Here is a 186,980-nt window from a genome sequence, read left to right on the forward strand (position 1 = left end):
TCCGCCGATCCACCATACGCGGATCGAGCAACGCCACATAATCGCGAATAATCCCATCCGCTTCCAACCGCTGCACCCGCCGATGGCAGGCCGATGCAGACAGGTTGATCTTCTCCGCCAGCTCTGCATTCGACATACGTCCGCTTTTCTGTAACGCGTTCAGGATTCGTCGATCTATTTCGTCCAATTTCATTTTGCTTGCGAAACCTTCGATTGAAATTCTCTTTCTTCGAAGGATATTCGAAAAATTGCCAGTCTGTAACAAGAAATTGAAATCCATTGCCGCAAACATTGCCTATTAATTGGGCATGTTGAAAACCAGCTAAGGATACAAATCATGCTGATCGGGTGCCCCAAAGAAATCAAAAATCAGGAATATCGCGTGGGCATGACCCCGTCCGCCGCGATGGAGGCCATCTCACGCGGTCACAGTGTGATTATTGAAACCAACGCAGGTGTGGGCGCTGGCTTCCCCGATGCAGATTACGCCTCAGTAGGCGCAGAAATCGTTGGCACAGCGGCTGAAATCTTCAAACGCGCTGATATGGTTGTAAAAGTCAAAGAACCCCAAGCAGTTGAACGCAAACAACTGCGCGAAGGTCAAATCCTGTTCACATATCTGCACCTCGCACCCGATCCTGAACAAACCAAAGACCTGCTCGACAGCGGTGTCACTGCCATCGCCTATGAAACCGTAACAGATCGCAATGGCGGCCTACCCTTGCTGGCCCCAATGTCCGAAGTGGCTGGCCGTCTTGCCCCACAAGTGGGCAGCTGGACCCTGCAAAAAGCCAACGGCGGTCGCGGCGTTTTGATGGGCGGCGTTCCAGGTGTTGGCCCTGCCAAAGTTGTCGTTCTAGGGGGCGGCGTTGTTGGCACACACGCAGCGCGTATCGCGGCTGGCATGGGGGCTGACGTTACAATCACTGACCTGTCCACACCACGTTTGCGGTACCTTGATGATGTATTCGGCGGCCAATTCAAAAACGCCTACGCTTCCAAAAACAATACGGCAGAACTCATCGCAGAGGCCGACATGGTCATCGGCGCGGTTCTGATCCCGGGGGCCGAAGCACCAAAACTCGTCAGCCGCGCTCAACTTGCCACCATGAAACCAGGGGCGGCTCTTGTGGATGTGGCCATCGACCAAGGCGGCTGTTTTGAAACATCCAAAGCAACCACTCATGACGATCCAATCTACGAAGTGGACGGCATCATGCATTACTGCGTGGCCAACATGCCGGGCGCTGTTGCCCGCACATCCACCATCGCCCTTGGCAACGCGACAATGCCTTTCATGATGGCGTTGGCAGACAAAGGCTGGAAACAGGCCTGCGAAGACGACGAACATCTTTTGAACGGTCTGAACACGCATGCTGGCAAACTGACCTATTACGCAGTTGGCAAAGCACTCGGCATTGATGTGGTCTCCCCCTCACTCGCGCTGAAAATGTAACCGCATTTCACAAACACGTGGTTGGCGGAATTTATCATTCCGCCAACCCTCGCATCAGCGTACCCATAGGCAACGAAACCAATTTAGGAGCCGCCCGCATGTTGATGCCACGCCAGAAAACCCCCGATCTAACCCTTCCTACACTCGATCACGGCCAATTCGATCTATCCTCTGATGGGTCTGAACGGGGCACAGTCATCTGCTTTTACCGCGGCCTGCATTGCCCCCTATGCGCAAAATACCTGACCGAGCTGGAAAAACGCGTTGGCGAATTTGCAGAACGCGGCGTGAAAACCATCGCAATCAGCTCAGATGGCAAAGACCGCACTCGCCAAATGGCCGAAAGCATCAATGCAGAAAACCTCCGCTTTGGGTATGATCTGAGTTTGGAAAAAGCCCGCGAATGGGGGCTCTATATTTCCACATCACGGGGCAAAACATCCATCGGCATCGAAGAGCCCGCGCTGTTTTCCGAACCGGGCCTGTTCATGGTGACGCCAGAACAAACGCTCTATTACGGCTCCACCCAAACCATGCCGTTCGTGCGTCCACATTTTTCCGAACTGGTCGGCGCACTCGACTTTGCCATTGCCAACAACTACCCCGCACGTGGTGAATACGATGGTGCGGTTTAAACGCAAAAGGCCCGCTCATTTCAGCGGGCCTTTCTAAACGTCGATGAAACGACTTACTTCTTCACAGCTTCAAGGATACCTTGCAGCAATTCGTTGTCTGTTGGGCCAGCTGGTGCTGCCTCTTCCACAACTTCGTCTTTCTTGGATGCTTCTTTGATAGCGTTCACACGCTTCACCAACATGAACACCACAAACGCGATGATCAAAAAGTTGATCACGGCCATGATGAACGAACCATACGCAAACGCCGCAACGCCTGCTTCACGTGCATCCGCAAGCGATGTGCCGTCTGCAACTTCGCCCGACAATACGATGTAGCTGTTGGTGAAATCTGTGCCGCCCATAAACAAACCAATGATCGGGTTGATCAGGTCATCGACCAAGGATTTTACAATCGCGGTGAACGCCGCGCCGATGATGATACCAACGGCCATGTCCATGACGTTGCCTTTGGCGATAAAGTCTCTGAATTCTTGAAGCATGGTGTCCCCCTAAATGCTTTTCTTGCGTTTCTTTACACGTGTTAAGTAATTGGGCGAAGCATCTTTAAAAACAACCCCTAACGAGACCCACAATCCCATTATTAAGCAATTTTCGGGGAAATTTCGGCTTTTGGGGCCTACCTAACGCATATTTTCACCCATAAGCTGCGCCACAACATCCGCAATCGCCAAGGATGATGTCAGCCCAGGGCTTTCAAATCCAAACAATTGCAACAACCCGTCTATCCCGTGGTCCTTTGGGCCAGAAAACATGAAATCAGATTGTGTTTTTCCGTCCAACATGATGCGGGGCCGAATACCACAACTGTCTGGCTGGAACATTCCTTGGGGCATATCAGGCCACCATCGGCGCACACTGTTTTCAAACGCATCCGCCTTTTCCGCATCAATAGAGTATTCCAATTCGGAATCCCCTAAATATTCCAGATCAGGGCCAAACCGAAACCCACCGCCCAAATCCCGCGTGTAATGCACGCCCAAGGATTCATCATCTGGAACGGGGTAAATTAAATGCTGAAACGGCGCACGCCCCGCCATGCCAAACCAACTGCCTTTGGCAAAATACGGCCTTGGCACATGTCTTGGGTTCAAACCGTCCACACCCTTGGCAACATCCCACGCCCCCAATCCCGCCGCGTTAATCAGGTTTTTGCAGGTCAGTGTCGTGCGCTGCGCATCGCCAACCTGCAATTCAAACCCACCTGTAACAGGCCGCGCAGCCTGTAATGGGGATGCCAATGCCAACATTGCACCCGCCGCTTCCGCCTCTCCTAGCAGGGACAAAATGAAAGCAGGCGCATCAACTATCCCCGTACTTGGCGACAGAATTGCCCCTTTGCACTTCAGGTTCGGCTCCAACGCCATCGCATCCGCCGCGCTCAGCATCACCAAATCCGTCACACCATTTGCAGCGGCTTTTTCCACCAGCAACGGTAAGCGCGCAACATGAGCGTCTTCCACCGCAACAATCAGCTTTTGTGTGATCTCAAACGGCACGTGCCGACCCTTGCAGTACTCATACAGCATGGTCTTACCCGCCACACACAGCTTTGCCCGCCACGATCCCGCTGGGTAATAGATGCCCGCATGAACAACCTGCGAATTACGCGAAGACGTGTGCTGCGCGATCTTCTCCTCTGCCTCAAGGATCAACACGTCATGGCCCGACCGCGCCAGTTTTCGCGCAATGGCAATGCCGATCACCCCCGCGCCCACCACAACGGTTTGAACATCAGCCATGGGCGACCATGCCATCTGCAACCTTTTCTGCGATCATGATCGTTGGCGCATTTGTGTTGCCACCAATCAAACGCGGCATGACAGACGCATCCACCACACGCAGCCCCTCAACCCCGTGAACACGGCATTTCGTATCCACAACGGCCCCGTCATCCGTGCCCATCTTGCAGGTTCCAACAGGGTGATAAATCGTGTCAGATCGCGCCCGTATATCCGCCTCTAACCCTGCATCACTGCCACCGTAATCATACAACCGCTTGCCCCGCCAAGGATCAAGCGGCGCACTTTCCATGATCTGCTCCACAATCCGCGCACCAGCCATCAGAACACGCAGATCATCAGGATCAGACAGATATTGCGGATCAATCATCGGCGCCGATTTCGGGTTTGCATCCGTCAATCCAACCCGCCCCATGCTCTTGGGCCGCAGCACACAAACATGGCAACTATACCCATCTTTGAAATGAATTTTGCGCAAATGATCATCCACAATGGCAGGCACGAAATGCAATTGGATATCAGGTCGATCCAATTCGGGCGACGTGCGTAAAAATCCAGCGCCTTCGGCAAACGGTGTCGCAAACAACCCCGTACCATCCTTTCGCCACTGCATTCCTGCCTTGATCAACCGCCCAAGCCCCGCAGGATTCAACCCCACCACATCGCTGCGCTTGGAATGATAACTCACGATGTAATCTAAATGGTCTTGCAGATTCTGCCCAACCCCATCGAGCGCATGCACCACCTCAATCCCATGCTGACGCAATTCATCCGCAGGTCCAATCCCTGACAACAATAGCAAATGCGGCGAGCCAAAGGCCCCACCACATAAAATCACCTCGCGCTGTGCTTTGGCCACGTGAAGGCCGCCTTTTGCGTATTCCACACCAACCGCACGACCATCCTCCATCACCACACGTCGCGCAGCGGCCTTAGTTACAACTGTCAGATTGGGCCGATCCATAACAGGAAAGACATAAGCCGCCGCTGCCGAACACCGCTCTCCCTTTTGCGCTCCATCATAGAACTGCGTCACCTGATAGGGGCCAACACCTTCTTGACGGGCACCATTGAAATCCTCGTTGCGCCGAATTTGCAGCCCCTCAGCCGCATCATAAAACGCCGATGTAATCTCTCGCGGTTCGGATTGATCGCCCACCTGCAACGGCCCATCCCCACCATGCAAATCCGATGCGCCCCACGCATTGCGTTCAGCCTTTTTGAAGTACGGCAGCACATCTTTCCAAGCCCAGCCATCGCACCCTAATTCGGCCCATTCGTCATAGTCTTTCTGATGTCCCCGAACATAAAGCATCGCGTTGATTGCGCTCGACCCACCCAATGCTTTGCCGCGCGGCTGAAACCCGCGCCGATTGTTCAGCTCTTTCTGCGGCACAGTTTTAAGTGCCCAATTGTTGATCGGCGGCCGCCCCGAAATCATTGCCGCCACCATTGCAGGCGCGCGAATGACAAAATCTTTGCCCCCGCCGCCAGCCTCTAACAAACAGACGCGCACAGACGGATCCGCGCTCAACCGATTGGCCATGACGGACCCCGCTGATCCCCCCCCAACAATTACATAATCAAAGTCCATCGCATCCTCCCGTTTGCAAACAGCCTAACCCCCCGCCGCCAAAAGAAAAGGCCCACGCAAATGCGCAGGCCCAAACTCTTCGGCAAGTGGCAGACTTAGCTGCGCAATGTGCCCCCTGTGGCTTTGTTAACCTTATCAACAATCTTGGCGCTCACCGCCTCGATATCCTTGTCGGTCAACGTCGCATCCTTGGGCTGCAATCGCACCGTGATCGCCACAGATTTCTTACCTTCACCCATTTGCGCTTCGGCTTTTTCCCCTGTGAATTGGTCAAACACAGACGCATCCGCAATCAGCGCCTTATCCGCACCTTTGGCCGCATTGATCAACGCCAATGCTTCAACCTCGTTGTCCACAACAAAGGCAAAGTCACGATCCACCGCCTGCAATTCTGAAATCTGCAACGCAGGGCGCGTGGATGTGGATTTCTTCGGGAACGGCGGCTTTGCAATATGCACCGCAAAGGCAACCGCGGGCCCTTTAACGCCCATGGCTTTCAAAACTTTGGGATGAATTTCCCCAAACCCAGCCAGCACATTTTTCGGCCCCAAAGACAACTTCCCAGAACGGCCCGGATGCCACCAATTGTTCGCACCGCGCAACACCATCAGCTTTTCTGGCGCACCAATGGCCGACAAAACGGCCTCTGCATCCGCCTTTGCGTCATAGGTATCAACAGCACGCCGCGCCCCATGCGGATCACGCGGACCTGTATGCCCAACCAGCAAACCCGTGGCCAAAACTTCTTGCTCTTCTGGCTCACCACCGTGGAACACAGGGCCAACCTCGAACAACGCCATATCCGCAAAGCCACGCGCCTGATTGCGCGCCGCTGCGGCCAACAACCCTGGCAGCAAAGATGGCCGCATATGGCTCATGTCCGTGGAAATCGGATTGCCCAGCATCACCGCATCAGACCCACCGCCAAACAATTCAGCAGAGGCCTTATCAATAAAGGAATAGGTCACACATTCATTATACCCAAGGGCCGCAACCGTGCGCCGCGCCATCGCTTCGCGCTTTTGCATCGGGGTCAGGATCGGCTTGGCCACACCCACTTCAGGGCGGCTCATCGGCACGCCAACCAGCTTGGTCAGCGATGCAATCCGCGCCACTTCTTCCACCAAATCGGCAGAGCCGAGCACATCAGGACGCCATGTCGGCGGCGTCGCTTGATCGCCGTCTACCACAAACCCCAACGCTTCCAGCGTGGCCACTTGCGTTGCCGCAGGAATGTCCATGCCAACCAACGACTGAACCCGATCCGTGTCCAACTTATACTGGCGCGACACATCTGGCACGTCGCCTGCCACCACCACTTCGGATGCTTCGCCACCGCAATACTCTTGGATCATCGCCACGGCATGGTCCAACCCGTCTGGCGTGAACGCAGGGTCCACACCCCGCTCAAACCGATACCGCGCATCTGAATTGATCTTCAGCATCCGTCCGGTTTGCGCCACGCGGATCGGCGTCCAATAGGCACTTTCCACAAACACATTCACCGTGTCCTCGGTACAGCCTGTTTCCAAACCACCCATGACACCCGCAATGCTTTCGACCGCATTGTCATCCGAAATCGCCAGCATCCCTTCGGACAGCGTGTATTCCTTGTCATCCAGCGCCACGAGCGTTTCGCCACCCTTGGCCCGATGCACCCGCAGGTTGCCGTTCACCTTATCCGCATCAAACACGTGCAACGGGCGGTTTTGATCGTAAGTGAAATAGTTCGTCACATCGACCAGCATCGAAATCGGCCGCAAGCCAATCGCTTTCAGCGCCGCCTGCATCCACGCAGGGGACGGCCCGTTTTTCACACCCTTGATCAGCCGCCCATAAAACACAGGGCAATCATCCAGCGCATCCGCATCAATGCGCACCCCAATGTCAGACGCAAATTTGGCATCAATCGTGGGTGTCGGACACGGCAACAACGTGCCCAGCCCCCGCGCCGCCAAATCCCGCGCAATGCCCCGCACGCCAAGCGCATCAGGGCGGTTCGGCGTAATCGCAATCTCGATCATCGGATCAATCTTTTCAGGCGCATTCGCCGCCAGCCAATCCACAAACTTCGATCCAACCGCTGGCTCACCCGACAATTCGATAATTCCGTCATGCTCGTCAGACAGCTCCAGCTCCCGCTCAGACGCCATCATGCCGAAACTCTCAACACCGCGAATCTTGCCAACACCAATGGTCGTATCAATGCCTGGCACATACATGCCCGGCTTACACAGCACCACATGAATGCCCGCCCGCGCATTGGGCGCCCCGCAAATGATCTGCTGCATGCCATCGTCGGTTTCCACCTGACACACCCGCAACTTATCCGCATCAGGATGCTTCTCGGCCTCTTTCACATACGCAACCGTAAAATCCCCGAGCGTGTCCATCGGGTTCACCACATCCTCAACCTCAAGCCCGAGGTCGGTCAGCGCGTAACAAATCTCCTCAACCGAGGCGTCTGTTTCCAAATGGCGTTTCAGCCAAGACAGTGTGAATTTCATGGGATCATTTCCGTATTTCAGCGTCCCGCACGGAATATCCCAAAGAGCAATGGAATAAAAGCCCAACGTAGGGTGGGGTTCCACCCCACCTTTACTCCAATTTCTATGTTCCTACCGACCACACCCGCTACAAAATCCTACGGTTGTTGAACGCGCGGGTTATCACCATAGGCGAATTGACCGAACAGTTTCCCCTGACCCGCGCAGCAGTAAAGAAACACCTTAGAATTTTAAAAGAAGGCGGGCTGGTAAGCGTCGAGGCAAAAGGCCACGAACGCATCAACAGCCGAGAACGAAACGCATTTTCAATTGTGACAGAGTGGCTGGAGGGTTTTGAAACGTCTGCCGAGGATCGGTTGGCTGCGTTGAGGCGTTCGGTGGCTAGGGAGTGGGGTTAAAGATGTCCAAAATGGGTCTCTTCGGTCCTTTGAAGATTTTATGGGATATTGACTTCCCTTATAAGCGCCTTATAAGAGAAGTCATCCTAGAAATTAACTTAAGTGAAATGAATGCAACAAACCCAAATCAGCATATCCCTCGAAACTCACAAGCTAATTGAATCAAGTAGACAGAATTTTTCGGAAACCCATGATGAAATAATTCAAAGGGCTCTTATCGCTCGTCAGCCAAATCAAAGCGGGCAACCATTGACAACTACTCCAAAGGCGATTCCAGCCTTTCCAAAACAAAAAAAGACATCGAGGTTTATGGGAACATTTGAATGGGAATTGCTGGGCGAACAATACAAAGAAAGGTCATTAACTAATGCTTATCAGGCAATTATTTCCCAACTAGATTCGCGTCAAAGCGATTTTCTAGACTGCCTCGCAACGAAAGAAACGCGTGCGAGGCGATTGGTCGCAAAAAATAAAACCGATCTATACAAGAAATCAAAGCATCTCGCACAAGACCATGCTGTTGAAATTGCAAAAAATTATTGGTTGGATACAAATCTATCCAGAGCGCAAGTAACAAAAAATCTGCAATTGGCTTGTGTCTGCGCCAAGATTGAGTTCGGATCAGACCTCAAAGTTAGATTCACCCACTAATCCCCGCATGCATGTTCGGCATATCCAACGCACTGAACCCATAGTGCCGCAACCAGCGCAGATCACTGTCAAAGAACGCGCGCAAATCAGGAATCCCGTATTTCAGCATCGCAATCCGATCAATCCCCATGCCAAAGGCAAACCCTTGATATTTATCTGAATCCACCCCAGCGGCGGCCAGCACCTTCGGATGCACCATGCCGCTCCCTAGAATTTCCATCCAATCGTCGCCTTCGCCAATCTTCAACTGGCCCTTGTCCCACGAACAGCGGATATCCACCTCGGCGGACGGCTCCGTGAACGGGAAATGGCTGGCGCGGAACCGCAGCTCGATATCATCCACATTGAAAAACGCCCGACAAAACTCTTCCAGCGTCCACTTCAGGTTCGCCATTGAAACACCCTTGTCGATGCACAGCCCCTCATACTGGTGAAACATCGGCGTATGCGTCTGGTCGTAATCCGCGCGGTACACACGACCGGGCGAGATAATCCGACACGGCGCGCCGTGCTTTTCCATATACCGAATTTGCACAGGGCTTGTGTGGGTGCGCAACACATGGGGCGGACGATTGTCGCCTTCATCACGGTGCATATAAAACGTGTCATGCTCTTGGCGCGCGGGATGCTCTGGCGCGATATTCAGCGCATCAAAGTTATACCAATCACTTTCAATCTGCGGCCCCTCAGCCACCGAATACCCAAGGTCCGCAAACACCGCGATCACCTCTTCCGTCACTTGGCTGACAGGATGGATCGTCCCCTGCCGACGCGGACGCCCCGCCAAAGACACATCAATCCACTCCGCCTGCAAACGTTCATTCAACGCCGCATCGCCCAGCGCCTCTTTCTTCGCCGCAATCGCCGAATTGATCTCATTCTTCAACGCATTCAGTGCCGGCCCTGCCACCTGCTTTTCCTCAGGCGTCATCTTGCCAAGTTCGCGCATCTTTAAGGACACTTCGCCCTTTTTGCCCACGGCTGCCAAACGCACATCTTCCAGCGCAGATTCATCTGCCGCCGCCATCACACCTTCAAGATACTTCGCCTTCAGCGCGTCCAAACCGTCCATGGTCACATTCCTTTAATTCGTTGCTGCAGGGATACCAGCCAAGCCAGTTTTTGCAACCCAATCGCCTTTTTCTTGGTTAAAATATCCAAACACGCCGCGCAGCAGCTTATTGTACAGTTGCGCCAGCAACTCCGCCAAACACCAACGCAAAAGAAAAGCCCCACACCTTTCGGTGCAGGGCTTCAATTCTTAAAACCGTTTGCTGGCTTACGCCAACGCACCTTTGGCTGTGTCAACAATCGCGTTGAACGCCTCTGGCTCGTGAACGGCCAGATCAGCCAGAACCTTACGGTCCACTTCGATACCAGCCAAGTTCAGGCCGTTGATGAATTTGCTGTATGTCAGCGCTTCATCATGGGCACGAACGCCAGCATTGATCCGCTGAATCCACAAGGCGCGGAAGTTGCGCTTGCGGTTCTTGCGGTCGCGGGTTGCGTATTGGTTTGCTTTATCGACAGCTTGTGTTGCTGTGCGGAAATTCGTGGACCGTGCGCCATAATAACCTTTGGCGGCCTTAACAACTTTACGGTGACGAGCGTGGGACGTTGCGCCCCCTTTTACACGTGACATTTCTCAGATCTCCTTAGCGGTTGTACGGCATGTATGATTTCACGATGTTTTCATCGGCTTTACACAACGTGGTTGTCCCACGCGCGTTGCGGATGAATTTCCGTGAACGTTTGATCATACCGTGGCGTTTGCCCGCTTGGGCCGCCAACACGCGGCCAGAGGCCGTCACTTTAAAGCGCTTTTTCGCGCTTGATTTGGTCTTCATCTTGGGCATTTCCGTCTCCAGATTTAGAAGTTGGTCGGACACGCGACTCGGCAGCCCTTCGGCCGGACGCGCAGTAGAAGCTGGCTTTTAGGCCCGACCCCAATCATTTGCAAGAAGAAAACACAGGCGTTTGCGCTTAAATCCACTCCGCGATTAAACGGAACACCGCTTGGGGCAAATGTTGTGGTGTCAGCGATCCATCAGACAACATCCATGCCCATCCCAACAGACCCGCACCAACCAACAAACCAATCAGCCCATACAGCGGTGATCTCCGCTCAACCATAGCATTGGTCACACCCACCAAACCAATGATGAAGATCAATGTACCGCCGACAAGTTGATAATCAAAAGGCATAAGTCCCCCAGCCTTAGTCGTTTCGTCAGTCGTCTTCACTTCCAAATATCAGCTTTTCCTGCACCGGCGCAACGCGCAAGATATTTGTGGAGCCTGGCTGGTTAAACGGAACACCCGCCGTGACAACAACTTTATCATCATCTTGGGCAAATCCATAATTCCGCGCCGCACGGGCAGCACTGACCACCGCCATCTTAAATCGGCCAACTTCGGATGTCAGAACACTATGCAATCCCCACACCAATGTCATGCGTCGCGCGGTTTTCGCCAAGGGCGTCAATCCAATAATCGGCACCTGCGGGCGCTCGCGGGCCGCCAACATAGCCGTTGTCCCTGAATGGGTGAAACAACAAATCGCCTTAATGTCTGTTGTCTCCGCCACTTCGCGGGCCGCGACTGTAATCGCTTCGGCCACGGAATTGCGCGATGCAGATCGGGACGCTTCGATAATCTGGCGGAATGTGGGATCGACCTCAACTTCCTCGGCCACGTTGTTCATGGTCTGAACCGCCTCAATCGGATAGTCCCCAGCCGCAGATTCCGCAGACAACATCACCGCATCCGCACCTTCATAAATGGCCGCCGCCACATCAGACACTTCGGCCCGCGTTGGCACTGGGGCGGTGATCATGCTCTCCATCATCTGGGTCGCCACGATCACGGGTTTGCCCACGTGCCGACACCGCCGCACCAGCCGCTTTTGGATTGGCGGCACTTGGCTAACGGGCAATTCAACACCCAAATCGCCCCGCGCCACCATGATCCCATCGCTCACCTCAAGGATATCATCAAAGGACTTCACCGCCGCAGGCTTTTCAATTTTTGAAATCAGCGTCGCACGCCCTTTGGCCAAGTCACGGGCTTCCAAAACATCCTCTGGGCGCTGCACAAAAGACAACGCCAACCAATCCACGCCCAATTCACAAACGAATTCCAAATCCGCGCGATCTTTTTCGGACAACGCAGCCAAAGGCAGAACCACATCGGGCACATTCACGCCCTTGCGGTTGGAAATCATGCCCCCAACGATCACTTCGCAGGTCGCATAATCCTCCCCACATTCGGTCACTTTCAGGCGGATTTTGCCGTCATTCACCAACAGGGTGGACCCAACCTCTAGCGCGTCAAAAATCTCTTTGTGGGGCAGACACACTCGGGTCGCATCCCCTTCGGCTTCATCCAGATCAAACCGAAAAGATGCCCCTTCAACCAGCTCTTCGCCGTCTTCGTTGGCAAATACACCACACCGCAATTTCGGCCCCTGAAGATCGGCCAAAATGCCAATGGGTCGCCCCGTATCGCGCTCAATATCGCGGATCGTCTGATGCTTTTCGCGAATTTCATCGTGGCTGCCGTGGCTCATGTTCAGGCGGAACACATCCGCCCCTGCCTCGAACAAACCTCGGATCACATCATATGTCTCCGACGCAGGGCCGAGTGTCGCCACAACTTTCACACTTCTCATTCGCCGCATTTTATTTCCTTTATCGCTAACGTTCGCTTTTATATCAGGCCGAAATTTCTTGTCTGCCCCAAATTCCAAATCAACCCACTGGCTCTTTTTCTCACGGCGCAGTATCTCCTACCAAACCGAATTTAAGGCCCGCCTATGACCTACGTCCCCTTTGTAACAACTGGCCAACACCGATCCGCAAATGTGATCGTAATGTGTGACCACGCCGCGAACACTGTACCCCCGTCCGTTGCCAATGGCGATCTGGGCCTGCCCGCTGCGGATATGAACCGCCACATCGCCTATGACATCGGCGCAGCAGGTGTCTCGCGTCATTTGGGCGAATTGCTGGACGCGCCCGTGGTCTGTTCCAACTTTTCGCGGCTCGTGATCGACCCCAACCGCGGCGAAGATGACCCAACACTTTTGATGCGTCTTTACGATGGGTCTTTGATCCCCGCGAACCGCCACGCAGACGAGGCTGAATTGAACCGCAGGCTCAACCTATGCTATCATCCCTACCATGCAGAGCTGGCGCGACTGATCGGTGAACGCGACAAACCCGCGATCATATCCGTCCACAGTTTCACACCCCAATTGAACGGCCGCCCCCCGCGTCCTTGGCACATCGGCATCCTGTCAAACGATGATCGCCGTCTGTCCGATCCCCTGCTTGAATCCTTGCAAAGCCACAGCGATATCGTCACGGGGGACAATGTGCCCTACACAGGCTATCTCGAAGGGGACACAATGGACAAACACGCTTTGCCGCAAAATCTGCTTCACACATTGATCGAGGTCCGCAACGACTTGATCGCCGAAGAAAGCGGACAAATCAAATGGGCCGAACGCCTTGCCCCGCTGATTAAAACCGCCATATCTAAAGCAACCGCATAAAGGAGCCCGACATGGACGCCCAAACACAAATCGAACTCGAAGCCGCCGCCTTTCGCCGTTTGCAAAAACACCTGATGGAAGACCGCACAGATGTACAAAACATCGACATGATGAACCAGCACGGGTTCTGCCGAAACTGCTTGGCCCGCTGGTATCAAGAAGCCGCAAATGAACGCGGCATCGACATGGACAAAATGCAAGGCCGCGAAGCGTTCTACGGCATGCCGTTCAGCGAATGGAAGGCAAAGTATCAGACCGAGGCGACCCCAGATCAAAAGGCCGCGTTTGATCAGAGTCATGGGTAATCGGCTCTAACTCCGCACGTTCGGGCAAATCACTCGGTTGGTTCAATCGAGTGATCAACCCCACACGCGCGAATGCGCACAACACCCACCACCCTGGGTCCATCTGCCCATCATGACCCAACCGCGCCGAACCTGGGAACGCGTGGTGATTGTTATGCCAACATTCCCCAAACGTCAGCAACCCAAACCCACGAACATTATACCCCTGCACCGATGCGCCGCGAATATGCCAATCGCGGCGGGATTTATCAGGCCCGTCATTGTGTGCGAAATACCCGATCAGCCAGTGTCCGAAAACCGAAACGGCAACGCGACCACAAATCCCCCATGCAACCCAGCCAATGCCACCAAAGGCAAACAGCACCATCGCCAACGGCACTTGTTGCGCCATCCACGTGGATTGCAAAACCTGATAAAACCGATCCTGCGCGATACGGTCTGGCACGCGATACGCGGGCGGTGCATCCAAATCCAACTTGCAATGCAACTGCCACCAGAAATCGCGCAAAATCCCGCTTTGATGAGACAGGAACGCATGACATGCCGATTGCCGTTGCGCCCAATCACGCATGTCGTGCATCACCATCATCCCAAACGGTCCCTGCAACCCGACCAGCGTACCGAGATACACAAACACCCGCTCCAACCACAACGGACAGTCAAACGCTTCGTGGATCAACTTGCGGTGCATTCCAATTGAATGACCCAGACACAGCGTCACCGCGCAACTGACGATAAACACACAAACAGCCGACCACGAAAACCAGATCGCACCCCCTACGACCCAGCCCAACAGCATCCCCGTCCACCAGATAGATTTCATCGCCGACCAGCGCACAACGCCGTTCACAGGGTCCGCATCCGCAGCAAAATCAATTCGCGTGTGCAGGCCCGTATCGCTCATTTTCGCGCAATCACAGTGTCGATCAGATAGGCCGCACTTTTGTCAAAAGCATAGGACTGCATTGGCCCAAAATACCACGCAGGGTCCAGCTTGCGATGGTAATGGATCGTCAACGCCACTTCGGTCTGCCCATCATCCAATTCGCGAAACCGCACCTCGGTTCCATCAATTTGCACATAACTCGCCAGATAGCTGGTGTTTTTCACCACTTTCGTGCGCACGAAATCCGCGCCTACATCGGAAATCTCCAATGCAAACGTGCCTTTGTGAATATTCGTGTAAAACCACCGCTTGTAGACAAAATCCAACGTATGAACATCGCCTGCCGTCAGGCTGCCCGCATCCACCGAAACAGGCAGTGGAAAGATCGACAAAAACCAATTCCGATCCTTCTGAAACACGATGGGGTTGGCCATATTCGCCTTTAATTGCGCAATCGTCCCATCCACCACCGCCACATGCGTCACCTCCGCCTTACGCGGCAGGCTCGTGCTTGGGAACATGCCCTCCAGGGACAACACCGCAACCACCAATGGCACGGCAAGCACCTGTAATTTCGTCGGGTCGCGATGCCCAGTAAACGCATAATGGATCAGCACGCTCAGATAATAAATCGGCATAAACATTAGCACGCAGATGAACCCTTCGAACAGGATAAACGACGTGGCCAACATCACCACCGTCGCGTCGCGCAAATGATTGAACAACTGCCTTGGCCGCGTTGTTTCTGGCTCGTGCGGGATGAACTGATGGATCAACACCGAGACAGCAAACGGAACCGCCAAATACAAAAGCGCCGATGTAGCGAACCGCCCATCTAAAATCACACGGATCACAACCGCCGCAATCGCAACAATGAAAAGAATACGAATAGTCTGCGATCGATTGTATGGAAATAACTTCATTTAAACCCAATCTCTCCCTCAACTGGGACCCGATCCACAGTGTATCCAGCTTCCCGTAACAAGGTCACCAATCCAGCGTCTCCTGGCAAATGAAAGGACCCAACGGCGATCAATGCATTGCCCTTTTCCAACAACTCCAACGTTTTAGGCAGGAAAAGCCTGTTTCGTTCATCCACCAAATACCCGTTCACCAATTGCTCCAACTTCGCGCCTTCTTCTTGGCCGTAGAAATCCAAGATAAAATCTCGGTCCCATCCCATTAATCCAGCGATGTGGCCTTTCTTATACAACCCCAATCCACTGCCATCTGGCGTTTCGTAACTCACTGGGTCCAGATACGCACCATAAACCTTTATCATGGCCACAACTTCGGCCCGCCGATTGTACGAATTCAGGTCATTCATCAAAAACCCTTCTTCTTCCAATCCTGTATGAGCCGCGCCAGCCTTTATGCCCATTCGCAAAATTTCATAATCCTGCGCTAAAATCAGACCACCCCAAAAATCATCGCAAGGATCGCCCAACAACAAGGTTGCCAAGGCCCCTAGCGATAAAAATCCAATGGAATCTTTGTAGCCAATGCCGTCCAGTCGGGCCCGCACCCAACTGTCCACATCGTCACGCATAAACTCGGGCGGGCGCGGAAAATCTAATTGCGCCCAAAAACCTTCGCTGTTTGTAGCCTTTTCAAATGCAGCGCGGGATTTAAACGTAGGATCAAACTCCAAAGCAACAGTGTCAGCGGTTTCAATTAACGAAACCAGCTTTGCCGGCAGATCAAGAACTTCGGGATGCGTGGTGTGCATCGTCCCCCATAAATGAGAGGTCTTACCAGACTGCGATGTCACCCGCCAAAGCCGCCCAATCCCATTTTCAAACTCTGCTGCTCGTTCTGACAAATACGTCGGCGTAAGAGTAGAGTTGGTTATTTCGATGCTGGGAACTTCACAGGCTTCGCGCGTTATCCAATCTTGGGCTGAGGCAAAATTTGGGGCGATAATGGCGATCAAAGGGAATAAAAAATATTTCATACCCGAACCATACCAACCAAACGCACCACCACAATGAAAAAAGCCGAACCATGTGGCTCGGCTTTTCTGTTTAGACTTTTACAAAGATCAGATCGCGCGCTTGCGGCTCTCTTCGATGTAAATCTCGCGCAGGCGCATGGATACGGCACCAGGTGTCCCGTTCCCAATGGTTTCGCCTTCAATCTTGACCACCGGCATAACAAACGTAGACGCTGAAGAGATAAACGCCTCATCCGCATCTTTCGCCTCATCTGGGGTAAAGTTGCGCTCTTCGATTTCCATCTGGGATTCCTTAGCATATTTCAGCAAAGACGCCCGTGTGATCCCGTGCAAAATGTCGTTGGACAGACCGCGCGTGATGATTTTGTTGCCCTTCACGATATAGGCGTTGTTGGATGACCCTTCGGTTACAAACCCATCTTCCACCAACCACGCATCATCGGCCCCTGCGGCCTTGGCCATCATTTTGCACATGGACGGGTACAGCAATTGCACCGTTTTAATATCGCGACGCCCCCAACGGATATCATCTGCGAAAATCACAGACATGCCGTTCTTGGACGCATCGGTATCCAACAGTGGCTTGGACTGTGTGAACAAACACAAGGTCGGTTTTGCATCCTTTGGATAAACAAAATCACGATCCGCCGCACCGCGTGTGATTTGCAGATAAACACCGCCTTGCTCCACGTCGTTCAAACGCACCAACTCGCGGTGGATGTCCAGCAGGTCGTCAAACCCTTCTGGCTTATCCATGTCCAATTCATTCAAGGACCGCTCCAACCGTTTCAGGTGGCCATCAAATTCCAACAACTTCCCGTCCAGAACAGACGTCACCTCGTACACGCCATCCGCCATCAGGAACCCACGGTCAAAAATCGAAACCTTGGCTTCGTTTTCGGGCAGGTATTCACCGTTCAAATAAACTGTTCTCATCTTTTCTCTCCTTCATGGGGCGCATCGCGACCCTTTGTGATCTTCTAACAAAAATGGATCGCCGCACCAGTGCGAAGCGATCGGGCGCACGCCTCGCGCAACACCAAAAGGGAATGCGTGGCAATCGGCTGCGCCGTCCACAACGCCGCAATCTGCGTGCGGTCGGGCGCATCAATCAGCGCGTGCAATTGTTCGTCGTCGTGGCGCAAATCTGCGGGGATTTCCAAATGCCGCGCCAACTGAGCCAACTCCGCCTCTAACCGCATCACAGACCCAAGCGGCCACAAATGCTCGCTATCGGATGTCACACGTTTTGGAACAATCGGCGTTTCAAACGCCACAGGCACATAATATCCGTCGCAATCCGAATGGATGTTCAAATGCGTGAACGGCGGTAATTTCGGCTTTTCCTTGGCTTTGAAAATCTGACGAAATGCCTTGCCAATCAGCGTGAAATTGCCCCGCCCTGACAGATGTTCAAAAAACTCTGTGGCCAGATCTTCGCTCAAATCTGTTTGCGACCCATCGAGCAGAATACCGCGCGGTATGTCGCGGCCTTTCCAAACATAACCAGACACCTCACGCAGCGCGTGTAAACCGGAATACCCCAGCAGATCAGCAGACCAATCCTCGCCTGTTGTGGGCTCATCCAACGGCTCCAGCCCCTTTTCCGCCAGCGCCTCATCCATCCGCTCAAAATCCACAAAGGCGAATTCAGCACCTTCAGGATCATTGGCGATCAAATCCGCCAAAAAGCCAACTTCAACGCTCAGCCCCATACGCGATCAGCCCCACAAACCAGCGCTCGGCCCATGCACGCCAGCCTCATCAAAAAACAGCGGCTCTGGCCGATCTTCAGCCAATAACAACGGCCCATCCAAATCCGTCACCGCCGCACCCTGCGCCACAATCGTGGCAGGGGCCATGGCGAGCGATGATCCCACCATACAGCCCACCATCACGTCATATCCTTGCGCCAACGCCGCTTCACGCAGACGCAAGGCTTCAGTCAAACCACCCGTCTTATCGAGCTTGATATTCGCCATGTCATACTTGCCCGTCAAATGCGGCAAAGACCCAGAATCATGACAGCTTTCATCGGCACACACGGGCAACACCCGTTCCAATTCCAACAACGCATCATCTTCACCCGCGGGCAAAGGCTGCTCCACCATCTGCACGCCCAAACGCACCAACACAGGGGCAAGGGTCTGATACAACTCAGGCGTCCAGCCCTCGTTCGCATCCACAATAATCCGCGCATCAGGCGCACCACGGCGCACGGCTTCGATCCGCGCAACATCTTCTTCACCACCGCCAAGCTTGGTTTTCAACAATGGGCGAAACGCGTTTTCCGCCGCCTGTTTTTCCATCGCTTCTGGCGTACCAAGCGACAGGGTATAAGCCGTGATTTCTGGTTTCGGGGCTGGCAGACCCAGCAACTCCCAAACCCGTTTGCCCGCCGTTTTGGCTTCCAGATCCCACAACGCGCAATCCACCGCGTTGCGCGCCGCGCCCGCTGGCAACATATCCAGCAACCCGATGCGATCCACCTCACCTGACAGACTCATCACCTGATCCGTGACGCTTTCCATCGTTTCATCATACCGCGCATAAGGGACACATTCGCCCCAACCAACCACGCCATCTTTTTCCACACGAACAGTCAAAACCTTGGCTTCGGTGCGCGATCCACGGGAAATCGTAAACACTTGTGCCAGTTTAAACACATCAGGGGTGACGGTGATTTTCATGAGCTTGGGCCTTTCAAAAACAAACAGCCCCGAATTGCATCGGAGCTGCCATAAATCGTAGGGCGGGCTTCAGCCCGCCACAACCTTAAACAGCGCCTTAAATCGCGTCGAGCGCGTCAACCAAACGGCCCGCACCATGGCGGAACGGATCAACCGCTGGCAGGCCCATTTCGGCCTCAACTTCTGCCAAATATGCAACCGCTTCGTCTTCGGGCATATGCTGCGTGTTCACAGAAATGCCCACGACTTTACAATCTGGGTTGCCCACTTGCGCCAATGGCAATGCTGTATCGCGCAGCTGTGCCAATGTTGGCTGCTGATACTCTGGCAAACCACGCATGTGTTCGCGTGTCGGCTCGTGACACAGAATCAGCGCATCAGGCTGACCACCATGCACCAACGCCATCGTCACACCAGAATATGACACGTGGAACAAGGAACCTTGACCTTCGATTAGGTCCCAGTGATCTGGATCATTGTCAGGTGTCAGGTATTCAACAGACCCTGCCATAAAATCGGCGATAACAGCGTCCAAAGGCACACCATCACCCGTGATCAGGATGCCTGTTTGACCCGTCGCACGGAACGTCGCTTTCATACCACGGTTCAGCATTTCACGTTCCATCGCGATGCCTGTGTACATTTTACCCACAGAACAATCGGTCCCCACAGCCAAGCACCGCTTACCTGTGCGTTTTTTACCGTTCGCAATCGGATAATCTACTGTTGGGATGCGCACGTCATGCAATGTCTTGCCGTTGCGCTCTGCCGCTTCGACCAAAACCGCTTCGTCATTCAGCAGATTGTGCAAACCAGAGGCCACATCCATGCCCGCATCCAGTGCTTCGACCAGAACAGTTTTCCACGCATCAGAAATAACGCCACCACGGTTGGCCACACCAATCACCAGTGTTTTACAACCCGCTTCAACCGCCTCTGCGATTGTCATATCTGGCAGACCCATGTCGGCGTTACAGCCTTCCATGCGGTATTGACCCAAAGACGCCTCAGGTCGCCAGTCTTTAATGCCTTGTGCAACTTTGGCAGCCAGCGCATCGGGCGCATCGCCCAAGAACAAGAGGTATGGTGTATCGATCATAACGGTGCTCCTTCGATTCTGTTGCCCCCTCATAGTAGAATTTGCGTGAAAGAAAATCGGTAATTTTCACGCCGAATGCACCCATTTGCACTTCGGATCGCGCGAAAAGATCAACTTTTTCGAATAATCTTCGAATCTGAATTAGAATATCGCAGAATCGTTCAATGCAGCCCGCAGAAATGCGGTGAAATCTGAAACTTCGCCTATTTTGGCAGCCAAATCTGAAACGCTGCACCTGCGCTGGAATTTTCTACCAATTCCAATTTACCGCCATGCCCGCTCACCAAATCCGCTGATACCGCCAAGCCCAGCCCCGTGCCGCCTTTGCGCACGCTGCCCTCAAAAGGTTTGAAAATATTGTCGAGCGCCTTGGGCGGCAATCCAGGGCCAGTGTCTTTCACAGTGATCGTCCAGCCATTTTCGCTTTCCGCTCCAGACACCCGCACCTCGCCCCCTTTGCCTGCGGCCAACACCTGCCGCGCATTGCGCACCAGATTGCTTACCACACGGTAAATCTGATCTTCGTCCACTTGCATCTCAATGCCAGAAACATCTTCTGCAACAACCTCCACAGACCCGTCTTGCAACGCCAAGGTTTCGGCCTCAACCACGTCATCAAACAGCGCTTGCATCGACACGGGCCGCAACATCGGCGCAGCTTCCTCCGCCTTGCCAAAGGCCAATGTGCTTTCGCACAGGTTCACCGCACGGCTCAAACTGTTCAACAATTTCGGCGCAGACTTCTGCACACGGGGATCATCCGAATGCTCCATCCGATCCGCAAGCAATTGCGTGGTGGTCAGAATGTTGCGCAAATCGTGGCTGATCTTTGAAACCGCTCCGCCCAGCGCCGCCAACCGCTCTTTCTGCCGCAATGATTGGCTCAACTGCGTTTCCATACTGTTAAGCGCAGTTTCCGCCTCATAAATCTCGGTCACGGTGGCCTTGGGCTGAATAATCCGCCGCGCGTCTTCAGGCGCTTCTTCGTAATTCTTGATCTGACGCACCAGCCGTTCAATCGGGCGCACCATAAATGTGCGAACAGAAAAGAACAGCAACGCCGCCGTAAAGGCCGAAATCACCGCCGACAGGATCAGAATGGTCAATCCATAATCCCACAACGCCGCACGCAGCGGCGCTTCGTCCATTGCAACCTCGATCATCAGACCAGCCCCTTTAACGGGCTGGCCTAAAACGCGGATCACACGATCTTCACGCGGGACCATCGTTCGAAAGGCATCTTTAATCAGAACCCATGCACTTGGATCGCGAAGATCAAAACTTTCTTCAATCATCGCGGGCATAGGCGACGCAAGAACCAGTTCACGGATGGAATCACGCCGCAGCACGATGTTCAAAACGCCCGCATTTTCCAACAATTCTGCTTCTAACTCAGGCTCCACCATATCATTTGCAGTGGCCAACAATGACAGCGATGCAATCTGCGACCGTTCTAACCGTTCCTGCAAATAATCCACACGGAACCGCGCAACCGAAGGCACAAAGATCAAGACTTCTGCCAGCATGACGAAAACAATCGTCAGCAGCAAAAAGCGTCCTGAAAGTGACTTAAGAAACATCTGATCCCCTAAACGTGCGCAGCTATTTGCACATATCCTTTACGCATGGACCTTACAACCAGATCAAAACCGTTGAACAAATCGTACAATCCGTTTCACCCAGTCGTTTTCAAACAGGCGCGGCGTAAAATACGCACCCGCCGCCCGTTTGTTCACTTCACCAAGCGTCGGATACGGCGAAACCATCCCCGCAACCGCGCCCATCTTCATCTTATTCGCAATGGCCAGCGCCCAGACCTGGATCAATTCACCCGCCTGCGCCCCTGCAATGGTCGCGCCCACGGGCTTACCTTTAACCACCATCACTTTGACGAATCCTTTGGTTTTCAACTCGGCCCGCGCACGATCATTTTCGGAATAGTCGAACTTCACCACTTCCAGCTTGTCACCATGCGCCTCTCGCGCCTGCGCCTCGGTCAAACCAACTTGCGCCAGCTCTGGGTCCGTATAGGTCGCCCAAGGAATGTGGTCCGTGCGCTGTTTTGACGGCAGCCCAAACAGGGCAGATCGAATAATCACGCCTGCATGATAGCCCGCCACATGGGTGAATTGCAGCCCAGCGGCCACATCCCCAATCGCGTAAATCTTCTTGTTTGTGGTCTTCAGACTGGCATCTACTTTGATTCCACCCCGTACAGGCTCCACACCCGCCGCTTCTAGGTTCAGCTTATCCACGTTCGGCTTGCGCCCCACGGCCATCAATAGATGCGAGCCTTTGTAAACCGCACCGTCCTTTGTTTCGACTTCGATCTTACCCGCAGACCCGCGCACCTCAGATGCCAACGCACCCTCAACAATCTCAACACCCTCTGCGCGGATGTTCTCCAAAACAACCGCCGCCGCTTCTGGATCATCTTTGCCCAGCGCCTTGTCGCCTTCCAGCACCGTCACCTTGCTACCCAATCGTCGATGCGCCTGCGCCATTTCCATGCCAATCGGCCCACCTCCAATCACAATCAAATGCTCTGGCTGTTCGCGCAAATCAAAGATGTCTTCGTTGGTGAAATGGGGAACACTGTCCAATCCAGGGATCGGCGGCACAAACGGCGACGACCCTGTCGAAATCACAAATCGCCGCGCCTCGATCACGGTGTCACCCGCTTGCAGCTCAGTCGGTGAAATAAACGTGCCGTATTCTTCGATCACCGTCACGCCCAAACCTTCAAACCGTTCCACACTGTCATGCGGTTCAATCCCTGCAATCACAGATCGCACATGATCCTTCGCCGCCGCGTAATCCACCTGCGGCACGCTCGGGGTCACACCAAACACCGCACCCGTGGTCATCGCATGGGCATGCTTGCCCGCCGCAATCAGCGCCTTACTCGGCACACAACCATAATTCAGGCAATCCCCACCCATTTTATGTCCTTCAACCAGCACAACTTTCGCGCCCATCTGCACCGCACCCGCAGCCACAGACAATCCGCCTGATCCGCCACCAATGATGCACAGGTCCGTCTTGATCCGATTACCCATTAGATCGCGTCCTTCTTCTTTGTGAATTTCTTAATAATGATCGGCATGATCGCCAGCGCACACAGACCAAGGATTGGTCCCAGAATATGCGGCTCAAAAATAATCCCAAGGTTTGGGCTTTCGCCTCGTGCGAACACTTCGCCCAGACCAGACCCAACCGACGTGTATACAATCGACCCAGGCATGATCCCAAAGAACGTGGTGAACGCGAAATTGCGTAAGGAAACACCCAAAAACGCAGGCGCAAGGTTTGCCAGAAAAAACGGGATCGCAGGCACAAGGCGCATCAGAAACAGGAAACTGATCTCATTCTCACGTAACCCTGCCTCCATCTTCTGCATCAACCCGGGCTTCTCTGCCAGCTTCGCATGCAGCATATCCCCCAGCCCCAGCTTTGCCGCAGAAAAGATCGCAATCGCCCCAAGCGTTGCGCCAATCACACAGAACAAGGCGCCCGGAAAAATTCCAAACAGGAATCCACCCGCCAACGTCATCACCGCAGCACCCGGCAATGAAAACGCCACCACGACCACATAAATCACAATGAACACAATCGCCGCCAAGGCATAATTGCTATCGCGCCACGCAATCAGTGCCTCGCGATTGTCGCGCAACGTGTCAAAGCTCAGCACATCGCGCAGAGCGAAATACCCCACCACAGCAACCAAAAGGATCACAATCAACGGCACCAACCGTTTTATATCGAAGGGTTTCTTTTCCGTGGCTTCTGTCATTTCCATCCCCTTTCGGGACATAATTTCCAAGTTGCCCTCTTCATCGCGCAAACACCCTGCCCAAAGATACCCCGCTCACGCGCCATTGATCGCGCGCCAGCAAATGTTACAGAAATGCAGGCCGAAACGGGCGAATCCTGTAACATCACCCACAAACCTGTTATTAAGTCCCAGAATTATTGCAATTTATTGCATCAATCCGAATTGACAGACCCCCGTCCACCGCCTAGAAGCCAATTCTCGAATACACACGGCCTTCGAATCTCTTTTGGTTTGGGCCACCCGATCAGGAGACCTGACATGAAACGTACTTATCAGCCGAGCAACCTTGTTCGCAAACGCCGCCACGGCTTTCGCTCCCGTATGGCGACAAAAGCTGGCCGCAAGATCCTGAACCGCCGTCGTGCGCAGGGTCGCAAAGACTTGTCTGCATAAGACAACCGACCTCGGTCTAAGATTTTGAAACCGCCGGAGGCGCCCCAAAGCATCATCGCAGATGCTGGAGCAAAGCCTCCGGCGGTTTCCGTTCGTCTAAATGACGGCAATCTGCAGGTCATGCAGGTGCGCGCGCAATACCTCGCCTGCAACAACAAACGCCGCCAAGGCACCAAAGCCTTCCTCCTCCAAGCCCGTAATCGCAACGATGATGACCCAACCATCAACGTCGGCTTCACCTGTTCTAAAAAAGTCGGCAACGCCGTGGCCCGCAACCGCGCCAAACGCCGCTTGCGCGAAATCGCCCGCCTGATTCTCCCCCAACACGGAAAGTCAGGTTGGGACTACGTCCTGATTGGCCGCAAAGACGTAACCGCCACCCGCGACTTCACTCAAATGCAATCCGACCTGACATGGGCACTGAGTAAGGTTCATGGGTGAGACGCTTGCGCATCAAAAAACTTGGCCCGATGTCGCTCCAACAAATCTTGATCAGGTAAAAACCGCGATGGCATGTCCAAAACACCGCGCCCAATCCGCTCTCGCGTGATGGGCCGCATGTGATCCGACACGATCATACGATAAGACTCATCAAACGTGATCAAATGTCGATCAAACGCTTTGTCATGCAACGCATTCAGCAAAATTCCATTGCGCGGGTTCAACCGCTGCGACGCGTCCTCCGCCCAGCCCACAATATGGCTCGCCACCAGCAACTTGGGCTCTTCAACCCCAGTCAAAGCACATTTTGCACCATATGATGCCAGCATCATGTCACGGAAATATCCTTGCCCCTGTCGCACTTTTGTGGTTGTGACCCGATCCACACCCTCGCGTAGATGTATCCCATCAGGCACTGCATCGGGCTGCCGATACACAAACTCCCGCGCGTCCAAAACATACTCTGGCTCGGTCTGAAACTCTGCCCATATTTGTCGATCAAGCGCGCTTGCGTTCGCCATGCCCTTGCGCGGCAACGTTTCATCAATCGCCGCCAGATTGCTCAATTTCAGCGCCACAGCCGAAGGCGTTCGCCCTATTCGTCCCGCCAAATCAATAATCTGAGGATTGCCCTTATGAATGCGCCCAAACGGCGTCACAAGATACAGCGCCAATGCCGCGCGTACTTCCTGTTCTGTCCAATTACGTCGTTCAGCCATTCTTCACTCAACCTGGCCTCAAATAAAACATCAAGGGATATAGCAGACCGATCCCCTTTTTCTTGGCTCAAATATCCAATCCAATTCCCTCCCCGCCCACGTCCATCCGCAGTTCAAACACCCCCTTTTGGGCATTCATCACAATCCCATCCCCATTAAGTGATTTCTTTGGGACCACATTCGCACCGTACTCTCGTATTAAATCGAAAACCCCAAAGGACTCCCATGTGTCGCCTGACCGCCTACCTCGGCCCCGAAATCGCGCTTGAACGCATTATCGTTACACCCAGCCATTCCCTGTTGGAACAATCTCAAGCCGCGACTGAGGCCAAACTCGCCACCAATGGCGATGGCTTTGGCATTGCGTGGTATGGCGACGATCCGATTCCTGGGCTGTACCGCGATGTGCTGCCCGCGTGGTCCGACGGCAATTTGCCTAACCTGTGCCGCATGGTGAAATCCCACCTGTTCCTCGCCCATGTGCGTGCCTCGACCGTTGGCGAAGTCACGCGCGTTAACTGTCATCCCTTCACGTCAGATCATTGGTCCTTTGCACACAACGGCCAAATCGCGGATTTCACGCGCATCCGGCGCACACTCGAATCAACGCTTCCCGATGACCTCTACGCCCAGCGCCGTGGCACCACGGACAGCGAAATGTTGTTTATGCTCTGCCTTGCAAACGGGCTCGACGCCGATCCCGTCACAGCGATCCAGACGACACTAGATCAAATTCGCGCGGTGCAGGGCGACACCAAAGCCCCCAATCGCCTTGCCTGTGTGCTGACCAACGGCACGTCTGTTTACGGCTTTCGCCACGCCTCCGATCACGCCAGCCCAACGCTGTACCTTTCAGGGCCACTCACTTCGGGGGGCACGGCGCTTGCATCTGAACCCCTTGATGGGGACGTAACCAACTGGACAGCCTTGCGAGAAAACGAACTGATCTGTCTCACAGGCCACGGCACAAACCGCCACATCTTGCACTAGGGACCATCCCGCTGGTATCCCAGCGCCATGACCCCGCTTGCCAAACTCCTGTCGTTGCCCGTTAAGGCCTACCGCCTGACCTTCTCGTCTTACGTGGGCCATGGCTGCCGCTTTCAACCCACCTGCAGCGCCTATGCCCTCGAAGCATTGGAAAAACACGGCGGAATCAAAGGCGGATACCTCACGGCCCACCGCATCTGCCGCTGCCATCCTTGGGGCGGCTCGGGCATCGACAACGTGCCAGATTAGGCGTTTCAAGAAAAACGTCAGCGGTTGTTCATCACCAAAAGCCCAAGATCGCGAAGCGTGGCAGGGTATTGGTGATTCAGGTCATTCTTGAAACGTTAAAAACACTTGCCAGACTCACATTTTCCGACTTACAACGCGGCCAAGGCGATGGCGTCGCCCCACGCACCCCTCGTGCGCTTCTCAAACCTGTTCTGTACGCCGGACATGTTGCAGGAGCAGTACCGCGTCTCCTGTCAAAGGAGATCAAAATGGACCAACTCGCATCCTTCCAAAACACCGAATTTTTCACATTCGAAAACGGTGAAAAAGCACCCCTTCCATTCCCCCAAGCTGAATATGACGCGCGCCTTGCTGGCCTGCGCAAAATCATGGCGGAAAAAAACATCGAAGCCGTCGTTCTGACATCCATGCACGGCATCGCTTATTACTCTGGCTTCCTGTATTGTTCCTTCGGTCGCCCCTACGCATGTGTTGTAACACACGACCGCGCCACCACAATTTCCGCTGGCATCGACGGGGGCCAACCTGCCCGCCGCTCCGCCTGTGACAACCTCGTTTACACCGACTGGAAGCGTGACAACTACTGGCGTGCGGTGAAAAACTGTGCGGGCAACGCACGTCGCATCGGGATCGAAGGCGACCACCTGACCCTCGCAGGTCAAAACGCCCTGAACACCTTCATCGAGCCAGAAGTTCTCGAAGACATCGCCCCTGCCTCTATGGCGCAGCGTATGGTGAAATCCCCAGCTGAAATCGCACTCATCAAAGAAGGCGCACGCGTTGCAGACCACGGCGGATTCGCGATCCGCGACGCCATCAAACTTGGCGCATCTGAAATCGAAATCGCCATGGCGGGCCGCGACGCAATGGAACTGGAAATTGCACGTTCCTTCCCAGATTCCGAAATCCGTGATTCATGGGTGTGGTTCCAGTCTGGCCTCAACACAGATGGCGCACACAACCCTGTGACAACACGCAAACTGGAAAAAGGCGACATCCTGTCCCTGAACACATTCCCAATGATCTCCGCCTATTACACTGCTCTTGAACGCACATTGTTCATCGGTGAACCAGACGCACGCTCCTTGGAAATCTGGCAGGCCAACGTGGATGCTCACGAATTGGGCCTCTCGCTCATCAAACCAGGCGTGACATGTGCCAGCATCTGTGCGGAAATCAACGAGTTGTTCGCGTCTCGCGATCTGCTGCAATACCGCTCCTTTGGCTACGGTCACTCGTTCGGTGTTCTGTCTCACTACTACGGTCGTGAAGCAGGTCTGGAATTGCGCGAAGACATCCAAACAGTACTGGAACCAGGCCACGTTGTGTCCATGGAACCAATGCTGACCATCCCAGACAACATGGGCGGCGCTGGCGGTTACCGCGAGCACGACATTCTGGTGATTTCAGAAGACTCCGTCGAAAACATCACCAAATTCCCATACGGACCAGAGCACAACATCATCTCTGCCTAATAATAAACGCGCCCGTCACTGGCGGGCGCGTCTTCCAACTCTTTTCGGTTTAAATATCCGGTTCCCATCGACGGGATTTAACGCTTCTTCTCAAAGAAGATCACAACCTCACCGATATCGATTCCTGCCTTCTTCATATAGGCGCGGTTCAACACGCGGCGCTCGTCCAGCATCCACATCCAATCATCAAAATTGACCGTCAACGTGCCCTCTGGCACTGGCAGATCAATTTTGTATTTCCAGTTAAACCGATCCGCATCTTCAACGCCGGATGCCATGCCATACACACCATCCGCTGTGCCGGTCCAAGTATCCGCACCCGTTTTGGTCAGGGTCCAAACGCGCCGTTCCGTGGTTTTATCCGCATAGACAAAATCTTCGGTCAACGTCAGGCGTTCGCCATCCCAGTCACCACGGATATCCACCTCGAACCGCCGCCGCGCCGTGCCAAACAGGTCTTGGAATTGCCCATACCCAACCACATGCCCATCGAAATACTCTTCAAGGTTCAGCTTGGGTCCCCCAAGGCTCGGGTCCTCAAAAGACGGTTTTCCCGTACAGGCTGCCAACAGCAGGATGAACCCGAACAAGTAAAAGCGCATGGTGGTCCTTAAAATTTGCGGGCCCCGGCCTCCCAAATCCGGAGCCCTGCCACGATGTCCTATATGCAACAAACAGAACGCCTTACGGCAGCATCTGTTCTTCGGACTTACGATAGGATCGCAGCATCCGCTTGATCAAAAGCTGAAGATTTTTCTTTAACTGTGCCATGTTGGAACCTCATTCTTGCAGATGTGGTCTTGGAGTATTGTAAAATGTACGGTTGAAACGCTCAATTGGATCACCGCTTGAGTTTGCATCCCGCATTGGGTATCCCCACGCCATGCTCGACACACCCACAGATATCCATCCGCTTTTTTACGGCGCGCCGTCCACGACCGAATACAAAAAGCTGCGCAAACGCATCATCCGACAAACCCGCGAAGCGGTGGAACAATACGGTATGATTGAACGCGGTGCGAAATGGCTCGTCTGCTTGTCAGGGGGCAAAGACAGTTACACATTGCTCGCCGCGCTGACCGAACTGCAATGGCGCGGTATGCTACCTGTGGAAATCCTCGCCTGCAACTTGGATCAAGGCCAACCGAACTTCCCCGCCACGGTCCTGCCAGAATTCCTCGAAAAAATGGGCGTGCCAAACCGCATCGAATACCAAGACACCTATTCCATCGTAAAAGATAAGGTTCCCGCTGGCCGCACCTATTGCGCCATGTGTTCACGCCTGCGCCGTGGCAACCTCTATCGCATTGCCCGCGAAGAAGGCTGCTCTGCCGTTGTGCTTGGCCACCACCGCGACGACATTCTTGAAACCTTTATGATGAACCTGTTTCACGGCGGGCGGCTTGCCACCATGCCCCCCAAGCTGCTGAACGAAGAAGGTGATCTTTTCGTCTATCGCCCCCTCGCCTTTGTGGCTGAAGCGGATTGCGAAAAATTCAGCACGGCCATGAACTACCCCATTATCCCCTGCGATCTCTGTGGGTCACAAGACGGATTGCAACGCCAACAAGTGAAACAAATCCTCGACGGATGGGAGAAAAACTCCCCGGGTCGGCGTCAGGTCATGTTCCGCTCTTTGATGAATGCGCGGCCCACCCATCTTCTCGACAGTGGGCTGTTCGATTTTGCAGGGCTGGAACGGGACCCCAACAAAATCCCTAATCTGAAACCCTCAAACGCCGACACAGAATGATAAGGTAAATTTACACAAGGCGCGGATGTTGATAATCCAGCCTTATGAAAATCACCTTACGACAGCTGCAATACTTCCAATCCCTGTGCAAACACGGCCATTTTGGTCATGCGGCGGCGGCATCGAATGTGTCCCAACCGGCTCTCTCTGTGCAAATCCAAGAACTCGAAGATTTGCTCGGCAAACCCCTTATCAACCGCGATGTCCGCCCGTTCTGCCCCACACCCTTTGGTCATGAAATCCTGAAATCTGCCAACCGCATCCTCGCCGATGTGCAGGCCCTCGAAGACAGCGCACACCTCAATCGCGGGGTCGAAGGCCCGTTTCACCTCGGCGTCATCCCCACGGTCGCACCCTACCTTTTGCCAACCGCCATTCGCCTGATCCAAGACAGCCTGCCAAAACTCGATCTGCAAATCCGCGAAGCAACAACCGATGTATTGCTCGGCGAAATCACCTCTGGTCAATTGGATGCCGCAATCATTGCCACCGATGTGACCAGCCCCGATTTAACGCAACGCCCCCTGTTCCAAGATCGCTTTTTGCTCGCCGTACAAACCAGCCAATCCGAATCGCTGGGCCTGACAGACGGGCAAATCGTCCTCGAAGACATCGCCCCTCTGAAACTCCTTCTCCTCGCCGAAGGCCACTGCCTGCGCGACCAAACCAAAAGCTTCTGCCAATACGCCACCCAAGAAACCCTCAACCAAATTGGCGCCAGCAGCCTGCACACGTTGGCGGGTCTTGTGGCAGGTGGATACGGCACAACTTTGCTGCCAGAAATCGCCTTTACAGACACCGAAGGGCGCTCCGAACTCACCATTCTGCGCCTTGCCGAACCCTGCCCAGACCGCACCGTTTCCCTTGTGATGAAAACCCAAAATTGCGCCACAATGGACACCGCAAAACTGGAACAGGTGCTTGCGGACGCAGGCACACAAAAAACCACCGAAACCCGCACAAAGCTCATCGCACGTAAATAAGCAGTGCATTCTGCGCCAAATCGCCTTTAACTCTTGACCTTTTGGCCCCATTTCTATTGAACCGCCCCACGGAATTCCCAACGCTTTTTAGGTGTATTATGGACGAGCAGAACAAGAATCTTATCCTCGCAACAGGTCTCAGCATGCTGGTGATCTTGGCGTGGTTCTACTTCTTCCCACCAGAAGAGCCGATCCAGCCAGAAACAAACCCAACGGCGCAATCTGCTGAAGGCGTTCCAACGGCCCCCTCTGCGGATGGCACAATCGCCGCACCCTCTCTTGATGGGTCTGCCGCCGACACACGCGAAGTTGCCCTTGGCAAGACCGAACGCGTTGAAATCAAAACAGACCGCGTCGAAGGTTCGCTTTCCCTGCTCGGCGGTCGCATCGACGATCTGCGCCTGCTCGATTACAACGTAAACCTGAACGACCCGTCCCTCAAGGAAACGCTCCTGTCTCCTGCGGGCGGCCCCAATGCCTATTACGCCACATACGGCTGGGCTCCGACAAACGCGGCGGACTTCGAATTTATGCCCTCCGCCAAAACCCCTTGGACGCTGGAAGCAGGCACAACTCTAACAGTGGACTCGCCCGTTACTCTGCGCTGGGACAATGGCCAAGGCCTGATCTTCCGCCGTGTCATCAGCATTGACAAAGATTACCTCTTTTCCATCACACAATCCGTGGAAAATACCACAAGCGATGATATCCGCCTGCAGCCTTATGGCATCGTGGCCCGCGTAGGCGAGCCTGAAACCATCGGCTTTTACATCTTGCACGAAGGCGTCGTTCGCGCCTCTGACGGTGAAATCCAAGAAATCGATTACGACGACATGCCAGACCAAACAGCGGACGCGTCCGAAGGCGGCAATGTCGACAAGATCAAGGTCGAAAATAACGGCTGGATTGGCTTTACCGATAAATATTGGATGACCGCTCTAATCCCGACACCGGGCACCGGCTTCACCTCTGTTTCTAAATACACAGGCAAAAACGACACCTACCAAACCGACATGCGCTTGCCGACCATGACTATCGCCGCTGGCACAACAGCCGAGGCAAAGTCATCTCTCTTCGCAGGCGCGAAAGAATGGGAAGCCATCAAGCATTATCAAGACGATCTTGGCGTTGAACAATTCGTCGATTCCATTGACTGGGGCTGGTTCTTCTTCCTCACCAAACCAATCTTCCAAGTGCTGCACTGGCTCAACGGCCTAATCGGCAACATGGGCTGGGCCATCATCGGCCTCACACTCATCATCAAGGCAATCCTCTTCCCGTTGGCCTATAAATCCTACGTCTCCATGGCGCGGATGAAAGAATTGCAGCCAGAAATGGAAAAGCTGAAAGAAAAGCACGGCGAAGACCGCCAAGCCATGCAGCAAGGCATGATGAAGCTTTATAAAGAGAAAAAGGTGAACCCAGCCGCGGGCTGTTTGCCGATCCTTCTGCAAATCCCGATCTTCTTCTCGCTTTATAAGGTGATCTTCGTAACCATCGAACTGCGCCACGCGCCGTTCATCTGGTGGCTGACAGACCTTTCTGCACCAGATCCGACCTCCATCCTAAACCTCTTTGGTCTCTTGCCATGGGGCACGCCTGGTCCAGAAAGCTTCTTTGCAATCTTCTCCATTGGTGTGTTCCCCGTTCTCATGGGCATTACCATGTGGATGCAGCAAAAACTGAACCCCGCCCCAACGGATAAAACCCAAGCGCAAATCTTTGCGTGGATGCCGTGGGTGTTCATGTTCATGCTCGGCACATTTGCCTCTGGCCTTGTGGTGTACTGGGTTGCAAACAACACAATCACCTTCATTCAGCAGTACACCATCATGCGCTCGCAAGGGGTCAAGCCAGACATCTTTGGCAACATCAAATCCAGCTTTAAACGCAACAAAGCGAGCTAGCCATGATCACCGTAACAGAGCTTTTTCGCCACCCTGTTAAATCACATGGGCGCGAAGCTTTGTCCGCTGTGACCCTGACCCAAGGCAAAACCATGCCTTGGGATCGCGTTTGGGCCGTGGCCCACGACATGGCAAAATTCGACGATGCAAATCCCGCTTGGGCCCATTGCGTGAACTTTTCACGCGGGGCCAAAGCACCAGAATTGATGGCCATCAACGTCACAGTGAACGAGTCCACAAACGAACTCACCTTCACACACCCATCGCTTGATCCCCTCACGATCAACCCTGATCTGCCGGCCGACAGCGCAAAACTCGTGGCATGGACCAAGCCCATCATGCCCGCAGATCGTGCCCCGTCAGATCGCATCGTCCGCGCGCCTGATCGCGGCATGACCGACACGCCGTTCCCCTCCATCTCGATCAACTCGCACGCCTCGCTCGCAGACCTCTCCGCAACCGCAGGCACACAGCTGTCACCCTTGCGTTGGCGCGGAAACATCTGGGTGGATGGCGCGGCCCCTTGGGATGAATTCAACTGGATCGGCCGCCACGCCCGCATCGGTGGCGCGCTCTTGAAAATCGTCGATCCCATCACCCGCTGCCCTGCCACAACCGCCAACCCTGAAACAGGCAAACGGGATGTGGACACGCTGAAAGTCCTGTCCGAAACCTACGGCCACAAAGATTTCGGCGTCTATGCCGAAGTGGTTGAAACAGGTGAAATCAAAACGGGCGACCGACTGGAGCTGATCTAAATGGACATGCAATTCACCATCGCCGAAACGCCAGATCACGACGCATCCGAAAAAGGCCGCCTCCTTTTTGCAGGCAACACCGATTTCCTCAAAGGGGTCGTTGCCATGTCTGGCCTGCCCGATGCCGACCGCATCGAAGTCTGCTTTGCAGGCCGCTCAAACGTTGGCAAATCATCCCTGATCAACGCGCTCACAGGGCGCAAGGCGCTTGCACGAACCTCCAACACACCCGGCCGCACCCAAGAAATCAACTTCTTCACCATGGGCGAAGACCACTACCTCGTCGATGTACCAGGTTACGGCTTTGCCAACGCGCCCCTGCCTATCGTCGAAAAATGGCAACGCTTGCTGAAATCCTACCTCTCAGGCCGCCCATCACTGCGTCGTGTCTTTTTGTTGATCGACGCCCGTCACGGCCCGAAAAAAGTCGATACAGAGATCATGCAAATGCTGTCAAAATCCGCCGTTACCTTTCAGGTGGTGATGACAAAATGCGACAAACTCAAAAAAGGCGACCTCAGCAAAGTCACCGAACGCACGATCGAAGCCATTCGCAAATTCCCTGCCGCCTACCCTGAAATCGTGCAAACCTCTTCGGCCAAAGGCGACGGCATCGCAACGCTGCGCGCCATTGTTGCAGGCATCGTTTAGCGCACAAATTTCGGTCCCTTTTGGTTTAATTGTCCAAATTCCAACGCCGCAGCAAAAACAAACCCTGCGCAAATCAGCACCCTCTGGGCCAGCGCCTCATTCAGATCCGTTTGCCCTCGTGGTTTTGGCTGACGTCACGCAAACATTGACCTTCGCGTCAGGCAGCGCAATCCTTAGCCCATGTCACAGATCAAAACCCTCCATATTCAGTCAGGCACATATCAATTGCCCGCACAGGTGTTTGAACCAGACGCCCCACCAAAAGTGGCCTACGTCCTGCATTGCGCAACTGGGGTTCCTGCTGCCTATTACACCAAATTTGCGCAGTGGGTGGCGGGCCAAGGCCACGCCATCCTCACCTATGATTACCGCCAAGACAGTGATGTCAAAACCTCTGACATCACCATGGCCGACTGGGGCATCCACGATCAAAATGCGGCGCTCAACACACTGCTCGATCTCTACCCAGATGCAGACATTCGCGTCATCGGTCATTCGCTCGGCGGGCTCACCACCGCATTTCACGACAACGCCCACCGCATATCTTCGTTTTCGGCGGTGTGTTCTGGCCCTGCTTATTGGCGGCGTGCGCCGTTTCCCCACAACATCACGGCTTTCCTGTTTTGGTATGTCATGGGCCCCCTTGGCATCGCCTTCACGGGCGCCGTACCCGCCCGCCTGCTTGGCACATCCGCGCCAATCCCAAAACACGCATTCCGCCAATGGCGCAAATGGTGCTGCAATTGGCATCTGCACAAATCTGAATGGGGCACATCTATGCCCGCACCCAATCTTCAATCCGTCACCGCCTGCCTCAATCTGATCGGCGTGTCCGATGATGATCTTGTGCCACCTGTCTGTGTTGCCGATCTGGCGAAATTCTACCCCCACGCCAACGCCACATTCGAAACCGTCACCCCCACAGACGCAGGAACAGAGTCCATCGGCCACCTCGCAATCTTTCGCCCCAAATGCGCATCGCTCTGGCCAAAACTGCTCTAACGCGTAAACTCTTTCGCAACGAACACAGGAACATCCCATGCGCCTTGCAGGAAAAACCGCCCTTATTTTTGGCGGCGGCCAAGCCCCCAGCGATGACCCAAACGCCCCGATGGGCAATGGTCGCGCTGTAGCGCTCACTTACGCGCGCGAAGGGGCCAAAGTCATGGTGGCCGACCGCGACATCGCCGCGGCGCAATCCGTGGCCGATGAAATCACCGCCGCAGGGGGGATCGCCTTGGCCCAAGCCTGTGATGTGCTGATCGAAGACCACATCAAAGACGCGATCACCACAACAACCGCCACTTGGGATGCACTCGATATCCTGCACAACAACGTGGGCCTCTCTATCGAAGCAGGGGATGCGCAGATCACCGATATCGACGCCGATGCCTTTGATCACATCATGCGCCTCAATCTGCGCGCTATGGTGCTTGCAGCCAAACACGCGCTGCCGATCATGCGCAAACAGCGCTCAGGCGTGATCCTCAATATCTCGTCCATCGCGGCCACTGAAACTTACCCTTGGGTTGGGTATAAGGCGTCAAAGGCCGCCATCCTCGCGCTCACCGAACAACAGGCCATCCAGAATGCCGAATACGGCATCCGCGCCGTCGCCATCCAACCGGGCATGATCGACACGGTCATGGCCGTCGATGCACGGGCCAAAGCATGGAACCAACCGCGCGAACAGGTGGCCGCCACCCGCGCTGCCAAGGTCCCAATGGGCCGCCAAGGCACCGCCCAAGACGTGGCCAACGCCGCCCTGTTCCTCGCATCAGACGAGGCCAGTTTTGTCTCTGGCATCTCCTTGCGCGTGGACGGCGCATCAGGCTGCCGCGTAGGCTAAACCGCCATCGGTCAACTCACTCCACAATAATGCGCACCGCCTGTGATTGGCCCATCGCATCAATCACAGAAATGGACAAAAACCCGGGTCCGGGTATGTCCACCTCCGCTTGGCGATCATAACTGCCAACAACCACAGGCTCCCCATTGGCCAGCCATGTAAACGGCGGCACACCTTGGGTCACTTTTGCCACGATCCCATCGTCCGCCAAAACCAACCGCGCCCCATCAGGGGGAAACGTAATCTCAGGCAGGTTTTGCGCCCCTAAGGCACCTGGTCTGCGAAACACCTTCAGGCGCACAGGCAGGGCATCATTGGTCACCGTCAACGCCTCATCAGGGGGACGCATCAACGGATCAGGCTTTGGCTTGATCGCGGCAAACACATCAAACAGCAAAGGCGCGGCCAACTCTGCACCCAACTCACCGGGCATCGCGGCCCCATCGGCACGGCCCAACCAAACACCCACCGTATGCCCGCCATCATACCCAATCGCCCAAGCATCGCGGTGTCCATAAGACGTGCCTGTTTTATATGCCACAGTGTCCGCAACCGCCCCTTTGGGCGGCGCTACACCTGACAAAATATCACTGACATACCACGCGGACACACGGCTCACGACAGGCGGACGCACCGCAATGCTGAGCTCTTCCTGCGCGTGAAACACCAGCGGAACCGCCTGACCCCCTTGGGCAAGGCTCGCATATATGCCCATCAAATCGGTCAACCGCAAACCAATCCCACCCAGCCCAATGGCCAAACCCGCAGGGCGATCATTGGGCAATTGGGGCACGGCCCCCGCCCGTTTCATCCGCGCCATCAGAACACTCGGCTCAATCGCATCGAGCATCGAAACCGCAGGAATATTCAACGACATTTGCAAGGCTTCGCGCACCCGCACCTGCCCACGAAAACTGTTGTCAAAATTCTGCGGCGCATAAGGGCCAAATCGGATCGGGCTGTCTGTGATAAACGTTTCTGGATGCGCCAAACCCGCATCAAATGCCAACCCATAAATCAACGGCTTTAACGTGGACCCTGGGGACCGGATCGCGCGGGTCATATCCACAAACCCCTGCCGCCCTGTATCCAGATAATCGGGCGATCCAACGCTTACCAGAACCGCGCCCGTTTGATGATCCACCACCATCACTGCGCCCGACATTGCCTTGTGCCGCCCCTTCACATGCCGCGCCAACAACGCCTCTGCTTTGGCTTGCATCGCGTGATCCAACGTCAAACGATGGCGCAGTTGTGTCGGGGTCGCCGCCGCCACCCGTTCTGTCAAATGCGGTGCAAGGAAATCAAACGCATGGCGCGTGTTGGGCACGGTCTCCATCCGCGCCGCGTCCGCTGCCTCTTGATCCAAAACCCGCGCTTTGACACTGCGATCCAACACGCGGTTACGGGCCAGTCTGGCGCGATCAGCGGCACGATCTGGGCGCCGCGTTTCAGGAGATTGGGGCAGCGCCACCAACAACGCCGCCTCTGCATCTGTCAGCCGCGCAGGCTCTTTTTGAAAATAGCTCAAGCTCGCGGCACGCACCCCTTCAATATTGCCGCCAAACGGAGCCAACCGCAGATACAGCTCCAGAATTTCATCCTTGGTGCGCACCCGCTCCAGCGCCCAAGCCACCCGCATTTGCCGTATCTTGCCGCGCCATGATCCCGTACCGCTGTTTTCCAGCAATCGCGCCACCTGCATGGTCAGGGTTGACCCCCCTGACACAACGCCGCCATTCCACACCGCCTGCCCAACGGCCCGCACCGCAGCAAACAAATCCACGCCACTGTGGCGATAAAACCGTTTGTCCTCAAACGCGATCAGCTGTTCCAGATACCCGCGCGACACCTCGTCCACCGTGATCGGCAACCGCCAGCGCCCATCTGCCACCGTGAACCCGCGCAACAATGTGCCATCCCGCGCTTCGACCACCACCGAAACATCTGGGGTCAAGGGCGGCAATTGGGTGCGGCCAACCCACGTGGTCCAAACCAAGAAACCAACGACAAGGACAAGCAGAAAGCTCCCCCATCGCAGGATCATTCGGCGCGCTGTGTCTGGGCTCATTTAACGGTCACACGCCCCACATCTGTTCGCGCGCGGAAATCAGGGCGGTACATGTCTTCGACCACCGCCGCAGGATGATGAAACGATCCTGGTGACACCGCCCGCAGCACATAGGCCATCTGAAACGGCTTGCGCCCAGACCAATCCACCGCCGCCAAAAAACGATCCGTGCGGAATTCGCTGTTTTGCACATTGGCGTTCAACTCCAACCAATCAAGCGCCCGAATATCCCCACCTGAAATCAGGTTCGGATTGTCGATCTCCAACCCCGCAGGCAGTGGATCATTCACCATCAATCGCGCTTGGCTTTCACGCAACGGGGTCACCTTCAGAACCGCAACAATACGATCATTCTGCGCCAAATTGTCGAGCGTGACAGGCGCACCATCCATATCGAAATAGGTCCGTTCGATCTTATACCCATTGCCCCCCGCAGGTTCAGGGTCCGTTGGCACGCCAAACACCGACACCACGGCCGTTGTGTCCCGCGCTCCTTCATTTTCCAGCGCAACACCCGCCAGCAATTCATCCTCGCTGATCGTGCGCACCATTGGCGCGGTCATGGTTTCGCCATTGAACGAAATATCCTGCGCCACCCCTTCGCTTACCAACGCATTCACCGCCATCAGCGACCACATATTTTCCTGCGTGGATCGGCGGGCAACGGGTGTACGGCTGACGGTTTCGGCCAGTGATGCAACATCAATCGCCTCACTCCCAGCATTGACCGCCAGCGACAAAACAGCCGCTTGATCGCGCAAATCAGACCCGTAATCTCTGCGCCATCCCACGCGGCGCTCTCCTTCGATGACGCGCGCACCAGCCAACCGGAACATACGATCCGCGCGGCTTTGATCTCCGTAGAGCGCAAGCGCCGCACCCAATTGCGCCTGCGCCAGTCCGGTCCGAAATGCCCCCGACCGCGTATCAGAATAATATCGCAAATCCCCGATGGCCGCATAACCCTCGCGAGCCAAAACCATCAAAGCATAGGCGATATCTTCCCCGCCATCTTCAAAATCAGCCGCGTAATTCACGCGATTGCGCAGGTTGTTCAGCGCCTTTTTGAATGCCTGATCGGGGACTTCGTACCCTTGCGCCCGCGCACGACTCAGGAAATCGGTGACGTAACTGTCCAGCCACAAATCCCCGTTGGATGGATACCACAGCCCAAACGCACCATTGCTCGATTGGTTGCCCAGAACACGCACAATCGCCTGATCAATGCGCTCGGCCACACGTTTCTTATCCGCCAATCCCAACGCATCGGACAACTGGTCAAAATACAACAGCGGCATCGCCTTGCTGGTCACTTGTTCGGTGCAGCCATAGGGATACCGATCCAGCGCCGTCAGCAATCCAGGCGCATCAAAACGCGCCAGCGGCCCCACCGCAAGGGTGGCGCGGATCGTGCCATCTTGCAGCCCAGCCATCATATTGACATCCATGTTCAGCGCCTGCCCCGCCGCCAAAGACACGCGCGTTTGCCGCGCAATTTCTGGATCATTCCACTGCACAGGTAAGGTGATATTTTTGCTCAGCACTTTGCCATCTGGGGTTTTCACAAACACCTCAAACCGCTGTGCTCCCACCAAATCCGCCGTGACAGGAATATCCAAAACCGCACGCCCACCGGTGCGCAAGGTAACAACCTGATTGCTCGGCGTTTCTGTGCGCAGCCCAAGCGTATTGCCAAGCGTAACATCAAATTCACCCGTCGGCCCAAACGCATGGGTCAGTTCCAATCGAATGCGGCTTTCATCCCCAGGTGTCATGAATCGCGGCGCATTGGCAACGATCACAACAGGATCGCGCACCAGAACATCTTGCTCCGCATGACCCACCCCTTTGTCAGACCACACAACCGCCATCAAACGCACCGTGCCATTGAAATCTGGCATCGCGAAATCATGGCGCACCATGCCATCAGACCCAACCGTCAGAACGCCCGAAAACTGCGCCAAAACCTCTTCGCTTGGCGGGGGGCCTTGCAGCCCTGCATTGGCCTGACTGTCCCCACCAGACCGCAATCGCCCCGCATCACCCGACCCATCAATCAAACGTCCGTAAACATCGCGCAGTTCCACGCCCAATTTACGTTGCCCGAAATAATATCCATCGGGGGAAGGCGTTTTAAATCCTGTCAGGTTCAACACCCCTACATCCACCGCCGCGATGGTCACATATCCTGTATCCCCTGCGGACAATCCATCCACTTTCAGGGCAACAGGCATTACATCACGCGGCGATGCTTCGTCCGCATTTGCAAATTGGGCAGTCAGCAACTTTGCTCCAGGGTCCACTTTCGCAAACGCCAGACCCAGCGCACGGGACGGATCAACACCGCCATCCATACCGCGCAAAACGGAAGCGGTGACATAGGCCCCAGCCCCCCAATCCTGCGTCACATCCAACGGGATTTCATTTTCCCCTTTGCGCACCGTAATGGACCGCGTTTCGATCAAACGATCCGACAAAACAGAAACTTGTGCCACACCATCAAACCGCGAAACAACGCGCATGGTGGCCGTGTCACCCACCGCATAGGCATCGCGATCCATCGCAACGTCTAACAAATCAGGCGTATCATCCGCACCCCCGCTGGCATACCAGCCCGCGGTGAACCGAACCGATGATTGCGCAAAATCGGCACCTTTATGAACCAGCTTCAGCTCATATTCGCCCCACTCAACCATGGCTGCAATCTTTGCAATCTCTGCCGATCCGATTGTGATGTCGCCGCTGGCAACCCGTTTGCGCCGCGTCGTGGGTTCATAATTCCACTGCCCATACTGGCGATACCACTGATACCGCGTGTGCAGGCGGTTCAGCACCCAGCTGACATTCTCCATGTCCATCCGCGCACCCGCACCATTCACGGCAATCACTTGAAACGCCGCTTCGGACCCCTCACCAACGCTGCCCTCAAACATCGGCTTAATCCCGATCAACGGCTTGCCAGGCAGTACAGGGGCAGACACACGGCGTTCCACAGGGCGGCCCGATCCATCGCGCAACCGCACCACCGCGGTCATATCCAATGGTTTGCTCACCTCGTCCACGCGGGGCAATTGCAGGTTCAAAACCGCGGATCCATCCGCTGAGGTTTCTGCCGCGCTGATGCTTTGATATCGCGTGCGAAACACATCATCCGCCGCGCCAAACTGATACCCGTCATACCCTTGCAACGCCCGTGCCGCCGACAGCTTTACTTCACCCTCAACCTGTAATCCCGCGCCAATCGCACCAAACAAATACCGCGCATCAATGCGCAACTCTGGCGTATCAGACAACGCAAAAGGCCCCTCCCCCAGCGCCAAATCAAAATCGATCTTTTCGGGCACAAAATCCTCGACCAACACACGCCGTTCTAACAACGGGTCCGCATCTCGATCCGCATAAACCCGCAGCTTCCACGTCCCTCGCGCTGCCGTGGCAGGAATATCAAACGACGTCACCGCGCCACCTGCACCAACTGCATTGGCCAACACCCGCTTGAACCGCACATTGTCGGGACGGATCAGATCAAGCGTGAGCGGCACGCCATCAATGGCCTGCGCCGTTCCGTTTCGTGCCAAAACAGTGGTGTGAATCCGTTCCCCTGGCCGATAAGCACCCCGATCTGTGGCCATAAACACATCAATGGCTTTGGCAGGTTCGCGCCCCTCAACCCCGCGATCCGACAGATCATATTCTGCCGCCGCTTGATCGATGAACGCATAATCCCCGCCCTTTTCAACCGTCACCAACGCAGGAGATGCCCCGCCCGTGCCCAGCGCCAAACCCGCAGGGAACATCGCATATCCCGCTGCATCGGTCTGGGTTTCTGCCAACACAACATTTGATTTGCTGACCAACCGCACCGTCGCCTTTTCCAAAGCATCAGCGGATTTCAACGATTTCGCAAACACATGCAGACCGTCATTGCCCTTCATCGTGGAAATTCCGATGTCAGACACAATAAACCACTGTGTCGCAACCGTATCGCTTTCTCGCTTGGCACTGGGGATCTTTGCGGTCAGGGCATAAACCCCCGCATCAAACTCCGTCAGCGCATCAGCAATAGGCAAAGCCGTGGTCACCTCGCGGTTCAGTTCACGCTGAACATCCGCCGTTCCCGACCAAACCTCTTGTCCCAGATCACGCGCCAGAAAGGGCACATCCCAACGCGATATCGGTTTAGCAAACATCCCATCTTGCACCGTGCGCAACAGGTTGCGATCCCCAACACGATAGATTTTCACATCCACCGTATCGGCATTCACAGTGATCAACGGAATGGTCGCGCCATCGCGCTGCGGCATCAAATAACTGCGCCCCGCAAACCGTGCCACGGGGTCACGATCCTGCACGTAAATGCGCAGATCAACCGTCTTGGCCAATTGTTCTCCTGCCGCAGATGGCAACCCTTTGCGAAATGCAATGCGGTGGGTTTCCCCATGCCCCATCCCCTCAACACACAATTGCCGCCCCTCGGCTTCGGCGGTCAGACCCGTGATTTCCGATTGGATAAAATCGGAATATTCCACCGTCCCTTTGACCAAATCTTCGGAAAACTCTGCACAAACACGTGGGCTAGATGCGTTGTGATCCACCGTGTGATCCACCACCCGAAACCCATACAGGCTGATCGCACGATCAAGCGCGTCTTCGGTATCAATGCGCGGCGAAATGCTTTGGGCCAATCGCAAAACAGGGATCATCAACCGCCCTTGGCGCACCCGTTCAAACCCGGCAGCCAACTCTTGCAAAGCAGCCACTTGCGTGGCCTCTGACTCTGCACGCAAAAACCCGTTGATGGCCGCAGCATTGCCAACTTCACGCACGAAACGGCGGGATTTTGGCGTGTTGGGCGTGGCGACATTGGCCAAACGCGCCACTTCGATCCACGCCTCTGCGCGATCCTCATCGTTAATCGCGGCAAGCATCAGCTCCATCGCTCGAATATGATCTCCTCTGGCAGATTCCTTTCGCGCTTCCTCAACCAGTCCATCATGGGTCCAACGATTAGTCGGATACCACGCGCCATTGCGATCCGCGATACGCCGCGCTTCGCCCAAAAACCCGTTTGGAATAACCGCAAGCTGTTTGGCCCGCACCCGCGCGCGCTCCAATTCCGCTGGCGTGGCGTCTGTCACTTCAACAGAAACGGCCCCTTCAAAAACAGATTGGTCCCCCACCGCAGACTTTGGAAAACACGCGAATGATTTACGGTTGTATGTAAACGCCTTACAAGCCGTATCCGCCAAACAAATGGCAACGCAGTCTTTGAATTCCACATCAAACACATTGCGCAGATCAGACCCAAAGAAATCCGTATTATTCGTCAGTTCAATGCGGCGCTCTGGAATTGGATTTTGCTGGGCTTGGGCCAAAACCTGCCCTGCGAAACCGACAAGCATCAAACTTGCCGCCGCTGCCATTTTAACTGTTTTTGAAAATACCATAACCAATCTCCGTCTATGCGAATGTAACTCCACAATGACAGAGCCCCCGCATCGGCGCAATTCTCTGTTTGAAATACCGCGCCAGCGGCGGAAACACCCCCATCCATCAGGGCACCGCCCCGCTTTTCATCGGATCAAAGATCAGGCAGAGGCCACCACCCCTAAATTTCGGGTTAGGGTCAGTCGGTTTTGTTTGTTCTTATGTTCGAACTCCACACAATCCGTCAGCGTTCGGATCAGATTCCAGCCAAATCCCCCCTCTGGCAATTCTTCCAGATCCATGTCCTCGACATTCATGTCTTGCAGGGGGGGCGGACCTTCAAACGCGCGGCCACTGTCCGTGATGGTGACACGAATTTGGCTTGGTCGCAGGCGCAACAGAATGTTGATCTCCCCATCCGCCGCATATAGATACGCATGTTCCACAACATTGTTCAGCGCCTCTGCCAGCACCAACTCCAATTCTTCAATCACATTTCGGTCCACATGGTGATGCGCCAGCCATGCGCACATATCCATCAAAACGGTCACAACCTCTTCTTGAACGCTCCTGATCGCGATTTGAAATCGCAACTCCTTTGGGCGTTTCTTTAGGATGCGACGCGGTTTCATATCGCTGTTTTCATCCCTTGCGCCAAGGCATCCTCAACAGATGGATAAATCCCAAACACGCTGTCCATTCGCGTCAGCTTAAACACCTTCCCCACCGCAGGGCGCAGCGCGGCCAATTCCAGTGTCTTGTCGCGACCCATGTGTTTCATCACCGTCACAACCGCGCCCAATCCCGAACTGTCCATGAAATCAATATCCGTCATGTCCAGCACAATATGCCCAGCTCCGGCCTCGGAAATCTCGCGCAATCCTTCCTTGAACCGCACTGCACGCGCCGCATCCAGACGGGTCGCGCATAATTTGGCCACGGTTATGTCGCCAACGACATTGGTTTCGATATCCATAAGCTGTCCTTTCAAACCATCGCCCCACGCGCTGTTTAACGCGCAGGCCTTTGAGTCAAAATGACATAAAACCCCTTTCCGAAACCTTACCAAATAGAAAAGAACGGCAACAATTTGATACAATTCTTACGATTGCCAAAGGCCCATCCCCTTCCTAAATTCACCGCAACAGACACAAAGGAGCCACGCCATGACCATCGCTATCGTAGGCGCAGCACGCACCCCAATGGGCGGCCTTGGCGGCGCATTATCAGACACGCCCGCCCCCGAACTCGGTGGTGTCGCGATCAAGGCCGCGATGGACGGCGCAACCGTGAAACCATCCGATATCGACGAACTCCTCATGGGCTGCGTTCTGCCCGCTGGCCTTGGTCAAGCGCCCGCACGCCAAGCGGGATTCGCCGCAGGGCTCGGCATCGACGTCCCCGCCACGACAGTGAACAAAATGTGCGGCTCTGGCATGAAAACCGTGATGATGGCCCACGATCAACTGGCGCTTGGCAACGCTGACATCATGGTCGCTGGCGGCATGGAAAGCATGTCGCTGTCCCCTTACATCCTGCCCAAAATGCGGTCGGGCGCGCGCCTCGGTCATGGCGAAGTCAAAGACCACATGTTCCTCGACGGGTTAGAAGACGCCTATGACAAAGGCCGACTCATGGGCACCTTCGCCGAAGACTGCGCCGAAAAATACCAATTCACCCGCCAATCCCAAGACGACTACGCGCTCCAATCGCTCTCCCGCGCGCTCGATGCAGGTGGCTCTGGCGTCCTGTCCAACGAAATCGCACCCGTCACCCTCAAAACCCGCAAAGGAGAGGTGACAATCGACGCCGACGAACAACCGAAAAACGCACGGCCCGAGAAAATTCCAAACCTCAAACCTGCCTTCCGCGATGGCGGCACCGTCACCGCCGCCAACTCCTCCTCAATCTCTGACGGCGCAGCCGCCCTTGTCCTGGCTACACCCGATGCGGCGGCGGACAAAAACCTCACAGTTCGCGCCAACATCCTCGGCCATGCCAGCCACGCGCAGGAACCAGGCCTGTTCACCACCGCCCCGATCCAAGCGGCGCAAAAACTCATGGATAAGCTCGGCTGGAGCACGGATGACGTGGACCTCTGGGAAGTGAACGAAGCCTTCGCCGTCGTCCCCATGGCCTTCGCCCGCGACCTCAATATCGACCCTGAAAAACTCAACATCCGCGGCGGCGCCTGCGCCCTTGGCCATCCCATCGGCGCAAGCGGTACGCGCATCCTCGTGACCCTGCTCAACGCCCTTGAAACCACCAACCAAAAACGCGGCATCGCGGCTATCTGTATCGGCGGCGGCGAAGCAACCGCCGTGGCGATCGAACGGCCTTAACCGCCCGTCCCTTTGCGGATTTCAAGGACCCCACGCCGACCCGATTGGCGCGGCAAAATCTCGGCGGGTGCCGTGTCAGAAACCAAGCTGACATCGTGTTCATACGGGGCCCAGCCAGCAGGGTTACTCTGTTCCGATACCACTAATTTCTGCCGCATTTCGGCAATGGAAATACCCGTTGGGTCTTCCCTCATCACTGACAACAAGCGATACGCCAATGGGCCAACAAACCCGCTGCCACCCAACCAATCTGGCGCATCAACCGTGCGTGCGTTCGTCCCGGGTTCAGCCGCATAAAGGGTAACCCCTTCATCCATCAATTTCGCAAACATATTTCGCAGAATACCGCCAAAAATACCCGCGTCATTCACCAAATCGGGTTTCACCGAACCAAAGCAGTTATCGACCAAAAACAGGTAAGGTACCGGCGCATTCCCCCCTTTCAAAAACGCACCGTCGCGATTTCTTTGATCTACAATCGCCTGCCGTTTTGCCGTTTCTTTTTGCACGCGCTTTATGGATGCCCACCAACCCTCATCAGGTCTTTGCATCTCGTGCGACGGAAAAAATTCATCCATATAGTCCATGCTCTCATGCGCCCGAAAATTCACCGCCGCAGACACGATATCCAAATTCCAAACCGTCGAATGGATCAACTTCTGCGTTCCCGATTGCGTCAAATCCGCAGGCGACACATAGACATCCCCTGGCACAAGGAAATTCGCTTGCGCCACAGGATCCCCGCCCCCATGCCCCATCATGTAAATCACAACACGCGGATTGGGGGCCTTATCCGCCCGAATGCGTCGTTTTAAATCAACGATCGCATCAAAAATATCTTGCCGCGTGACCACATATTCAAACTCGGATCCGACCCGATCAGAAGTCAGCAAAATCCCAAACGCCGCCCCCGCACCCATCAAACTTTCCGCCACCAACCGCGCCGATTGTTCTGCTCCATACAGATGCGGCAATCGGCTTTCCACCGAATAGGTTTCAATGCCAACAGACAGAAAATACAACTGCGTTGGCCCCACTGCGGGTGCAGGGCGATTGTTGGCATGGGCCGCAAAGGGCAGCCACAAAACCAAACACAGAACCCAAGTGCGCATCACCATTTTTCAAAACACTCTTCAAAATAACTGTCACTGGATTTCAGCCCGTGCAAGAACCACCGCTTGTCCCATTTCCACGCGTTTAACCTGTTGCGCAGGTTCGAAATCTTTCGGATCAAATATTCCCCCGTTTGGATCGGCGTCCCATCTGCGATGTAACTCACCCGCACGGGGTCTATGCCGAAATCCTCAATCTGCGTCAGCAACTCACCCACACACCTCCGCGCAGGATCAACACGATATTCCCCGACATAGGCGCGGTATTTCAGCACCGACATGCGTTTCTGATGCAGCGGATCATCGCGGGTCAAAGGGCCGTCAATCTGTTGGGCCAAAATGGTTTCCAACCCATAATCCAGCACCACATGGGTCGCGTAAACATTGTCATCAATGCGGTTTTTGCGATCAATGACAAAGGACACAGCCACCGTCAGCATCAACCCCAACAACAACAACGCACCGTCGATCTCCTTGATCGCTTTCAACGTCTTTTTCCACTTTGATACAGGCGCAGTCGCCGCACCTTTTTCGTCCAACGTTTCCGCTTTCCCATCCGCTACAGGAGTCAATTCATCATCATCCTCAGCAGGCCCGACAACCTCGGCCTCAACCTCAGTTGTTTGATCGCCAGACATATTTTACCTCCCCCGCTTTTCCCTCGACAATACTTGTGACCAAACGCAACACGGGCGTGGCGCCTTCATCCAATGAACACTTTGCAAGAAACGCCCGCGAAACCTCCGTTGGTACGTCATCATCCCCCGCACCTTCCACCGTTTTGGCTCGCACTACGATACGCCAATCCGAAACGCTTTTGTCATACCCACCCGTCCACGTCATGCTGGTGGGGTCCACGTTCAATCCACACTTCTGCGCACTGGCCGTTGCATCATTTAATGGCGTGAATTTTTGCGCATCTGCCGTCATTTCAAAGCGAACATCTTGCTGAAAACATGTAATCGGCAAGCGTTCTACGGGGCCCATTTCCCCAATGGATGGCTCAAACGCCCAATACCCAGCTTCACCTGTTCCACCTGTCGTGAACCATTGCTTCTCCACATCAAAACAATGCTCCGCCTGCGCCCCAACTGCCAAAAAACACGCGGTTACACCCGCAATCAAACCAACTTGCATTAAATTCTCCTCGTTGGTCCAAGCCTGCGATAACTTGCCTATTTAGGCAACAGTTTCCTCTTGATCACCTTTCGCACTGGTGAAATATTGGGGGATGTACACAGACCTTCCCACATGGCCCGCTTCCGCATCCAAACTCGTCGCAACCGCTGCGGGGCGCGAACCTGCGGATCTGGTGATTAAAGGCGGCACTTGGGTCAACGTCCACACCCGCGAAACCCTTAAAAACTACGACATCGCCATCCGCGAAGGCCGCTTTGCCTATTGTGGCCCTGACGCGTCCCATTGCATTGGCGAGCACACCGAAATCATCTACGCCGATGGCCGTTACATCCTACCGGGTCTCTGCGATGGGCACATGCACATCGAATCTGGCATGCTCACCGTCTCCCGCTTTGCCCAAGCGGTGATCCCACACGGCACCACATCCATGTTCGTTGACCCGCACGAGGTTGCAAACGTCCTTGGCATGGCTGGCGTCAAACACATGCACGACGAAGCCCTCGCCCAACCCATCAACGTCTTCGTGCAAATGCCCTCCTGCGCCCCCTCCGCACCTGGCTTAGAAACCACAGGCGCAGAACTCGGCCCAGATGACGTGGCCGAGGCCATGACATGGCCCAATATCATCGGCCTTGGCGAAATGATGAACTTTCCAGGGGTCGTAAACGGCGATCCCAAAATGCTCGCCGAAATTGCCGCCACACAAATGGCGAATAAAACCGTTGGCGGCCACTATGCCTCCCCCGATCTTGGCCCCAACTTCCACGCCTATGCCGCAGGTGGCCCCGCCGACGATCACGAAGGCACCTGCGAAGCAGACGCTATCGCTCGTGTGCGCCAAGGCATGCGCTCTATGATGCGTCTCGGCTCCGCTTGGTACGATGTGGAAACGCAAATCACCGCCGTTACCGAAAAGGGCCTCGACCCGCGCAACTTTATCCTCTGCACAGACGACAGCCACTCTGGCACGCTTGTCAACGACGGCCACATGAACCGCGTTGTGCGCCACGCCATTGAATGCGGCTGCGATCCGCTCATTGCGCTACAAATGGCCACCATCAACACCGCCACCCACTTTGGCCTCGAACGGGAACTCGGTTCCATCACACCCGGTCGTCGTGCCGATGTGATCCTGTCCTCCGACCTCAAAACGCTCCCCATCGAACAGGTCATCGCGCGGGGCAAAACCATCGCCCTGAACGGCGAAAACACCGTAGATTCCACCGCCTACAACTGGCCCGCAAACACACGCGGCACGGTCAAACTCGGCAAAACCCTCACCGCCACGGATTTTGCCATCAACGCACCTGACGGCGCAAACACCGCCACCGCCCGTGTCATCGGCGTGGTCGAAAACCAAGCGCCAACCAAAGCTCTCACCGCCGAACTCGCCGTCACCGATGGCATCGTACAGGGTGACGAAACCAAAGACGTCTGCCAAATCGCCCTCGTCGAACGCCACCGCGCCACGGGGGATGTCACCAACGGCTTTGTCTCGGGCTTCAACTACACAGGCGACATGGCCATGGCCTCCACCGTGGCCCACGACAGTCACCACATGATCGTCGTCGGCACATCCCGCGAAAACATGGCCCTCGCCGCCAACCGCCTCGGCGAAGTCGGCGGCGGCATCTGCGTGTTCAAATATGGCAAGGAACGCGCCATGGTTGAACTCCCCATCGCAGGTCTTATGTCCGATCAACCCGCCCCCGATGTGGCCGCAGCCGCCGACCAAATGGTCGCCGCCATGGCCGATTGCGGCTGCACGCTCAACAACGCCTACATGCAACATTCCCTCCTTGCCCTCGTCGTGATCCCCGAACTGCGGATTTCAGACCTTGGCCTCGTGGATGTGACAAAATTCGAAATGACCCCACTTTTTGTGGACCCCTAAGCAAGCGCACGACCGCGCCAATCAAAAAAGAAAAGAGAACGACATGAACGACACTGACCCAATTTTCACAAACCTGATCGAACCACCCCTGCAAGCACCTCAATCCTTTACCAACGCCGCCGAAGCCGTTGACGCGATTGAGGCGCTCTACGCCCAAGCCACAGATTTTCTCTGCCAGCACTTCACCGACTACCACGCGGGCAAACCCCCCGAAGGCCACTACCGCGCCTGTTACCCGCAGCTGTCGATCACGACCTTCACCTACACCCAAGTGGACACACGCCTCGCCTTTGGTCATGTGGGGGAGCCAGGCACCTACACCACCACGCTGACCCGTCCGAAATTGTTTCGCAATTATCTGCTGCAACAGATCGAATTGCTGATCGAAAATCACCAAGTGCCCGTCACAATTTCCATCTCTGACGTGCCAATCCCTCTGCACTTCGCGCTCACCGATGAACTGCGCTTGGCAGAGGGCGAAAACCGTGCCGATGCCCGCCCTTTGCGCGATATCTTTGATGTGCCAGACCTAAAAACCACCAACGACGACATCGCCAATGGCGACGCAGAGCCCGATGCGGATGGCATCCGTCCTCTTGCCCCGTTCACCGCCCAGCGCATCGACTATTCCCTCGCGCGGCTGGCCCATTACACCGCCACCGATCCAGCCCATTTCCAGAACCACATTCTGTTCACCAACTATGGGTTCTACATGGATGAATTCGTCGATTTCGCCATGAACGCGCTCAAGGACCCCACCAGCGGCTACACCTCTTTCGTGGCCTCTGGCAATTGCATCGCAACCCCTGAAAATCCCGTTGTCACCGAAACAACCAAACAACCGCAAATGCCCACCTACCACCTGACCCGTGCAGATGGCGGCGGCATTACGCTTGTGAACATCGGCGTTGGCCCGTCCAACGCCAAAACCGCCACCGATCACATCGCCGTGCTGCGCCCCCACGCATGGCTGATGCTCGGTCACTGTGCAGGCCTGCGCAACTCGCAATCCTTGGGGGATTACGTCCTCGCCCACGCCTATGTGCGCGAAGACTCCGTGCTCGACGCCGACCTTCCTGTCTGGGTTCCCGTTCCCGCCCTCGCTGAAATCCAAATCGCACTGGAAAAGGCCGTGGCCGAGGTCACAAAACTCGAAGGCTTCGCCCTCAAAAAGGTCATGCGTACAGGCACAGTTGCCTCCGTCGATAACCGCAACTGGGAACTGCGCGAACACTCAGGCCCCGTGGCCCGCCTGTCCCAATCCCGCGCCATCGCACTCGATATGGAAAGCGCGACAATCGCCGCCAACGGCTTTCGCTTTCGCGTTCCCTACGGCACGCTGCTCTGTGTCTCTGACAAACCCTTGCACGGCGAATTGAAACTGCCTGGCATGGCGTCGGAATTCTATCGCACTCAAGTGGCCAGCCACCTGCAAATCGGCATCAAAGCCATGGAAACCTTGCGCGAAATGCCACTGGAACGCCTGCATTCCCGCAAATTGCGCAGCTTTGACGAAACCGCTTTCCTCTAAAATCAGGCGAAAATCGGTGCATTTACAACCCTACGTATAATCAGCGTCCCACCGCCTATGGTTTTGAAAATAGCGGCTGCACGGAAATAATTTGAACTTCAACCCCAAAAAACCCTTAATAATATGGTTTTTTCGGACTTTGAAGCGTTCAAATTCGTTGTGTTGCGCCACAATATCTTGTTAAATGCCCTAGGACACCCACCAAGGGGCCCAGAATGGGCACGTCAAAGAATACAACAAGGAGCAGTCACATGACTCAGAAACCAATGACAAAGACACAACTGGTTGCAGCACTCGCAGAAGCAACTGGCGCAGACAAGAAAACAGCAGACGCCAACTTGGCCGCTCTGACTGAAATCGTCACAAAAGAAGTTGCCGCTGGCGGTGCAGTAACACTTCCAGGTCTTGGCAAATTCGCTTGCCGCGCGCGTCCAGCACGCATGGTTCGCAACCCAGCCACAGGCGAGCAAATGCACAAAGACGCAGACCGCGTTGCAAAAGTGACAATCGCGAAAGCCCTGAAAGACGTTATCAACGCCTAATCGGTGCCGACCTCAAAAAATTAAGGCCGTCCCAAGGGGCGGCCTTTTTCGTTGGCACACGCCCCATGTTGGGGCATCCTCACTATAACGGAGGATCCCATGCCAGACGACGTACACCCCCAAATCCAAACGCTGCTTGATACGATGGTCGCCCTCAATCTGCCCGCCATTCAGTCCCTGTCCGTTCAAGACGCCCGCGCCATGTTCGAAGGCTTTGCCAACAGTCGCCGCGAAAGCTATCCGCCCCCACATGTGGCCGAAGTCATCAACACCACCACAGGGGCGGATTTCGGCGATATTCCTGTGCGCGTCTATCGCCCCAATTTGGACGCAACCGCACCTGCCATTGTCTATTTTCACGGTGGCGGTCACGTGATCGGCAGCCTTGACAGCTACGACACCGTGACCCGCTACATGGCAAACGCCACGGGGCACACGGTCATTTCCGTAGATTACCGCATGGCCCCCGAACACATTTTTCCCGCCGCTCCAATGGATTGCTTCACAGCCACGCAATGGGTCGCCCAAAACGCCAAAGCCTTGCAAATCGACGCCACCAAAATTTCTGTTTGCGGGGACAGCGCTGGGGGCAACCTCGCAGCGGTTGTCGCTCTCATGGCCCGCGACGCAAATTTGCCCATTGCGGCCCAAATCCTCATCTATCCCGTGGTGGATTATCGCGGTGGTACGCCCTCTTATGATCGTTACGCCACAGGCTACGGTGGGCTCGAAGCAGAAACCGTCACATGGTTCATGGACCACTACATCCCCGACCCTGCAAAACGCGATGATTGGCGAGCGTCCCCGATCCAAGCCGCCTCTCTTTCGGGGCTGCCGCCAACCCTGATCATCACGGCCGAATGTGATGTGCTGCACGACGAAGGGGCCACCTATGCTGCTGCCCTACGGGATGCAGGAAACACGGTCACTTACCAAGATTACGCAGGCATGATTCACGGCTTTTTCAATTATCTCGGCCTCGCCGATGACACCGAAAAAGCACACCAAGCGGTCGCCGACTTCCTCACGCACCACGTCTAGGGTCTGTTGACGGTCATACCGTCACCCCAGCGCGAGACAGATTGTGCCGCTGAACCTCTGAAACGAGCGCCGCGATGTGATCATCGGAAGCGAATTTCCGAGGAATCAGAGGCAAAATCAGTGGTGTATCAGGATGGCGAAAACCGCAACGACATGCAGGACAAACCACCATCCACCTTGGCCGCTTCGGTGTTGCCGATCTCTTTGACGTTAAACCCAGCCTCTTCAACCCGCTTGCGCGTTTTTGGGAAACCCGCGGGCATCAACACCAGATCGTTGTATCGAATGGAATTGGCACAAGCCCCCTCACCCTCTGCCGTATGAATAACGTCATATCCGTCAAAACACCCAGACGCATCCAACAGCGGCGTGGACAGAATCGTATTGCCATCAAGCAACGAACAATCCGTTTTGAAATGCAACACACCTGGGGGTGTTTGCACCACACGAACGGAATACCCAAACGGTGCGACTATCTCGGCCAACTCATCCACTCCCAGCTGCGTTGTGCGATCAGACAAGCCAACCAAAATCTCGCGCTCACTGACCAGAATATCGCCCCCTTCGATGAACCCTGGCCCCGTGATTTGCGCCACATTGGAATACAGCGACTCCAAGGTTGGTTTCATCGCCGCCGCTTCGCCCAATCGGCTCGGCGCGCCAGGCCGCATGACAATGGCCAGTTCCTGCAAACACAGTGCCGCGTCTTCTACGAACACAGAATCCGGGAATTCATCCAGCGCAGGCAAAACCGTCACCTCCGCCCCGGTAGAACGCAGCGCAGCCACGTAATCCGCATGATGCCCCATGAATGTGTCGTAATCAGGCGCCCCCACATCCACTGCGCGCAAACCATCAACAATGGATTTGCTCGGGCTGCGTGAAATAGCATGGGTAAAATGCGTAGATTTCTGCGACATGGGAACTCCTCTTCTTTAGAAAACTCCTACCGCATCCCTTTCCATTCCACAATTCATCTGTCACCCATGTCACACGCCACGTTCAAGGACAGACCAACATGGATATTCGCGCCATTTTCATGGGCCTCACCTTCGCTCTTATCTGGTCCTCCGCCTTTACCTCGGCCCGCATCATCGTGCTCCAAGCACCACCGCTAACAATCTCGTCCCTGCGCTTTGCGGTGGCAGGGATCATTGCAATCACCATCGCCTATCTGCTTGGCCAACGCATCCGGCTGGACCGAAAAAACTGGCGCGCCGTGATTGTCTTTGGCATCTGCCAAAACGCGCTCTATCTGGGGCTGTTTTTCATGGCCATGACGCGAATCGAAGCGTCCCTCGCCTCCATCATCGCCTCTGCCATGCCGCTTATCGTTGGCCTCGCATCCGCCCTGTTCTTGGGCGAACGGCTCGGCACACTCGGTTGGATCGGCCTCATCGCAGGCTTTGCTGGTGTCGCGCTTATCATGGGCGCGCGTCTGTCGGATGGGATCGACGTTATCGGCATTGTCCTGTGTATTGTGGGGGTCACCGCACTGGCTGTTGCGGCGCTCACTGTCAGGGCCACATCATCCAAAGGCAACGTCTTGATGGTGGTGGGCATACAAATGCTGGTGGGCAGCATCGCTTTGCTGATCCCCGCACTGCTGTTCGAAACCCCCAGCTTCACATGGACAGGCAGCCTGTTCGCCGCCTTTTCCTATACGGTCCTGATGCCTGGAATTGTCGCCACCATCATCTGGTTTTTGCTGGTCGAACGCATCGGCGCCACCCGCGCCTCCACCTTCCACTTCCTCAATCCGTTTTTTGGCGTGGCCATCGCTGCAGTGATCCTTGGCGAACAGCTCACCCGCACTGATATCATCGGCGTGGTGATCGTCATGGCTGGCATCTTTGCGGTGCAGATCTCGCGCCAAAAAGGTTAATTTTTGCGCCGACTTGCCGCCCTACCCACCCGACTGAACGCACCAAACCCTTAACGCCAGAACAGCCAACCCCTTGCTCCACACCCCTTTCGCCCTCCAAATTCATTAACCCACCTAAATCCTTAACACACTTGTGATCGCACACAGGCTGACAGCGCCGCTTTGTTCTGCCAAACCGCCTGCATGATCGAACTGTTTTTTGCATATATCGCAGGCCTGCTAACGCTGATTAACCCCTGCGTCTTGCCAATCTTGCCCATCGTTCTGGCCTCCGCGGCCAGCACCGACAGGCGTGGCCCGTTGTTCCTCGCCGCAGGCATGGGCATTTCCTTCGTTGCGCTTGGTCTCTTCGTCGCCACACTCGGCCACACCATTGGCCTTGATGAAACCCGCCTTGGCACCATCGGCGCGGTCCTGATGATCACATTCGGCTTGATCCTTGTTACCCCCCCGCTCGCTGCACGGTTTGAAACCGCCACCGCGGGGTTCGCGGCGCGCGCCGACACAGGCATGTCAGGCCTGCCCACCTCTGGCCCTGCGCCTCAGCTGTTTGGCGGCGTGCTGCTTGGCGCGGTCTGGTCCCCGTGCATCGGCCCTACCCTTGGCGGCGCCATCGCTTTGGCCTCCCAAGGCGAAAGCCTCCTGCGCGTGACAGGCATCATGTCCGCCTTCGCATTTGGCGTTGCAACGATCATTCTCGCACTAGCCTACGGCACCCGTGAAGCTATCAAAACGCGCCAAGATTCTTTGCGTAAAATAGCCTCAAAATCCAAACCCATCCTCGGCGTTGTCTTCATCGCTGTGGGCATCATGATCCTAACGAAATTCCACCACACACTGGAATATTACGCACTCCAGATCATGCCCGAATGGATGCAAATCCTCTCTGTCACTTACTAAAGGACCCCACCCATGCTTCGCAGAACCTTTCTCACCGTGCTGGCTGCAACAGTTGCACTCCCTGTCTTTGCAGACGAAGTAAAAACCCTCGATTACACCCCTGGCTTGATAAAGGAACGTCTCGCAGCGGGCGAAACGCTCCTCGTGGATTACACGACAGATTGGTGTACCACCTGCGCGGCGCAAAAACGCCAAATCGGTGCGCTTATCGGGGAAAACCCAGCCTACGGCGAAAACATCACCTTCATCCGCGTAGACTTCGACGAATACCGCCGCCACGCCGTGTCAACCGATCGCAAAATCCCGCGTCGCTCCACCCTGATCGTCCTCAAAGGCGAAGACGAACTCGGCCGCATCGTCGCCAACCCCAGCAAAACCGCCATCCAAGAGCTGATGGACACGGCCCTTGCTGCAGCAACTCCAAAAGAGCCAACAACCCCCACAGCCAGCGACACTTGAAACACCAAAGGCTCAGGATGATCCCCACCCTGAGCCTTTTTCTTGGCCTAAATATCCAAATTCCACCGCCTCAGAGAGCGCTAACCTACCCAATACTACCCTGATTTTCACCAACTTGCCCAACCAGTCGGCTTTGCCCAAAGGGCAAAACGAGCTGGCAACGATTATAGCAGGATCGAACCTACCCAATCTTCCCTTGGCTCTCACCAATTTGCCCACGATGCAGCAACACGTGATCCAATATCACACAGGCCATCATCGCTTCACCCACAGGCACAGCGCGAATACCCACACAGGGATCATGCCGCCCTTTGGTGATGATCTCCGCCGCTTGCCCCGATTTCGTAATCGTCTGGCGCGGCTTCAAAATGCTCGACGTGGGCTTCACCGCAAACCGACAAACCAAATCCTGCCCCGTGGAAATCCCCCCCAGCACACCACCCGCATGGTTCGAAGAATAAACAGGCTGCCCATCATTCCCCATGAAAATCTCATCCGCATTGTCTTCGCCCGTCAATGCGGCGGCCCCCATACCCGCGCCAATCTCAACACCCTTCACCGCGTTGATCGACATCATCGCGGTGGCGATATCCGTATCAATCTTGCCATACACAGGCGCCCCCAAACCCGCAGGTGCGCCCTTGGCCACAACCTCAATCACCGCCCCAACCGAATTGCCCGACTTGCGCAAGTCATCCAGATACGCCGCCCAATCCTCTGCCGCCTTAGCGTCAGGCGTCCAAAACGGGTTCTGCGCAATCTGGTCCCAGTCCCAAGCATCGCGATCAATCTGGTGCGGCCCCATCTGAACCATGCACCCAACGATTTCCAAATTCGGAACCAGCGCTTTCAAAACTTCCCGCGCCACACCACCTGCCGCAACCCGCGCAGCCGTTTCCCGCGCCGATGATCGTCCGCCCCCGCGGTAATCGCGAATGCCGTATTTCTGCCAATAGGTGATATCCGCATGGCCTGGACGGAACTTCTCCATGATTTCAGAATAATCTTTGCTGCGTTGATCCGTGTTGCGGATCATCAACTGGATTGGCGTTCCCGTGGTTACACCTTCAAACACGCCTGATAGGATTTCCACCTCATCGGCTTCACGCCGCTGCGTGGTGTATTTATTCTGCCCGGGTTTGCGCAAATCCAACCAATGCTGGATCATCGACGCTTCCAGTGGCACGCCAGGGGGGCACCCATCCACCGTCGCACCGAGCGCAGGCCCATGGCTCTCGCCCCAAGTGGTCACAGTAAATAATCGGCCAAAGCTGTTCACAGACATCAGAATTCTCCTTGCCCGCAGGGTGATAGGTCAAACGCGAGCCTTCGAAAACCCTCTTTTGCCGCCTGCCTACACTTCAATGCGCTTCAGATGCTCTTTTTCGGTCTGCAACGGCAACGCGCCCTCGGCGTAATCCAGTGCCAGTTGCGCAGATTTTCGGGCCGCTTTGGCACAGTCCGCATCCTCAACCCGTGCCAACCCTTGCAAGGCTTTGCGCAATTTGATCGCCACCTCAATCTGCCCTGCTCCATCGCGGGCCATCGCTGCAAACGCCGCTTCAAACAAGGCATCTTCTTCAGGCACATTTAAAAAAACCTGTGCAAACGCCACCGCGTCTGGCTTTTTCGCATTGGCATAGGCCCACAGCAATTCTTCCAATCCTGCAATGGTCTCAATCGCCGTGCCCGCGTCATTCACCCCCGGCGACAGGGCCTTACTGGCAATCTCAGACATCACATGCAGTCCAAAAATCGGGTCTTGCTCGAAACTGCGCCGATCTCCGATGATAAATTTCCGCGCCAGTTGGTCTATCGCCTCGTCTGACACCTCCCCCGACACATAGGCCAGCGGCTGCCCCTTCAGCACATGTTTTCCGGGTCTGCGCATCACGTAAACAGCGCCTGAACTGTCCAAACAATCCTGCAACCCGCCCACATCCAGCAATTGCACATATCCAGACTCGCGCGCTGGAACGGCTTGCACCACACTGGGTATAATTGTGTCAGACGTCATCGGCACCGCCCCAAATGCAGGCCGCCGCGCAAACCGTTGCAATCCGCGATCCGTGATCTTCACAACTTCGCGCAGACTGTCATCAAGGCTGCCAAGCGTGCTCAGATGCTCAATCCACCGCAGGATCGCAACAATCACCAGCACCACCACACCCACTGTGACTCCCATCACCACAATGGCGGCACTGTCGCGGTACACACCCGCCTGAAACAACACAATGGACGCAAGCGCAAAAACAAAAGCCCCGACAAACGTGGCCAAAACCGCCTGTGTTGTGGTGTCTTCCAGCAACAACCGATGCACCCGCGGCGTGGCGGCCGTCGCTGCGGCCCGATGGGCGCTGACCATAACATTTAGGGAAAACGTGGACACCGCCAACATAGATGACGCAAGGATCGTCAACACGGGCATTACTGCGCTCGGTTTAATGATCCCGCCCAGTGTTTCGGTCAAATAGATATCCGCAATGGAACCCAAACCTGCCGCAATCAAAGACGCCAGCGCATAAAACGTGACCCGCAACCACAGCTTTCGATAAAACCGCTGAAAGAGAAGCAGTGGCATTTCCAGAAAATATCTCAATCTACCACTTTCGTATCAGCCGTGGGGCACATCCCAATACGGCTGATACTGTCAAAATTTCCAAGCACTGCCAACCCAAAGCCTCGGCTTTGGGTCTCAGGTCCTGATCCTAACCAAGGATCGTGGACACAAGGATAAGCCCCACACAAGACACGCCAATGCCGGCGGCAATCCCCATCGCTGTCGTATCCAAACGCGCCAAGATGCCCGCAGATGCTGCCGGTGATGACTGCATCATCGGCTCATATTCATCTTCATACTGCGCCAATTCATCTGCCGCCTTCGAACGGGCCAGAACAGACTCGCGGCGTGGCGTAGCATATACCTCTTCATCTTGTGCCGCGTCGTCATATGGGGCCACGGCTGCTTCGTCGGCGTCCGCCATATCCTTGGATTTTTGGAAACGAGATGTGATCTTGGATGCAATCCCTGTGACCGCTGACACTTTGGGTGGTTTTTGCTCATCCCCCTCTGACGCAACGGCGTCATCCGCATCAACCTCCTCGGTCTCTGTTTTTTTCAAACGCCCGCCAATTTGGGCAAAAGCCTGCATCACACCGCCCAACTTGGACGTGCCCACATCTTCCATGCCCACAACCGCATCCCGTGCAACCGAGCTGGGTGGCGTTTCGGGCATTTGACGCGATGCCGCAATCTGATCGGGCTCTAACACCCGCGCCCGTCGTGTCGGTCGCGCTGGTCTTGGCTCTTCTTCCATTCCATCCAGAACCCGCCGCTCTGGGCGCACAGGGCGCGCGGCTGGTTTTGGTGAATCCGCATCCATTTCCGCATCTTCAATGGGTTGATCCAGCACCAACGGCTTCAAAACACGCCGCTGCGCCGCAGGTCGGGCTGTGCGCACAGGCCGTGTTGGCCGTTCAATAGCTGGTGTAATTGTTTCGCTTCCTGCCCCAGCAGGTTCCATCTCTTGCCCTAAATCCACAGCACTCACCTCACTCATACATTACACATTTGTTGGCGAAGGATTATCCAAACAATTAGACCTAAATTTGTCGCCAATTTGATTTAACTGTGCCTCACGCCCTACGCCCGTGCCTCATTTCAATCCTTCTTTTGTCCAAAAATATCCCGGGGTCTGGGGCAGCGCCCCAGCAGCCGCCTTGTCTTTTTGCACCGTCCCAGCTAAGTTTGACCGTACCTCGGGGGGGCCGTCCATGCGGCCTGAGATACGCTTTGCGTGACCCGTCGAACCTGAACCGGATCATACCGGCGGAGGGAAGGTCTGGAAAACATATCCAACACCTGCCACCCGTCTGTAGCAACATAGGATATGTGATCATGAAAAACCTCATCCTCGCTGCGGGCCTGTCTGCAATCGCCACATTGGCTGGCGCACAGGACAAACCCGTTCTCACCGTTTACACCTACGACAGCTTTGTGTCCGATTGGGGCCCTGGCCCTGCCGTTGAAAAAGCATTCGAAGCCACCTGCGCCTGCGATCTGCAACTTGTGGCCGCTGGGGACGGCGCATCTTTGTTGTCTCGCGTCCAACTGGAAGGCGCGCGCACAGAGGCCGACATCATCTTGGGCATCGACACAAACCTGACCGCCCGTGCCAAAGCATCAGGCCTGTTTGCACCGCTCTCTAAAATGCCATCCGCCCTTGATGTACCTGTGGACTGGACAGACGACACATTCGCGCCATTCGATTGGGGCTATTTCGCCTTTGTTTATGACAACACCAAACTGAAAAACGTGCCTGGCAGCTTTCAGGACCTGATCGAAGCCGACGAAAACCTGAAAATCGTGATTCAGGATCCACGCTCCTCAACACCGGGCCTTGGCCTTTTGATGTGGGTAAAAACCGCCTATCCCGAAAAAGCAGATGAAATCTGGGCCGCCCTGTCGCCGCGCATTTTGACCGTGACCAAAGGCTGGTCCGAAGCCTACGGCATGTTCCTTGAGGGCGAAGCAGACATGGTTCTGTCGTACACCACATCACCCGCCTATCACCTGATCGCCGAAGAAGATAACACCAAATCCGCTGCGTCTTTCTCCGAAGGGCATTACATGCAAATCGAAGTGGCTGGAAAACTGAAATCCACAGACCAGCCCGAACTCGCTGATGCCTTTATTGATTTCATGACCTCAGACGGCTTTCAGTCCATCATCCCCACAACAAACTGGATGTATCCTGCGAAATTCCCACAGGACGGGCTGCCAAAAGGGTTCGAAACCCTCATCACACCTGTGGACAGCCTGATCGTGTCTGACACAGACGCCGAAAAAATCCGCGACGAAGCCCTCGCGGAATGGCTCACAGCGCTCAGCCGCTAACCCAAACGCCCCGGCCTCCGCGCCGGGGCCTCACAGCTCCGTAAAGCAGGCACCATGCCAAACCTCAGCGCCACAACCCCTTTCAAACTGATTACAGGCGGCGCGGCGCTGATCCTTTTATTGATTCTGACGATTGGAACGGTAATCGCCGTTGGCACCGCCACCACATTCAATCAGGGCCTGAACCCATCCGATTGGGCCGCGATCCGCTTTACCCTGATCCAAGCACTCACCTCGGCGGCCCTGTCCGTCATCATCGCCGTACCCACGGCACGCGCCTTGGCACGCCGCCAATTTCGCGGTCGCCACATCATGGTGTCCCTGCTCGGCGCCCCTTTTATCCTGCCCGCCATTGTTGCGGTCCTCGGTATCGTATCCATCTGGGGCCGCTCAGGCCTGATTTCTGACGGCCTCACCGCACTTGGGGCGCAGCCTCTGAACATCTATGGCTTCACAGGTGTCGTGCTGGCCCATGTATTTTTCAACCTCCCCCTTGCCACGCGTCTGATCCTTCAGGGCTGGCTCGCCATCCCGTCCGAACATTTCCGCCTCGCCGCACAGCTTGGCTTTTCAACATCCGACGTAAACCGCCAGCTCGAACGCCCCATGCTGCGCAGCACCATCCCTGGCGCGTTCCTTCTGATCTTCCTCCTGTGCATCACCAGCTTTGCCGTGGCTCTCGCCCTTGGGGGCGGCCCCAAAGCCACAACAGTCGAACTCGCCATCTACCAGGCCCTGCGCTTTGACTTTGACCTCTCCAAAGCGGCCATTCTCGCAATGATCCAGTTTTACCTCTGCATCGTCACGGCCCTTGTCACCCTGCGCTTTGCCCGCCCCACCGATTTTGCACTGGGCCTTGATCTACCGCCAAAACGCTGGGACGGAACCGAACGCGGCGCGCGCATCTTTGACACCACACTCCTTTTCGCTGTGGCGTTCTTTCTGTTTGCCCCGCTGATCTCGGTTATCCTGCGCGGCCTGCCACCGCTCCTGTCACTTCCGACCCAAGTTTGGCCAGCCCTGCTCAACTCGGTATCCATCGCAATCCCCGCCGCGCTGATCGCCACACTGCTGGCCACCGCCCTCGCGGCGCTCATCACATCCCTGTCCAAACGCACCGCAACCTTTGTGGAATCCATCGGCTTTCTCGCGCTCGCCGCCTCGCCGTTTGTGATCGGCACAGGCTTGTTTATCCTCATCAACCCCTACTTCGATCCCTTCAAACTCGCCCTGCCCGTCACCGTCGCCGTCAACGCCACTATGTCTCTGCCGTTTGCGCTGCGCATTATCCTGCCCGCCCTCAACCGTGCCGAACAAAACTATGGCCGTCTCGGCGCATCGCTTGGCATGACAGGATTCACTCTCTTTCGCCTTGCCATCTGGCCCCGCATCAAACGCAGCCTCGGCTTTGCCACAGGATTGGCGGCGGCGCTGTCCATGGGCGACCTTGGCGTCATCGCCCTGTTTGCCCCACCCGATTTTGCCACGTTGCCTTTGACCATGTATCGCCTTATGGCCGCCTATCAGATGGACGCAGCCGCAGGCACAGCCTTGGTGCTGGTGGCCACATCCCTTGCACTGTTCTGGGCTTTTGATCGCGGAGGTCGCATTGACCATCACATTCGATAACATCACGCTAACCCAAGGGGATTTCACCCTGACGGCAGACCTGTCCATCGAAGAAGGGCATAAAATCGCGTTGCTCGGCCCATCGGGCGGCGGGAAATCCACGCTGCTGTCCGCCCTTGCAGGGTTCAAACAGCCCGATCAAGGCCGCATCCTCTGGAACGGCACGGACATCACGAACGCCCACCCTGCAAAACGACCCATCACGCTGTTGTTCCAAGATCACAACCTGTTCCCGCACCTGACCGTGGCGCAAAACATCGGGCTCGGTATCCGCCCCAACCTGCGCCTGTCCGATCAAGAACATCAAATCGTCGCCGACGCGCTCACCCGTGTTGGGCTCAAGGGCCAAGGCCCCAAACGCCCCGCGCAACTATCAGGGGGCCAACAACAGCGTGTCGCCATCGCCCGCGCCCTTTTGCGCGACAAACCGATCCTCGCCCTCGACGAACCCTTCGCCGCCCTTGGCCCTGCGTTGAAACACGAAATGCTCGATCTGGTGGCCGAAATCGTAGACACCGCGAACGCGACCCTCATCATGGTCACGCACCAACCCGAAGACGCGGCTTGGATCACCGACCAAACAGTCCTCGTGGCCGAAGGAACGGCCCACCCGCCGCAAGATACAAAAGACTTGCTGGCAAATCCGCCAGAGGTGTTAAAAGCGTATCTGGGAACCTAATGCGCGTCAGCGCCATGCCCGATCCCATCGCGCTGGCAGCTGTTTGCTTGTAAACTGCGAGAAGCGTTCGCATGGCGCTAACGCGCCTACCCCCGCACTTGCCGCAGCGCCTCGCTGACCGCCATCCCCGCGCTCATCGCCACATTCAAACTGCGCGCGGCCCCGAACATCGGCAGCTTCACGCGCCCGTCGCAGAAATCATGTACCTCTTGGGGTACCCCTGCGCTTTCACGGCCCATCAGGATCGTATCCCCCGCCTGAAACTGAAAATCCCACAAAACATCTTCGGCCCGCGTGGTCATCAAAATCACCCGCCCTTGCCGTGGCGCCGCCACAAACGCCTCCCAACTGTCATGGCGCGAAATATCCGCAATATCCGCATAATCCATCGCCGATCGCTTCAACGCTTTGATCGACAACGGAAAGCCACAGGGCTCTATGATATCCAGCGGCACGTCAAAACAGGCCGAAAGACGAATCATCGCCCCCACATTCAGCGCGATATCGGGTTGGTAAGCTGCCAGTCTCATATGTTCTCTCTCTGTGCGCAGTCTGAATGGTGCAAACAACCTTACACCGCCATTCAAAAAGACACACTATGGCCCATTAGTCGCAGTCTGCGGCCAAAAGCCCGCTAGACGGGGCTCACGCGGATGTGTAGAACGCGGCTGACCGCTCGGATTCCGCCCAGCGGACCCAGTTAGAATGCCCACGCCAAAGTTGGGCAAGGCAAGGAGAAAAGCACGTGTCTCATGCTGATGAACCCGCAGGCAACCGCCGCGATTTCTTGTATGTTGCAACCGCAGCAACAGGCGCCATCGTAACAGGCGCCGCGGTATGGCCTTTGGTCAACCAAATGAACCCATCCGCCGACGTTCAGGCGCTCGCGTCTATCGAAGTGGACGTGGACGGCATCGAGCCTGGCTCTCAGATCACGGTAAAATGGCGCGGTAAGCCTGTTTTCATCCGCCGCCGCTCTGCTGCTGAAATCGAAGAAGCCCGCGCGGTTGCGCTGGCTGAATTGCCTGACCAGAACTCTGAAAACGTGAACAAGCCAGACACAGACGCGCTCGACGTCAACCGTTCTGTTGATCACTTCAAAGATGCCGACGGCAACGCACCAGAAAACGCTGTCGAAGGCGAATGGCTGGTGATGATGGGCGTTTGTACGCACCTTGGGTGTGTGCCTTTGGGTGATGCAGGTGATTTCGGCGGCTGGTTCTGCCCATGTCACGGCTCACACTACGACACGGCTGGCCGTATCCGTAAGGGTCCAGCGCCAACCAACCTTCCCGTTCCTCAGGCTGCTTTCATCAGCCCGACAATCATTAAACTCGGTTAAGGAGACTAGATCATGGCTGGAATTCCACACGATCACTACGAGCCGAGCTCGAAACCCGAAAAATGGCTGCATAGCCGCCTGCCCATCGTTGGCTTGCTCTATGACACGCTGATGATCCCAACGCCAAAGAACCTGAACTGGATGTGGATCTGGGGCATCGTTCTGACCTTCTGTCTGGCGCTGCAAATCATCACTGGCATCGTTTTGGTGATGCACTACACACCGCACGTTGACATGGCGTTCGACAGCATCGAACACATCATGCGTGACGTAAACGGCGGCTGGGCCATCCGTTACATGCACATGAACGGCGCGTCCCTGTTCTTTATCGCTGTATATGCCCACATGTTCCGTGGCCTTTACTACGGCTCATACAAAGCACCGCGCGAAATCACATGGATCATCGGTATGTTGATCTATCTCGCGATGATGGCCACTGGCTTCTTGGGCTACGTTTTGCCTTGGGGTCAAATGTCCTTCTGGGGCGCAACGGTTATCACAGGCCTGTTTGGCGCGATCCCGGGCATTGGTGAATCTCTGCAAACATGGCTCCTTGGTGGGCCAGCGGTGGATAACGCCACACTGAACCGCTTCTTCTCGCTGCACTACCTGCTGCCATTTGTGATTGCGGGTCTGGTTATCGTCCACATCTGGGCGTTCCACACCACTGGCAACAACAACCCAACTGGGGTTGAAGTGCGCCGCACATCCAAAGCAGACGCCGAGAAAGACACCGTTCCGTTCTGGCCATACTACGTGATCAAAGACCTGTTTGCCCTCGTGGTAATCCTGATGATCTTTATGGCGGTTGTCGGCTTTATGCCAAACTATCTGGGCCACCCAGACAACTACATCGAAGCAAACGCTTTGGCGACACCTGCACACATTGTGCCTGAATGGTACTACTTGCCATTCTACGCAATCCTGCGTGCGATCACCTTCGACGTGCTGTTCTTGGATGCGAAATTCCTTGGCGTGTTGGCCATGTTCGGCTCCATCGCAGTGATGGCCCTTGCCCCTTGGACAGACACATCGTCCGTACGTTCAGGCAAGTATCGCCCAACGTTCAAATGGTGGTTCTGGCTGCTGGTATTCGACTTCTTCGTTCTGATGTGGGCAGGGTCCCAACCAGCCGAAGGTTTGGTTCCAACGATCTCCTTGATCGGCGCAATCTACTGGTTCGCGTACTTCTTGGTCATCCTGCCACTGCTGGGTGTTCTTGAAAAACCACTGCCAGTTCCAGAAACAATCGAAGCTGATTTCGATGCTCACTATCCACCAAAAGACGCATCCGCGTCTGCGGCAGAATAATTGAGCTGAGGAGAGATAAGATGAAAAAGACACTCCTTTCCCTCGCCGTAGCTTTCGGCCTCAGCATGAGCGGTTCCGCCGCTCTTGCCGCAGGTGGCGAAGCAGCCGAGATTGAAAACATCCCGTTTTCTTTTGATGGCCCATTCGGCAAGTTCGACCAGAACCAGCTGCAACGCGGCCTTCAGGTGTACACCGAAGTTTGCGCAGCCTGTCACGGCCTGCGTCAGGTGGCTTTCCGCAACCTCGCGGATCACGGCGGCCCACACTACTCTGCGGACCAAGTGAAAGCCTACGCTGCAGAAAACTTCGAAGTGTATGACGAAGAACTCGACGAAGATCGCGCCGCGAAACCATCCGACAAATTCCCAGGCAGCAACATCGAAAACGCGCCTGACTTGTCCATGATGGCCAAAGCACGCGCTGGCTTCCACGGTCCTGCGGGTCTTGGTATCAACCAATTGCTCTACGGCATGGGTGGTCCAGAATACATCGTTGCGATTTTGACAGGCTACACTGGCGAAACAAAAACGCAGGCTGGCGTCACGCTTTATGAAAACAAAGCATTCCCAGGCGGCTGGATCGCAATGGCTCCCCCAATCGAAGACGGCATTGTCGAATTCGCGGATGGCCACTCCAACGACACACAGCACGCCTCAGAAGACGTTGCCGCATTCCTTATGTGGACAGCCGAGCCAAAATTGATGGCCCGCAAACAACTGGGCATGGTTTCCGTAATCATGCTGGGCCTCTTGGCCGTTCTGTTGTGGCTGACAAACAAGAAACTCTGGGCCCCGATCAAACGCAAAGACCACTGATCAGGCACACAGCTTAAACACAAAGGGCGGGGATATTTTCCCCGCCCTTTTTCTTTGGGTTTTTCTAAACAAGCAAATATTGGCTGAATTTTCTGACTCCACCGATACAATTTGTTTCGCCTTTGGGTTGTGTTATCCTTTCCTAACGGATCGATTCCGTAAAATTAATTTTTGAATAAATAACTTTTTATTAGGAGATAGACCCATGGCTCATGGCTCAACCCATTTTGACGTCCTCGCTCCCCGCTCAAAACTCTACAAAGGTCCGTTCGGGCGATTGTGTCCCAATCTGCCTGCGTGGAATCACGGGAAAAGCGACGATGACCTCGACGCTTACCTGAAGGACATTGCTGAAAACCTCATGGTCGAACGTCCAGGCCTGACCCCCAAAGAAATCGCCGCCGATAAAGATTTGGTTCGCGAATTGGAAGCGGAGTTCGATTCAAACATCCCCGCTGGCTACACCTACTTTGGTCAATTTGTGGACCATGACATTACCTTTGATCCAGCATCCTCTCTGATGCGGCAAAACGATCCGAATGGTTTAGTAAACTTCCGCACCCCCCGTCTGGACCTCGATAACGTTTACGGCGCAGGTCCTGATGATCAACCCTACCTCTACAACAAAGAGGACAAAGCCCTGATGGCTGTGGACCTCATTGGCGACAACGCACACCATCCCGATCTTCCACGCTATTGCGGAACGGCCCTCATCGGCGACATGCGCAACGACGAAAACAGCATGGTCAGCCAACTGCAACTTGCCTTCCTCTTGGCGCACAATGCACTGGTGGAACGGGCCCGTGAACAGTTCAATGGCATCGAAACCAAAGACGTATTTGAAATGGCCCGCAGAACACTGCGCTGGCTCTATCAGCATATCGTCTGGAACGATTTCATGCCTCGCATCACAATCAACGAAGTACGCGACAGCGCCCTATTTTTGGAGCCCACCAAAGATGGCCGCCAAATCTGGAAACTCGGCCTCAAAGACATTTACAACTGGAAACACCACCCCTTTATGCCAGTGGAGTTTTCCGTTGCGGCCTATCGGTTTGGCCACTCCATGGTGCGCAACTCTTACCAAACCAATGCAGCCGTGCGCGGGTTCGAAGAATTTGCACCCATTTTTCAGATGGGCAAAGCGAAAGATACGGATGATCTGCGCGGGTTCCGCACCATGCAAACCAAAAACATGATCCAGTGGGATTGGTTCTTGGACATGGGCAACGGTCATCCCACCTTTCCACAAATGGCGCGGAAAATTGACACGAAACTCGCAAACGCTTTGGCCGCCTTGCCAGACGAAAACGATCCCCTCAACATCCTTGCCTTCCGCAATCTCAAACGAAGCGTCACCTTTGACCTGCCATCAGGCACGGACGTTGCACGCAAATGGTGCATCAACAACAAGTTCACATTGGACGAAAACGAACCAGACGCGCTGTGGTATTACATCCTGCGCGAAGCACAATCCGTGGGCGGAAACGGGCTGGGTCGCGTCGGCTCATTGATTGTCTGCGCCACCTTTGCAGGTCTGTTGAAAGGCGACCCATGCTCTTGGATCAACATGGACCCATGTTGGAACCCCTCCAAAGAACCACTACTTCGGGACGGAGAAGACAATCAGGACGATCCAAATTGGGCCCTGTCATCTATCATTCGTATCGCTGGAATCGATCCAGCGGGCATTGGCACAATCGAACCGATCAAAATGCCAAGGTGCGATTGATCAAAACAAAAGGGGCGCAAAGAACAGCGCCCCTTTTAACATGCTTTGTGGCACACCCCTACAAATTTGCAGGCACGGTATTCACCATACTCTCACGCTTTGAAAATTCCGCCTGCCATGCCGCCAACGCTGGCCGCCCATCGCGCCAGCCGCGCCCATCGTGGCGGAAATCCAGATACTCCAGCGCAACACCCACAGCAATCTGCGCCGCATCCAAGGGCCCTGCCAAATGGCTCATCCACCGCTCTTCAATCGCATCCAACGCGCGGGCCACTTTTGACCATTGCGCCTCGACCATGTCTGCAAACTGTTTCTCCTCTGGCCGTGTGCGGCTCTCGTAAACCATCAACACCGCCGCATCCATGATCCCATCCGCCGTCGCCTCCAGCGTCAGCACTTCCCAAATCCGCGCTTCTGGGTACAGATCACCCTCCCCCTGCGCCGACAAATACCGCGTGATCACGCGACTGTCGTAAAGCGCTGGCCCATCAGGCCGTTCCAACGCTGGGATTTTCCCCAACGGATTTTGCTCAAGGGGCATATTGTCGGTCAGCAACGGCGTCCCCGCCCGTGTCACCAACTCCAGCTCAATGCCCACCTCTGCCGCACAGACAAGACATTTGCGCACAAACGGGCTCGCAGGATTCCAATGTAATTTCATGATTTTGTCCTTTTGATATGCCCGAGCGGGCACACCCGCGTCAGACCTTACGCCACCGCATCCGCCCCACGGCAGACAGGTCAATTTCAACACCAGGCCCATCGACCCCGAACCGCACAATCCGTTTCCACCGCACGGCACCATTCAGTTGGCTGTTGTCGTCAACCTTGCGCACAGAAATACCCTCGTCAACCGTATCAAGCGTGTCTTCCACGGCTTGGATCACGGGGCTGATATGGATTTTTCGCACAATGGCAACCGCGCTGGTCACGGCACTGGCTGCAACAACAATCGGCACAACAGGTAACGGCATTGAGGTCCTCCTCCCCTAAACATAGGGATAAATGGGCCAAATTTCTAGGGACTCAGCAAGGCGGCTCTTTCATCAATGCCGCCAAGTCACCGATTTCCATCCCAATTCCATCCGCCGCCACACCGGCCGCGCCGCCCAATCGCGCCGCGTCTTCCTTGTTCTGGCCCAGCTTCCACGTGCCATCAATGCCCGTCACATCCATCGCAATGGGCGCAATCATCCGCATCATTTTCGCGGCCACACCGTCGCTCATCTTATCCATGGTCCAAATCGGCTTGGGCAACAACCGCGCCTCCATGGCCGATGACAACCGCTCCAGTACCCCATGCAAATCCTCTTGCGGCAAAGCCCGCAACATCCCACGCAAATGCACCGCCACATAGTTCCACGTAGGCACCTGATCCGCCACACCGTACCAATCAGGCGAGATATAGCTGTCCGCCCCGCTCACCGCGATCACGGCATCGAGCGGTCCCTCCTGCAAAGCGCGTAAAATCGGATTGGATCGCACCAAATGCGCTTCCAAGCTGCGACCATCTTCGGACAGTTGAAACGGAATATGGCTCATCAACGGCCCCGCCTCGGCATTCACCGCCAAAACCCCAAACGCACGCTGCCGCGCAAAATCTATGTTCCGCCGCGCCTCTGCTTTTCGAAATGTGGGATTGGGATGCACAACCGCCTCCTAAAACAACGACAGAAGAAAGGCCAAAACAGCCATACCAATCAGCACCAATCCTGGCCGCCACGGCGTGGCGATCCGGGTGTGTTTTTCCAACTGCTGTGCTGCCAACATGGCAGGAAGTCCGCTTAACAAAACCGCAACAAGCACCACACATTTGGCCCAGAACACATCATTCCAAACTCCAAAATACGTCACCAACGCAATCACCACGGCCTGCGCATAAAACCCCGCACCCACCACAACGTTCAACGCGCGAAACACCCCTTTATGCGCCTCGCTAATCTCGGCATAGGCGGCCTTTAGAATCTCTTCATGGTAATCCACCGGCGCAGGGCCGCGCAGATACTTCCCACCCAACAGCGCCAGCAAAACCGCTGTCAAAAAATTCAAAATCACTGCTGCCAACAACATGGCTTACACCTCCGCTGGAAATACCGTGACGGCATCGCCTTCTTCCCATTTGGGATATTTTGTCATGATCGACGCAAACCGATCGCTGTCAACAAACCGATCCAACCAGTCACGCAAACGCACCCAGCCTTGCGCATTGAACCACGCCCGATCCGTATTCGCAAACTGGCGCACAAACGGCGCAATTCCAATATCCGCAAACCCGATTTTGTCGCCAAACAGATAATCCTGATCGGCCAACATCCCATCCAATTCGCGCAAATACACCGACGCCAATGTGCGTTCTTCTTCAGGGTCTACATCTTCGTATCGCACCGCATATTTGAACCGATCCAAATGTCCTTTGAACTCGGTCTCGCACCGCTCCACCAAATCCCGCGCAGCTTGACCAGCATACAGCAACCCCTCAGGGTCCGAGTGCGCCAGCGCCCAATCCATCACTTCGATGCTTTCTTCAACCACGCCATCTGCCACCAAAACAGGCACAGTTCCTTTTGGTGACGCTTCCAAAAACGCCGCCGCTTTGTCGCGCAACACAATCTCGCGCAGCTCCACCTCTATCCCAGCAGACGCCACCGCCAGGCGTGCCCGCATTGCATAAGGGCATCGCCGAAAAGAATACAAAATGGGCCGCACGCAAACGCCTCCTTGCGTTTCAATGTTCTTCAAATACCTCATCCCACGTCGCTACCAAAAGCCTCTCTTGCCCAATGGTCAACCCCGACTACGTCTATCCCATAAAACGGAGCATAAAATGACGTTTGTCGAAGCAATGGGCGCACAGCCCACTTGGGTTCAAATCTGGCTCAACTGGATGCTGATCAGCGTCTTTATCCTGCCGCTTGCTTTGTTCATTTGGCGCGAAACACGGCTCACGGCCTTGATCATAGTGCTGACCCACACGCTCAATGGGCTCACCGTCATCTACCTGTTCAACATGCTGGGGTATGTGAAACTGCTCGGCTTGCCTCATCTTATCTTTTGGGGGCCGCTCTTGTGGTATCTGCTGCGGTTCATGCGCCGTGAAACGATCTCCCTTTGGGCAACCCGTATTCTCTGGCTGCTGATCGCCACACTCGCCATATCGCTCGCATTCGATTTGACGGATACGATTCGATACCTGCTTGGCAACACCACACCCTTTCCAGGGACCGCACCGGTAACTTAATTTTTGGTTAAAAGTTAACGGCAAAAAGTCTGGGCTAAAGCGGGTACGTTTCTGGGTGGTTTGCTTTTATTTTTTCAGCCAACACGTAAATTGGTTAACGTGCGCCCAGAAATCACCGCTGGCACGATCTGCCCCACGGGTTGATCCGTTTCAAACTGAACCTCGGTAAACCCTTCGGTGCGCCCCATCCGCGGGTTTTCCATCAGGATCGAATGGGCCTTCCCAACTTGCGCTTCAAGGTGCGTTTCCACCTGTTTTGCCCCCACTTCGCGCAACCGTTTTGCCCGCTCTTTGATGACCGACCGATCTAACAACGGCATTCGCGCCGCTGGCGTGCCTTCGCGCGGTGAAAACGGGAAAACATGCAGCCATGTCAATCCGCATTCCTCCACTAATTTCAGCGAGTTAGCGAACATTTCCTCAGTCTCCGTCGGGAACCCCGCAATGATATCCGCACCGTACACAATGTCCGGCCGCGCCTTGCGCATATCCTCACAAAACGCGATGGCATCGTCACGCAAATGGCGGCGTTTCATGCGTTTCAGGATCATGTTGTCGCCGGCTTGCAAAGACAAATGCAAATGCGGCATCAGCCTTTTTTCACTGGCAATGGCATCCACCAAGGCAGGATCCGCTTCTACGGAATCAATCGAAGAAATCCGCAAACGTGGCAGGTCAGGAACCAGCTTCAAAATCCGCTGCACCAAATCCCCAAGCGGCGGCGTCCCAGGCAGGTCATCCCCCCAAGACGTGATGTCCACACCCGTCAGCACGACCTCGTTGTAACCCTTTGCAACCAAACGTTTTATCTGATCCACGACCACGCCTGCCGGCACGCTTCGCGAATTGCCACGTCCGTATGGAATGATGCAAAACGTACAGCGGTGATCGCATCCATTTTGCACCTGAACATAGGCACGGCTGCGCGTTCCAAACCCATCAATCAAATGCCCCGCGGTTTGTTCCACCGACATAATGTCATCAACCAGAACGCCTTCGGTCTGCCCAATAAAATCAGGGCCCTTGCCCAGCTTGTTCCACGTCTCCGCATCCATTTTTTCGGTGTTGCCCATCACCAAATCAACTTCATCCATCGCGGCATAGGTTTCAGGCTCTGTTTGCGCGGCACAGCCCGTCACAATGATCTGCGCATCTGGGTTTTCGCGGCGCAATTTGCGGATGCTTTGGCGCGATTGGCGCACCGCTTCTGCGGTCACGGCACAGGTGTTCACCACTACAGCATTTTCCAGCCCAGAGGCCGCGGTCAGCTCTTTCATGGCTTCGGTTTCATAAGTGTTCAACCGACAGCCAAACGTGGCAAAAACAGGGGGTTTTGTCATTTAACCGTGTCCAGAAACGCGGGCGACAGCACGCCCGAAAACACCAATTGCGTTGTGCCTGTCATCCAAACACCATCGTCGCGCCAATCAATTTCCAGCGGTCCGCCATCCAACTGGATCGTGACTTTTCGCTCGGTCAGCCCTTTACGATGCGCCACAACCGCCGCCGCACAGGCACCCGATCCACAGGCCAGCGTAATCATGCCGCCACGTTCCCAAACCCGCATGCGAATGCTCTCTCGGTCCAGCACTTGGATAAACTCAACGTTCGTGCGCTCTGGAAACAAATCATGATGCTCAAAAATCGGCCCCAGCTTTGGCAAATCAACCGCCATCACGTCATCAACGACGAACACGCAATGCGGGTTCCCCATGCCTGCCGCTCCAGGGGCGCCTTCAATCGGCAGCGCGTTCAGGTCCACATCCCGCGCCAGCGGCACATCACGCCAATCCAGCTGCGGTTGGCCCATATTGACGCTCAACAGATCGCCATCAATGTCCCGTACAGGCAAAATTCCACGTTCCGTACGCAACGTTACCGATTCTTTACCTGTTTCGGATATCAACAAACGGCCGATACAACGGGACGCATTTCCACAGGCGCCCGCCGTGGACCCATCAGAATTCCAAAATGCAACATCCACATCGGCCGCATCACTGGTGGACAAAACCGCCAACTGATCGAATCCCACACCGAAATAGCGGTGTCCAATGGCCTGCGCCATCTCCGCTGTAACGGGGTTTTCTGCTGTACGTGCGTCAATGATAACAAAATCATTACCCAACCCGTGCATCTTCAGAAATGGCAGCCCATTTTCTATAGAATCCATTGCATTCATGGCGCTGATATAGCCCTTTCACCACGATCATTCCAGACACGTCGAAATTTGCCCGATTCTTTGCAAGAATCAGGGTTGACCCAATGCAGCAGCCAGCCTAATACCCCCCTCACAAGTGTGGGCCCTTAGCTCAGTTGGTAGAGCAACTGACTTTTAATCAGTAGGTCGATGGTTCGAACCCATCAGGGCTCACCACTTTTTCCCTTACCAACGTTACACGTATTCACATGAATTCGATCAATCGTGTAACCGTACTATCTTGAGGTTGGCAGCCGCACTCGCATAGTAGGGGCTCACACGCTGTTTTTGCTCGATTAACCCAGTTAGGCGCATTCATGTCAGTATTCTTGCACGGTCTTTCAACGGCATTGCCGCCCCACACGTTGCCACAGGACCAAGTCAAAGAACGCGCCGCGATCATCTTTGGGGAAAAATACCCGCAATTCCCGCGTCTGTTAAAAACATTCGCCACAGCGGAAATTGATAAACGCCATTCTGTCGTCCCCATTGATTGGTTTTCCGAACCCCACGGCTGGAAAGATCGCAACGATATTTTCATGGTTGAAGCCAAAAACCTGTTCATCAAAGCGGCGGGTGCCGCGCTCAACGATGCAGGGTGGCGCGGGGCTGACGTGGACACTGTTGTGACTGTGTCATCAACAGGCATCGCAACCCCCACGCTCGACGCACAAGCCTTTGAGGAAATGGGATTTCGCAATGATATCATGCGCGTCCCCGTTTTTGGCTTGGGGTGCGCTGGGGGCGTTTCGGGCCTGTCCATCGCCCAATCCCTTGCCTCTGCTAAACCCGACTCCAAAGTTTTGTTGGTGATCGTGGAAACCTGTTCGCTCGCCTTTCGGGCTGATCGCTTGCAAAAGGCTGACATCATCGCATCCGTTCTGTTTGGGGATGGTGCTGCCGCCGCGTGTCTTTCAACCCAAAAAACAAAAACACGCGAAATCACTTTGTCGGGTGGACACCAAAAAATCTGGCCAGACACGCTCGGAATCATGGGGTGGGATGTGGATGAAACAGGTCTTGGCGTGGTCTTTGACCGCTCCATCCCCAGCTTCGTCTCGGAACATTTCGCCGAAGCCGTGAACGAAGCGCTAACGGCGACCAATCTAAACGCTGATTCAATCGACCGCTACGTCTGTCACCCCGGGGGAACCAAAGTTGTCGAAGCCATCGAAGACGTGCTGCATCTGGATCGCGGCGTCCTCAACGCCGAACGGGATGTTTTGCGCCGCGCGGGCAACATGTCAGCCCCCACAGTCTTGTTCGTGCTGGACGCGGTTCTAAAACAAGGGGCAACAGGAAAAATGATGGCCTGCGCGCTCGGCCCTGGGTTCACCGCGTCTTTCTTGCCATTTCAAGTCGCTCAAGGAGAAATCTGATGCAAACTGGCGCCATTCTGTTCCTTGCTTTCATCATCGTGCAACGCCTGTCTGAACTGGCCATTTCAAAGGCGAACACAAAGCGTCTGATTGAACGCGGCGCATACGAAGTTGGCGCTAATCACTATCCCGCCATGGTGGCCATGCACTCTGCTTGGATCGCCTGCCTTGTCCTGTTTGGTATTGGCCAAAGCGTATCCCCTTTCTGGCTGATCCTGTTTGTGGTTTTGCAAGCCTTCCGCATCTGGATCCTCGCCAGCCTTGGGTCCCGCTGGACCACGCGCATCATCATACTCGAAGAACCGCTGGTCACACGCGGCCCGTTTAAATTTATTCGCCATCCAAACTACGCTCTTGTGGTCGCCGAAATCATCGTTGCGCCCATGGTGCTTGGTCTGTGGTGGGTTGCAGTGCTGTTTACGATCCTAAACGCGGCCATGCTATATGTTCGCATCGGGGCCGAGGAAAAAGCCCTGTCGCCGTTGCGCGGGTCTTAATCGAGCGTGTCCCAAAAGGCCTGCGCCTTTTTAATCATCGCATCCGCACCTGCATCAAACTTTTTGCCACCAACGGGACGCGCAAACATATACAGTTTGTTTCCGTGAATCCGCCACACCTCTGGGTCCGCTGGAACCAGTTTCTTGAACGAAGCTGCGCGTGTGCAATACCCGCCAAACTGTGGTGCAAAACGTTCGGGATTGGCGGCAAATAGGTCCGCTTCTTCTTGGCTGGCAAATCGCCAAGTCGCGTCATTCCAACTGACTGAATACACCTCAGACCCTTGCGCAGGGCCGTTTTTCAAAAAATAGGCAGTGGTGTCATACCCACGAATGGCGGCCCCTGTTGCGGCATCCTTGGCAATGCGCCCTTTGGCAAATGCAGGCAGTGCCAAAGACACCCCAGCCACAAATACGGATGTGATTAACACGTCACGGCGGGTTGGTTTGAATGCAGGTTTCACCAGGTGCCTCCTTTGAACAACGCCGCAAGGATAAGCACGCCGTTTGAAGACCACCAATCACGTTCTCGTGGCGTTTCGTTACTGGTAATCGCGAGGGCGCAAACCATAACGTGCCAATCGGTCATATAGCGTCTTGCGGGGCAGGCCCAACACCTCTGCCACTTGCGTTGCTTTACCTTTGTGCTTGCGCAGGGTTTCTTCCAATACACCGCGCTCGTAATCGTCAAGTTTTTGCGCCAACGTCTTATTCTCGGTCGTTTGATTTTCTAGAAAATCATTTGCAAACGCCCGCAATTCCAACAGATTTTCCGACCAGTCCCTTTCTTCCAAACTCCTTATTACCTCATCTGGAATGATCGGCATTTCGAGGCTCCTGTTGCGCACAGCGTGCCGCAACACGGATTCAAACATCACACCAATGTCAGAAATCCGCGCGGCAAAACTTGGCACATGCACCGTGACGCATTCAAGATCAGCCAAAGTGGCAACGTTGCGCTGCGCGGATGCAATCAGACGCACGTCATCGCGTTTTTGGACCGCTGCCAACACGCAGGCAATTTGCGCTTCCGATGCTTGGTCCACAGAGCGAACGGATAAATCCACCGCACCAGATTCGAGCCTGAACTGCTGTGGATCAATTTCGGGCGCACGGACAATTTGGAAATGATCGCGCCCTTCGGACAACGTAAAAATTGTATGCGCCGCCACCCGCTTACCAACCCCCAAATCACCCAACAGCATCACGTGACGCCCCGTCTCTGCAACCGCCCGCAAGTCCGCACGCAAGGTTTTGCTCGCCGCCGTTTCGCCCGGAAAATTCACCGATGCAGGATCACTGCGTTGCATCAAACGTTCCATGCGCCGTGTGCGCAAAACCAATTCGCGGTGGGTCAACGCGCGGTTCAAAACCCCCAACAGATGCTCCGCCTCGCAGGGTTTTTCCAAAAAGTCATAGGCCCCTTCTTTCATGGCGCGAATGGCCATTGGCACATCCCCTTCGCCTGTTAGCATCACAACAGGCAAATCAGGATCAACCTTTTGCGCCAGTGCCAAAATATCAAAACCGTCTTTTTCGGGCATACGAATATCGGTCAGTACAACGCCCGCGAAATTGGCCCGAATGGTGCGTCGCGCCTGCACAAAATGCGCAGTCGGGATCACGCTAATCCCTTCCAGATCGAGCGTCTGCGCCAAGGAGGCCCGCAAGGCATCATCATCCTCGATCAACAAAACCTGTCGCGTCATATGGCCTTCCTCAACTCAACACAAAACTCTGCACCGACATCCAAATTTCGGCAGGACAACTGCCCGCCAAAACTGCCGATAATCCCATAAGAAATTGACAACCCCAGCCCCAACCCTTTGGACGCACCCACGTCTTTGGTCGTATAAAACGGTTCAAACACGCGATCAGGGTCGGCCAAACCACTGCCCGTATCAGTGACATAAATCCGCACTGTTTCTGCGCCAACGTCCACACGCAGACCCAACACTTTCTGATCCGCATCGGCCATCGCGTCCATGCCGTTGCTCATCAGATTGACCACAACCTGCTGCAACCGAACAGGGCCGCCCATCACCATCACGGGTCCGCTTAATGGCTCGTGTCGCAACTCAACGTCTTCATCACGAAGCCGCTGTTGCGCCAAACGCACCACATCGGCCAAAACAATGCTCAGGTCTACAGCCTCTGCCACCTCCACCTCGTTCCTTGCGAAACCACGCAGGTTTTTCATGATGCGCGTGATACGAACCACTTGCTCGGAAATTTGGTTCAGGTTTTCGGATGCCTCTGGCAAGCGATTCCGATCAATCAGCTTAACTCCGTTTGCCGCAAAATTCTGGATCGCCGCCAGTGGCTGGTTTACTTCGTGGCTGATCCCAGCGGACATTTGGCCCAGCGCTGTCAACTTGCCAGCTTGGACCAGCTGATCCTGTGTTGCTTGCAATTGCGCGGTGCGCTCCTCGACCCGCGCTTCGAGCCGTGCATTGGCCTGTGCTTCTACTTGCAAGCGGTCGCTCAGACGCCGCCGCCGTTGGTTCAGCGCGATCAAAACCGCCCCTGCCGATGCCATCAACGCCAAGGTCAAATACGCCAGCACCCGTGCATTTTGCGCAGCATCTTGAACGTCGAGATATATCTGTGCGGTCAAATCCACGCGCGGCATGTATTCGCTCAACACAAGAGCATGGGCAGGCAAAACCGAAGGCAAAACCGCCGCCCCGACCACATTGTCTACGCTAACTCCCGCAGGGCGAAACGGCAGTTTTGGGATAGGAACACCGTTGTAAAACCCATCGCGTGGATGGTCCTCCAGATTGGCGTCAGCGGAATTCAAACGCAGCTCCACACGGTTGGTCACAAAAACAATGTTGGCCGTGTCAAAGAAGGCGATAACAGCTTGATCGCCTTCCCATTCAAATTCCAACTGCGCCACATCCACACGGATCACAATCGCGCCAATCGGTGGCGCCACACCATCAATGACACCACGGGACACAAAGAAATCTCGCGCGCCCGTGCGCCCATCAATGCCCCGTTCAAACCCCAAACCACCGCTTAACGCGCGGCGTACGTATTCTGGGTTGCCCCAGTTGTTGCCAAATTCCGTATAGGGGCGTTCAAAATCTGATGCGGCCACCACACGGCCTTGCAGGTTCAGCACAAAAATTGCGTCCGCCCCAACCGTCAGCGCGGTATTGGCAAGGAAATCATTCGCCGCTTGCACCGTGTCTGGATCGCGCAACGCCGCAACAACGGTTGGATGTCGTACCAATAGATTTGGCAATTGCTGAAACGGCGCCAATTGACCCAACAGCCGATCAGACGCCTGTTCCAATTGCACCGTTCCCGTGCGCCGCAACTGATTCAGATTAGCCCGATACGCAAACGAATAGACCGCAATTGCAACCGCAATTGCCAGCAGACAAAACACCAAAATGGGTAAAATCCGTTTCACAGATACCCTATCCAAACCCACGCGAATCTGCGCTGTCCCATACTCCGCACCCTTGCCCAAAGCACAAGGCGAACTGTCCGAAAATTCGCACAAACTGCGTCATGTCTAAATGGCAGGTAAATTTTCCGTTACTTTTCAGCATCCTATAAAACGGTCAAAAAACTCTTTGCACTAATCGGATGCGTATAGTGCTGTCATCGCAGTCGGATCAAATCCGCAAACCTCATGCGGGCAAAGGCTCGTTTATTTTCCTTGGGAGGAAACCATGAAAACTTTCTTGAAAGCCGCCTGCGTTGCCGCAGTCGCATTTGTACCATCTATCGCTGCCGCATCTTGTGAAGACGGCGAAGTGGTTGTGAAATTCGCTCACGTGACCAACACAGACAAGCACCCAAAAGGCATCGCTGCCTCCTTGCTGGAGCAACGCGTGAACGACGAAATGAACGGCAAAATGTGCATGGAGGTTTTCCCGAACTCCACACTTTATGACGACAACAAAGTTCTCGAAGCGATGCTTCAGGGTGATGTTCAACTGGCCGCACCATCGCTGTCCAAGTTTGAAAAATTCACCAAACAATTCCGCATCTTTGACCTTCCGTTCATGTTCAACGACATCAACGCCGTGGACGCATTCCAGAACTCTGACACAGGTCAGGCGATGAAAGACTCCATGCAGAAACGCGGTTTGCAGGGCCTCGCATTCTGGCACAACGGCATGAAGCAAATGTCAGCCAACAAGCCACTGTTGTTGCCAACGGATGCAAACGGTTTGAAATTCCGCGTTCAATCTTCTGACGTTCTGGTTGCCCAAATGGAAGCCATCGGCGGCTCCCCACAAAAAATGAAATTCGCCGAAGTTTACGGCGCGTTGCAAACAGGTGTTGTGGACGGTCAAGAAAACACATGGTCCAACATCTATGGCAAAAAGTTCTTTGAAGTTCAGGACGGCGTGACCGAAACAAACCACGGCATCATCGACTATTTGCTGGTAACTTCTGTTGACTGGCTCGATGGGCTCGAAGCAGACACACGTGACCAATTCATGACCATCGTAAAAGAAGTCACCGAAGCACGTAACGGCGAATCCACTGCCGTTAACGCAGGTGCTAAGCAGGCAATCATTGATGCAGGCGGCACGGTGCGTCAGTTGACAGCAGAACAGCGCGCAGCATGGGTTGAAGCCATGAAGCCTGTTTGGGAAAAATTCGAAGGCGACGTAGGTGCGGACAACATCGCAGCTGCGCAAAAAATCAATGCGATGACAAACTAAGTCATTTCAAATCAATCATGGGCGGGCCAAGGATGGCTCGCCCATTTTTCAAAGGGGCCTTTGCAAATGTCACACCAAACCCAATCACCCACGGATCGGATCGAGGAAACGCTCATCGCGCTTATCCTCGGGGCCATGACAGTGGTGACATTTGCAAATGTCGTCGCGCGGTACGGATTTAACTCTAACATCCTGTGGGCCGTTGAATTTACCGTCTTTCTGTTTGCTTGGATGGTTTTGTTGGGCGCATCCTATGCCGTGAAAATCGGCGCGCATTTGGGCGTTGATGCGATCCTAAACCTCGTGTCGCCAAGCGTGCGCAAGGTCATGGGATTAGTCGCCGTTGCTGTGTGCATCGCGTTTTCACTGCTTTTGCTAAAAGGGTCTTGGGATTACTGGGCCAATTTTGCCAACCTGCCTGGAACCGAAGGCCGTTGGTTCCCCACTGGTTTCGAGGATAAATTCCGCGGCAAGGCCTGGTATGAAACCGATGACATCCCGATGCCCGCCATTCTGAACTGGATGGAAGGTGCGTTTAACGATGGCGACGAATACGAAAAACTACCCCGCCTGATCCCCTATATGATTATGCCAATTTCCATGGCCTTGCTGGTGTTCCGCTTTATCCAAGCCGCATTCAGATTGCTGCGCGGGGACATCACAATGCTGATCGTCAGCCACGAAGCCGAAGACGCCGTTGATGATGCCGCGCAATACGTGAAGGAAAACACATAATGGAAGTCATCCTCCTTTTCGCCATGGTCATCGGTCTGTTGATGATCGGTGTGCCTATCGCTGTGTCCCTTGGCTTTTCCTCGGTCATGTTCCTGTTGTGGTTCTCAGACTCTTCGCTCGCGTCCGTGGCACAAACCTTGTTCAACGCGTTTGAAGGGCATTACACGCTGCTGGCCATTCCGTTTTTCATCCTCGCCAGTAGTTTCATGTCCACGGGCGGTGTCGCCCGAAGGATTATCGACTTTTCCATCGCATGTGTGGGCCATTTCCACGGCGGCCTGGCCATTGCTGGTGTGTTTGCCTGTATGCTGTTTGCCGCCCTGTCAGGGTCATCCCCCGCCACTGTGGTTGCGATTGGCTCCATCGTCATCGCGGGTATGCGTCAAGTGGGCTACACCAAGGAATTCGCCGCAGGCGTGATTTGCAACGCGGGCACGCTCGGCATCTTGATCCCGCCCTCAATCGTGATGGTTGTGTACGCCGCAGCGGTCGAGGTTTCGGTGGGCCGTATGTTCCTTGCAGGCGTAATCCCAGGCCTGATGGCGGGGACCATGCTGATGATCGGCATCTATGTGATGGCGCGCGTCAAAGACCTGCCCAAAGGAGAACGCGCCCCTTGGGCAGAACGTCTTGCCACAGCACGCGAAGCAGGCTGGGGCCTTTTCCTGATCGTCATTATCCTGGGCGGTATTTACGGCGGGATCTTTACCCCAACCGAAGCCGCCGCCGTAGCCGCGATTTATGCGTGGATCATCGCCAGCTTTGTTTACCGCGACATGGGCCCGCTGCAGGCAAAACCCCTGCTTGCCTCCGAAGACGAGGCACAAAGCCTGCTTGGCCTGCGGATCGCTGGCATCGCACTGATCTACGGCGTCTTTGGCGCTGGGTTCTTCTATGCCACATACGGCAGCTGGATGGCCGCGGGTCTTGGCCTGTTGATCGCCACCGCGCTTGCGTTTGTTGCCTTGCTGGTTCTTGCCGTTATTTTCCACGTTGCAAATAAGGCGCGGATGCTCACGGTTGCACAGATCGGCATCGCCGCGCTGGCCACGCTTTATGTGTTTTTCTCCACCATCATCCCTATGGGCTATGGCATCATTGGAACCGTGCTGTTGGTCAGCGTCATCTTCCCCGTGCAAATCTTCTTGCTGGGTCTGATCGCGGGGCCAGTACGATTGCTCGGGGAAACAGAACACTCGCTGATCACATCCGTTCGCACAGGCGGCGCAACGCTCGTCACAGGACTGCCTCGCATCGCCAGCACAATCTGGCATCGCGACACCATCGACACATTGTTCGAAGCAGGCAAACTTACCGTGACCCTGTTGTTCGTCATCGCAAACGCGCTGATCCTGAAACACGTGCTGACGGATGAACAAATCCCGCAACACATCACCGAAGCCATGCTCGCCGCAGGCCTTGGCCCCGTTGCGTTTTTGATTGTGGTGAACGTGATCCTGCTGATCGGCGGGCAATTCATGGAACCCTCTGGCCTGCTCGTAATCGTCGCGCCCCTCGTATTCCCCATTGCGATTGAGCTGGGTATCGACCCGATCCATCTGGGCATCATTATGGTGGTGAACATGGAAATCGGCATGATTACTCCGCCAGTTGGCCTCAATCTGTTTGTTACATCTGGGGTGGCTGGTATGCCGATGATGGCGGTGGTTAAGGCGGCTCTGCCGTTCCTCGCCATCCTCTTTGTGTTCCTGATTATGGTCACTTACATCCCGATCATTTCGACGTTCCTGCCAAACCTTGTGATGGGGCCGGAAATCGTGACGAAGTAACGCCAAGGCATCCTTGCGGGCGTTTCCCCCAAACCCTAAACCTTCCGCAACCGCGGGAGGTTTTTTCATGTCAGACATCGTTGCAGAATTCATCGCGCACCTTGGCCCACGGGTGGCTGGTACGTTGCATGGCACCGCCAAACTGGTCATCACAGATGAAGGCAGCATCATGCTTTCCGATCAAGGCGCAGTCGAAGGCGACACGGAAGCCGACGTCACCCTCAAGGCCAGCGAACAGGTGTTTCGAAATATCCTTGATGGATCGCAAAACCCTGCCATGGCGTTTATGTCGGGCAAGCTGAAAGTGGACGGCTCCAACATGCGCGCACTTAAAGTGTCCGAAATCCTGACATCAGACTAAGCGGCGCAAAATTCTTGATTCGCCCTGCCAGTCAAGCAAAAATATGGCGAAAATAACGCTAGTTTTGCGATTACAAACCCACTAACGTCGATCGCTACTTGATTCCAAATGTGGCGAAAACCAACGAAAATGATCCTCAACTTTGGCTCCATAAACCTCGATCTTGTGTATCGTGTGGCGACCCTGCCAACACCAGGTGAAACGCTGGCAAGCACGAGTTATGAAAAGTATTTGGGCGGCAAAGGGGTCAACCAATCCATCGCTGCACATCGCTGCGGAGCAGAGGTTTTGCACCTTGGGTGTGTTGGTCCCGACGGCACATGGCTGCGGGAACAAATCACGGAATTTGGCCTGTCGCTTGAAGGCATTAAATCCGTCGAAGATCACACAGGTCATGCGGTGATCCTTGTTGATGACAGCGCGGAAAATCAGATTGTTTTGTTCGGCGGCTCGAACCAAGCCTTTACAATGGAGCAGATCGAAGCGGCACTGAAAAAAGCCAACCCGAAAACCGATTGGGTTATCTGTCAGAACGAAACCAATCTCGTGCAAGACATGGCACAATCCGCGAAATCGAAAAACCTGCGTGTTGCCTATTCTGCCGCCCCTTTCGAAGCAGACCATGCCATTCCCATGCTCGACCATATCGACCTATTGGCGGTGAACGAAGTCGAAGCCGCCGCCTTGCAAGAAGCGTTGGGCAAAGACCCGCGCGACATCGGTTTGCGCTATTTGCTGGTGACCAAAGGGGCCGAAGGTGCTGATTTGCACACGCATCATGAAACCATTCACCAGCCCGCTTTCAGCGTGTCTCCACAAGATACCACAGGTGCTGGCGACACGTTTCTTGGTGCGTTTATGGCAGAATTTACGCTGTCGAATAACCCAGCCAAGGCCTTGCGTTTTGCCGCCGCTGCTTCTGCGATTCAAGTGACCCGCGCAGGGGCCGCCCCTGCGATCCCGATGCGCGACGAAGTTCTGACGTTCCTGAAAGAAAACCCATGACCCATAAAATCATCATCGACACCGATCCGGGCATCGACGATGCCATGGCGATTTTCTACGCAGCGCTGCACCCTGACATTGATATCGTTGGCATGACAGGCGTGTTTGGCAACGTTACCGCCGATATCGCAGCACGCAACGCGATTGTGCTGGCAGAGAAGATGGGCCAAGCCATCCCCGTTTCAAAAGGCGCAAATGTGCCGCTGATGATGGAGCCAAACGGCGTATCGGATTATGTTCACGGGACCGAAGGGTTTGGCACAATGCCCGCGCAACCGATCAAAGGCGCACCTGTTGGCGAACCCGCGCATGAGTTTATCTGCCGCATGATCAACGAAAACCCGAACGAGATCATTCTCTGCCCCATCGGCCCGCTGACGAATATCGCGCTGGCTTTGCAACACGACCCTACTATCGCGGCCAAAACCAAAGCGGTCTACATCATGGGCGGCGGGCTCGATAAAGGGAACGTCACCGAATATGCCGAAGCCAACATCTGGAACGATCCGCACGCCGCTGACATCGTCTTTGCTGCCGATTGGGATATCACCATGGTTGGGCTTGATGTGACCACCCGCGTGCAATGCGTGCCTGCCGATTTCGATCGTCTGGAAGCCGCCGCCCCCAAAATCGGGGGTTTCTTGAACGAAGCCGTACAGTTCTACTTTGACTTCTACGCCTCCCATTACGGCAAGCGGGGTTGCGATATGCACGACCCGTCGGCAATCATTGCCCTGACCGACCCCCAATATTTTACCATTGAAACCCACGCCCTAGAGGTTATCGTGGACGGCGCTCGCATAGGTCAGACCGTTCGGTCTGCCGATCCTTCCCGACCCAAACACAAGGTCCCGATGGACGTCGACGTCGAAGGTGTAAAACAACGGTTTCTATCCATGATCGAAACTGGTTTTTAAGGAGACTGAAATGACAGAATTTTCCGTACTCGCCGTCAGCCCATCTGACCCAGACGCCCCTGAGAAATTTGCAAAATCCTTGCGTGAAACAGGGTTTGCCGTGATCAAAGATCACGACATCGACATGTCCGAAATTTCCGCCATGTACGACGTATGGCAGCCTTATTTTGCTGATGACAGCAAACTTGATGACGCCACAGAAATGGGCGATCCATCTGGCTATTTCGGGTATAAATCTGAAAACGCCAAAGGGGCCGCGCAGAAGGATTTGAAAGAATTCTATCACGTTTATCAGAAAAACGATCTGCCAGATGGCGTGTCGGACGTGACCAAGAATTTTCATTCCAAAATGGTCAACATGGGGAAAATGCTGCTCGGCTGGCTCGATCAAGTGACACCGGAAGATGTGAAATCACAACTGTCCATGCCATTCGAAGATATGATCGAGAATTCCGAATCCCACCTACTGCGCGTTCTGCATTATCCACCGCTGCCTGATGACGTACAGCCAGGCGAAGTACGCGCCGCCGCGCACGGGGATATCAATTTGATCACCCTTCTCGTCACAGGGTCCGAACCAGGCTTGCAGGCACAGGATGTGAACGGCAACTGGCATGACATTCCGTGCGGCACGGGCTACATCAACGTAAATGCGGGCGATATGTTGGAACGCGCGTCGCGTCAGTACTATCCATCCACGATTCACCGCGTGGTGAACCCGCCCGCGCAAGAAAACAAATCCCGCTACTCGCTTCCGCTGTTTATGCACCCGCGCCCAGACGTGCAGTTGGATCATCAAACCGCAGGCGAGTTTCTGGAAGAAAGATTAAGAGAGATCGGACAGCGCGGGTAATCGCGCACCGTTAAAAACCAAGGCGCGACTGCTCGCGCCACCAACTAGGAGAAACCCATGAAAAAGACTTTCACAACACTGCTCGCTGGCGCGTTCACAGCAGTCGCATCTTTTGCATTTGCAGAAGATTTCAAACCAGCCGTTATCTACGATATGGGCGGCAAGTTCGACAAATCCTTTAACGAAGGCGTGTACAACGGCATCAAAAAGTTCTCAGAAGAGACTGGTGTTGAAGTGATGGAATTCGAAGTCACCAACGAAGCACAACGCCAACAAGCCATGGAAAAAATGGTTCAGCGCGGCGCAACCATCGTTTTGGGTGTGGGCTTTGCACAGGCAGATGCGATTTCTGCGGTTGCTGCGGCGAACCCAGACGTGAACTTCTCAATCATCGACGTGTCATGGCTGGATCACCCGAACCTGCGCCAATACGGCTTTAAAGAGCAAGAAGGCTCCTACCTTGTTGGTATGGCGGCTGCGATGGCCTCTAAAACAGGCAAAGTTGGCTTTGTTGGCGGCATGGATATTCCGCTGATCCGTGCATTTGGCTGTGGCTATGAGCAGGGCGTAAAGGCTGTGAATGCAGATGCAGAAGTTTTGCAAAACATGACAGGTACAACGCCTGCTGCTTGGAATGACCCAACAAAAGGCGCCGAGCTGACACAAGCGCAAATCGACCGTGGCGCAGACGTTGTATACGCGGCAGCTGGTGCCACAGGCGTTGGTGTTTTGCAGGCTGCAACAGACGCTGGCAAATTGTCCATCGGTGTGGATTCAAACCAAAACCACATTCACCCAGGTTCCGTTCTGACATCCATGCTGAAGCGCGTTGATGTTGCTGCTTACGACACAATGAAAGACGCAATGTCAGGTAACTTTGACACGGGTGTTCGCATCTTGGGCGTAAAAGAAGGTGGCGTTGGCTGGGCACTGGACGAGCACAACGCATCCCTGATCACAGACGAGATGAAAGCCGCAATCGACGCTGCTTCTGCAAAAATCTCTTCTGGCGAAATCGTTGTTCACGATTACCGTTCCGACAACACTTGCAAAATGTAAGCGTTTAAAATTCGGGGGCGGCCCATCGCGGCTGCCCCTTTCTCTTATCAGCTTTCGTCTATGCTCGCGCGCCGAGCCTAATCGTAAGCTGGGCACAGACCCACGGGGAAACACCTTAAACAGGGTGAGGGATGGAAATGACTTACGCGCTCGAACTTAACGATGTGTCCAAATCTTTTGGCCTCGTCCACGCGAATAAAGACATTGATTTGGCGGTTTCCGCAGGATCCATTCACGGCATTATCGGGGAAAACGGCGCAGGAAAATCCACCCTGATGAACATCATCTATGGGATGCACCGCGCCGATAAAGGCACCATTGCATTCGGTGGCAAACAGGTGGATGTGCGTTCTTCCGCAGATGCTATCGAACATGGCATCGGCATGGTTCACCAACACTTTATGCTGGTCCCGACCTTTACCGTTTTAGAAAACGTCATGCTCGGCTCCGAAGGGGGGCTAACACTGACCGAAGGTCGTGCCACCGCCCTTGAACGGCTTACGCATCTGTCCTCAACCTATAACCTTAATGTAGACCCGCACGCACTGGTGTCCGATCTGAATGTGGGCCAGCGCCAACGGGTCGAAATCATTAAAGCACTGAAAGGCGGGGCCAAGGTTCTGATCCTTGATGAACCCACAGGGGTGTTGACCCCGCAAGAAGCCGACCAATTATTCGAAATCCTCAAGGTGCTGCGCGACGACGGGGTGTCTGTGCTGCTGATTACCCATAAACTGACCGAAATCATGGACATCACCGACACGGTATCCATTATGCGCCAAGGCGAAATGGTCGGGCACCGTAAAACGGCGGACACGTCCCCGCAGGAATTGGCCGAACTCATGGTCGGGCGCGAAGTCCTGCTCGAAGTGGACCACACCCCCGCCAAACCTGCCGAAGTCCGCTTTTCTGCCAAGAACCTCGGCTATACCAACAGCCAAGGCGTGGTGGAGTTGGAGGATATCAACTTCGAGGTTCGCTCCGGTGAAATCCTTGGCGTGGCAGGGGTGTCTGGCAACGGACAAACCCAATTGATGGAAACCCTCGCAGGGATGTTGCCGCTGACCACGGGTTCGATCAACGTGCTGGGCACGGAAGTAACCAACCAAGACGCCACCAACCCGCGCAAAATCCGCGATCTTGGCGTGGGCCACATTCCCGAAGACCGCCACACCCACGGCCTGATCCTGAATTTCGAGGCGCGCGAAAATATGATCCTCGGCTTTCATGAAACGGATTTAGCGGGCAGCGGTAAGCTGTTTAACTACGCCGATATTCAGCGGAACTGTGAAGACAAAATGGCCCATTACGATGTGCGCCCGTCTAACCCCCGACTGAGCGCCGCCAACTTTTCAGGGGGCAACCAACAGAAAATCGTGATCGCACGCGAATTTTCCGCCAATCCTGGTGTTCTGCTTGTTGGCCAGCCCACACGGGGCGTCGATGTGGGCGCCATTGAATTTATCCACAAACAACTGCTGGAACTGCGCGATGCTGGCTGTGCAATTCTGCTGGTCTCCGTAGAACTCGACGAAGTCATGTCCCTGTCAGACCGCATCATGGTCCTGTGCGATGGCCAAAACGTTGGCATCATTGATGCAGACAAAGCAGACAGATCAACGCTCGGCCTGATGATGGCGGGTCAAAAACAAGAGGCCGCCGCATGAGCAAGCCGACTCCTCCATTGCCCCGCTGGGCCGATATCTTGCTGCTGCCGCTGATAAATTTGCTGGCAGCCTTAACGGTGTGTGGCCTAGTCATATTTGCCATCGGAGAAAACCCATTTGCCGCGCTGAAGGTTATGATCAACGGCGCGTTTGTTTACCAAGGCGCGCTCGGTTACACGCTGTTTTACACCACCAGCTTTATCTTTACGGGTCTGGCGGTTGCGATGGCCTTCCACGCTATGCTCTTTAACATCGGTGCCGAAGGTCAGGCATCGTTGGGGGGGCTTGGGGCCACATTGGTGGCCTTCGCACTGGCACCTGTCTCTGGCTTTCTTGCCCTCCCGCTTGCGGTTGCTGGTGCCGCCGTGTTTGGGGCGGCTTGGGGCATTGTGCCTGGATACCTGCAAGCCAAACGCGGCTCGCATATCGTGATTACCACCATCATGTTCAATTTCATTGCCGCTGCATTGCTCGTCTGGCTGCTGGCAGGGCCCATGCTCGAAGCAGGCCAACAATCCCCTCAATCAGGGCTTTTGCCAGAACAAACGTGGTTGCCCAAAATACATGAAATGTTCGCATGGATTGGCATCAAAACCGCATCGACCCCGCTCAACGCCAGCTTTTTGATCGCCCTTCTGGCATCGTTGTTTTTCTGGGTTCTGATCTGGCGCTCTCGTCTTGGGTTTGAAATCCGTACCATCGGCCAAAATCAAGAAGCCGCGCATTATTCTGGCATCAACGTGGCCCGAGTCATCATCATCACCATGGCCATTTCTGGGGCGTTTGCGGGTCTTATGGCCATCAACCAAATTCAAGGGGTCAGCCACAAACTCATCCTTGGCTTTACCGCTGGCTATGGTTTCACGGGCATCGCGGTCGCGTTGATGGGGCGCAACCATCCTGTAGGCATTTTCCTTGCGGCGCTGTTGTTTGGTGCTCTGGTTCAAGGGGGCACTGAACTCGATTTCGAATTCACCGTTATCACCCGCGAAATGGTGCTGCTGATCCAAGGCATGATTATCCTGTTCTCAGGTGCGCTCGCCTACATGTTCAATCCCCCGCTCGCGCGACTGATCGCACGGCTCACCGCAAAGCAGGAGACATCAAATGGCTGATTTCCTCTACCAACTGCTGCTGACATTTGATGCCACGTTGCGCATCGCAACCCCCTTGATGTTCTGCGCCATGGCGGGCATTTTTTCTGAACGTTCTGGCATTGTTGATATCAGCCTTGAAGGCAAACTTTTGTCAGGTGCGTTTGTCGCCGCCACCATCACGGCCCTTACAGGAAATGCGTGGCTTGGCCTTGGCTGTGCCATGCTCGCGGGTATCACCATGTCCCTGATCCACGGCTTTGCCTGCATCACGCACAAAGGCGATCAGGTCGTGTCAGGCGTTGCCATTAACCTCCTCGCCTCGGGTCTGACCATTGTCCTTGGCATTGCCTTGTTCAAACGGGGCGGCCAAACGCCGTCTTTGCCCAAAGAAGACCGTTTCACCCCGATTGAATGGTGGGGCGTTGAAATCATGGACAGCGTGCCGATCCTTGGCAGCATCTATCGACAATTGATTTCAGGCCACAACCTACTGGTCTATGTGGCACTGTTGACGATCCCGCTCACAGCATTTGTCCTGTACAAAACCCGCTTTGGCTTGCGCCTGCGCGCGGTTGGCGAAGTGCCAAAGGCGGTTGATTCCGCTGGTATTTCGGTCGCATGGCTGCGCTACCGCGCGCTGATCATTGGTGGCGCGTTGTGTGGAATTGCAGGGGCCTATCTGTCCATCGCGCAAGGCGGCAATTTTGTAAAAGAGATGTCAGCAGGCAAAGGCTACATCGCGCTGGCGGCAGTGATCTTTGGCAACTGGAAACCCCTCACTGCATTTTTCGCCTGTCTGATGTTCGGCTTTCTAGAGGCATCCACTGCGCGGCTCGAAGGTTTTGAACTGTGGCTCATCGGCGAAATCCCCAGCCAACTTATGCAAGCGATCCCTTACATCCTCACCGTTCTGTTGCTTGCAGGGTTCATCGGCAAACCCAAACCCCCCGCGGCGATTGGGCAGCCATATCATAAGTAGGTGGGCCACGGCTGTACCGAGCGCCTCAAACCTTAACAAACGCTTACGCTAGACGCGTCATACAAGACGCGTCTAGCGTAATTCTTTATTAACTTTCGCCTCCATCCGACCACGCGTCTTTTCATCCACCATTGCACGCAACATCTTCAACAACGGATGCCCTGCAGTAGCCTCCCGCCGATACCCCAGATTAAATCCATAATCGAAATCCGCAGGGTTCTTGCCCTGCGTGTGCTGCAAAATCGTTTCTAACTTATCCAATCCCTTGATCACCTTCGCCTCGTCCGATGTGGCCCCATCGTATTCGTCCCACAGCGACAGAAACGCGTCTGGATCAGGTAAATCCCCCAACAACTCTATGAAATCCGCTCGCTCGTCTGCACTCTTATCCCCAACTTGCTCCGTTGCGGGAATGTCACCAGACACCGCTTCACCCAGATCATGCAGCACCGCCATTTTCAGCATCTTGGCCATGTCCAAACCCGCCAGCTGATCTTCAAACACCAGCACCCACAGGCACAATCGCCACGTATGGCTCGCCGTATCCTCAGACCGCCCACCAGAGGTGAAACCAGATCGAAACGTGTCTTTCAACGCTTCGGCTCGCTCCAAAAACGCCAACCGTTTTCGCGCCTCTTGCACATCCATCTTAACGCCTCGCTTCATTGTTCCACAAATACGCACCGCAACGCCCGTTGCCGCATGCGCCCGATCAGTCTACTCTCCATCCAAAACCAAAGGCCAGCCCATGACCCTCTCAGACGCTCAAATCCAAACCCTTATTGCCGAAGCCCAAGCCGCCATGGCTGAGGCGCACGCCACCTATTCCAACTTCACCGTTGGGGCAGCATTGTTGATGGAAGACGGCTCGATCGTGCGCGGCGCCAACATCGAAAACGCCAGCTTTGGGGCCACAATCTGCGCTGAGCGCAGCGCCATTGCTTCTGCTTTGTCCCAAGGCAAGCGTGGGATCAAAGCGGTGGCCGTCACCAATGCCACGGACACAAAAATCACCCCCTGCGGCATCTGCCGCCAAGTGCTTTATGAATACGGAACAGACATCCCCGTAATCTGCACCAACCAATCGGGCGAGCACATGATCCACACAATCTCGGACTTACTTCCGCACGCGTTCACGCTCGATTAAACGTGGGTCACGTTTGGATCAATCGGCGTCTTGGGCAAGTTTAACGCCCGTTCCAACGCCAATCCAACCTGCAACACCAATGCGTCCCCTTTGGGCGGGCCAATCAATTGAATACCAATCGGCATCCCTGATTTGGTAAAGCCTGCAGGCATTGCCAAGGCGGGCAAAGCCGCTGTAGTGGCAAGGAAAGAAAATCGCAGCCAATCCACATAATCAGGCATTTCCATCCCATCCACGACGGGCGGCCATTCCTGTTCTACAGGTCCAGGTTCCAGCCCAACAACTGGGATCGCCAGCACATCGAAATCGTTCAAAAACACACGCATCTGCTGATACACTTCGGTGCGTCCACGCTGCGCCAGATAAATATCATGGCTCGTTTGCTGCACGCCCACATCAATGTTTTCCTGCAAGGTTGCCTTAAAGTGTTTCTTCACCTCATCAGGCACAAAGTTGTTTACCGCCCCATAGTGCATTCCGCGCAACGCCACGTAGCTGTCGTAGAGTGCTGGCATTTCGGGGCAGTCTTCTTCCACCGTCATCCCAGATTTTTGCGCAATCTGCATCGCACCAGACAGAATATCGCGCACTTCGCGCTCCACGGGGGCAAACCCGCCTTGGTCCTCTGAAAACGCGATGCGGATGTTTTTCTTTTCCTGTTTTAACGCATCCTGAAACGAAACTTCGGGCGCGTGAAGGGACAGAGGAATGCGCGGATCAAACCCCGTCATATTGTCCAAAAATAACGCGCAGTCCTCTACATCCCGCGCCAGTGGTCCGCTGATGCCTTCGTTCAAAAACCCCGCAGGGCCCGGGCCGCCGCCAGCGCGTCCAGGGGTTGGGCGCAATCCGACCACACCACAATACCCCGCAGGGGTGCGGCAACTGCCCGCCAGATCGGACCCATGGCTCAGCCATGTTTCTCCCACAGCCAGTGATGCTGCTGCGCCGCCAGATGATCCGCCCGCATTTTTGCGTGTGTCCCACGGGTTGCGTGTATAGCCAAACACATCGTTAAATGTGTTCCCACCAGCACCAAATTCGGGCGTGTTCGTTTTGCCCGTTGTGATCGCACCGCGGGATTCCATGATTTTCATCAAGGGGCTGGAATTGGGCGAAATGTAATCGCGCATTCCCCATGATCCCATAGTGGTTTTCACGCCGCTGACTTCGTTCAGGTCTTTAATCCCAATCGGCAAACCACCGAGCCAGCCAGGCGCGCTCGGGTCAGTGTCTTTGATCGCATCAATCTGCGCATAGGCCCGTTCACGGCACTGGGTCACGGTGGCGTTTACCGCGTCGCCAACTTGATCCATCCGCTCATAAGACGCATCAAGCAATTCTTTGGGCGACACCTCTTTGCGGCGCAACATTTCCACAACGTCGCGGGCTGGTTTCGCGCAAATCTCTGGTCCTGTGTACTCCGCCATTATTGTCTCCCGTCAAAATAGAACGCGCTGGCCGTCCCTCCGAACACCGCATTTTGGTCGCCTTTGGGGATCAGCTCCTCGTAGGCGTTGATCAGAGTGTGATAGTCGCTGCTTAAACTGTCCACTGGAAAGTTCGATCCAAACATCACGCGATCCGCCCCAAACTGCGCAAGAACTTGGCTAACAATCGGTTTGATCTTAGTCGGTGTCCAATCGTGATCAAACATGCCGAGTCCAGACAGTTTGCACCACAAATTTGGCAGCGCAGACAAATGCCGCAGGTTTTCCGCCCAAAGGCCCAGCCCATCCGTACTGCGATCATGGGGTGATCCCGCATGACACAACGCGACCTTCAGGTCTGGCACTTGGGCCAAAACTTCGGCCATGCGCGGCATCAATTCTGGGATCAGTTGCAAGTCAAACGACAATCCCCGCGCCGCCGCAGCGTGCAATCCTTTGACAAAATCAGGATTGTCCAACAGATCATTTGTCCCCGTCTTTGCATCTTCTTCGGGGGCACGGCCCACGATCTGACGCACGCCAACGACACTGTCCATGGCCGCAAAGGCATCCAGCTGCGCCACCACGTCAGGGGCGGTCAAATCGCAAAACACCACCTGCACCATGGTCCAATTCGTGGACCGTGCCGCAACCATGTCCACCCAATCCGCCTCGGCCTTACCATCCGCCGCGCCCACTTGGATATGCACAGATGCGTCAAACCCGTGGGCGCGCGCATCGCTGGAAAACTCTGCCAACAGGTAATCGCGCGCAATCGGCTTTGGATCGCCAAAGAACCGCACCGCGTCTTCCATCAACCACGGATAATGCACTGCGTTTAAATCCCATAAATGGTGATGCGCATCGACTTTCATTTGAACCGCCTCCCAGCTTTTGCATACGTTTGCAAAAAACTCTTGCCCTAGCCCCGCCGTCGAGTCTAGTGTTTTTCAGATTGTCACCTTCTTTGCGATTCCGAAAGGCACGTCATGGCCGAAATCCAACTTAAAAATTTGTCCAAACGATGGGGCAGCTTTGTGGGCGTCGATAACTTCGACTTGACCATTGCTGATCAAGAATTTCTGGTTCTTCTTGGCCCGTCAGGTTGCGGCAAAACCACAACGATGCGCATGATTGCTGGGCTCGAAGATATCACTGAAGGGGAAATCATCATCGACGGCAAGGTCGTGAATGACCTAGATCCCAAAGACCGTGATGTGGCCATGGTGTTCCAATCCTACGCGCTTTATCCGCATATGAATGTGTATGAAAACATCCGCTTTCCGCTGATGGTGCGCAAAGTGGACCCAGCCACCCATGATGAAAAAGTACGCCGAGCCTCTGCTATGGTGGAACTGGATGAATTCTTGCACCGCAAACCGGCAGAATTGTCAGGCGGCCAACGTCAACGTGTGGCGCTCGCTCGTGCCATTGTGCGCGAACCAAACGTATTTTTGATGGACGAACCTTTGTCCAACCTTGATGCAAAACTGCGTGTGTCCACGCGCGCGCAGATCAAGAACCTCAGCCACGAATTGAAGGTCACAACCGTGTATGTGACCCATGACCAGATCGAAGCGATGACCCTTGCTGACCGCGTTGTTGTGATGAAAGCGGGGGTCGTGCAACAGGTTGGCACCCCCACCGATATTTATGACAATCCTGCCAATACATTTGTGGCAAGCTTCATCGGCTCTCCTGCCATGAACCTGATGAACGGATCGGTCAAAGACGGCACTTTCACAGCTGAAAATTGCACAATCCCCGGTGTCAACGCACCTGATGGCCCGCTCACGCTCGGCTTTCGCGCCGAAGACGCGTCCCTCGCCCAAACAGGGGGCCAGCTCAAAGCGCCTGTGTACACGATGGAACTGCTTGGGGATGCCACGATGGTCACGATCAAGGCTGGCGGTGAAATGGTCTCGGTCAAAGCCCACAAAGATTTCCGCGCTGAAATCGGCGATATGGTGGAAATTTCCGTCCCTGCCGAAATATGCCACGCATTTAATGCAACCTCGGGGGATCGGGTCGCCTGATCCAATCCGCCGCGTATGGCTGACACAGGTAACAACCTGAGCACAAACTCAAGAAAGGTGCCAAATGAAAGGCTCCCGCCCAGAACAAGCCGTCTTGTCACGAGATACAGACATGGCCAAAACCGCGCAAACCCGTGCTGTAATCGAAGGCATGGTGGATGGTCTGAATGACCACCGCATCGCAGATATTGGCGATTTCTTTTCCGAAACCTTCCGCTGGATGGGCAACACGGGTTGCGGCACCAAAGACGGCATTCGCGAGTTTCAGGATAACTGGCAAAAACCGTTTCAAGCCGCGTTTCACGATAAGGTCTGCGTGGATGAAGCCCGTCTCTATATGGGCGAATGGGCCGCTGCTTTTGGCCGCCAAGAAGCCACCCACGGCGGCGATTTCATGGGCGTTCCCGCTTCGGGCAAACGCATCGAAATTCGCTACATGGATTTCTGGAAAGTCGTGGACGGCAAAATCGTAGACAACTGGGTCATGGTGGATTTCCCCCATGTGCTCGCGCAACTCGGCGTCGATGTTTTCAACGGGATGGGCTGGGAAGCCTTTGATCGCGGCGAGAAAACACCGCCTGCCCCACAGTAATTCACAAGATAGGACACATCATATGGCCATCACGTATCTTAAAACCGCCCGCAGCGCCGAAGCCCGCGCAGACGACGATGCAAAAACACGCGCAATTGTGGAAAGCACGCTGAAACAGATTGAAACAGGGGGTGATGCCGCCGTGCGCGAATTGTCGGAAAAATTCGACAATTATTCTCCTGCGTCTTTCAAACTGTCCCAAGATGAAATCGACGCATTGATTGACTCCCTGACAGACCGTGAATTGGCCGACATCAAATTCGCCCAGCAAAACGTGCGCGATTTCGCCCAAGCCCAGCGCGACAGCATGCTCGATATCGAAGTTGAGCCGATGCCTGGTGTGATCTTGGGGCACAAAAACATCCCCGTGCAATCCGTTGGCTGTTACGTGCCAGGCGGTAAATTTCCGATGGTCGCCTCTGCCCACATGTCCGTCGCCACCGCCTCCGTGGCAGGTGTGCCGCGTATCATCGCCTGCACGCCACCGTTTCAGGGCAAACCCAACGCAGCCGTCATCGCCGCCATGCACTTGGGCGGCGCACATGAAATTTACGTCATGGGCGGCATTCAGGCCATTGGCGCAATGGCCCTTGGCACCGAATCCATCGACCCCGTGCACATGCTCGTCGGCCCAGGCAACGCCTTTGTCGCCGAAGCCAAACGCCAGTTGTTTGGCCGCGTGGGCATCGACCTGTTCGCAGGCCCAACCGAAACCATGGTTATCGCGGATGACACCGTGGATGGCGAACTCTGCGCGACCGATCTGCTCGGCCAAGCCGAACACGGCTACAACTCCCCCGCAGTCCTGCTGACCAACTCGCAAAAGCTGGCGGATGACACATTGGCTGAAATCGACCGCATCCTGAAAATCCTGCCCACCGCCGACACGGCGTCTGTGTCTTGGGAAGAATACGGCGAAGTGATCCTCTGTGACACTTACGATGAAATGCTTGCCGTTGCGGACGATATCGCATCTGAACACGTCCAAGTCATGACCGACCGCGATGACTGGTTCCTTGAAAACATGACCTGCTATGGCGCCCTCTTCCTCGGCCCACGTACGAACGTATCAAACGGCGACAAAGTGATCGGCACCAACCACACCTTGCCCACCAAAAAGGCAGGCCGCTACACGGGTGGTCTCTGGGTTGGCAAGTACCTCAAAACCCACAGCTACCAGAAAATCACCACGGACGAGGCTGCAACCCTCATGGGCGAATACGGCTCGCGGCTGTGCATGCTCGAAGGGTTCGTCGGCCACGCCGAACAGTGCAACGTGCGTGTGCGCCGTTACGGTGGCATCAATGTGCCTTATGGCGAGGGCGCGCCCTACCGCGACGCCGCTGAATAATGACCAGACGCGCCCCAAAATCCATGTGGTCGCTTGAGACCTTGGGGCGTGTCCGCCTGTCGCGCCACTTCTTCATGCGTGATTTTTTCTATTCCGAAATCTCCGCCTTCCACGGCATCCCCAACATCCCCGATGATCCCGACACCATGATCGAAGCGGGCCGTGGTCTTGCACAAAACCTGCTCGATCCTTTGGTGGAAACCTTTGGTCCGCTGGCGATCCGATCTGGCTACCGCTCGCCAACGCTGAACCAATACGGCAACGACAACAAACTCAACTGCTCCCACAACCGCGCGAACAAAGCCCAACGTCTGTGGGATTACCGCGATGACAACGGTCATATCGGGGCCTGTGTGTCCGTGGTCATTCCGTGGTTTGCCGATCAATACGGCGATCACCCAAATCCCAAACGGGATTGGCGCGATCTGGCATGGTGGATGCACGATCACATCCCCTATTCCGCCATCTGGTTTTTCCCGAAACTCGCCTGCTTTAACCTCACGTGGTCTCCTGCCCCATTGCGCACCATATCCAGCTATGTCGCGCCACGTGGCATGTTGCTCAAGGCAGGCGACTCGCCATCCGAAACCGCCGAACAGCGTCAAAACCGCTACGCCGATTTCCCGCCATTCCGCGCGATCCACTACCCCAAATCGCCTGACACCTGGTCCCCCGCATGACAGATCCCACGGCAAAATATCGCGAAGCCCTCTATCACTGCGATCCCGCAACGGCGCGCGCCGAACTGGTGTCCGCTAGTGCGGAAGATGCAAAAATGCGCCTCAGCTATCCGTTTGAAACTATGGACGGCCCCGCCGCATTTTTCGACGCCGCTCTCGTCCCGCTCAGCCAAGCAATCCCAGACCTAGAGCGCCGTGACACCATCCACACCCAAGGCACCTGCCAAAACGGTCACGTCTGGGTCGGCCTCTGTGGGTACTACACAGGCACTTTCCTACACCCGTTCCTCGATATCCCACCAACGGGCCGCATGGCCCACATGCGCTTTCACGAATTCTATCGCGTTGAAGCAGGCAAAATCGTCGAAATGCAAGCGATCTGGGACATTCCCGAACTGATGATGCAAGCAGGTGCTTGGCCCATGGCCCCGAGCCTTGGCCGCGAATGGCTCGCACCCGCACCTGCCACCCAAGACGGGCTCAACCGCTCTGCATCAACTTCAGATCAAAACGCGGCAAACTGCCAGATCGTGATCGACATGCTCGAACATATGATCAAACACCCCTCCCAAGGTGGCCCCGAAGTGATGGAGCTGGACCGCTTCTGGCACAGACACTTCTCTTGGTACGGCCCCGCTGGTATCGGCACAGGGCGTGGCGCATCGGGGTTTCGCGACATCCACCAAATCCCCTTCCTCGCCGCCATGCCCGACCGTGGCCAGTATGAAGATGAAATCACCCACCACTTCTTTGCTGACGGTCCTTATGTGGCGGTCACAGGCTGGCCTAATATGGCGCAATCCGTGCTGAACGATGGCTGGATGGGAATCGCCCCATCGGGCAAGAAAATCACCATGCGCAGCCTTGATTTCTGGCGCATCGAAAACGGGCTCATTCGGGAAAACTGGGTGCTCGTCGACATCCTTTCCGTATATGCACAGCTCGGCGTTGACGTACTGGCCCGCATGCGCGAATTCAACAAGATGAAACCACCCTACCAAGGACGCACACCATGACCCTGCCCCGCACACCCTCCTTCCGTCTTGATGGCAAACGCGCTCTTGTCACAGGTGGCACATCTGGCATCGGCCTTGGCTGTGCTGTGTCGCTGGCTGAATACGGCGCACACGTTACCCTCGCAGCACGCAATGTGGACCGCATGAAAGACGCCGCCGAAGAAATGCGCGCCAACGGCTGGTCCGTTGATACTATGGCCATGGACGTGGCTGACATCGCCGCCATGCAGGCCAAAATCGCCGAAGCGGACACATTTGACATTTGCGTCAACTCCGCTGGCTATGCCCGTCACGCGCCAGCGGTGGACACCACCGAAGATGACTTTGACGCGATGACCGACCTCAACGCCAAGGGCGCATATTTCCTTGCACAGTCCATCGCCAAAGGCCTGATTGCGGCGAAAAAACCGGGCTCCATCATCCAGATCACCAGCCAAATGGCACATGTTGGCGGCCAAGAACGCGCCGTTTACTGCGGCTCCAAACACGCGGTCGAAGGCTACACCAAGGCGCAAGCCATCGAATGGGGCCCCCACGGCATCCGCGTTAATACCATCTGCCCCACCTTCGTGCGTACACCGCTCACCGAACAAACCTTCAAACGCCCCGAACTCGTGGCCTGGATCGAAGACAAAATCAAATTGGGGCGCATCGGCGAAGTCGAAGACATCATGGGCGCCACCCTGTTTCTTGCTTCCGATGCCTCTGCCCTTATCACAGGCACGCACATCCTCGTGGACGGAGGCTGGACAGCCGACTGATGCAAACCCAAGCGAGCATAGCAACACAAAAAGCCGCCCCAATTCGGGCGGCACTTTGCGTTTCTTTTGTCCAAAAATACTCAAAACAGGCCGCCGCACATGCCCAACGATAAGGTAACATCCCTCGACGTTGCCAAACGGGCAGGCGTTTCCCAATCTGCGGTTTCCCGCGTGTTCACCAAAGGCGCGTCCGCCAGCCAGAAAACCGTGGATAAGGTGAAAAAAGCCGCCGAAGAACTTGGGTATCGCCCGAACGTCCTCGCACGCTCGTTGATCACAGGCCGCTCGCGCATCATCGGCCTCGTGGTCGCGTATCTCGACAACTACTTCTACCCAGAAGCACTCGAAAAACTCTCAAACGCGCTTCAATCTCGCGGCTACCATGTAATGGTTTTCATGGCCTCCAACACCACGGAAAACATCGAAAGCATCGTGGCGGACATGCTCGATTACCAAGTAGACGGCATCGTCGCGGCCTCTGTGTCCATGTCTTCAAACCTCGCGGATCGCTGTGCCACGGCAGGCATCCCGCTGGTGTTTTTCAACCGCTCGCAAGCGGGCGAAGGCTTGTCCTGCGTTACGTCAGACAATTTCGCAGGTGGCCAAAAAGTTGCCGCCTTCCTAGCCACGCACAAACCCAACCGCATTGGCTACATCGCAGGATGGGAAGGCGCATCGACCCAGCGCGACCGCGAAGCAGGTTTCACCGCTGGCCTGACCGCCGCTGGCCTGTCGATCCAGTCGCGCACCATTGGCAATTTTCACACAGATCAAGCCCGCCAAGCCGCCATCGAAATGTTTTCCAAACCCGATCACCCAGATGCGGTGTTTGTGGCCAACGATCACATGGCCTTTGCCGTGATGGATGTGCTGCGCTCTGACCTTGCTAAACATGTGCCCGATGATGTGAAACTCGTCGGCTTTGATGATGTGCCCCCCGCTGCCTGGCCAGCCTATGATCTTACGACTGTGCGCCAACGGGCCAACCAAATGGTCGATGAAACCGTCAATCTGCTGATGGAAACCATCGAAGACGGCACCCCGAAACCCAGAACAATCGAAATTGACGGACCGCTAATCATTCGCGGCTCCGCGCCAGACCCAAAAGGATAAGACATGCGTGGATTTGACAACCGCTGGAAAGATTTCCCCGACTACATCATCGGCATCACCAAAGAAATCTGGGAAGATCGCGGCCTTGCGACCCTGCACGATTATTACGCACCCGACATTCCCGTACGCTCGCCCGCGTCTATGGTGATTGGCAACCAAGATGTGATCGCGGCCACAATGGCTACGCTCGCAGAGTTTCCCGACCGCACGCTTTACGGCGAAGACGTGATTTGGAGCGGCACACCAGAAGACGGCATGTTGTCTTCGCACCGTCTGCATTCCACCGCCACGCACACTGGCGACGGGGCCTACGGCAAAGCAACGGGCAAACGCCTGCAATACCGCATCATCGCGGACTGCCATGCCATCAACAACCAGATCAATGATGAATGGCTGATCCGCGATCAGGGCGCCATCGTGCGCCAAATGGGCTGGGACCCTGCTGATTATGCGCGGGATTCCATTGCACGCGAAGGTGGGCCAGAAAACTGCGTGCAGCCGTTCACACCTGCAATCGACCAACCTGGCCCTTACAAAGGCCGCGGCAATGACAACGAATGGGGCCAAAAATACGCGGACATTCTGACCCGCATCATGGGCGCGGATCTTGCTGTTATTCCCGCCGAATACGACCGCGCCTGCCAGTTGGAATACGCGGGCGGACGCTCTGGCCTGTCCCACGGCGACGCCGATAGATTCTGGACCTCCCTGCGGTCCTCCTTCCCCAACGCCAAATTCACCATCGAACATCAGATTGGCCGTGATGACCCGATGATGCCGCCCCGTGCTGCCATCCGTTGGGGCCTACACGGCAAACACGAAGGCTGGGGCGCGTTTGGCACCCCCACTGGGGCCGAGGTTTACATCATGGGCGCAAGCCATGCGGAATTCGGCCCTTGGGGCCTGCGCCGTGAATACACGCTGTTTGACGAAACCGCCGTCTGGAAACAAATCATCCTTGCGACAGGAGCCGTTGAGTGACCGAAGCCTTCACGGGATTTTCGCAGCGATGGGCGGATTTCCCTAACTACATCATCGGCATCACCAAAGAGATTTGGGAAGATCGCGGGATCGCGACTCTGCATGATTATTATGCCGATGATGTGGTCATGCGCTTCCCCTCGGGCATCCTGCACGGCAATCAAACGGTCATAAATGGCACTATGGCGACCATTGCCGAGTTCCCAGATCGCGTGCTCTTAGCCGAAGACGTCATTTGGTCAGGCGACGCAGAAACGGGTTACCTCTCCTCTCACCGTGTGCGCACCACTGGCACACACACGGGGCATGGCGCATTTGGCGCCCCAACAGGCAAACAGTTCTACATCCGCGTGATCGCCGATTGCGCGGCCAAGTCCGACACCATCTATGATGAATGGCTGGTGCGCGATTACGGCGGCATGGCGCGACAACTGGGCCTTGATCCCCAACAAATCGCACGAGTTCAAGTCGGCGATGGAACCCGCCCATTTACCCCCGCAGATGACGTGGATGGCGGCTATCACGGCACAGGCAACACCAATGAATGGGGCGCAAAATACGCCGATATTCTGCACCGCATCATGGCCGCCGATCTTGCCGTTATCCCGCGCGAATATGACCGCGCCTGCCATTTGCACCACGCTGGCGCGCGCGATGGTCTTTCCCACGTTGACGCGGACACATACTGGACCGCCCTGCGCTCATCTTTCCCCTCGGCCACTTTCGCAATCCACCACCAAATCGGCCGCGATGACCCAATGATGCCACCCCGCGCCGCAATCCGCTGGTCCCTCACGGGCAAACACGATGGCTGGGGCATGTTTGGCCCACCCACAGGCGCACCCGTCCACGTGATGGGCATATCCCACGCCGAATTCGGCCCATGGGGCCTGCGCCACGAAACCACGCTTTACGACGAAGTGTCGATCTGGAAACAGATAGCACTGCACACGGGGTAATTATGGACACATACAACACACATCTGTTCGGGCAGGCAGCGCTGGAGTTGCAACACAAGATCGGCAAGCGCGATCAATTTGCCAAAGTCTACGCCAACCGCTGGACCGATGGCATCACGGATCGCTTCAAAGAATTCATCGCCAATTGCACCACCATGTATATCGCCAGCACCGTTGAAAACGGCTGGCCCTATGTGCAACATCGCGGCGGCCCCCGTGGGTTTTTGAAAGTGATCGAGCAAGACACACTCGGCTTTGCCGATTACCACGGTAATCAGCAATTCATCACCCAAGGCAATCTTCAAACCAACGACCGCGTGTCACTGATCCTGATGGACTACGCGGCCAAAGCCCGCATCAAAATGATCGGCCATGCCACCATGATCGACGCAAGCGAAGACCCCGATCTTGCCGCCGAACTCCACGTGGACGGTGAAGGCCCCGTCGAACGCCTCACTACAATCAAGGTCACCGCTCTCGATGTGAATTGCCCCAAATACATCACCCAACGGTTCGACGAGGGTGAAATCCAAACCATGCTCGGCCCGCGCATTTCTGAACTCGACCGTCAGGTCGGTGTTCTTGCGGATCGGCTCAAAGAACTCGGCGAAGACCCCGCCGCATTATTGAAAAAGGAAACACCATGACCCCAGCAGAAATGGAAGCCCGCATCGTGCGCTACGGCGACCTGCGCCCCTGTAAAACCGCCTTTATCGACGCCCACACACCGGGGTCCGATCAAAAGGAAAACTTTACCATCATCGGTGGCGGCGTATCCGAATCTGCCGACCAACACGTCCACATTGCCGACACACCAGGGTTCAACATCGGGGCCGCGGGGCAACCACCCAAATGCCGCAATTCCCTGCACACCCACCGCACCGCCGAAGTGTTCTTCGTGCTCAAAGGAACATGGCGTTTCTTCTGGGGCCGCTGGGGCGATGCAGGCGAAGTCACCTTGCAAGAAGGCGACATCTTTAACATCCCCACCCACATGTTCCGTGGCTTTGAAAACATCGGCACCGACTACGGCATGATCATGGCCATCCTTGGCGGCGATGATGCAGGCGGCGGCGTTGTCTGGGCCCCTCAGGTCATTGAAGACGCCAAAGACCACGGCCTCGTCCTTGGCGACAACGGCAAACTCTACGACACCAAAAAGGGCGAAAGCCTGTCCCAAGGCGTGTCCCCGATGCCCGTCCTAGACGCCGAAGCACTCAAAGAGTTCCCAGAACCCACCACAACCGAAGTTGTCCCGCATTATGTGGCCCGCTACTGGGATATGATGGCCCTGTCCGACAAACAGCCCTGCGATGTCATCGGTCCTAACGGCATGCTGCGCGACCGCCCCGGGTTTGACGTGGAATTTCTGTCTCGCTCATCCATCAGCAGCGACAGCTACTCCCACGCAGACCACGAGGTCTTGATGCCCATGCGTGGTCACTGGCGCCTCACTTGGGATGGCGGAACCACTGCGCTCAACCCCGGCGACACCGCTGCGATCCCACCCAACGTGGCCCACAGCCTAGAACCCGCCATGACAGGCGAAGCCAGCCTGTTCCGCGTGCGCAGCAACGAAGACCCCGCAGGCCGCACAATGGCACTTTGAGTTCAAATCGCCTCAGCCTCGCGCTGGGGCGATACCCTCTTGCCAGCATCCATCCCTTCGCCTACACCGACGCTCCCCATTCCACAGTCCGAGTCGTCGTCATGCAAACCTCATCCAACACCCTTGGCATTGATTTCGGCACTTCAAACTCTGCCGCTGGCATCTGCGTAAACGGTCAACCGTTCATCATCGAACTGGAAGCAGGCGAACAAACCTTGCCCACGTCCGTTTTCTTCGATTTCGACACACGCAAAACCACCTTTGGCACACCCGCCAACCGCGCCCTGATCAACGGCAGCGATGGGCGCTATATGCGTTCCTTGAAATCAGTACTTGGCACATCGCTTATGCACGAACCGCGCCGCATGATGGGCGAAACCCTCACGTTCGTGGATATCATCGCAAGGTTCCTCAAATCTGTGAAACAGCGGGCCGAAGCCACCTGCCACACCGATTTTCCCTATGCGCTTTCAGGCCGCCCGGTACATTTTCATTCGAACGACGCGGAACGTGATGTGCAGGCGCTGCGCGATTTGCGTGACTGTTATGAACGGGCAGGCTTTCTCGATGTGGTTTTCCTGAACGAGCCAGAGGCCGCCGCCCTCGCTGCGGGTCCATTGCCTGACAACAGCACCAACCTCATCGTCGATATCGGCGGTGGTACGTCCGACTTTACCGTGTTCCGCACCAACGGCGCAGACACGGAGATCATCGCCTCTTACGGTGTGCGTATTGGCGGCACGAACTTTGACAAATCCATCAGCTTTGATCACGTCATGCCGCTCATGGGCCGTGGCACGCAAATCCGCAAGGAACTCGGAACCGAGCTGCTGAACGCCCCCAACGCCATCTATCAAGACCTCGCCACATGGGAAAAAATTCCCTTCCTCTATACCGCTGATATGCGCCGCAATGTGGATCAACTGATCCGCGTTGGTGTTGATCCTACCCTGTTCGAACGGCTCAAAACCATCCTCACAGATGAACTTGGCCACGACCTCGCCTTCACAATCGAACGGGCCAAAATCGCCGCGAACAAAGCAGACCGCGATGCTGTTCCCATCGACCTCGGCCTAATCGAACGCAATCTCTCCGCCATGCTCAGCGGTGCAAACCTCGCCGCCTCGCTCAGCGCGCACGCCACCGAAATTGGCGAAACGGCGATGGAAACCCTGCGCATGGCGAATGTGACAGCTGAACACATCGACACCATCATCTTCGTGGGCGGTTCTTCCCTCATGTCCGCTGTCCAAACCGAAATCACCGCGCGGTTCCCAAACGCCGCGCAAAAACACCAAGCCGCCTTTACTGGCATCGTCGAAGGCCTCGCGCTGGCCACCGCCAAAACCGCTTGACCTTCCAGCCACTAGAACCGCTAAACCCGTGGCTATGCACAGCACTCATGGACTCATACTGCCCCGCCAATCTTGGCTCGCTGCCCTTGGCGCGCTTTACATCATCGCTCTTTTGATCAGCCACGCGACCCTCCCAAAACAGCATGTTTGGGCTATCGCCGCTCTGTTCAGTATCATCATGAACGGCGTCTACATCCACTCCGCCCTGAAAAACCGCCGCTTCGTCACAACCGAAACCACAATCGCCACCCTGCTTGTCGTTCTGTCAGGACTTGGCGTTATCCTATCACCCATTTACGTCATCGCAGCCATCGCCCTGCACGGGGCATGGGACCTCGCCAAACACTTTGGCGCAGGCCTGCCGTTCTTTAGCTGGTACACATGGGGCTGCGCCACGGTGGATTTCACCTATGCAGCGGCGCTCACGATTTACCTATTCAGATAGACCGCCGCCCCTTTCTTCTGGCCAAAAATATCCCCGGCGGAGCGTCCGAACGTACCTCAGGTCCGTGACGCCTCAAACGCCGCCCAGGCCTTTTCAAACGCCTCGAAATCAAACCCATCCGCGCGCGCTGGCTCCAGCACAACCTTCTCGGTTTCCAGCAACTTCAAAATTGCTGCTTCCAGCACATCTACGATATCATTTGGGATCACCAGCGCCCCATGCCGATCCGCATGCACCAGATCGCCGTCATTCACCGTCATCCCAAAAATCTGCACCGGCGTGCCAATTTCGCGCACATGCACAAACCCGTGGCTCGGCCCGATGGAGCCCGCCACAACAGGAAAACCCTTTGGTAAATCGCCTAGATCGCGCATCACACCATTGGTCAGCGCACCCGCCATGCCAAACCCTTTGTGAACGGTCGTGTTGATTTCGCCCCAATAGGCCCCAATCGCGTGCGGATAATCCAGATCCTCAACCACCGCGACACAGCCATCCCCGCCTTCGGCCATATGCCGATAATACTGCATCCGCCGCGCTTTGATCACATCCGCAGGCTCGGTAGGCGGCTCCACCGCAGCAATCTTCGCCGTCCGCGCATATCCAACAACGGCTTGGCTGACGTCTGAACACTGCATGGTCCCGCGCGTGAAATCATTAAACCCACGCTTACCCTGCGCTACCTCAATCGCGTTACAAACCGTCGGCGTATCAACCGAGCGTAACAGCTTCATCAAACTCGGCGTCATTTGCTGGCAATCTCCGCGCCTTTGGACAGGCTTTCCAGCTTTGCATAGGCAATCTCTGGGTCCACCGCCCCAAACCCTGCAAACGTGCCAAACCCGCAATCGGACCCGGCCACCACACGATCCGCTCCGATAATATTAACAAACCGTTCAATCCGCTGCGCCACCAATTCAGGGTGTTCGATAAAGTTTGTCGTAGTATCCACCACCCCTGGAACCAACACTTTGTCATCGGGAATTTCCGCACGACGATCCCGAAACACGGTCCATTCATGGGCATGGCGCGGGTTCGAAGTTTCAAACAAAACGTACCGCGATTTTGTGCGCATCAAGGTCGAAAACACCGTGTCCATGTCAATATCACAGCAATGAGGCCCTTCGTAGTTGCCCCAACAAATGTGAACGCGCACCTGTTCCTGCGGCACATTTTCAAGCGCATAGTTCAACGCATCCACGTGGCCCTCAATCACTTTCACGAATTCTGCATCTGACAGGTCGGAAAACAGCATATGGCGCGATAGGGCCAGATCAGGACAATCCAGCTGCACATCCAATCCCGCCGCCACAATGGTTTCGTATTCCACCTTCATCACTTCGGCGAGCGCACCCAGATAATCTTCGCGCGTTTTGTAAAAGTCATTTTGCAAGAACAGCGAAATAACCCCAGGCGATGCCGCATTCATGAACCCACGCGTTGCCCCGTGTTTCGCCATTGCCGCCTTCAGGTTCGCGATATCCTTGTTCAGCTCGCCTTGCCCCTTGGACGTGACCTCTGATGTACACATAGGCCGCGCGTACTGCGGTGTGCCCCCATCATCGGCCAGTCGTTGCAAAAAGGTCGGGAACATTTTCAAATCCGCAGGCGCGTTGCGCGGGCTATCGCCCGAAAACCCCGTGTAACGATCCTTTACATAGGTCGCATAAGAAATCTTTGACGTTTCCCCATCGGACACAAGATCAACGCCTGCCGCCACTTGTTTGCGCACGGTTTCATCCACCGCTGCCGTCATACAGGCATCAAACGCAGCCTGATCGTAAGGCTGTTCATTTTCACGGGCAAAGATGAAATCCACCACCTCTTGCGTGCGAGGCAACGATCCAACATGGCTGGTCATAATCTTGGTCATCGGGCGGTCCTTTTCACAAATCCGTTACCGCCAAACTAACAGCCCTCTCGCCCAATGCAAGCGTATGCAAAGCCGATTACCGCAAAACGCCCGCGTCGGTTAATTCCGCTCGTGTTGGCCGCCACAATGCTTCGGGGGCGGTGGCAAAAACACGTTCCACGAAGGTTGCATCAATCCCGCGCGCCACGAAAAAAGCGCGGTCTTTGTCCTCGATCACACCTTTATCAACAGTTTGCACCTGCAACGGATCAACGAACCGATACCCATGGAACCCAAGCACGCCATCAGGCCCCAAACTGCGCGATGCTCCCCCCGCAAACACCAACGTGCAGGCGGAAAAACACAGATCATCCACATGCGTGTCCGCCCCAATCTGCGCCAGATACAGCCCAATTGCACGCCCCGCTTGAACCTGCCCGCCTTCGCTGTTTAGCACCACGCGGCGCACCGGGCCCGCGGCCTTCAGCTCTGTTAATATCTGGTAATCAATCGCGCCCGAAACACGTGCCTCATCGCCCACAACACTGACTTTGGCTTCATATCCAGCCACCGCCAAATCCACAGGGGGCGCGGGCAACAGAACACCAATGCCCACCAAAGCATTTGAAACCAGCGCCACACCCATTGCCGCATAGACCCCATACACACGGCTTAACGCACCGTCTTGGATCACCCGCTCTGCAAACCGTACCGCGCCCACACATTGCCAGATAGATACAACGACCAAGACCCCTAAAATCGGCCAGCCAACCCACCGCGCAGCATATGTCAGGCCAAAGGACACCCCGATCAACAACAGCACGGTCAAAACAAACCCACACTGCCCTCGCCAAAATGTTGCGATAAGTCCCATCTCAAAATCAAACGCGATACGTGGGTTAAAAACAACCCATCCGTTTCTTCCGAGCTTAAACAACCTCTAAAATATGTACCCAAGTGTCGCCATATTTTCGCGCATCCAACATTGAAAACCCATCTGGACAGGCCTGCTCGCGATTCTCTTCCCAAACCACCAGCGCATCATCTGACAGCCAACCGCCCGCCAATGCCGCAGCCAGCGCACCTTCTCCCATCGCTTTACCATAAGGTGGGTCCAGAAACACCAGCCCAAACGGCTCCCCTTCCCACGCGCCCAATTTCCGCGCATCGCGCCGCGCCAGCTTCACCTCGCCCTGAACCCGCAACATTTTTGCGTTTTCAGAAATCAGCGACGCCGCTTTGCGCCCATCATCCACAAACTGCACCCATTTGGCCCCGCGCGACAGCGCCTCAAACCCCAGCGCCCCCGTCCCTGCAAACAGATCAAGCACCCGCACATCCGAAATCGGATCGCCATAGCCCCCATTCACCAGCAGATTAAAAATGCTTTCGCGCACGCGATCCGTTGTGGGCCGCAAATGCGCCCCCGCATCACCCTTGCCCACCGATGCCAGCGCAGTTCCCTTAAACCGGCCAGAGATGATCCGCATTACAGCAACGTCTTTAATGCAACCGCAGGATCGGCCACCGCCGCCTTATCTGGCGATTTACCCGCTTCAATCAACCGCTTGCCCACCATATAGGCACGGGGTTCATTTGCCGCATCCACCGCCAACAATTCATCGCCCTTGTAATACCAAAACGACGCATCGCCATCCTTGTCACCTGGCCGCGTCACGACCGCATCATACCCAGCATTCAACCCTGCAATCTGCAATTTCACATCATACTGATCTGACCAGAACCACGGCTTGGCCACATATTCCTTGCCCGCACCCATGATGTTCTCTGCCACCACTTCTGCTTGGTCAATCGCGTTCGGAACACTCTCCAACCGAATACGCCCGCCGCGATACGGGAACGATGCACAGTCCCCGGCGGACCAAATCCCATCAACAGACGTGCGCCCCTGCGCATCTGTCGAAATCCCATTGTCGATGGTGCAACCTGCCATTTCGGCCAACCCAATCTCAGGGACGATCCCCACGCCAACAATTGCGAAATCCACATCCAGTTCACGCCCATCAGACAGCACCGCGCCTGACACACGTTCCTCTCCAATCAACCGATTGAGGCCAACGCCTTCCAGCACTTCAACCCCATGTGCCTTGTGTAGCGCGCGAAAGAAATCGGATGTTTCAGGGGCCGCCACCCGCTGCAAAATCCGATCTGCCATTTCCACCAACGTCACAGTCACACCTTTTTTGGCTGCAACCGCGGCCGCTTCCAATCCGATGTAGCCACCGCCAATAATCAGCACGCGCTTGCCGTCCGCAAACTCTGGCTCCATCGCCTCCACATCGTTCAGCGTGCGCACGGTATAAACCCCACCCAAATCGCCCCCAATGGCGCTTGGCAATCGGCGCGGCGAAGACCCTGTGGTTAAAACCAAATCGTCATAGGCCAGTTCGCGCCCACCAACGGTAATGGTCTTGGCACGTGCATCCACACCCGTCACTTCGGCCCCAAGCATCAACTCAATGTTGTTTTCAGAATAGAAACTCTCTGGCCGCAGATACATCCGCTCTAACGTCATCTCCCCCAGCAAATACCCTTTGGACAACGGCGGGCGTTGATAGGGCGGCGCAGTTTCAGCCCCAATCAGGGTAATCTCGCCCTCAAATCCCGAATTGCGCAATTTTGCGACACAAGAACTGCCTGCTTGTCCCGCACCTATAACAACCACATGACCCATGAATCGCCTCCGTTTAGACTGGCACACCGCCGTCACCGCACTATAGTTACGCTCAACCTAAAACCAACTCGGAAGGAAACTGCAATGGCTATCGAAACAGGTGACGCGCTCCCAGAAGCAAAACTCGCGAAAATGGGCGCGGATGGCCCAGAAGTGGTGGATTTGAATGCCCTTGGCGCTGGCAAAAAACTGGCGATCTTCGCCCTGCCAGGTGCCTTTACAGGCACATGCTCCACAGCGCACGTTCCTTCCTTCATCCGCACCATTGACCAGTTCAAAGCCAAAGGCGTGGACGAAGTCATCTGTGTGTCCGTCAACGACGTCTTCGTGATGCAGGAATGGGGCAACCAGACAGGCGCAACCGAGGCAGGCATCCACATGCTCGCGGACGGCGACGGCTCCTTCACCAAGGCAATGGGCCGCGATTTCTCTGCGCCACCTGTGGGCCTGATCGACCGCTCCAAACGCTATGCGATGATCGTGGATGACGGCAAAATCACCGCCCTGCAAGAAGAAGAAAATCCAGGTGTGTGTGATGTTTCAGGCGGCGAAGCCCTTCTCGAAGCGGTCTAAACCGGCACCACATTCAAACGTCAAAGGGGGCCCACAAACGGCCCCCTTTTTCTTGGTCTAAATATCCAAGTCCTTTACGCGTCTGCGCGCACCACCGTTGTGGTCGGGAACGGAATATCAATCCCGCCTTGATCAAACGCATCCTTGGCTTGCCGTGTCAGATCAAACTTCACATCCCAATAATCATCCGCATCCACCCAAACGCGCACTGTGAAATCAACCGAGCTGTCCCCCAAATTCGTCACTTTCACAAACGACGCAGGGTCCGTCAAAATCCGATCATCCGATGCAACCAAACCGCTCAGAATTTTATCCGCCAGCTTTAAATCACTGCCGTAACTCACCCCAAACACCAGATCGACGCGCCGCGTGTCATGGAAAGAATAATTTTTGATCGCAGCACCAAACACCTGACCATTGGGCAAAATAATCTGCACGTTGTCAGGGGTCGCCAACTCTGTTGTGAACAGGTTCACGCTTTTGACCGTGCCAGCGAATCCATCCAGTTCAACAAAATCGCCAATCTTAAAGGGGCGGAAAATCACCAGCATCACACCAGCCGCCAAATTCGCCAGTGTGCCTTGCAATGCCAATCCAATCGCCAAACCCGCCGCACCGATAACCGCCACAAGGCTTGCGGTTTGAATGCCAAATCGCGCCAGAATGAAAATGCCTGCAAACACCAACAGCGCATACCGCGCGATACTGCCTAGAAATGTGAACAGCGTCTCGTCGATGTCCTCATACTCGCGCGAATAACTCACGATGAATTTTTTCAACACCCCACCGGCCCAAACAGCCGCCACAAGGATCGCACCCGCATAAATCACATTGAAAATCAGATCGCCAATCCAACCCATAACTCACTCCTTTAGGACGCCAACGCGTCCATTTTCTTTGCCAGTTTCACGTCCAATTCGGACAATCCATCTACGTCATGGGTGATCAACACCACATCGACGCGGTTGTAAACATTGGACCACTCAGGATGGTGGTTCCATTTCTCTGACCAAAAAGCCGCGCGGGTCATAAACCCAAAGGCATCTACAAAATTCTTGAACTTGAATTCCTTGCGGATCGCATCACGCCCCTCTTGCAAAATCCACCCGCTCTCGATCAATGGGTCCAACACACTGCGATCACTCAGCTTCTCGACCTTCATCCTCGCCTCCATTTTTGCGAAACGGACCATACTCCGTCAGCACCTCTATGTCTTGATCCACCGCCTCGCGTTCAGCGGTGACAAACCGTGCCACTGCATCGCGAAATCCTGGATCGGCAATCCAATGCAGGGAATGCACAGGCGTTGGCAAATACCCTCGCGCCAGTTTGTGCTGCCCTTGCGCACCTGCTTCTACGCGCGCCATCCCATTGGCAATCGCATAGTCTATAGCTTGATAATAGCAGACCTCGAAATGCAAACATGGGTGATCTTCTTGGCATCCCCAATACCGCCCATAAAGCGTGTCACGCCCGATCAAATTCATCGCACCCGCCACCCAATGCCCATCACGTTCGCACATGATAAGCAGAATGTCGTCACGCAATTCTGCCTGCGCAATGTCAAAAAATTCACGACTCAGATACGGCTGCCCCCACTTTCGCATACCTGTGTCTTGGTAAAACTGCCAAAACGCGTCCCAATGTTCTGGCTGAATTTGATCCCCCGTAAATTGATGGATCACGCCACCAAACCCCTGCGCCACGCGCCGTTCTTTGCGGATCGCTTTGCGCTTGCGCGACGACAACGCGCCCAAAAACCCATCAAAATCCGCATACCCATCATTGTACCAATGAAACTGCTGTCCTGTGCGATGCAACAATCCCATCTGTGCCCCTGCAATTGCTTCGGCTTCGGTGCAGAACGTGGCATGGATCGACGACAATTCATTTTGCGCCGCCAATTGCACCGCACCTTGAATTAGCGCCGACATGCCCACATCATCGCAGCCCTCGGCTGTCAAAAACCGCCGCCCCGTGGCGGGCGTAAACGGAACCGCCGCCTGTAATTTCGGGTAATAGGCCCCACCTGCATTTTCATAGGCATGGGCCCAGTTGAAATCGAAAATATACTCACCTTGCGAATGGTTTTTGGCATAGCACGGCATCACGCCGATCAGTTGTCCATCGCGGCGCGCCAACACATGGCGCGGTTCCCAGCCCGTGCCGACCCCAACCGATCCACTGTCTTCCAACGCTTTCAAAAACCGATAGGTGGTGAATGGGTCAATCGGGCGGCCCGAGCCCGTTTCAGGGCAGGCACACCGATCCCACTCCGCCGCCTCAATCTGATGAAGGCCGCCAATCACTGTCACTTCGATTTGCGCATCATCCGTCATGGGTTCTGACATGGCCTTTGCCCCATCAGGATCAAGCCAAATACCCCTCAAACGTCACATTATCGACAATCCGTCGCGCGTCGGCCTCTTGCTCTGCGGATTTCACCGTCCAGCAAAACACCGATGCACCAGATGATTTCAACTCTGCCACACGGGGCGCGTCCAGATCATTCACGTTATGCGAAATGAAACACGCACCAACACGATCATAGTCGGGAATGCGTGCCAACTCGGCCAATCGCGCTGCATCCACGTCAGGCCAGTCATCCGTCAAAAACGGATCCGTCACCAAGCCGCGCGGAATATGCGGCGCAAACTCCGCACATTTGGCCACGGAATGCGGATTAAACGACATCAACGCCACCGCCCCATCATATCCCTTCAGGTCGTCACAGGCGGCTTGCTCCATATCTCCCGTATCAGGTCCAAGCGCCCCGTCCTGATCTTTGATCTCCACCAACAGCGGCACTTGCCCGTTTACCAGCTGCAAAAAATCCGCAAATGTCGGAATACCCTCATCCCCATGGCTCAGACGCATCGCTTGTAGTTGTGCCGCCGTGTGATCCCGCACTTTTCCGTAATGCCGCGTTAACCGCTGCAACAGGTCGTCATGAAACACCATCGCCACCCCGTCGGATGACAGCTGCAAATCAATCTCTAGTCCATAGCCCGCGGCCATGGCCGCTTTGGCCCCAGAAACAGAGTTCTCAGGCCGCCCTATTCGCACATCATGCAATGTGCGATGGGCCAAGGGGGCTTTTTTAAAGGCGTCTAACATCACGAAATTTGGAAAATGCCTTCGACTTCAACGGCAACGCCAAACGGCAAGGATGAACAACCAACAGCAGCGCGCGCATGCGCACCCGCCGCGCCAAACACCTCGCCAACGAAATCAGATGCGCCGTTGATGACTGCAGGATGATCCGTGAAATCTGCGGTGGAATTCACAAAGCCACCCAACTTCACCACCTGCTTCACCCGATCCAAATCCCCACCACAGGCGGCCTTAAGCTGTGCAATCAGGTTCAACGCGCAAACCCGCGCCGCCTCTTGTCCACCAGCCACATCCATATCATCGCCAAGCGTGCCAAGGATCAAACCCTCTTCGCCTTTTGCGATTTGGCCAGACACGTAAACCATGTCCCCAACAATCACATAAGGCACGTAATTCGCCGCAGGCGCAGGCGCATCCGGCACCGTGTACCCCATTTCATTGAGCCGCGTTTCATAGGTTCCAGCCATGCCATCCTCCAAAGATAAGTTTCGGCCAAGCTACTTCACAGACCGACACCTGCAAGCGAAAAACCACGCTCAGCTCTTTTTGGGTCAAATATCCAAATGCCACCGCCGCATCCCACGATACGGCCATAGGCAACAACCCTAACTCTCGCGGAACGCGCGGTTAAAGTAATCCGTGAACGGTTTCGTCAGATAACTCAGGGGCGATCGGTCTGCCGTTTTGATAAAGGCTTCAACGGGCATCCCAGGCAGCAATTCCACATCGCCCAACCGCTCCATTTCGCCTTCGTTGGGTTCAATTTCTGCGGAATAATAGGAAATGCCAGACACTTCATCCTGAAACACATCCGCTGAAACCTTCACCACTTTGCCAAAAATTTCGGGGGTTGTACGCTGATCAAATGTGGAAAACCGCAGGCTCGCATCTTGGCCCACATGCACTTGATCCACATGGATGGCCTCAATGCGGCTGCTGATCACCAACGGGCTATCGGTTGGAACCACATACAGAATCGGATCGGCAGGACGCACCACAGATCGCAGTGCATGCACCGTCAAACCATGCACCACACCTGACATCGGCGCGCGCACATCCATCCGTGCCAGCGTTTCTTCCAATGAAAGTTTCCGCTCCACCATTTCTATTTCAGTATAGGTCAGATCGCGCAGTGTGGTGATCGCTTCTTCGCGGCGCGTGCCGCTCAATTGCAGGATTTGAATGTCCGTTTCAATGATCTGGGCTTCACCGCGCGCAGCCGAACTTTCCAATTCGCCGATGGTTCCGTTCAACCGCGCCGCTTCGCGTTGCAACGACAACACCCGACTGGCCTGCGCCAATCCTTTTTCCAGCAATCCCTGCTGATCCTTTAACTCTTTGCCAATCAATTCCACCTGCACAGAGGAAGACGCCAGCTGTGCCTTCACACCACGGATTTGCAGGCGAATTTGCTGTTTGCGTTCTGTCAGCTGTTTGATCTGTTGGCGCAGTGTTTCGCGCCGCGCTTCGAACAACCGCGTCTGGCCTTGCATCAACTGCCGTGTGGCCACATCGGTTTTCGCCGCTTCGACCAGCTCTGGCGCAAAAATTAGGCTATCCGCATCGTCTCGCTCCGCCTCAAGTCGCGCACGCCGTGCGATGATTTCTTTCAGTTGGTTGTCAACGGTCGTTAACTGAGATCGCAACAGCGTATCGTCAAAACGGATCAGCACCTGCCCCGCCTGAACACGGTCGCCTTCTTTCACGTCGATTGTGCCAACCACCCCGCCTTGGGGGTGCTGTACCACTTGGCGCAGGCTTTCGACTTGGATCATGCCGCTGGAAATAATCGCGCCTGAAATGGTGGCGAAATTGCCCCAAACGCCCAGCACGCTGAACAACAAAACAACCGCAAGCATGCCAAACACCATCGGTTTTTTGGCAGACCAACGAACCCGCTCAGGGGCTTTGGACTGTGGGGCGGTCTGCTGGCTCATGATGCTTTCCCTTTTTGCAAAGCGTCCGTAATTTGCGCCACGTTTTTCACCTGTTCTTTCAACACGTCATCGCGGGGACCAAACGCCTTGCGCATCCCGTGTTCCAGCACCAACAGATTTTCGCATTCGGCAATCGCCGCTGGACGGTGCGCCATGATAATCACCGATTTACCTTCGGCTTTCATGGTGCGAATGGCTTCGTTCAATGCGTTTGATCCAACGCTATCCAGATTGGAATTGGGCTCATCCAGAACCAAGATCAACGGATCCCCATACAACGCCCGTGCCAGACCCAATCGCTGGCGTTGCCCACCAGACAACCGCCCGCCAAAATTGCCAATCGGTGTGTCGTACCCTTGGGGTTGTTGCAAAATCATGTCATGCGCACCCGCTTTTTTCGCCGCGGCCACCACGGCCTCGGCGTCAGGGGTTTCAGACATTCGCGCGATGTTTTCTGCAATGGTTGCGTCAAACAACGTCACAGTTTGAGGCAAATACCCGATATAGCTGCCCAACACATCTGGATCGTAATTGTCCAACGCCGCACCATCGAGCCGTATTTTCCCCGATGCAGGGCGCCAAATGCCACAGATCACGCGGGCCAGTGATGATTTCCCCGCAGCGGAAGGCCCAATCACGCCAAGCGCCGTTCCAGGCTCCACCTTGAACGTCACCATTTTCAGGCTGGCTTGTGTTTCACCAGGCGGAACCGCCGTCAGGTTTTCAGCTGTCAGCAATGCTTTTGGTCGTGGCAAAGGTGTGCGTGAGACTTCGTCAGGGACCATTTCCAACAATTTGGACAGATTAAACCATCCTTGCCGTGCCCGTGTGACCAACGGCCATTGTCCGATGGCCATTTCAATCGGGGCCAGTGCGCGGCCCATCAGAATGGACCCAGCAATCATCGCACCCGGTGTCAGTTCGTTTTGCAGCACCAAATACGCGCCCAGCGCCAACATGGCAGATTGCAGAAACAACCGAAACGCTTTGGTAAACGATGTAAAGCTCCCTGTCAGATCGCTTGACCTGATGTTTGATCCCAACGACTGATCCCGCGATTTGCGCCACCGTCCCAAAACGGCACTGCGCATACCCAGCCCTTGAACAGCCTCTTTGTCGTCGCGCACGCTATCGGCAAAACTATCGGCCATTGCCCCTTGGTTATGGGCTTCGATCACACCTTTTTTGGATACCCATTGATTGATGAACGTCACCGCCACCAACAACAAACCACCCGCAATCGCCAAATACCCCAGCATCGGGTGGAACATGAAAATGGCGATGGCAAAAATGGGCGTCCACGGAATGTCAGAGACCGCAAACAACGCAGGCGAAGTCATAAGCCGTTGCACAGATTCCAAATCCCGAAGGCCAGATTGCACCTTGTCGCCTGATCCTGGCTGTGTCGGAACGCGCAAGATCGCCTTGAACACACGTTCATCCAAATCCGTCTGAAATTGCGCCCCCGCGCGGGCCAAAACACGCCCGCGCGCCCAATCCAAAACACCAAACAACAGATACAAAAAAGCAACCAACACAAACAACGCGGCCAGCGTTGCCTCTGATCGGCTGCCCAGCACGCGATCATACACCTGCAACATGAAAATCGGGCCTGTCAGCATCAGCAGGTTTACAAAAACACTGAAAAACCCGACCGAGATAAACAAACCACGGCTGCGCCTGCGCACATCGCGCAATTCCGCCAAGCCCACGGGGTAATGCATCTTTTCGCCAGCCATTACAGGAATCCCACCATTCGTCTTATTTCTTTTTCAAACATTACTTTATCAAACACCTTAACAAAAACCCACCAAAGCATGGCTTTATCAGGCTCAAATCCGCCCAAGACTGTGATTTTTGACACATCCACACTGATTATCCTGTGAAATGCTCCCTCAGAAAGCCCTTTTTTCAATTCTGGCCTTTATCTTTGGTCGCATTATGTCAACGGTATCTGGGGTATCGACACAAAAACCACAATTTCGACAATTCCAACTCTGCTTATCGACACCTCTGCTCAATCCGCGTAATACGCCCTCTCAGTTAACAAAAATGTTGCCAACCATGACCCTGTATTCTTTCCGTGCAATTTTTTCCGTCGCAGCGCTGGCGCTTTTGGCCGCCTGCTCGACCCCGCCTACGAAGAACGCGATCCACGATCCAAGCGAAGCTGAAAACCGCAAGGTCCACAACTTCAACAAAGCATTGGACCGTAACTTGGTTGCGCCCATCGCTCGTGGCTATGGCAAGACCGTCCCCTTGCAGGCGGACCGCGCCATCAGCAACGTCGCCTCAAACCTCGCCATTCCAGGTGAAATCGTGAATTCTTTCCTGCAATTCCGCATGGAAGATGTCATCACAAACACCATCCGCTTTACCACCAACACAATCTTTGGCGTTGGCGGTCTGTTTGACGCGGCAACCTTCCTTGGCATGGAAGAAGACGTAGACACCGATTTCGGTGAAACCCTCGCGGTGTACGGCTTCCCCGAAGGCGAATACCTCGAAGTGCCCGTCTACGGCCCTCGTACAGAACGCGAGGCTTATGGGCTGGTTGTTGATTTCTTCCTTGATCCAGTCGGCAACTTCTTGCCTTCAAGCGCACGCAAAGGAACCTTCCCGCTTTATGTTGTGGACAAGGTTGGCGACCGAAACGAATATGACGATGCAATCAACGGCATCCTCTATGAATCAGAGGACAGCTACGTGGCCGCGCGGTCATTGTATCTGCAAAATCGTCGGTTCAAACTTGGATCAGCTGCGGACAATCTTGACGATCTGGAGGACCCCTATGCAGACTAATACATTCACACGCCGCGCCATTATGGCCATGCTGGCATCGCTGCCTTTGGCTGGGCCTGCTTCCGCATTGTCACAACAAGACGCAGAAAGCCTGATTGGCAAACTGACCGACGATATCTTTAAGGTCATCAATTCTGGCAAATCAGAATCCGCAATGTTTCGGGATTTCGAACGCATCTTCGTAAAATACGCAGACGTTCCAGTGATCGCCCGCTCATCCCTTGGTGTGGCACGCCGCAGTGCATCCAAATCCGAACTGAGCGCCTACACCAAAGCCTTCCAAGGCTATGTATCGCGCAAATACGGTAAACGCTTTCGCGAATTTATCGGTGCCACGATCGAAGTCACCAAATCCCAAAAATCCAAACGCGGCTATTTGGTGGACAGCAATGTCACATTCAAAGGCAAGCGTCCGTTTTTGGTGCAGTGGCAAGTCTCAGACGCATCTGGCCGCGACCGCATGTTTGATATCATCATCGAAGGCATTTCAATGCTGCGCTTAGAGCGCGAAGAAATTGGCGCGATGCTGGATCGTCGTGGCGGCGATATCGGCAAACTGATCGCACACCTGAAAAAAGCGTCTTAAACAGACCTTTACCTAAAGAAAAAGCGCAGCCCTTGGCTGCGCTTTTTGTGTTTTTGATGTGTCGAAACATTTAGTTCTTTTTGCGTCCAAAAATACTGCCCAGAACCTTATCAACAATGTTCTCGGCTTCTTCCTCCAGCTTTTTGATATCTCTTTCCACCTGATCCGTCAGATCACGTAGCGCTTCATTTGCACCCTTTTTGCGATCCGTTCGGGTGGCAACTTTTGGCTCTTCAATCACAGGTGTGCGCGGCACGAACATCGGCAATGGTGCAGGCACATGCCCATCCAAAACCCGTGTCATGGTTTCGCGCCAAATCTCGGTCGGCAGGCCGCTGCCTGTCACACCCGTCAGTTTGGTATTGTCATCATACCCCATCCAAACCCCAACAACGTAATCATTGTTAAAGCCGATGAACCACGCGTCTTTTGCGCCCTGTGTTGTACCCGTTTTACCCGCGATTTCCACACCAGCGATTTGGGCTTTGCGGCCTGACCCGTTTTCCACAACTTGGTTCATCATATACATCAACTGTTCTGCGGCCCCTTGCGAAATCACCCGTTCACCTGGTTCGTTAGAATGTACAATCAGCGGCGTGCGATCCCCCTGCAACGTCAATTCCATCACACCATATGGCGTCACCGCCACGCCACCATTCAGAATCCCCGCATAGGCGCCTGTCATTTCCAACAATGTGCTTTCCGATGCGCCCAACGCCATAGACGGGCCTGGGTTGATCTTGTTCTTAATGCCAAATCCCTGCGCGATTTCCGCCACTTTATCCGTGCCAATGGCAACAGCCACCTTCACCGCAACCGTGTTCTTGGATTTGGCCAAGGCGGTGGTCATCGTCATCTCGCCTTCGTATTTCTTGGTATAGTTCTTTGGCGAATACTCCCCAGACCCGGGAACATTCATAGTGAACCGTTCATCCACAACCTTTGTGTCCCAGCGCCACCCATCATTCAGCGCTGCCGCATAGACAAACGGCTTAAACGATGATCCCGTCTGACGCAGCGCCTGTGTCGCGCGGTTAAACCCACCCGCATTGCCTGTCTTTTTGCCGCCAACCAACGCGCGGACCGCTCCATCACGGGACAGCACAACAACCGCAGCCTGTGCCTTTGATCCTTCGCGCACTTTGTTTTCAAAGATGAAATTCAGTCCTTCTTCGGCCGCCTTTTGCACCCGTTTGTCAAACGTACTGCGGATCACCAAATCTTCTTTGGTGTCTTTCAGAATGAAATCAGGACCCGCCTCCACAATCCAATCCGCAAAATAGGTTCCGACTTTGGATTTTGCCGTTGCAGACAACTGCGCAGGATTGTTACGCGCGAAACGTGCTTCACTGGCGCTCAGTTTCTTTTGATCTTCCATCAATCCGATAATCAGATTGGCACGGTCCTGCGCTTTGCCGATGTTGCGCGTTGGCGCGGTAGAGGACGGCGCCTTCAAAAGCCCCGCCATCATCGCGGCCTCAGCCACGCTCACTTCGGACGCGGACTTTGAAAAATATCGTTGCGCTGCTGCTTCAAAGCCGTTGCTGCCCGCCCCCAAATAGGCGCGGTTCATGTAAATCGTCAGGATTTCATCTTTGGTGTATTTCAGCTCCATAGCGAAAGCCATGGGCACTTCTTTGATCTTGCGCTCAATCGACCCCATGTCCGAAAAGAACACCAGCTTGGAAACCTGTTGCGTAATTGTAGAGCCACCATGCCCTTTTAACGGGTGACGCCCTTCACGCAGGTTTGTGCGGATCGCGCCCGCAATACCACGCGGTGAAATGCCCAAGTGTCGATAAAACCGCTTATCCTCGGTCGCGACCACGGCGTTTTTCAAATGTGGGGCCACTGAATTGGCATCGACCAATCCACCAAACTGATCCCCGCGCCATGCAAACACCTGACCCGCCTCATCCAAAATTGTGACAGACCCGCGTTGGCGATCATCCATCAGCGCGGCTGCGTCTGGCAAGGTGGAATAGTAATAAGCTGTCGAACTGCCAACGACCACCGCCGTGACAATTGAAACGCGGAAAAACACCCACCAGAAAATTCGCAAAATGCCAAAACAGACGAACCGGATAAACCGTACAAAGATATTGCGCTTTGGCTTGGCAGGGGCTGCACGTTTTTGGGTTGGTTGCGCTTTGGGTGTGGCTGCCTTGGCGCTGGATTTCCCCTTACGCGCGAAAATCGACCAGAACCCGCCCTTGGATTTTGGCGCAGCTTTTTTCTTGGCCGCACCCGGTGTCATTTTGGCAGCCAAAGACGACGCCACCGAAGACGATATCGATGCTTTCGTCTTTTTGGACTTAAACACCTTTTTGGGCGCCACCAAAGGGCGTCGTTTTCCGTTTTGTGCCATAACCGCTCGTGCCTGTTTTAGGTCGTTATCCCTAAGATAGTCTTTCTGCACAGGTTTGTGGAGTGCTAGGAAAGCACGATTGTCAGAATCTTTTCTGCATATTTTTTGTACATTTTTTATTCAATGATCATTTTTTAATCAAAAACAGGTTTTTCTGCGCCGCAGCAATCACCAGACATTGCTCCACACCACCGATTCTTTGTTGCTTAACGCATCTGCGGGCAAAACGTCCCGAACAGCAATCAGAGGACAGAATGAAGCTAATCATCGCAACAATTAAACCCTTTAAGCTGGAAGAGGTACGAACCGCGCTCACCGACATCGGCGTCAAAGGCATGATGGTCACCGAAATCAAAGGCTACGGCGTGCAATCAGGCCACACCGAAATCTATCGCGGTGCGGAATACGACATCAACTATGTTCCAAAGGTCAAATTGGAAATCGTCGTCACCAGCGACATGGTGGACCAAGCCGTCGCCGCAATCGAAGACGGCGCAAAGACTGGCAAAATTGGCGATGGCAAAATTTTCGTTCTCGACGTGCAACAGGCAATCCGCGTACGCACAGGTGAATCTGGCGATGACGCAATCTAAAGAAACAGCAAACTTCCAAGGACATACAATGACACCTTATCTCAAAAAACTCCTCCTTGTGGCTGGTCTTACGGCACTCCCCGCAGTCGCCTTTGCACAAGACACTCCAACGGGCGTCTCTGCCGAGGTCAGCTTCATCCTCACAACGCTTCTGTTCTTGATCGGCGGTTTTCTCGTCTTCTTCATGGCTGCAGGGTTCGCCATGCTCGAAGCAGGGCTCGTGCGCTCCAAAAACGTCACCATGCAGCTCACCAAAAACATGGGTCTCTTTGGGCTGGCGTGCGTGTTTTACTATCTTATCGGTTTTAAGCTTATGTACCCTGGCGAAGCATGGTTCATCACGGGCATCTTGGGAACGCTCAGTTCAACCACTCTTGAACCCGTTGGTCTGGCCGCTGCCGATGCAGATTTGTCCTACGCCTCTGTTGGTTCAGATTTCTTCTTTCAGTTGATGTTCTGTGCGGCCACGGCATCTATTGTGTCGGGCGTATTGGCAGAACGTATCAAACTCTGGCCGTTCCTGATCTTTGTCGTTCTCCTGACGGCGGTGATCTACCCGATCCAAGCCTCTTGGAAATGGGGCGGTGGTTTCTTAGAGGCCGCAAATTTTCAAGATTTCGCAGGCTCTACCATCGTCCATTCCGTTGGCGGCTGGGCAGCCTTGACGGGTGCGATCATACTTGGCCCACGCATCGGAAAATACAAAAACGGCCGTGTCACACCCTTCCTTGGCTCCAACTTGCCAATGGCCACACTGGGCACGTTCATTCTGTGGCTCGGTTGGTTCGGCTTTAATGGCGGATCCCAACTTGCCATGGGCACAGTGGGCGATATCGCTGACATCTCGCGCATCTTTGTGAACACCAACGCAGCCGCCGCAGGGGGCGTGGTCGCGGCTCTATTCTTGACCCAACTGCTCTATAAAAAGCCAGACCTCACCATGATCCTGAACGGCGCATTGGCGGGCCTCGTGTCGATCACGGCTGAACCGCTGACACCTTCCATCGGCGCGGCCACGCTGATCGGTGCTGTGGGCGGCGTTATCGTGGTAATCACCGTTCCCCTGCTTGATAGATTCCGCATCGACGATGTGGTTGGCGCGATTCCTGTCCACTTGGTTGCAGGCATCTGGGGCACAATCGCGGTGGTCTTTACCAACTCTGCCGCAAGCCTTGGGGCACAGCTTTTCGGAATCCTGTCTGTCGCAGTGTTCGTGATCATCACCTCCACCGTGGTGTGGCTGTTCCTCAAACTCATCCTCGGCATCCGCGTCGATGAGGAAACCGAAATCAACGGGCTCGACATGGCGGAACTCGGCATGGACGCCTACCCCGAGTTTTCCAAAACCTAAACCACGCAATCCCCATGGGGCGGTCCGCTGCCCCAACTCTGGCCGAGCCTCCCCTACAGAGGCTCGGCTTTTTATGCACCAAATCCGCCAAACGCAGGTCGCAAACAGCATTGATCCAAACCCATCCGTCATGCTTCATACCTCTAACTCAGGAGGACACTATGGCCATCGCACAACTTCACCCGAACATGGATCACTGGAACGAACGCGTCGATCTCGCCGCCGCCTTTCGTTGGACAGAACGCCTGAACTTTCACGAAGCCGTTGCCAACCATTTCTCCTTTGCAGTGAACGATGATGGCACACAGTTCCTGATGAACCCAAACCAAATGCACTTCGCACGGATCAAAGCATCCGATCTGCTCTTGCTTGATGCCAACGATCCGAACGTTCTGGAAAAACCGGGTGCACCCGATCCCACAGCGTGGGGCCTGCACGGCTCGCTGCACCGCCTCTGCCCCCACGCCCGCTGCGCCATGCACGTGCATTCCATCCACGCCACCGTTCTGGCCTGCCTTGCCGACAGCACCCTGCCTCCCATCGACCAAAACACCGCCACTTTCTACAACCGCATCGTGGTGGACGACCAATTCGGCGGCCTCGCGTTTGAAGAAGAAGGCATGCGCTGCGCCCAGCTCTTCACCGATCCCAAAGTCAAAGTCATGGTCATGGGCAACCACGGCGTGATGATTATCGGCGACAGCGTCGCTGACACCTTCAACCGCCTTTACTATTTCGAACGCGCCGCAGAAACCTACATCCGCGCGCTGCAAACAGGCAAAGAGCTGCGCGTGCTGTCCGACGCTATCGCAGAAAAAACCGCGCAAGAGCTGGAAGATTATCCAGGCCAAGCCGAACGCCACCTATCCGAACTCAAAGCCATCCTCGACGAGGAAGGCTCGAACTATGCGAGCTGACGATGGCGCAGAACAAAGACTGGAACTATCACCCAGACCTGCCGCTTGCCGATAAATCCATCTGGCAATGGCCACCCAGCCCACGTTCCATCGGCGGCTATTTCGCCCGCAATTGGCTCCGTCTATCCGAATTCATGATCCTTTTCCTGATGGGCCTGTTCTGCTGGTTCTTCCTTTACCCATCCCTAGATACCACCAAAACCTTCGCCATCGGCTGGATCGCCCAAATCTGGATCGTGAACATGGGCGTCATGCTGGTGTCTGCTGGCGGGTTGCATTGGTATTTCTACACCCGCAAAGCCCAAGCCAAGACGCTCAAGTTCTCGCATCGCGATATGATGCGGGAAAACCGAACCTTCAAATTCGGCGACCAAGTCAAAGACAACATGTTCTGGTCCCTCACCAGCGGCGTTGCCCAAATCACAGTGTTTCAAGCAGTCTCTTTCTGGCTCATGGCCAACGGCTATGTCCCAACCATCACTTTCACCAGTAACCCAATCCTGTTCATCGCGATCATTCTCGCGTTGCCCATCTGGTCCGCTTTCCACTTCTACTGGGTCCACCGTTTTCTGCACGTCCCGTTCATGTACACCCGCGTTCATTCACTGCATCACCGCAACATCAACATCGGCCCGTGGTCAGGGTTTTCGATGCACCCCGTTGAACACTTTTTCTACATTACATCGCTGTGCATTCACTGGATTGTGCCAAGCAGTCCCATCCACATCGCCTTTCATGTTATGTACCTCGCCCCAGGGGCGGCCATGACCCACACCGGCTATGAGTCCCTGCTCGTGAAAGACAAACGCCAATTGGAACTCGGCACATTCTACCACACGCTCCACCACCGTTATTATGAATGCAACTACGGCAACCAAGAAATGCCATGGGACCGCTGGTTCGGCTCCTTTCACAACGGCACCGAAGAAAGCACCCGCGAAACACGGGATCGCAAGAAACGGATGTATCAATAAACGCAACACTGTCCCTGACCTGATCGGGGACATCAGACTATGAACATTGAAGCACCATAAAATTGTAGAAAGCGTTTCGGTTTTCACGAAAAAAACCCTTCTTCTTGCATGATATATCCATTCCGCGTTTCATGAACGCAACTGCGAAAAGGACACCAAAATGACCACCCGCCAAGAATGGAACCATCTGCCCGAAACCCCAATCCAAGTGTCCCCCCTTTGGCAATGGCCCCCCAAACCCTACGCCGCCTTTCGCTGGTACTTCGACAGCTGGTTTTTCATCACTGTCAACCTCACCATCGTTGCCTTAGCCGTTGCTTCCTATTACTTCGCCAGCCCCACACTCGAACAAACCGCAACCTTCCAACTGTGGTGGATGGCCCTCATCTGGGTCCGTAACGCGGCAATCGTCACATTGCTCGCTGGAACGCTCCATCTGTGGTTCCATAAATACGCCATGCAGGACACGGATCTAAAATACGATCCGCGCCCCTTCCCACGCAATGGTCGCATGTTCACCCTATCAAGCCAGATGAAAGACAACATCATCTGGACCATCGGCAGCGGCGTTACCATCTGGTCCGCGTTTGAAATCCTGTTCTGGTGGTCCATGGCTAACGGTTATGCCCGCACCATCACGTTTGAAACCAACCCCATCTGGTTCATCGCCATCTTCTTCCTCATCCCAATTTGGGAGAGCTTTTATTTCTACTGGATGCACCGGGGCCTGCACACCAAAGTCATGTACCGCTTTCACGCCCTGCATCACCGCAACACAGATATCGGCCCATGGTCTGGCATGTCGATGCACCCCGTCGAACACTTTTTCTATTTCGGCTCGGTGCTCACTCACTTCGCCATCGCCAGCCATCCCGTCCACGTCATATTCCACCTGATGTTCTACGGCCTCTTGGCGATCACCACGCACACAGGGTTCGAAGGCGTCCTTTTCCGCAACAAAAAGCGCCTGCACTTGGGCAACTTCCACCACCAAATCCACCACCGCTATTTCGAATGCAACTATGGCAATCTGGACGTGCCGTGGGACAAACTGTTCGGCAGCTGGCACGACGGCACACCCGCAGGCAAAGAGGCGATGAAACAGCGGCTGAAAGACCGCTCCGCCATGCGAAAATAACTACCCGCGCAACGCGCGCGGGCTGGTCCCGAACTCCACCTGAAAAGCCCGCGTTAAGGCGGTGGCATCCTGATATCCACAGCGCACCGAAATCTCGGCCACACTCAGCGTGGTTTCCAACACCAATTTACGGGCCAAAACCATCCGCTGTCGGCGATACACTTGCCGCGGCGTTGCCCCCAACGCCGCTTTCATCCGCCCTTCCAATGCCTTTTGCGACAGGCCCACATGCCGCGCCAAATCTGCAATCGCCAGTGGCGTTTCGAGATGCGCCTGCATCACTGAAATCGCCTGCGCAACGGGCCGATCCTTGGGCGCAACCCCGTCGCGCCCCCCAGACATAAACAGCGTACGCACATCTTGGCGCAAGGCCTCGCCTTTCAAATCAGCAATTAGCTCCACCACCAAATCAAACGCCGCCATGCCCCCCGTACAGGTGATGCGATCCCCATCCATCACATGACGCTCTCGCACCACATCCACATCAGGAAACGCCTCGGCAAAGGCGTCTAACTCTTCCCAATGAATGGTCGCACGCCGCTGATCCAACAGCCCTGCCGCCGCCATCAACCACGCGCCCGTATCAAACCCGACAATCGCGCCGTATCGCTGCGCCGCCATGCGCAACCCCGCCCAAGACAGCGTGTCAGAATGCGCCCGATACCCATAACTCGGCATCACAAACAACAAATCCCCCGAATGCTGAAACAACCGCCCACTGGCCGCGATTTCCATCCCGCTCGAACTTTTCACAGGCGCGCCATCCATCGACAAGAACGCCCATTCAAAAACAGAGCTCCCCGTCAAATCATTGGCTGCGCGCAACGGTTCCACTGCATTCGCAAGGCAGTGGTTCGAAAACTGGTCGAACAACAAAACCCCAACACGCACGGTTCCCGTTTCTGATTTTTTCCAAATAGGCATGATAGCGGGATAAATCAGCAAGCCGCCTCAACACAAGCAAATTACGCTCCTTCCAAACGCAAAAGGATGTTCCCATGCAATACGGCCTCACCGAAGAACAAGAGATGATCGCCTCCACTGTGCGCAGCTTTGTGGAAAAAGAAATCTACCCCCACGAGGAATTGGTGGAACGCACAGGCGAAGTCCCCAAAGAAATCGCGGATGAAATCAAACGCAAAACGCTGGAACTCGGTTTTTACGGCTGTAATTTTCCCGAAGAAGTGGGCGGTGCGGGCCTCAACCACAAAGAATTCGCACTTGTGGAACGGGAACTCGGGCGCGGGTCTATGGCGCTCAACCACTTTTTTGGACGCCCGCAAAACATCCTCATGGCCTGCAATCCAGAACAGCGCGAACGCTACCTGATGCCTGCCATGCGCGGCGAACGGATGGACGCATTGGCCATGACGGAACCGGGCGCAGGGTCTGATGTGCGCGGCATGAAATGTTCGGCAGTGCGCGATGGCGGGGATTGGGTGGTGAACGGCACCAAACACTTCATCTCGGGCGCAGACCACGCAGATTTTATCATCGTTTTCATCGCCACAGGCGAAGACGACACACCCAAAGGCCCGAAAAAACGCATCACAACATTCCTTGTGGATCGCGGCACACCAGGCTTCACCATCCGCGAAGGATACAAATCCGTATCCCATCGCGGCTATAAAAACATGATCCTTGAATTTGACGATTGCCGCCTGCCTGATGCGCAGGTGCTTGGCGAAGTGGACGGTGGCTTTGCAGTGATGAATGAATGGCTTTACGCCACCCGCATCACCGTTGCCACCATGTCCGTGGGTCGCGCACGCCGCGTGTTCGATTACGCGCTCAACTATTCCGCCGAACGGGAACAATTCGGCCAACCCATTGCCAAATTCCAAGGGGTCAGCTTTCAACTTGCCGATATGATCACAGAAATTGACGCGGCGGATATGCTCACCCTTGCCGCAGCCGACAGGCTCGACAAAGGTCTGCCCTCAAACCGCGAGATTGCCTCAGCCAAACTCTATGCCACCGAAATGCTCGCCCGTGTCACCGACACGGCCATCCAAATCCACGGCGGTATGGGGCTGATGGACGACTACCCGCTCGAACGGTTCTGGCGCGACGCCCGCGTCGAACGCATCTGGGACGGCACATCGGAAATCCAGCGCCACATCATCAGTCGCGATCTGTTGCGGCCGCTCGGGGCATAGATTTCATGCGCTCCGCGCGGGAGATATTTGAGGCCAGAAGAAACAGCGGCGGGCGGTTCAGCCCTCTGCCCCATTTCCGGCTGACAGAGGGCCTTCTCCTGGCGCGGTCATCGGCTTCCCAGCCTGTACCGCCGCACCACTTGATCCGATTCTGGTTAACAAAACCTTGCTTCTTTTGGCCAAAAATATCCTCGCCGAAGGCTAGAATACGATGACCCTAAACCGTCTTATTAATCCCAATTCTATCGCCATTATCGGTGGCGGTGCATGGTGCGCATCTGTTGCACAGCAAGCGAAGAAAATGGGTTTCAGCGGTGAAATCTATCCCGTTCACCCAAAACAAAAACCACTCGCAGGCATCCCCAGTTATGCCACTCTCGCCGATCTTCCCAATCCACCAGATGCCTGTTTCATTGGCGTAAACCGTCACATCACGCTTGATGTCGTGCGCGAATTATCCGCCATGGGCGCAGGGGGTGCGATCTGTTTTGCATCTGGCTTTTCCGAGGCTGAGCAGGAAGACGACACAGGAACCGATCTACAGGCACAGCTGGTTGCCGCCGCAGGCGACATGCCGATCCTTGGCCCTAACTGTTATGGCCTGATCAATTACCTTGACCGCGCCATCCTGTGGCCAGACCAGCACGGCGGCATGCCCGTGGACAGCGGCGTTGCCATCATCACCCAATCCTCGAACATGGCCATTAACATCACCATGCAGGCGCGTGCTTTGCCCATCGCCGTCATCGCCTGCGCGGGGAACCAAGCGCAAACAGGCATGGCAGATATCGGTTTTGAACTGCTGCAAGACCCGCGCATCACTGCTCTTGGTTTGCACATCGAAGGCTTCAATGATCTGCACTCCTATGAAACCCTCGCTGCAGAAGCACACCGTTTGGGCAAACCCATCGTTGCGCTCAAGGTCGGGAAATCCGAACAGGCACAGGCGGCCACCATTTCACATACCGCATCCGTTGCGGGTGGGGATGCAGGTGCAGCGGCCTTGCTCAAGCGGCTCAACATCGCCCGTGTGACCAGTCTGCCAACGTTTATGGAAACCCTGAAACTACTGCATTTCACGGGCCCGTTGCCCAGTGCAAACATCGCCTCAATTAGCTGTTCTGGGGGCGAAGCCAGCCTTGCCGCTGACACCGCCGTCGGCCATGCCGTCAACTTCCCCCCCCTCACGCAAACGCAGCAAATCAATCTGCGCGCGGCCCTTGGCCCCATGGTCGCATTGGCCAATCCACTCGACTATCACACCTATATCTGGCGCGATGCGGATGCGATGACCGCCGCATGGGCGGCCATGATGGAACCCCATCTCGCTCTCACGGTGTTGGTCGTGGATTTCCCCCGTGCGGATCGCTGCTCTGACACAGATTGGGATTGCGCGATAGAGGCCGCAGGCCGCGCCAAAGCGCAAACGGGTGCAAATGTTGCCATGGTCACAACCCTGCCTGAAAACCTGTCTGAAACCATCGCGAAACGGCTCGTGGATGTGGGCGTGATCCCGTTGCTCGGCCTGAGGGAATCCATTGAAGCGGTAGAAGCCGCTGCCAGTTTCACACAGCCCAACTCGGCCCGTGTTTTATTGCCAACGCCCGCATCTGAAACTGCTGAAACCCTGTCCGAAGGCGCGGCGAAACACGCACTCGCCGCATATGGTTTGCGCATTCCAAATGCCAAACGCGCATCCTCTCCCACACAAGCCGCAGAAATCGCCAATGCCATCGGCTTTCCTGTGGTTGTCAAAGGCGAAGGCATCGCCCACAAATCCGAAGCAGGCGCGGTGGCGCTCAACCTGCAAACGCCCAACGATGTCTCCCACGCCGCAAAAGCCATGCCAACGGACGGTTTCTTGATCGAAGAAATGCTCGTGGGCGGTGTCGCAGAGCTGCTCATCGGTGTGGTCAAAGACCCCGCACATGGATTCGTTCTCACGCTCGGCGCGGGGGGCACGTTTACCGAGTTGCTGTCTGACAGCGCGTCCCTGCTTATTCCCGCCAGCCGCAGTGATATTGAAACCGCGCTTAGCACGCTCAAATCCGCCAAACTCCTGTCTGGATTTCGCGGCGCAACCGCCGCCCATATGCCGTCTATTTTGGATGCGGTTGAGGCGATCCAGAACTACGTGCTTGCCAATGCGCAAGGCTTAGAAGAAGTTGAAGTGAACCCGCTGATCTGCACGCCAACCGATGCTATTGCAGCCGATGCGTTAATACGGAGAGACCCATGACAAATCCCATCAAGACCCACCGTGAAGGCGGCATTTTGCAGGTCACGCTCGACCGTCCCAAAGCAAACGCCATTGATCTGGAAACCAGCAAAATCATGGGGGATGTATTTGCAGATTTCCGCGATAATCCAGACTTGCGCGTGGCCATTATTACAGGCGGCGGCGAAAAGTTCTTTTGCCCTGGCTGGGATCTAAAGGCGGCGGCCGATGGGGACGAAGTGGATGGAGATTACGGCGTTGGCGGCTTTGGCGGTTTGCAAGAATTGCGTGGCATGAACAAACCCGTCATCGCAGCCGTTAATGGCATTTGTTGTGGTGGCGGCTTGGAACTTGCCCTGTCAGCGGACATTATCTTGGCCGCCGATCACGCGTCTTTTGCCCTACCAGAAATCCGTTCTGGCACTGTGGCCGATGCGGCGAGCATCAAAATGCCCAAACGCATTCCTTATCATATTGCCATGGAAATGCTGCTCACAGGGCGCTGGCTCGATGTAGAAGAAGCGCACCGTTGGGGGTTTGTAAACCAAATCCACCCAGCCGCAGAATTGATGAACAAAGCGTGGGAAATGGCCCGCCTTTTGGAAAGCGGTCCCCCTCTTGTTTATGCGGCAATCAAAGAAATCGTGCGTGATGCCGAAGACAGCAAATTCCAAGACGCCATGAACCGCATCACCCAACGCCAATTGGCATCTGTTGATACGCTTTACGCATCCGAGGATCAGCTGGAAGGGGCCAAAGCCTTTGCCGAAGGCCGTGACCCCGTTTGGAAGGGGCGATAGCCCCCACTTTAAACCCGCTATAAAATAAAGTTGCTTTCATCCAACTCCGCTGGATCAATCGCGCTGAGGATCAGGCAATCTTCGGGTTGCCCGCCTGCGCGGCACAGGTCAATTTTTGTGGCCCATCCCGTATCCACAAACAGATCGGCAAGCGCGGTGTGGCTCAGGCCAAAATGCGTCAGGTCTACCACATCCAAATCTGGATCAAAATCATGGATGATGCTTTCCCCTGAACAACTGCGCGACACAAACGTGTCTCCATCATCCTCTGTCATCCAAGTGGCTGCTTTCTTCGACACATCTTTCGTAAATCGGTTCGCAGGGTTCAGCGCCACCGCCCCAAATGCGGGTTTCGCATCGCGCAGCGTTGAACGTTCCATTACATCAGTCATAGTTTCCTCACTCGTTTAGTCCCGCTGCTAGCCTGCACATTTATCCCTAACGGAAGGTTAGGACGGGTCATCGAAGTGCCGATGATTTGAGTCAAATCAACGCGCCATGCGAAAAATTCAGCACAGATGCCCTTGAAAACTTGGCCCCGCTCTTGTCTACTTTGGACAACAAAAGGGATCCCATCATGCTGACCAAAGACCGCCTGAACGATGCAGAGGCACACCTGCGTGCGCTTGATCAACGCCACAATCTGCATCCGTGGACTCATTTCGAAAGCCATGAAAAAGAAGGCGCGATGGTTGTAGCATCGGGCAAGGGCTGCCATTTGACGGATGCCAACGGCAAAACCTATCTCGATGCGGTGGGCGGCATGTGGTGTACCAACATCGGCCTTGGACGCGAAGAAATGGCAGATGCCATCGCCGATCAGGTGCGCGAACTGGCCTATTCCTCTACCTTTGTGGATATGACCAACGGTCCAACCGCCCTGCTTGCTCAAAAAATCGCAAGCCTGACTCCCGGCGACCTCAATCACATGCAATTCACAACGGGGGGCTCTACGGCTGTTGATACCGCTTATCGTCTAGTCGGGTTCTACAACCACTGCCTTGGGCGTCCCGAAAAAACCCACGTCATCGCGCGGGATCAGGCCTATCACGGCTCCACGTTTGTCACCATGTCCATCGGCAACAAAGCCTCTGACAAAGTCGAAGAATTCCAATACCTGCGCGACGGCATCCACCACATTTCCGCACCCCATTACTACCGCGCAGAAGACGGCGTTTCTGAAGCTGAGTTCACCGACCAACTGATCGCGGAATTTGAATCGAAAATCGCAGAGATCGGCGCGGATAAGGTCGGCGCATTTTTCGCCGAACCGATCCAAGCCTCTGGCGGCGTCCTTGTCCCTCCAAAAGGCTACCTCAAACGCATGTACGACGTGTGCCAAAAGCACGACATCCTGTTTGTGGCAGACGAGGTCGTCACCGCCTTCGGTCGCCTTGGCCATTTCTTCGCAATCGAGGCAGAATTCGGCATCATCCCCGACATCATCACCTCCGCCAAGGGCCTGTCCTCTGGCTACCTGCCTATGGGTGCAATGATCTACTCCGACCGCATCCATGACGTCATTTCCAAAGGCGACGAACACCGTTGGTTCGCCAGCGGCTTCACCTATTCAGGCCACCCAGTATGCTGTGCCGCCGCGCTCAAAAACATCGAAATCATGGAACGGGAAAACCTTCTGCAAAACGCGGCAGAGGTTGGCACCTATTTTGAAGAGCAGCTTCACACCCTGAACGACTTAGAAATCGTTGGCAACGTACGCGGCAAAAAGCTAATGATGTGCGTTGAAAACGTCAAAGACAAAACCACCAAGGAACTGCTTCCAGACGAGCTGAACATCGGCAAACGCATTTCCAACGCGGCCGAGGCAATGGGCCTGTTGGTGCGCCCCATCGGGCACCTCAATGTCATGTCGCCGCCCCTCACGCTCACCCGCGAAGACGTGGATTTCCTTGTAAAAACACTGCGCGCTGCCATCGAACAAGTCACGGGCGAATTGAAAGCCGAAGGCCACCTTTAATTTCTCCTTGCCTCAGACGCCGATTCACCGTTCCATACCCAACGGGAGGACACAATGCTCGACGATAAATCGGAAATTCCAGCAGACTGGGATCGCTCTGGCTTGCCGGGCTGGTCCTATTTTTCGCAAGAGCTGTTCGACCTTGAACGGGATGTAATCTTTCGCACCCATTGGCAGCTGGTCTGCCATATTTCCGAAGTCGCGAGCGCAGGCCAATACGTCACGCTCGACATTGCCGATGAACGCGCCCTTGTAATCCGTGGTCACGACGATGAAATCCGTGCCTTTCACAACCTTTGCCGCCACCGCGGCTCCCGCGTTGTGGGCGATGATCGCGGCACGTGTAACAAGGCGCTGATCTGCCCCTACCACGGTTGGGCCTATAACCTTGATGGCACCCTGCGTGGCATCGCCTCCAAAGACACGTTTCCACCAATGGACCCCGACAAATGGGGCCTAAAACCGCTGGAAATGGAAATCTGGCAAGGCTTCGTCTTTGTCCGTTTCCAACCCGGTCCACAACCCTCCGTGGCCGAGGTCATGGGCCGTTTCGACGCCGAAATCGCCCCCTACCGCACCGCCGAAATGATCTGCCGCGAACCCACAGACATATTTGAAGAAGCAGACGTAAACTGGAAATCCGTGCGCGATGTGGATAATGAGGGCTACCACGTCCGCCAAGCCCACCCAGGCCTGCACGACCTTTACGGCAAAGACTACTACGACGAACCCTACATCAACGGCACATCCCGCTCCTACGGCCCCTTCAACGAAGGCCCCTCTAAATTGTGGTCCGTACGCAACTACCGCAAATTCTTGCCAAAGGTCGATGGCCTGCCAGACAGTCATCAAAACGCGTGGGTCTATTTCGCGATGTTCCCCAACACCGTGATCGGCATGTACCCAGACGGCGTGTTCTTTTACCAAGAAATCCCCGTGTCCCCCACCAAAACAAAACAACGCGGCGGCATTGTCGGCCATGCCGATGACAGCCGTGAAATGCGGGCCGCCCGCTACCTGTCAGGGCGCATCGACAACGACACCGTAAAAGAAGACCAGATGCTGACCATCTGGTCCTGCGAGGCAACAAAATCCTCTGCCTATGACGGCATCGTTTTGTCCGATCTGGAATACGGACTCAAAACCTATCACGATCACCTGCGCGTCCATATGCCGGTGTTAAATGATGTGAAAGAACCCGCCGAAGGCACACTGGCCAAGCGCAACGCTGATTTGAAAGCCAACCCATGAGCAGATTTTCAAAATGGCGACAATCTGAAAACGCACAAGGCCTCGCCCTTGTCAGCCCCACCTTCATCTACGCGCTCCTTTTGCTCGCCGCCCCCATTGCGCTTGTGGTCGCGCTGTCCTTCTGGACCCAAGATTACCTCACACTCGACAAAACCCCCACACTCAACAATTACCGCGAAGCATGGGGAACCGAGAAATGGGGCTGGACGTGGACGGAAATGAAAGCTTGGGGCTCGCAGATTTACACGGTTTTGATGGCCCGCTCGCTCAAATTGTCGATGCTCGTCACGTTCTTTACGATCTTACTGGCCTTCCCCGTCGCCTATTACGTTAGCTTCTACGTAGACCCAAAACGCAAACCGTTCTGGATTTTCATGATCACTATCCCGTTCTGGACCAGCTACCTAATGCGGATTTTCCTGTGGAAAGTGATCCTCGGCTACAATGGCGTGGTCAACGGCTCGCTTATGGGCCTTGGCATCATCGAAAGCCCGATCCGCGAAATCGCCTATTCGCAAAACGCCGTCATCATCACCCTCGCCCACGCATGGGTTCCCTTCGCGATCCTCACCATCTTTGTCGCGCTCGAAAAAATCGACCGCTCCTTGCTAGAGGCCGCCGAAGACCTCGGCGATGGCCCCTTCCGCCGCTTCATCCGCATCACCCTTCCACTCGCCATGCCAGGCGTCGTGGCCGCCACCGTGATCGTGTTCATCCCAACCATCGGGGATTATGTAACGCCCAGATTGGTCGGCGGGCCCAATGGCCTGATGATATCCAACATGATCGAACTGCAATTTAAAAAGGCCAACAACGCCCCCTTGGGCGCGGCCCTTGCGCTCTCAGCCATGTTCCTTGTCACGTTGATCTCGCTAATCTTTGTGTGGATGAACCGTAAATATCTAACGGGGAATGGCCGATGAAATCTTCAACATGGCTCAAAACTTATATCGTCGTGTTTATGGTGTTCCTCTACGCCCCAGCACTGCTCTTGCCGATCTTCGCCTTCAACGACTCCTCCATCGTGTCCTTCCCACTGAAGGGGTTCACCACCGAATGGTTCACTGTCCTTTGGCAAACCGAAGCCCTGCACACCTCCGCCAAAAACAGCCTGATGATCGCGGTCACGTCCGCAGTGCTCGCCACCTTCTTTGGCACACTCGCCGCCCGCGCATCGGCACGATACAAATTCAAAGGCAAGAAACCGATCATGGGCTTTATCATGATCCCCATGGTGCTGCCCGAAATCATCGTCGGTGTTTCGCTCCTCGTCGTGATCCTGCAACTTGGGTTTGAACTTGCCCTTTGGACCATCATCCTTGGCCACACACTCATCTGCATCCCGTTCTGTGTGGCGATCCTCAACTCTGCCTTTCTCGCGCTCGACAACTCGCTCGAAGAAGCTTCTTTCGATCTTGGCCAAACGCGGCTCAAAACCTTCTGGCTCGTCACACTGCCCCTCGTAATGCCGGGCATCGTGTCCTCGCTCCTCATTTCCTTCACCATCTCGCTCGACGAGTTCATCATCGCCTTCTTCCTTGCAGGCACGGAACCAACGCTGCCTGTCTACATCTGGGGCCAGCTGCGTTTCCCACAAAAACTCCCGAGCTTGATGGCCCTTGGGACCATCCTCTTGGTCCTCTCCATCATCCTTCTCATCATCGCGGATTACTTCCGCCGCCGCAGTGCCCAGAAAACTGGCGCTGACACGTCCGGAGGCTTCATTTGACCCAACCCATCATCCACCTTTCAGGCATCGACAAATTCTATGGCGACTTTCAGGCGCTGTATGATGTGAACGCTGACATCCAAACGGGCGAGTTTTTCTCGCTGCTCGGCCCCTCTGGCTGTGGCAAAACCACACTTCTGCGCACCATCGCGGGGTTCGAAGAAATCTCAAAGGGCACCATGATGATCGACGGCCAGTCGATGGACGGCGTCCCTGCCAACAAACGCCCCACCAACATGGTGTTCCAATCCTACGCCATCTTTCCGCACATGACCGTGGCTGAAAATGTTGCTTATGGCCTCAAGGCGCGCAACACACCGAAATCCGAAATCGGCCCAATGGTGGCAGAGGCCCTTAAAATGGTCGGCCTCGAAGGGTTCGGCGACCGCGCCTCCCATGCCTTGTCTGGCGGCCAACGCCAACGCGTTGCCCTCGCCCGCGCACTGGTCCTGAAACCCAAAGTCCTCCTGCTCGATGAACCCCTTTCCGCGCTCGACAAAAAGATGCGCGAACAAATGCAATCCGAACTGCGCCACTTGCAACGGGCCGTTGGCATCACCTTCATCCTCGTCACCCACGACCAAGAAGAAGCCCTCACCATGTCCGATCGCATCGCCGTCATGTTCGACGGCCGCATCGCACAACTGGCCAGCCCCCAAGAACTCTACCGCCGCCCCATCAACCGCCAAGTGGCCGACTTCATCGGCGTAATGAACTTCCTCGACGTGTCGATCAAATCCGAGTCCCCCGCAGGCTACCAAGTCGACATCGCAGGCCTCGGCGCGGCTACAGTCCCGCTCGACCAAGCCCCCGCAGGCGTCGGATCAGACACCAAAGCAGGCATCCGCCCCGAAATGCTCACCCTGCTCTACGACGATCAAAAAGCCGCCGAAAACGAAGTCCCAGCGACAGTGGCAGACGCCTATTACGTGGGCGACATGACGTATTACGAAGTGAAAATCGACGGCGTAGAAAAACCCGTGGAGATTTCCATGCGGAATACGGCAGGACGGGCGGTTCTGGAACGCGGCGCGAAGACGCGCGTTGGCTGGGGCAATGAGAGTGTGTTGTTGCTGTGAGCCTCACTCCCGAATCACTCTGCGCCTGAACCACACAACCTTAAGGTAAATTCTTCGAAGCCATCCATTCATCTGTTTCCTCTATGGAAACAATAGGTTTCACTGCTATTCGCCTCCCCAAAGCAATCGCTATCTTAATCATCTGTTAAACAACAATTTTATTTAACATCTACACAATTCGCCTTTTCCACAAGTTTCGAAGATCACCACAACTCCACCTTGCGGTGTCCAATTTCGTTTGACTCAAACACGTTTATCAAGAAGCTGAAATCTGTAAATCAACTATGGGTAGCGGGTTTACACATCAATCTGCTCGCAATCGATTGCTCCTTATGGGGCTTCTCTCTTTGTGACCAGCGAAATGTTTGAACTTTAAGTGGTAGTGGGAGAATCTAATGGCAATAGTCGTAGACCAAACCTTTGATGGAAATTTTGATCCAGGAAACCCCCCAACGCTTCCAGCGGCGGTAACGGTTGTTCCAATTACAATTGATGATGTGAACGATGACGGGATTATCGACACTGCCAATGGCGATACTGTGAATGGCAGTCTTGTTACTCAGGTGTTCAATGGTGACACCGTTACAATTGGCGGCGTTACGATTACAGGTGCAACGCTCTATACTGCGGATGGCGGTCGGTACTTCACCCCAACCGATGGCAGTATTCTATCTGATGGCACTGTGACGAATGTTGGTTTTGTAACAACGTCTACACAGCTTATGCTTGATGATTTTGCGCCAGCGTGTTTCGCCGAAGAAACGCTCATCGAAACAGCGCATGGGCCTAAGTCTGTGCAGAATTTAACCGTTGGGGATCTTATCCAAACCAAAGACAACGGGTATCAACCGCTGAAATGGATCGGAAAATCGGTCGTGGCGGGCACAGGTAAATTTGCGCCTGTTACATTTGCGCCCGGCGCAGTGGGCAACAGTGGCAAGCTGCGTGTCTCTCCGCAACATCGCATGCTTATTTCTGGTTGGAAATGCGAATTGATGTTCGCAGAATCTGAAATGCTCTGTGCTGCAAAACATCTGGTTGGATTTAATGATCGCATTTACACAGAACCCTGCGAAACGATCACTTACTATCACCTGATGTTCGACCAGCATGAAATTGTGGTGTCCGAAGGCGCTTATTCTGAAAGTTTCTTCCTTGGCGGAGAAGTTGCCAAATCCAATCGCGAATCCTACCTCGAAATTGCTGCACTCTTCCCAGAGCTTGTTGCTGACGGCTCATTGGACTGTGCACGTTATCCAGCACGCCCCTTCCTGAAAAAGCACGAAGCTGCCGCGCTGTTTGCGATTTCGTTTCATTAACGAATCTTAACACCCGATCGTTCTCAACACACTTTCGGGTACAAAGTTGGCTAATTTGCTTTTTTCCCATCCGATCAAAGATTAACCAACCTTAACACCCAAAATTAACCTTTCCCCCAAACAAAAAGGGCGCCCATCGGACGCCCTTTTCACTCAATTTCAGCGGTCTTTAGAAGCCTGCTTTGATCTTCTCAAACTCAGCGATCATCTTCTCACGAAGCTGTTGATCCATCGGCTTTTGCGCCAGTACAGGAACGTCCACCGCACCCAGACCAGCACCATCGAGCGCCTCTGCGCCCAGCACGTCCATCTGCGCTTGGTTGCCGTGGCCATAGCCCCATTCGCTCACGATATACGCGGATGATGACGGGTCCATCCAAGCGTTGAAAAAGTCGTAAACCTTGTCATCGCCATTTGGCCCGTCTTTCAAATCAACATAGCCACAGAACCATGTGGAAGACCCTTCTTTTGTTGACCGATTGGCGGCAACTGGCACTTCTTCTGCTTGCAAGGTCACAGGTGTTTCGTTCCATGCCCAGGCCACAACAACTTCGCCTGATGTCATCAACTGACCCAGTTCCGCGCCATCCGCCCAATAGGCGCGCACGAACTGATGCGCCTCGCGCAGCCACGCGTTGGCCTTTTGGAAATCTTCCTCTGTGGCCTTGGACCAATCAGACAGGCCCGTCGCCAAATACGCCAGCGCGTAGACGTCATCCACATTGTCTGGCAGGGAAATACGGCCTGCGTATTTAGGGTCTTTAAACACTTCGAGCGTATTCATCTCTGCCACGTCCACCAAATCAGTGCGATAGGTTAACGCGGTGGAGCCCCAATCAGCAGGAAGCATGTAATACTCCCCATCAATTTTGAACGCTTCCTTCATGGTTTCGTTCACTTCGTTCCAACGGGTAATGCGGCTCGTGTCGAGCGGATCCAGAAGCCCAGCTTCATGCCACTTGGAAACAGATTGGCTACACGGATGTGAAATGTCGGCTTTAAAGCCAGAGCGCAGTTTTTGGAACGCTTCTTCTTCTTCCCCAAAGAAGGCAAACGTCGGGGCTGCACCGTGCTTTTCGATGTACTTCTGGAAAAATCCTTCGTCCTCATAGCCGGACCAATCGAACACGATCAGCTCTTCATCCGCAGCAAATGCAGATGTGGCAACGATGAAACCGGACAGAACAGTCGTCGTTAATAGTTTGTTAATTTTCATGATATCTCCCTGATATTGCGTAAGTCTTTTCCCGCCACACCCACGCGAGTGGCCTTCAAAGAAGCTAGTCGAAGATTTTCCACACGTCTAGGGATTCGCTTAATTCTTTGCCAGCCGCGCCGTTTGGTTCGCCCGCACAAACGCCACGATGAAAATCGCGGTCAGGATCAAAATGATCGTCGGCGCAGGGGCGCTATCGATGTAAAAGCTGACATAGACACCCAAAAAACCAGACACCAGCGTCACGCACACGGCAATAACCAGCATCATGTCAAACCGCTTGGTCAGCAAATACGCAATGGCACCGGGTGCAATCAACAGGCCAATGGACAGGATAATCCCCACAGCCGACAGGGTTGCCACAATGGTCAGGGAAATCATCGCCAGCATCCCATAATGCAACCATCCAACCCACAGGCCAACAGCCTGTGCTTGCACAGGATCAAACGAATGCAGCATAAAATCCGCCCGTTTCGCAATCATCACCACCGCCACAAACGCCGCAATCAAACCCGCTGTCCACAGTTGATCTGGCCCGACGCCCAGCATGTTGCCAAACAGAATATGATCCAAATGCACGTCCGTTGTGACCTTGGTATACAGAACAATCCCAAGCCCAAACATGCCCGAAAACACGATCCCCATCACCGTATCCTGTTTCACGCGACTGTTTTCAGACAGGAATCCTGTTAACAACGCACAGATCATCCCCGCACAAAACGCCCCGATAATCAGCGGAATGTTGATCAGATACGCCACCACCACACCTGGTAAAACCGCATGGCTGATCGCATCCCCCATCAGGGACCAGCCCTTCAAGACAAGGTAACAGGACAGCAAACTGGTGGGCACAGCCACAATCGCCATCATCAAAAACGCGTTGTTCATGAAAGCAAATTGAAACGGTTGCAGCAAAGTTTCAATCATCCGTTCAACGCCTCTGCCGCACGGCGTCTTGATGCCAAATACCCGTGTTTTGGGGCACAGAAAAACGCGACCAAAAAGATCAGCGTTTGCAAACACACAATCAAACCACCCGTAGCTCCATCCAAGAAAAAGCTCAGGTAAGCGCCGACAAAACTGGTGATGGAGCCAATCGCAACACTGACGATCAACAAGCGTGGAAACCGATCCGTCAGCAGATACGCTGTTGCACCGGGCGTCACCACCATCGCAATCACCAAAAACGCCCCAACGGTTTGCAACGCCGCAACGCAGGACGCAGACAACAGTGTGAAAAACACCACCCGCAGCAGATCAGGTTTCAATCCAATGGACCGTGCGTGGTTTTCATCGAAAAACGTGACCATCAGGTCTTTCCACTTCACCAACAACACCGCCAACGTCACAAAACCAATGATGGCCAGCTGCCATTTATCTGATGGTGTGATCGCCAAAATATTGCCAAGCGTAATGGTCTGAACGCTCACAGACGTGGGCGACAGCGACACCATGAACAGGCCCAACCCGAAAAAGGATGTAAAGATCAGCCCGATAATCGTGTCTTCTTTCAGCCCAGATCGCTGGTTCAAAAACAGCATCGCACCCGCCGCCAATCCTCCCGCCACAAACGCACCAAGCGCAAAGGGCAAGCCGATCATATAGGCCCCTGCAACACCAGGCACAATCGAATGGCTCAGCGCATCACCGATCAACGACCAGCCCTTTAGCATCAGATAAGCAGACAAAAAGGCACACACCCCGCCAACCAGCGCGCTCACCCACATGGCATCGAACATGTAAGAATAGGTGAACGGCAGGAACAGCGTTTCCATCATTCCGCGTCTGCCTTTTTCGTCTTGTCGGTCTCATGGCCATAAACAACAAACGGACGTTCATCATCGGTGATCACGCGCACTTGGCGGCCATCATCGTCGTCATGCAAATCGGACCCACCCAACACGAAATGCCGCAGAACACCGCCAAAGGCGATCTCCAGATTTTCGTGGGTAAAGGTGTCTTCCGTCGGGCCATAGGCCAGAACCGTTTCTTTCACCAATACTGTGCGATCACAAAATTCGGGAACAGAACCAAGGTTATGGGTCGATACCAGCATAACGCGGCCTTCGTCCCGCATTTCACGCAGCAGGGCGACAATCGCGTCTTCGGTCTGCACATCCACGCCCGTAAACGGCTCATCCAGCAGGATCACTCGCCCCTCTTGCGCCAACGCCCGTGCAAGGAACACGCGCTTACGCTGGCCCCCTGATAATTCGCCAATCTGACGGTCGCGAAACTCCAGCATGTTGACCCGTAACAGCGAGCTTGTCACCGCATCACGATCAGCCTGTGATGGTCGCCGCAGAAAGCCCATATGGCCATAGCGCCCCATCATCACCACGTCCTCGACCAGAACGGGGAAGGTCCAATCTACCTCTTCTGATTGGGGGACATAGGCCACAATATTTTGCGCCAACGCTTGTTTCACGGGCATACCCAGTACCGAAATCTTGCCTTTGGCGGCGGGAACAAATCCCATGATCGCCTTAAACAGCGTCGATTTCCCTGCGCCATTCACCCCAACCAACGCGGTGATTGTACCTGTCGGAATCTCAAAACTCGCATCGCGCAGCGCAGTGTGCCCGTTGCGATAGGTTACGGTCACATCCTGTGCTGTGATGCCAGCACCACCGCTCACTTGGTAAGCCCTGCTGCAATGGTTTCCGACGTGACCCGCAGCAAATCAATGTAGGTCGGCACAGGGCCATCTGCTTCGGTCAGACTGTCCACATACAACACCCCGCCGTATGCTGCACCCGTTTCGCGCGCCACTTGTTTTGCAGGGGATTGGGACACTGTGCTTTCACAAAACACAGCGGGGATGTTGTTGTTCCGCACCCCATCAATCACCTTGCGCACCTGTTGTGGCGTGCCTTGTTGATCCGCATTCATCGGCCACAGATACAGTTCTTTCATCTCAAAATCACGGATCAGATAGCTAAACGCGCCCTCACAAGTCACCAGCCAACGGCGGTCTTCTGGCACTGCCAAAACAGCGGCTTTCAACGGCGCGATCGCATCCGTTATCTGCTGTTTATACGCCTCTGCATTCGCCTGATACGCATCCGCATTGTCAGGGTCGTGCATCACAAACGCATCACGGATATTATCCACATAGATCAGCGCATTGGTCAGACCCATCCACGCATGGGGGTTCGGTTTGCCAAGATATTCGCCCTCAGAAATGCTCATCGGCTCGATACCATCGGTCAATGTCGCACTTGGCACATCTTTCAGATTGCGAAAGAACTGTTCAAACCACAGCTCCAGATTCAGCCCATTCCACAGGATCAAATCCGCATCTTGCGCCCGAATAATATCGCGTGGCGTTGGCTGATATCCATGAATTTCCGCACCCGCCTTTGTGATGCTTTCCACCACCGCCACGTTCCCAGCAACGTTGCTCGCCATGTCAGCAATCACAGTAAACGTTGTGACCGCCTTAAACTTCTCTGCCTGCACAGGGGCGGTGATTGCCATCAACGCCACTCCTAGAACGGCCAAAAAACCAGATTTTAACATTCTCACCGTACTTTCCTTAAGTCCGAGCTGTTAGTTGCATATGAGAATTATTCGCAACTGTAAAGCAAACGCCAATCAATCCACCGTGACCAGCACGCAGGGATCTAGCTTCGCCAGTCGAAAAATCCAGAGCCTGCTTCTGCCAACACTTTTTCGGCCATGGCACGGCCCGCATCGGCCCCATCGGCAATGGCAACTGTCACATCGTCAGAAACCGCCTCAGACCCATCGGGGCGCAACACTTCACCACGCAAGCGCAGATTGGGGCCATCCAATTCAGCAAGCCCTGCAATTGGCGTTTCACAGGATCCATCAAGGGCCGCCAAAAACGCCCGTTCTGCCGCCAATCTTTGACCTGTTGGCACATCATGCACCGCGCCTAACATCTCTTGAACCCGCTCATCATCGATGCGCCGTTCAATTCCGATGGCCCCTTGGGCCACAGCGGGCAGCATGTCATCGGTTTCAATGGGATGCAGCGGAACATTTGGAATTTGCATACGGTTCAACCCCGCCATGGCCAAAAACGTGGCCTCGGCAACACCGTCATCCAGCTTTTTCAAACGGGTCTGCATGTTGCCGCGAAATTCCACAACGTGCAGATCGGGGCGTCGCACCAACAATTGCGCACGGCGCCGCAGGCTGGATGTTCCAACAACTGCACCATCTGCCAAATCCGCCAACCCAGACACACGGGGTGAAATGAACGCATCACGCACATCTTCGCGCGGCAGATAGGTATCCAGAATCAACCCATCGGGCTGGGCCACGGGCATGTCTTTCATCGAATGTACCGCGATATCAATGTCGCGGCGTAACAGCGCATCTTCGATCTCGCGCGTGAACAACCCTTTGCCGCCAATGTCTTTGAGCGGGCGATCCAACACCCGATCCCCTGTGGTTTTAATCACTACAATCTCAAACGCTTCAGGCATAAGAGCAAAGGCTTTGGCAAGCCGATCACGGGTTTCATACGCCTGTGCGAGCGCAAGCGGAGAGCCACGTGTTCCGATTTTTAAGGGCTGGTCTGGACTGGGCAAATTCTGTGTCATGGCCTGTTCCTAGCGTTCGAAACTCTGACTGACAACTCTTGTATCTCCGACCTTCGCTAAGGCATATTGCGCCCAACTCAGATCAGGAGCCTTTGCGCCATCATGAAACCTCAAAAAACCATCCTGCGTGCCCTTGCGGGGGAAACTCTGCCGACCCCTCCGATTTGGATGATGCGCCAAGCAGGCCGCTACTTGCCCGAATATCGCGCCACCCGAGCGCAGGCAGGGGATTTCTTGTCGCTGTGCTATAACTCAGAACTGGCAACCGAGGTGACATTGCAACCGATCCGCCGTTACGGATTTGATGCGGCAATTCTGTTTGCCGATATTCTGCTGGTCCCCCAAGCCTTGGGCGCGGACCTGTGGTTTGTCACGGGCGAAGGGCCACGCCTGTCCACCATCACAACGCAAAGCGAACTCGATGCGTTGAAACCCGCAGCCGACATTCACGACCACCTGAACCCGATCTACACCACCGTGAAAATGTTGTCCCAAGAACTGCCGTCTGACACCACACTTATTGGTTTTGCAGGCGCGCCGTGGACCGTGGCCACCTATATGATTGCGGGGCGTGGTACGCCCGATCAGGGACCAGCCCACGCGCTTAAAGCGGAAAACCGAGCAGTGTTTGACGGGCTGATGACCCGCATCACCGAAGCCACAATCGCCTATCTTCAGATGCAGATTGATGCAGGGGCCGAGGTGGTAAAACTGTTCGACAGCTGGGCAGGATCGCTGCTCGATCAGGACTTCATCGACTATTCCATCAAACCGATGCAACAGATTACCGCAGCGCTGAAAAAATCCCACCCAAACACGCCCGTTATCGCGTTTCCGCGTGGCGCAGGTGAACGGTATCAGGGGGCACACGCCGCCATTGGGTCCGCTTGTGTTGCGGTGGATGATGGCGTGGATGCTGCATGGGTGGCCCAAACCGTGCAACCCGATGGCTGTGTTCAGGGCAATCTGAAATCATCCCACATGGTCACAGGGGGCGATGCACTGGTTGCGGAAACCCGCCGCATTGTGGATGCGCTAAAAGGCGGGCCGCATATTTTCAACCTTGGACACGGCATTACACCAGACGGCGATCCAGAAAATGTGCAGCTTATGATTGATACCGTGCGGGGTGGTTAATACCACTTCGCCATAGGCGGCAGACTCATCAAAACCGCATTGGCGTCATGGCCTGTTTCCAGCCCAAACTTGGTCCCGCGATCATAGACAAGGTTGTACTCCGCATAAAGCCCGCGATGGCGCAGCTGCGTGTCTTTGTCCGCGTCATCCCAGTCTTGCGTCCGCCGTTTTTCAACCAACGGCACATAGGCAGGCAAAAACGCCGATCCCACATCTTTGGTCAGCTGGAAATCCGCCGCCCAATCCCCGGTGTTGCGATCATCAAAGAAAATACCACCAACCCCACGGGCACGATGGCGGTGCGGGATGTAAAAATACTCATCCGCCCAGGCCTTCAATTCCGCATAAAGCGTATCGCCATGGGGATCACACGCGCCTTTCATGGCCGAATGAAAATGCGCGGTGTCCTCGTCGTATTCGATACAGGGGTTTAAATCCGCACCACCCCCAAACCACCACGCATGGGGGGTCCAAAACATCCGCGTGTTCATATGAACCGCTGGCACATGGGGGTTTTGCATATGCGCCACAAGGCTAATACCCGACGCCCAAAACCGTGGATCATCCTTAATACCAGGAATGCCTTTGCGCGCAGCCATGGCATTTTGCGCCCGCTCGCCAAGCGTGCCGTAAACAGTTGAAATATTTACACCGACTTTTTCAAACACGCGGCCACCGCGCATCACGCTCATCTCACCGCCGCCGGCATCGGACCCATCTTCGGTACTGCGTTTGGTTTTTGTCACCTCAAACGCGCCCGCAGGCGTTTCACCGCCCTGCGCGGTTTCAATCCCAACGAATGCCGCGACAATCTCATCACGCAGGGATCGGAACCAATCCGCAGCTTGCGTTTTTTCGGTTTCAAAAATCTCGGTCATGGGATCAGAATCCTGTTTTCTTGGCAGCGCGATCAAAGATCATGCCCCTGTGTTTGGCAAGATAGATCGACAACCACGGCGTATAGGTCGCAGGGTTTTGCGCCACATCCTGTACCAAATCATCCATGACAACCCAGCGTGTGGCCATCACCTCGTCTGGGTTCAGCGCCAATGGCAGGTCGTCCGTTGTGTCACAAACAAACACCTCCACCACCTCGTGTTCGATCAACCCGTTGCCCACGTCTGCGCGGTATTCCACCTGCCCGCGGTGTTGCGGTGACAGCCCCGTAATGCCCAGTTCTTCTTGCAATCGACGCACGGCGCATTCGGCGGCAGGTTCATCCCATTCAGGATGGGTGCAACAGGTGTTCGCCCACAATCCAGGTGTATGATACTTGCCCAGCGCCCGCTGCTGGATCAACACCTGCTCCCCTGCCATCACAAAAACCGACACGGCCTTATGGCGCAGACCCTGTTGATGGGCCGCCAGCTTTTCAACGGGCTGCAATACGCCGTCGATCCATGCTGGGATCATAATGTCAGTGCTCATCGGTGTCTCCGCCAATTGCGATGCGAATCATCGCATTTCCTTTCCAGAGCGATAATCTGCATTCACGCGGTCGCCAAGCATCTACCGCGCCTCGGGCCAAACAAGGCGAAACCCATGATGCGTTGTGGTGCTGTCAGGCGATGACCCAGATCGCGCCGCAATCCGATACCGATAGCAATAGCTTTTGTGACATAGAAACGACCCACCCTTTGACAGCTTATATCCGCGCATATCTGCCAATCGCGCCTTCACGCTCTTTTTCAGCGATTTGATGGAATAGGTATCTTGCGTCCACTCCCATACATTGCCCGCCATATTATAAAGCCCATAGCCGTTTGGCGCGAACGACATTGCTGGCGCGGTTGTACCAAACCCATCCGCCTTGCTATTGGTCTGTGGGAAACTCCCTTGCCAGATATTGCAGGGAAAGGTTGATGTGTCGTCAGGCTCTTCTTCGCCCCACGGAAATTTCGCCGCGCCCAAACCACCGCGCGCCGCATGTTCCCATTCGGCCTCGGTCGGCAAACGCCCGCCCGCCCATTTGGCATAGGCTTGCGCATCATTCCACGACACATGCACCACGGGGTGATCGGGATGATACGCATCCTGCATCGTGTCTGGCCCATTGATGTGTTGCCAATTGGCCCCTTCAACACGGCGCCACCATTCGATGCCTTGCACCGCCTGTGTCGCCCCGAGCCGCTCAGGAACCTCGCTCCAAAACACGAACGACCAGCCAAAAGCATCCGCCTCTGTCACATGACCTGTGTCATCAATGAACGCTGCAAATTCTGCGTTGGTAACAGCGGTTTTTCCCATCCGAAACGGTTTGATTTTCACGCGGCGCAGCGGTGTTTCTCCATCATCAGGAATGCCCCCCTTGTCCGTACCTACAAACCCTTTGCCCCCCGGAATGGGCAGGGCTGCTGCGCTTAAATCAATCGCACTTACCTTATCCGCACCGCCAACGCCCTTTGATTGGTACGTGCCACGGGACGGGGTGCAGCACCCTTTAATTGTATCATCCATATGCGCCTAACCTCATCACCAAGGCGTTTCTGACGCCCGTGCCTGTATATTATTTGCGGCTACGATTACGGTCGAGAGGGCGAAAAACAACCCACAATCGTTGCAATAACAACATGATCAGTTGTGTGCGTGCCACGATGCTGGAATAACATCCGCACTGGCAACCGTTCAGGAGGAAAGCCGTGCCCCGCCGTTCGAAAAAGAAAATTTTGGCTGGTTGTCTCACCCTAACCATTGCAGCGGGGATGATTGTGGCATGGCCAAAGTTGCAACCGACCTACACTGCCTTTGCGCAAAAACAAAAGTCTGGTGAACTGGAACAGGCCCTACGCCTCGCTTTGTTTAATGGTGCAAAAGACCCCGCCACATTTGATCTATCAACCCTGCCCGAAGGGTATCTGGACAGCGCAACTGAACGGGCAAAACGACCAGAATTCAAAGTTGTCAAAGCAGGTAAGCCAACTGGGTCCCACTTCGACGCGCCCGCGCGTGACCAGTGGTGGCATAGCTTTGGTGACAGCACCTCTGCCAAATATGCGGATGCGCCCGACCTCACACCAGATACGGTTGGAAACCTAAATCGGGCATGGGTCTACGATACACCAGATCACCAAATGAATATTCAGGCGACGCCGATTTTCACAGGCCGCCTCATCGTGTTTCCAGATGCGCAACATCACATCGTTGCAGTCGAACCAGATACGGGCAAAGTCGTGTGGCGCTTTGACCCCCAAATCCCTCAGCCCGCAAAACGTGGTTTGATCACCTTTGAATCCAATGGCACACGCAAAATTGCCTTTGTCGCTGGTGGCCGCATTTTTGTGTTGAACGCAGATACGGGGCAACCTGACGTTGGCTTTGGTCGATCAGGCAGTAAATCCATCGGCTACACCACCCGAGTTGCCCCTCAAACGGATGGTGATACGATTTATGTTGCCAGCCTGATGCCCGCCATTCACGCCTATGACCTTAAAACCGGTCGCCACAAATGGACGACAGACTTGTTTTCATCGCGGGTGTTTGCCTCAACCTTCTCGCGGTTTTTTTCAGACAGCTCGATCTTGGCTGGGGCGAATCCTTGGGGCGGCTTGTCATTTGATCCCGACCGCAAGCTGATTTTCACCACGCTCAGCAACCCTACACCTGTGGCAAAAGGCGCGCTGCGCCCAGGTCCCAATCGCCCCGCCAACAGCGTTGTGGCGATCAACACAACGGATGGATCGGTCGCCTGGATATTTCAAGAAATCGAACATGACCTATGGGATTTGGACGTAGCCGCCCCGCCCGTATTGGCCAACATAGATCGAAATGGGGCTCCCCAAGACGTCGTGGCTATCCCCACCAAAGCAGGCAATTTGATGCTGCTTTACCGCGACACGGGGCAACCTGTGTTCGATTGGCGGCTGCGCAAAGCACCGACATCGACCATCAAAGGGGAATACACCGCGCCCTATCAACCCGATCCAATCTTGCCAAAACCTTTTGCAAAAATGGCGTTTACCACATCAGATTTTCCAAAGGATAACACCAATATTTCAGACACCACAAAAACCAAACTGTCCACGGCAACCACTGGCTTTTATGCGCCGCATGTGCCCAACAAAGACACTGTATTTTTCGGCCTTCATGGCGGCGCGATGCACACAGGTGCGGCCCTTGATCCTGCCACATCGACGCTGGTCATTGCCGCATCGCATGTGCCAAATGCGTTTGCCCTTGTGGATGAAAATCGCACGAACAGGCGGGTTGCGTCCCTAAACGGCAAAGGGGCCGAAATTTACACAAACAATTGTTCCGCTTGCCATGGTTCAGTTTTGCAAGGAGGCAGCGGCCCAGCGCTAACATCGCTTAACCCGGCTCTGCGCCAAAAACAGTTCAATCGCATCGTCCAAAACGGCCTGCGCTCTATGCCAGCGGTTGATGGTCTGTCCCAATCCGATCTGTCCGCTCTTTATGATCTCCTGATCCGCCATGACGGCGTCACATTCGCCACAGCAGAAACAGACACACCGACAAGTGACGCAAAAAGGGTACGCACTGCCTATCAAAAGATCGTAGATGACGATGGCTATCCTGCCTCCAAACCGCCATGGGGGACGCTCACTGCCGTTGATCTCAACACAGGCCTGCACAAATGGCGCATCCCGCTTGGCAGGTATCAGGCATTAACAGATCAAGGTATCCCGCCCACAGGGACCGAAAACCTCGGAGGGCCGACAATTGTGTCTGGCGGCGTGATTTTCGTTTCAGGTACAAAGGATCGCAAATTACGCGCAATTGATCTGCGCACCGGGAATGAGCTGTGGTCCGATGATTTGCCATACATCGGATCGGCCTCTCCTATGGTGTATCGCTATGGCGGCGCGTCTTATGTTTTGGTACCTGCAACGGGGGGAGGCACGCTGGCGTGTCCGTTGTCATATAAAGTGGGACATCAGAGCGGCTTGAGCATTGGAGGCTCTGGCTCGTTAGTGTGATTGATTATGCTGCTTGTTTCTGATGTTGCAAGCGACGTTGTTTGATTGTCTGTTTCTTGATCCTCTTCCTTTCTCTCAGAATGGCTTTGTCGCGGCCGAAGTAGACATCGGCGGGTGTGACGTTGTTCAGGCTCTCGTGGTATCGTCGGTTATTGTAATAGTCGACGAAGGCCTCGATCTGGCGCTCGAGATCGCCGGGCAGATAGTAGTTTTCTAACAGCACTCGGTTCTTCATCGTTTGATGCCATCGTTCGATTTTGCCTTGGGTCTGTGGATGGAACGGAGCACCACGGACATGATCCATATTTTGCCCTTCCAGCCATTCGGCCAGGTCGCCAGATATGTAACACGATCCGTTATCGCTGAGCAGGCGTGGTTTGTGCCGAACAACCGCTTGGTCACAGCCTGATGCTGTCAGAGCGCGCTCAATCGTCTCGGTCACATCACTGGCCCGCATGGTTGTACACAGTTTCCATGAGATGATGTAGCGGCTGTAATCATCCAAGATCGTAGACAGATAATACCACCCCCAACCAATGATTTTGAAGTAGGTGAAGTCTGTCTGCCACATCTGATTGATGGCGGTGGTTTTATCCGTGAACTCGTTGGCTGCTTTGATCACCACGTAGTCTGGTGCTGTGATCAGGTCGGCTTCCTTGAGAATGCGATAAGCTGATGATTCTGAGACAAAATACCGCTTTTCATCGGTGTATTTGACTGCCAGCTCGCGCGTGCTCAGCGCCTCGTGTTCCAGCGCAAACGCGATCAGGTCGTCACGACGATCATCGGGGATGCGGTTCCAAACGGATTTAGGGCATGGCGATTTGTCAGCCAGCCGGTCAAACCCGCCTTCGAGATATAAATCATACCAGCGATAGAATGTGGTGCGTGGAATGCCCAGCATGTCGAGGGTCTGCTTGGTTGGCAGATGTGATCCCTCGACGGTGCGGATGACCTCCAGCTTCTCAGACGCAGGGTATCTCATTCCTCGAACTCCCCAGCCCCTGTCATGCTTTTTTTGAGAAGCCGGTTCTCAAGCGTCAGATCGGCCACGCATTCCTTCAAGGCCATAGCTTCTGAGCGTAGTTCTTTCACTTCAGGGGATGTGGCCTGACGCGCCGTATCGCCAGATAGACGGCGTTTGCCTGCTTCAAGGAATTCTTTCGACCAGCTGTAATACAGGCTCTCCGCGATGCCCTCCCGACGGCACAACGCTGAGATGCTTTCTTCTCCACGCATCCCTGCCAGCACAATGCGGATCTTCTCCTCCGCCGAATAGGTTTGACGTGTCTTGCGGCGGATGTTCTTTACCAATTTATCTGCAGACGCTTTGCTGCTTCCGGATTTCTTGTTCATCTTCACTCCATGAAGGTTACGATGAACCAGAAATCCTCCGTTGTTCAATTCCTCAAATCTGTCCCAAAGGCCCTGACGTCAGACAATAGCTTTGGGGCTTTTGAGGTCGATGGTCAGTCGGTTTGGTGGAAGATCGACCTCTATGACAAGTCTTATCTGATGGGGTCCGTAATGCCAGCAGACACCGACAAAACACGGCGTGTTCTCACAATCATGTTCCCATCGGACTACTAAACAAACAGCCACACCGCAGCACTCGAAAGGAGGTGATTGAATGTCAAAAGAACGATTGTTCCGACTGCGCCAAGAGGCAGTTGCGTTAATCAAAATGGGTGGTCTCTCCGCCAAGATCGGCCACGCCTTTTGAGGTCAAACAGCACTCGGTAAGTATCTGTCTCGCCCTTTTAGGGGTGGGACAACCCTAGAACAAAGCAAAACCCAAAACAACCATGAAGGATAGTCCCATGACCAAACACACACAGATCAACACAGCCGAAGCCATCGCCGCAGAGAACGCAATTGGTAGCTTTGACCTTAGCCTAACATACCTGTCAGACCTGAACCCCCGTCAGGTCACAGACCCAGAAGAAGACAAACTTATGGCAGACAGCCTTGTGTCTTGCGGTCTCATTCAGAACCTATCGGGTTTGCTCGATGCAGAGGGTCGCCGCTGGCGGGGTTTGAACATCGCTATGGAGCAAAAGCCAGAATTAGCCAATGTACCAATCCGCATTACCCGTGATCCAGCCTTGGCCGAGGCTTGGGCGAACGTAGAAAATTCCCAACGGGCAGACCTTCACCCCGCACAGGAAATCCGCGCCTTTGGTAAAATGTATAACACAAACCCAGACGTGGCCCGTATTGCCAAGGTCTTTGGGGTGACCGAGAAGCACGTTTATCGCCGCCTTGCCTTGTCCAAACTAGCAGACCCCATCCTAGACGCTTTGCAAGCAGGTGAAATCAACCTCACTATGGCCGCAGCTTTTACCACGTCAGACGATGAAGCGCGGTCCTTGGAGGTGTTGGAGCAGGTGAAGGGATACGCTGAATCCGCCCAACGGATGAAAACCCTGTTGAAACCGCATGCCATCAAAGAGAACGACCGCCGTGCCATTTTTGTAGGCAAGGACGCCTATAAAGCGGCTGGCGGGGTGTTGGGGGGCGATCTGTTCGATGATACCCAGACATTTGATGATCCAGACCTGTTGCAGCGCCTCTTTCAAGAGGCACTGGACGCCAAAGCCGCAGAGATTGCCGAGCAGGAGGGGTGGAAGTGGGTCGATACCACGGATGATCCGCACTACATGAGTTATGAAGCGCGTGAGGCAGGGTACAAGTTTATCTACAAGGTCCAAGGTGTTCTCTCGGAAGACCAAGCAAATCGTATGGATGAACTCTCAGAACTGGCCGAAAGCGATGTGCTTGATGAAGACGGTCAGGCAGAGCTTGCCGCACTGGAAGCCATTGTTGCGGGTGAGTTTACCAATGAACAGAAGGCCCACGCGGGAGCGCGTATATTCATTCGCCACAATGGGGAGGTTGATGGGTATTACGGCCTGATTGCTCGTGAGGATCAAGACGCAGCCGCCGAAGCGGGTATCATTGAGAAGGTCACCAAAGCCAAGTCAGACGCGCCTAATTCCCCCTACTCGCAAAAGCTGCTCACCGATCTGAACGCAATCAAGCTGGCAGCGATGCAAAACGCAGCTTTGGATCATGGGGACTACCTGCTTGATCTACTGGCGTTTCATTTTTCTGGCATGGCAGGATTCCAGCGGGTGTTTAACATCCGACGGGAAAAGCCCAACAATCGGCCAGACACGGCCACAGGGTTTGGGGTGGACGAACGACTGAACGCTGGTCACGATCATCCCGACGATATGTGGAACGTCGATCTTGTAGAAGCCTTTGAAGCCTTCCAAGCGAAGGGCAAAAAGCACCGCAACGCAGAAATCACCCGTCACTTGGTTGAGGTTTTGACGGGTGGAAATGATGATTTTGTGAATGGGGTTCGCGCCAAGGTTGGCGCATCAACGCGCAGCGTGTGGACCCCGACAGCTGAGAACTTCTTTGGTCGTGTCAGCGCACCCTACCTTGTGGCTTTGTACCAAGACCTCTTGGACCTAAACGCCAGCGATCCAGAAGCCGTCAAGTTTGCAGCCCTCAAAAAGGGGGAGAAGGCCGCGCATATGGAAGACCTGTTTGCCAAGGCCGACACCCAAGCCGCGTTGAAGGTCACAGGCACACAAAAGGCACGGATCGACGCTTGGGTGCCAGACTGTATCGAATAACGCATGGGGCGGTCTGTGAACCGCCCCTAGCCCCCAAATCCTTGTGGTGAGGTAGACTTGCCCCCGCTTCGGCGGGGGTCTTTTTTATACGGCATTGCCGTAATAACTTATTGACATGATTACGGCAATGCCGTATAAATATCAGTATGCAAACGGTCATTTCCACGCCTGAATTTTTATCCCAAGCCAAAAAACATGGCCTGAGCCAAGAGGAGATTGACAGTATTGTTGAGACGCTTGCCGAAGACCCACTGGCAGGCGACGTGATGGTCGGAACGGGTGGCGCGAGAAAGTTGCGTCATGCTGGCAAAGGCAAAGGTAAGAGCGGCGGATATCGTACAATTCACTATTTTGGGGGAGTGGATGTTCCAGTGTTTATCTTGACTGTTTATGGCAAAGGCGCAGCGGCGAATTTGACCAAGAAAGAGAGAAATGCGTTGGCTAAGATTTTGCCATTATTAGCTGACGCCTATCGCGAAAGTTCAAAGGCTATGGCTGCAAAACGCAACCCCAGAGCATAGGAAAGGAATGTACCGATGAGTGTTGGGAAAAGTGTAATCAAAGGGGCAGAAGAAGCCCTTGCTATCGCAAAGGGCGAAATGGAACCTGCGGCGGTGTTCGTGCCCGACACAGTGGATGTTGCCGCTATACGCAAACGCTTGAAATTGTCACAGGCTGCGTTTGCTGAGCGTTATTGTCTACCTGTGGGGACCATCAGAGATTGGGAACAAGAACGACGCTCGCCTGATCGAGCAGCACTTGTTTTGCTTTCAATTATTGACCGCAATCCTGATGTTGTAGCAGACACACTGGCGGCTGGATAATTTGAATGTCTCAGAATAATGGGCGTGCAGATATCGCCTATTGATGTCGGTGACGATCAGGGAGCAAGCCCCCTGCCCCACACCGACTGGCGCTGTTCGCGCAGAAGCCGCAACAGCGGCGCCAGTGTTTGATCAACCGTAATGATGATACCCACAACACGTACAGATCTGACCGCCATCGTGTAATCTCATGATGTGACCGCACGAGGGGCAGACGGTCAACGGGTCAGATTGATGATCTGGGGCTTTGCCGTTGCTTTTCCGCTTTGAGGGTAAAAAAACCCAACCAAAACAAGTACTGCAAAGATGCCGAGAACTATTTTGTGGTCTAAATCCATTGTCAGCCTCCTTTCAACTTTGCGGCCAGTGATCGTTTCGGTTCATTCTTCTTATATGCCGTTCCTTGGCTAACGTATCATTGGGTGATTTAATGATTATGTCACCCACCATACGGTCGCACCGTCGGCAATCAGGTCTCGAACTAAGGTACGCATTCGGGATGCTTATAGAACAATATGTGAACATAAAAGTCAATGTCATTCAGAGTGTTCAATACGGGCGGATTTATCACCGCATAAGGTCTAGTACCTTTGGCGATACGCGCTCATAACTATTTTACTTTGGCTGGGAGCCACCTAGTTCTACGCCACCCGTGATAGTCAATACAGGTTAGACATAACGCATGGGGTCGTGGTGTTTTCGGTGTTGAGCGACGGAACGAGTTTGTCTTTCCTCGCTCACCAGAGATGACCTGGACAGTGAACTATAATGTAGTCCCGTCTTTCTGAATCCCTCCTTTGTTTCTGCTTAATGGACTTGTTGCGGATCTCGGCAGCGCCGTCCCCTTCGCTTTGCTGCGGCAAGCAGAAAAACGGTTTCCACGCTTTGCGCGGACCCTCCGAGTTTCGGTTTGCGACACTGCCTGTCTGACGTCAGCGCTTGTGGGACAGATTTGAGGTTTTCGTAACGGAGGATTTCTGGTTCATCGCAGCCATTATGGAGCGAAGATGATCAAGAAATCCGGAACATCGAAGGACGCGGCCGACAAGCTGGTCAAAGGCATTCGTCGCAAGACGCGCAAACAGTATTCTGCCGAAGAGAAGATCAGGATCGTGTTGGCAGGCCTGCGCGGCGAAGAAAGCATTGCTGCTCTGTGCCGCCGTGAGGGCATCAGCGAGAGCCTTTATTACACTTGGTCGAAGGAATTCCTCGAAGCAGGCAAGCAACGCCTGGCTGGGGATACTGCCCGGCAAGCGACCTCGCCAGAGGTCAAAGAGCTGCGCTCGGAATCTGCGGCGCTCAAGGAGGTTGTCGCTGACCTGACCCTGGAAAACCGTCTGCTCAAAAAAAGCATGATCGGGGATGGGGAGTACGAGGTATGAGGTATCCTGCATCTGAAAAGCTGGAGATTATCCGCACGGTCGAAGCCTCACATCTCCCCGCCCGTCAGACGCTGGCCATGCTCGGCATCCCACCCACGACCTATTATCGTTGGTATGACCGCTGGTCCGAGGGCGGGTTTGATGCGCTTGACGACACGGCTCCCCATCCTGGGTCTGTGTGGAACCGCCTCCCGGATGAGACGCGGGCTGACATCATCGAGTTTGCGCTTGAGCATGAAATCGCTGACTTGTCCTGCCGTAACGAACAGATTGAGCGGACGTCCCCGGCTGTCGCAGATGGCGTGCAGCTTTGTGTTCATGCCGCCTTTGGTTCGGCCAATCAGGCGTCCACGCCCCCCTTTTTGACGCCCAAACTGGTCGCTGTGCGGTGTGCCTTGAGATAGGTCGCATCGATCATCACGATCTTCTCTTCGCCGTGACCCGCGGCCAGACCGGCCATCATCTGGGCGAAGATGCCCTTGTCGCTCCAACGCTTCCAACGGTTGTAAAGCGTCTTGTGCGGGCCATAGGCCGCGGGTGCGTCACGCCACCTCAACCCATTGCGATTGATGAAGATAATGCCACTTAATACACGCCGGTCATCAACGCGTGGCTTGCCGTGGGACTTGGGAAAGAAGGGCTCAAGACGCGCCATCTGTGCATCCGTCAGCCAGAAGAGATCAGACATGTTCACCGCTTGTTTTTCGGGCCGTGAATCACGCCACGTCTGGTAAATCAATGGGTCCTGACCCTAGGAATGCATCCACGGTCTAACGTTTTGCGCAGGAAGCGTTTCCTTTTGCAGAATGTGATCGGAGGCTTTCTCTCCGACCATAATGCTGGGCGCATTGAGGTTCCCGTTTGTGACGCGCGGGAAGATCGAGCTGTCGGCCACCCGCAGGCCTTCTACACCAATGACCCTGCACTCGGGATCAACCACCGCCATGCGATCATCTTTTGCCCCCAATTTGCAGGTCCCGCAGGGGTGATAGGCGCTTTCGGCATGTTCCCGTATGAACGCGTCCAGTTCGGCGTCAGATTGTATGTGCTCTCCGGGCTGTATTTCCTTACCACGATAAGGGTCAAACGCCTTTTGAGCGAATACTTCGCGGGTGACGCGAATGCACCGCCGGAATTCCGTCCAATCGTCAGGATGCGACATGTAGTTGAATTGGATTTTTGGAGGTGAAAGGGGGTTAGCGCTGTTCAGAGTGATCTGACCCCGCGACTTTGAGCGAAGCGGGCCGACATGCGCCTGGAAGCCATGACCTTCGGCTGCGGCTTTTCCGTCGTAGCGCACAGCCATAGGGAGGAAATGGTATTGAATGTCGGGATATTCCGCCTCCGGCCCGGACCGAATGAACGCAGCTGACTCAAACTGGTTCGAAGCGCCCAACCCGGTTTTTGTGAAGAGCCATTGCGCGCCGACGAGAGCTTTACCGAACAGGTTGTAATATTTGTAGAGCGTGATCGGTTGAATGCAGGCTTGTTGGATGTAGAGCTGTCCGTTGTCATATAAAGTGGGACATCAGAGCGGCTTGAGCATTGGAGGCTCTGGCTCGTTAGTGTGATTGATTATGCTGCTTGTTTCTGATGTTGCAAGCGACGTTGTTTGATTGTCTGTTTCTTGATCCTCTTCCTTTCTCTCAGAATGGCTTTGTCGCGGCCGAAGTAGACATCGGCGGGTGTGACGTTGTTCAGGCTCTCGTGGTATCGTCGGTTATTGTAATAGTCGACGAAGGCCTCGATCTGGCGCTCGAGATCGCCGGGCAGATAGTAGTTTTCTAACAGCACTCGGTTCTTCATCGTTTGATGCCATCGTTCGATTTTGCCTTGGGTCTGTGGATGGAACGGAGCACCACGGACATGATCCATATTTTGCCCTTCCAGCCATTCGGCCAGGTCGCCAGATATGTAACACGATCCGTTATCGCTGAGCAGGCGTGGTTTGTGCCGAACAACCGCTTGGTCACAGCCTGATGCTGTCAGAGCGCGCTCAATCGTCTCGGTCACATCACTGGCCCGCATGGTTGTACACAGTTTCCATGAGATGATGTAGCGGCTGTAATCATCCAAGATCGTAGACAGATAATACCACCCCCAACCAATGATTTTGAAGTAGGTGAAGTCTGTCTGCCACATCTGATTGATGGCGGTGGTTTTATCCGTGAACTCGTTGGCTGCTTTGATCACCACGTAGTCTGGTGCTGTGATCAGGTCGGCTTCCTTGAGAATGCGATAAGCTGATGATTCTGAGACAAAATACCGCTTTTCATCGGTGTATTTGACTGCCAGCTCGCGCGTGCTCAGCGCCTCGTGTTCCAGCGCAAACGCGATCAGGTCGTCACGACGATCATCGGGGATGCGGTTCCAAACGGATTTAGGGCATGGCGATTTGTCAGCCAGCCGGTCAAACCCGCCTTCGAGATATAAATCATACCAGCGATAGAATGTGGTGCGTGGAATGCCCAGCATGTCGAGGGTCTGCTTGGTTGGCAGATGTGATCCCTCGACGGTGCGGATGACCTCCAGCTTCTCAGACGCAGGGTATCTCATTCCTCGAACTCCCCAGCCCCTGTCATGCTTTTTTTGAGAAGCCGGTTCTCAAGCGTCAGATCGGCCACGCATTCCTTCAAGGCCATAGCTTCTGAGCGTAGTTCTTTCACTTCAGGGGATGTGGCCTGACGCGCCGTATCGCCAGATAGACGGCGTTTGCCTGCTTCAAGGAATTCTTTCGACCAGCTGTAATACAGGCTCTCCGCGATGCCCTCCCGACGGCACAACGCTGAGATGCTTTCTTCTCCACGCATCCCTGCCAGCACAATGCGGATCTTCTCCTCCGCCGAATAGGTTTGACGTGTCTTGCGGCGGATGTTCTTTACCAATTTATCTGCAGACGCTTTGCTGCTTCCGGATTTCTTGTTCATCTTCACTCCATGAAGGTTACGATGAACCAGAAATCCTCCGTTGTTCAATTCCTCAAATCTGTCCCAAAGGCCCTGACGTCAGACATGTTTCTGAATCGATTTCACGGACTGTGTTTGATGCGCTGCTGCCAGGGGTTGATGGCGTGACATCCAAACGCCAAATGTCGTGGGAAGAAGCATGGGGTCACATGCCTGCGGCCTATTACGACAGTCTGACTGGCAGCAATGCACTGTCCGACCTTGGCAGCAATGGCCGCAACGGTTCTCAGTCAGATACCGCGATGGCGAAATCATGTACCGCAGCGCGCAATGCTGGGATCATCGTGTACACAATTGGCTATCAGACGAATGCCACGACCTCTGGCAAGCTGCGTGATTGTGCCAGCACATCGAGCCACTATTACGATGCATCTGGGACCCAGATCTCCACAGTGTTCTCTGCGATTGCAACGTCGATCCAGAAACTGAAACTGACACAGTAATCAACATACTTATAAAAAAGAGCGAGCAGCCATGTTGAAATTACGTAAAAAACTAAAGAGTTTCCGCTCCGATGAGGGCGGATACTCAACTGCAGAATTCGTTATCGTTGCAACCACGTTTCTGACAGGATTCTTCTGGATCTTTGAAACTGGTTTGATCATGACCAAGCAGATGATGTTGGAACGCGCCATTGATATGACCGTGCGTGATTTGCGGTTGTATTCCATTCCACCAACGCAGCTCGAAACGGAAACAACCTACCAATGGGCGAAACGTCAAACCTGTGAGAACGCGTTGGTTTTCAAGGATTGCGAAGAAAACCTGCACTTGGAAATGGATACCTTTGATCCTGCATCTGGTTACGCAAAAAATTATAAGTGCGTTGATCGCGAAGAAAATGATCTGAACCCACTGGGTGCGTTCACGCCAAACCAACGGTCTGAGATCATGTACATTCGCGCCTGTATTCGTGTGGACCCAATGATGCCAAACGGCATTGCACTGTTCCCTGGTGTGAATGAAGAAGGCATTCCATTGGTTGCCGACACCGCGTTTATGAACGAGCCGGAGTAATGAATATGATACATCACATTCGAAACTTACTGCGCAAAGCAAAGCGCGACGAAGAGGGCGCGACCACAGTAGAATTTCTGTTGGTTATGCCGCTGATCGTGTTCTGGTTTGCTGGAACGTTCACGTTTTTCGACGCGTACAGCGAATGGACGCGGTCCGTAAAGGCAACCTACACCGTTGCTGACGTGATGTCGCGTCAGTTTGAAATGGAAGCTGACTACGAAGACGACATGAACTCTTTGTTTGCGTCAATCATGGGCGAAAATTCGAACGATACTTATGTTCGCATTTCCAGCATCGAACGGACGAATGACACTTACCAAATTGATTGGACCTGCGCGTCTGGCAATCACACTGGTTATGCGAACAATGATGAAGTTCCGACGGAACTGATTCCAAATATCTTGAACGGCGAAGCTGTTATCATCGTTGAAAGCTATATGGATTTCGTACCCTTTCAGGATTACATTGGCCTGAGCGCGAAGACACTGACCAAGAAGGTTGTGATCAGCCCGCGGTTCACATCCAAGCTCGAACGCGACGGTAACTGCGCCTAAGCTGAGCTGCTCGTGCCGCGCGATTTAGACGGGGCCACACCATATTCTGCCGAATAGGCATATGAAAAATGCGCTGATGATGAAAATCCCGTCATCAGCGCAATTTCAGATACGGACAAAGCGGCGGTTTGCAACAGGTTGCGAGCCTTTTCCAACCGAATTTTGCGGCCAAACGCGATGGGCGTTGCATCCACATTTGCAAGAAATAATCGGGTCAACTGCCGTGGACTGGTGCCTGCAATCTTGGCCAATGCCGACAGTTCTAACGGATTGGCCACATGGGCTTCCATGGCTTCGAGCGCAGCCAAAACATGCGCGTTTACCGTGCCATACCGATCCGCCAAACTGGCCCGTTGCGGGCCCGCAGATGGGCGGATGGAGGTGTGCAAAAACCAATCCCCAACCAATTGCGCCAGTTTTTGCCCGTGGTGCGTGGAAATAAGCGCCAACATCAGATCAATCGGCGCAGTCCCACCCCCGCAGGTCAAACGATCTCGGTCAATCACGTAAAGCGATGGCTCGAACAACGCATCCGGTGCCAATTCTTCTAAATATTCCGCATGTTCCCAATGCACGGTCATACGCCGCCCATCCAGCAGCCCATTGCGCGCCAAATACAATGGCGCGGCTGACACCCCACCGATTTGCGCGCCTTTGCGAGACATGGCCCGCAACCATTGCGCCAACGCCTTGTTTTCATAGTCGAGCGCATTGCCCGCAGCCGTGACCAGAACCAGATCAAAGTCTTGCGTTACCGACATTGGTTCTTGCTGTGGAACAAGGTCCGCACTTGAACTTTGCGCGGGTGTTTTGGACGTTTGTAAAACGGTCACATCGTACAAATTTTGCCCGCTTAGCGTGTTTGCAGCCCGCAACGGTTCTACAATCGCGGCGTAGGACATCAATGCAAACCCATCTATGGGCGCGATACCGATTGTGAAAGTTTCCGAAGCCTTGGCCATAAAACGTAAAATAGTGTCGTTTTAATGAATGCGCCACCCCCACCTTTCTGCGACACTCGTCGGGAATCAAACGGGGCTGCACCATGCGTTTTTCCGCACTTAAAATCCTCACCGAAGGTCTGACAGGCAACAAAGGTTGGACGCCGCATTGGCGCGAACCAGAGCCGAAGAAAGAATATGACATCATTATCGTCGGCGGCGGCGGTCATGGTTTGGCAACGGCTTACTATCTGGCTAAAAAATACGGTCAAAAGAATATCGCCGTTCTAGAAAAAGGCTGGCTTGGTTCTGGCAACATCGGGCGCAACACCACGATTGTGCGCTCCAACTATATGCTGCCCGAAAATAATCCGTTCTATGAGCATTCCATGAAGCTGTGGGAAAATCTGGAACAAGAACTGAACTACAACGCGATGATGTCCCAGCGTGGCATCTTGAACCTCGGTCATTCCGATGCGCAGCGTGATGCCTATGCTCGTCGCGGCAATGCGATGCTAATGTCTGGCGCGGATGCGGTGTTGTTGGATCGTGAAGGGGTGCGCAACCTATGCCCATTCCTGAACTTTGATGATGAACGTTTCCCGATCAAATGCGGCTTGTGGCAACCCCGCGCAGGTACGGCCCGTCACGATGCGGTGGCTTGGGGTTATGCCCGTGGGGCCGATCAGCACGGTGTGGATATTATCCAAAACTGCGAAGTGACTGGGTTCCAGATCGAAAACGGGATCTGTACGGGTGTCGAAACCAGCAAGGGCAAGATTAAGGCCAAGAAGGTTGGCGTTTGTGTTGCGGGTTCCTCCAGCCGCGTGATGGAAAAGGCGGGCATGCGTTTGCCGATTGAAAGCCACGTGTTGCAAGCGTTTGTGTCTGAAGGTTTGAAACTGACGATCCCAGGTGTTGTGACCTTTGGTGCGGGTCACCTGTACATCAGCCAATCCGACAAAGGTGGTTTGGTGTTCGGTGGCGATATCGACAAATACAACAGCTACGCCCAACGCGGAAACCTGCCAGTTATCGAACACTGTGCAGAGGATATGATGGCGTTCCTGCCAATGCTGGGGCGCGCCCGCCTGTTGCGGATGTGGGGTGGTATTATGGACATGTCGATGGACGGCACACCGTTCATTGATAAGACCCACATCGATGGTTTGTATTTCAACGGCGGCTGGTGTTACGGCGGGTTCAAAGCAACCCCTGCATCTGGCGATGCCTATGCGCATTTGCTGGCCAAAGATGAACCGCATCCATTGGCAACGGGCTTCCGTCTTGACCGCTTTATGCGCGGTCAAATGATCGACGAAAAGGGCCAAGGCGCCCAACCGAACTTGCACTAAGGGACCAGAGATATGATTATTAACCATCCACTCCTCGGCCCGCGCGACAGCTCCGAATTTTATCACCTTGGTGATGTGTCCCTGATTGACCGTCCAAATTATGATGATGAAAACGCGGCAGAGAAGTTCCACGATTACATGTATTTGCGGGACAACCCAGCGGGAGAATATCGCGAGTTGTGGTATCACGAACAAGGTGATCGCAGCTGGTTGGTGGTGACACGAGACACCACAACTCACGAAATCACAGACGTAAAATTGGCGCGCGATGAAGCCCGCGCACGGGGGCGAAGCGCATGAGCCAAGATATGAGACTTAACGGCGGTCTGGTGGATCGCAGCCAAACCATTTCGTTCACTTGGAACGGCAAAACCATGCAGGGGTATCAAGGGGATACACTGGCGTCTGCGCTGTTGGCAAACGGCGTGAAACTGGTTGGGCGTTCGTTCAAATACCACCGCCCACGCGGTATTTTCAGCGCAGGTTCAGAAGAGCCAAATGCGCTCGTTCAATTGCGCAAAGGGGCGTACCAAGAACCAAACACCCGTGCCACAGTGGCAGAGCTGTTTGAGGGTTTGGATGCCACGAGCCAAAACCACAAAGGCACGTTGGAATTTGATGTGCTGGCTCTGAACGACCTCGTGTCTCCGTTTCTAAGTGCAGGGTTCTATTACAAAACCTTCATGTGGCCGCGGGCGTTCTGGGAAAAAGTATATGAACCGTTCATCCGCTCCGCTGCGGGTTTGGGCAAACTGTCTGGTGAGTCTGATCCTGATGTTTACGACAAAGGGTTCCTGCATTGTGACGTTTTGGTCATCGGTTCTGGCCCTGCTGGTCTGTCTGCTGCTTTGGCGGCTGGTCGGTCTGGTGCGCAGGTGCTGTTGTGTGACGAAGACAGTGTCTTTGGTGGCCGTTTGAACGCCGAGACCTTTGAAGTAGGCGGCGTGTCTGGTGCAGAATGGGCGCGGAATGCTGTGGCCGAATTGGAAGCCATGGACAATGTGCGGATCATGAACCGCACCACGGTTTACGGCGCGTTTGACCACGGAATTTACGGTGCGTTGGAACGGAAAACAGACCACCTGCGCAGTGCAAATGGCAAACCACGCAACATCGCGTGGAAGATTTATTCTGGCCGTGCGATTCTGTGTGCGGGTGCAACAGAGCGTTCAATCGCCTTTGGCAATAACGACCGTCCTGGCGTGATGCTGGCAGGGTCCGTTCGCGCGTATGCAAACCGTTGGGGCGTTGCCACAGGGAAATCCATTGCAGTGTTCACCAACAACGATGATGGTTGGCACACGGCCAGCGATCTGGTTGCAGCGGGTGCAAATGTGGCTGCGGTGATCGACAGCCGTGACATTGAACCTTTGATGCCGATTGCTGGGGCATCCATTACAATGGGTGCTGGCGTGAGTGATACGTCGGGCCGTCGGGCATTAAAAGGTATCACCCTGACAAACGGTCAAACGTTGGATGTGGATTGCCTTGCGGTTGCAGGTGGTTGGTCGCCCAATGTGCATCTGACGTGCCATCAGCGGGGTCGTCCTGCATGGCGTGAAGACATTGCAGCGTTTGTGCCAGGGGGCGATCTGCCACCAGGTATGTCCGTAGCAGGGTCGGCAAACGGCACGTATGGCACGGGTGCTTGTTTGGCAGAGGGTCGCACGGCAGCGAATGCTGCGGTAAAGGAACTGGGCTTTACCGCGTCACGCAAAGCGGCGGATAAGGCCGAAGATGAAGCATCGAACATCACCGCGTATTGGCATGTGAAAGAAAGCACAAAGCGTGCTTGGGTTGATCTGCAAAACGATGTGACGTCCAAAGATGTAAAACAAGCGGAGCAAGAAGGCTTCCGTTCGGTGGAGCATTTGAAACGCTATACCACGATGGGGATGGCCACGGATCAGGGTAAAACAGCCAACGTTCTGGGCCTTGCCATTATGGCCGAAGCGCGGGGGCAATCGATCCCAGAAACGGGTACAACGATTTTCCGTCCACCATATTCACCTGTTCCAATGGGTGCTTTGGCGGGCCGTGCAAAAGGGAAGAGCTTTCAGCCGTATCGCCTGACACCGTCTGACAAATGGGCCCGTGAAAACGGCGCGTCTTTTGTGGAATCTGGCCCGTGGTTGCGGGCAGAATGGTATGTGAAGGGCGACGAAAAAGGCTGGCGTGACAGTGTGGATCGCGAAGTGATTGAAACCCGTAAATCCGTCGGAATTTGCGATGTGACGACCCTTGGTAAGATTGACATTCAGGGCCGTGATGCGGCGAAATTGTTGAACATGGCCTATGCCAACGGGTTCGCAAAACTGGCCGTTGGTAAAACGCGGTACGGTATCATGCTGCGCGAAGACGGCATCTGTATGGATGACGGAACGACCGCGCGGCTCGGTGAAAATCACTTTGTGATGACCACAACAACCGTGAACGCTGTGGCGATTTATCGTCACCTCGATTTCATTCGTCAGTGTTTGTATCCTGATTGGGACGTTCACATCATGTCTGTCACCGACAGCTGGGCGCAGTATGCGGTTGCGGGGCCAAACTCGCGCAATCTGTTGCGCAAGGTTGTGGATGCGGAATTTGACATCAGCAACGAAGGCTTTCCATTTATGGCCTGTGCGGACATCACCGTTTGTGGTGGCATTCCTGCGCGGTTGTTCCGGATCTCTTTCTCGGGTGAGCTGGCCTATGAAATTGCGGTGCCGAGCCGATATGGCGATAGCATGATCAGGGTTCTACACGAAGCTGGTAAAGAATTTGACGTGGTACCGTACGGTCTGGAAGCGCTGAGCGTGATGCGGATCGAGAAGGGCCATGCAGTTGCATCGGAATTGACAGGACAAACCACGGCGCAGAACCTTGGCATGGGGCGGATGATTTCGAAGAAGAAAGACTGTATCGGCAACACATTGTCCGAGCGGGCTTATATGAACCGCGACGAAATTTGGAACCTTGTTGGTTTGCAACCTGTCGATAAGTCTATGAAATTGGACGGTGGTTCGCATTTCATCAACAAAGGGGATGAGCCGACGATGGACACGGATTTGGGGTGGATGACGTCTGTCGCCTATTCCCCGACGCTGGGCCATCACATCGGTCTTGGCTTTGTCAAAGCAGGCAGTTCACGCATGGGCGATGTGATCCGAGCGTGGGATGGTGTGCGCGAAAAAGATGTCGAAGTGGAGATCGTTTCGGCGCACTTCTTTGACCCAGAAGGGGAGCGGTTGCGTGGTTGATTTTACGTTAGAATCCAAAGCAGTACTCGATGGTTTTAATCATGATTGGAACGGCACGCGTTTGCGCGAGCTGACAGAGATGGCCGCTGTGGCGGTGTCTGTTCCCAAAGATGGGGCGGCGGCGTTGAACAAAAAGCTAAAGACGGCTTATGGTGCGAATGCGCCAGCGGCAGGCGAAAGCTTTGTCGGTAAGGGTGATGCGCGAGTCATGTCATTTGCCGAAGATCAGTTTATGATCCTGTTCAACCATACGGCCCATTCTGGTGTTCCAGCGATTGAGAAAAAGCTAGGAGATACAGGGTATTACGTGGAGCAGACAAACAACTGGGTGTTCTTGGAGCTGTCTGGCCCATTGGCCCGCGCGGCGTTGGAACGGCTGTGTCCGATCAACACGCATCCTGATAAATTCCCTGTGGATCGGGCGGAGCGCACGAACATGGAACACATGGGTGCGGTGCTGTGTAGAACGGGTGAAGACACGTTTCTGATCATGTCTGCAAGTTCCACCGCGGGCTCGTTTTTGCACGCGTTGGAAACCTCGGTCGAGTACGTCAGCTAAGGCAGTGCACGCCGTTAACGAGTGTGGCAAATTGCTGATTTCAGAAAAAAGCAAACTACCCAGAAACAGGGGTCCCTTAGGTATGGGTAGTGTGTTCCTTTTTCTGCGTTAACCTGTGACGCAACATAAGTTAAGTTCTGTTAAGAAGCGTTGCATTGCCAGAAAAAGAGACTTGTTCATGGCATCAAAGAAACCCGTGATTGGCATTCTGACCTATGGCCGTGGTGATGTGGCGGTGGAGAATTTCCTGTACGATGATTATTACGCGAGCCCGTCGCAGTATGTGGATGCTGTGCGCCGCGCGGGCGGATTGCCCGTGTTGTTGCCCCCGAACGAGGCGGACCTGAGCGATTGGATTGCGCTGGTAGATGGGTTTGTGTTTACAGGCGGAACTGACATTGATCCAACGCTGTATGGTGGCGATCCGAACCATCCGAATTTGTTGAAAGTATCGCGAGAACGGGACGACACGGAGATGGAACTGATCCGTCGCGTGATGGAAGACGGTGCAATTCCTGCGCTGTTCATCTGTCGTGGGATGCAGTTGTTGAACGTGTTTTACGGTGGCGATCTGCATGAGCATATTCCCGATGTGCAGAACCCAGACATCCATCGTGGGGATGATGGATTTTGGACCGTGCAGCCCGTGGATGTGGATCGCGGATCAAAGCTGTTTGAGGTGATGGGAACGGATCATGTGAAAACGTATTCGGGCCATCATCAAGGCGTGAAAACCGTGGCGGATGGGTTGGTGGTTTCGGCCGTGGCCCCCGACGGGATTGTCGAAGGGTTGGAGGTCGCGGGGCATCCGTATTCATTGGCGGTGCAGTGGCATCCTGAGGTGTCTGCGGCGGATGATCCGAGTCAGCAGAAGTTGTTCGATGGGTTGGTTGGGGCCGCACAAAAATAGAATCTCCAGCAACAATTGACGCTTGCGTCTACCCATGGGAGACTAAGGTTCCTTTTTTGAGGTGGCTTCAATGACCGATTTTCCGAGCGTCTTAGACAAAGCAGATGTGTCTATGGTGCGTCACGAACCCTTTCCGCACATCATTGTTGACGATGCGCTTCCACAGGATGTTTATGACCAACTGGCGCAGTCATACCCTGACCCGATGAACCTGCCCGAAAAGATGCGTACGCGAAACAATCACCGATATAACTTGCTGTCCAAATGGGGCGCTGCAGAGTTTTCGTTTGATGCCGCCGCACCAGAGTGGCAGGCCTTTTTGAACCGTCACGACAGCCCTGAATTTGTAGAAGAAGTGTTTAATCTTTTCCCAGATTTTACCGAGGACAGTGACTCCGGAAAACAGTTTAATGTGAACGCGCTTGGACCTAACTTGTCTGGCAAAATTGGGGTTGATGACTTTGTTAATGCGCGTGACGTTAAGGCGCGTAGCACGGTTGGCATCAATACACCCGTCACAGAAGTATCGAGCGTGCGCGGTGCGCATACCGACAGTATTCGTAAGGCCTATGTCGGGCTTTTGTATTTTCGCCATGAGAATGATGACTCCACGGGTGGCGATTTGGAGATATTTAACTGGAAAGATGACGCGTCGCGATCAGAGTGGCCAGTGTCTGTTGATCGTGACTTGTTGAATTTGGTCAACACAATCGAATATCGTCCCAATCGTTATGTGTTGTTTTTGACAACCAGCGATGCCTTGCATGGAGTTTCACCGCGATCTGTTACGTCGACCTTTCGTAGGTTGGTTGTGACATCTGGCTGGCTGCCTGGGGTCGATCACTATGATACGGACACAACTCATGGATTGCTGCGGCGATTAAAGGCCACCGTGATGTCGAAGATTCGCCGCGCATTGGGCCGTGCTCAAGGCTGACGAATTTCAAAAAAAGGTGGCAAGAAAACCCCGTTGTTATAACGGGGTTTTCGAAGGGTTAGCTCGCCGCGACTGCCTCGATCTCGAACATCAGCGGCGCAATTGCGAGGCGTGTAACGCCGAGCAATGTCATTGGTGGGGATGCTTGCAGAGGGCCAAAGCGCATGCCGAGCAGATCGAAATTCTTCATCGCTTCGTCCACGTCGGTGGCATAGATGCGCAGTTGGGTGATGTTGGCGAGGGTCATGTTGGCCCCTGCCAAGACAGCCTGAAGGTTATCAAGCGCCAGTGCAATTTGGGCGCGCATGTCGCCAGCGTGTTGAGGCGCACCGTTTTCATCGACGGCGGTTTGTCCCGCGATGTTCAATTGGTGGGTTGCGCCAGTGATGACTTCGCCTTGGTTGTAGCCGAGGTTTTGGGACCAGGTCCAAGGGTTGATTGCGTTACGTTCCATTGTTGTATTCCTTTTTGAATGTAAGGTCGGTTTAAACCGAGACTACTGACAAAAAGTGGCAACAAGTGTGAAGCGTACAAAAAAGCCCCACCAGTTATGGCGGGGCTTTGGCATTTAGTTGGGCTATGGTTTAGCCGAGATCTTCTGGTAGGATCAGGTTCAAGACGATTGCCAAGAACGCAGCTGGCAGCAAGCCTGAAGTCATCAGGATTTTCGCTGTATCACCCAAGAACGCCATCGCGTTTGGCACTTGCTGAAGGCCAAGACCAACAGACAAGGATACGGCGAAGATAACCATGTTGCGGCTGTTCCAGTTGACGTCGGACAACATGGATGCGCCTGCGGCGGCAACCATCCCGAACATCACGATCACGCCACCGCCGAGCACTTGGATCGGAACGGTGTTAATGACTGCGCCCACTTTCGGGATCAAGCCACAGATGATCAGGAAGATCGCACCAATTGTGACCACGTGGCGGGACATAACCCCTGTCATGGCGATAAGGCCAACGTTCTGTGAGAACGAGGTGTTTGGCAAAGAGCCGAAAACACCAGCGATGGCGGAACCAAGACCGTCTGCGAATGTTGCACCGGTAACCTCTGCATCCGTTGCTTCACGGCCAGCGCCCCCTTTGGTGATGCCTGATACGTCGCCCACGGTTTCGATGGCCGAGATAAAGGCCATGAGACACATGCCGATGATGATCGCCCAGTTGATATCAAAGCCAAACTTGAATGGGCTTGGCAAAGCGAACCAACCTGCGTTGCCGACATTGCCAAGGTTCACGTCACCCATGATGTAGGCCACGACGTAGCCTGCGATCAGGCCAACCAGAACGGCAGAGACGGACAGTAGGCCGCGTGCAAAGAACTTGAGGCCGAGGGTCACAAGAATCACGACGAGCGCTTGGAACCAGTTGGACAGGCCGCCCCATGTGGGTTTGGACATGTTAAAGTCGCCAGCACCGCCAGCGGCGTATTGGATGCCAACTTTGATCAAGGCAAGACCAATCATCAGAACGATGAGGCCCGTGACCAGCGGTGGCAGGGCAAAGCGGATTCTGCCAACGAACAGGCCAAGAAAGGCATGGAATAAGCCGCCGATCATGACGCCGGCCATCAAGCCGCCAAGACCCGCAGTGCCCGCGCCGAGCATGGCTGGGATCATCACTGGCAGGAAGGCAAATGAAGTGCCTTGCACGATAGGCAGTTTTGCACCCACCGGACCGATGCCGATGGTTTGGATCAATGTGGCAACGCCCGCAAACAGCATGGCCATTTGGATCAGGTACACGATTGCGCCGATGTCCATGCCAGGTGCGCCAAAGCCAAAACCAGCAACGCCTGCGATGATGATCGCAGGAGTGACGTTGGATACGAACATGGCCAGCACGTGTTGGATGCCAAGCGGGATCGCTTTGGCGAGTGGAGGTGTGTAATTCGGGTCGCGGAGTTGTTCCGGGGTCCCAATTGAGTTGTCAGACATTTTTGTCCCCTGTTGTTGTGTGGTTGCCCACGATGTGTCGCGTCTATTGCGCAACTATGCTTGGTTTATAGGCTTGGTTCCTCAATTCTCAAAGGAGTTTCAAGCCAATGCTCTTCGAGGTTTGGACCGGTCCCAATGCGGTCCACCACTGCGAAAAGTCCGGGTGCATGGAGCGGGGTTAAAACCCCGTGCCATGTGTTTCGGTGAAAGTTGATGGCCTGTGCGCCGTTGCTGACAAAGGCGCGGATGTTGGTGGGTGTTCCATTGTCATCCGAGGCAACGATGATCAGGAACGGATGTTCTGACATCGGGATAAAGGTTTGTGCGCCGTCTGGGTGGCGTTCCACGAGATCAAGTGTGTAGGGCAGTTCGCGCGGCTCTGCCTTAAAGATGGAAACGCCTGCGCGGCCGTTTGACAGATCAAGGTTTGCCAAATCGTGGTGGCGTTTGCACTTGCCCTGATTAATGGTTTTTGGATTCACCGAATCCGCAGCCAGCACATCGCCAAACGGGGCGAATGCGTCAGCAGTGAGGGGTTCGGTGAAGATGGTCATAGGAACCCCGCGTGGCGGTTGACATCTTTGTAGAGAAGATAGCGGAATGGGCCTGGACCGGAAGCCACGCAGGCTTGTGGGCAGAAAGCGCGCAGCCACATGTAATCGCCTGCTTCCACCTCGACCCAATCAGCGTTGAGGCGATAAACCGCTTTGCCTTCGAGCACATACAACCCGTGTTCCATCACGTGGGTTTCAGCGAATGGAATGTTTCCGCCTGGTTTAAAGTTCACGATGTTGACGTGCATGTCGTGACGCAGGTCGTCGGGTTCCACGAAACGGGTGGTGGACCAATCGTCGGTGTTGGCCATGACGTTCGGGGCCACGTCCTGTTCATTGGTAAAGAAGGGTGTTGGGGCGTCGATGCCATCCACCGCCTGATACCGTTTGCGGATCCAATGGAACGTGGCGGCATCAGGTTTGGCGTTGGCGAGGGTCCATTTCGCACCTGCGGGCAGATAGGCATAACCCCCTTCGCCGAGGACATGGGTTTCGCCTGACAGTGTGACCTTAATTTCGCCAGACACGACAAACAACACAGATTGCGCAGTTGGGTCTGTGTCGGGGCGGGTGGAGCCACCGTTTTCAGACACTTCCATGATGTAGTGGCTGAAGGTTTCGGCAAAGCCTGTGAGCGGGCGTGCGATGATCCATGCGCGGGATTTGTCCCAATGGGGCAGTTGGCTGGTGGTGATATCCATCAGCGTGCCTTTGGGGATCACGGCATAGGCATCGGTGAACACCGCGCGGTCTGTCATGATTTGTGTTTGGGGGGGCAAACCGCCCTTGGGGGTGTAATAATTGGTCATGGCAAAATGTCCGTCAGGCGCAGAAGCGCGATGCGTTCCACTTGTTTACAGGCGGTGGCGAGTTCGGCATCGCGGCTGTTGTGGATGCGGGTTTTGAAGGCGGTGAGAATGTCGTCTTTGCTCAGACCTTTCACGGCGATGATGAAAGGAAAGCCGAATTTTGTGGTGTATTCACTGTTGAGCGCTTGGAACGTTTCGCGTTCTTCATCTGTTAGCGCGTCGAGCCCCGCAGAGGCTTGCTCTGCCGTGCTTTCGGCTGTCAGTTGTTTGGCGGCGGCGAGTTTGCCTGCAAGGTCTGGGTGGGCTTTGAGAACGCCGAGGCGTTGATCCTCTGATGCGGCACGGAAGACGCGGCATAGGGCCGAGTGCAGGCCGATTGCCGTGTCGTGTGCGGGGCCAAGTTCAAGCCTGTGCGCGCCTTCGGCGATCCAAGGGGAGTGTTCGAAAATACCACCGTAGTTTTGAACGAAGGTGTCGAGGTCGAGTTCGGATGGGACGATGTCTTGGGTCATTGGGGGATGGTTTTCGATCCAGTGTTCGGCAATGTCGATGCGGCGGGCGAACCAGACATCTGCTTTCGATTTGGCGTATTCGACAAATTTGCGCAGCGATTCGATGCGGCCCGGACGGCCGATCAGGCGGCAATGGAGACCGATTGTCATCATCTTGGGCGCGCCATTTTCGCCTTCGCGATAGAGCGCATCGAAGCTGTCTTTGAGGTAGGTGAAGAATTGGTCGCCAGAGTTGAAACCTTGGGCAGAGGCAAAGCGCATGTCGTTTGCATCAAGTGTGTAAGGGATGATGAGTTGGTCGCGCCCAGCGTGGGTGCGCCAGTAAGGCAGGTCGTCATCATAGGTGTCTGAGCAGTAGGCAAAGCCGCCCTCTTCGGACACGATATCAACTGTATGCGCAGAGCAACGGCCCGTGTACCAACCGCGGGGGCGTTCGCCTGTAACCTCGGTGTGAATGCGGATCGCTTCTGCCAGATGGGATGCTTCGGCTTCTTTGTCGAAGTCTTTGTATTCAATCCACTTTAGTCCGTGGGACGCGATTTCCCAATCGGCGGATTGCATGGCGGCTACCTGATGTGGTGAACGGGCCAGCGCAGTGGCCACGCCGTACACCGTGACAGGAATGTCGTGTTCAGTGAACAGGCGATGTACCCGCCAAAAGCCAGCGCGCGCGCCGTATTCGTACATGCTTTCCATGTTCCAATGTCGCTGGTTTGGCCAGTTGGCCGCGCCGACGACTTCGGACAAGAATGCTTCTGACTGACCGTCCCCGTGCAGGGTGCAGTTTTCACCGCCTTCTTCGTAATTCACCACAAATTGCACCGCGATTTTGGCGTTGTTGGGCCAATTCGCTGCGGGTGGATTTGGGCCATAGCCCTGCATATTGCGTGGATAACGGTTCATGTTTGAGTCTCTTGACGTGGTATTTGCTGGATATACGATATTGTTAACACGCATTATCAAATAATGCTTGAAAGTGTTGATTGCGCGGAGCGGCTGTTTTGTAAAGGCCGTGCGTGGGATAGGACACCTAAATTAACAAAAAGGACACGGATATGGCTGGCTGGCTTTCGACACATGTTTTGGATACGGCGCTGGGTGTTCCTGCGGCTGGATTGGAAATCGCGCTTTATCGGATCAACGGTGACACGCGGGACCATATTGTCACGATGACGACAAACGCAGATGGGCGGACAGATGCGCCAATTTTGGCAGCTGAGGATTTTGCAACTGGCGAATATGAGTTGGTGTTTCAAGCGGGCGCGTATTTGCGGCGCACGGCGGGCGCACAAGCCGAACCCCTGTTTTTGGACGTGGTTCCCATTCGATTCGGGATGAATGATGCAGAAGCGCATTACCATGTTCCCTTGTTGCTTTCCCCGTTTGGATATTCAACGTACAGAGGAAGCTGACGCGGGGCCAACACAGGGGATAAGTGATGCGCATTCAAAACATACAGCTGTTCACAAAGGCGCTGCCGATTGTTGGTGGGCCTTATACAATGTCGCGTGTCACCCTGAACGAAATTACAACAACCATTGTGAGGATTGAATCTGACACTGGTTTGGTGGGATGGGGCGAGGTTGCGCCGCTTGGGCCTACGTATCAGCCTGCGCATGCTTTGGGTGCGGTGGCGGCAATAAAAGAAATGGCCCCGCATTTGATCGGTGCGCCCGCACACCAACCGTTGACGGTTATGCGTTTGATGAATGGCTTGTTGGAAGGGCACAATTACGCCAAAGCCGCGATTGATATCGCGCTTTGGGATTTGACGGGCAAACATTATGGCGCCCGAGTTTGTGATCTTTTGGGGGGTGCAGAACAGAACCGTTTGCCTGCGTATTATGCGGTTGGCATTGGTGCGCCCGATGAGGTGGCGAAAATCGTGTCTGATAAGATCGACATGGGGTACAAACGCATTCAGATCAAAGTTGGTGGGCGAAATGTGGCCACCGATATCGACGTGGTGCGGGCCGCTTGGGACGTTTGCAAAGGCAGGGCGTCTTTGGTTGCTGACCCAAACAGAGGCATGTTAGCGGCGCAGGCTAAGGCATTGTCGTTGGCCTGTGCGGATATTCCATTCAGCTTTGAACAGCCGTGCAACACGATGGATGAGATCGCAAGCATCCGCAGCCAGATTGTTCATCCCATAATTGTCGATGAAAGCACCGAAAGTTTGCACGATGTTCTGCGTGCGATTGAAATGGGCATTTGTGACGGGTTTGGGTTTAAAGTGACCCGATTGGGCGGGCTGACCAATATGATGGCTGTTCGCGACGTGGCCGCGTCGCGCGCGATGCCTCACACGGTGGAGGACAGTTGGGGCGGCGATATCGTTTCGGCGGCGATCCTGCATTTGGCGGCCACGGTGGAGCCGCGATTGCTTGACTGTGTGTGGACCGCGGGGAATTACATCGAAGAGCATTATGACCCTGAAAACGGGATCAAAATGAAGGACGGGTATTTTGATGTGCCAACCGGTGTTGGGCTTGGGATCAATCCCAGTGAGGACAGAATCGGCAGGATGGTTGCGTCATTTGACTGATGAATGTGATGTGTGATGCCTAAGCCTTGGCCAGCACATCTTTGCACCGTGCGACCATATGGTCGATGAACAGGCGAATTTTCGGATCTTGGTGTTTTTTGTGCGGATACAGGCAGCCGAGGAACACGGGCGTTGGGGGTGTTTCGGTTGCCACTTCGATCAGGGTTCCGTCGGCAAGGTGGCTTGCGACTTCGAATAGGGGTTTGTTGATGATGCCGTGGCCTGCGAGCGCCCATTCTGTGAGGACATCGCCGTCGTCGGATTCAAATGGCCCCGTTACGGGATAAGATTTCGTGTGGCCTGCTGTTTGAAGCGACCACTGAAATTCGGTGGCACCTGGGTAGCGGAGCAGCAAGCAGGCGTGTTTGTCTGCGATCAGGTCTGCGCCGTTTTGCGGCATACCGTGGGCAGCGATATAGCTGGGTGCGGCGCAGAGGATGCGCGGGCATTCGGCGATGGTGCGCACACGATGGGTGCTGTCGGCAGGGGTGCCGAGAAAAAACATGATGTCGAGACCTTCGGCGGTCAGATCGATTTTGCGATCAGACATGCGCAGGCGGACATCTGTATTGGGATAAGAGTCTTTGAAATCGGGAACCGCTGGCGCGATGAAGCGGCGACCGATCCCCAAAGGAGCAGCCACATAGATGGAGCCGCGCGGGGATTTTGCGTGATCTGCGATGGCGGCTTCGGCCTCTTCAATCGCGTCGAGGATTTTGCCCGACCCTTCGTAAAACAGGCGCCCGTGTTCGGTGGGTGCAAGCGAGCGTGTGGTGCGGTTGAACAGGCGCACGCCGAGGTGGTTTTCAAGCTCGGCCATGCGCGACGATGCCACGGCAGGAGAGACCCGTTGATCCCGTGCCGCGGCGGACATGTTGCCGAGTTCGTAAACGCGGCGGAAAATTTTGAGTGTGGTAACGTAGGGCATGGCCTCTTTTGCCATTTATCGGGCATTTTTGAAAGTGCTTGGTTATTATTGCGATTTACAGGAAAGCGCGTTTGGGCGAGTTTATGCGCCAAAGGGAGTTGCCGCTATGTTTGAATTGGCTGTTATCAGCGATTGGCTGTATTTCGCGATCCGTTGGTTGCATGTGATCACTGCGATTGCGTGGATCGGGTCGTCGTTCTATTTCATCGCGCTGGATTTGGGATTGAACCGCAACATTGAAGGCCCCGCCGATGGCGAAGAGTGGCAGGTGCATGGGGGTGGGTTTTACCACATCCAAAAGTATCTGGTGGCCCCGAATGCGATGCCCGAACATCTGACGTGGTTTAAGTGGGAAAGCTACGCCACGTGGCTGTCTGGGTTCGCGATGATGGTGGTGGTGTATTACCTTGGCGCGGATATGTTTTTGATTGACCCGCAGGTTGCGGATCTGGCGGCGTGGCAGGCGATTTGCATTTCCGTTGGGTCACTGGCTGCGGTTTGGGTGATTTACGATCTGTTGTGCAAATCAAAGTTTGGCGATGACAACACCCGCCTGATGATTGCGCTTTATATTCTGCTGGTGGTTCTGGCCTATGCGTATACGCAAGTGTTTTCAGGGCGGGCGACGATGCTGCATCTGGGGGCGATCACAGCGACGATTATGTCTGGCAACGTGTTCTTTATCATCATGCCGAACCAACGTGTGGTGGTTGCGGATTTGAAGGCGGGGCGCAAGCCTGATCCGAAGTACGGCAAAATCGCAAAGCAACGCAGCACGCATAACAATTATCTGACATTGCCTGTGATCTTCTTAATGCTGAGCAACCATTATCCACTGGCCTTTGCGGTAGAGTATAATTGGGTAATTGCGAGCCTGATCTTTTTGATGGGCGTGACCATTCGGCATTATTTCAACTCTATGCACGCACGATCCGGCAATCCGCATTGGACGTGGATCGCGACCACGGTGATTTTTGTCATCATCATGTGGGTGTCCACATTGGGCCGCGACCCAGAGGTGGATGCGGTGGCGATGACGCCAACCGCGGAGCGGTTTGCGAGTGCTGAGGGGTTTGACGAAGTGCATGACATTGTCATGGGGCGCTGTTCCATGTGTCACGCGGATGAGCCATTTTACGAAGGCGTTTTATGGGCGCCTAAAGGTGTGAAACTGGACAATGAAGCGCGTATCGCCACAGCGGCGCGAGATATTTATTTGCAGGCAGGGATTACGCACGCTATGCCACCGGGGAACCGTACGCTGATCGAACCAGATGAGCGGGCGAAAATCGTAGAGTGGTATCGAAAGGCTGCGCCGTCTTTGTGGTAGATTTCCCCAATTCATCTGAAGAAATTTCATCTGCGTGGTTGAGTCGAGTGCTGGGCCGCGCGGTTTCCGTTTTGGGTGTTGAACAGATTGGCGTGAACGAAGGATTCACAGGCGGCGGGTTGTTTCGTGTGACGTTAAACGATGGGTCTGTGGTGGCAAAGCTGTCACCTGAGGATGCAAAACTGCGGGCGATGTTTGCCCGGGGAAACGCGCGAGAAGTTCAGTTTTACCAGATGAGTGCAGGGCAGGATTTACCCGTGCCAGATTGCCCTTTTGGGGCGTATGATCCTGATACCGGGGCGAGTGCGCTGGTGATTGAGGATATGGGCAATTTACGCGCGGTTTCGTTTTTGGCGGGGTGTGACACAGCAGATATCGCGGCGGTTGTGGATACATTGGCTGCGGTGCATGGCGCGTTCTGGGAACGTGAAGCAATTTCGGATGTGCCTGCTTTGGCGCTGCTGGACGAGTTTGATTTCGCGCAGATGTGGGCGGCCTATCCTACGGTAGTTGCGGGATTGCTGCCAGGTGTGGTTTTGCCGGATTGGTTTGTGGCACTGGGCGATGCGTTGGCCGCGGATGCGCGTGGGATTTTTACGCGAAACATAGCAGGGCCGCAGACGATTGTTCACCGCGATGCGCAACTCGATAATGTGCTGTTTGGAAAAGGCGCTGTCTTGCTAGATTGGCAGTTTATGGGCCGTGGAAAAGGTGTGCATGATCTGGCGTTTTTCCTGATCAGTTCGGTCCAGCCAAATGTACGGCGCGCGTGCGAAGATGCAATGATTGTGCGCTATCACGCGGCGTTGGGCGTGGCGGGGTATTCGTTAAACGATTGTCGGGCGGATTATGTGTTTGGCGCTGTGTGGCGGCTGTTCATCACAGCGATGGCGACGACGCAGTTGGACAATGCAACGCCCCATAAACAAGCGTGGCGACGCGCGGATTTGGAGCGGTTGATTGCATTTTGTGAGGATCATAAGGTCGGAGCCGAGATGCTCCAATCCTTAACAGACGGTTAATTATGACCCTGCATCTATGAAGCGTCATAAATGAAGCTTCATAGATGCAGGGTGTTAAATTGGGTGGCACAACGGTGTCTAAGACTTTGGTTTTTTGAACCATAGGATTAAGGCGGGAATGATCAGAATGATAAAGAATAGCGCCCAAGCGATGCCTGATTGTTCCAAATAGACCGAAGCGGTTTCGGGATCAAAACAACGGCCGAGTTCGTTAAAGCAGTCGCGCCATTTGTAGTAGCGATCGTAATAAGCAAAGGCGCACAGGGCGGCACAGGCGAAGAAAAACAGGCTGATTGCCCTGCGGATCATGCCAGATATGTCATCGTTGCGGCCACAACAGCCCCGCCAAGAATGAACCAAGCCACCCCACGCCATTTGGATGGGCGTTTGGGCTCTTCGGGTGGAGCGGCGGTGCGCAGCAGGGCGTTTTCCACCAATTGTGGCAGTTGTGGGCCAAAGCGGGACAGGGTTTGCACGGTCCGTCTGAGGTCGCGCAACAGGGCCTTGGGGCCAAGATTGTCGGTGATGTATTTTTCGACAACGGGCTTGGCCACTTCCCAGATGTTGAGGGTCGGATCGAGGGAGCGACCGACGCCTTCGACAACCACCATGGTGCGTTGCAGAAGGATCAGTTCAGTGCGGGTTTCCATGCCAAAGCGTTCGGTCACGTCGAACAGATGGGCGAGCAGGCGGGCCATAGAAATCTTGGTGGCATCTTGGCCAAAGATCGGTTCGCCAACAGAGCGTAGGGCAAGGGCGAAGGCGTCCACGTCTTGGTTGGCGGGGACGTATCCTGCTTCGAAATGGACTTCGGCAACGCGGCGGTAATCTTTGCGGATAAATCCGATGAGGATTTCGGCATAGACGCGGCGGGTGTATTCGTCGATCTGGCCCATAATGCCAAAATCGAGCGCGATCAGATCACCGTTTGGTGCGACCTTGAGGTTACCTTGGTGCATGTCGGCGTGGAAATACCCATCGCGTAGCGCGTGACCGAGGAAGAATTGCACAATGCTTGCGCCGATTTGTGGCAGGTTGTGGCCCGCATTTTGCAAGGCTTCAACATCCCCCATGTTGGTGCCGTTGGCCCATTCCAGAGTCATGACGGATCGTGCGGAATGCTGCCACACCACGCGGGGAACAGAGAAGCCTTTGTCGTTTTGGGTGTTGGTGTAAAACTGATCCGCGGCAGAGGCTTCCATGCGCAGATCAAGTTCGCCTTTTACGGTGTCGGCAAAGTGTTGGATGACCTGTGTCGGGCGCAAACGGCGGGCAGATGAGGACAACAGTTCGATCATCTGCGCGGCAAAATAAAATGCGTCAGTGTCTTTGGCAAAGGCGCGTTCAATGCCAGGGCGCAGGACTTTGACGGCCACTTCTTGGCCTGTGTCGCGCAGATGGGCGCGGTGAACTTGGGCAATGGACGCGGCGGCAACGGGTTCTGAGAAATCCGAGAAGATATCGTCAATCGGTGCGCCAAGTGCGGTTTCAATTTCCGCCCGTGCGATATCCATTGCGAAAGGCGGAACTGCGTCTTGCAGGACGCGCAGTTCGTTTGCCATTTCCGTGCCCACCACATCGGGGCGGGTGGACATAAGTTGGCCAAATTTAATGTAGGCGGGGCCGAGTGCCGTGATGGCGCGCAAAACAGGGGGCTGGGTCACGTCGCCCTTGAGGCCGAGCCATTTGAATGGCCAGCCGAGCACCCGTGCGGCGATGCGCACCGGGGCAGGTGCGTCCAAAGCTTCGAGCGCGATTTTCATCGCGCCTGTGCGTTCAAACGTAGCGCCTGTGCGGATCAGACGCCAAATGTTGTGCGGGCCGCGCATGGTTTACGCGACCGTCCCGAACGTGATCCGGTTCCCGTCGTTGGTAGATACGAAGCCCCGCATCGGGTGCGGGGCAGTGAGGACATGGTTAAATGGCATTAGATTTTCCAGCCAGAGTGCAGCGCCACGATACCCATGCTTAAGTTGCGATATTTCGCGTTTTCAAAGCCAGCGTCTTTGACCATTTGCAAAAATGTATCCTGATCGGGGAAACGGCGGATCGATTCGACGAGATATTGATAACTGTCTGCGTCATTGGCAATCACCTTGCCCATCTTTGGGATGACGTTGAACGAATATTTGTCATAGGCCCATTGCAGTGCTGGATTTGGAATTTGTGATAATTCCAAGACCATCAACCGCCCACCAGGTTTCAGTACGCGGTAAGCCTCGGCTAAGGCGTCAGCTGGGCGGGTAACATTTCGGATGCCAAGAGAGATGGTGTAAACATCAAAACTGTTGTCCGCAAAAGGCATGGCCATCGCATCCCCGCAAACCCAATCCAGACGGTCGGCCATATCCGCAGCTTCTGCCCGTTCACGCCCAGCGTCCAGCATACCTTGGGTCATATCAAAGACGGTGGCGTGGGCTTCGGGCGCACGTTTCAAAAACCGAAACGCAATATCCCCAGTGCCACCAGCCACATCCAACAGCTTTTGACCATTGCGCGGGGCAAGCCAATCCATCATCGCGTCTTTCCAGATGCGGTGGATGCCCATGGACATGGCATCGTTCATCACGTCGTATTTCGATGCAACCGAGGAAAACAGTCCTTCGACCATGCCTGCTTTTTCAGTTTCATTGACGGTTTTGAACCCGAAGTGTGTGGTGTTTTGCGATTCGGTCATTGCAGCCTCCGACTGTGCGATATGTCCCATATAGTCCGTGTTTTGCGTGGGGGGAATGCGGCATCGGGCGCATGTTGTGCCAGCGCCACAGGCCGCGCCAAATTCTTGCCAGAATTTTTGTACATAAAACGCAAAAAACAACGAGCAGAGCAATGACTGACATAGACCTGATTTTAGACAAGATACTCGGCGGGGCCTTTTGGTTGGCTTTGTTGGCCCCTTTGGTGTTGTTTGGATATTCTATGGTTATGAGCATTCTAAAAAAGGGCTGGCTGGTCGATGAAAATGGACATCAGCTGCATGTTGATCAGGCCATTTTAAACAAAGTGTTTGCGCTGGGGAGCACCCGAGGAACGCGGCGCATTGATGGAGAGCGGCAGATGACTGTGACTATGGGGTTGCGTGGCGCATCGTTGGCCGTGATGGGATTTGGGATTTATTGGTATTACGACATGATCACCGTGAAGGAATATGCGCTGTCGTACATGGACGCCTTGTTGATCGGCGGGATCGCATATTACGTGCTGTTCAGTTGGACGTTTTCGGTGCGCTATGAGCATGACACGCTGTGGGTGCGTGGCTGGACGTTCAGGTTAACAGAATATGACCTGCGGGAACTGGACAGTATGACGTCGGCCACCAATGGGACGTGGAAGTTGTGGTTTGCCGATGGACGCAAGGTCGAAGTGTTGAAGTTTATCACGGACAGCAACGCTTTCAGTGCGGACATGAGAGCGCGCGTGGCACACAACATTTCGCGGTGAATGTGCCGCCATTGTTTTGCCATTTTTTGGAGCCACCTAGGGTTGCATAAGCATAAAAAACTGCAGTTGAGGAGTGTTATGAGTGGATTGGAAATTGGCGGGATTCCCGTGATGGGGGCCGCGCTCGCCGTATTTGGTTTTGGAATTGTTCTGGTCGGTTGGCGGCTTTTGGGTCTTCGGGCAAAAAACGAGTGGGATCGAGGCCGCAGCAGGCATCCCAGAACAGATTTGCCGCACTATGAATTTAAACGCACGGTTTTGCGTCCGCCTTTGCTTACGCGTGTTGGGTTTTTGCTTTATGCAATATTCTGCGTTGCCTATTTGGGCTGGTTTGCTCAGGCCACATCAGGTGGGTGGGAATTGAGCTTTGAAGAAAGCGGTCATTTCGGGAAATTTTTCCTCGGTGCGGTGGTTTGTTTTGGATCGTTGCTGTTTTGCATTTCCAAGTTGTTGTTCAATTACATCGTCATTGAAGGCGATAAAATTAGCATCGTGAATGATTTTCCTGTGACGCGCACAACATTTTTGAACGAGTTGCGCAGCATCAAACAGGTGCCGTCCTATGGCGTTCGCACACCTGAATTAACGTTTTTGAACGGGCGCAGCGTGACGTTGGGATTGGATTTCGGGAACAGCGAAAAATTTATGAACACAATGCGCGGGATCGCTGCAAATAATCGCGGCGAGCTTTGAGGCGAACGTTGCAAGTTATCATCAGGCATGGTTGGAAGGCGTGAAGCCGCCGTAGGATTAATCTGCCATGCCTGAACTTCCCGAAGTTGAAACCGTCCGCCGTGGGCTGGAGCCTGCGATGGTGGGCAAACGGATTGCGGTTGCAGACGTGCGCCGACCTGATCTGCGTTGGCCGTTTCCTGAACGTATGGCGGAGCGGTTGACCGGTGCGCGGATAGAGCGGTTGCGGCGGCGGTCAAAATACATCCTAGGGGATTTGGACACGGGCGAGACGATTCTGATTCATCTGGGGATGTCGGGGCGCATGACGATTGCCGCGCCAACTGGGGATGCCAAAGATATGTTGGGGGACTTTCATCATCTGCATCCCGCGCCCGAAAAACATGATCACGTGGTGTTGGATATGGAGGACGGCACGCGCATTACGTTTAACGATGCGCGGCGGTTCGGGTCGATGGATATGTTTGCCACGGACACAGGAGAGACGCATAAGCTGCTTGCGGTGCTGGGACCTGAGCCGATGGGGAACGCATTTGATGAGGCGTATTTCAAGGCGGCGCTGAAGGGGAAAAATTCACCGATTAAATCGGTATTGCTAGATCAACGGATTGTGGCGGGGTTGGGCAATATTTACGTCTGCGAGGCGCTGTGGCGCACGGGGATATCGCCGCTGCGCAAAGCAGGCGGGTTAAGTGCCAAACGTGTGGCCAGTTTGGTCCCTGCGATTCGCCAAGTTTTGGGGGAAGCCATCGAATCGGGGGGCTCTTCGTTGAAAGATTATCGTCAGGCCGATGGGGAACTGGGATATTTTCAACACTCTTTCGCTGTCTATGGACGCGAGGGAGAGCCTTGTAAAACAAACGGTTGTGCGGGAACCATCAGACGTGCGGTGCAATCTGGCCGATCTTCGTTTTACTGTAACGATTGTCAGTCTTAGGTTGAATCTGGACCCCTCCGTGATAAGCGTGGGCGGTCAAGAAACTGCGAATGAGTGCTTTAATGGGCTATGAAACCCTGAATGTGGATGTGGAAGATCATGTTGGCGTGATCACCCTGAACCGACCTGATGCGTTGAATGCTTTGAATCAGCAATTGCTGTCCGAACTGGCAACGGCGTTGGGCGCGATGAGCGACAATGACAAGGTACGGTGTATCGTTCTGACAGGCAGCGAAAAGGCATTTGCTGCGGGGGCGGACATCACAGAAATGGCGCCACAATCGTTTGTGGATATGTTTTCGACCGATTATTTCACCGAACAGACCGAGGCGATTTTGCGTTGTCGCAAGCCTATTATTGCTGCGGTTTCGGGTTATGCGCTGGGCGGCGGGTGCGAATTGGCGATGATGTGTGACTTTATCATCTGTTCGGATACCGCAAAATTTGGTCAGCCCGAGATTAACCTTGGTGTTATTGCAGGGATTGGCGGCAGCCAGCGTTTGACGCGGTTTGTGGGCAAATCGAAATCCATGGAAATGCACCTGACAGGGCGGTTCATGGATGCCGAAGAGGCGGAGCGTTCTGGGTTGGTAAGCCGCATTGTTCCTGCCAAGAAACTGATGGAAGATGTCATGGCGACGGCGGCAAAAATTGCCGAGAAATCGACCCTGACAACTATGGCCGTGAAAGAAGCTGTTGATCGGTCTTATGAAACAACGTTACGCGAAGGGATCTTGTTTGAACGGCGTTTGTTCCATTCCCTTTTCGCCACCGAAGATCAGTCTGAAGGCATGTCAGCCTTTATTGAAAAACGATCCCCGAAGTTTAGGGGCAAATAAACGCGGATTGCCCCGTTGACTTATAAACGGAGTGGTCCTAAAGACGCGGTTCATCTTTCGAATCCGTAAGATACAGGAATTATATCATGGCTAACTCGCCACAAGCAAAGAAACGTGCCCGTCAAATCGAACGCCGCACGGAAGTAAACAAAGCCCGCCGTTCGCGGATCCGTACCTATCTGCGTAAAGTAGAAGAGGCGATCGCTGGTGGGGATCAAGCTGTTGCAGCAGCTGCGCTGAAAGATGTTCAGCCAGAAATGATGCGCGGTGTGTCCAAAGGCGTTCTGCACAAGAACACAGCAAGCCGGAAAATGTCCCGCCTTGCTGCACGCGTTAAGGCGCTGGCGTAAAACCACCTTTGGTTTGCAAAGAATGAAGGCAGGGTCCAAACGGGCCCTGTTTTTTTGTGTTTGATCAGAAGTTCGACCACAGATGATGCGGCGACAACCCGAAACGCGAATGTTGCATCTGGAACATGGTTTCAAAAAGAATCGGGTTGGCCACCGATGTTCTGCATTTGATCCCGTTGAGACAGAGCCCCCAGTTTAATAGGTTGCTTGAGTTGCTTCGGTGTCTGCTACCGACGCATTCCACAATTCGAATTACGGTGTTCACGTTGCCTGCTTAGG

At 54.7% G+C, this 186,980-nt stretch carries 185 protein-coding genes, 1 tRNA gene, 3 pseudogenes and 1 riboswitch (1 of these 190 only partly in view); of the genes and pseudogenes, 103 read left to right on the forward strand and 86 right to left on the reverse strand.

All coding sequences use genetic code 11. From position 1 onward, the window contains the following. Positions 1 to 193: the start of an Lrp/AsnC family transcriptional regulator gene (locus QBD29_RS16355; RefSeq protein WP_280099148.1), read on the reverse strand. Its footprint begins 266 nt before the window's first position; only the first 193 of its 459 coding nucleotides appear in the window; it begins with the start codon at positions 191 to 193; the stop codon falls past the left edge of the window. A gap of 144 nt (positions 194 to 337) precedes the next feature. On the opposite strand from QBD29_RS16355, the gene ald reads away from it, so the two are divergent. Next, positions 338 to 1,456, forward strand: a complete 1,119-nt coding sequence (gene ald / locus QBD29_RS16360) for an alanine dehydrogenase (RefSeq protein ID WP_280099149.1) — start codon at positions 338 to 340, stop codon at positions 1,454 to 1,456. Positions 1,457 to 1,554: 98 nt separating this feature from the next. After that, positions 1,555 to 2,091, forward strand: coding sequence for a peroxiredoxin-like family protein (locus QBD29_RS16365; RefSeq protein ID WP_280099150.1), 537 nt, complete (start codon positions 1,555 to 1,557; stop codon positions 2,089 to 2,091). Positions 2,092 to 2,144: 53 nt separating this feature from the next. Here the strand turns inward: QBD29_RS16365 and mscL are convergent, their stop codons facing one another. From mscL to pheT, 4 genes are all read right to left on the reverse strand, one after another. Beyond that, on the reverse strand, positions 2,145 to 2,573 hold the full coding sequence (gene mscL / locus QBD29_RS16370) for a large conductance mechanosensitive channel protein MscL (protein ID WP_280099151.1): 429 nt from the start codon (positions 2,571 to 2,573) through the stop codon (positions 2,145 to 2,147). Positions 2,574 to 2,714: 141 nt separating this feature from the next. After that, positions 2,715 to 3,833: an NAD(P)/FAD-dependent oxidoreductase gene (locus QBD29_RS16375; protein WP_280099152.1), complete on the reverse strand. Its 1,119-nt coding sequence runs from the start codon at positions 3,831 to 3,833 to the stop codon at positions 2,715 to 2,717. Continuing rightward, entirely contained in the window at positions 3,826 to 5,427 is a 1,602-nt protein-coding gene (locus QBD29_RS16380; RefSeq protein WP_280099153.1) for a GMC family oxidoreductase N-terminal domain-containing protein, read from the reverse strand. The genes QBD29_RS16375 and QBD29_RS16380 overlap by 8 nt, the downstream gene beginning before the upstream one ends. Before the next feature lie 95 nt (positions 5,428 to 5,522). Continuing rightward, positions 5,523 to 7,934 carry a phenylalanine--tRNA ligase subunit beta gene (pheT, locus tag QBD29_RS16385; RefSeq protein WP_280099154.1) on the reverse strand — a complete coding sequence of 804 codons (2,412 nt, stop codon included), beginning with the start codon at positions 7,932 to 7,934 and terminating at the stop codon, positions 5,523 to 5,525. Positions 7,935 to 8,443: 509 nt separating this feature from the next. On the opposite strand from pheT, the gene QBD29_RS16390 reads away from it, so the two are divergent. Further along, positions 8,444 to 8,983, forward strand: a complete 540-nt coding sequence (locus tag QBD29_RS16390; protein ID WP_280099155.1) for a hypothetical protein — start codon at positions 8,444 to 8,446, stop codon at positions 8,981 to 8,983. Here QBD29_RS16390 and pheS read toward each other — a convergent pair. The 5 genes from pheS to pyk all read right to left on the reverse strand — a co-directional run bounded on the left by pheS (position 8,973) and on the right by pyk (position 12,662). Continuing rightward, complete coding sequence (pheS, locus tag QBD29_RS16395) at positions 8,973 to 10,046, reverse strand: phenylalanine--tRNA ligase subunit alpha (RefSeq protein WP_280100991.1); 1,074 nt, start codon at positions 10,044 to 10,046, stop codon at positions 8,973 to 8,975. The two genes, QBD29_RS16390 and pheS, sit on opposite strands and share 11 nt — an antisense overlap. A 216-nt stretch (positions 10,047 to 10,262) precedes the next feature. Further along, positions 10,263 to 10,625, reverse strand: a complete 363-nt coding sequence (gene rplT / locus QBD29_RS16400) for a 50S ribosomal protein L20 (RefSeq protein WP_280099156.1) — start codon at positions 10,623 to 10,625, stop codon at positions 10,263 to 10,265. 13 nt (positions 10,626 to 10,638) lie between these two features. Next, positions 10,639 to 10,839: a 50S ribosomal protein L35 gene (gene rpmI / locus QBD29_RS16405; protein WP_280099157.1), complete on the reverse strand. Its 201-nt coding sequence runs from the start codon at positions 10,837 to 10,839 to the stop codon at positions 10,639 to 10,641. Between the two features lie 127 nt (positions 10,840 to 10,966). Beyond that, a complete protein-coding gene (locus tag QBD29_RS16410; protein WP_280099158.1) occupies positions 10,967 to 11,188 on the reverse strand; it encodes a hypothetical protein in 222 nt (73 codons plus the stop codon). Positions 11,189 to 11,213: 25 nt separating this feature from the next. Further along, positions 11,214 to 12,662: a pyruvate kinase gene (gene pyk / locus QBD29_RS16415; protein WP_280099159.1), complete on the reverse strand. Its 1,449-nt coding sequence runs from the start codon at positions 12,660 to 12,662 to the stop codon at positions 11,214 to 11,216. 135 nt (positions 12,663 to 12,797) lie between these two features. Between pyk and QBD29_RS16420 the strand changes: the two genes are divergently transcribed. Beyond that, complete coding sequence (locus QBD29_RS16420) at positions 12,798 to 13,538, forward strand: N-formylglutamate amidohydrolase (protein ID WP_280099160.1); 741 nt, start codon at positions 12,798 to 12,800, stop codon at positions 13,536 to 13,538. A gap of 11 nt (positions 13,539 to 13,549) precedes the next feature. Continuing rightward, positions 13,550 to 13,843, forward strand: a complete 294-nt coding sequence (locus tag QBD29_RS16425; RefSeq protein ID WP_280099161.1) for a DUF1244 domain-containing protein — start codon at positions 13,550 to 13,552, stop codon at positions 13,841 to 13,843. Here QBD29_RS16425 and QBD29_RS16430 read toward each other — a convergent pair. From QBD29_RS16430 to QBD29_RS16475, 10 genes are all read right to left on the reverse strand, one after another. Then, positions 13,767 to 14,747, reverse strand: coding sequence for an acyl-CoA desaturase (locus QBD29_RS16430; protein WP_280099162.1), 981 nt, complete (start codon positions 14,745 to 14,747; stop codon positions 13,767 to 13,769). The two genes, QBD29_RS16425 and QBD29_RS16430, sit on opposite strands and share 77 nt — an antisense overlap. Further along, positions 14,744 to 15,652, reverse strand: coding sequence for a hypothetical protein (locus tag QBD29_RS16435; RefSeq protein WP_280099163.1), 909 nt, complete (start codon positions 15,650 to 15,652; stop codon positions 14,744 to 14,746). Before QBD29_RS16435 ends, QBD29_RS16430 begins: the two co-directional genes overlap by 4 nt. Next, a complete protein-coding gene (locus QBD29_RS16440) occupies positions 15,649 to 16,683 on the reverse strand; it encodes a TraB/GumN family protein (protein WP_280099164.1) in 1,035 nt (344 codons plus the stop codon). Before QBD29_RS16440 ends, QBD29_RS16435 begins: the two co-directional genes overlap by 4 nt. 87 nt (positions 16,684 to 16,770) lie before the next feature. Further along, on the reverse strand, positions 16,771 to 17,619 hold the full coding sequence (locus QBD29_RS16445; RefSeq protein WP_280099165.1) for a D-amino-acid transaminase: 849 nt from the start codon (positions 17,617 to 17,619) through the stop codon (positions 16,771 to 16,773). A 44-nt stretch (positions 17,620 to 17,663) separates the two neighbouring features. After that, the gene (locus tag QBD29_RS16450; protein WP_280099166.1) at positions 17,664 to 18,398 is read right to left on the reverse strand and encodes a hypothetical protein; all 735 of its coding nucleotides are present in this window, start codon (positions 18,396 to 18,398) and stop codon (positions 17,664 to 17,666) included. Between the two features lie 6 nt (positions 18,399 to 18,404). After that, positions 18,405 to 19,373 carry an N-acetyl-D-Glu racemase DgcA gene (gene dgcA, locus QBD29_RS16455; protein WP_280099167.1) on the reverse strand — a complete coding sequence of 323 codons (969 nt, stop codon included), beginning with the start codon at positions 19,371 to 19,373 and terminating at the stop codon, positions 18,405 to 18,407. 97 nt (positions 19,374 to 19,470) lie between these two features. Further along, entirely contained in the window at positions 19,471 to 20,472 is a 1,002-nt protein-coding gene (dgcN, locus tag QBD29_RS16460; RefSeq protein ID WP_280099168.1) for an N-acetyltransferase DgcN, read from the reverse strand. Between the two features lie 203 nt (positions 20,473 to 20,675). Next, positions 20,676 to 22,052, reverse strand: coding sequence for a HAMP domain-containing sensor histidine kinase (locus QBD29_RS16465; protein WP_280099169.1), 1,377 nt, complete (start codon positions 22,050 to 22,052; stop codon positions 20,676 to 20,678). Between the two features lie 63 nt (positions 22,053 to 22,115). After that, positions 22,116 to 23,531 carry an FAD-dependent oxidoreductase gene (locus QBD29_RS16470; RefSeq protein ID WP_280099170.1) on the reverse strand — a complete coding sequence of 472 codons (1,416 nt, stop codon included), beginning with the start codon at positions 23,529 to 23,531 and terminating at the stop codon, positions 22,116 to 22,118. Further along, positions 23,531 to 24,265 (reverse strand): VTT domain-containing protein, encoded by a 735-nt coding sequence (locus tag QBD29_RS16475; protein ID WP_280099171.1) that lies wholly within the window; start codon positions 24,263 to 24,265, stop codon positions 23,531 to 23,533. Before QBD29_RS16475 ends, QBD29_RS16470 begins: the two co-directional genes overlap by 1 nt. 300 nt (positions 24,266 to 24,565) lie before the next feature. Here QBD29_RS16475 and rpmH point away from each other — a divergent pair, with 300 nt between their 5' ends. Together rpmH and rnpA are read left to right on the forward strand one after the other, a co-directional pair. Next, on the forward strand, positions 24,566 to 24,700 hold the full coding sequence (rpmH, locus tag QBD29_RS16480) for a 50S ribosomal protein L34 (RefSeq protein ID WP_069298733.1): 135 nt from the start codon (positions 24,566 to 24,568) through the stop codon (positions 24,698 to 24,700). A 24-nt stretch (positions 24,701 to 24,724) separates the two neighbouring features. Next, positions 24,725 to 25,141, forward strand: a complete 417-nt coding sequence (gene rnpA / locus QBD29_RS16485) for a ribonuclease P protein component (RefSeq protein WP_280099172.1) — start codon at positions 24,725 to 24,727, stop codon at positions 25,139 to 25,141. Here the strand turns inward: rnpA and QBD29_RS16490 are convergent. Further along, the gene (locus tag QBD29_RS16490) at positions 25,132 to 25,860 is read right to left on the reverse strand and encodes an HNH endonuclease (RefSeq protein WP_280099173.1); all 729 of its coding nucleotides are present in this window, start codon (positions 25,858 to 25,860) and stop codon (positions 25,132 to 25,134) included. The two genes, rnpA and QBD29_RS16490, sit on opposite strands and share 10 nt — an antisense overlap. Before the next feature lie 225 nt (positions 25,861 to 26,085). On the opposite strand from QBD29_RS16490, the gene QBD29_RS16495 reads away from it, so the two are divergent. The 3 genes from QBD29_RS16495 (at position 26,086) to QBD29_RS16505 (ending at position 28,574) form a co-directional block, all read left to right on the forward strand. Beyond that, positions 26,086 to 26,850: a class II glutamine amidotransferase gene (locus tag QBD29_RS16495; RefSeq protein WP_280099174.1), complete on the forward strand. Its 765-nt coding sequence runs from the start codon at positions 26,086 to 26,088 to the stop codon at positions 26,848 to 26,850. Positions 26,851 to 26,877: 27 nt separating this feature from the next. Continuing rightward, positions 26,878 to 27,099: a membrane protein insertion efficiency factor YidD gene (gene yidD, locus QBD29_RS16500; protein WP_280099175.1), complete on the forward strand. Its 222-nt coding sequence runs from the start codon at positions 26,878 to 26,880 to the stop codon at positions 27,097 to 27,099. Between the two features lie 248 nt (positions 27,100 to 27,347). Next, positions 27,348 to 28,574: an aminopeptidase P family protein gene (locus QBD29_RS16505; RefSeq protein WP_280099176.1), complete on the forward strand. Its 1,227-nt coding sequence runs from the start codon at positions 27,348 to 27,350 to the stop codon at positions 28,572 to 28,574. 77 nt (positions 28,575 to 28,651) lie between these two features. Here the strand turns inward: QBD29_RS16505 and QBD29_RS16510 are convergent, their stop codons facing one another. Next, complete coding sequence (locus QBD29_RS16510) at positions 28,652 to 29,176, reverse strand: DUF3833 domain-containing protein (RefSeq protein WP_280099177.1); 525 nt, start codon at positions 29,174 to 29,176, stop codon at positions 28,652 to 28,654. A 281-nt stretch (positions 29,177 to 29,457) separates the two neighbouring features. Here QBD29_RS16510 and ttcA point away from each other — a divergent pair, with 281 nt between their 5' ends. The 7 genes from ttcA to QBD29_RS16545 all read left to right on the forward strand — a co-directional run bounded on the left by ttcA (position 29,458) and on the right by QBD29_RS16545 (position 36,475). Continuing rightward, a complete protein-coding gene (ttcA, locus tag QBD29_RS16515) occupies positions 29,458 to 30,327 on the forward strand; it encodes a tRNA 2-thiocytidine(32) synthetase TtcA (protein WP_280100992.1) in 870 nt (289 codons plus the stop codon). A 44-nt stretch (positions 30,328 to 30,371) separates the two neighbouring features. Then, positions 30,372 to 31,310 (forward strand): hydrogen peroxide-inducible genes activator, encoded by a 939-nt coding sequence (locus tag QBD29_RS16520; protein WP_280099178.1) that lies wholly within the window; start codon positions 30,372 to 30,374, stop codon positions 31,308 to 31,310. Positions 31,311 to 31,408: 98 nt separating this feature from the next. Then, positions 31,409 to 33,217 (forward strand): membrane protein insertase YidC, encoded by a 1,809-nt coding sequence (gene yidC / locus QBD29_RS16525; RefSeq protein WP_280099179.1) that lies wholly within the window; start codon positions 31,409 to 31,411, stop codon positions 33,215 to 33,217. Positions 33,218 to 33,219: 2 nt separating this feature from the next. Beyond that, positions 33,220 to 33,975, forward strand: coding sequence for an MOSC domain-containing protein (locus QBD29_RS16530; protein WP_280099180.1), 756 nt, complete (start codon positions 33,220 to 33,222; stop codon positions 33,973 to 33,975). Further along, on the forward strand, positions 33,976 to 34,626 hold the full coding sequence (gene yihA, locus QBD29_RS16535) for a ribosome biogenesis GTP-binding protein YihA/YsxC (RefSeq protein ID WP_280099181.1): 651 nt from the start codon (positions 33,976 to 33,978) through the stop codon (positions 34,624 to 34,626). It begins immediately after the preceding gene. A gap of 180 nt (positions 34,627 to 34,806) precedes the next feature. Continuing rightward, a complete protein-coding gene (locus QBD29_RS16540; protein WP_280099182.1) occupies positions 34,807 to 35,628 on the forward strand; it encodes an alpha/beta fold hydrolase in 822 nt (273 codons plus the stop codon). A gap of 37 nt (positions 35,629 to 35,665) precedes the next feature. Further along, positions 35,666 to 36,475 carry an SDR family oxidoreductase gene (locus QBD29_RS16545; RefSeq protein WP_280099183.1) on the forward strand — a complete coding sequence of 270 codons (810 nt, stop codon included), beginning with the start codon at positions 35,666 to 35,668 and terminating at the stop codon, positions 36,473 to 36,475. Positions 36,476 to 36,491: 16 nt separating this feature from the next. Here the strand turns inward: QBD29_RS16545 and pbpC are convergent, their stop codons facing one another. From pbpC to QBD29_RS16565, 4 genes are all read right to left on the reverse strand, one after another. After that, a complete protein-coding gene (gene pbpC / locus QBD29_RS16550; protein WP_280099184.1) occupies positions 36,492 to 38,546 on the reverse strand; it encodes a penicillin-binding protein 1C in 2,055 nt (684 codons plus the stop codon). Continuing rightward, on the reverse strand, positions 38,543 to 43,993 hold the full coding sequence (locus QBD29_RS16555) for an alpha-2-macroglobulin family protein (protein WP_280099185.1): 5,451 nt from the start codon (positions 43,991 to 43,993) through the stop codon (positions 38,543 to 38,545). The genes pbpC and QBD29_RS16555 overlap by 4 nt, the downstream gene beginning before the upstream one ends. Before the next feature lie 141 nt (positions 43,994 to 44,134). Next, entirely contained in the window at positions 44,135 to 44,605 is a 471-nt protein-coding gene (locus QBD29_RS16560; RefSeq protein WP_280099186.1) for an ATP-binding protein, read from the reverse strand. Next, complete coding sequence (locus QBD29_RS16565; protein ID WP_280099187.1) at positions 44,602 to 44,949, reverse strand: STAS domain-containing protein; 348 nt, start codon at positions 44,947 to 44,949, stop codon at positions 44,602 to 44,604. Before QBD29_RS16565 ends, QBD29_RS16560 begins: the two co-directional genes overlap by 4 nt. Positions 44,950 to 45,139: 190 nt before the next feature. Between QBD29_RS16565 and QBD29_RS16570 the strand changes: the two genes are divergently transcribed. Beyond that, positions 45,140 to 46,315 carry an acetyl-CoA C-acyltransferase gene (locus tag QBD29_RS16570; RefSeq protein WP_280099188.1) on the forward strand — a complete coding sequence of 392 codons (1,176 nt, stop codon included), beginning with the start codon at positions 45,140 to 45,142 and terminating at the stop codon, positions 46,313 to 46,315. Here the strand turns inward: QBD29_RS16570 and QBD29_RS16575 are convergent. From QBD29_RS16575 to QBD29_RS16585, 3 genes are read right to left on the reverse strand one after another with little or no spacing between them, the layout of a single operon-like run. Further along, a complete protein-coding gene (locus QBD29_RS16575; RefSeq protein ID WP_280099189.1) occupies positions 46,312 to 47,427 on the reverse strand; it encodes a hypothetical protein in 1,116 nt (371 codons plus the stop codon). The genes QBD29_RS16570 and QBD29_RS16575 overlap by 4 nt on opposite strands. Continuing rightward, positions 47,427 to 48,065 (reverse strand): hypothetical protein, encoded by a 639-nt coding sequence (locus QBD29_RS16580; protein ID WP_280099190.1) that lies wholly within the window; start codon positions 48,063 to 48,065, stop codon positions 47,427 to 47,429. Before QBD29_RS16580 ends, QBD29_RS16575 begins: the two co-directional genes overlap by 1 nt. Next, complete coding sequence (locus tag QBD29_RS16585) at positions 48,043 to 48,564, reverse strand: hypothetical protein (protein ID WP_280099191.1); 522 nt, start codon at positions 48,562 to 48,564, stop codon at positions 48,043 to 48,045. The genes QBD29_RS16580 and QBD29_RS16585 overlap by 23 nt, the downstream gene beginning before the upstream one ends. A gap of 94 nt (positions 48,565 to 48,658) precedes the next feature. Here QBD29_RS16585 and ade point away from each other — a divergent pair, with 94 nt between their 5' ends. The 4 genes from ade (at position 48,659) to QBD29_RS16605 (ending at position 53,575) form a co-directional block, all read left to right on the forward strand. After that, positions 48,659 to 50,461, forward strand: a complete 1,803-nt coding sequence (gene ade, locus QBD29_RS16590) for an adenine deaminase (RefSeq protein WP_280099192.1) — start codon at positions 48,659 to 48,661, stop codon at positions 50,459 to 50,461. Positions 50,462 to 50,504: 43 nt separating this feature from the next. Continuing rightward, positions 50,505 to 51,992 carry an AMP nucleosidase gene (locus QBD29_RS16595; RefSeq protein WP_280099193.1) on the forward strand — a complete coding sequence of 496 codons (1,488 nt, stop codon included), beginning with the start codon at positions 50,505 to 50,507 and terminating at the stop codon, positions 51,990 to 51,992. Between the two features lie 251 nt (positions 51,993 to 52,243). Next, positions 52,244 to 52,534 (forward strand): HU family DNA-binding protein, encoded by a 291-nt coding sequence (locus QBD29_RS16600; RefSeq protein ID WP_280099194.1) that lies wholly within the window; start codon positions 52,244 to 52,246, stop codon positions 52,532 to 52,534. Positions 52,535 to 52,633: 99 nt separating this feature from the next. Then, entirely contained in the window at positions 52,634 to 53,575 is a 942-nt protein-coding gene (locus QBD29_RS16605; protein WP_280099195.1) for an alpha/beta hydrolase, read from the forward strand. A 128-nt stretch (positions 53,576 to 53,703) separates the two neighbouring features. On the opposite strand, the gene QBD29_RS16610 is transcribed toward QBD29_RS16605, so the two are convergent. Beyond that, a complete protein-coding gene (locus QBD29_RS16610) occupies positions 53,704 to 54,495 on the reverse strand; it encodes an arginine deiminase family protein (RefSeq protein WP_280099196.1) in 792 nt (263 codons plus the stop codon). 98 nt (positions 54,496 to 54,593) lie between these two features. Between QBD29_RS16610 and QBD29_RS16615 the strand changes: the two genes are divergently transcribed. The 3 genes from QBD29_RS16615 to QBD29_RS16625 all read left to right on the forward strand — a co-directional run bounded on the left by QBD29_RS16615 (position 54,594) and on the right by QBD29_RS16625 (position 56,819). After that, a complete protein-coding gene (locus QBD29_RS16615) occupies positions 54,594 to 55,460 on the forward strand; it encodes a DMT family transporter (protein ID WP_280099197.1) in 867 nt (288 codons plus the stop codon). A 183-nt stretch (positions 55,461 to 55,643) separates the two neighbouring features. Continuing rightward, positions 55,644 to 56,360: a cytochrome c biogenesis CcdA family protein gene (locus tag QBD29_RS16620; protein WP_347936008.1), complete on the forward strand. Its 717-nt coding sequence runs from the start codon at positions 55,644 to 55,646 to the stop codon at positions 56,358 to 56,360. Between the two features lie 12 nt (positions 56,361 to 56,372). Then, a complete protein-coding gene (locus tag QBD29_RS16625; protein WP_280099198.1) occupies positions 56,373 to 56,819 on the forward strand; it encodes a thioredoxin family protein in 447 nt (148 codons plus the stop codon). Positions 56,820 to 57,000: 181 nt separating this feature from the next. Here the strand turns inward: QBD29_RS16625 and aroC are convergent, their stop codons facing one another. The 3 genes from aroC to QBD29_RS16640 form a co-directional block, all read right to left on the reverse strand. Then, positions 57,001 to 58,104 carry a chorismate synthase gene (gene aroC / locus QBD29_RS16630; protein WP_280099199.1) on the reverse strand — a complete coding sequence of 368 codons (1,104 nt, stop codon included), beginning with the start codon at positions 58,102 to 58,104 and terminating at the stop codon, positions 57,001 to 57,003. 69 nt (positions 58,105 to 58,173) lie between these two features. Then, positions 58,174 to 59,418 carry a DUF2254 domain-containing protein gene (locus QBD29_RS16635; RefSeq protein ID WP_280099200.1) on the reverse strand — a complete coding sequence of 415 codons (1,245 nt, stop codon included), beginning with the start codon at positions 59,416 to 59,418 and terminating at the stop codon, positions 58,174 to 58,176. 109 nt (positions 59,419 to 59,527) lie between these two features. Then, a complete protein-coding gene (locus tag QBD29_RS16640) occupies positions 59,528 to 60,379 on the reverse strand; it encodes a hypothetical protein (RefSeq protein ID WP_280099201.1) in 852 nt (283 codons plus the stop codon). 190 nt (positions 60,380 to 60,569) lie between these two features. Beyond that, positions 60,570 to 60,674: riboswitch (TPP riboswitch) on the forward strand. 43 nt (positions 60,675 to 60,717) lie between these two features. On the opposite strand from QBD29_RS16640, the gene thiB reads away from it, so the two are divergent. The 3 genes from thiB to QBD29_RS16655 are packed head-to-tail and all read left to right on the forward strand — an operon-like array spanning position 60,718 to position 64,024. Next, positions 60,718 to 61,716 (forward strand): thiamine ABC transporter substrate binding subunit, encoded by a 999-nt coding sequence (gene thiB, locus QBD29_RS16645; RefSeq protein WP_280099202.1) that lies wholly within the window; start codon positions 60,718 to 60,720, stop codon positions 61,714 to 61,716. A gap of 54 nt (positions 61,717 to 61,770) precedes the next feature. Continuing rightward, a complete protein-coding gene (locus QBD29_RS16650) occupies positions 61,771 to 63,345 on the forward strand; it encodes a thiamine/thiamine pyrophosphate ABC transporter permease ThiP (RefSeq protein WP_280099203.1) in 1,575 nt (524 codons plus the stop codon). Then, positions 63,326 to 64,024, forward strand: a complete 699-nt coding sequence (locus QBD29_RS16655; RefSeq protein WP_280099204.1) for an ATP-binding cassette domain-containing protein — start codon at positions 63,326 to 63,328, stop codon at positions 64,022 to 64,024. Before QBD29_RS16650 ends, QBD29_RS16655 begins: the two co-directional genes overlap by 20 nt. A gap of 86 nt (positions 64,025 to 64,110) precedes the next feature. Here QBD29_RS16655 and QBD29_RS16660 read toward each other — a convergent pair whose 3' ends face one another. Continuing rightward, positions 64,111 to 64,554 carry a tRNA (cytidine(34)-2'-O)-methyltransferase gene (locus tag QBD29_RS16660; protein ID WP_280099205.1) on the reverse strand — a complete coding sequence of 148 codons (444 nt, stop codon included), beginning with the start codon at positions 64,552 to 64,554 and terminating at the stop codon, positions 64,111 to 64,113. 215 nt (positions 64,555 to 64,769) lie between these two features. Between QBD29_RS16660 and petA the strand changes: the two genes are divergently transcribed. From petA to QBD29_RS16680, 4 genes are all read left to right on the forward strand, one after another. Then, positions 64,770 to 65,366, forward strand: a complete 597-nt coding sequence (petA, locus tag QBD29_RS16665; protein ID WP_280099206.1) for a ubiquinol-cytochrome c reductase iron-sulfur subunit — start codon at positions 64,770 to 64,772, stop codon at positions 65,364 to 65,366. Positions 65,367 to 65,378: 12 nt separating this feature from the next. Further along, positions 65,379 to 66,677: a cytochrome b N-terminal domain-containing protein gene (locus QBD29_RS16670; protein ID WP_280099207.1), complete on the forward strand. Its 1,299-nt coding sequence runs from the start codon at positions 65,379 to 65,381 to the stop codon at positions 66,675 to 66,677. A 20-nt stretch (positions 66,678 to 66,697) separates the two neighbouring features. Then, complete coding sequence (locus tag QBD29_RS16675; protein ID WP_280099208.1) at positions 66,698 to 67,492, forward strand: cytochrome c1; 795 nt, start codon at positions 66,698 to 66,700, stop codon at positions 67,490 to 67,492. 205 nt (positions 67,493 to 67,697) lie between these two features. Further along, positions 67,698 to 69,224, forward strand: a complete 1,527-nt coding sequence (locus QBD29_RS16680) for a peroxidase family protein (RefSeq protein ID WP_280099209.1) — start codon at positions 67,698 to 67,700, stop codon at positions 69,222 to 69,224. Between the two features lie 58 nt (positions 69,225 to 69,282). On the opposite strand, the gene QBD29_RS16685 is transcribed toward QBD29_RS16680, so the two are convergent. Genes QBD29_RS16685 through QBD29_RS16705 form a run of 5 tightly spaced genes read right to left on the reverse strand, consistent with a single transcriptional unit; the run spans position 69,283 to position 71,972 of the window. Beyond that, entirely contained in the window at positions 69,283 to 69,885 is a 603-nt protein-coding gene (locus tag QBD29_RS16685; RefSeq protein ID WP_280099210.1) for a glutathione S-transferase family protein, read from the reverse strand. A 40-nt stretch (positions 69,886 to 69,925) separates the two neighbouring features. Further along, entirely contained in the window at positions 69,926 to 70,198 is a 273-nt protein-coding gene (locus QBD29_RS16690) for a hypothetical protein (protein WP_280099211.1), read from the reverse strand. A gap of 52 nt (positions 70,199 to 70,250) precedes the next feature. Beyond that, positions 70,251 to 70,874: an FMN-binding negative transcriptional regulator gene (locus QBD29_RS16695; protein WP_280099212.1), complete on the reverse strand. Its 624-nt coding sequence runs from the start codon at positions 70,872 to 70,874 to the stop codon at positions 70,251 to 70,253. 9 nt (positions 70,875 to 70,883) lie between these two features. Beyond that, positions 70,884 to 71,294, reverse strand: a complete 411-nt coding sequence (locus QBD29_RS16700; RefSeq protein ID WP_280099213.1) for a hypothetical protein — start codon at positions 71,292 to 71,294, stop codon at positions 70,884 to 70,886. A 3-nt stretch (positions 71,295 to 71,297) separates the two neighbouring features. Next, the gene (locus QBD29_RS16705) at positions 71,298 to 71,972 is read right to left on the reverse strand and encodes a glutathione S-transferase (protein WP_347936013.1); all 675 of its coding nucleotides are present in this window, start codon (positions 71,970 to 71,972) and stop codon (positions 71,298 to 71,300) included. A gap of 76 nt (positions 71,973 to 72,048) precedes the next feature. On the opposite strand from QBD29_RS16705, the gene QBD29_RS16710 reads away from it, so the two are divergent. Further along, positions 72,049 to 72,462, forward strand: a complete 414-nt coding sequence (locus QBD29_RS16710) for a hypothetical protein (RefSeq protein WP_280099215.1) — start codon at positions 72,049 to 72,051, stop codon at positions 72,460 to 72,462. A gap of 74 nt (positions 72,463 to 72,536) precedes the next feature. Here QBD29_RS16710 and mtaB read toward each other — a convergent pair whose 3' ends face one another. Beyond that, positions 72,537 to 73,802 carry a tRNA (N(6)-L-threonylcarbamoyladenosine(37)-C(2))-methylthiotransferase MtaB gene (gene mtaB, locus QBD29_RS16715; protein WP_280099216.1) on the reverse strand — a complete coding sequence of 422 codons (1,266 nt, stop codon included), beginning with the start codon at positions 73,800 to 73,802 and terminating at the stop codon, positions 72,537 to 72,539. Next, the gene (gene dapF, locus QBD29_RS16720) at positions 73,799 to 74,641 is read right to left on the reverse strand and encodes a diaminopimelate epimerase (protein ID WP_280099217.1); all 843 of its coding nucleotides are present in this window, start codon (positions 74,639 to 74,641) and stop codon (positions 73,799 to 73,801) included. The genes mtaB and dapF overlap by 4 nt, the downstream gene beginning before the upstream one ends. A 119-nt stretch (positions 74,642 to 74,760) precedes the next feature. On the opposite strand from dapF, the gene QBD29_RS16725 reads away from it, so the two are divergent. From QBD29_RS16725 to QBD29_RS16735, 3 genes are all read left to right on the forward strand, one after another. Further along, positions 74,761 to 74,836: transfer RNA gene (locus tag QBD29_RS16725), tRNA-Lys, on the forward strand. 140 nt (positions 74,837 to 74,976) lie between these two features. Beyond that, positions 74,977 to 76,038, forward strand: a complete 1,062-nt coding sequence (locus tag QBD29_RS16730; protein WP_280099218.1) for a type III polyketide synthase — start codon at positions 74,977 to 74,979, stop codon at positions 76,036 to 76,038. Further along, entirely contained in the window at positions 76,038 to 76,535 is a 498-nt protein-coding gene (locus QBD29_RS16735) for an isoprenylcysteine carboxylmethyltransferase family protein (RefSeq protein WP_280099219.1), read from the forward strand. Before QBD29_RS16730 ends, QBD29_RS16735 begins: the two co-directional genes overlap by 1 nt. On the opposite strand, the gene QBD29_RS16740 is transcribed toward QBD29_RS16735, so the two are convergent. The 3 genes from QBD29_RS16740 to QBD29_RS16750 form a co-directional block, all read right to left on the reverse strand. Continuing rightward, the gene (locus QBD29_RS16740; protein WP_280099220.1) at positions 76,532 to 76,999 is read right to left on the reverse strand and encodes a YHS domain-containing (seleno)protein; all 468 of its coding nucleotides are present in this window, start codon (positions 76,997 to 76,999) and stop codon (positions 76,532 to 76,534) included. The genes QBD29_RS16735 and QBD29_RS16740 overlap by 4 nt on opposite strands. A 78-nt stretch (positions 77,000 to 77,077) precedes the next feature. Next, complete coding sequence (locus QBD29_RS16745) at positions 77,078 to 78,244, reverse strand: response regulator (protein WP_280099221.1); 1,167 nt, start codon at positions 78,242 to 78,244, stop codon at positions 77,078 to 77,080. Beyond that, a complete protein-coding gene (locus QBD29_RS16750; RefSeq protein WP_280099222.1) occupies positions 78,241 to 79,959 on the reverse strand; it encodes an ATP-binding protein in 1,719 nt (572 codons plus the stop codon). Before QBD29_RS16750 ends, QBD29_RS16745 begins: the two co-directional genes overlap by 4 nt. Positions 79,960 to 80,224: 265 nt before the next feature. On the opposite strand from QBD29_RS16750, the gene QBD29_RS16755 reads away from it, so the two are divergent. From QBD29_RS16755 to QBD29_RS16805, 11 genes are all read left to right on the forward strand, one after another. Further along, positions 80,225 to 81,229 carry a DctP family TRAP transporter solute-binding subunit gene (locus QBD29_RS16755; RefSeq protein ID WP_280099223.1) on the forward strand — a complete coding sequence of 335 codons (1,005 nt, stop codon included), beginning with the start codon at positions 80,225 to 80,227 and terminating at the stop codon, positions 81,227 to 81,229. 66 nt (positions 81,230 to 81,295) lie between these two features. Then, positions 81,296 to 81,964 (forward strand): TRAP transporter small permease, encoded by a 669-nt coding sequence (locus tag QBD29_RS16760; RefSeq protein WP_280099224.1) that lies wholly within the window; start codon positions 81,296 to 81,298, stop codon positions 81,962 to 81,964. Further along, a complete protein-coding gene (locus tag QBD29_RS16765; protein ID WP_280099225.1) occupies positions 81,964 to 83,754 on the forward strand; it encodes a TRAP transporter large permease in 1,791 nt (596 codons plus the stop codon). The genes QBD29_RS16760 and QBD29_RS16765 overlap by 1 nt, the downstream gene beginning before the upstream one ends. 67 nt (positions 83,755 to 83,821) lie before the next feature. Further along, positions 83,822 to 84,115: an SCP2 sterol-binding domain-containing protein gene (locus QBD29_RS16770; RefSeq protein WP_280099226.1), complete on the forward strand. Its 294-nt coding sequence runs from the start codon at positions 83,822 to 83,824 to the stop codon at positions 84,113 to 84,115. Between the two features lie 129 nt (positions 84,116 to 84,244). After that, positions 84,245 to 85,120, forward strand: coding sequence for a ribokinase (locus QBD29_RS16775; RefSeq protein WP_280099227.1), 876 nt, complete (start codon positions 84,245 to 84,247; stop codon positions 85,118 to 85,120). Beyond that, entirely contained in the window at positions 85,117 to 86,037 is a 921-nt protein-coding gene (locus tag QBD29_RS16780) for a nucleoside hydrolase (protein WP_280099228.1), read from the forward strand. The genes QBD29_RS16775 and QBD29_RS16780 overlap by 4 nt, the downstream gene beginning before the upstream one ends. 10 nt (positions 86,038 to 86,047) lie before the next feature. Beyond that, complete coding sequence (locus QBD29_RS16785; RefSeq protein WP_280099229.1) at positions 86,048 to 86,890, forward strand: 2OG-Fe(II) oxygenase family protein; 843 nt, start codon at positions 86,048 to 86,050, stop codon at positions 86,888 to 86,890. A gap of 57 nt (positions 86,891 to 86,947) precedes the next feature. Then, positions 86,948 to 87,949, forward strand: a complete 1,002-nt coding sequence (locus QBD29_RS16790) for a BMP family ABC transporter substrate-binding protein (RefSeq protein ID WP_280099230.1) — start codon at positions 86,948 to 86,950, stop codon at positions 87,947 to 87,949. 131 nt (positions 87,950 to 88,080) lie between these two features. Beyond that, complete coding sequence (locus tag QBD29_RS16795; RefSeq protein WP_280099231.1) at positions 88,081 to 89,616, forward strand: ABC transporter ATP-binding protein; 1,536 nt, start codon at positions 88,081 to 88,083, stop codon at positions 89,614 to 89,616. Beyond that, positions 89,613 to 90,731 (forward strand): ABC transporter permease, encoded by a 1,119-nt coding sequence (locus QBD29_RS16800; RefSeq protein WP_280099232.1) that lies wholly within the window; start codon positions 89,613 to 89,615, stop codon positions 90,729 to 90,731. Before QBD29_RS16795 ends, QBD29_RS16800 begins: the two co-directional genes overlap by 4 nt. Next, on the forward strand, positions 90,724 to 91,692 hold the full coding sequence (locus QBD29_RS16805) for an ABC transporter permease (RefSeq protein ID WP_280099233.1): 969 nt from the start codon (positions 90,724 to 90,726) through the stop codon (positions 91,690 to 91,692). The genes QBD29_RS16800 and QBD29_RS16805 overlap by 8 nt, the downstream gene beginning before the upstream one ends. A 72-nt stretch (positions 91,693 to 91,764) precedes the next feature. Here QBD29_RS16805 and QBD29_RS16810 read toward each other — a convergent pair whose 3' ends face one another. After that, the gene (locus QBD29_RS16810; protein ID WP_280099234.1) at positions 91,765 to 92,340 is read right to left on the reverse strand and encodes an HD domain-containing protein; all 576 of its coding nucleotides are present in this window, start codon (positions 92,338 to 92,340) and stop codon (positions 91,765 to 91,767) included. Positions 92,341 to 92,440: 100 nt separating this feature from the next. Between QBD29_RS16810 and cdd the strand changes: the two genes are divergently transcribed. Next, entirely contained in the window at positions 92,441 to 92,839 is a 399-nt protein-coding gene (gene cdd, locus QBD29_RS16815) for a cytidine deaminase (RefSeq protein ID WP_280099235.1), read from the forward strand. Here cdd and QBD29_RS16820 read toward each other — a convergent pair. Both QBD29_RS16820 and QBD29_RS16825 read right to left on the reverse strand, forming a co-directional pair. Further along, a complete protein-coding gene (locus QBD29_RS16820; RefSeq protein ID WP_280099236.1) occupies positions 92,836 to 94,269 on the reverse strand; it encodes an amidase family protein in 1,434 nt (477 codons plus the stop codon). The genes cdd and QBD29_RS16820 overlap by 4 nt on opposite strands. Continuing rightward, entirely contained in the window at positions 94,269 to 95,144 is an 876-nt protein-coding gene (locus QBD29_RS16825) for an amidohydrolase family protein (protein WP_280099237.1), read from the reverse strand. Before QBD29_RS16825 ends, QBD29_RS16820 begins: the two co-directional genes overlap by 1 nt. Positions 95,145 to 95,258: 114 nt before the next feature. Here QBD29_RS16825 and QBD29_RS16830 point away from each other — a divergent pair, with 114 nt between their 5' ends. From QBD29_RS16830 to QBD29_RS16890, 13 genes are all read left to right on the forward strand, one after another. Continuing rightward, entirely contained in the window at positions 95,259 to 96,305 is a 1,047-nt protein-coding gene (locus QBD29_RS16830) for an ABC transporter ATP-binding protein (protein WP_280099238.1), read from the forward strand. A 64-nt stretch (positions 96,306 to 96,369) separates the two neighbouring features. Then, positions 96,370 to 96,897 (forward strand): ester cyclase, encoded by a 528-nt coding sequence (locus QBD29_RS16835; RefSeq protein WP_280099239.1) that lies wholly within the window; start codon positions 96,370 to 96,372, stop codon positions 96,895 to 96,897. Positions 96,898 to 96,919: 22 nt separating this feature from the next. Next, the gene (gene hisD, locus QBD29_RS16840; protein WP_280099240.1) at positions 96,920 to 98,248 is read left to right on the forward strand and encodes a histidinol dehydrogenase; all 1,329 of its coding nucleotides are present in this window, start codon (positions 96,920 to 96,922) and stop codon (positions 98,246 to 98,248) included. A 23-nt stretch (positions 98,249 to 98,271) separates the two neighbouring features. Beyond that, a complete protein-coding gene (locus tag QBD29_RS16845; RefSeq protein ID WP_280100994.1) occupies positions 98,272 to 98,928 on the forward strand; it encodes a hypothetical protein in 657 nt (218 codons plus the stop codon). Next, on the forward strand, positions 98,925 to 99,944 hold the full coding sequence (locus QBD29_RS16850) for an ester cyclase (RefSeq protein ID WP_280099241.1): 1,020 nt from the start codon (positions 98,925 to 98,927) through the stop codon (positions 99,942 to 99,944). The genes QBD29_RS16845 and QBD29_RS16850 overlap by 4 nt, the downstream gene beginning before the upstream one ends. Beyond that, positions 99,941 to 100,705 (forward strand): SDR family oxidoreductase, encoded by a 765-nt coding sequence (locus QBD29_RS16855; RefSeq protein WP_280099242.1) that lies wholly within the window; start codon positions 99,941 to 99,943, stop codon positions 100,703 to 100,705. Before QBD29_RS16850 ends, QBD29_RS16855 begins: the two co-directional genes overlap by 4 nt. Positions 100,706 to 100,804: 99 nt before the next feature. After that, a complete protein-coding gene (locus QBD29_RS16860; RefSeq protein WP_280099243.1) occupies positions 100,805 to 101,818 on the forward strand; it encodes a LacI family DNA-binding transcriptional regulator in 1,014 nt (337 codons plus the stop codon). 3 nt (positions 101,819 to 101,821) lie between these two features. Next, positions 101,822 to 102,799 carry an ester cyclase gene (locus tag QBD29_RS16865; protein ID WP_280099244.1) on the forward strand — a complete coding sequence of 326 codons (978 nt, stop codon included), beginning with the start codon at positions 101,822 to 101,824 and terminating at the stop codon, positions 102,797 to 102,799. After that, positions 102,796 to 103,758 carry an ester cyclase gene (locus tag QBD29_RS16870; protein WP_280099245.1) on the forward strand — a complete coding sequence of 321 codons (963 nt, stop codon included), beginning with the start codon at positions 102,796 to 102,798 and terminating at the stop codon, positions 103,756 to 103,758. The genes QBD29_RS16865 and QBD29_RS16870 overlap by 4 nt, the downstream gene beginning before the upstream one ends. A 2-nt stretch (positions 103,759 to 103,760) precedes the next feature. After that, a complete protein-coding gene (locus QBD29_RS16875; protein WP_280099246.1) occupies positions 103,761 to 104,405 on the forward strand; it encodes a pyridoxamine 5'-phosphate oxidase family protein in 645 nt (214 codons plus the stop codon). After that, a complete protein-coding gene (locus QBD29_RS16880) occupies positions 104,402 to 105,367 on the forward strand; it encodes a cupin domain-containing protein (RefSeq protein ID WP_280099247.1) in 966 nt (321 codons plus the stop codon). The genes QBD29_RS16875 and QBD29_RS16880 overlap by 4 nt, the downstream gene beginning before the upstream one ends. Before the next feature lie 101 nt (positions 105,368 to 105,468). After that, positions 105,469 to 106,722, forward strand: a complete 1,254-nt coding sequence (locus QBD29_RS16885) for an Hsp70 family protein (RefSeq protein WP_280099248.1) — start codon at positions 105,469 to 105,471, stop codon at positions 106,720 to 106,722. Positions 106,723 to 106,756: 34 nt separating this feature from the next. Then, positions 106,757 to 107,167: a hypothetical protein gene (locus QBD29_RS16890; protein WP_280099249.1), complete on the forward strand. Its 411-nt coding sequence runs from the start codon at positions 106,757 to 106,759 to the stop codon at positions 107,165 to 107,167. Positions 107,168 to 107,223: 56 nt separating this feature from the next. Here QBD29_RS16890 and QBD29_RS16895 read toward each other — a convergent pair whose 3' ends face one another. From QBD29_RS16895 to QBD29_RS16915, 5 genes are all read right to left on the reverse strand, one after another. Next, positions 107,224 to 107,916, reverse strand: a complete 693-nt coding sequence (locus QBD29_RS16895) for an RraA family protein (RefSeq protein ID WP_280099250.1) — start codon at positions 107,914 to 107,916, stop codon at positions 107,224 to 107,226. Next, positions 107,913 to 109,040, reverse strand: a complete 1,128-nt coding sequence (locus tag QBD29_RS16900; RefSeq protein ID WP_280099251.1) for a cobalamin-independent methionine synthase II family protein — start codon at positions 109,038 to 109,040, stop codon at positions 107,913 to 107,915. The genes QBD29_RS16895 and QBD29_RS16900 overlap by 4 nt, the downstream gene beginning before the upstream one ends. 76 nt (positions 109,041 to 109,116) lie before the next feature. Next, positions 109,117 to 109,893 carry a hypothetical protein gene (locus QBD29_RS16905; RefSeq protein ID WP_280099252.1) on the reverse strand — a complete coding sequence of 259 codons (777 nt, stop codon included), beginning with the start codon at positions 109,891 to 109,893 and terminating at the stop codon, positions 109,117 to 109,119. Between the two features lie 55 nt (positions 109,894 to 109,948). Next, a complete protein-coding gene (gene rsmD, locus QBD29_RS16910) occupies positions 109,949 to 110,509 on the reverse strand; it encodes a 16S rRNA (guanine(966)-N(2))-methyltransferase RsmD (RefSeq protein ID WP_280099253.1) in 561 nt (186 codons plus the stop codon). Beyond that, the gene (locus QBD29_RS16915) at positions 110,509 to 111,714 is read right to left on the reverse strand and encodes an FAD-dependent oxidoreductase (RefSeq protein WP_280099254.1); all 1,206 of its coding nucleotides are present in this window, start codon (positions 111,712 to 111,714) and stop codon (positions 110,509 to 110,511) included. The genes rsmD and QBD29_RS16915 overlap by 1 nt, the downstream gene beginning before the upstream one ends. 84 nt (positions 111,715 to 111,798) lie before the next feature. On the opposite strand from QBD29_RS16915, the gene QBD29_RS16920 reads away from it, so the two are divergent. Next, positions 111,799 to 112,287, forward strand: a complete 489-nt coding sequence (locus QBD29_RS16920; RefSeq protein WP_280099255.1) for a peroxiredoxin — start codon at positions 111,799 to 111,801, stop codon at positions 112,285 to 112,287. A 74-nt stretch (positions 112,288 to 112,361) separates the two neighbouring features. On the opposite strand, the gene QBD29_RS16925 is transcribed toward QBD29_RS16920, so the two are convergent. The 8 genes from QBD29_RS16925 to QBD29_RS16960 all read right to left on the reverse strand — a co-directional run bounded on the left by QBD29_RS16925 (position 112,362) and on the right by QBD29_RS16960 (position 119,253). Continuing rightward, a complete protein-coding gene (locus tag QBD29_RS16925) occupies positions 112,362 to 113,147 on the reverse strand; it encodes a mechanosensitive ion channel domain-containing protein (RefSeq protein WP_280099256.1) in 786 nt (261 codons plus the stop codon). Positions 113,148 to 113,158: 11 nt separating this feature from the next. Continuing rightward, positions 113,159 to 113,449: a 4a-hydroxytetrahydrobiopterin dehydratase gene (locus QBD29_RS16930; protein WP_280099257.1), complete on the reverse strand. Its 291-nt coding sequence runs from the start codon at positions 113,447 to 113,449 to the stop codon at positions 113,159 to 113,161. After that, entirely contained in the window at positions 113,427 to 114,626 is a 1,200-nt protein-coding gene (locus QBD29_RS16935) for a GNAT family N-acetyltransferase (RefSeq protein ID WP_280100995.1), read from the reverse strand. Before QBD29_RS16935 ends, QBD29_RS16930 begins: the two co-directional genes overlap by 23 nt. Positions 114,627 to 114,657: 31 nt before the next feature. Beyond that, a complete protein-coding gene (locus tag QBD29_RS16940) occupies positions 114,658 to 115,377 on the reverse strand; it encodes a glycerophosphodiester phosphodiesterase family protein (protein ID WP_347936027.1) in 720 nt (239 codons plus the stop codon). Between the two features lie 26 nt (positions 115,378 to 115,403). Then, entirely contained in the window at positions 115,404 to 115,868 is a 465-nt protein-coding gene (locus QBD29_RS16945) for a RidA family protein (protein WP_280099259.1), read from the reverse strand. 138 nt (positions 115,869 to 116,006) lie between these two features. After that, complete coding sequence (locus tag QBD29_RS16950; RefSeq protein WP_280099260.1) at positions 116,007 to 117,338, reverse strand: HlyD family type I secretion periplasmic adaptor subunit; 1,332 nt, start codon at positions 117,336 to 117,338, stop codon at positions 116,007 to 116,009. Then, positions 117,335 to 119,077 (reverse strand): type I secretion system permease/ATPase, encoded by a 1,743-nt coding sequence (locus QBD29_RS16955; RefSeq protein ID WP_280099261.1) that lies wholly within the window; start codon positions 119,075 to 119,077, stop codon positions 117,335 to 117,337. The genes QBD29_RS16950 and QBD29_RS16955 overlap by 4 nt, the downstream gene beginning before the upstream one ends. Further along, on the reverse strand, positions 119,077 to 119,253 hold the full coding sequence (locus QBD29_RS16960) for a hypothetical protein (protein WP_280099262.1): 177 nt from the start codon (positions 119,251 to 119,253) through the stop codon (positions 119,077 to 119,079). The genes QBD29_RS16955 and QBD29_RS16960 overlap by 1 nt, the downstream gene beginning before the upstream one ends. 149 nt (positions 119,254 to 119,402) lie before the next feature. On the opposite strand from QBD29_RS16960, the gene QBD29_RS16965 reads away from it, so the two are divergent. Next, complete coding sequence (locus QBD29_RS16965; protein ID WP_280099263.1) at positions 119,403 to 120,140, forward strand: VacJ family lipoprotein; 738 nt, start codon at positions 119,403 to 119,405, stop codon at positions 120,138 to 120,140. Continuing rightward, positions 120,130 to 120,726, forward strand: a complete 597-nt coding sequence (locus QBD29_RS16970) for an ABC transporter substrate-binding protein (protein WP_280099264.1) — start codon at positions 120,130 to 120,132, stop codon at positions 120,724 to 120,726. Before QBD29_RS16965 ends, QBD29_RS16970 begins: the two co-directional genes overlap by 11 nt. A gap of 70 nt (positions 120,727 to 120,796) precedes the next feature. Here the strand turns inward: QBD29_RS16970 and QBD29_RS16975 are convergent, their stop codons facing one another. Further along, entirely contained in the window at positions 120,797 to 123,094 is a 2,298-nt protein-coding gene (locus QBD29_RS16975) for a PBP1A family penicillin-binding protein (protein ID WP_280099265.1), read from the reverse strand. 254 nt (positions 123,095 to 123,348) lie between these two features. On the opposite strand from QBD29_RS16975, the gene QBD29_RS16980 reads away from it, so the two are divergent. The 5 genes from QBD29_RS16980 (at position 123,349) to QBD29_RS17000 (ending at position 128,067) form a co-directional block, all read left to right on the forward strand. Then, positions 123,349 to 123,687, forward strand: coding sequence for a P-II family nitrogen regulator (locus QBD29_RS16980; protein WP_280099266.1), 339 nt, complete (start codon positions 123,349 to 123,351; stop codon positions 123,685 to 123,687). 28 nt (positions 123,688 to 123,715) lie between these two features. After that, positions 123,716 to 125,038: an ammonium transporter gene (gene amt, locus QBD29_RS16985; RefSeq protein ID WP_280099267.1), complete on the forward strand. Its 1,323-nt coding sequence runs from the start codon at positions 123,716 to 123,718 to the stop codon at positions 125,036 to 125,038. A gap of 161 nt (positions 125,039 to 125,199) precedes the next feature. Then, positions 125,200 to 125,955: a class II aldolase and adducin N-terminal domain-containing protein gene (locus QBD29_RS16990; RefSeq protein WP_280099268.1), complete on the forward strand. Its 756-nt coding sequence runs from the start codon at positions 125,200 to 125,202 to the stop codon at positions 125,953 to 125,955. A 2-nt stretch (positions 125,956 to 125,957) separates the two neighbouring features. After that, positions 125,958 to 126,929, forward strand: coding sequence for a sterol desaturase family protein (locus QBD29_RS16995; RefSeq protein WP_280099269.1), 972 nt, complete (start codon positions 125,958 to 125,960; stop codon positions 126,927 to 126,929). Between the two features lie 160 nt (positions 126,930 to 127,089). Then, the gene (locus tag QBD29_RS17000; protein ID WP_280099270.1) at positions 127,090 to 128,067 is read left to right on the forward strand and encodes a sterol desaturase family protein; all 978 of its coding nucleotides are present in this window, start codon (positions 127,090 to 127,092) and stop codon (positions 128,065 to 128,067) included. Here QBD29_RS17000 and QBD29_RS17005 read toward each other — a convergent pair whose 3' ends face one another. Continuing rightward, entirely contained in the window at positions 128,068 to 128,991 is a 924-nt protein-coding gene (locus QBD29_RS17005; protein WP_280099271.1) for a helix-turn-helix domain-containing protein, read from the reverse strand. A gap of 74 nt (positions 128,992 to 129,065) precedes the next feature. Between QBD29_RS17005 and QBD29_RS17010 the strand changes: the two genes are divergently transcribed. The 3 genes from QBD29_RS17010 (at position 129,066) to QBD29_RS17020 (ending at position 133,244) form a co-directional block, all read left to right on the forward strand. Further along, positions 129,066 to 130,226: an acyl-CoA dehydrogenase family protein gene (locus QBD29_RS17010; protein ID WP_280099272.1), complete on the forward strand. Its 1,161-nt coding sequence runs from the start codon at positions 129,066 to 129,068 to the stop codon at positions 130,224 to 130,226. A gap of 211 nt (positions 130,227 to 130,437) precedes the next feature. After that, complete coding sequence (locus tag QBD29_RS17015; protein WP_280099273.1) at positions 130,438 to 132,465, forward strand: acetate--CoA ligase family protein; 2,028 nt, start codon at positions 130,438 to 130,440, stop codon at positions 132,463 to 132,465. After that, positions 132,462 to 133,244, forward strand: a complete 783-nt coding sequence (locus QBD29_RS17020; protein ID WP_280099274.1) for a carnitinyl-CoA dehydratase — start codon at positions 132,462 to 132,464, stop codon at positions 133,242 to 133,244. Before QBD29_RS17015 ends, QBD29_RS17020 begins: the two co-directional genes overlap by 4 nt. A gap of 17 nt (positions 133,245 to 133,261) precedes the next feature. Here QBD29_RS17020 and QBD29_RS17025 read toward each other — a convergent pair whose 3' ends face one another. Next, positions 133,262 to 133,636, reverse strand: coding sequence for a hypothetical protein (locus tag QBD29_RS17025; protein ID WP_280099275.1), 375 nt, complete (start codon positions 133,634 to 133,636; stop codon positions 133,262 to 133,264). Positions 133,637 to 133,821: 185 nt separating this feature from the next. Here QBD29_RS17025 and QBD29_RS17030 point away from each other — a divergent pair, with 185 nt between their 5' ends. The 6 genes from QBD29_RS17030 (at position 133,822) to QBD29_RS17055 (ending at position 140,600) form a co-directional block, all read left to right on the forward strand. Continuing rightward, positions 133,822 to 135,222, forward strand: a complete 1,401-nt coding sequence (locus tag QBD29_RS17030) for an aminotransferase (RefSeq protein ID WP_280099276.1) — start codon at positions 133,822 to 133,824, stop codon at positions 135,220 to 135,222. A gap of 54 nt (positions 135,223 to 135,276) precedes the next feature. Further along, positions 135,277 to 136,473 carry an aromatic ring-hydroxylating dioxygenase subunit alpha gene (locus QBD29_RS17035; RefSeq protein ID WP_280099277.1) on the forward strand — a complete coding sequence of 399 codons (1,197 nt, stop codon included), beginning with the start codon at positions 135,277 to 135,279 and terminating at the stop codon, positions 136,471 to 136,473. Further along, positions 136,470 to 137,396 carry an ABC transporter permease gene (locus QBD29_RS17040; protein WP_280099278.1) on the forward strand — a complete coding sequence of 309 codons (927 nt, stop codon included), beginning with the start codon at positions 136,470 to 136,472 and terminating at the stop codon, positions 137,394 to 137,396. Before QBD29_RS17035 ends, QBD29_RS17040 begins: the two co-directional genes overlap by 4 nt. After that, entirely contained in the window at positions 137,393 to 138,202 is an 810-nt protein-coding gene (locus QBD29_RS17045; protein WP_280099279.1) for an ABC transporter permease, read from the forward strand. Before QBD29_RS17040 ends, QBD29_RS17045 begins: the two co-directional genes overlap by 4 nt. Then, positions 138,199 to 139,281 (forward strand): ABC transporter ATP-binding protein, encoded by a 1,083-nt coding sequence (locus QBD29_RS17050; RefSeq protein WP_280099280.1) that lies wholly within the window; start codon positions 138,199 to 138,201, stop codon positions 139,279 to 139,281. The genes QBD29_RS17045 and QBD29_RS17050 overlap by 4 nt, the downstream gene beginning before the upstream one ends. 395 nt (positions 139,282 to 139,676) lie before the next feature. Beyond that, entirely contained in the window at positions 139,677 to 140,600 is a 924-nt protein-coding gene (locus QBD29_RS17055; protein WP_280099281.1) for a Hint domain-containing protein, read from the forward strand. Between the two features lie 169 nt (positions 140,601 to 140,769). Here QBD29_RS17055 and QBD29_RS17060 read toward each other — a convergent pair whose 3' ends face one another. From QBD29_RS17060 to hemC, 6 genes are all read right to left on the reverse strand, one after another. Next, positions 140,770 to 141,816, reverse strand: coding sequence for an ABC transporter substrate-binding protein (locus QBD29_RS17060; protein ID WP_280099282.1), 1,047 nt, complete (start codon positions 141,814 to 141,816; stop codon positions 140,770 to 140,772). 99 nt (positions 141,817 to 141,915) lie between these two features. Continuing rightward, positions 141,916 to 142,743, reverse strand: coding sequence for a metal ABC transporter permease (locus QBD29_RS17065; RefSeq protein WP_280099283.1), 828 nt, complete (start codon positions 142,741 to 142,743; stop codon positions 141,916 to 141,918). Further along, positions 142,740 to 143,594, reverse strand: a complete 855-nt coding sequence (locus QBD29_RS17070) for a metal ABC transporter permease (RefSeq protein WP_280099284.1) — start codon at positions 143,592 to 143,594, stop codon at positions 142,740 to 142,742. Before QBD29_RS17070 ends, QBD29_RS17065 begins: the two co-directional genes overlap by 4 nt. Next, the gene (locus tag QBD29_RS17075) at positions 143,591 to 144,454 is read right to left on the reverse strand and encodes a manganese/iron ABC transporter ATP-binding protein (RefSeq protein WP_280099285.1); all 864 of its coding nucleotides are present in this window, start codon (positions 144,452 to 144,454) and stop codon (positions 143,591 to 143,593) included. Before QBD29_RS17075 ends, QBD29_RS17070 begins: the two co-directional genes overlap by 4 nt. Next, positions 144,451 to 145,296 (reverse strand): metal ABC transporter substrate-binding protein, encoded by an 846-nt coding sequence (locus QBD29_RS17080; RefSeq protein WP_280099286.1) that lies wholly within the window; start codon positions 145,294 to 145,296, stop codon positions 144,451 to 144,453. The genes QBD29_RS17075 and QBD29_RS17080 overlap by 4 nt, the downstream gene beginning before the upstream one ends. A 146-nt stretch (positions 145,297 to 145,442) precedes the next feature. Continuing rightward, positions 145,443 to 146,390, reverse strand: coding sequence for a hydroxymethylbilane synthase (gene hemC / locus QBD29_RS17085; RefSeq protein WP_280099287.1), 948 nt, complete (start codon positions 146,388 to 146,390; stop codon positions 145,443 to 145,445). A 102-nt stretch (positions 146,391 to 146,492) separates the two neighbouring features. On the opposite strand from hemC, the gene hemE reads away from it, so the two are divergent. Further along, positions 146,493 to 147,527 (forward strand): uroporphyrinogen decarboxylase, encoded by a 1,035-nt coding sequence (gene hemE, locus QBD29_RS17090; protein WP_280099288.1) that lies wholly within the window; start codon positions 146,493 to 146,495, stop codon positions 147,525 to 147,527. Here hemE and hemF read toward each other — a convergent pair. The 3 genes from hemF to QBD29_RS17105 form a co-directional block, all read right to left on the reverse strand. Then, complete coding sequence (gene hemF / locus QBD29_RS17095) at positions 147,524 to 148,405, reverse strand: oxygen-dependent coproporphyrinogen oxidase (RefSeq protein ID WP_280099289.1); 882 nt, start codon at positions 148,403 to 148,405, stop codon at positions 147,524 to 147,526. The two genes, hemE and hemF, sit on opposite strands and share 4 nt — an antisense overlap. A gap of 4 nt (positions 148,406 to 148,409) precedes the next feature. Further along, positions 148,410 to 148,955, reverse strand: coding sequence for an isopentenyl-diphosphate Delta-isomerase (gene idi, locus QBD29_RS17100; protein WP_280099290.1), 546 nt, complete (start codon positions 148,953 to 148,955; stop codon positions 148,410 to 148,412). 81 nt (positions 148,956 to 149,036) lie between these two features. Next, positions 149,037 to 149,984: a formylglycine-generating enzyme family protein gene (locus tag QBD29_RS17105; RefSeq protein WP_280099291.1), complete on the reverse strand. Its 948-nt coding sequence runs from the start codon at positions 149,982 to 149,984 to the stop codon at positions 149,037 to 149,039. A gap of 182 nt (positions 149,985 to 150,166) precedes the next feature. Between QBD29_RS17105 and QBD29_RS17110 the strand changes: the two genes are divergently transcribed. Next, positions 150,167 to 152,461, forward strand: a complete 2,295-nt coding sequence (locus tag QBD29_RS17110) for a PQQ-binding-like beta-propeller repeat protein (RefSeq protein ID WP_280099292.1) — start codon at positions 150,167 to 150,169, stop codon at positions 152,459 to 152,461. Positions 152,462 to 152,465: 4 nt separating this feature from the next. Here the strand turns inward: QBD29_RS17110 and QBD29_RS17115 are convergent. Next, positions 152,466 to 153,817, reverse strand: a protein-coding gene (locus tag QBD29_RS17115) for an IS3 family transposase (protein WP_280098781.1) whose coding sequence is annotated in 2 segments (ribosomal slippage) — positions 152,466 to 153,481 and positions 153,481 to 153,817 — 1,353 coding nt in all. Because the reading frame shifts where the segments join, the coding sequence is not laid out codon by codon here. A gap of 21 nt (positions 153,818 to 153,838) precedes the next feature. On the opposite strand from QBD29_RS17115, the gene QBD29_RS17120 reads away from it, so the two are divergent. The 5 genes and pseudogenes from QBD29_RS17120 to QBD29_RS17140 all read left to right on the forward strand — a co-directional run. Next, entirely contained in the window at positions 153,839 to 154,051 is a 213-nt protein-coding gene (locus QBD29_RS17120) for a DUF3768 domain-containing protein (protein WP_280099293.1), read from the forward strand. 230 nt (positions 154,052 to 154,281) lie between these two features. After that, positions 154,282 to 156,108: a ParB/RepB/Spo0J family partition protein gene (locus QBD29_RS17125; RefSeq protein ID WP_280099294.1), complete on the forward strand. Its 1,827-nt coding sequence runs from the start codon at positions 154,282 to 154,284 to the stop codon at positions 156,106 to 156,108. Positions 156,109 to 156,254: 146 nt separating this feature from the next. Further along, positions 156,255 to 156,629, forward strand: coding sequence for a type II toxin-antitoxin system RelE/ParE family toxin (locus tag QBD29_RS17130; protein ID WP_280099295.1), 375 nt, complete (start codon positions 156,255 to 156,257; stop codon positions 156,627 to 156,629). Positions 156,630 to 156,644: 15 nt separating this feature from the next. Further along, positions 156,645 to 156,932: a helix-turn-helix domain-containing protein gene (locus QBD29_RS17135; RefSeq protein WP_280099296.1), complete on the forward strand. Its 288-nt coding sequence runs from the start codon at positions 156,645 to 156,647 to the stop codon at positions 156,930 to 156,932. Between the two features lie 1,007 nt (positions 156,933 to 157,939). Next, positions 157,940 to 158,547, forward strand: a pseudogene (locus tag QBD29_RS17140) (transposase); the annotation flags it as partial. Between the two features lie 3 nt (positions 158,548 to 158,550). Here the strand turns inward: QBD29_RS17140 and QBD29_RS17145 are convergent. From QBD29_RS17145 to QBD29_RS17155, 3 genes and pseudogenes are all read right to left on the reverse strand, one after another. Continuing rightward, positions 158,551 to 159,002: pseudogene (locus QBD29_RS17145) on the reverse strand (IS5 family transposase); the annotation flags it as partial. A 63-nt stretch (positions 159,003 to 159,065) separates the two neighbouring features. Further along, positions 159,066 to 159,827, reverse strand: a pseudogene (locus tag QBD29_RS17150) (GMC oxidoreductase); the annotation flags it as partial. Positions 159,828 to 159,889: 62 nt separating this feature from the next. Beyond that, positions 159,890 to 161,241 (reverse strand): IS3 family transposase gene (locus QBD29_RS17155; protein WP_280098781.1). Its coding sequence is split into 2 segments (ribosomal slippage): positions 159,890 to 160,905 and positions 160,905 to 161,241, totalling 1,353 coding nucleotides; the frame shifts between segments, so codons are not numbered across the junction. Between the two features lie 110 nt (positions 161,242 to 161,351). Between QBD29_RS17155 and QBD29_RS17160 the strand changes: the two genes are divergently transcribed. The 3 genes from QBD29_RS17160 to QBD29_RS17170 are packed head-to-tail and all read left to right on the forward strand — an operon-like array spanning position 161,352 to position 162,854. After that, a complete protein-coding gene (locus tag QBD29_RS17160; RefSeq protein ID WP_280099297.1) occupies positions 161,352 to 161,723 on the forward strand; it encodes a hypothetical protein in 372 nt (123 codons plus the stop codon). 31 nt (positions 161,724 to 161,754) lie between these two features. Further along, positions 161,755 to 162,297: a pilus assembly protein gene (locus tag QBD29_RS17165; RefSeq protein ID WP_280099298.1), complete on the forward strand. Its 543-nt coding sequence runs from the start codon at positions 161,755 to 161,757 to the stop codon at positions 162,295 to 162,297. Continuing rightward, the gene (locus QBD29_RS17170) at positions 162,297 to 162,854 is read left to right on the forward strand and encodes a pilus assembly protein (RefSeq protein WP_280099299.1); all 558 of its coding nucleotides are present in this window, start codon (positions 162,297 to 162,299) and stop codon (positions 162,852 to 162,854) included. Before QBD29_RS17165 ends, QBD29_RS17170 begins: the two co-directional genes overlap by 1 nt. Here the strand turns inward: QBD29_RS17170 and QBD29_RS17175 are convergent. Beyond that, positions 162,851 to 163,816, reverse strand: a complete 966-nt coding sequence (locus QBD29_RS17175) for a GlxA family transcriptional regulator (RefSeq protein ID WP_280099300.1) — start codon at positions 163,814 to 163,816, stop codon at positions 162,851 to 162,853. The two genes, QBD29_RS17170 and QBD29_RS17175, sit on opposite strands and share 4 nt — an antisense overlap. Positions 163,817 to 163,899: 83 nt before the next feature. Between QBD29_RS17175 and QBD29_RS17180 the strand changes: the two genes are divergently transcribed. The 6 genes from QBD29_RS17180 (at position 163,900) to QBD29_RS17205 (ending at position 170,801) form a co-directional block, all read left to right on the forward strand. Then, the gene (locus QBD29_RS17180; protein ID WP_280099301.1) at positions 163,900 to 165,150 is read left to right on the forward strand and encodes a sarcosine oxidase subunit beta family protein; all 1,251 of its coding nucleotides are present in this window, start codon (positions 163,900 to 163,902) and stop codon (positions 165,148 to 165,150) included. Positions 165,151 to 165,162: 12 nt separating this feature from the next. Further along, on the forward strand, positions 165,163 to 165,450 hold the full coding sequence (locus QBD29_RS17185) for a sarcosine oxidase subunit delta (RefSeq protein ID WP_280099302.1): 288 nt from the start codon (positions 165,163 to 165,165) through the stop codon (positions 165,448 to 165,450). After that, positions 165,447 to 168,395: a sarcosine oxidase subunit alpha family protein gene (locus QBD29_RS17190; protein ID WP_280099303.1), complete on the forward strand. Its 2,949-nt coding sequence runs from the start codon at positions 165,447 to 165,449 to the stop codon at positions 168,393 to 168,395. The genes QBD29_RS17185 and QBD29_RS17190 overlap by 4 nt, the downstream gene beginning before the upstream one ends. Further along, positions 168,388 to 168,954, forward strand: coding sequence for a sarcosine oxidase subunit gamma family protein (locus QBD29_RS17195; protein ID WP_280099304.1), 567 nt, complete (start codon positions 168,388 to 168,390; stop codon positions 168,952 to 168,954). The genes QBD29_RS17190 and QBD29_RS17195 overlap by 8 nt, the downstream gene beginning before the upstream one ends. 178 nt (positions 168,955 to 169,132) lie before the next feature. Further along, a complete protein-coding gene (locus QBD29_RS17200) occupies positions 169,133 to 169,864 on the forward strand; it encodes a gamma-glutamyl-gamma-aminobutyrate hydrolase family protein (RefSeq protein ID WP_280099305.1) in 732 nt (243 codons plus the stop codon). A gap of 70 nt (positions 169,865 to 169,934) precedes the next feature. Continuing rightward, complete coding sequence (locus QBD29_RS17205; RefSeq protein WP_280099306.1) at positions 169,935 to 170,801, forward strand: 2OG-Fe(II) oxygenase; 867 nt, start codon at positions 169,935 to 169,937, stop codon at positions 170,799 to 170,801. A 58-nt stretch (positions 170,802 to 170,859) separates the two neighbouring features. Here QBD29_RS17205 and QBD29_RS17210 read toward each other — a convergent pair whose 3' ends face one another. From QBD29_RS17210 to puuE, 5 genes are all read right to left on the reverse strand, one after another. Next, on the reverse strand, positions 170,860 to 171,255 hold the full coding sequence (locus QBD29_RS17210) for a RidA family protein (protein ID WP_280099307.1): 396 nt from the start codon (positions 171,253 to 171,255) through the stop codon (positions 170,860 to 170,862). 130 nt (positions 171,256 to 171,385) lie between these two features. Next, a complete protein-coding gene (locus tag QBD29_RS17215) occupies positions 171,386 to 172,741 on the reverse strand; it encodes a nucleobase:cation symporter-2 family protein (RefSeq protein WP_280099308.1) in 1,356 nt (451 codons plus the stop codon). A gap of 65 nt (positions 172,742 to 172,806) precedes the next feature. Continuing rightward, a complete protein-coding gene (locus QBD29_RS17220) occupies positions 172,807 to 173,295 on the reverse strand; it encodes an ureidoglycolate lyase (protein ID WP_280099309.1) in 489 nt (162 codons plus the stop codon). Then, positions 173,292 to 174,104, reverse strand: coding sequence for a bifunctional allantoicase/(S)-ureidoglycine aminohydrolase (locus tag QBD29_RS17225; RefSeq protein ID WP_280099310.1), 813 nt, complete (start codon positions 174,102 to 174,104; stop codon positions 173,292 to 173,294). Before QBD29_RS17225 ends, QBD29_RS17220 begins: the two co-directional genes overlap by 4 nt. Beyond that, the gene (gene puuE, locus QBD29_RS17230; RefSeq protein WP_280099311.1) at positions 174,101 to 175,519 is read right to left on the reverse strand and encodes an allantoinase PuuE; all 1,419 of its coding nucleotides are present in this window, start codon (positions 175,517 to 175,519) and stop codon (positions 174,101 to 174,103) included. Before puuE ends, QBD29_RS17225 begins: the two co-directional genes overlap by 4 nt. 152 nt (positions 175,520 to 175,671) lie before the next feature. On the opposite strand from puuE, the gene uraH reads away from it, so the two are divergent. After that, on the forward strand, positions 175,672 to 176,028 hold the full coding sequence (gene uraH / locus QBD29_RS17235; protein WP_280099312.1) for a hydroxyisourate hydrolase: 357 nt from the start codon (positions 175,672 to 175,674) through the stop codon (positions 176,026 to 176,028). Between the two features lie 26 nt (positions 176,029 to 176,054). Continuing rightward, positions 176,055 to 177,161, forward strand: coding sequence for a mandelate racemase/muconate lactonizing enzyme family protein (locus QBD29_RS17240; RefSeq protein ID WP_280099313.1), 1,107 nt, complete (start codon positions 176,055 to 176,057; stop codon positions 177,159 to 177,161). 19 nt (positions 177,162 to 177,180) lie between these two features. Here QBD29_RS17240 and QBD29_RS17245 read toward each other — a convergent pair whose 3' ends face one another. After that, positions 177,181 to 178,089 carry a LysR family transcriptional regulator gene (locus tag QBD29_RS17245; protein WP_280099314.1) on the reverse strand — a complete coding sequence of 303 codons (909 nt, stop codon included), beginning with the start codon at positions 178,087 to 178,089 and terminating at the stop codon, positions 177,181 to 177,183. Positions 178,090 to 178,195: 106 nt separating this feature from the next. Between QBD29_RS17245 and QBD29_RS17250 the strand changes: the two genes are divergently transcribed. Both QBD29_RS17250 and QBD29_RS17255 read left to right on the forward strand, forming a co-directional pair. After that, the gene (locus QBD29_RS17250; protein ID WP_280099315.1) at positions 178,196 to 179,419 is read left to right on the forward strand and encodes a urate hydroxylase PuuD; all 1,224 of its coding nucleotides are present in this window, start codon (positions 178,196 to 178,198) and stop codon (positions 179,417 to 179,419) included. Continuing rightward, positions 179,413 to 180,441: a phosphotransferase gene (locus tag QBD29_RS17255; protein ID WP_280099316.1), complete on the forward strand. Its 1,029-nt coding sequence runs from the start codon at positions 179,413 to 179,415 to the stop codon at positions 180,439 to 180,441. Before QBD29_RS17250 ends, QBD29_RS17255 begins: the two co-directional genes overlap by 7 nt. Before the next feature lie 78 nt (positions 180,442 to 180,519). Here the strand turns inward: QBD29_RS17255 and QBD29_RS17260 are convergent, their stop codons facing one another. From QBD29_RS17260 to ubiE, 3 genes are all read right to left on the reverse strand, one after another. Next, complete coding sequence (locus QBD29_RS17260) at positions 180,520 to 180,750, reverse strand: hypothetical protein (protein WP_280099317.1); 231 nt, start codon at positions 180,748 to 180,750, stop codon at positions 180,520 to 180,522. Beyond that, the gene (gene ubiB, locus QBD29_RS17265) at positions 180,747 to 182,270 is read right to left on the reverse strand and encodes a 2-polyprenylphenol 6-hydroxylase (protein ID WP_280099318.1); all 1,524 of its coding nucleotides are present in this window, start codon (positions 182,268 to 182,270) and stop codon (positions 180,747 to 180,749) included. Before ubiB ends, QBD29_RS17260 begins: the two co-directional genes overlap by 4 nt. Before the next feature lie 98 nt (positions 182,271 to 182,368). Next, on the reverse strand, positions 182,369 to 183,118 hold the full coding sequence (ubiE, locus tag QBD29_RS17270; RefSeq protein ID WP_280099319.1) for a bifunctional demethylmenaquinone methyltransferase/2-methoxy-6-polyprenyl-1,4-benzoquinol methylase UbiE: 750 nt from the start codon (positions 183,116 to 183,118) through the stop codon (positions 182,369 to 182,371). A 152-nt stretch (positions 183,119 to 183,270) separates the two neighbouring features. On the opposite strand from ubiE, the gene QBD29_RS17275 reads away from it, so the two are divergent. The 5 genes from QBD29_RS17275 (at position 183,271) to rpsT (ending at position 186,701) form a co-directional block, all read left to right on the forward strand. After that, positions 183,271 to 183,882 (forward strand): hypothetical protein, encoded by a 612-nt coding sequence (locus QBD29_RS17275; RefSeq protein ID WP_280099320.1) that lies wholly within the window; start codon positions 183,271 to 183,273, stop codon positions 183,880 to 183,882. A gap of 78 nt (positions 183,883 to 183,960) precedes the next feature. Next, positions 183,961 to 184,575: a hypothetical protein gene (locus QBD29_RS17280; RefSeq protein WP_280099321.1), complete on the forward strand. Its 615-nt coding sequence runs from the start codon at positions 183,961 to 183,963 to the stop codon at positions 184,573 to 184,575. A 67-nt stretch (positions 184,576 to 184,642) separates the two neighbouring features. Then, positions 184,643 to 185,512: a bifunctional DNA-formamidopyrimidine glycosylase/DNA-(apurinic or apyrimidinic site) lyase gene (gene mutM / locus QBD29_RS17285; RefSeq protein WP_280099322.1), complete on the forward strand. Its 870-nt coding sequence runs from the start codon at positions 184,643 to 184,645 to the stop codon at positions 185,510 to 185,512. A gap of 62 nt (positions 185,513 to 185,574) precedes the next feature. Then, positions 185,575 to 186,351, forward strand: a complete 777-nt coding sequence (locus tag QBD29_RS17290; protein WP_280100996.1) for an enoyl-CoA hydratase — start codon at positions 185,575 to 185,577, stop codon at positions 186,349 to 186,351. Positions 186,352 to 186,437: 86 nt separating this feature from the next. Next, entirely contained in the window at positions 186,438 to 186,701 is a 264-nt protein-coding gene (rpsT, locus tag QBD29_RS17295) for a 30S ribosomal protein S20 (RefSeq protein ID WP_280099323.1), read from the forward strand. Positions 186,702 to 186,980 lie beyond the last annotated feature (279 nt).

The sequence above is a fragment of the Amylibacter sp. IMCC11727 genome, assembly GCF_029854195.1.
Classification (GTDB): domain Bacteria; phylum Pseudomonadota; class Alphaproteobacteria; order Rhodobacterales; family Rhodobacteraceae; genus Amylibacter.

What these genes read in the sequence shown, in the direction of transcription:
- ald (WP_280099149.1), top strand. Translation starts at nt 338, where the DNA reads ATGCTGATCGGGTGCCCCAAAGAAATCAAAAATCAGGAATATCGCGTG.
- QBD29_RS16365 (WP_280099150.1), top strand. Translation starts at nt 1,555, where the DNA reads ATGTTGATGCCACGCCAGAAAACCCCCGATCTAACCCTTCCTACACTC.
- mscL (WP_280099151.1), bottom strand. Translation starts at nt 2,573, where the DNA reads ATGCTTCAAGAATTCAGAGACTTTATCGCCAAAGGCAACGTCATGGAC.
- QBD29_RS16375 (WP_280099152.1), bottom strand. Translation starts at nt 3,833, where the DNA reads ATGGCTGATGTTCAAACCGTTGTGGTGGGCGCGGGGGTGATCGGCATT.
- QBD29_RS16380 (WP_280099153.1), bottom strand. Translation starts at nt 5,427, where the DNA reads ATGGACTTTGATTATGTAATTGTTGGGGGGGGATCAGCGGGGTCCGTC.
- pheT (WP_280099154.1), bottom strand. Translation starts at nt 7,934, where the DNA reads ATGAAATTCACACTGTCTTGGCTGAAACGCCATTTGGAAACAGACGCC.
- QBD29_RS16390 (WP_280099155.1), top strand. Translation starts at nt 8,444, where the DNA reads ATGCAACAAACCCAAATCAGCATATCCCTCGAAACTCACAAGCTAATT.
- rplT (WP_280099156.1), bottom strand. Translation starts at nt 10,625, where the DNA reads ATGTCACGTGTAAAAGGGGGCGCAACGTCCCACGCTCGTCACCGTAAA.
- rpmI (WP_280099157.1), bottom strand. Translation starts at nt 10,839, where the DNA reads ATGCCCAAGATGAAGACCAAATCAAGCGCGAAAAAGCGCTTTAAAGTG.
- QBD29_RS16410 (WP_280099158.1), bottom strand. Translation starts at nt 11,188, where the DNA reads ATGCCTTTTGATTATCAACTTGTCGGCGGTACATTGATCTTCATCATT.
- pyk (WP_280099159.1), bottom strand. Translation starts at nt 12,662, where the DNA reads ATGCGGCGAATGAGAAGTGTGAAAGTTGTGGCGACACTCGGCCCTGCG.
- QBD29_RS16420 (WP_280099160.1), top strand. Translation starts at nt 12,798, where the DNA reads ATGACCTACGTCCCCTTTGTAACAACTGGCCAACACCGATCCGCAAAT.
- QBD29_RS16425 (WP_280099161.1), top strand. Translation starts at nt 13,550, where the DNA reads ATGGACGCCCAAACACAAATCGAACTCGAAGCCGCCGCCTTTCGCCGT.
- QBD29_RS16430 (WP_280099162.1), bottom strand. Translation starts at nt 14,747, where the DNA reads ATGAGCGATACGGGCCTGCACACGCGAATTGATTTTGCTGCGGATGCG.
- QBD29_RS16435 (WP_280099163.1), bottom strand. Translation starts at nt 15,652, where the DNA reads ATGAAGTTATTTCCATACAATCGATCGCAGACTATTCGTATTCTTTTC.
- QBD29_RS16440 (WP_280099164.1), bottom strand. Translation starts at nt 16,683, where the DNA reads ATGAAATATTTTTTATTCCCTTTGATCGCCATTATCGCCCCAAATTTT.
- QBD29_RS16445 (WP_280099165.1), bottom strand. Translation starts at nt 17,619, where the DNA reads ATGAGAACAGTTTATTTGAACGGTGAATACCTGCCCGAAAACGAAGCC.
- QBD29_RS16450 (WP_280099166.1), bottom strand. Translation starts at nt 18,398, where the DNA reads ATGGGGCTGAGCGTTGAAGTTGGCTTTTTGGCGGATTTGATCGCCAAT.
- dgcA (WP_280099167.1), bottom strand. Translation starts at nt 19,373, where the DNA reads ATGAAAATCACCGTCACCCCTGATGTGTTTAAACTGGCACAAGTGTTT.
- dgcN (WP_280099168.1), bottom strand. Translation starts at nt 20,472, where the DNA reads ATGATCGATACACCATACCTCTTGTTCTTGGGCGATGCGCCCGATGCG.
- QBD29_RS16465 (WP_280099169.1), bottom strand. Translation starts at nt 22,052, where the DNA reads ATGTTTCTTAAGTCACTTTCAGGACGCTTTTTGCTGCTGACGATTGTT.
- QBD29_RS16470 (WP_280099170.1), bottom strand. Translation starts at nt 23,531, where the DNA reads ATGGGTAATCGGATCAAGACGGACCTGTGCATCATTGGTGGCGGATCA.
- QBD29_RS16475 (WP_280099171.1), bottom strand. Translation starts at nt 24,265, where the DNA reads ATGACAGAAGCCACGGAAAAGAAACCCTTCGATATAAAACGGTTGGTG.
- rpmH (WP_069298733.1), top strand. Translation starts at nt 24,566, where the DNA reads ATGAAACGTACTTATCAGCCGAGCAACCTTGTTCGCAAACGCCGCCAC.
- QBD29_RS16490 (WP_280099173.1), bottom strand. Translation starts at nt 25,860, where the DNA reads ATGGCTGAACGACGTAATTGGACAGAACAGGAAGTACGCGCGGCATTG.
- QBD29_RS16495 (WP_280099174.1), top strand. Translation starts at nt 26,086, where the DNA reads ATGTGTCGCCTGACCGCCTACCTCGGCCCCGAAATCGCGCTTGAACGC.
- yidD (WP_280099175.1), top strand. Translation starts at nt 26,878, where the DNA reads ATGACCCCGCTTGCCAAACTCCTGTCGTTGCCCGTTAAGGCCTACCGC.
- QBD29_RS16505 (WP_280099176.1), top strand. Translation starts at nt 27,348, where the DNA reads ATGGACCAACTCGCATCCTTCCAAAACACCGAATTTTTCACATTCGAA.
- QBD29_RS16510 (WP_280099177.1), bottom strand. Translation starts at nt 29,176, where the DNA reads ATGCGCTTTTACTTGTTCGGGTTCATCCTGCTGTTGGCAGCCTGTACG.
- ttcA (WP_280100992.1), top strand. Translation starts at nt 29,458, where the DNA reads ATGCTCGACACACCCACAGATATCCATCCGCTTTTTTACGGCGCGCCG.
- QBD29_RS16520 (WP_280099178.1), top strand. Translation starts at nt 30,372, where the DNA reads ATGAAAATCACCTTACGACAGCTGCAATACTTCCAATCCCTGTGCAAA.
- yidC (WP_280099179.1), top strand. Translation starts at nt 31,409, where the DNA reads ATGGACGAGCAGAACAAGAATCTTATCCTCGCAACAGGTCTCAGCATG.
- QBD29_RS16530 (WP_280099180.1), top strand. Translation starts at nt 33,220, where the DNA reads ATGATCACCGTAACAGAGCTTTTTCGCCACCCTGTTAAATCACATGGG.
- yihA (WP_280099181.1), top strand. Translation starts at nt 33,976, where the DNA reads ATGGACATGCAATTCACCATCGCCGAAACGCCAGATCACGACGCATCC.
- QBD29_RS16540 (WP_280099182.1), top strand. Translation starts at nt 34,807, where the DNA reads ATGTCACAGATCAAAACCCTCCATATTCAGTCAGGCACATATCAATTG.
- QBD29_RS16545 (WP_280099183.1), top strand. Translation starts at nt 35,666, where the DNA reads ATGCGCCTTGCAGGAAAAACCGCCCTTATTTTTGGCGGCGGCCAAGCC.
- pbpC (WP_280099184.1), bottom strand. Translation starts at nt 38,546, where the DNA reads ATGAGCCCAGACACAGCGCGCCGAATGATCCTGCGATGGGGGAGCTTT.
- QBD29_RS16555 (WP_280099185.1), bottom strand. Translation starts at nt 43,993, where the DNA reads ATGGTATTTTCAAAAACAGTTAAAATGGCAGCGGCGGCAAGTTTGATG.
- QBD29_RS16560 (WP_280099186.1), bottom strand. Translation starts at nt 44,605, where the DNA reads ATGAAACCGCGTCGCATCCTAAAGAAACGCCCAAAGGAGTTGCGATTT.
- QBD29_RS16565 (WP_280099187.1), bottom strand. Translation starts at nt 44,949, where the DNA reads ATGGATATCGAAACCAATGTCGTTGGCGACATAACCGTGGCCAAATTA.
- QBD29_RS16570 (WP_280099188.1), top strand. Translation starts at nt 45,140, where the DNA reads ATGACCATCGCTATCGTAGGCGCAGCACGCACCCCAATGGGCGGCCTT.
- QBD29_RS16575 (WP_280099189.1), bottom strand. Translation starts at nt 47,427, where the DNA reads ATGCGCACTTGGGTTCTGTGTTTGGTTTTGTGGCTGCCCTTTGCGGCC.
- QBD29_RS16580 (WP_280099190.1), bottom strand. Translation starts at nt 48,065, where the DNA reads ATGTCTGGCGATCAAACAACTGAGGTTGAGGCCGAGGTTGTCGGGCCT.
- QBD29_RS16585 (WP_280099191.1), bottom strand. Translation starts at nt 48,564, where the DNA reads ATGCAAGTTGGTTTGATTGCGGGTGTAACCGCGTGTTTTTTGGCAGTT.
- ade (WP_280099192.1), top strand. Translation starts at nt 48,659, where the DNA reads ATGTACACAGACCTTCCCACATGGCCCGCTTCCGCATCCAAACTCGTC.
- QBD29_RS16595 (WP_280099193.1), top strand. Translation starts at nt 50,505, where the DNA reads ATGAACGACACTGACCCAATTTTCACAAACCTGATCGAACCACCCCTG.
- QBD29_RS16600 (WP_280099194.1), top strand. Translation starts at nt 52,244, where the DNA reads ATGACTCAGAAACCAATGACAAAGACACAACTGGTTGCAGCACTCGCA.
- QBD29_RS16605 (WP_280099195.1), top strand. Translation starts at nt 52,634, where the DNA reads ATGCCAGACGACGTACACCCCCAAATCCAAACGCTGCTTGATACGATG.
- QBD29_RS16610 (WP_280099196.1), bottom strand. Translation starts at nt 54,495, where the DNA reads ATGTCGCAGAAATCTACGCATTTTACCCATGCTATTTCACGCAGCCCG.
- QBD29_RS16615 (WP_280099197.1), top strand. Translation starts at nt 54,594, where the DNA reads ATGGATATTCGCGCCATTTTCATGGGCCTCACCTTCGCTCTTATCTGG.
- QBD29_RS16620 (WP_347936008.1), top strand. Translation starts at nt 55,644, where the DNA reads ATGATCGAACTGTTTTTTGCATATATCGCAGGCCTGCTAACGCTGATT.
- QBD29_RS16625 (WP_280099198.1), top strand. Translation starts at nt 56,373, where the DNA reads ATGCTTCGCAGAACCTTTCTCACCGTGCTGGCTGCAACAGTTGCACTC.
- aroC (WP_280099199.1), bottom strand. Translation starts at nt 58,104, where the DNA reads ATGTCTGTGAACAGCTTTGGCCGATTATTTACTGTGACCACTTGGGGC.
- QBD29_RS16640 (WP_280099201.1), bottom strand. Translation starts at nt 60,379, where the DNA reads ATGAGTGAGGTGAGTGCTGTGGATTTAGGGCAAGAGATGGAACCTGCT.
- thiB (WP_280099202.1), top strand. Translation starts at nt 60,718, where the DNA reads ATGAAAAACCTCATCCTCGCTGCGGGCCTGTCTGCAATCGCCACATTG.
- QBD29_RS16650 (WP_280099203.1), top strand. Translation starts at nt 61,771, where the DNA reads ATGCCAAACCTCAGCGCCACAACCCCTTTCAAACTGATTACAGGCGGC.
- QBD29_RS16660 (WP_280099205.1), bottom strand. Translation starts at nt 64,554, where the DNA reads ATGAGACTGGCAGCTTACCAACCCGATATCGCGCTGAATGTGGGGGCG.
- QBD29_RS16670 (WP_280099207.1), top strand. Translation starts at nt 65,379, where the DNA reads ATGGCTGGAATTCCACACGATCACTACGAGCCGAGCTCGAAACCCGAA.
- QBD29_RS16675 (WP_280099208.1), top strand. Translation starts at nt 66,698, where the DNA reads ATGAAAAAGACACTCCTTTCCCTCGCCGTAGCTTTCGGCCTCAGCATG.
- QBD29_RS16680 (WP_280099209.1), top strand. Translation starts at nt 67,698, where the DNA reads ATGGCTCATGGCTCAACCCATTTTGACGTCCTCGCTCCCCGCTCAAAA.
- QBD29_RS16685 (WP_280099210.1), bottom strand. Translation starts at nt 69,885, where the DNA reads ATGAAATTACATTGGAATCCTGCGAGCCCGTTTGTGCGCAAATGTCTT.
- QBD29_RS16690 (WP_280099211.1), bottom strand. Translation starts at nt 70,198, where the DNA reads ATGCCGTTACCTGTTGTGCCGATTGTTGTTGCAGCCAGTGCCGTGACC.
- QBD29_RS16700 (WP_280099213.1), bottom strand. Translation starts at nt 71,294, where the DNA reads ATGTTGTTGGCAGCAGTGATTTTGAATTTTTTGACAGCGGTTTTGCTG.
- QBD29_RS16705 (WP_347936013.1), bottom strand. Translation starts at nt 71,972, where the DNA reads ATGAGGTATTTGAAGAACATTGAAACGCAAGGAGGCGTTTGCGTGCGG.
- QBD29_RS16710 (WP_280099215.1), top strand. Translation starts at nt 72,049, where the DNA reads ATGACGTTTGTCGAAGCAATGGGCGCACAGCCCACTTGGGTTCAAATC.
- mtaB (WP_280099216.1), bottom strand. Translation starts at nt 73,802, where the DNA reads ATGACAAAACCCCCTGTTTTTGCCACGTTTGGCTGTCGGTTGAACACT.
- dapF (WP_280099217.1), bottom strand. Translation starts at nt 74,641, where the DNA reads ATGAATGCAATGGATTCTATAGAAAATGGGCTGCCATTTCTGAAGATG.
- QBD29_RS16730 (WP_280099218.1), top strand. Translation starts at nt 74,977, where the DNA reads ATGTCAGTATTCTTGCACGGTCTTTCAACGGCATTGCCGCCCCACACG.
- QBD29_RS16735 (WP_280099219.1), top strand. Translation starts at nt 76,038, where the DNA reads ATGCAAACTGGCGCCATTCTGTTCCTTGCTTTCATCATCGTGCAACGC.
- QBD29_RS16745 (WP_280099221.1), bottom strand. Translation starts at nt 78,244, where the DNA reads ATGACGCGACAGGTTTTGTTGATCGAGGATGATGATGCCTTGCGGGCC.
- QBD29_RS16755 (WP_280099223.1), top strand. Translation starts at nt 80,225, where the DNA reads ATGAAAACTTTCTTGAAAGCCGCCTGCGTTGCCGCAGTCGCATTTGTA.
- QBD29_RS16760 (WP_280099224.1), top strand. Translation starts at nt 81,296, where the DNA reads ATGTCACACCAAACCCAATCACCCACGGATCGGATCGAGGAAACGCTC.
- QBD29_RS16765 (WP_280099225.1), top strand. Translation starts at nt 81,964, where the DNA reads ATGGAAGTCATCCTCCTTTTCGCCATGGTCATCGGTCTGTTGATGATC.
- QBD29_RS16770 (WP_280099226.1), top strand. Translation starts at nt 83,822, where the DNA reads ATGTCAGACATCGTTGCAGAATTCATCGCGCACCTTGGCCCACGGGTG.
- QBD29_RS16775 (WP_280099227.1), top strand. Translation starts at nt 84,245, where the DNA reads ATGATCCTCAACTTTGGCTCCATAAACCTCGATCTTGTGTATCGTGTG.
- QBD29_RS16780 (WP_280099228.1), top strand. Translation starts at nt 85,117, where the DNA reads ATGACCCATAAAATCATCATCGACACCGATCCGGGCATCGACGATGCC.
- QBD29_RS16785 (WP_280099229.1), top strand. Translation starts at nt 86,048, where the DNA reads ATGACAGAATTTTCCGTACTCGCCGTCAGCCCATCTGACCCAGACGCC.
- QBD29_RS16790 (WP_280099230.1), top strand. Translation starts at nt 86,948, where the DNA reads ATGAAAAAGACTTTCACAACACTGCTCGCTGGCGCGTTCACAGCAGTC.
- QBD29_RS16795 (WP_280099231.1), top strand. Translation starts at nt 88,081, where the DNA reads ATGGAAATGACTTACGCGCTCGAACTTAACGATGTGTCCAAATCTTTT.
- QBD29_RS16800 (WP_280099232.1), top strand. Translation starts at nt 89,613, where the DNA reads ATGAGCAAGCCGACTCCTCCATTGCCCCGCTGGGCCGATATCTTGCTG.
- QBD29_RS16805 (WP_280099233.1), top strand. Translation starts at nt 90,724, where the DNA reads ATGGCTGATTTCCTCTACCAACTGCTGCTGACATTTGATGCCACGTTG.
- QBD29_RS16810 (WP_280099234.1), bottom strand. Translation starts at nt 92,340, where the DNA reads ATGGATGTGCAAGAGGCGCGAAAACGGTTGGCGTTTTTGGAGCGAGCC.
- cdd (WP_280099235.1), top strand. Translation starts at nt 92,441, where the DNA reads ATGACCCTCTCAGACGCTCAAATCCAAACCCTTATTGCCGAAGCCCAA.
- QBD29_RS16820 (WP_280099236.1), bottom strand. Translation starts at nt 94,269, where the DNA reads ATGGCGGAGTACACAGGACCAGAGATTTGCGCGAAACCAGCCCGCGAC.
- QBD29_RS16825 (WP_280099237.1), bottom strand. Translation starts at nt 95,144, where the DNA reads ATGAAAGTCGATGCGCATCACCATTTATGGGATTTAAACGCAGTGCAT.
- QBD29_RS16830 (WP_280099238.1), top strand. Translation starts at nt 95,259, where the DNA reads ATGGCCGAAATCCAACTTAAAAATTTGTCCAAACGATGGGGCAGCTTT.
- QBD29_RS16835 (WP_280099239.1), top strand. Translation starts at nt 96,370, where the DNA reads ATGAAAGGCTCCCGCCCAGAACAAGCCGTCTTGTCACGAGATACAGAC.
- hisD (WP_280099240.1), top strand. Translation starts at nt 96,920, where the DNA reads ATGGCCATCACGTATCTTAAAACCGCCCGCAGCGCCGAAGCCCGCGCA.
- QBD29_RS16845 (WP_280100994.1), top strand. Translation starts at nt 98,272, where the DNA reads ATGTGGTCGCTTGAGACCTTGGGGCGTGTCCGCCTGTCGCGCCACTTC.
- QBD29_RS16850 (WP_280099241.1), top strand. Translation starts at nt 98,925, where the DNA reads ATGACAGATCCCACGGCAAAATATCGCGAAGCCCTCTATCACTGCGAT.
- QBD29_RS16855 (WP_280099242.1), top strand. Translation starts at nt 99,941, where the DNA reads ATGACCCTGCCCCGCACACCCTCCTTCCGTCTTGATGGCAAACGCGCT.
- QBD29_RS16860 (WP_280099243.1), top strand. Translation starts at nt 100,805, where the DNA reads ATGCCCAACGATAAGGTAACATCCCTCGACGTTGCCAAACGGGCAGGC.
- QBD29_RS16865 (WP_280099244.1), top strand. Translation starts at nt 101,822, where the DNA reads ATGCGTGGATTTGACAACCGCTGGAAAGATTTCCCCGACTACATCATC.
- QBD29_RS16875 (WP_280099246.1), top strand. Translation starts at nt 103,761, where the DNA reads ATGGACACATACAACACACATCTGTTCGGGCAGGCAGCGCTGGAGTTG.
- QBD29_RS16880 (WP_280099247.1), top strand. Translation starts at nt 104,402, where the DNA reads ATGACCCCAGCAGAAATGGAAGCCCGCATCGTGCGCTACGGCGACCTG.
- QBD29_RS16885 (WP_280099248.1), top strand. Translation starts at nt 105,469, where the DNA reads ATGCAAACCTCATCCAACACCCTTGGCATTGATTTCGGCACTTCAAAC.
- QBD29_RS16890 (WP_280099249.1), top strand. Translation starts at nt 106,757, where the DNA reads ATGCACAGCACTCATGGACTCATACTGCCCCGCCAATCTTGGCTCGCT.
- QBD29_RS16895 (WP_280099250.1), bottom strand. Translation starts at nt 107,916, where the DNA reads ATGACGCCGAGTTTGATGAAGCTGTTACGCTCGGTTGATACGCCGACG.
- QBD29_RS16900 (WP_280099251.1), bottom strand. Translation starts at nt 109,040, where the DNA reads ATGACCAAGATTATGACCAGCCATGTTGGATCGTTGCCTCGCACGCAA.
- QBD29_RS16905 (WP_280099252.1), bottom strand. Translation starts at nt 109,893, where the DNA reads ATGGGACTTATCGCAACATTTTGGCGAGGGCAGTGTGGGTTTGTTTTG.
- rsmD (WP_280099253.1), bottom strand. Translation starts at nt 110,509, where the DNA reads ATGCGGATCATCTCTGGCCGGTTTAAGGGAACTGCGCTGGCATCGGTG.
- QBD29_RS16915 (WP_280099254.1), bottom strand. Translation starts at nt 111,714, where the DNA reads ATGGGTCATGTGGTTGTTATAGGTGCGGGACAAGCAGGCAGTTCTTGT.
- QBD29_RS16920 (WP_280099255.1), top strand. Translation starts at nt 111,799, where the DNA reads ATGGCTATCGAAACAGGTGACGCGCTCCCAGAAGCAAAACTCGCGAAA.
- QBD29_RS16925 (WP_280099256.1), bottom strand. Translation starts at nt 113,147, where the DNA reads ATGGGTTGGATTGGCGATCTGATTTTCAATGTGATTTATGCGGGTGCG.
- QBD29_RS16930 (WP_280099257.1), bottom strand. Translation starts at nt 113,449, where the DNA reads ATGAAGGTCGAGAAGCTGAGTGATCGCAGTGTGTTGGACCCATTGATC.
- QBD29_RS16935 (WP_280100995.1), bottom strand. Translation starts at nt 114,626, where the DNA reads ATGACGGATGATGCGCAAATCGAAGTGACAGTGATTGGCGGCCTTCAT.
- QBD29_RS16945 (WP_280099259.1), bottom strand. Translation starts at nt 115,868, where the DNA reads ATGGCTGGAACCTATGAAACGCGGCTCAATGAAATGGGGTACACGGTG.
- QBD29_RS16950 (WP_280099260.1), bottom strand. Translation starts at nt 117,338, where the DNA reads ATGAGCCAGCAGACCGCCCCACAGTCCAAAGCCCCTGAGCGGGTTCGT.
- QBD29_RS16955 (WP_280099261.1), bottom strand. Translation starts at nt 119,077, where the DNA reads ATGGCTGGCGAAAAGATGCATTACCCCGTGGGCTTGGCGGAATTGCGC.
- QBD29_RS16965 (WP_280099263.1), top strand. Translation starts at nt 119,403, where the DNA reads ATGACCCTGTATTCTTTCCGTGCAATTTTTTCCGTCGCAGCGCTGGCG.
- QBD29_RS16970 (WP_280099264.1), top strand. Translation starts at nt 120,130, where the DNA reads ATGCAGACTAATACATTCACACGCCGCGCCATTATGGCCATGCTGGCA.
- QBD29_RS16975 (WP_280099265.1), bottom strand. Translation starts at nt 123,094, where the DNA reads ATGGCACAAAACGGAAAACGACGCCCTTTGGTGGCGCCCAAAAAGGTG.
- QBD29_RS16980 (WP_280099266.1), top strand. Translation starts at nt 123,349, where the DNA reads ATGAAGCTAATCATCGCAACAATTAAACCCTTTAAGCTGGAAGAGGTA.
- amt (WP_280099267.1), top strand. Translation starts at nt 123,716, where the DNA reads ATGACACCTTATCTCAAAAAACTCCTCCTTGTGGCTGGTCTTACGGCA.
- QBD29_RS16990 (WP_280099268.1), top strand. Translation starts at nt 125,200, where the DNA reads ATGGCCATCGCACAACTTCACCCGAACATGGATCACTGGAACGAACGC.
- QBD29_RS16995 (WP_280099269.1), top strand. Translation starts at nt 125,958, where the DNA reads ATGGCGCAGAACAAAGACTGGAACTATCACCCAGACCTGCCGCTTGCC.
- QBD29_RS17000 (WP_280099270.1), top strand. Translation starts at nt 127,090, where the DNA reads ATGACCACCCGCCAAGAATGGAACCATCTGCCCGAAACCCCAATCCAA.
- QBD29_RS17005 (WP_280099271.1), bottom strand. Translation starts at nt 128,991, where the DNA reads ATGCCTATTTGGAAAAAATCAGAAACGGGAACCGTGCGTGTTGGGGTT.
- QBD29_RS17010 (WP_280099272.1), top strand. Translation starts at nt 129,066, where the DNA reads ATGCAATACGGCCTCACCGAAGAACAAGAGATGATCGCCTCCACTGTG.
- QBD29_RS17015 (WP_280099273.1), top strand. Translation starts at nt 130,438, where the DNA reads ATGACCCTAAACCGTCTTATTAATCCCAATTCTATCGCCATTATCGGT.
- QBD29_RS17020 (WP_280099274.1), top strand. Translation starts at nt 132,462, where the DNA reads ATGACAAATCCCATCAAGACCCACCGTGAAGGCGGCATTTTGCAGGTC.
- QBD29_RS17025 (WP_280099275.1), bottom strand. Translation starts at nt 133,636, where the DNA reads ATGACTGATGTAATGGAACGTTCAACGCTGCGCGATGCGAAACCCGCA.
- QBD29_RS17030 (WP_280099276.1), top strand. Translation starts at nt 133,822, where the DNA reads ATGCTGACCAAAGACCGCCTGAACGATGCAGAGGCACACCTGCGTGCG.
- QBD29_RS17035 (WP_280099277.1), top strand. Translation starts at nt 135,277, where the DNA reads ATGCTCGACGATAAATCGGAAATTCCAGCAGACTGGGATCGCTCTGGC.
- QBD29_RS17040 (WP_280099278.1), top strand. Translation starts at nt 136,470, where the DNA reads ATGAGCAGATTTTCAAAATGGCGACAATCTGAAAACGCACAAGGCCTC.
- QBD29_RS17045 (WP_280099279.1), top strand. Translation starts at nt 137,393, where the DNA reads ATGAAATCTTCAACATGGCTCAAAACTTATATCGTCGTGTTTATGGTG.
- QBD29_RS17055 (WP_280099281.1), top strand. Translation starts at nt 139,677, where the DNA reads ATGGCAATAGTCGTAGACCAAACCTTTGATGGAAATTTTGATCCAGGA.
- QBD29_RS17060 (WP_280099282.1), bottom strand. Translation starts at nt 141,816, where the DNA reads ATGAAAATTAACAAACTATTAACGACGACTGTTCTGTCCGGTTTCATC.
- QBD29_RS17065 (WP_280099283.1), bottom strand. Translation starts at nt 142,743, where the DNA reads ATGATTGAAACTTTGCTGCAACCGTTTCAATTTGCTTTCATGAACAAC.
- QBD29_RS17070 (WP_280099284.1), bottom strand. Translation starts at nt 143,594, where the DNA reads ATGATGGAAACGCTGTTCCTGCCGTTCACCTATTCTTACATGTTCGAT.
- QBD29_RS17080 (WP_280099286.1), bottom strand. Translation starts at nt 145,296, where the DNA reads ATGGCAATCACCGCCCCTGTGCAGGCAGAGAAGTTTAAGGCGGTCACA.
- hemC (WP_280099287.1), bottom strand. Translation starts at nt 146,390, where the DNA reads ATGACACAGAATTTGCCCAGTCCAGACCAGCCCTTAAAAATCGGAACA.
- hemE (WP_280099288.1), top strand. Translation starts at nt 146,493, where the DNA reads ATGAAACCTCAAAAAACCATCCTGCGTGCCCTTGCGGGGGAAACTCTG.
- hemF (WP_280099289.1), bottom strand. Translation starts at nt 148,405, where the DNA reads ATGACCGAGATTTTTGAAACCGAAAAAACGCAAGCTGCGGATTGGTTC.
- idi (WP_280099290.1), bottom strand. Translation starts at nt 148,955, where the DNA reads ATGAGCACTGACATTATGATCCCAGCATGGATCGACGGCGTATTGCAG.
- QBD29_RS17105 (WP_280099291.1), bottom strand. Translation starts at nt 149,984, where the DNA reads ATGGATGATACAATTAAAGGGTGCTGCACCCCGTCCCGTGGCACGTAC.
- QBD29_RS17120 (WP_280099293.1), top strand. Translation starts at nt 153,839, where the DNA reads ATGAACCAGAAATCCTCCGTTGTTCAATTCCTCAAATCTGTCCCAAAG.
- QBD29_RS17125 (WP_280099294.1), top strand. Translation starts at nt 154,282, where the DNA reads ATGACCAAACACACACAGATCAACACAGCCGAAGCCATCGCCGCAGAG.
- QBD29_RS17130 (WP_280099295.1), top strand. Translation starts at nt 156,255, where the DNA reads ATGCAAACGGTCATTTCCACGCCTGAATTTTTATCCCAAGCCAAAAAA.
- QBD29_RS17135 (WP_280099296.1), top strand. Translation starts at nt 156,645, where the DNA reads ATGAGTGTTGGGAAAAGTGTAATCAAAGGGGCAGAAGAAGCCCTTGCT.
- QBD29_RS17165 (WP_280099298.1), top strand. Translation starts at nt 161,755, where the DNA reads ATGTTGAAATTACGTAAAAAACTAAAGAGTTTCCGCTCCGATGAGGGC.
- QBD29_RS17170 (WP_280099299.1), top strand. Translation starts at nt 162,297, where the DNA reads ATGAATATGATACATCACATTCGAAACTTACTGCGCAAAGCAAAGCGC.
- QBD29_RS17175 (WP_280099300.1), bottom strand. Translation starts at nt 163,816, where the DNA reads ATGGCCAAGGCTTCGGAAACTTTCACAATCGGTATCGCGCCCATAGAT.
- QBD29_RS17180 (WP_280099301.1), top strand. Translation starts at nt 163,900, where the DNA reads ATGCGTTTTTCCGCACTTAAAATCCTCACCGAAGGTCTGACAGGCAAC.
- QBD29_RS17185 (WP_280099302.1), top strand. Translation starts at nt 165,163, where the DNA reads ATGATTATTAACCATCCACTCCTCGGCCCGCGCGACAGCTCCGAATTT.
- QBD29_RS17190 (WP_280099303.1), top strand. Translation starts at nt 165,447, where the DNA reads ATGAGCCAAGATATGAGACTTAACGGCGGTCTGGTGGATCGCAGCCAA.
- QBD29_RS17200 (WP_280099305.1), top strand. Translation starts at nt 169,133, where the DNA reads ATGGCATCAAAGAAACCCGTGATTGGCATTCTGACCTATGGCCGTGGT.
- QBD29_RS17205 (WP_280099306.1), top strand. Translation starts at nt 169,935, where the DNA reads ATGACCGATTTTCCGAGCGTCTTAGACAAAGCAGATGTGTCTATGGTG.
- QBD29_RS17210 (WP_280099307.1), bottom strand. Translation starts at nt 171,255, where the DNA reads ATGGAACGTAACGCAATCAACCCTTGGACCTGGTCCCAAAACCTCGGC.
- QBD29_RS17215 (WP_280099308.1), bottom strand. Translation starts at nt 172,741, where the DNA reads ATGTCTGACAACTCAATTGGGACCCCGGAACAACTCCGCGACCCGAAT.
- QBD29_RS17220 (WP_280099309.1), bottom strand. Translation starts at nt 173,295, where the DNA reads ATGACCATCTTCACCGAACCCCTCACTGCTGACGCATTCGCCCCGTTT.
- QBD29_RS17225 (WP_280099310.1), bottom strand. Translation starts at nt 174,104, where the DNA reads ATGACCAATTATTACACCCCCAAGGGCGGTTTGCCCCCCCAAACACAA.
- puuE (WP_280099311.1), bottom strand. Translation starts at nt 175,519, where the DNA reads ATGAACCGTTATCCACGCAATATGCAGGGCTATGGCCCAAATCCACCC.
- uraH (WP_280099312.1), top strand. Translation starts at nt 175,672, where the DNA reads ATGGCTGGCTGGCTTTCGACACATGTTTTGGATACGGCGCTGGGTGTT.
- QBD29_RS17240 (WP_280099313.1), top strand. Translation starts at nt 176,055, where the DNA reads ATGCGCATTCAAAACATACAGCTGTTCACAAAGGCGCTGCCGATTGTT.
- QBD29_RS17245 (WP_280099314.1), bottom strand. Translation starts at nt 178,089, where the DNA reads ATGCCCTACGTTACCACACTCAAAATTTTCCGCCGCGTTTACGAACTC.
- QBD29_RS17250 (WP_280099315.1), top strand. Translation starts at nt 178,196, where the DNA reads ATGTTTGAATTGGCTGTTATCAGCGATTGGCTGTATTTCGCGATCCGT.
- QBD29_RS17260 (WP_280099317.1), bottom strand. Translation starts at nt 180,750, where the DNA reads ATGATCCGCAGGGCAATCAGCCTGTTTTTCTTCGCCTGTGCCGCCCTG.
- ubiB (WP_280099318.1), bottom strand. Translation starts at nt 182,270, where the DNA reads ATGCGCGGCCCGCACAACATTTGGCGTCTGATCCGCACAGGCGCTACG.
- ubiE (WP_280099319.1), bottom strand. Translation starts at nt 183,118, where the DNA reads ATGACCGAATCGCAAAACACCACACACTTCGGGTTCAAAACCGTCAAT.
- QBD29_RS17275 (WP_280099320.1), top strand. Translation starts at nt 183,271, where the DNA reads ATGACTGACATAGACCTGATTTTAGACAAGATACTCGGCGGGGCCTTT.
- QBD29_RS17280 (WP_280099321.1), top strand. Translation starts at nt 183,961, where the DNA reads ATGAGTGGATTGGAAATTGGCGGGATTCCCGTGATGGGGGCCGCGCTC.
- mutM (WP_280099322.1), top strand. Translation starts at nt 184,643, where the DNA reads ATGCCTGAACTTCCCGAAGTTGAAACCGTCCGCCGTGGGCTGGAGCCT.
- QBD29_RS17290 (WP_280100996.1), top strand. Translation starts at nt 185,575, where the DNA reads ATGGGCTATGAAACCCTGAATGTGGATGTGGAAGATCATGTTGGCGTG.
- rpsT (WP_280099323.1), top strand. Translation starts at nt 186,438, where the DNA reads ATGGCTAACTCGCCACAAGCAAAGAAACGTGCCCGTCAAATCGAACGC.